General features: G+C 41.9%; 224 protein-coding genes, 3 pseudogenes and 3 riboswitches (2 of these 230 only partly in view). Of the genes and pseudogenes, 83 read left to right on the top strand and 144 right to left on the bottom strand.

What is annotated here, in order from left to right; all coding sequences use genetic code 11:
* Window positions 1-363, top strand: partial view of an SGNH/GDSL hydrolase family protein gene (locus tag FGG79_RS18445; protein ID WP_138781041.1) — the end only. It extends 411 nt beyond the left edge of the window; only the last 363 of its 774 coding nucleotides appear in the window; its start codon lies off the left edge, out of view; its stop codon occupies window positions 361-363.
* Window positions 364-1,250: 887 nt separating this feature from the next.
* The gene (tagU, locus tag FGG79_RS18440) at window positions 1,251-2,186 is read left to right on the top strand and encodes a polyisoprenyl-teichoic acid--peptidoglycan teichoic acid transferase TagU (protein WP_138781039.1); all 936 of its coding nucleotides are present in this window, start codon (window positions 1,251-1,253) and stop codon (window positions 2,184-2,186) included.
* 42 nt (window positions 2,187-2,228) lie between these two features.
* Here the strand turns inward: tagU and FGG79_RS18435 are convergent, their stop codons facing one another.
* The 5 genes from FGG79_RS18435 to FGG79_RS18415 all read right to left on the bottom strand — a co-directional run bounded on the left by FGG79_RS18435 (window position 2,229) and on the right by FGG79_RS18415 (window position 7,655).
* Window positions 2,229-2,783, bottom strand: coding sequence for a DUF6241 domain-containing protein (locus FGG79_RS18435; protein ID WP_138781037.1), 555 nt, complete (start codon window positions 2,781-2,783; stop codon window positions 2,229-2,231).
* A 645-nt stretch (window positions 2,784-3,428) separates the two neighbouring features.
* Window positions 3,429-4,340, bottom strand: coding sequence for a LysM peptidoglycan-binding domain-containing protein (locus tag FGG79_RS18430; protein WP_171050998.1), 912 nt, complete (start codon window positions 4,338-4,340; stop codon window positions 3,429-3,431).
* Window positions 4,341-4,498: 158 nt separating this feature from the next.
* On the bottom strand, window positions 4,499-5,923 hold the full coding sequence (locus FGG79_RS18425; protein ID WP_138781035.1) for a HAMP domain-containing sensor histidine kinase: 1,425 nt from the start codon (window positions 5,921-5,923) through the stop codon (window positions 4,499-4,501).
* Complete coding sequence (locus FGG79_RS18420) at window positions 5,907-6,593, bottom strand: response regulator transcription factor (RefSeq protein ID WP_138781033.1); 687 nt, start codon at window positions 6,591-6,593, stop codon at window positions 5,907-5,909. Before FGG79_RS18420 ends, FGG79_RS18425 begins: the two co-directional genes overlap by 17 nt.
* Before the next feature lie 114 nt (window positions 6,594-6,707).
* Window positions 6,708-7,655: a hypothetical protein gene (locus FGG79_RS18415; protein WP_138781031.1), complete on the bottom strand. Its 948-nt coding sequence runs from the start codon at window positions 7,653-7,655 to the stop codon at window positions 6,708-6,710.
* A gap of 419 nt (window positions 7,656-8,074) precedes the next feature.
* Between FGG79_RS18415 and treP the strand changes: the two genes are divergently transcribed.
* Window positions 8,075-9,493, top strand: a complete 1,419-nt coding sequence (treP, locus tag FGG79_RS18410; RefSeq protein ID WP_138781029.1) for a PTS system trehalose-specific EIIBC component — start codon at window positions 8,075-8,077, stop codon at window positions 9,491-9,493.
* 337 nt (window positions 9,494-9,830) lie between these two features.
* Window positions 9,831-11,516: an alpha,alpha-phosphotrehalase gene (gene treC / locus FGG79_RS18405; RefSeq protein ID WP_138781027.1), complete on the top strand. Its 1,686-nt coding sequence runs from the start codon at window positions 9,831-9,833 to the stop codon at window positions 11,514-11,516.
* Window positions 11,517-11,694: 178 nt separating this feature from the next.
* Here treC and FGG79_RS18400 read toward each other — a convergent pair whose 3' ends face one another.
* Window positions 11,695-12,096: a lipoprotein gene (locus FGG79_RS18400; protein ID WP_138781025.1), complete on the bottom strand. Its 402-nt coding sequence runs from the start codon at window positions 12,094-12,096 to the stop codon at window positions 11,695-11,697.
* A 331-nt stretch (window positions 12,097-12,427) separates the two neighbouring features.
* Here FGG79_RS18400 and FGG79_RS18395 point away from each other — a divergent pair, with 331 nt between their 5' ends.
* A complete protein-coding gene (locus tag FGG79_RS18395; protein WP_138781023.1) occupies window positions 12,428-12,601 on the top strand; it encodes an aspartyl-phosphate phosphatase Spo0E family protein in 174 nt (57 codons plus the stop codon).
* Window positions 12,602-12,627: 26 nt separating this feature from the next.
* Here FGG79_RS18395 and FGG79_RS18390 read toward each other — a convergent pair whose 3' ends face one another.
* Complete coding sequence (locus tag FGG79_RS18390; protein ID WP_138781021.1) at window positions 12,628-13,233, bottom strand: nuclear transport factor 2 family protein; 606 nt, start codon at window positions 13,231-13,233, stop codon at window positions 12,628-12,630.
* A 118-nt stretch (window positions 13,234-13,351) separates the two neighbouring features.
* Here FGG79_RS18390 and treR point away from each other — a divergent pair, with 118 nt between their 5' ends.
* Window positions 13,352-14,074, top strand: a complete 723-nt coding sequence (treR, locus tag FGG79_RS18385) for a trehalose operon repressor (protein ID WP_138781019.1) — start codon at window positions 13,352-13,354, stop codon at window positions 14,072-14,074.
* Window positions 14,075-14,377: 303 nt separating this feature from the next.
* On the opposite strand, the gene FGG79_RS18380 is transcribed toward treR, so the two are convergent.
* From FGG79_RS18380 to FGG79_RS18370, 3 genes are read right to left on the bottom strand one after another with little or no spacing between them, the layout of a single operon-like run.
* On the bottom strand, window positions 14,378-15,235 hold the full coding sequence (locus tag FGG79_RS18380; RefSeq protein ID WP_138781017.1) for a hypothetical protein: 858 nt from the start codon (window positions 15,233-15,235) through the stop codon (window positions 14,378-14,380).
* 60 nt (window positions 15,236-15,295) lie between these two features.
* Window positions 15,296-16,012 carry a hypothetical protein gene (locus FGG79_RS18375; protein ID WP_138781015.1) on the bottom strand — a complete coding sequence of 239 codons (717 nt, stop codon included), beginning with the start codon at window positions 16,010-16,012 and terminating at the stop codon, window positions 15,296-15,298.
* A 56-nt stretch (window positions 16,013-16,068) separates the two neighbouring features.
* Window positions 16,069-16,617 (bottom strand): signal peptidase I, encoded by a 549-nt coding sequence (locus FGG79_RS18370; RefSeq protein WP_138781013.1) that lies wholly within the window; start codon window positions 16,615-16,617, stop codon window positions 16,069-16,071.
* 324 nt (window positions 16,618-16,941) lie between these two features.
* Here FGG79_RS18370 and FGG79_RS18365 point away from each other — a divergent pair, with 324 nt between their 5' ends.
* Complete coding sequence (locus tag FGG79_RS18365; RefSeq protein ID WP_138781011.1) at window positions 16,942-19,317, top strand: immune inhibitor A domain-containing protein; 2,376 nt, start codon at window positions 16,942-16,944, stop codon at window positions 19,315-19,317.
* A 710-nt stretch (window positions 19,318-20,027) separates the two neighbouring features.
* On the opposite strand, the gene FGG79_RS18360 is transcribed toward FGG79_RS18365, so the two are convergent.
* Both FGG79_RS18360 and FGG79_RS18355 read right to left on the bottom strand, forming a co-directional pair.
* Window positions 20,028-20,705 (bottom strand): response regulator, encoded by a 678-nt coding sequence (locus FGG79_RS18360; protein ID WP_138781009.1) that lies wholly within the window; start codon window positions 20,703-20,705, stop codon window positions 20,028-20,030.
* A 30-nt stretch (window positions 20,706-20,735) separates the two neighbouring features.
* Window positions 20,736-21,878 carry a sensor histidine kinase gene (locus FGG79_RS18355; protein WP_138781007.1) on the bottom strand — a complete coding sequence of 381 codons (1,143 nt, stop codon included), beginning with the start codon at window positions 21,876-21,878 and terminating at the stop codon, window positions 20,736-20,738.
* 537 nt (window positions 21,879-22,415) lie between these two features.
* On the opposite strand from FGG79_RS18355, the gene FGG79_RS18350 reads away from it, so the two are divergent.
* The 3 genes from FGG79_RS18350 (at window position 22,416) to FGG79_RS18340 (ending at window position 25,312) form a co-directional block, all read left to right on the top strand.
* Window positions 22,416-23,048 carry a YigZ family protein gene (locus FGG79_RS18350; RefSeq protein WP_138781005.1) on the top strand — a complete coding sequence of 211 codons (633 nt, stop codon included), beginning with the start codon at window positions 22,416-22,418 and terminating at the stop codon, window positions 23,046-23,048.
* Window positions 23,049-23,210: 162 nt separating this feature from the next.
* Window positions 23,211-24,230 (top strand): LCP family protein, encoded by a 1,020-nt coding sequence (locus FGG79_RS18345; RefSeq protein ID WP_138781003.1) that lies wholly within the window; start codon window positions 23,211-23,213, stop codon window positions 24,228-24,230.
* 395 nt (window positions 24,231-24,625) lie between these two features.
* Entirely contained in the window at window positions 24,626-25,312 is a 687-nt protein-coding gene (locus FGG79_RS18340) for a hypothetical protein (protein WP_138781001.1), read from the top strand.
* A 359-nt stretch (window positions 25,313-25,671) separates the two neighbouring features.
* Here FGG79_RS18340 and FGG79_RS18335 read toward each other — a convergent pair whose 3' ends face one another.
* The 3 genes from FGG79_RS18335 to FGG79_RS18325 all read right to left on the bottom strand — a co-directional run bounded on the left by FGG79_RS18335 (window position 25,672) and on the right by FGG79_RS18325 (window position 28,660).
* The gene (locus FGG79_RS18335; protein WP_138781104.1) at window positions 25,672-26,718 is read right to left on the bottom strand and encodes a glycosyltransferase family 4 protein; all 1,047 of its coding nucleotides are present in this window, start codon (window positions 26,716-26,718) and stop codon (window positions 25,672-25,674) included.
* 79 nt (window positions 26,719-26,797) lie between these two features.
* A complete protein-coding gene (locus FGG79_RS18330; protein ID WP_138780999.1) occupies window positions 26,798-27,898 on the bottom strand; it encodes a glycosyltransferase family 4 protein in 1,101 nt (366 codons plus the stop codon).
* 33 nt (window positions 27,899-27,931) lie between these two features.
* Entirely contained in the window at window positions 27,932-28,660 is a 729-nt protein-coding gene (locus FGG79_RS18325; protein ID WP_138780997.1) for a WecB/TagA/CpsF family glycosyltransferase, read from the bottom strand.
* A gap of 307 nt (window positions 28,661-28,967) precedes the next feature.
* On the opposite strand from FGG79_RS18325, the gene FGG79_RS18320 reads away from it, so the two are divergent.
* The 3 genes from FGG79_RS18320 to FGG79_RS18310 are packed head-to-tail and all read left to right on the top strand — an operon-like array spanning window position 28,968 to window position 33,190.
* Window positions 28,968-30,452 (top strand): O-antigen ligase family protein, encoded by a 1,485-nt coding sequence (locus FGG79_RS18320; RefSeq protein WP_138780995.1) that lies wholly within the window; start codon window positions 28,968-28,970, stop codon window positions 30,450-30,452.
* 18 nt (window positions 30,453-30,470) lie between these two features.
* Window positions 30,471-32,000: a murein biosynthesis integral membrane protein MurJ gene (gene murJ, locus FGG79_RS18315; protein ID WP_171050997.1), complete on the top strand. Its 1,530-nt coding sequence runs from the start codon at window positions 30,471-30,473 to the stop codon at window positions 31,998-32,000.
* A 5-nt stretch (window positions 32,001-32,005) separates the two neighbouring features.
* Entirely contained in the window at window positions 32,006-33,190 is a 1,185-nt protein-coding gene (locus FGG79_RS18310) for a glycosyltransferase family 4 protein (protein WP_138780991.1), read from the top strand.
* Between the two features lie 44 nt (window positions 33,191-33,234).
* Here the strand turns inward: FGG79_RS18310 and FGG79_RS18305 are convergent, their stop codons facing one another.
* A complete protein-coding gene (locus FGG79_RS18305; protein ID WP_138780989.1) occupies window positions 33,235-34,284 on the bottom strand; it encodes an NAD(P)H-dependent glycerol-3-phosphate dehydrogenase in 1,050 nt (349 codons plus the stop codon).
* Between the two features lie 197 nt (window positions 34,285-34,481).
* Between FGG79_RS18305 and FGG79_RS18300 the strand changes: the two genes are divergently transcribed.
* Window positions 34,482-36,278, top strand: coding sequence for an LTA synthase family protein (locus FGG79_RS18300; RefSeq protein WP_138780987.1), 1,797 nt, complete (start codon window positions 34,482-34,484; stop codon window positions 36,276-36,278).
* Between the two features lie 467 nt (window positions 36,279-36,745).
* A complete protein-coding gene (locus tag FGG79_RS18295) occupies window positions 36,746-39,550 on the top strand; it encodes an N-acetylglucosaminidase (RefSeq protein WP_138780985.1) in 2,805 nt (934 codons plus the stop codon).
* A gap of 66 nt (window positions 39,551-39,616) precedes the next feature.
* Here FGG79_RS18295 and FGG79_RS18290 read toward each other — a convergent pair whose 3' ends face one another.
* The 4 genes from FGG79_RS18290 to FGG79_RS18275 form a co-directional block, all read right to left on the bottom strand.
* Complete coding sequence (locus FGG79_RS18290) at window positions 39,617-40,783, bottom strand: CDP-glycerol glycerophosphotransferase family protein (protein ID WP_171050996.1); 1,167 nt, start codon at window positions 40,781-40,783, stop codon at window positions 39,617-39,619.
* A gap of 2 nt (window positions 40,784-40,785) precedes the next feature.
* Window positions 40,786-41,178 (bottom strand): glycerol-3-phosphate cytidylyltransferase, encoded by a 393-nt coding sequence (gene tagD, locus FGG79_RS18285; protein ID WP_138780982.1) that lies wholly within the window; start codon window positions 41,176-41,178, stop codon window positions 40,786-40,788.
* Between the two features lie 336 nt (window positions 41,179-41,514).
* On the bottom strand, window positions 41,515-42,624 hold the full coding sequence (locus FGG79_RS18280) for an acyltransferase (RefSeq protein ID WP_138780980.1): 1,110 nt from the start codon (window positions 42,622-42,624) through the stop codon (window positions 41,515-41,517).
* 144 nt (window positions 42,625-42,768) lie between these two features.
* Entirely contained in the window at window positions 42,769-44,328 is a 1,560-nt protein-coding gene (locus tag FGG79_RS18275) for a glycosyltransferase family 2 protein (protein ID WP_138780978.1), read from the bottom strand.
* Between the two features lie 339 nt (window positions 44,329-44,667).
* On the opposite strand from FGG79_RS18275, the gene FGG79_RS18270 reads away from it, so the two are divergent.
* From FGG79_RS18270 to FGG79_RS18245, 6 genes and pseudogenes are all read left to right on the top strand, one after another.
* Window positions 44,668-48,003 carry a CDP-glycerol glycerophosphotransferase family protein gene (locus FGG79_RS18270; RefSeq protein WP_138780976.1) on the top strand — a complete coding sequence of 1,112 codons (3,336 nt, stop codon included), beginning with the start codon at window positions 44,668-44,670 and terminating at the stop codon, window positions 48,001-48,003.
* A 195-nt stretch (window positions 48,004-48,198) separates the two neighbouring features.
* On the top strand, window positions 48,199-49,020 hold the full coding sequence (locus FGG79_RS18265; protein ID WP_138780974.1) for an ABC transporter permease: 822 nt from the start codon (window positions 48,199-48,201) through the stop codon (window positions 49,018-49,020).
* A 19-nt stretch (window positions 49,021-49,039) separates the two neighbouring features.
* A complete protein-coding gene (gene tagH / locus FGG79_RS18260; protein WP_138780972.1) occupies window positions 49,040-49,849 on the top strand; it encodes a teichoic acids export ABC transporter ATP-binding subunit TagH in 810 nt (269 codons plus the stop codon).
* A gap of 270 nt (window positions 49,850-50,119) precedes the next feature.
* Window positions 50,120-51,313 (top strand): annotated as a pseudogene (locus tag FGG79_RS18255) (CDP-glycerol glycerophosphotransferase family protein); the annotation flags it as partial.
* 203 nt (window positions 51,314-51,516) lie between these two features.
* Complete coding sequence (locus FGG79_RS18250; RefSeq protein ID WP_138780968.1) at window positions 51,517-52,566, top strand: C40 family peptidase; 1,050 nt, start codon at window positions 51,517-51,519, stop codon at window positions 52,564-52,566.
* A gap of 269 nt (window positions 52,567-52,835) precedes the next feature.
* On the top strand, window positions 52,836-56,198 hold the full coding sequence (locus FGG79_RS18245; RefSeq protein WP_138780966.1) for a S8 family peptidase: 3,363 nt from the start codon (window positions 52,836-52,838) through the stop codon (window positions 56,196-56,198).
* 330 nt (window positions 56,199-56,528) lie between these two features.
* Here the strand turns inward: FGG79_RS18245 and FGG79_RS18240 are convergent, their stop codons facing one another.
* On the bottom strand, window positions 56,529-57,410 hold the full coding sequence (locus FGG79_RS18240) for a helix-turn-helix domain-containing protein (protein WP_138780964.1): 882 nt from the start codon (window positions 57,408-57,410) through the stop codon (window positions 56,529-56,531).
* Between the two features lie 197 nt (window positions 57,411-57,607).
* Between FGG79_RS18240 and FGG79_RS22330 the strand changes: the two genes are divergently transcribed.
* Window positions 57,608-57,739 (top strand): hypothetical protein, encoded by a 132-nt coding sequence (locus tag FGG79_RS22330; RefSeq protein ID WP_276607980.1) that lies wholly within the window; start codon window positions 57,608-57,610, stop codon window positions 57,737-57,739.
* 212 nt (window positions 57,740-57,951) lie between these two features.
* Window positions 57,952-58,275 carry a hypothetical protein gene (locus tag FGG79_RS18235; protein WP_138780962.1) on the top strand — a complete coding sequence of 108 codons (324 nt, stop codon included), beginning with the start codon at window positions 57,952-57,954 and terminating at the stop codon, window positions 58,273-58,275.
* 114 nt (window positions 58,276-58,389) lie between these two features.
* Here FGG79_RS18235 and hutG read toward each other — a convergent pair whose 3' ends face one another.
* From hutG to FGG79_RS18205, 6 genes are all read right to left on the bottom strand, one after another.
* Window positions 58,390-59,340 (bottom strand): formimidoylglutamase, encoded by a 951-nt coding sequence (gene hutG / locus FGG79_RS18230; protein WP_138780960.1) that lies wholly within the window; start codon window positions 59,338-59,340, stop codon window positions 58,390-58,392.
* Entirely contained in the window at window positions 59,318-60,601 is a 1,284-nt protein-coding gene (gene hutI, locus FGG79_RS18225; protein ID WP_138780958.1) for an imidazolonepropionase, read from the bottom strand. The genes hutG and hutI overlap by 23 nt, the downstream gene beginning before the upstream one ends.
* Before the next feature lies 1 nt (window position 60,602).
* On the bottom strand, window positions 60,603-62,273 hold the full coding sequence (gene hutU, locus FGG79_RS18220; RefSeq protein ID WP_138780956.1) for a urocanate hydratase: 1,671 nt from the start codon (window positions 62,271-62,273) through the stop codon (window positions 60,603-60,605).
* A complete protein-coding gene (hutH, locus tag FGG79_RS18215) occupies window positions 62,266-63,798 on the bottom strand; it encodes a histidine ammonia-lyase (RefSeq protein WP_138780954.1) in 1,533 nt (510 codons plus the stop codon). The genes hutU and hutH overlap by 8 nt, the downstream gene beginning before the upstream one ends.
* A gap of 284 nt (window positions 63,799-64,082) precedes the next feature.
* Window positions 64,083-64,529: a hut operon transcriptional regulator HutP gene (hutP, locus tag FGG79_RS18210; RefSeq protein ID WP_276607979.1), complete on the bottom strand. Its 447-nt coding sequence runs from the start codon at window positions 64,527-64,529 to the stop codon at window positions 64,083-64,085.
* Window positions 64,530-64,761: 232 nt separating this feature from the next.
* Complete coding sequence (locus FGG79_RS18205) at window positions 64,762-65,247, bottom strand: hypothetical protein (RefSeq protein ID WP_138780952.1); 486 nt, start codon at window positions 65,245-65,247, stop codon at window positions 64,762-64,764.
* Window positions 65,248-65,494: 247 nt separating this feature from the next.
* Here FGG79_RS18205 and FGG79_RS18200 point away from each other — a divergent pair, with 247 nt between their 5' ends.
* Window positions 65,495-65,743 carry a hypothetical protein gene (locus FGG79_RS18200; protein WP_138780950.1) on the top strand — a complete coding sequence of 83 codons (249 nt, stop codon included), beginning with the start codon at window positions 65,495-65,497 and terminating at the stop codon, window positions 65,741-65,743.
* On the opposite strand, the gene FGG79_RS18195 is transcribed toward FGG79_RS18200, so the two are convergent.
* Window positions 65,740-65,931 carry a transposase gene (locus tag FGG79_RS18195; RefSeq protein ID WP_138780948.1) on the bottom strand — a complete coding sequence of 64 codons (192 nt, stop codon included), beginning with the start codon at window positions 65,929-65,931 and terminating at the stop codon, window positions 65,740-65,742. The genes FGG79_RS18200 and FGG79_RS18195 overlap by 4 nt on opposite strands.
* 529 nt (window positions 65,932-66,460) lie before the next feature.
* Between FGG79_RS18195 and FGG79_RS18190 the strand changes: the two genes are divergently transcribed.
* A complete protein-coding gene (locus tag FGG79_RS18190; protein WP_138780946.1) occupies window positions 66,461-66,874 on the top strand; it encodes a helix-turn-helix domain-containing protein in 414 nt (137 codons plus the stop codon).
* Between the two features lie 149 nt (window positions 66,875-67,023).
* On the opposite strand, the gene FGG79_RS21920 is transcribed toward FGG79_RS18190, so the two are convergent.
* Complete coding sequence (locus FGG79_RS21920; protein WP_171050995.1) at window positions 67,024-67,185, bottom strand: hypothetical protein; 162 nt, start codon at window positions 67,183-67,185, stop codon at window positions 67,024-67,026.
* Window positions 67,186-67,381: 196 nt separating this feature from the next.
* A riboswitch (cyclic di-GMP riboswitch) is annotated at window positions 67,382-67,456 on the top strand.
* A gap of 16 nt (window positions 67,457-67,472) precedes the next feature.
* On the opposite strand from FGG79_RS21920, the gene FGG79_RS22325 reads away from it, so the two are divergent.
* The 6 genes from FGG79_RS22325 (at window position 67,473) to FGG79_RS18165 (ending at window position 76,168) form a co-directional block, all read left to right on the top strand.
* Complete coding sequence (locus FGG79_RS22325) at window positions 67,473-67,601, top strand: hypothetical protein (protein WP_276607978.1); 129 nt, start codon at window positions 67,473-67,475, stop codon at window positions 67,599-67,601.
* 120 nt (window positions 67,602-67,721) lie between these two features.
* Complete coding sequence (locus tag FGG79_RS18185) at window positions 67,722-68,387, top strand: hypothetical protein (RefSeq protein WP_138780944.1); 666 nt, start codon at window positions 67,722-67,724, stop codon at window positions 68,385-68,387.
* Window positions 68,388-68,410: 23 nt separating this feature from the next.
* Window positions 68,411-69,646: an efflux RND transporter periplasmic adaptor subunit gene (locus tag FGG79_RS18180; protein WP_138780942.1), complete on the top strand. Its 1,236-nt coding sequence runs from the start codon at window positions 68,411-68,413 to the stop codon at window positions 69,644-69,646.
* 110 nt (window positions 69,647-69,756) lie between these two features.
* Window positions 69,757-71,367, top strand: coding sequence for an alkaline phosphatase (locus FGG79_RS18175; RefSeq protein ID WP_138780940.1), 1,611 nt, complete (start codon window positions 69,757-69,759; stop codon window positions 71,365-71,367).
* Window positions 71,368-71,706: 339 nt separating this feature from the next.
* Entirely contained in the window at window positions 71,707-73,350 is a 1,644-nt protein-coding gene (locus FGG79_RS18170) for an SWIM zinc finger family protein (protein ID WP_138780938.1), read from the top strand.
* Complete coding sequence (locus FGG79_RS18165) at window positions 73,343-76,168, top strand: DEAD/DEAH box helicase (protein WP_138780936.1); 2,826 nt, start codon at window positions 73,343-73,345, stop codon at window positions 76,166-76,168. The genes FGG79_RS18170 and FGG79_RS18165 overlap by 8 nt, the downstream gene beginning before the upstream one ends.
* Window positions 76,169-76,647: 479 nt before the next feature.
* On the opposite strand, the gene FGG79_RS21915 is transcribed toward FGG79_RS18165, so the two are convergent.
* Both FGG79_RS21915 and FGG79_RS18160 read right to left on the bottom strand, forming a co-directional pair.
* Entirely contained in the window at window positions 76,648-76,821 is a 174-nt protein-coding gene (locus FGG79_RS21915; protein ID WP_171050994.1) for a hypothetical protein, read from the bottom strand.
* A gap of 24 nt (window positions 76,822-76,845) precedes the next feature.
* Complete coding sequence (locus FGG79_RS18160) at window positions 76,846-77,223, bottom strand: single-stranded DNA-binding protein (protein WP_138780934.1); 378 nt, start codon at window positions 77,221-77,223, stop codon at window positions 76,846-76,848.
* Between the two features lie 267 nt (window positions 77,224-77,490).
* Between FGG79_RS18160 and FGG79_RS18155 the strand changes: the two genes are divergently transcribed.
* Together FGG79_RS18155 and FGG79_RS18150 are read left to right on the top strand one after the other, a co-directional pair.
* On the top strand, window positions 77,491-77,931 hold the full coding sequence (locus FGG79_RS18155) for a YwpF-like family protein (RefSeq protein WP_138780932.1): 441 nt from the start codon (window positions 77,491-77,493) through the stop codon (window positions 77,929-77,931).
* A 129-nt stretch (window positions 77,932-78,060) separates the two neighbouring features.
* Complete coding sequence (locus FGG79_RS18150) at window positions 78,061-78,381, top strand: helix-turn-helix domain-containing protein (protein ID WP_138780930.1); 321 nt, start codon at window positions 78,061-78,063, stop codon at window positions 78,379-78,381.
* Window positions 78,382-78,427: 46 nt separating this feature from the next.
* Here FGG79_RS18150 and FGG79_RS18145 read toward each other — a convergent pair whose 3' ends face one another.
* On the bottom strand, window positions 78,428-78,553 hold the full coding sequence (locus FGG79_RS18145; RefSeq protein WP_138780928.1) for an anti-repressor SinI family protein: 126 nt from the start codon (window positions 78,551-78,553) through the stop codon (window positions 78,428-78,430).
* Between the two features lie 32 nt (window positions 78,554-78,585).
* A riboswitch (cyclic di-GMP riboswitch) is annotated at window positions 78,586-78,702 on the bottom strand.
* Between the two features lie 661 nt (window positions 78,703-79,363).
* Between FGG79_RS18145 and FGG79_RS18140 the strand changes: the two genes are divergently transcribed.
* Window positions 79,364-79,702: a helix-turn-helix domain-containing protein gene (locus FGG79_RS18140; protein WP_138780926.1), complete on the top strand. Its 339-nt coding sequence runs from the start codon at window positions 79,364-79,366 to the stop codon at window positions 79,700-79,702.
* The gene (locus FGG79_RS18135; protein ID WP_138780924.1) at window positions 79,674-80,264 is read left to right on the top strand and encodes a class D sortase; all 591 of its coding nucleotides are present in this window, start codon (window positions 79,674-79,676) and stop codon (window positions 80,262-80,264) included. Before FGG79_RS18140 ends, FGG79_RS18135 begins: the two co-directional genes overlap by 29 nt.
* 33 nt (window positions 80,265-80,297) lie before the next feature.
* Here FGG79_RS18135 and FGG79_RS18130 read toward each other — a convergent pair whose 3' ends face one another.
* From FGG79_RS18130 to spoIIQ, 9 genes are all read right to left on the bottom strand, one after another.
* Window positions 80,298-80,594 carry a hypothetical protein gene (locus tag FGG79_RS18130; protein WP_138780922.1) on the bottom strand — a complete coding sequence of 99 codons (297 nt, stop codon included), beginning with the start codon at window positions 80,592-80,594 and terminating at the stop codon, window positions 80,298-80,300.
* Window positions 80,595-80,848: 254 nt separating this feature from the next.
* Window positions 80,849-81,283: a 3-hydroxyacyl-ACP dehydratase FabZ gene (gene fabZ / locus FGG79_RS18125; RefSeq protein WP_138781100.1), complete on the bottom strand. Its 435-nt coding sequence runs from the start codon at window positions 81,281-81,283 to the stop codon at window positions 80,849-80,851.
* Window positions 81,284-81,667: 384 nt separating this feature from the next.
* Window positions 81,668-81,946, bottom strand: a complete 279-nt coding sequence (locus FGG79_RS18120; protein ID WP_138780920.1) for a DNA-directed RNA polymerase subunit beta — start codon at window positions 81,944-81,946, stop codon at window positions 81,668-81,670.
* Window positions 81,947-81,961: 15 nt separating this feature from the next.
* Window positions 81,962-82,804, bottom strand: coding sequence for a flagellar hook-basal body protein (locus FGG79_RS18115; RefSeq protein ID WP_138780918.1), 843 nt, complete (start codon window positions 82,802-82,804; stop codon window positions 81,962-81,964).
* A gap of 56 nt (window positions 82,805-82,860) precedes the next feature.
* Window positions 82,861-83,703 (bottom strand): flagellar hook-basal body protein, encoded by an 843-nt coding sequence (locus FGG79_RS18110; RefSeq protein WP_138780916.1) that lies wholly within the window; start codon window positions 83,701-83,703, stop codon window positions 82,861-82,863.
* Window positions 83,704-83,756: 53 nt separating this feature from the next.
* A complete protein-coding gene (mreB, locus tag FGG79_RS18105; protein ID WP_138780914.1) occupies window positions 83,757-84,767 on the bottom strand; it encodes a rod shape-determining protein in 1,011 nt (336 codons plus the stop codon).
* Between the two features lie 443 nt (window positions 84,768-85,210).
* Window positions 85,211-85,471 carry a sporulation transcriptional regulator SpoIIID gene (spoIIID, locus tag FGG79_RS18100; protein ID WP_034765200.1) on the bottom strand — a complete coding sequence of 87 codons (261 nt, stop codon included), beginning with the start codon at window positions 85,469-85,471 and terminating at the stop codon, window positions 85,211-85,213.
* Between the two features lie 373 nt (window positions 85,472-85,844).
* Window positions 85,845-86,006 carry a hypothetical protein gene (locus FGG79_RS21910; RefSeq protein WP_171050993.1) on the bottom strand — a complete coding sequence of 54 codons (162 nt, stop codon included), beginning with the start codon at window positions 86,004-86,006 and terminating at the stop codon, window positions 85,845-85,847.
* Window positions 86,007-86,241: 235 nt separating this feature from the next.
* Window positions 86,242-87,117, bottom strand: coding sequence for a stage II sporulation protein SpoIIQ (gene spoIIQ, locus FGG79_RS18095; protein ID WP_138780912.1), 876 nt, complete (start codon window positions 87,115-87,117; stop codon window positions 86,242-86,244).
* A 222-nt stretch (window positions 87,118-87,339) separates the two neighbouring features.
* Here spoIIQ and FGG79_RS18090 point away from each other — a divergent pair, with 222 nt between their 5' ends.
* Window positions 87,340-87,777, top strand: a complete 438-nt coding sequence (locus FGG79_RS18090) for a VanZ family protein (protein ID WP_138780910.1) — start codon at window positions 87,340-87,342, stop codon at window positions 87,775-87,777.
* 40 nt (window positions 87,778-87,817) lie between these two features.
* Here FGG79_RS18090 and spoIID read toward each other — a convergent pair whose 3' ends face one another.
* The 5 genes from spoIID to FGG79_RS18065 all read right to left on the bottom strand — a co-directional run bounded on the left by spoIID (window position 87,818) and on the right by FGG79_RS18065 (window position 92,733).
* Complete coding sequence (gene spoIID, locus FGG79_RS18085) at window positions 87,818-88,831, bottom strand: stage II sporulation protein D (protein WP_138780908.1); 1,014 nt, start codon at window positions 88,829-88,831, stop codon at window positions 87,818-87,820.
* Between the two features lie 748 nt (window positions 88,832-89,579).
* A complete protein-coding gene (gene murA / locus FGG79_RS18080) occupies window positions 89,580-90,884 on the bottom strand; it encodes a UDP-N-acetylglucosamine 1-carboxyvinyltransferase (protein ID WP_138780906.1) in 1,305 nt (434 codons plus the stop codon).
* A 32-nt stretch (window positions 90,885-90,916) separates the two neighbouring features.
* Window positions 90,917-91,666, bottom strand: a complete 750-nt coding sequence (locus FGG79_RS18075; RefSeq protein ID WP_138780904.1) for a YwmB family TATA-box binding protein — start codon at window positions 91,664-91,666, stop codon at window positions 90,917-90,919.
* A 220-nt stretch (window positions 91,667-91,886) separates the two neighbouring features.
* Window positions 91,887-92,123: a DUF1146 family protein gene (locus tag FGG79_RS18070; RefSeq protein WP_138780902.1), complete on the bottom strand. Its 237-nt coding sequence runs from the start codon at window positions 92,121-92,123 to the stop codon at window positions 91,887-91,889.
* A 388-nt stretch (window positions 92,124-92,511) separates the two neighbouring features.
* Window positions 92,512-92,733, bottom strand: coding sequence for a hypothetical protein (locus FGG79_RS18065; protein WP_138780900.1), 222 nt, complete (start codon window positions 92,731-92,733; stop codon window positions 92,512-92,514).
* Window positions 92,734-93,016: 283 nt separating this feature from the next.
* On the opposite strand from FGG79_RS18065, the gene FGG79_RS22035 reads away from it, so the two are divergent.
* Window positions 93,017-93,649: a hypothetical protein gene (locus tag FGG79_RS22035; RefSeq protein WP_205688839.1), complete on the top strand. Its 633-nt coding sequence runs from the start codon at window positions 93,017-93,019 to the stop codon at window positions 93,647-93,649.
* 260 nt (window positions 93,650-93,909) lie between these two features.
* A complete protein-coding gene (locus FGG79_RS18055; protein WP_138780898.1) occupies window positions 93,910-94,581 on the top strand; it encodes a DUF2642 domain-containing protein in 672 nt (223 codons plus the stop codon).
* Between the two features lie 46 nt (window positions 94,582-94,627).
* On the opposite strand, the gene FGG79_RS18050 is transcribed toward FGG79_RS18055, so the two are convergent.
* The 32 genes from FGG79_RS18050 to FGG79_RS17895 all read right to left on the bottom strand — a co-directional run bounded on the left by FGG79_RS18050 (window position 94,628) and on the right by FGG79_RS17895 (window position 124,548).
* Window positions 94,628-95,032, bottom strand: a complete 405-nt coding sequence (locus FGG79_RS18050; RefSeq protein WP_138780896.1) for a F0F1 ATP synthase subunit epsilon — start codon at window positions 95,030-95,032, stop codon at window positions 94,628-94,630.
* Between the two features lie 22 nt (window positions 95,033-95,054).
* A complete protein-coding gene (gene atpD, locus FGG79_RS18045; RefSeq protein ID WP_138780894.1) occupies window positions 95,055-96,458 on the bottom strand; it encodes a F0F1 ATP synthase subunit beta in 1,404 nt (467 codons plus the stop codon).
* 70 nt (window positions 96,459-96,528) lie between these two features.
* Entirely contained in the window at window positions 96,529-97,386 is an 858-nt protein-coding gene (locus FGG79_RS18040; protein ID WP_138780891.1) for a F0F1 ATP synthase subunit gamma, read from the bottom strand.
* Between the two features lie 101 nt (window positions 97,387-97,487).
* On the bottom strand, window positions 97,488-98,996 hold the full coding sequence (gene atpA / locus FGG79_RS18035; protein WP_138780889.1) for a F0F1 ATP synthase subunit alpha: 1,509 nt from the start codon (window positions 98,994-98,996) through the stop codon (window positions 97,488-97,490).
* A gap of 27 nt (window positions 98,997-99,023) precedes the next feature.
* The gene (locus FGG79_RS18030) at window positions 99,024-99,560 is read right to left on the bottom strand and encodes a F0F1 ATP synthase subunit delta (RefSeq protein WP_138780887.1); all 537 of its coding nucleotides are present in this window, start codon (window positions 99,558-99,560) and stop codon (window positions 99,024-99,026) included.
* Complete coding sequence (atpF, locus tag FGG79_RS18025) at window positions 99,557-100,084, bottom strand: F0F1 ATP synthase subunit B (protein ID WP_138780885.1); 528 nt, start codon at window positions 100,082-100,084, stop codon at window positions 99,557-99,559. The genes FGG79_RS18030 and atpF overlap by 4 nt, the downstream gene beginning before the upstream one ends.
* A 152-nt stretch (window positions 100,085-100,236) precedes the next feature.
* Complete coding sequence (gene atpE / locus FGG79_RS18020; RefSeq protein WP_032086923.1) at window positions 100,237-100,449, bottom strand: F0F1 ATP synthase subunit C; 213 nt, start codon at window positions 100,447-100,449, stop codon at window positions 100,237-100,239.
* 77 nt (window positions 100,450-100,526) lie between these two features.
* A complete protein-coding gene (gene atpB, locus FGG79_RS18015; RefSeq protein WP_138780883.1) occupies window positions 100,527-101,240 on the bottom strand; it encodes a F0F1 ATP synthase subunit A in 714 nt (237 codons plus the stop codon).
* Between the two features lie 22 nt (window positions 101,241-101,262).
* Window positions 101,263-101,637 carry an ATP synthase subunit I gene (locus FGG79_RS18010; RefSeq protein WP_138780881.1) on the bottom strand — a complete coding sequence of 125 codons (375 nt, stop codon included), beginning with the start codon at window positions 101,635-101,637 and terminating at the stop codon, window positions 101,263-101,265.
* Window positions 101,638-101,643: 6 nt separating this feature from the next.
* On the bottom strand, window positions 101,644-101,865 hold the full coding sequence (locus FGG79_RS18005) for an AtpZ/AtpI family protein (RefSeq protein ID WP_138780879.1): 222 nt from the start codon (window positions 101,863-101,865) through the stop codon (window positions 101,644-101,646).
* 505 nt (window positions 101,866-102,370) lie between these two features.
* Window positions 102,371-103,522, bottom strand: a complete 1,152-nt coding sequence (gene wecB / locus FGG79_RS18000) for a non-hydrolyzing UDP-N-acetylglucosamine 2-epimerase (RefSeq protein ID WP_138780877.1) — start codon at window positions 103,520-103,522, stop codon at window positions 102,371-102,373.
* Between the two features lie 17 nt (window positions 103,523-103,539).
* The gene (gene upp, locus FGG79_RS17995; RefSeq protein ID WP_138780875.1) at window positions 103,540-104,169 is read right to left on the bottom strand and encodes a uracil phosphoribosyltransferase; all 630 of its coding nucleotides are present in this window, start codon (window positions 104,167-104,169) and stop codon (window positions 103,540-103,542) included.
* Between the two features lie 509 nt (window positions 104,170-104,678).
* Entirely contained in the window at window positions 104,679-105,920 is a 1,242-nt protein-coding gene (locus FGG79_RS17990; RefSeq protein ID WP_138780873.1) for a serine hydroxymethyltransferase, read from the bottom strand.
* 427 nt (window positions 105,921-106,347) lie between these two features.
* Window positions 106,348-106,890 (bottom strand): TIGR01440 family protein, encoded by a 543-nt coding sequence (locus FGG79_RS17985; RefSeq protein ID WP_138780871.1) that lies wholly within the window; start codon window positions 106,888-106,890, stop codon window positions 106,348-106,350.
* A 12-nt stretch (window positions 106,891-106,902) separates the two neighbouring features.
* Complete coding sequence (gene rpiB / locus FGG79_RS17980) at window positions 106,903-107,346, bottom strand: ribose 5-phosphate isomerase B (protein ID WP_138780869.1); 444 nt, start codon at window positions 107,344-107,346, stop codon at window positions 106,903-106,905.
* Between the two features lie 173 nt (window positions 107,347-107,519).
* Window positions 107,520-108,809, bottom strand: a complete 1,290-nt coding sequence (locus FGG79_RS17975; RefSeq protein WP_138780867.1) for a methyl-accepting chemotaxis protein — start codon at window positions 108,807-108,809, stop codon at window positions 107,520-107,522.
* Between the two features lie 17 nt (window positions 108,810-108,826).
* Window positions 108,827-109,264: a low molecular weight protein arginine phosphatase gene (locus FGG79_RS17970; protein WP_138780865.1), complete on the bottom strand. Its 438-nt coding sequence runs from the start codon at window positions 109,262-109,264 to the stop codon at window positions 108,827-108,829.
* Window positions 109,265-109,687: 423 nt separating this feature from the next.
* Complete coding sequence (locus tag FGG79_RS17965) at window positions 109,688-110,242, bottom strand: manganese efflux pump MntP (protein WP_138780863.1); 555 nt, start codon at window positions 110,240-110,242, stop codon at window positions 109,688-109,690.
* Between the two features lie 132 nt (window positions 110,243-110,374).
* Window positions 110,375-111,415: an L-threonylcarbamoyladenylate synthase gene (locus FGG79_RS17960; RefSeq protein WP_481747292.1), complete on the bottom strand. Its 1,041-nt coding sequence runs from the start codon at window positions 111,413-111,415 to the stop codon at window positions 110,375-110,377.
* A gap of 345 nt (window positions 111,416-111,760) precedes the next feature.
* Window positions 111,761-112,201, bottom strand: coding sequence for a GNAT family N-acetyltransferase (locus FGG79_RS17955; RefSeq protein ID WP_138780860.1), 441 nt, complete (start codon window positions 112,199-112,201; stop codon window positions 111,761-111,763).
* A gap of 140 nt (window positions 112,202-112,341) precedes the next feature.
* Window positions 112,342-113,148: a stage II sporulation protein R gene (gene spoIIR / locus FGG79_RS17950; protein ID WP_138780858.1), complete on the bottom strand. Its 807-nt coding sequence runs from the start codon at window positions 113,146-113,148 to the stop codon at window positions 112,342-112,344.
* An 827-nt stretch (window positions 113,149-113,975) separates the two neighbouring features.
* Window positions 113,976-114,845, bottom strand: coding sequence for a peptide chain release factor N(5)-glutamine methyltransferase (gene prmC / locus FGG79_RS17945; RefSeq protein ID WP_138780856.1), 870 nt, complete (start codon window positions 114,843-114,845; stop codon window positions 113,976-113,978).
* Window positions 114,846-115,919, bottom strand: coding sequence for a peptide chain release factor 1 (gene prfA / locus FGG79_RS17940; RefSeq protein WP_138780854.1), 1,074 nt, complete (start codon window positions 115,917-115,919; stop codon window positions 114,846-114,848).
* Between the two features lie 144 nt (window positions 115,920-116,063).
* Complete coding sequence (locus FGG79_RS17935; protein WP_138780852.1) at window positions 116,064-116,516, bottom strand: hypothetical protein; 453 nt, start codon at window positions 116,514-116,516, stop codon at window positions 116,064-116,066.
* Window positions 116,517-116,637: 121 nt separating this feature from the next.
* Window positions 116,638-117,249 (bottom strand): thymidine kinase, encoded by a 612-nt coding sequence (locus FGG79_RS17930; protein WP_138780850.1) that lies wholly within the window; start codon window positions 117,247-117,249, stop codon window positions 116,638-116,640.
* Between the two features lie 311 nt (window positions 117,250-117,560).
* Complete coding sequence (gene rpmE, locus FGG79_RS17925; protein ID WP_138780848.1) at window positions 117,561-117,773, bottom strand: 50S ribosomal protein L31; 213 nt, start codon at window positions 117,771-117,773, stop codon at window positions 117,561-117,563.
* 222 nt (window positions 117,774-117,995) lie between these two features.
* The gene (gene rho / locus FGG79_RS17920; RefSeq protein WP_138780846.1) at window positions 117,996-119,258 is read right to left on the bottom strand and encodes a transcription termination factor Rho; all 1,263 of its coding nucleotides are present in this window, start codon (window positions 119,256-119,258) and stop codon (window positions 117,996-117,998) included.
* Window positions 119,259-119,587: 329 nt separating this feature from the next.
* The gene (glpX, locus tag FGG79_RS17915; protein ID WP_138780844.1) at window positions 119,588-120,550 is read right to left on the bottom strand and encodes a class II fructose-bisphosphatase; all 963 of its coding nucleotides are present in this window, start codon (window positions 120,548-120,550) and stop codon (window positions 119,588-119,590) included.
* Window positions 120,551-120,849: 299 nt separating this feature from the next.
* Window positions 120,850-122,133 (bottom strand): UDP-N-acetylglucosamine 1-carboxyvinyltransferase, encoded by a 1,284-nt coding sequence (locus tag FGG79_RS17910; protein WP_138780842.1) that lies wholly within the window; start codon window positions 122,131-122,133, stop codon window positions 120,850-120,852.
* Between the two features lie 192 nt (window positions 122,134-122,325).
* The gene (gene fsa / locus FGG79_RS17905; RefSeq protein ID WP_138780840.1) at window positions 122,326-122,967 is read right to left on the bottom strand and encodes a fructose-6-phosphate aldolase; all 642 of its coding nucleotides are present in this window, start codon (window positions 122,965-122,967) and stop codon (window positions 122,326-122,328) included.
* A gap of 179 nt (window positions 122,968-123,146) precedes the next feature.
* Window positions 123,147-124,004 (bottom strand): class II fructose-bisphosphate aldolase, encoded by an 858-nt coding sequence (locus FGG79_RS17900; RefSeq protein ID WP_138780838.1) that lies wholly within the window; start codon window positions 124,002-124,004, stop codon window positions 123,147-123,149.
* A gap of 181 nt (window positions 124,005-124,185) precedes the next feature.
* The gene (locus FGG79_RS17895) at window positions 124,186-124,548 is read right to left on the bottom strand and encodes a response regulator (protein ID WP_138780836.1); all 363 of its coding nucleotides are present in this window, start codon (window positions 124,546-124,548) and stop codon (window positions 124,186-124,188) included.
* A 208-nt stretch (window positions 124,549-124,756) separates the two neighbouring features.
* Between FGG79_RS17895 and FGG79_RS17890 the strand changes: the two genes are divergently transcribed.
* On the top strand, window positions 124,757-125,281 hold the full coding sequence (locus FGG79_RS17890; RefSeq protein WP_138780834.1) for a DUF2529 domain-containing protein: 525 nt from the start codon (window positions 124,757-124,759) through the stop codon (window positions 125,279-125,281).
* Window positions 125,282-125,540: 259 nt separating this feature from the next.
* Here FGG79_RS17890 and FGG79_RS17885 read toward each other — a convergent pair whose 3' ends face one another.
* The 10 genes from FGG79_RS17885 to FGG79_RS17840 form a co-directional block, all read right to left on the bottom strand.
* Window positions 125,541-127,145, bottom strand: a complete 1,605-nt coding sequence (locus FGG79_RS17885; RefSeq protein WP_138780832.1) for a CTP synthase — start codon at window positions 127,143-127,145, stop codon at window positions 125,541-125,543.
* Between the two features lie 392 nt (window positions 127,146-127,537).
* Window positions 127,538-128,089 (bottom strand): DNA-directed RNA polymerase subunit delta, encoded by a 552-nt coding sequence (rpoE, locus tag FGG79_RS17880; RefSeq protein ID WP_138780830.1) that lies wholly within the window; start codon window positions 128,087-128,089, stop codon window positions 127,538-127,540.
* Between the two features lie 161 nt (window positions 128,090-128,250).
* Window positions 128,251-128,433, bottom strand: coding sequence for a hypothetical protein (locus tag FGG79_RS17875; RefSeq protein ID WP_138780828.1), 183 nt, complete (start codon window positions 128,431-128,433; stop codon window positions 128,251-128,253).
* A gap of 487 nt (window positions 128,434-128,920) precedes the next feature.
* The gene (gene icmF / locus FGG79_RS17870) at window positions 128,921-132,187 is read right to left on the bottom strand and encodes a fused isobutyryl-CoA mutase/GTPase IcmF (RefSeq protein WP_138780826.1); all 3,267 of its coding nucleotides are present in this window, start codon (window positions 132,185-132,187) and stop codon (window positions 128,921-128,923) included.
* Window positions 132,184-132,837, bottom strand: a complete 654-nt coding sequence (locus FGG79_RS17865; RefSeq protein WP_240794327.1) for a TetR/AcrR family transcriptional regulator — start codon at window positions 132,835-132,837, stop codon at window positions 132,184-132,186. The genes icmF and FGG79_RS17865 overlap by 4 nt, the downstream gene beginning before the upstream one ends.
* 413 nt (window positions 132,838-133,250) lie before the next feature.
* Entirely contained in the window at window positions 133,251-134,390 is a 1,140-nt protein-coding gene (locus tag FGG79_RS17860; RefSeq protein ID WP_138780824.1) for an acyl-CoA dehydrogenase, read from the bottom strand.
* 309 nt (window positions 134,391-134,699) lie between these two features.
* A complete protein-coding gene (locus tag FGG79_RS17855) occupies window positions 134,700-135,836 on the bottom strand; it encodes an acyl-CoA dehydrogenase (protein ID WP_138780822.1) in 1,137 nt (378 codons plus the stop codon).
* Between the two features lie 26 nt (window positions 135,837-135,862).
* Window positions 135,863-136,714: a 3-hydroxybutyryl-CoA dehydrogenase gene (locus FGG79_RS17850; RefSeq protein ID WP_138780820.1), complete on the bottom strand. Its 852-nt coding sequence runs from the start codon at window positions 136,712-136,714 to the stop codon at window positions 135,863-135,865.
* A gap of 186 nt (window positions 136,715-136,900) precedes the next feature.
* On the bottom strand, window positions 136,901-138,088 hold the full coding sequence (locus tag FGG79_RS17845) for an acetyl-CoA C-acetyltransferase (RefSeq protein WP_138780818.1): 1,188 nt from the start codon (window positions 138,086-138,088) through the stop codon (window positions 136,901-136,903).
* A gap of 342 nt (window positions 138,089-138,430) precedes the next feature.
* Window positions 138,431-140,548, bottom strand: coding sequence for a 4Fe-4S dicluster domain-containing protein (locus FGG79_RS17840; protein ID WP_138780816.1), 2,118 nt, complete (start codon window positions 140,546-140,548; stop codon window positions 138,431-138,433).
* 302 nt (window positions 140,549-140,850) lie between these two features.
* Here FGG79_RS17840 and cls point away from each other — a divergent pair, with 302 nt between their 5' ends.
* The 4 genes and pseudogenes from cls (at window position 140,851) to FGG79_RS17820 (ending at window position 144,076) form a co-directional block, all read left to right on the top strand.
* Window positions 140,851-142,056 carry a cardiolipin synthase gene (cls, locus tag FGG79_RS17835; RefSeq protein WP_138780814.1) on the top strand — a complete coding sequence of 402 codons (1,206 nt, stop codon included), beginning with the start codon at window positions 140,851-140,853 and terminating at the stop codon, window positions 142,054-142,056.
* Between the two features lie 11 nt (window positions 142,057-142,067).
* Window positions 142,068-143,021 carry a UV DNA damage repair endonuclease UvsE gene (gene uvsE, locus FGG79_RS17830; protein ID WP_138780812.1) on the top strand — a complete coding sequence of 318 codons (954 nt, stop codon included), beginning with the start codon at window positions 142,068-142,070 and terminating at the stop codon, window positions 143,019-143,021.
* Between the two features lie 134 nt (window positions 143,022-143,155).
* Window positions 143,156-143,350: pseudogene (locus tag FGG79_RS22210) on the top strand (hypothetical protein).
* A 72-nt stretch (window positions 143,351-143,422) separates the two neighbouring features.
* Complete coding sequence (locus FGG79_RS17820; RefSeq protein ID WP_138780810.1) at window positions 143,423-144,076, top strand: Dph6-related ATP pyrophosphatase; 654 nt, start codon at window positions 143,423-143,425, stop codon at window positions 144,074-144,076.
* Here FGG79_RS17820 and FGG79_RS17815 read toward each other — a convergent pair.
* The 5 genes from FGG79_RS17815 to speE form a co-directional block, all read right to left on the bottom strand.
* Complete coding sequence (locus FGG79_RS17815; protein ID WP_138780809.1) at window positions 144,069-144,248, bottom strand: XapX domain-containing protein; 180 nt, start codon at window positions 144,246-144,248, stop codon at window positions 144,069-144,071. The two genes, FGG79_RS17820 and FGG79_RS17815, sit on opposite strands and share 8 nt — an antisense overlap.
* Window positions 144,249-144,351: 103 nt before the next feature.
* Window positions 144,352-146,022 (bottom strand): arginine--tRNA ligase, encoded by a 1,671-nt coding sequence (gene argS / locus FGG79_RS17810; RefSeq protein WP_138780807.1) that lies wholly within the window; start codon window positions 146,020-146,022, stop codon window positions 144,352-144,354.
* Window positions 146,023-146,026: 4 nt separating this feature from the next.
* Window positions 146,027-146,464: a YwiB family protein gene (locus tag FGG79_RS17805; protein ID WP_240794326.1), complete on the bottom strand. Its 438-nt coding sequence runs from the start codon at window positions 146,462-146,464 to the stop codon at window positions 146,027-146,029.
* 350 nt (window positions 146,465-146,814) lie between these two features.
* Window positions 146,815-147,687: an agmatinase gene (speB, locus tag FGG79_RS17800; RefSeq protein WP_138780803.1), complete on the bottom strand. Its 873-nt coding sequence runs from the start codon at window positions 147,685-147,687 to the stop codon at window positions 146,815-146,817.
* 104 nt (window positions 147,688-147,791) lie between these two features.
* The gene (gene speE / locus FGG79_RS17795; protein WP_138780801.1) at window positions 147,792-148,622 is read right to left on the bottom strand and encodes a polyamine aminopropyltransferase; all 831 of its coding nucleotides are present in this window, start codon (window positions 148,620-148,622) and stop codon (window positions 147,792-147,794) included.
* Between the two features lie 663 nt (window positions 148,623-149,285).
* Here speE and FGG79_RS17785 point away from each other — a divergent pair.
* Window positions 149,286-151,352 (top strand): transglycosylase domain-containing protein, encoded by a 2,067-nt coding sequence (locus tag FGG79_RS17785; RefSeq protein WP_138780799.1) that lies wholly within the window; start codon window positions 149,286-149,288, stop codon window positions 151,350-151,352.
* Between the two features lie 418 nt (window positions 151,353-151,770).
* Here the strand turns inward: FGG79_RS17785 and FGG79_RS17780 are convergent, their stop codons facing one another.
* Together FGG79_RS17780 and FGG79_RS17775 are read right to left on the bottom strand one after the other, a co-directional pair.
* Entirely contained in the window at window positions 151,771-152,274 is a 504-nt protein-coding gene (locus FGG79_RS17780; RefSeq protein ID WP_138780797.1) for a YwhD family protein, read from the bottom strand.
* Between the two features lie 26 nt (window positions 152,275-152,300).
* Window positions 152,301-152,987: a site-2 protease family protein gene (locus FGG79_RS17775; protein WP_346764088.1), complete on the bottom strand. Its 687-nt coding sequence runs from the start codon at window positions 152,985-152,987 to the stop codon at window positions 152,301-152,303.
* Window positions 152,988-153,197: 210 nt separating this feature from the next.
* On the opposite strand from FGG79_RS17775, the gene FGG79_RS17770 reads away from it, so the two are divergent.
* Complete coding sequence (locus tag FGG79_RS17770) at window positions 153,198-153,383, top strand: 2-hydroxymuconate tautomerase (protein WP_034765056.1); 186 nt, start codon at window positions 153,198-153,200, stop codon at window positions 153,381-153,383.
* Window positions 153,384-153,580: 197 nt separating this feature from the next.
* Entirely contained in the window at window positions 153,581-153,766 is a 186-nt protein-coding gene (locus FGG79_RS17765) for a DUF4083 family protein (RefSeq protein ID WP_138780795.1), read from the top strand.
* A gap of 101 nt (window positions 153,767-153,867) precedes the next feature.
* Here FGG79_RS17765 and FGG79_RS17760 read toward each other — a convergent pair whose 3' ends face one another.
* From FGG79_RS17760 to FGG79_RS17750, 3 genes are all read right to left on the bottom strand, one after another.
* Complete coding sequence (locus FGG79_RS17760; RefSeq protein WP_138780793.1) at window positions 153,868-154,377, bottom strand: YwgA family protein; 510 nt, start codon at window positions 154,375-154,377, stop codon at window positions 153,868-153,870.
* 61 nt (window positions 154,378-154,438) lie between these two features.
* Complete coding sequence (locus FGG79_RS17755; protein ID WP_138780791.1) at window positions 154,439-155,740, bottom strand: HD domain-containing protein; 1,302 nt, start codon at window positions 155,738-155,740, stop codon at window positions 154,439-154,441.
* Between the two features lie 324 nt (window positions 155,741-156,064).
* Window positions 156,065-156,289, bottom strand: a complete 225-nt coding sequence (locus FGG79_RS17750) for a YuzB family protein (RefSeq protein ID WP_098351460.1) — start codon at window positions 156,287-156,289, stop codon at window positions 156,065-156,067.
* A 245-nt stretch (window positions 156,290-156,534) separates the two neighbouring features.
* Here FGG79_RS17750 and FGG79_RS17745 point away from each other — a divergent pair, with 245 nt between their 5' ends.
* Window positions 156,535-157,350: an RsfA family transcriptional regulator gene (locus FGG79_RS17745; protein WP_138781092.1), complete on the top strand. Its 816-nt coding sequence runs from the start codon at window positions 156,535-156,537 to the stop codon at window positions 157,348-157,350.
* Window positions 157,351-157,807: 457 nt separating this feature from the next.
* On the opposite strand, the gene lipL is transcribed toward FGG79_RS17745, so the two are convergent.
* Window positions 157,808-158,650 carry an octanoyl-[GcvH]:protein N-octanoyltransferase gene (gene lipL / locus FGG79_RS17740; protein WP_138780789.1) on the bottom strand — a complete coding sequence of 281 codons (843 nt, stop codon included), beginning with the start codon at window positions 158,648-158,650 and terminating at the stop codon, window positions 157,808-157,810.
* 404 nt (window positions 158,651-159,054) lie between these two features.
* Entirely contained in the window at window positions 159,055-160,026 is a 972-nt protein-coding gene (pta, locus tag FGG79_RS17735; protein ID WP_138780787.1) for a phosphate acetyltransferase, read from the bottom strand.
* A gap of 294 nt (window positions 160,027-160,320) precedes the next feature.
* Here pta and hemQ point away from each other — a divergent pair, with 294 nt between their 5' ends.
* The 3 genes from hemQ (at window position 160,321) to gerQ (ending at window position 162,189) form a co-directional block, all read left to right on the top strand.
* The gene (hemQ, locus tag FGG79_RS17730; protein ID WP_138780785.1) at window positions 160,321-161,067 is read left to right on the top strand and encodes a hydrogen peroxide-dependent heme synthase; all 747 of its coding nucleotides are present in this window, start codon (window positions 160,321-160,323) and stop codon (window positions 161,065-161,067) included.
* A 207-nt stretch (window positions 161,068-161,274) separates the two neighbouring features.
* Complete coding sequence (locus tag FGG79_RS17725; RefSeq protein WP_138780783.1) at window positions 161,275-161,697, top strand: cell wall hydrolase; 423 nt, start codon at window positions 161,275-161,277, stop codon at window positions 161,695-161,697.
* A gap of 51 nt (window positions 161,698-161,748) precedes the next feature.
* Window positions 161,749-162,189, top strand: a complete 441-nt coding sequence (gerQ, locus tag FGG79_RS17720) for a spore coat protein GerQ (protein WP_138781090.1) — start codon at window positions 161,749-161,751, stop codon at window positions 162,187-162,189.
* Window positions 162,190-162,233: 44 nt separating this feature from the next.
* Here the strand turns inward: gerQ and FGG79_RS17715 are convergent, their stop codons facing one another.
* The 5 genes from FGG79_RS17715 to FGG79_RS17695 form a co-directional block, all read right to left on the bottom strand.
* A complete protein-coding gene (locus FGG79_RS17715) occupies window positions 162,234-162,605 on the bottom strand; it encodes a DUF423 domain-containing protein (protein WP_138780780.1) in 372 nt (123 codons plus the stop codon).
* Between the two features lie 20 nt (window positions 162,606-162,625).
* Window positions 162,626-162,919, bottom strand: coding sequence for a YwdI family protein (locus FGG79_RS17710; RefSeq protein ID WP_138780778.1), 294 nt, complete (start codon window positions 162,917-162,919; stop codon window positions 162,626-162,628).
* Between the two features lie 110 nt (window positions 162,920-163,029).
* Window positions 163,030-163,206 (bottom strand): uracil-DNA glycosylase, encoded by a 177-nt coding sequence (locus tag FGG79_RS17705; protein WP_138780776.1) that lies wholly within the window; start codon window positions 163,204-163,206, stop codon window positions 163,030-163,032.
* A gap of 77 nt (window positions 163,207-163,283) precedes the next feature.
* Complete coding sequence (locus FGG79_RS17700) at window positions 163,284-163,949, bottom strand: uracil-DNA glycosylase (protein ID WP_138781088.1); 666 nt, start codon at window positions 163,947-163,949, stop codon at window positions 163,284-163,286.
* A 22-nt stretch (window positions 163,950-163,971) separates the two neighbouring features.
* The gene (locus FGG79_RS17695) at window positions 163,972-164,730 is read right to left on the bottom strand and encodes a DUF4230 domain-containing protein (RefSeq protein WP_240794325.1); all 759 of its coding nucleotides are present in this window, start codon (window positions 164,728-164,730) and stop codon (window positions 163,972-163,974) included.
* A 152-nt stretch (window positions 164,731-164,882) separates the two neighbouring features.
* Between FGG79_RS17695 and FGG79_RS17690 the strand changes: the two genes are divergently transcribed.
* The 8 genes from FGG79_RS17690 (at window position 164,883) to FGG79_RS17655 (ending at window position 171,140) form a co-directional block, all read left to right on the top strand.
* Window positions 164,883-165,233: a YflT domain-containing protein gene (locus FGG79_RS17690; protein WP_138780774.1), complete on the top strand. Its 351-nt coding sequence runs from the start codon at window positions 164,883-164,885 to the stop codon at window positions 165,231-165,233.
* 161 nt (window positions 165,234-165,394) lie between these two features.
* On the top strand, window positions 165,395-166,204 hold the full coding sequence (gene pdxK, locus FGG79_RS17685) for a pyridoxine/pyridoxal/pyridoxamine kinase (protein ID WP_138780772.1): 810 nt from the start codon (window positions 165,395-165,397) through the stop codon (window positions 166,202-166,204).
* 229 nt (window positions 166,205-166,433) lie between these two features.
* The gene (locus FGG79_RS17680) at window positions 166,434-166,781 is read left to right on the top strand and encodes a YojF family protein (RefSeq protein ID WP_138780770.1); all 348 of its coding nucleotides are present in this window, start codon (window positions 166,434-166,436) and stop codon (window positions 166,779-166,781) included.
* A gap of 40 nt (window positions 166,782-166,821) precedes the next feature.
* Window positions 166,822-167,505: a bacillithiol biosynthesis deacetylase BshB2 gene (bshB2, locus tag FGG79_RS17675; RefSeq protein ID WP_138780768.1), complete on the top strand. Its 684-nt coding sequence runs from the start codon at window positions 166,822-166,824 to the stop codon at window positions 167,503-167,505.
* A 169-nt stretch (window positions 167,506-167,674) separates the two neighbouring features.
* Complete coding sequence (locus FGG79_RS17670) at window positions 167,675-168,397, top strand: ABC transporter ATP-binding protein (RefSeq protein ID WP_138781084.1); 723 nt, start codon at window positions 167,675-167,677, stop codon at window positions 168,395-168,397.
* A complete protein-coding gene (locus FGG79_RS17665; RefSeq protein WP_138780766.1) occupies window positions 168,394-169,410 on the top strand; it encodes an ABC transporter permease in 1,017 nt (338 codons plus the stop codon). The genes FGG79_RS17670 and FGG79_RS17665 overlap by 4 nt, the downstream gene beginning before the upstream one ends.
* Window positions 169,411-169,456: 46 nt before the next feature.
* Complete coding sequence (locus FGG79_RS17660; RefSeq protein WP_138780764.1) at window positions 169,457-170,104, top strand: TetR/AcrR family transcriptional regulator; 648 nt, start codon at window positions 169,457-169,459, stop codon at window positions 170,102-170,104.
* Window positions 170,105-170,345: 241 nt separating this feature from the next.
* Window positions 170,346-171,140, top strand: a complete 795-nt coding sequence (locus FGG79_RS17655; RefSeq protein ID WP_138780762.1) for an SDR family NAD(P)-dependent oxidoreductase — start codon at window positions 170,346-170,348, stop codon at window positions 171,138-171,140.
* 42 nt (window positions 171,141-171,182) lie between these two features.
* On the opposite strand, the gene FGG79_RS17650 is transcribed toward FGG79_RS17655, so the two are convergent.
* The gene (locus FGG79_RS17650; RefSeq protein WP_138780760.1) at window positions 171,183-171,533 is read right to left on the bottom strand and encodes a hypothetical protein; all 351 of its coding nucleotides are present in this window, start codon (window positions 171,531-171,533) and stop codon (window positions 171,183-171,185) included.
* A gap of 299 nt (window positions 171,534-171,832) precedes the next feature.
* Here FGG79_RS17650 and FGG79_RS17645 point away from each other — a divergent pair, with 299 nt between their 5' ends.
* The 5 genes from FGG79_RS17645 to FGG79_RS22205 all read left to right on the top strand — a co-directional run bounded on the left by FGG79_RS17645 (window position 171,833) and on the right by FGG79_RS22205 (window position 174,179).
* On the top strand, window positions 171,833-172,408 hold the full coding sequence (locus FGG79_RS17645; protein ID WP_138780758.1) for an RNA polymerase sigma factor: 576 nt from the start codon (window positions 171,833-171,835) through the stop codon (window positions 172,406-172,408).
* A 3-nt stretch (window positions 172,409-172,411) separates the two neighbouring features.
* A complete protein-coding gene (locus FGG79_RS17640; RefSeq protein WP_138780756.1) occupies window positions 172,412-172,633 on the top strand; it encodes a hypothetical protein in 222 nt (73 codons plus the stop codon).
* Between the two features lie 168 nt (window positions 172,634-172,801).
* Window positions 172,802-172,957 carry a YvrJ family protein gene (locus FGG79_RS17635; RefSeq protein WP_138780754.1) on the top strand — a complete coding sequence of 52 codons (156 nt, stop codon included), beginning with the start codon at window positions 172,802-172,804 and terminating at the stop codon, window positions 172,955-172,957.
* Between the two features lie 50 nt (window positions 172,958-173,007).
* The gene (locus tag FGG79_RS17630; protein ID WP_240794324.1) at window positions 173,008-173,973 is read left to right on the top strand and encodes a nucleoside hydrolase; all 966 of its coding nucleotides are present in this window, start codon (window positions 173,008-173,010) and stop codon (window positions 173,971-173,973) included.
* 107 nt (window positions 173,974-174,080) lie between these two features.
* Entirely contained in the window at window positions 174,081-174,179 is a 99-nt protein-coding gene (locus FGG79_RS22205; protein WP_220154059.1) for a putative holin-like toxin, read from the top strand.
* A gap of 71 nt (window positions 174,180-174,250) precedes the next feature.
* Here the strand turns inward: FGG79_RS22205 and FGG79_RS17625 are convergent, their stop codons facing one another.
* Together FGG79_RS17625 and FGG79_RS17620 are read right to left on the bottom strand one after the other, a co-directional pair.
* Window positions 174,251-175,345, bottom strand: a complete 1,095-nt coding sequence (locus tag FGG79_RS17625; protein ID WP_138780752.1) for a PQQ-dependent sugar dehydrogenase — start codon at window positions 175,343-175,345, stop codon at window positions 174,251-174,253.
* Window positions 175,346-175,402: 57 nt separating this feature from the next.
* A complete protein-coding gene (locus FGG79_RS17620; protein WP_138780750.1) occupies window positions 175,403-176,272 on the bottom strand; it encodes a Cof-type HAD-IIB family hydrolase in 870 nt (289 codons plus the stop codon).
* A gap of 164 nt (window positions 176,273-176,436) precedes the next feature.
* Between FGG79_RS17620 and FGG79_RS17615 the strand changes: the two genes are divergently transcribed.
* Together FGG79_RS17615 and FGG79_RS17610 are read left to right on the top strand one after the other, a co-directional pair.
* Window positions 176,437-177,954, top strand: a complete 1,518-nt coding sequence (locus tag FGG79_RS17615) for a BCCT family transporter (protein ID WP_138780748.1) — start codon at window positions 176,437-176,439, stop codon at window positions 177,952-177,954.
* Between the two features lie 135 nt (window positions 177,955-178,089).
* On the top strand, window positions 178,090-179,403 hold the full coding sequence (locus FGG79_RS17610; RefSeq protein ID WP_138780746.1) for a short-chain fatty acid transporter: 1,314 nt from the start codon (window positions 178,090-178,092) through the stop codon (window positions 179,401-179,403).
* A gap of 120 nt (window positions 179,404-179,523) precedes the next feature.
* Here the strand turns inward: FGG79_RS17610 and sda are convergent, their stop codons facing one another.
* Window positions 179,524-179,655: a sporulation histidine kinase inhibitor Sda gene (sda, locus tag FGG79_RS17605; protein WP_138780744.1), complete on the bottom strand. Its 132-nt coding sequence runs from the start codon at window positions 179,653-179,655 to the stop codon at window positions 179,524-179,526.
* Between the two features lie 339 nt (window positions 179,656-179,994).
* Between sda and FGG79_RS17600 the strand changes: the two genes are divergently transcribed.
* A complete protein-coding gene (locus FGG79_RS17600) occupies window positions 179,995-181,356 on the top strand; it encodes a YjiH family protein (protein WP_138780742.1) in 1,362 nt (453 codons plus the stop codon).
* Window positions 181,357-181,403: 47 nt separating this feature from the next.
* Here FGG79_RS17600 and FGG79_RS17595 read toward each other — a convergent pair whose 3' ends face one another.
* From FGG79_RS17595 to FGG79_RS17555, 9 genes are all read right to left on the bottom strand, one after another.
* Window positions 181,404-182,660, bottom strand: coding sequence for an ATP-binding protein (locus FGG79_RS17595; protein WP_138780740.1), 1,257 nt, complete (start codon window positions 182,658-182,660; stop codon window positions 181,404-181,406).
* Between the two features lie 535 nt (window positions 182,661-183,195).
* On the bottom strand, window positions 183,196-184,137 hold the full coding sequence (locus FGG79_RS17590; protein ID WP_138780739.1) for an L-threonine 3-dehydrogenase: 942 nt from the start codon (window positions 184,135-184,137) through the stop codon (window positions 183,196-183,198).
* Between the two features lie 93 nt (window positions 184,138-184,230).
* Entirely contained in the window at window positions 184,231-185,421 is a 1,191-nt protein-coding gene (locus FGG79_RS17585) for a glycine C-acetyltransferase (protein ID WP_138780737.1), read from the bottom strand.
* Between the two features lie 535 nt (window positions 185,422-185,956).
* Window positions 185,957-187,126 carry a MalY/PatB family protein gene (locus FGG79_RS17580; RefSeq protein ID WP_138780735.1) on the bottom strand — a complete coding sequence of 390 codons (1,170 nt, stop codon included), beginning with the start codon at window positions 187,124-187,126 and terminating at the stop codon, window positions 185,957-185,959.
* A 122-nt stretch (window positions 187,127-187,248) separates the two neighbouring features.
* Window positions 187,249-187,947, bottom strand: a complete 699-nt coding sequence (locus FGG79_RS17575) for a DNA alkylation repair protein (protein WP_240794323.1) — start codon at window positions 187,945-187,947, stop codon at window positions 187,249-187,251.
* Between the two features lie 280 nt (window positions 187,948-188,227).
* The gene (locus FGG79_RS17570) at window positions 188,228-188,872 is read right to left on the bottom strand and encodes a YczE/YyaS/YitT family protein (RefSeq protein ID WP_138780733.1); all 645 of its coding nucleotides are present in this window, start codon (window positions 188,870-188,872) and stop codon (window positions 188,228-188,230) included.
* Between the two features lie 150 nt (window positions 188,873-189,022).
* Complete coding sequence (locus FGG79_RS17565) at window positions 189,023-189,391, bottom strand: VOC family protein (protein ID WP_138780731.1); 369 nt, start codon at window positions 189,389-189,391, stop codon at window positions 189,023-189,025.
* 11 nt (window positions 189,392-189,402) lie between these two features.
* Window positions 189,403-190,422, bottom strand: a complete 1,020-nt coding sequence (locus FGG79_RS17560) for an S-adenosylmethionine:tRNA ribosyltransferase-isomerase (RefSeq protein ID WP_138781078.1) — start codon at window positions 190,420-190,422, stop codon at window positions 189,403-189,405.
* The gene (locus FGG79_RS17555; RefSeq protein ID WP_138780729.1) at window positions 190,415-191,149 is read right to left on the bottom strand and encodes an SDR family NAD(P)-dependent oxidoreductase; all 735 of its coding nucleotides are present in this window, start codon (window positions 191,147-191,149) and stop codon (window positions 190,415-190,417) included. The genes FGG79_RS17560 and FGG79_RS17555 overlap by 8 nt, the downstream gene beginning before the upstream one ends.
* A 193-nt stretch (window positions 191,150-191,342) precedes the next feature.
* Window positions 191,343-191,439, top strand: a riboswitch (ZMP/ZTP riboswitch).
* 40 nt (window positions 191,440-191,479) lie between these two features.
* Here FGG79_RS17555 and FGG79_RS17550 point away from each other — a divergent pair.
* The 4 genes from FGG79_RS17550 to FGG79_RS17540 all read left to right on the top strand — a co-directional run bounded on the left by FGG79_RS17550 (window position 191,480) and on the right by FGG79_RS17540 (window position 194,980).
* Window positions 191,480-192,340: a bifunctional 5,10-methylenetetrahydrofolate dehydrogenase/5,10-methenyltetrahydrofolate cyclohydrolase gene (locus FGG79_RS17550; protein ID WP_138780727.1), complete on the top strand. Its 861-nt coding sequence runs from the start codon at window positions 191,480-191,482 to the stop codon at window positions 192,338-192,340.
* Between the two features lie 122 nt (window positions 192,341-192,462).
* Window positions 192,463-194,004 (top strand): FAD-dependent oxidoreductase, encoded by a 1,542-nt coding sequence (locus FGG79_RS17545; RefSeq protein WP_138780725.1) that lies wholly within the window; start codon window positions 192,463-192,465, stop codon window positions 194,002-194,004.
* Between the two features lie 154 nt (window positions 194,005-194,158).
* Entirely contained in the window at window positions 194,159-194,293 is a 135-nt protein-coding gene (locus FGG79_RS22320) for a hypothetical protein (RefSeq protein WP_276607977.1), read from the top strand.
* Window positions 194,294-194,458: 165 nt separating this feature from the next.
* The gene (locus FGG79_RS17540; protein ID WP_138780723.1) at window positions 194,459-194,980 is read left to right on the top strand and encodes a DinB family protein; all 522 of its coding nucleotides are present in this window, start codon (window positions 194,459-194,461) and stop codon (window positions 194,978-194,980) included.
* Window positions 194,981-195,019: 39 nt separating this feature from the next.
* Here FGG79_RS17540 and msrB read toward each other — a convergent pair whose 3' ends face one another.
* From msrB to FGG79_RS17525, 3 genes are all read right to left on the bottom strand, one after another.
* Window positions 195,020-195,988 (bottom strand): peptide-methionine (R)-S-oxide reductase MsrB, encoded by a 969-nt coding sequence (gene msrB, locus FGG79_RS17535; RefSeq protein WP_138781076.1) that lies wholly within the window; start codon window positions 195,986-195,988, stop codon window positions 195,020-195,022.
* 29 nt (window positions 195,989-196,017) lie between these two features.
* Window positions 196,018-196,347 carry a CHY zinc finger protein gene (locus tag FGG79_RS17530; RefSeq protein ID WP_138780721.1) on the bottom strand — a complete coding sequence of 110 codons (330 nt, stop codon included), beginning with the start codon at window positions 196,345-196,347 and terminating at the stop codon, window positions 196,018-196,020.
* Between the two features lie 208 nt (window positions 196,348-196,555).
* Complete coding sequence (locus FGG79_RS17525) at window positions 196,556-197,227, bottom strand: haloacid dehalogenase type II (RefSeq protein ID WP_138780719.1); 672 nt, start codon at window positions 197,225-197,227, stop codon at window positions 196,556-196,558.
* A gap of 157 nt (window positions 197,228-197,384) precedes the next feature.
* Here FGG79_RS17525 and FGG79_RS17520 point away from each other — a divergent pair, with 157 nt between their 5' ends.
* The 7 genes from FGG79_RS17520 (at window position 197,385) to FGG79_RS17490 (ending at window position 207,186) form a co-directional block, all read left to right on the top strand.
* A complete protein-coding gene (locus tag FGG79_RS17520; RefSeq protein ID WP_138780717.1) occupies window positions 197,385-198,728 on the top strand; it encodes an MFS transporter in 1,344 nt (447 codons plus the stop codon).
* Between the two features lie 655 nt (window positions 198,729-199,383).
* Window positions 199,384-200,853 carry a phospholipase D family protein gene (locus tag FGG79_RS17515; RefSeq protein ID WP_240794322.1) on the top strand — a complete coding sequence of 490 codons (1,470 nt, stop codon included), beginning with the start codon at window positions 199,384-199,386 and terminating at the stop codon, window positions 200,851-200,853.
* Between the two features lie 70 nt (window positions 200,854-200,923).
* On the top strand, window positions 200,924-201,181 hold the full coding sequence (locus FGG79_RS17510) for a GlsB/YeaQ/YmgE family stress response membrane protein (protein ID WP_138780715.1): 258 nt from the start codon (window positions 200,924-200,926) through the stop codon (window positions 201,179-201,181).
* Between the two features lie 275 nt (window positions 201,182-201,456).
* Complete coding sequence (locus tag FGG79_RS17505; protein WP_138780713.1) at window positions 201,457-202,617, top strand: CdaR family transcriptional regulator; 1,161 nt, start codon at window positions 201,457-201,459, stop codon at window positions 202,615-202,617.
* Window positions 202,618-202,754: 137 nt separating this feature from the next.
* Window positions 202,755-203,885 (top strand): glycerate kinase, encoded by a 1,131-nt coding sequence (locus FGG79_RS17500; RefSeq protein WP_138781072.1) that lies wholly within the window; start codon window positions 202,755-202,757, stop codon window positions 203,883-203,885.
* A gap of 23 nt (window positions 203,886-203,908) precedes the next feature.
* Entirely contained in the window at window positions 203,909-205,264 is a 1,356-nt protein-coding gene (locus FGG79_RS17495; RefSeq protein ID WP_138780711.1) for a GntP family permease, read from the top strand.
* Between the two features lie 146 nt (window positions 205,265-205,410).
* On the top strand, window positions 205,411-207,186 hold the full coding sequence (locus FGG79_RS17490) for a metallophosphoesterase family protein (protein ID WP_138780709.1): 1,776 nt from the start codon (window positions 205,411-205,413) through the stop codon (window positions 207,184-207,186).
* A gap of 140 nt (window positions 207,187-207,326) precedes the next feature.
* Here the strand turns inward: FGG79_RS17490 and gvpU are convergent, their stop codons facing one another.
* The 18 genes from gvpU to FGG79_RS17400 form a co-directional block, all read right to left on the bottom strand.
* The gene (gene gvpU / locus FGG79_RS17485) at window positions 207,327-207,722 is read right to left on the bottom strand and encodes a gas vesicle accessory protein GvpU (protein WP_138780708.1); all 396 of its coding nucleotides are present in this window, start codon (window positions 207,720-207,722) and stop codon (window positions 207,327-207,329) included.
* 18 nt (window positions 207,723-207,740) lie between these two features.
* The gene (gene gvpT, locus FGG79_RS21905; RefSeq protein ID WP_171050991.1) at window positions 207,741-208,541 is read right to left on the bottom strand and encodes a GvpT/GvpP family gas vesicle accessory protein; all 801 of its coding nucleotides are present in this window, start codon (window positions 208,539-208,541) and stop codon (window positions 207,741-207,743) included.
* Window positions 208,542-208,556: 15 nt separating this feature from the next.
* Window positions 208,557-208,886 carry a gas vesicle protein gene (locus tag FGG79_RS17475; RefSeq protein ID WP_138780704.1) on the bottom strand — a complete coding sequence of 110 codons (330 nt, stop codon included), beginning with the start codon at window positions 208,884-208,886 and terminating at the stop codon, window positions 208,557-208,559.
* Window positions 208,887-208,908: 22 nt separating this feature from the next.
* Window positions 208,909-209,193, bottom strand: a complete 285-nt coding sequence (locus tag FGG79_RS17470; protein WP_034764925.1) for a gas vesicle protein K — start codon at window positions 209,191-209,193, stop codon at window positions 208,909-208,911.
* Window positions 209,159-209,434: a gas vesicle protein gene (locus FGG79_RS17465; protein ID WP_034764922.1), complete on the bottom strand. Its 276-nt coding sequence runs from the start codon at window positions 209,432-209,434 to the stop codon at window positions 209,159-209,161. Before FGG79_RS17465 ends, FGG79_RS17470 begins: the two co-directional genes overlap by 35 nt.
* Window positions 209,435-209,457: 23 nt before the next feature.
* A complete protein-coding gene (locus tag FGG79_RS17460) occupies window positions 209,458-210,264 on the bottom strand; it encodes a GvpL/GvpF family gas vesicle protein (RefSeq protein ID WP_138780702.1) in 807 nt (268 codons plus the stop codon).
* A 10-nt stretch (window positions 210,265-210,274) separates the two neighbouring features.
* Window positions 210,275-210,529, bottom strand: a complete 255-nt coding sequence (locus tag FGG79_RS17455; protein WP_138780700.1) for a gas vesicle protein GvpG — start codon at window positions 210,527-210,529, stop codon at window positions 210,275-210,277.
* Window positions 210,529-211,296 carry a GvpL/GvpF family gas vesicle protein gene (locus tag FGG79_RS17450; RefSeq protein WP_138780698.1) on the bottom strand — a complete coding sequence of 256 codons (768 nt, stop codon included), beginning with the start codon at window positions 211,294-211,296 and terminating at the stop codon, window positions 210,529-210,531. The genes FGG79_RS17455 and FGG79_RS17450 overlap by 1 nt, the downstream gene beginning before the upstream one ends.
* A gap of 11 nt (window positions 211,297-211,307) precedes the next feature.
* On the bottom strand, window positions 211,308-212,231 hold the full coding sequence (gene gvpN, locus FGG79_RS17445) for a gas vesicle protein GvpN (protein ID WP_138780696.1): 924 nt from the start codon (window positions 212,229-212,231) through the stop codon (window positions 211,308-211,310).
* Window positions 212,232-212,259: 28 nt separating this feature from the next.
* Window positions 212,260-212,526, bottom strand: a complete 267-nt coding sequence (gene gvpO, locus FGG79_RS17440; protein ID WP_138780694.1) for a gas vesicle protein GvpO — start codon at window positions 212,524-212,526, stop codon at window positions 212,260-212,262.
* Window positions 212,527-212,618: 92 nt separating this feature from the next.
* Window positions 212,619-212,879 carry a gas vesicle protein GvpJ gene (gvpJ, locus tag FGG79_RS17435; RefSeq protein WP_138780693.1) on the bottom strand — a complete coding sequence of 87 codons (261 nt, stop codon included), beginning with the start codon at window positions 212,877-212,879 and terminating at the stop codon, window positions 212,619-212,621.
* A gap of 21 nt (window positions 212,880-212,900) precedes the next feature.
* Window positions 212,901-213,374 carry a gas vesicle protein GvpQ gene (gene gvpQ, locus FGG79_RS17430; RefSeq protein ID WP_138780691.1) on the bottom strand — a complete coding sequence of 158 codons (474 nt, stop codon included), beginning with the start codon at window positions 213,372-213,374 and terminating at the stop codon, window positions 212,901-212,903.
* Window positions 213,375-213,407: 33 nt separating this feature from the next.
* Entirely contained in the window at window positions 213,408-213,896 is a 489-nt protein-coding gene (gvpT, locus tag FGG79_RS17425) for a GvpT/GvpP family gas vesicle accessory protein (protein WP_171050990.1), read from the bottom strand.
* Window positions 213,897-213,946: 50 nt separating this feature from the next.
* On the bottom strand, window positions 213,947-214,207 hold the full coding sequence (gvpA, locus tag FGG79_RS17420) for a gas vesicle structural protein GvpA (RefSeq protein WP_138780689.1): 261 nt from the start codon (window positions 214,205-214,207) through the stop codon (window positions 213,947-213,949).
* A 359-nt stretch (window positions 214,208-214,566) separates the two neighbouring features.
* The gene (locus FGG79_RS17415; RefSeq protein ID WP_138780687.1) at window positions 214,567-215,160 is read right to left on the bottom strand and encodes an uL1 family ribosomal protein; all 594 of its coding nucleotides are present in this window, start codon (window positions 215,158-215,160) and stop codon (window positions 214,567-214,569) included.
* 9 nt (window positions 215,161-215,169) lie between these two features.
* Window positions 215,170-216,345: a ParM/StbA family protein gene (locus FGG79_RS17410; protein WP_138780685.1), complete on the bottom strand. Its 1,176-nt coding sequence runs from the start codon at window positions 216,343-216,345 to the stop codon at window positions 215,170-215,172.
* 707 nt (window positions 216,346-217,052) lie between these two features.
* Window positions 217,053-217,829, bottom strand: a complete 777-nt coding sequence (locus FGG79_RS17405; protein WP_138780683.1) for a 3-hydroxybutyrate dehydrogenase — start codon at window positions 217,827-217,829, stop codon at window positions 217,053-217,055.
* Between the two features lie 21 nt (window positions 217,830-217,850).
* On the bottom strand, window positions 217,851-219,134 hold the full coding sequence (locus tag FGG79_RS17400; protein WP_138780681.1) for a GntP family permease: 1,284 nt from the start codon (window positions 219,132-219,134) through the stop codon (window positions 217,851-217,853).
* Window positions 219,135-219,327: 193 nt separating this feature from the next.
* Here FGG79_RS17400 and FGG79_RS17395 point away from each other — a divergent pair, with 193 nt between their 5' ends.
* Window positions 219,328-220,203, top strand: coding sequence for a LysR family transcriptional regulator (locus FGG79_RS17395; RefSeq protein WP_138780679.1), 876 nt, complete (start codon window positions 219,328-219,330; stop codon window positions 220,201-220,203).
* 52 nt (window positions 220,204-220,255) lie between these two features.
* Here FGG79_RS17395 and FGG79_RS17390 read toward each other — a convergent pair.
* The 3 genes and pseudogenes from FGG79_RS17390 to FGG79_RS22200 form a co-directional block, all read right to left on the bottom strand.
* Window positions 220,256-221,262 (bottom strand): annotated as a pseudogene (locus FGG79_RS17390) (NADP-dependent oxidoreductase).
* Window positions 221,263-221,552: 290 nt separating this feature from the next.
* On the bottom strand, window positions 221,553-221,855 hold the full coding sequence (locus FGG79_RS17385) for a hypothetical protein (protein WP_240794321.1): 303 nt from the start codon (window positions 221,853-221,855) through the stop codon (window positions 221,553-221,555).
* Window positions 221,840-222,007: a hypothetical protein gene (locus FGG79_RS22200; protein WP_240794320.1), complete on the bottom strand. Its 168-nt coding sequence runs from the start codon at window positions 222,005-222,007 to the stop codon at window positions 221,840-221,842. Before FGG79_RS22200 ends, FGG79_RS17385 begins: the two co-directional genes overlap by 16 nt.
* A 79-nt stretch (window positions 222,008-222,086) precedes the next feature.
* Here FGG79_RS22200 and FGG79_RS17380 point away from each other — a divergent pair, with 79 nt between their 5' ends.
* From FGG79_RS17380 to FGG79_RS17370, 3 genes are all read left to right on the top strand, one after another.
* Window positions 222,087-223,577: a L,D-transpeptidase gene (locus FGG79_RS17380; RefSeq protein WP_138780677.1), complete on the top strand. Its 1,491-nt coding sequence runs from the start codon at window positions 222,087-222,089 to the stop codon at window positions 223,575-223,577.
* Window positions 223,578-223,758: 181 nt separating this feature from the next.
* Window positions 223,759-224,520, top strand: coding sequence for a sulfotransferase family protein (locus FGG79_RS17375; RefSeq protein ID WP_138780675.1), 762 nt, complete (start codon window positions 223,759-223,761; stop codon window positions 224,518-224,520).
* Window positions 224,521-224,715: 195 nt separating this feature from the next.
* The gene (locus FGG79_RS17370) at window positions 224,716-225,906 is read left to right on the top strand and encodes an MFS transporter (RefSeq protein ID WP_138780672.1); all 1,191 of its coding nucleotides are present in this window, start codon (window positions 224,716-224,718) and stop codon (window positions 225,904-225,906) included.
* Window positions 225,907-226,007: 101 nt separating this feature from the next.
* Here the strand turns inward: FGG79_RS17370 and yiaA are convergent, their stop codons facing one another.
* Window positions 226,008-226,478 carry an inner membrane protein YiaA gene (gene yiaA / locus FGG79_RS17365; protein WP_138780670.1) on the bottom strand — a complete coding sequence of 157 codons (471 nt, stop codon included), beginning with the start codon at window positions 226,476-226,478 and terminating at the stop codon, window positions 226,008-226,010.
* A 359-nt stretch (window positions 226,479-226,837) separates the two neighbouring features.
* On the opposite strand from yiaA, the gene FGG79_RS17360 reads away from it, so the two are divergent.
* On the top strand, window positions 226,838-227,839 hold the full coding sequence (locus FGG79_RS17360) for a tRNA dihydrouridine synthase (protein WP_138780669.1): 1,002 nt from the start codon (window positions 226,838-226,840) through the stop codon (window positions 227,837-227,839).
* Between the two features lie 212 nt (window positions 227,840-228,051).
* Here FGG79_RS17360 and FGG79_RS17355 read toward each other — a convergent pair whose 3' ends face one another.
* Window positions 228,052-229,299 (bottom strand): TerD family protein, encoded by a 1,248-nt coding sequence (locus tag FGG79_RS17355; protein ID WP_138780667.1) that lies wholly within the window; start codon window positions 229,297-229,299, stop codon window positions 228,052-228,054.
* 392 nt (window positions 229,300-229,691) lie between these two features.
* Between FGG79_RS17355 and FGG79_RS17350 the strand changes: the two genes are divergently transcribed.
* Window positions 229,692-230,686, top strand: partial view of a DUF2075 domain-containing protein gene (locus tag FGG79_RS17350; RefSeq protein ID WP_138780664.1) — the 5' portion only. It continues 655 nt past the right edge of the window; the window shows 995 of its 1,650 coding nt (coding positions 1-995); it begins with the start codon at window positions 229,692-229,694; its stop codon lies off the right edge, out of view.

Raw genomic sequence — 230,686 nt, 5'->3', positions numbered from 1 at the left:
GGGTTTGCTCCCCAGCTCGTATTACTTGAACCCTTCTCACTGAACGATAATTCTAACCGTGTCGGATCGACCAGTAACCAGGGAAGTATTGAACTGTTCAAGCGAAAATTAATCGAACAAAATGAAGACGCCGTCCTTATCCTTCAACCGACTCACCCGATTGACGGAGCTACTTACTACCCGAAACAAATCGAAGCATTAAAAGAATTTGCAAACACTCAAGACATCACTTACTTAGACCACTGGTCAGCCTGGCCCGAAGGTTCCCTCCGTGATTATCTAGGTGGAACCCAGGAAACACCGAATGAAAAAGGACATACACTATGGAGTCAATATCTCATCGATTACTTTATCGCAGACTAGCCTGAGGGTTAGTCTTTTTTAATGGATGTTTTCGCAAGGATTGTTGCTTTTTAACATAGGAGCTGCCAAGGCTCTGTCTATAAGGGAGTGAAAGTGCGATAGATGGTGAGGGGAACGGCTTCGCTTTCCGGCGGACGAACGGCCAAGCCTCCTCTGCTGCGCTTCCGGGGTCTCGGCACGCCCGTTTTTCCGCAGGAGTCTACGCCGTTCCTCTCACCATCTAAATGAGATATCGTGACAGAGCTTACTAGTGAAAAAACGAATGAAATAGAATCTTACTATTCAAGCTTAAATCGACCACTGCAAACGTTGAAAAATGATGTTTTCTAGCCGTGTATAGTAGTAGATTCGCCCTCATACTTAGTAAGTTGATTGTAGCGGAAGGTGCTCGACTCCTGCGGGAAAAGCTGGACAGGTGAGACCCCGGAGGCGAAGCCGAGGAGGCTCACCGCCAGCCCCGCGGAAAGCGAGCACCTGCAGCGGAAATCAACTAGCACTCGCTACCTTAAAGAGCAACAGAGTTTACGAAAAGAGCCTTGCGTTAAGAGGGTAGTTGAATGAAGTAATTATACTCCTGACCCAAGAATAGAATACATAAAGACTACGTAACCGAGGTAAAACCGATGTCTTATCTCCTATTCTTTACTATCGCTCTTATACTTGCTGTTCTCTTTTCTTTCGCACCCTGGTACAACACCCAGATAATCATACGAGAGTTAACGGATATAAAGAAGCAATTTAATATGAAGGAAGACAGAATAGAATCTTTCCCTATCATGATCTGGATCAGGAAAAATGACCGTTTACCAGTGAAATTTCTCTATGCATTTCCCTCGTAATCTGATATGGTAATGATTAGGTTGCAAAAAAGGTGAGGGAACGAAAACATGAGAGTAGACAAGCATAAACGAGGAAAAAAACGCACATGGTTAAAGGTTGTCGGGATCGTCTTTCTGCTGATGCTGATTGGTGGAGGGGTATATGCGTACAGCATCTATCATTCATTAAACAGCGCAGTCGAAACGATGCATACACCAATCGACCGGGATAAGTCTTCTAAACGAACGAAGGAAGTAACATTCAAGGATAAAGAACCCTTCTCAGTCCTGTTACTCGGGGTCGATGAGAGGGAAAACGATAAAGGCCGATCCGACTCAATGATCGTTCTGACCGTAAATCCGAATAAGAAATCTGTGAAAATGATCTCGATTCCCCGGGACACGCTGACTGACATCGTTGGACATGGGACAAGGGATAAGATTAATCATGCCTACGCTTTCGGCGGGGTGGAAATGTCCATGGATACAGTTGAAGGATTACTTGATATCCCGATTGACTACTACGTAAAGATCAACATGGAAGGGTTCGAAGATATCGTAAACGCTGTGGGCGGTGTGACGGTGAATAATGACTTGAATTTCAGTTACGATGGATATTCCTTTAAAGAAGGACAGCTTACCCTTAGCGGAAAAGAAGCACTTGCTTTCTCCCGTATGAGACACGATGATCCACGCGGTGACTTCGGACGTCAATTGAGGCAGCGCGAAGTCATTCAAGGCGTCATCCGTGAAGGAGCAAGCGTCTCGAGCCTTTGGAATTTCGATAATATCTTCGACGCGTTAGGAAACAACGTGAAGACGAATTTGAAATTTGAAGAAATGGTTGATATCCAGAAGCATTATAAATCCGCTTCGAAGGATATCGAACAGATCCAGATCAAGACTGGTTCCGGCACAAAGATTGACGGCATTTATTATTATGTGATTCCTGATGAAGAATTGGGCGAGATTCAAGGCACTCTACAGGACCATCTGGAGTTATAAATAGGGAAAGGCTAAGGATGCAATCGCTCCTTAGCCTTTTCTTTATCTCTTCTCCGTCTTTTGTTCGCTAATATAGGCTTCTTCCGCTTTCGGTGATAATAGCCCAGTGGCTTTACCAATCGTTCCTTCCTGAATCCGCCAAATCTTATTATGATCACTCACGGCTTCCGAGAAGTCTCCCTCTTTCCAGCTCGTCAGGATGTCTTTATACGTTTCCTCATAGTCATATTGATTGATCTCTAACTGGCTTAATAGAAAGTCGATTCGCTCATCAGTTATTTTAAAATAAGACCATTTTTCTTTCGCCTGTACCTTTTGATGACTCATCGCATGGATGTATTGCTGCATGACCACCTCACTTAATGGTGTTTTCACTTTTTCATCGAAAGGATTGCCGCCTTTGACTTCTTTCTTGGCATCTTCTCTATCATTCATCTCGGCTCCTGCCGTTTGTTCAACACTGCCATTACCTGAATCCTGCTGGGTACCGCTATTGCCGGCAAAATTCATATCTAAACTTCCGACTGCTATATATACACCTATCGCCGTCAACAATAAGACACTCCCTATGATGATCCCGACTGTTTTCTTACTCACGATCCCATCTCCCCCAATTACTTTCGGCTTTTATTCTATATGTACTATTCTTCGAGATTATGAGTTGATAGTCCTTCTAGTATTTAGAAATAGAATCCTTATCTTACCATATATGAGAAGGATTTACGTGTGGGTTGGATTGGTTCAGCTGGAATCGTCGGAATGATTGGATCAATAGAAGTACTGCTAATATTTGGAGGGATTAACGGGATAAAGTTTCGTTCGTGGGGATTGCCAAGAGGTATGACATTCTATTCTTTGATTATTTTTAGCAGGGATGCTGTGACGCGTTGGACAATGTTGTGCCTATTCCCCAGCACCCCTGTATCTTTCTTTACCCTGATGGTTGGTGATCTAACCATTCATTTATTTAGTGACATTTTGTATAGAAAACACCTCTCCTTGAACCAGCCCTCTTGAGGTTGAGGGAATGCAGAATACTGGATGCCACTTTTCGTGATGGAAGAAGGAGGAATTGGAGTCTCACAAATGGTTTATTTCACCTTTTCTTGTCTGGTGTCTGGCTGGTTACCTAAGAACGAAATTCGTTCCTGAAAGAAATCGTCAACAAATTAAATCATTAAAGACAAAAAGGAGAATGACAAATGTCACCCCCTTTTTTAAATCTATATTCGAAATGAAGAATTAGTTAAAACGTTTATACCCGACAAACTTAGGGTTCCAATACGTATTACTCAATTTGGAGATGGTCACGCCGCTATCAGAAGCGTGGATGAATTCTCCGTTTCCAACGTAGATACCCATGTGACTGATTCCCGCTTTATACGTATTCTCGAAGAATACAAGGTCGCCAGCTTTCGGACTCGAAACAAGAGATGACTTGCTATAGTAGCCCTCTGTGTTCGTACGGGCAATCGATTGTCCCGCCTGGTTGAATACATAGTAGATGAATCCGCTGCAATCGAAGCCGGATGGTGATGTGCCTCCCCATGCGTATGGAGTGCCTACGTATTTCTTCGCAATGTCTACAACACTTGATGATGGCGTCTCTGATCCGCCGGAAGATCCTTTGATCGATAGTTTCTGACCAACATAAATCGTGTTCGAGCTTAATCCATTCCATGCCTTGATGTCTGAAACGTTCACATCATAACGGACAGCGATGTGCGATAAAGTGTCACCGGATTGTACCGTATAAGTACTGGATCCTGATGGTGGTGGCGTGGTTGTTCCTCCTGATGAAACGATCAACGTTTGTCCAGGGTGAATCACATCACTCGTTAAATTGTTCCAATCTCTCAGTTCAGCGACATACACATCGAACTTGGCACCGATTTTGGACAGATAATCACCGGATTGTACGGTGTACGTTTTCGCAGAAGATGGTGCAGATACTTCAAGCACTTGGTTTACATAGATCGTATTCGAGCTCAGGTTATTCCAGCTCTTAAGGTTTGAAACGGATGTATCATATTTATAAGCAATCACGGAAAGGGAGTCACCTGATTGTACGCGGTAAGAAGCCGCTTCCGTTGAATTGGCAGCCATTGTCGAAAGTAGTGCAGCAGTGGTAAAGGCAATAATTGTTTTCTTCAAAAAAATGTCTCCTTCATAAATAGTGTCGAATTTTAGTGCTTGTCCATTATCTATGAAAGAGACAAAGATTTTAATAGGCTAATATTCTTATATAAAGAAAAATCAGGAAGAAACCCCAGTATAATAAGGATTGGTACTTTATGGTCTTGTTTCCAATTCTACTTATAATGTGGTAACTCCAATACAAATGTGGTCCCGGATGGGGAACTATCCTTCAAATACAAATTTCCTCCCTGTGCCTTTGCCAGCATCTTACTAAAAGGTAGACCCAGTCCGAGGCCCCTAACTTTCAACTTTTTGTGCTCTCCTCTATAAAATCGTTCGAAGATGAGCTTCTGTTCGTTTTCCGGGATTCCGCTTCCGGTATCTTGAACTTCAATGGCGATTCGATTCTCTTTTTTCAGTAGGCGAACGATAAGTTCACCTTGATCTTCAGAAAGGGATTGTCGGCCGTTGTTTAACAGATTGATGAGAATCTGCTCGATTCGCAATGGATCGACTTGGGCTTCTACTTCCTCTAAGGACAGAGATAGATCAAAAGACTTCTCCACCTGTGTCTGCTCCCAATGCTTCGTAATATCCTCAACCAGTTCATTCATGTTGACCCATTCTGTTCGAATAGGGATCGCACCTGCAGAAAACGAGTTGAAATCAAGCAGGTCACCGATCATCCGCTGCAGCCTATCTACTTCTTTCAACGAAATGTCCAGGAATTCCTTTGCTTCACCCTCCGTCACCACTTCGTCTTTGACCGCTTGGATGAGGCCGCTGATCGATGTCACCGGTGTCTTCAAGTCATGGGTGACGCCAGCCAGCAATTCAGAGCGAAGTTGCTCCAGGTTCTGTAGTTTGGTGGCCATCTGTTGAAATGAATCGACGAGTTCATAGACTTCTTTCTCCTTCGCCTTTTGCTCAAGACTAATTTCGTAGTTTCCTTCACTCACAAGCATTGCCGCCTGGGCCACTTCTGCAATCGGCGCCGATAGTTTCCGCGATAGGTAATAGATGACCAGCCAGCCGAGGAGGGCAAGGCTAACGAGCATAATCGCGAGCAGTCGATACTCCTGATTGACCTTGGCAAGGTTTTTTTCCAATGTAATCATAACCACATAGCCAAGCACTTCATCCTCTGACTCAATCGGCTCACTAATGGCGTAAGCCTTCTCATGTTGATCTCCGTCCAGTTCAATTTCCACTTCCCTTTTTTCATAAAAAGAAGAAGGGATTTGCTGAAAAGGTGGCTGGCGATCTCTCGGACCACGAAAATGATCCTTATCTGATAGAACATGTCCTTCTGGATTGATCACATAGGTTAACGGCGGTTCGTCCAGCTGCAGGAATTTACTTCTTTCCTTCACAACATCCTTTAAGATAGGCGGGATCATAATCTGGCCATCACTGGTGACGATTCGATCTGCTACCTCTTGTGCCACTACATGGGTCAGGTTTAAACGGTTGTCGATGGTCGTTTTCCGGATCCAGAGTGCTGAGATAATGGCAATGACAAGGAGGCCAACAATGAGGGTGATTAAATAACGGGTTGTCCAATAGCGTAAGAGAGACGGTTTATTTTTCGTAAACACTGAACTGATACCCCAATCCTCGTAATGTTTTGATTTCCCCTTGTTCACTGGACCATCCCTCGAGCGACTTTCTGATTCGCTTAATCGCAAGGTCGACGGCACGGTCGCTTCCGTCATAATCGATTCCCCAGACGTTTTCGATCAGCTGCTCACGAGTAAAGGTTTGATTAGGATGCTCCGCGAGAAAGAGAAATACGGATAGATCTTTCGGAGTGAAGGTAACTTCGTTTCCGTTGAGGTCCACCCTGTGGGAATGCAGATTTATCTTTAACTGACCGTATTGTTTCGTATCACCTGATTCGAATATGGTCCGGGATCTTCGTAATACCGCCTGCACCCTCGCCACGACTTCCTCTCCGATGAACGGTTTGGAAATATAATCGTCAGCTCCTGACGTGAGACCTTTTAGACGATAATCCACATCACCAAGTGCTGTCAGCATGATGACCGGACAGGTACTTTCTTGTCTAATCGTGTGGAGGACCGACCAGCCGTCACCATCGGGAAGCATGACATCGAGTAGAATCAAATCAGGCCTATGAGTAGCAAACGCTTTGATGGCTTCCCTGCCTGAATAGGATTGAATCGTTGAGAAGCCGTTTTTTTCTAAGTAAGCTTTCAGAACACGGGATATGGTGATTTCATCTTCAACAATTAAAATAGTTTTCATTGGGATTCCTCCTATAGGTGAATTATAAAGGAAAAGGGGAAGAACAGGTGGAGTTTTCATGAAAATAGAGAGTGCCGCTGGGCAGCACTCTCCTAAATGAAAAGGGGGGGCTTGTTACAAGGTTACATCTTCATAGGACGTGTTCTCTTCAGGTACTGTATTGTCATCGGTTGTTTCTGATTGATCCTGATTTTGCTTAGAGCCTTTAAAATGGCCTCCTCGATGGGATTTCTCAGGTGGTTTCACACCTAGCTCCTCAAGTTGGGTACGTGCCTCTTCACGAGTCAGCGTGCCGTCGATCACTTTCTTTAGTATCTCCTGTGCTTTTACCTTTGTTTCTTCATTTAATTCTTCAAAGGGATCCGGCATTTGCTCAAGATCCATGTCTACTCCTAATTCATCCAGCTGAGCTTGTGCTTCCTCCTGTGTGATCAGTCCTGCGGCATATTGGTCACGGATGTCATGGGTTTTCTTGTGGGTCTCTTCATCCATTCCCATTCGATCGCCCTTCGGGAACGGTTTGTCGATTCCTAACTCTGCTAATTTGACTTGTGCTTCTTCTTCTGTGATTTCTCCTGCTTCTACCTGACTCTTGATATCATCGAGTTGTTGACGGGTCTCTTCATCTAATGGCTCGCGATCATGACCGTGCTGTGGCGGTTTGATTCCCAGTTCATCTAATTTTTCCTTTGCCTCTTCTTTTGTCAGCTCTCCCGCTTCTACCTGACTGCGGATATCATCGAGCTGTTGGCGGGTTTCTTCATCTAATTTCTCAAATTGGTGTCCCCCACGTTTTCCAAATCGTGGTTTTACGCCTAGCTCTTCCAGCTGATCATGGGCTTCTTCCTTCGTAATCGTCCCAGCGTCCACTTGTTCTTTGATTTCTTTCACTTTGGCTTGGGTTTCTTCATCTAAATTGTCCATCCACGGAGCCTGCTCCTGTATGGTGGATTCCGGTTGAGTCGTTGTTGTATCTTCCTGAGTGGCTGCGTACGCAGTCGGTGCCACAATCGCAAGAGATAAAGCACCCGCAATAAACTTTGTTGATAATACGTTTAACATGTTTTCTACCTCCAAATGGTTTGTATGGTTCGTCCTTACAATTGTTATCATAATGGGCGAATGTGTCAGGAGAATGTCAGGGTAGAAAAAGTTTTATTCATCTTTTTATACTCCAAGCCTCCACCTCTTGCAGTCCGAACAGCCAATTTATTTTTTAATATTGAAAACGCCTTCACTTCTCCATTGACAACTTGTATATACATGAATACAATATACTTATATCTTGTATATACAACATCCCTACGTAGTGAAAGTGCTTTTTATATCGTAAGTTTTTCAACAAAGCATAGAGTGAAGCGTTTTTCACATACGATTTAGGGGAATTCCATTAATAGAAAATGAAAGCGGGTACATGGGAGCTTTCGATTTTTCACGGGGGGGTGCCTGTCACCTTTCCCGATTCCAAAGGAGGGAATTTCATGAGCGTGAAACGAGAAGACGTTCTGGAAATTATTGAAGCGATTGGCGGCAAGGATAATATTCGCACGGCCACTCATTGTGTGACTCGTCTTCGCCTAGTGCTGAATGATGAGAAAAAGGTGGATAAAGAAAGATTAGAGGCAATTGATCTGGTGAAGGGTTCATTCTCTTCCAACGGTCAGTTCCAGGTTGTCATCGGACAAGGTCTTGTGAATAAAGCGTATCAGATTTTAGCAGAGGAAACCGGTATTGAACAGGCATCAAAGCAAGATGTAAAGGATGCTGCCACTCAGAACTTGAATCCCCTGCAACGTGCGATTAAGGTACTGGCGGATATCTTCATCCCGATCTTACCGGCGATCGTAACGGCTGGTTTGTTGATGGGTCTGAATAATATTCTGACCGGGCCTGGGATTTTCTTCGACAAAGATACCTCGGTTATTGATGTATACCCGCAATGGGCAGATTTAACGAACATCATTAACTTAATTGCTAACACAGCTTTCGTGTTCTTACCGGGACTCATTGGTTGGTCGGCGGTTAAGCGCTTTGGTGGAAGTCCGCTGCTTGGTATTGTACTAGGTCTAATGCTTGTGCATCCTGACTTATTGAATGCCTGGACTTATGGTACAGCTGAGAAAATTCCAACATGGAATCTATTCGGCTTGGAAGTGGACAAAATCGGTTACCAAGGACAAGTCTTACCGATCTTATTTGCTTCATTATTATTAGCTAAAATTGAGAAGTTCTTGGATAAACGTGTTCATGACTCAATCAAGTTGTTGGTTGTGGCCCCTGTTGCGTTATTGATTACCGGTTTCGCAGCATTCATCCTGATCGGACCTGTCACATTCTTCGTTGGAAACATGCTAACGGACGGGGTTATTTGGGTGTTCGACCACTTCTCCTGGTTGGGTGGACTATTATATGGTGGGTTGTATGCGGTGATGGTCATCACGGGGATGCACCATACCTTCCTTGCAGTGGATTTACAACTTGTTTCGAACTCAGGCGGGACTTTCCTATGGCCGATACTGGCACTATCCAATATCGCTCAGGGTTCTGCAGCACTGGCCATGATGTTCGTAGCGAAGAAGGAAAACGAAAAACTGCGTGGACTGGCCGGAACCTCTGCCCTTTCCGCTTATCTAGGAATTACGGAGCCAGCGATGTTCGGGGTCAACTTGCGCTATAAATACCCGTTCATCTCGGCATTGATTGGGTCTGCTATGGGTGGTGTGTTACTCGCAATGACGGGGACGAAAGCATTCTCCATCGGTGTTGGTGGACTTCCGGGAATCCTGTCCATTAAATCAGAATATTGGCTGCCATTCGCAATTGGAATGCTCATCGCAGTTGTCGTACCATTCGTCCTGACAATGATCTGGTCAAAATTTAGTAAAAACGAAGTTGTATAAAAAGCTCTAGAGAGAGAAAATAATTGCACTAACTTGTATATACAAGTTAAACTAAAGGGGACAAATCCATTCTTACCACACGCCTGTTCAGGTTACGTGGATTGAATATTTGTCTCCCTTTTTATAGGGACGGACCTTCAAATCTGCTGTATTTGAAGCGTCCTTTCCTATTAAATAAGGATTTATGACGTAACATGGAAGGTCCGTCCCTCAACAAAGACCGACCTTCAGTTAGCAAACCGCATAGAAACAATAATGAGACGTAATAAATGTGGCGGATGAGTAGGAAAAGTGAGGTCCGTCCCTCACGAATTTAGTAAAGGATGGTGCATGTTGTATGAAGCAGCCTTGGTGGAAGAAGTCGGTTGTGTATCAGATTTATCCGAAGAGTTTTTATGATACGTCTGGGAATGGCGTTGGGGATATTAAGGGGATTACGGCGAAGTTGGATTATTTGAAGGAGCTTGGGGTTGATGTGGTGTGGATTACGCCGATCTACAAGTCTCCGCAGAATGATAATGGCTATGATATTAGTGATTATTTCAATATTCACGATGAGTATGGGACGATGGAGGATTTTGATGAGCTGTTGGAACAGGCTCATCAGCGTGGGATCAAGATCATCATGGATATCGTCATCAACCATACATCAACAGAGAATCAGTGGTTCATTGAGTCCCGCAAGTCGAAGGATAATGAATACCGTGATTTCTATATATGGAAGGATGGCAAGCCTGATGGTACCGAGCCAACCAACTGGCAGTCCAAGTTTGGCGGCAACGCTTGGCAGTACGATGAGGCTACCGGGCAATACTATCTTCACCTCTTTGACGTCACCCAGGCTGACTTAAACTGGGAGAATGATGAGGTCAGGCAGAAGCTGTACGACATGATGCACTTCTGGTTGAAAAAGGGCGTCGACGGATTCCGTTTAGATGTCATCAATCTTATCTCGAAGGATCAGGACTTCCCTGACGACGATGGTTCAGTCGCTCCCGGAGATGGACGCAAGTTTTACACAGACGGACCCAAAGTCCACCAATATATGAAGGAAATGAACAAGGAAGTATTCTCTCACTACGACATCATGACTGTTGGGGAAATGTCTTCTACAACGATCGATCACTGCATTAACTATTCAAATCCTGATCGTCACGAGCTCAGCATGACATTCAATTTTCATCATCTGAAAGTGGATTATCCGAACGGAGAAAAATGGTCGGTTGCTGATTTTGATTTTCTGAAATTAAAGGAAATCCTCTCCACCTGGCAGCGTGAAATGCACAACGGTGGCGGCTGGAATGCCTTATTCTGGTGCAACCACGATCAGCCCAGGATCGTCTCCCGTTATGGAAACGATGGCAAGTATCGTAGCGAATCAGCGAAGATGCTCGCAACAACCATCCATATGATGCAGGGAACGCCTTATATCTATCAAGGGGAAGAATTCGGGATGACGAATCCGAAGTTTACCAGCATCGGTGAATACCGAGATGTTGAATCCATTAACATCTTCAATCGTTTAAAAGAGCAAGGGAAATCAGAAAGCGAGATATTAGAGATTCTCCGTCATAAATCCCGTGATAATTCTCGAACACCGGTCCAGTGGAATGGCGAAGAGAATGCAGGATTCACGAGTGGCACCCCCTGGATTCCAGTGGCGAAAAACTATCAGGAAATTAATGCAGATCAAGCTCTTAAAGACAAAAACTCTGTTTTCTATCATTACCAAAAGCTGAACCGCCTTCGCAAGGAATATGAACTCATTGTGGATGGGGACTATCAGCTGATTTTAGAAGATCACCCTGGTATTTTCGCCTATGTGCGGAATGCTGACGGGGAAAAATTACTTGTAGTGAATAACTTTTATAGTCACGAGGCAGAATTCACTCTTCCTTCAGAAGTCCAAGTAGAAGGATGGTCCAGTGAGGTTCTGTTATCGAACTACGATGACACTACTAATGAATATGAGAAAATTACACTGCGTCCGTTTGAGTCGATTGTGTTCCGGCTTACAGAATAAGCACCCTTTAAAAAGAACGTTTTAGGCTCAATGTCTAAACGTTCTTTTTAATTGTAATGGCTCTATTGTTGATGTTAGGCATAAAAAGGGAACTTCCATAAATCAGGTAGTTCCCTTTTAATATTATTGCCTTATCTAACTAAGGATATGGTCACTAAAACAAGGGGAATTTTCCTTATTAATGCCTCTCAATACGTATCACATCATCAGAAGGGGTAAGGTATCCTTTTTCTACTATTGAAAAGTCAGCACCTTGACGCTCTATCTCAATATATTGAACGACTTTTTCTTTGTTAAGGAAAACCATAAGATATATATCGTCTCTAGTATCTATATTTGATGGGTCATTAAAATCAGAACCTAACTGCTCTTCTATGCCATCTTGTGTACTATAAGGGGTGAAAAGGAAAGCTTTATCCCAGTCGAAAGTCGTCAATGATTTAAGATTTATCTCACTTTTATTTTTTTCCCCAACAACAGAATAAATGCCTTTTTCTAAGTCTGTATTATGCTTGACATTGCTTTGGCTACACCCAGCTAATAATAGTAAAAGAAGGAAAAAAACATATATTTTCTTCAAGTTAAGTCTCCTTTCATTTAATAATGATACTAAGATGCTTTTAGGGATATCTTAACGGTACTGCCTGTAAGTTTACATTAGTTCCCGTAAATCAATTAATCAACAACTATCTTTAACAGAGCCATTTTGATAGTAAAAAGGATGACTTTAACGGCTGTCACCATGGCAATCACAACTTACATAGTTCCCCCTCCCCTCTTTTCATATAGTTTAAATACTCCAACAAAGAAGATATGAATCCATGCAAATAAAAACATTGTCAACCTGTTAAATTTTAAGTTAACATTATAAGGAAATAGTGGCATACTTAATTAAAAAGGGGGTACACTTCATGACTACATCCACCCAAACCAACTCCACCCTCAAGGTGATCGAACAAAAGAGAATAGAGCTCCAAAAAATTGCACACCTATTTGGGTTTACACACCCGGCAACCCTTCGTCTAAGCGAAGAACTTGATACCTTATTTAACCTTTACGAATCAACTAAAAAAAGACAGGGTTGATTGATTCAACTCTGTCTTTGCCTATACTACTCTGCTTTCTCCTCTTCGCCTTCACTAGCCAAAAAGAAAATCGCCGCAACCTTCCATCCATCTTCTTTCTTATGGAACACTGTTACCTGCTTGCCAGAACGTGTCACTTCTTTTTCACTATTCGGGTCCTTAGTTGTCGCTTTAATCTCTGCATAGACGTCCGCTTTCTTACCAGACGCATAGTTGATGATTTTCACATTATCAACCGTACGCTTCGAATCGACTGAATCAAAGATTTGTTTCACATACCTTTCTTCATCTTCGTACTTGAAGTTCACCGGTGTCTTCGAGATCACACTCATGTATGAGTCGAAATCTTCTTCATTAAATGCATTGATATATTGATCAAAGGCTTCGTTGACTGCCTTTTTTTCTTCTTCTGGAATACCCTCAGCCTCTTTCAACTCGCTCGCATCCTCCACGATTTGCGTCATCTGAGTCAGTGATGCCGCTTCATCTGTCGCAGGGTCTTCATTTGGGCTTACCTCTTCAGTCTTCTTTGCTGTCTCTTCTTTCTTCTCTTCGTCTGCTCCACAAGCACCTAGCAATAACGTGCTCATGCCAATTCCCAACATGATTTTCTTCCAATGCTGTTTCGACAATGCTCTTCACCCTTTTCTAAAATTTGCGCTATCTCCATTCTATTGAAAATATTCACAACACTCAAGTTGAATCTCATTTCTTCCTATTAAATATGGTAAAATAATAAATGGTGATATGATGACGAAAAGCAATAAATACAATCAAATCTTTGAAGACCTCTCAAAAAAAATACAAAATGGTATCTATACAGCGAATTCGATCCTGCCATCAGAGAACGAGCTCACGATCATTTATTCAACTTCCCGTGAGACGATTCGTAAAGCGCTTACACTATTGGCTCAGAAAGGGTTCATTCAGAAGCTGCGTGGCAAAGGGTCCCTGGTACTGGATGTGTCTAGGATGAGCTTTCCGATTTCAGGGCTTGTAAGCTTTAAAGAGCTGCAAACTTCCATGGGGCGGGATCAGATCGAAACATTCGTTCACGACTTCGGATTGGTCCGGGCCGATGATCAGATTGCTACCCAGCTCGAAACGACAAGAGACGCTGAAGTATGGAAAGTAGTCCGCTCCCGAAGAATCGGTGGTGAAAGGATTATCCTCGACAAGTCTTTCTTTTTAAAAGAACAAATCCCTTTGCTGACCAAAGAAATCTGCGAGAACTCCATTTATGAGTATCTCGAAGGCGAATTGAAGCTCCCCATCGATTTTGCAAAAAAAGAGATTGTGGTGGAAGAGTGTACCGATGAAGACCGGGAGCATCTCGATTTAAATGACTATGATCATGTGGTGGTCGTGAAAAATTATGTTCATTTGAAGGATGCGACGTTGTTTGAGTACACCGAATCGCGCCACCGGTTGGATATGTTCCGATTTGTTGATTTTGCACGGAGAAAGCATTAACGGTGGGTCCACTTCCTGGTTGGGGAGTGGATTTTTTGATAAATCCCCGTGACATGCCACTTTGTCACTATGCTTCCTGATTTCTATAAGGCATTGGTGGTGGATGATAGGAATAAGTACGAAATCATCACAAGGCTATATCATTAGCCATGTGATGTTATGAGTTCAATTCCACAATGTGTTAGCCTGTTGTCGAAAATTTCTATTGCATCATGTTCCTTCAGTTATTTATACGCCCCCATTGCATCAAACATCTTCATAATAAAAGACCAGTTCCGATTACTCGAACTGGCCTTTCCTTCTTCACTCGCTGGGTACACTTTGGGTCACTTCCTGTTTTTCTTCCGTTTCCATTATGTTCACAGCCTGATCTTGATCAGAAGATTCCTCTGCTTCATTCTCATTTACATCCGGTTGATCCGGACTTGAAGTCTCTTCTTCTATTTGAGGTTGGTCTGTTGTTTCATCTTTTTGTTCAGCCTCTTCAGCAGGTGGTGGCTCCGCTTCTTCCACTTTTTCTTCCTCTTCAACAGTTGAAGGTTTTTCTTCCTCACCTGTTTGTTGATCGTCCACCTCACCATTATCCGGTACTTCTTTATCCGCTTCTTCTACACTCTGCTTATCCTCTTTATCCACCTGCTCATCTATGCTCTTTTCTTCGTCAGGCATCATTGTATTTTTCAATTCCGTTTGGTCGACTGCTACTGTATGGTTTTCATCCACATAGTGAATGAACCCTTGTACTCGATAGGTTAACGAGGTTTCATCACACTCACCGGTCCACTTTGTCATATCTTCCGGATTCGTATTCATGGATTCCCCTGGTTTCAGCTTCTGACTTGCCAATTCTTCATTACCATTACTGGTTAAAAAGGATACGGTTACGGTCGTACTCATATCTGAAATATTCTTTACAGAGAGCGAGTTCTGCATGGTGCAATTATTACCATATTGTACGTCTGAAGCTTGTATTTGCAGTAAATCTTCAGTCGTGGCATTGTGTATGGTGCCGGATGCACTCGTTTCAGAAGTAAACCATGCATACGTTCCAGGTAATGAACTTAAAGTAGTTGAAATTAGATAGATAGAGGACAATAGTAGGAATGTGCAGATAGCAATAAGGGATCCATTCCCTTTCCGTATAGTATGTAGCTGTTTCATTCGTATCTCCCTTCTATAAAGATAGGCAGCCGGAGTGCGACTGCCTCATCCATTCATTTCTTATTTTCCGAATTTAGCACCTTGGTCAGTCTGCTTCGCTTGAACCATCAGATTCCCATTATAGGTAGCTCCTTGGTACTCGTTACCAGCACTTTGGTCAAGCTTCACATCAAATGCCATTGTGATGTATTCATCTTCTTCCAGTGTGAAGAACTCGTCTTTGCCAAACTTAAACGTTTTATCTCCTTCTGATGCTGATTTTGCAAGAGCTGACATGGCTTGCACTTCTTCCACTGTTGCCTCTCCGGTAACCACCTCTACTCCTTTAGGTAATGAAGCAACCGCCGATTTAGCCATGCTCATTGTCGGATTATGATGTCCGTTAAAGAAGCCTTTTTCCCAAGCCATTCTCCAATCATTCAACTGATCCATATCTGGCATTGCTTTATATTTAAACGCCATATAGTAAATTTTGTATGGATCTGCTGAAGCTTTATCCACAGAACCCGTATAGGTCAATTTTAAATTTTGTTTTAAATCCCCTGTGTTCTCCAGCGTAACAAAGTCCCCATAAACTACTTGGGATGGAGCGAATTTAGCTGCCGTAAAGAGCGGAGTTGTGATTGCTTCCCCGTTATTCACTGATAAATTTCCTGTATCGATGGTTCCTACTGCAGAAGTACTTGACGTGAACCAAGAATATGTACCATACCCTGCACTTACGACTAAAGCTCCTGCCAAAGATGTTGCTAATAATGCTTTTTTTACTGTTTTCATACTAAAAATTCCTCCTCTGATTTTGTTTTATATAGATCTTTCATTGAACCCATATACTATTGAGCCTTTGTAGATACTGTGTTTTCTTTTCTTTTCAGATGACTGTTCACACGGTCGAACACTTCCATCATGATAAATAGAAGAAATGGCAGTAGGACAAATATTGAAAATCCAAGTTTACTGGAAATGAATTTAGCCACGAAACCTGCATTTGGAAGAATTACGGCAACCTCTCCAATCAAGTGATCAGGCTTCACCTTCCAGCTGTCTTCTACATTGTTATTGTCTCCTTTAGTAAGAAATCCTTCAGGGGTCGTATCTACCACTCGGTGTGTGACAACCTTTTGATCCGCTGTTTGAAAGGTGATGATTTCGTTCTTTTTAACGTCCGTTGCGTCTTTTTCTTTGACAAAGATCATGTCACCTGCACTGATTTTCGGTTCCATACTGTTTGTCAGGACTGTTAAAGGCTTGTACCCAAAGAACGATGGGATTTTAGTAGGATCCTTTTGAGCTTGATAGGTTACAAATAAGAGAAACACGATACAGCATAGAGCGGAAATCGACAGGAGATAAGTGAACATTTTCAACATTTTTCTTTTCAATTCATCACATCCTCCTATGGTAGTTATCGCCTGTAATCACAAATCTACTAGACTTAGATAAATGTGTCAACGTTATAACGAACAAAAACGTTCGTTAAAAAACGACAAAATACTCTATCATTTCTATTTTTGAAATAGATTCATTCTTGGTGCAAAAATCAAGATCTAGCAAGGTTTGAAGTACTCAATCATGTGAATAATCGAAGTGAAAGTAAAGAAAAGCCCCTCTCAATAATGTCGTAATTTGATGAGCGACTCTTCTACCAAAGTGATTTTCAATAGAATAATATGAGAATGTACCAAAAAACATTTAGGGGGTAACGTATGAACAAGTTATTCAAATCAGGAATCACTTCGGTTGTCATGGCAGGAACGTTGTTTGCTGGTATTCCAGTCAGTTCATCTGTTTCGGCAAGTGTAGTGACAGAAAGCAGTGTAAAAGAATCGGCTTCACATTTTAAAGGGACGTTGGATGCGGCGTTGATTAATGATGAGAGATTGCTAGCTTCATTGATCAAGCAAGGGAAGATTTCAGCCAAAGCTTCTGATGCTTCCAAGCAAAAAGCGTTGGAAAAGTATATTGAATTAAAAGGAAAGAAAGTAGAGGATGCGAACGCAAAAGATCCCATTGCTCCTAAAGTGAAAGCAGCGGAATCTGAAAAGCATCAGAAGTTTAAAGACGAAACAAAGAAAAGCAGTGGGAAATTGCAAGGAAATACGAAGCATCCTGATCCGGTGAAGGAATCACCATCACCTGGTATAGCAAAGAAAGGGAAGCTACTTACTTTGATGGTAGAGTACTCGGATTTCTCACATAACAAAATCAAGCCAAGTGAAACGGATAACTACTATTCTGATTACAACACTAAGCACTTCGAAGATATGATTTTTGGGGACAAAGGAGTAACCGGTCCTAATGGTGAAACATTCGTTTCTCAAAAGCAGTATTATGAAGAGCAATCGGGCGGGACTTATACAGTCGAAGGTAAAGCATACGGGTGGCTCAAGGTACCAGGTACAGCAGCTTATTATGGAGCAGACAGAGCTTCAGGGGGACATGACAATGTGACTCCTGGTGGATCGAAGCAATTAGTAAAAGATACTTATGCTGCAGCAATCGCAGCAGGAATCCCCCTTAAAGATTATGACTTAGAAGATCCACATGATTTAGATGGTGACGGTAACTTCTGGGAGCCAGATGGATTAGTCGATCACTTACAAATTATCCACTCCGGTATGGGACAGGAAGCTGGAGGCGGCTCATTGTATGATAATGCCATTTGGTCTCACCGATCTGCTGTCTTCTTTGATCCGGATGGACTTGGAAACGGGACGCCAGGATTCTATGATTACACGATGATGCCTGAAGATGGAGCGACAGGTGTATTCGCTCATGAATATGGCCATGACTTAGGATTACCTGATGAATATGACACGATTTACTCAGGTGCTGGGGATGCGGTTGAATACTGGTCAATCATGTCTGCAGGCTCATGGGCAGGTAAAGTACCGGGTACTGAACCGACTGGTTTCTCTCCTTGGGCGAAATCTTATTTACAATCAACACTTGGTGGAAAATGGACAAAAGCGACAGTTGTCGACTTTGACGATTTAAAGAAAAAAGGGACAACATTATTGCTCGACCAAGCTAATTCTCCGAACGGACAAAACCATCAGGCGATTCAAGTGAATTTACCTGAGAAGAAAACACCAGTAAATACTCCTGCTTCTGGAAGCTATGAGTATTGGGGTGGGCAAGAAGATGAAACGGATACAAATATGGTGACGGATGTTGATTTAACAGGTAAATCTTCTGCAAAGCTAACATTTGACGCCTGGTATGATATTGAAGAACAATGGGATTTCGGATTTGTCCAAGTATCAACGGATAATGGGGCAACCTGGAAGTCTTTAGGGAACGAAAATACTAGAAGCGATGTGGTTCCTGAAGGATATCCTACGATCTTGAACTCTATGCCAGGATTCACAGGTACTTCAGATGGCTGGGAAGCTCAAACATTTGATCTAAATCAGTACGCAGGACAAAAAATCAAATTAAGACTTCGCTATGCATCTGACTGGGGTGCAACACAAACTGGCTTATTCGCTGATAACATCAAAGTCGTTGCAGACGGTGCAACTATTGTCAGTGATGGTGCTGAATCGACCAGTTCTCCATTCACATTCAATGGATTTGAACGCTTCGACGGAAACAAATATGTGGACCATTATTACTTAATGGAATGGCGCAACCAGCAAGGTGTAGATAAAGGACTGGGGCACATCGCACGTGGAAGCTCGTTAATGAGCTACGATGGCGGTCTGGTCGTCTGGTATGTCGATGATACCTTCACTGATAACTGGACAGGAATTCATCCTGGAGACGGTTTCCTTGGAGTGGTGGATGCACATGATGACACGAATTTAATGTGGAGTACAGGAGTAGCAGCCACTAGTAGATACCATGTGGCAGACGCAGCATTCAACTTCATGCCTACATCAGGATTGAACCTGATATATCCTGGTCAAACCCTGACTCTGCCAAGTCAGCGTGGAGTTCCATTGTTTAATGACATGAAAGATTATAACAACTCCTACTTACCAGATGCAGGACGTAATATCAGCCATTACGGAATGAAGGTTCTGGTGAATGATCAAGCGAAAGACAAATCGGTTGGTTCAATCATTTTGTCAAAATAGAATAGCAGGTTGATCGTATACCTCTTGAACAAGGGTTGGGTTTCACATCTCCTTGTTTAAGGGGTTTTTTCATTCAATAAACCATTGCTGTTTCCTTAAGAGATTGTTGCAATTACATTAGCTACTAGATCGGCTAATAGACATGTCGGTTTTACATAGCATCCCCTTAACCGGTTTTGCATAAGTTGCTAACGATGGAAAAATCAATGAATCGATATTTTTGCACACTTAGCTCGCTCTGATCCCTTGACAACGAGGGTTCAATCGTCTGATTTTGTGTAGAAACCCCCTTCTTCTTCTCAACTATGATTGAAATATGCTGAAGTTATACCACTTTTAGCTTAGGTGATAGCCTAAACTTGTTTAATAAATTCATTTTGAGAGGCTACATATCGAGAATCACTTTCCCCCACCTTTATTATGAGCCAGTCCCACTATTTATGGGCCTCTACTAAAAGTTATGAGCCAGTTTCAAGAAGTTCTGAGCCGTAATTCTGATATATAAGCCACATTTCAATTTTATGAGCCATTTGTCGAAAATTATTAAGCTGAAGAAAGGTTCATACACGTTCTGCTAACTATTTGCACCTTCAAACTTCCTGTAGTTCCCGATACCTTCTCAGCCAATTTCTAACAGAAAAAAACGGCCCTCCACGAAGAAGGGCCGCTCTCTCAACAACAAATTCACAATACACATAACTCTCTAAACGTTATCGTACTTCCACCCAACCATTCTTAATTGCAGTCACAACTGCCTGGGTACGGTCGTTCACGTTCATTTTTTGAAGGATGTTACTTACATGGTTTTTAACCGTTTTTTCACTAATGTATAATCCTTCACCAATTCCACGGTTACTCTTACCATCAGCAAGCATTTGCAGTACTTCACACTCACGACGAGTTAATAGGTGAAGCGGGCGGCGAACTTCGGATTGCTGGAATCCACCTGTGTTCTGGGCGTTTGCCAGGCGCTTGTATTCTGCTACCAGGTTGTGGGTTACCTTCGGATGAACGTAAGATCCGCCTTCTGCGACGATTTTCACGGCGTCAACAAGGGCATCTGAGTCCATTTCTTTTAATAGGTAACCAAGTGCACCTGTTTTCAGCGCATGGTTTACATAGTTTTCGTCATCGTGAATCGATAAGATAATGACTTTCGTATCCGGATACTTGGCCATTAATTCACGAGTCGCTTCCACGCCGTTTATTTCAGGCATATTAATATCCATGAGGACAACGTCAGGTTCATGTGTTTCTACCAGGTTCATCGCTTCTGAACCGTCATCTCCTTCTGCTACTACGTTGAAAGAAGATTCAAATTCGAGAATTCGTTTAACCCCTTCTCTGAAAAGCTGATGATCGTCAATGATAACAATATTTGTTGCCATGTCTTTCGCCTCCCTAAACCTTGGAAAAATTTACGTATTAAGCGGTACCTGGATCAGAATGACCGTTCCAGCCCCTACTTTCGAGTCAATCGTGATGTCCCCTTCGAGAAGGTCGACACGTTCTTTCATCCCCATGATGCCAAAGGATCCTGTTTTTTGTTTTTCTTTATCGAATCCTTTGCCGTTGTCTTTGACAACAACTGTTATTTGGTCTTTCTTTACTTCTACTTTAACTTGAATATGTGTAGATTGAGCGTGCTTAAGGGCATTCTGGACACTTTCTTGTACTAATCGGAACAGAGCGACTTCGAATTTTGAAGGAAGTCTGATATCGAGCCCCATATTGACAAATTGAATCGAGGTCTCCTGGTTATACTCTTCGATTGTACTCAAGTACTTTTTGAGGGTCGGTATCAACCCCAGGTCATCGAGCGCCATTGGTCTAAGGTCGTAAATGATGCGACGAACCTCATAAAGAGCTGAGCGGACCATTCGTTTGAGATCGCGTATTTCCTTGATGGCATCTTCTGTACTCTTTTCTCGATACACACGTTCGATTAAATCGGAACGAATCAAGACATTTGCCATCATTTGTGCAGGTCCGTCATGAATTTCCCGGGATAAGCGTTTTCGTTCATCCTCTTGTGCCTCAATAATCTTGAGACCGAAATCCTGACGCTGCTTCGCGTCCTCTAATGCCTCGTTAACCTGCCTTAAGTCACTATTTAAATAATTGAGAACGACCGATATTTGTGAGCAAAGATTTTCTGCCCGTTCAATCGTATCTCCGAGTGATCGCATGCGTCTTTCCAGTTCATCCCTGCGCTCTCTCAGCTGCTTTTCCTGCTGTCTATTCATGGAAAGCTTCATCTGCAGGTCATGAGCTTTCTCATATGCTTCTCTTACCTGGTCTTCTGAATAGGTCTGAAAATGCTTGCTTACCTCAGAGAGCCTGAGCCTTGCAAACTTCGATTTCTGATGGAGAGCATCCCCTTCATCAATCACCTTCACAACCATTTCTTTTACTTCTAGTAGCTCACTTACCAAATCTTCATAATCATTTCGACATTGCTCGCCAATCTGGAAGATTTCATCCTTACTTTCGTCAACCGTATCGACCATCTTTTTCAGGATGCTATCTAACATCTTGGTGTCTATTTTTTTTAGTGACACGGTACACCCCTCTTTTGTTCCACAATAGTAGTCAACCTAGCATAAAGCTTCATGATCACTATACTCACATAATAACAACGGGTATTTCCAAGTTTGAATTTCAGTCTTTTCTTCATGTCGATAGACCTACTAATCATCTACAAACAAGTACCTATTATCATTTCAATGAAAAATCATTAAACTCCTTTATTCATCTAGGCATATTCCTACGTAATACCTCTACCAAGGGATCATTCGCTCCAGGAAAAGTAAGAGAATGAATGGCAAATATCTAGACCATTCGACGTCCTATATGAGCATTGGAACAACAGAAGTATTACTATCAGCGTCCATTATACCATGTCATAAATTGTCGGAGATTAAAGTTTGATTACATTGTATTACCATTATTTCATGTGAAACCAGTATTTCACCTGAATTGACAGGCTTTATAGTACTCAAGTTGTGCATTGTCTCTTCAATTTCTATATAGTATATGTATGAGAAATTGTACGAAATTTGTCGTAAGTTTCGACAATAGTGAAAGGAGAAATACGATTGCTACATCACTATAACACCGTAAAAGGTTACGGAGAACATGAAATCAATATCGAACGGTCCAGATTTATTACCTACGTGAATCGTGTAGAAACTGAGGAAGAAGCCCAGGAATTCATTTCCACTATCAAGAAGAGGCATCATGACGCCAATCATAACTGTTCTGCTTATATGATTGGTGAAAATAATCTGATCCAAAAAGCGAATGATGACGGGGAACCAAGCGGAACTGCTGGAGTGCCGATGCTTGAGGTGCTAAAAAAACGTAATCTTAAAGACACAGTGGTAGTGGTGACTCGTTATTTCGGAGGTATCAAGCTTGGTGCCGGTGGATTGATCCGTGCGTATGGGCGATCTACTTCTGAAGGGCTTAATGCAACAGGCAGTGTGGAAAGACGGCTTATGCGTATCATGAAAACCACTATCGATTACACATGGCTAGGGAAAGTCGAAAATGAAGTGAGGTCTTCTCACTACCAGTTAAAATCGATTCACTACCTGGAGACGGTTGAGGTGGAAGTGTATGTAGAAGAAGGGTCAAAAGATCAGTTTATAGAATGGATGACTGAGCTTACAAACGGTCAAGGGGACATTCAAGAGACCGACGTAGAGTATCTAGAAATCGACATATAGAAGAAGCTACAAGAGGGACGGACCTTGGCCATCAAGGTCCGTCCCTCTTGTAATACAAATTTCATTTTACGGTATCATGGGTATCGTAGTACAATAGAATTTGGAATAATTCGTCGAAAATTGTTATTGGTATCACTACTCGAAGAAGGAGTTTTATTACATATGTCGATTGAAAAGGCTAATCGTAACAATATGAAAAAGAAGAAACGCAGGAGAAGGATTGTTTTCTTCCTCATCATTCCACTCCTTATCGTCACGTTTTCTGTAGCTGGGTATGGAGCGCTATTGTATAAAAAAGCTGAAACTGTCTTTAATGACTCTTACAACAATATTGATGGCCGGGAGAAGTCAGATCTTCGCGAAGAAAAGGTCGATCCGAATATTGATAATGTATCCATCCTGTTTATCGGGGTTGATGAGAGTGAAACACGAAATTTCGGATCCACTACTCGTTCCGATGCCCTGATGCTTGCCACTTTAAATGAAAAAGATAAATCCGTCAAACTCGTAAGTATCCCACGTGACTCCTATGTTTACTTACCCGAAGTAGGATACAAGACCAAAATCAACCACGCCCATGCATTTGGCGGTCCAAAAGCTTCTATTGAAGCAGTTGAAACCATGTTCAACATCCCCGTCGACTACTATGTGAAAATGAACTTCAATGCGTTTATTGATGTCGTTGACGCACTGAACGGCATCAATGTAGAAGTACCGTATGAACTATACGAGCAAAACTCCAAAGATAAAGCCAATGCCATCCATTTACTTCCGGGAGAGCAGAATCTTGATGGAGAAGAAGCTTTAGCATTAGCAAGAACCCGTAAACAGGATAATGATATTGAACGGGGGAAACGCCAACAGGAAATCTTGAAAGGCATAATGAAGAGAGCTGTATCTGCCAATGCCTTGACCAAGTACGATGATATCATCCAGGCAATCGGAGACAATATGGAAACCAATATGACTTTTGATGAGATGAAAGCATTGTCCAGTTATGGATTAAAGAAAAAATTGGACATGAACACACTCTCACTTGAAGGTGAGGATACTTACATCGATAACATCTACTATTGGTTGCTTGATGATACGAGTCTTGCCAATACTAGTATCGAATTACAGGATCACCTTGAAATCAACCGGACCACGGCTGGTGAAGAGGATCCTTCTTCATATGAATGAATGAATAAAAGGCTGCAGAAGATGCTAAGTAGTCCCGTTTTGGAATGGACGAACCAAAATATCGATCTTTAACAAGACCATTCTTGGCACTCTAATCTGCAGCAACTTTATATAGACAAAAGACTCGTCGATTATTGACGAGTCTTTTGTCTATATAAAGAAACCTCATCTACCCTGTAAAGCGAATTTCACCACCTATTATTCAGAAATTTAACTTCACGTCTACTCACCTTTTCTGAATGTTCTATACCTCATTCGAAAGTAACTGAATTCCACTTGAAAAAAGTAGTATTTTGTAAACAAATAAGCATATAGCATATATTCTCAAACTTAAATGATTGTAAAATAAATAAGGAATACCAACAGTTTGGAGAAAGAAATATGGAGGTGTTGTTGTGAAAAAACGACAAATGCTTTTGTTAACTCTTTTCGTAGGCGGCACAGTATTTTCGACATGGTATTGGGCAGCGAATCGTCAGGAAAGCATGCTCAATGATTATACGAATGAAAAATATGGGTTTGATGTAGAAGTTATCGGTGATAAAGGAGAGCATTCAGACAAGTACACAGTCAAACGCGGAGACAAACCAGAATATGTGTTCACGATCAAGGTTTCAAATAACATGTTCTCATCACATGTTGAAAGTGACAATTATGCAGAATCGGAAATCATCCAAGGATTTAATCAACAGCTCAAGAATTCTAATGAAAGTATGAGACTGGAAGAACTTGGATTTCACCATTCCCTTATCACTCGCTACTATGAAGATAGTGATGAAGAGAACAAGAGGATGGTTCATGATCAGAAGACGGCACTCTATTTGTATCAAGATAAGGTGATGAATGAATCGGATGCCAAACGTTTTCTCGATGCCATTCCAATAATTGAAAGCATTAAGGAAAAACTAGCGAAGACCGGAAATCACCTAGAAATGGTGGTTGTGTTCGAATCCAGATATCACCATACCCTATACGAGAATGGTACGGAAAAAGGCACAGTGAAGTTTTGGACAAAACAAATCGAATCAGTTACTTCAAGGGAAGAGGCAAGGAAATTAATCGAAAAAGGTTCATATAACTGAAGTGATAAAGAAAGAAATAAAAGAAAACCAATAAGACCTACAACCCCCATAAGAAAAAAGGGAAAGTTGGGACATAATTCCACCGAAAACTTTTTTGGTAATTGGCACCGCTGCAGTTGTCGGTAGAATTCTTCGCATATCGCAGGCTGGACAGTTCTGCCTCCTCACAACTCAATTCTCCTGTGGGGTGCTCACCTCTTCCGCTTTTCCCGCAGGAATCTTTGTCCCTATTCCAATCAACAACTTGAACATATAAAAAATCCGAACGATCTCGATTCTTCTACTAAAAGAATTTCGAAAAATCGTTCGGATTTTCATTCGACTAAAACAGTTTCGTCCCAGTCTCACTTTTTTCATATTTACTTCCTTGATGCCCTTGCTTTAACAAATTTAATCAAAGGCTGATAATTAGAATTCACAAGACCTATACTTTCAATGAACCATTCAATTGCGATGAGCAGGACCGCCACTACAATCATGGCTCCCCATACCGTCGACATGGAAAAGATGATGGCTGCCATACTGAACATTGCTGCGATTGCATAAATGATGATAACGGTTTGTTTATGGGTGAACCCTATCCGCAATAAGCAGTGATGCAAGTGCGATTTATCCGGAGCATGTAGCGGGCTCTTGTTGACGATTCTTCTGATGATGGCGAAGAAGGTATCTGAAATTGGTACGCCCAGGATGATCAATGGGATGATTAAAGAAATCATTGTAACATTCTTAAATCCTAGCATGGAGAGCACGGCTATCATGTATCCAAGGAACAAGGCACCTGTATCACCCATGAAGATCTTCGCAGGATGAAAATTAAAATAGAGAAAGCCGATGGTGCTCACAATAAGAATCAAGGCGATAGACATAACGAAAACGTCACCTTTAAGCATGGCCATGAAGCCGATTGTGGCAAGACCGATTGTGGAGACTCCCGCCGCAAGGCCGTCTAATCCATCAATGAGATTTACAGCGTTTGTAATCCCTACAATCCAGAGAATGGTAATCGGAATACTGAAAGAACCAAATTCCAGCTCACCACCGAATGGAAGGTTAATGAAATTAATCTGGACCCCGCCGAGCACAACTGTAAAGGCTGCGATCAGCTGACCAAGTAATTTCCAGCGGGCAGATAGTTCAAATATGTCATCGGCCATTCCGGTTAGAAGGATGATGGCACTGCCCAGGATGATCACTCCAGCATAAGGGTCCTCAGGACGTAAAATCAAAAATCCTGCAATAAACCCAATATAAATGGCGAGTCCTCCTAGACGGGGCATAATCTTCTGATGCACCTTCCGGACGTTGGGTTGATCGGTGGCTCCCACTTTATAGGCGAGTTTCTTTACTAACGGGGTTATCCCCAGGGTTAACAAAAAACATATGATTAAGGTTAGAATTAACATCATTGTCACACCTCTTGTAGTTAATCTACCCGGTAACTTTACTTGCGAAACAGGTAATTAATACATACTCAATTTACTTTCATAGCTTCAAGTATACATTATAAACGTTATTTGCGAATTGCTCTACCGAAAAATGTCTTTTACTGTATGTTTTTATCTTTTCACCCATAAAAGTGAGTGCTCCCTTTGCTTTTTCTCTCACGGCTGACTCGAGGTTTTTCGTCAGTTTATCACTATCCTCAATGGGTATTATCCAACCGTAGCTCTCATCTGGAATGAGTTGATCCACCCCACCCACATCCGTTGTCATGATAGGAATACCTGCCCTTGCCGCTTCAAGCAGAACCAAGGGGAAACTCTCGCTGTATGAGGTCAGAATGGCTACATCCGCAATGGGGTAAATTCTCTCTACATCATTCCGGTGCCCCATGAATTCAACATGTCCGGAAATGCCTTGTTCTTCTGAATATTTTTTCAACGCTTCCTTTTCAGAGCCATCTCCTATCAGAAGGATCTTCATGTTAGTGTGATGATTCTCAATCAAATTCCTCACAGCTTTTAAAGCTACTTTATGACCTTTGACCGCTTCAAGTCTTGCAACCATCATGATGATAAAATCATTTTCATTCATCCCCAGTTCTTCTCTGGAGAATGGCTCTGCAAGTTTTTTGTTGAAATCGATGCCATTTAATATGGTCGTTATTTTTTCCTCATCAATATTGAAATTCAGTAAAATCTGCTTGAACCGCTCTGAGATGGCAAGGTGATGGTCCGCTTTTTTCAAAGCCCTCAAATTTAAAGTGGTATAAAGCTTACCTAACCAGCCTCTTCCCATAAAGTCATCTCTGGGATCACTATGTACCGTTACGATCCACTTTATATCGGCAAAACTTCGAATTAACGCCCCATAGCAATTCGCCCTTGCCCCATGGGTATGTATGATGTCGATGCCTTTTTTTCGGATGAAACGGATGATTTTACTGAGAATGGAAAGATCAAACCTGGAATTCTGCTGAAATAGAACTGTCTGGATGTCGAGGTCATGTGCACGTTCGTACATTTCACCTTCTTCAAAAACACCCAAATAGAATTCTTCCCGGTTCAACTCATTTAGTAAAGATAGGATATGATGCATGCCTCCACCACTTTCGTTTCCGGCATTTAGATGTAATATCTTCATGAATCAAATCCTCCTCTTCGTTCCTAAATAAGTTTATCTTTTTGATTTTATTACGTGGAAGATGAATTGTGGAAGAACCGCCATCCTCCTCCATCTTGATGGTTGCTGCAACAGTCGATAGAACCATTCCAAATGAACTCTTTGCCACATGACCGGTGCTCTCTTTACGTGTCCCGCCAATACATCAATACTGCCTCCGACACCGATGAAAACACCTTTTTGGACATGAACCATATTTTCTTTTATCCATTTTTCCTGTCTTGGAAACCCTAGTGCAACAAGGATCAGATCCGGTTCTGATTGTTTGATTTCCTGAATGATCTCTTCATTTCCATCTTCAAAGTAACCATGGTGATGTCCCGCCAATTGCAGGTTAGGATACTTCCGCTTCACATTGACCACGGCTTTATCTAACACTTCCGGTTTCGCACCGACAATATATACCCGGAGCGATTGCTCATTGGATAATGACAGCAGCTCTTCCATTAGTTCAAACCCGGGCACTCTCTCTATCAGGGGTTGGTTTTTGATTCTCGATGCAATGACTACTCCTATTCCATCCGGAATGATATAATCTGCCTTACTTAGCGTGTAGAGGTAATCTGCATCTGTTCTGGCATGCATGACAATTTCCGGATTGGCTGTAACGATAAATGCTTTTCTTCCCTCTTTCAGATATTGATTATAAAGGTCATTTACGATATCACTCTTGGTTTTGTTCACAAAAGGGATATTTAATATTTGAACTGAATCATTCTTCATAGCCTTCTACCTTTCCTATTTCTCTCATGTTCATTCTATCTTAGGTGCGTGCATTCTGAAATAGTTATTCTGTTAAGAATGATTACAGTAAAATGACAATTACAAATCAATCAAACGAATTAAAGGGATTTCCGTTCCGCATCTATAATAAAATAAAAATACTCCTTATTTTTCATTGTCATGGAAATATCATCGTTTCTTTATGAATCTTTACAAATAATTAAATAAAACTATAAATTCGTTTATTAAGCTAATACTAGGAATAACCTTTAAATAGACGTTACTCAGATTGAAAGGTGGAATTGACTTGATATCAAAGAATAATCATCTTTTGCTTCTCTTCTCCATAAGTATTCTACTACCTTTGATTTTCACTCATTTGGCAGTGTCACTCGTTTCAATCGCTGTGACATTATTCCTGCTGATGAAGGATAAGAAGAATGGATTGCTGCTATTATTCGTATACTTCCCCATTAGGCCGTTTCTAATAGAAATAAATAGTGGGTTTAAACTCTTAGGCGACATACTGATTGTTTTCCTATTTGTACTGGTGATTATTGAATACATAAAAAATAAAAAATCCCTTTCCCGACTCTCAAAATATTTTGTGACGACCGGGATCATATTATTCTGTTTCACAGGGACCATTTCAGCATTTTTGACAGGAGTTGAGTTAAAGGCAATCATCTTTCAGAACAGAGCCTTTTTGATTACGTTTCTGATGATATTTATTGTGGGTGAGCTGAAGGTGACCCGAGAAGACATTCGGAGGTTTGTGGGGATCACAGTCATCATGGGTACCCTACTTTCCCTTCATGGAATGATTGAATTTATCTCTTCAAGAACAGTGTTCGTGCCGGAAGCCTGGGAAAATTGGAATTTGTCTTCTGTAAATGAGATGAGAGTATATGGCCTTACAGCAAACCCGAATGTATTGGGAACCTTTTTATGCATATGCCTGTTTGCCACACTGTACGCCTACCAAACATTTCATAAATATAGATGGCCACTCATTTGTGCTGCCATACTGATGCTTGGTGTCCTGTGCCTTACTTATTCGAGGGGGTCTATATTAGCGTTTGGAATTGCGTTCATCCTTTATATACTATTAAGTAGGAATTGGAAAATGATGAAAACGTGTATTGTGACGGTGATTATCGGTTTATGTATCATCTATTACCCTGCCAATGCTGCCAAGTCTTATGTTACACAGATGAATCCTGACCGTATGAACACTTCATCACAACACGATGACCAAGATGATGACCAAGAGAAAGAGCATAACGAAACCAATAAGAGGCATTCATCGACCTTTTCAAATCGATTTAAGGAAATCTTCTCAGATGACATTATTCAAAAAAGTTCTGAATGGGGCAGGTTATATGTCGTATTCAAGGGAATAGACATCTATATGTTGCACCCTGCCATCGGTACTGGGTTCGGGACGTTTGGGGATTCCGCTACATTAAGTTATGGCTCACCTATATCTGAACAGTACGGGCTACCTGACCAGATGTATTCTGATAACCAATACATACAATTCCTTGTTCAAACTGGAACGATTGGAACGTTATTCGTATTAGCCTTCATTGTCGGCATGATGATTCAACTTTGGAAGAGAAGGGGTGAACCCTTATCCCCCACCCTCTTTTCACTCATCGTTGCGGCGCTGTTTATGGCATTATTTTATAACGTATTAGAAGAGAAGATTCTTACTCTATACTTTTACACGTTAGTAGGGTATTTCCTTTATAAAGACAGACAGCCCTTGGAGGATGAAACATCAAGATGATAAAAAATGAGGCATTCAATGAAAATACCCACTTTAATTAAATCAATTGGATTAGTCACGATCATATCCGGTTTAGGGAAACTACTCGGCTTTGCAAGGGAAAGCATCATTGCTGCGTACTTCGGTACATCAGAGGTAGCCGATGTCTTCTTTGTCTCAAGTCTCGTCCCTACCCTGTTGTTCACCGCGATAGGGACTGCCATTCAGGCCGGTACGATTCCCCTTTTCATGGAAGAACGGAGCAAGAGCGAAAAGGATGCACGAAAGCTCATGAGTTTATTAGGAACATTCTTTCTGGTTCTTTCCCTTCTCTTCATAGGGGTAACCATGCTCTTCACTCAGCCCTTAATCCAGATCATGGCTCCGGGATTTACTGCTGGTCAAGTCGACCTGGCTGTAACGATTACAAGAATCATGATCCCAAGTATGGTGTTTCTCACATTAACATCTATCTCGACAGGGGTTCTCAATGCGAATAAGCAATTTGTGTTGCCGGCGTTTTCAGCCACCATTCAAAACGTGGTCATCATCCTTGCCACGATCTTACTCGCACATACATATGGGGTATATGGTTTATCTATCGGGGTGTTAATCGGGGCTGCTGGTCAGTTCTTCATTCAATACCCTTCATTCAAGAAGGCAGAGATTGGGTTTAACTTTAGTTTCAGGAAGCACAAGAAGAGAATCTTCAGAATCATGATTCTTTTCTACCCTATTATCATCGCTGCCATCAGTGTCCAATTAAATAGTTTAGTGGATCGGATGGTGTCAACGGGACTTGAGACCGGGAGCGTTTCTGCTCTCAACTACGGAAATCGATTATTATGGCTTCCACTCAGTGTCATCCTGACACCATTGATTACTGTGCTGTATCCTTCTTTAGTGGAAGGAGTATTAGAAAGCTACAGGAAATTCTTTGGCATCATTCGAAGAGGCACATCTCTTATTCTATTTGCTAGTATTCCCTTTACGCTTCTCATGATATTAATTGGCGACAATCTAATTGAAATAGCCTTTCAACGGGGAAGTTTTGACAAGGCAGCAACAATTATTACCAACCAGGCATTATTCTACTATGCTCTTGGGTTAATGTTCTTTGCCTTACGTGATTTTCTAATGAATGGATTCTACGCTCTTAAAAGAACGAAAATTGCCATGTACTCCTGTTTGGGAGCAGTTATTGTCAATATCGTTCTTAGTATTACATTATCCAAGTATATGGCGGTAGGTGGTATTGCCCTTGCATCGAGCATATCGATGCTGATGCAGTGCCTTGTGCTGTTCCTGTATTTATTAAAGGACTATGAAGACAAGGACACCTACATTAGGCAATTCAGTAAAGAAGCAGGGAAGCTTGCCCTTGCGACAACGGGTGTCCTGATCATCGTGATTCCCGTGATGCATGTGATCCCTGGCACTATTAACGTCATTCTTGAAACAATCGTCGTTTCATTTCTGATTTTCGCCGGCTACCTTGTTCTTTCCATTCTATTCAAAGTCCATGCCATCCAACCATTAGCAAATAAGCTAAAAGTGAAAAGGAGCTAATAAACATGAAAATCTTACTTTCAACCATCTTTGACTATCCTCATGAGGGTGGACTTTCCACTCATGTTTCCACTTTAAAGAGTGGATTAGAATCAAGAGGGCATCATGTGGACGTTCTCTCCTTTACAGAGCTGAACCCCATCATCCGTAAAGCTTATGCACAAGCTCCCGGCTTCATTGCGAGTAAATTCAAGCCCGGTGCTGGTCAGGTAATGAACGATCAAAATCGGATGACATTGATACAAAAACAGCTCAATCGTCTTAAACAGGAATATGATGTGGTCAACACTCAAGACGTATACGCAACTCTTGCCGCTGAGGCTTCCGGTATTCCTGTCGTAGAGACCGTTCATGGTTACTATTCCTTCGAAGCAATCAGCAGAGGAGCGATCAAGGAAGGCAGCAAAGAGGATGAGCTGATCCGTGTGAGGGAACGGAAAGCCTATTCTCTTGCAGCAGAAGTCGTGACAGTGGATCAGCGCATCAAAGAGTATGTGTATAAAATGGCTGGAATAGACGCGACTTCGATTAAGAATTTCATTGATGTAGAAGATTTCGATCCTAAAAAGCTGAATTTGTCCACTATTAAAGATGAATTCCATATACCTAAAAATAAAAAGATGCTGTTTGTCCCAAGAAGAATGACGGAGAAAAACGGGGTGATCTATCCAACTCTTGCCTTGAAAAAGGTATTAGCGAAACATCCCGATACAGTATTGGTTTACGCAGGGACTGGTGAACAGATGCCTGCCATTAAGAAGGAAGTGGAGAAGCAAGCGCTTCATGAGAACGTCCTACTCCTCGGTACCGTTCCCCATGACAAAATGAAATATTTGTACGGGGGGTCTGATATCGTCCTCGTGCCAAGCATTCACTCCTATGGTGTAGAAGAGGCCACTTCCATCTCTGCTTTAGAGGCAATGGGGTCTTCCTCTCCTGTCATCGCCGGAGCAGTGGGGGGTCTGAAAGAGATCATTCACGATCACCAGGATGGACTATTAGTGGAAGAAAGGGACACCGATGCATTATCCCATGCAATCATTGAAATTTTGGACTCCCCAGAGTTTGGTGAAACACTTGCTCAAAACGCCAGAAGAAAAATCGAGCAGGAATACTCCCATCTATTCGCTGCTGAGAAATATGAGCAGATTTATGAAAAAGCAATCGAACGGATGACAGCAGGTAGATAATACGTAAAAACCGTGAATCCAACTATAGGATTCACGGTTTTCTTTTACTCTTCGATTAATTTGTTCTCAAGCAGTACGACGAGGTCTTCCATTTCATGGGTTTTGCTTCGCTGCATTAATCGGTCGACAGCTTCCTTCGCTTGAACTCCATTAAATAGAAGATCAAATAAAGCATCGGTAATCGGCATGTTCACCTCTAATTTCTCTGCCAGTTGCTTAGCCGCTTTCGTCGTTCTTACTCCTTCGACGACCATGCCCATATTATCCAGTACCTCTTCTAATGCCATACCCTTTCCGAGCATATTCCCGGCTCTCCAGTTACGGGAGTGGACACTTGTACACGTCACAATCAGGTCACCGATTCCCGATAACCCTGAAAACGTTAAGGGATTCGCTCCCATCTTCGAACCGAGCCTTGAAATCTCACTAAGCCCCCTGGTGACTAAAGCGGCTTTGGCGTTATCTCCATATCCCAATCCATCTGCCACGCCAGCCGCTAGTGCGATGATATTCTTAAGAGCTCCACCAATTTCAACCCCAACGATATCTGTGTTGGTATACACTCTGAAGTAATGATTTGTGAACATGTTTTGCACCATGATGGACGAATCGGGATTCTTTGAAGCAGCTACGACCGTTGTCGGCTGACGCAAACTCACTTCTTCCGCGTGACTCGGTCCTGATAGAACAACAATATCCTTTAAATTCACTCGATCCATCGAATCCTCGATGATTTCGGATATCCTTAACAATGATTCCGGTTCAATCCCTTTGCTTACATGAACAATGGTCAATGCTTGTTCCTGTACTTCCTGGATCTTTGAGAGAACCTCTCGCATCGCCTTGGTAGGAACCGCCAGTATAATGGTGTCCGTTTCTTCCAATGCTTCTTTCAGATCAAGGTATCCCACGATATTCTCTGGGAGCTCTACATTCTTTATGTATCTTTCGTTTCTGTGGTATTGATTGATTTCATCAATGGTTTCCTTGCTTCTTCCCCATATCTTCACGTCTAAACCATTGTCAGCCAGTACCATGGCAAGGGCCGTCCCCCAGCTTCCTGTACCGATGACTGCGATTGGTTGTTGGTTCATGATTGTACACCGCCTAAAACTAAATTAATTAATATTTTCCATCATTGTTTCATTCAATAAATTTTCATCAGTATATCACAAAGTATTAGTCATTTATTATATTCCCCATATAATAAGAATAACTCCCCATAATGAATATATTTATTATGGTAATCATACACTAAACTCTATATTCATAAGTAGGGTGTGAACATCTCATGCAAAGTTTGAATGTTGCAAAGAACACGATTAAACGTTTATCCAATGAACTCATTTATTTTATTGTTTTGGTTAAGATCATCCTTTTCCATTCCTTCACTGACACCACTTTTTCAAGCGGTGTCTTTTCCACAACAGTTGGGTTTTTGCTTTTGTTTTATGCATTCTCTTTTTCATTTCAAAATAAATGGAGATTGCTCTATTCTCTTCTTGTAAACTTGCTTCTTTCAATTGTTCTCTTATCCAATACACTCTATTTGGACTACTTCAGTTCACCCATCACAATATCAACCCTATATCAAACCACTAATTTATCTGGGCTTGAAGAAAGTATCTTCTACCTATTTCGATTTATATATTCACTATATTTCATTGACCTATTTATTCTTTCTTTTATCTTCATGAACCCTTCATTTCTGTATCACAAAAGTCCATCCATCATAAAAAGGTTTATACCGCTTTTTATAGTAGGTGCAATTAGCATTTCATTAAAACCTGTTAAATTGCTGTATATCGATCACATAGCCAATCCAATTCAAACATATGACTCCCTAGACTTAGTAGTTCAATATGGGCTTATCGGACATCATGCCATTGATGCATACTCCCATATCCGTGATGCTAATTTCTCGCTCTCAATAGACGATAGAAAAAGAATTAAACAACACCTAAACCAAAAGCCAGTAATACACATGAAATCCGAATATGCAGGTATAGGAAAAGATAAGAATCTTATTATGATTCAGGTTGAATCGTTGCAGCAATTTGTATTGAACAAGGAAGTAAATGGTCAAGTGATTACCCCTACCCTTAATAAGCTTTTAAAGAACAGCATTATATTCCCGAATTTTTATGCCCAAACCATTGGAGGAAACAGTTCAGATGCTGAATTCTTAACTCAAACTTCCTTATTCCCCTTGAAAATGGGATCTGTCTTTTTCAGGTACCCCTCTAACACTTACCATTCTATTGGAAGTTATTTAAAAAAAGAAGGATACACGACCCTTGCTGTCCATGCAGATGAGAAGACATTTTGGAATCGTAACCTCATGTATCCTTCCTTAGGATTCGATGACTATATATCCATCGAGCAATTCCCTCAACAAGAGATCATCGGAATGGGGGTTGGAGATAAGGAAATGTTCACTGAAACAGCAAAGGTTTTGGGAAAGCAAAGCAAGCCGTTTTATTCCTTTATTGTGACATTGTCTAATCATATGCCATATCAATTGCCTCATAATCAGAAATCACTATCTATGCCGGATAGTTTGAATAGTACTTTGCTTGGAGACTACTTTCAAACGGTACGATATACAGATGAAGCGCTCAATAAATTTATCGAATCGTTGAAAAAACAGGGTCTTCTCAACGATTCGATTATTGTTATATATGGTGATCACAACGGCATTTTCCACCGGGATAAATCTTTATTGGAGCAATGGCTTCAAAAGGATATTTCTACTGAGGAATGGTATAGAACATTCGCAACTGTTCCATTTCTTATATATAATCCCTCCATTAAAAAGACCATCAATTATTCAATGGGGGGCCAAATCGATATATTCCCCACACTTGGGTCCATAATGGATCTAAAACCTGAGCATCTTTCTAATGCATTAGGTGATAGTCTTATAAATAATCCACAAGATAGCGTAATCATCCCTAACGGGGGATATGTAGAAACACCACTCACTATTAGTCGTACAACAGTTAAAGAAGGATTATCTGATAAGCAGCAACATCTACTTGAAATTTCAAATTTCATTATAAAGGGAGACTACTTCAAGAAAAAATAAACCGGTCGATATGATAATAACGTTTGCTGTTTTTTAGTACATACTACGAAAAAACGAATTTATAAGCAGACCTAAATTCAAGAAATTTGGTTTCTATTTATTCCTTTTGTATCCACAGCCATACTATTCAAATATAAACAAACCTCTACAATAAATAGAGCTCTTCTTCTGCTTCTACTATTTAAAGTATATACATCCTTTGTAAGAATCTGTTTATAAGCAGATTCTTTTTTAATATTAAAACCGCCCTCACTATATTACATACTCATTTCACAAATGACTATTTTGAAATAATATATAAGTAAATAAAGTATATGCTTGAATTATTTAGTAACTATATAGAAAAATATTACATTTTTAGAATACTATTCTTTTATATTTCGACATATGATAGAATTATTTTGTCATATAAGTAATTTTTTTGTAAATTACTTAATCTAACTTTTGGAGGGATTAATTACACAATCATGAATCAAATTAAAAAGATTTGTTTTTCTTTGCTGGCCGCTTTACTTGTTTTTTCTAATTTTTCAGGCTTCGCTCAAGCCGAGATAAGTGAAGTTTCAAATGGTAAGAGTGCGATCGTTTCCAATGAGGATACCAATGAAGTTATTAGCATGTATAAAGAACCTTCAGAGGAAAGTGAAATACTAATCGAGATCCCTGCGGATTCGGAAGTATCACTTCTTCCAGATACAAAGGAAGATTCTACATATTCATTGGTAGTCTATTCTAGCGATGAATTGAAAGAAGATCTTAAAGGTTACGTATTAAGTAAATTCGTTACCACCCAAGAGGTTCCTGAAGTGAGTGAAACAAATCAAGATAATGGAACTCAAGAAAAATTGAATAACGATGAAAAAACACAGACAGAGGCAGGTTCTACATTAGAAGAAACTGTTGATCAAAACGAAGGTGCGAATAATGATGATACAATACGCGCTGATGAGGAGACTGAAATAGTCGAAAGTTCTGATGAAAAATCGGTTCAAGAACCCTTAATGAAGAAAAGCACCAAAGATGTAGAACAAGCGGAGGTTAAGGAAGAAGTACCATTAAAACAACCTAAATCCTTTTCCACTTTTTCGAAAGCATCACTGCAAGTAAGCAGTGAATCTTACAATGGAATTGCCTTGAAGAGTCCCACTCATGTGTACAAAGAGCTATCAACCAGCTCTCAAAAGCTTAAAAGCTATGAACAAGGGAGTATTCTAAAATATAAAGCTCTTAATTCACAATGGTTTATTGCTACTGTGTATGTCAATGGCAAAGCTAGTACGGGTTACATTTCTAAAAATGATGTTGAAAATGTAATAACGGACCAAACAAATGTGAAAGGCGCAGGGGTGCAATCACCAACAAATATATATTCTCAAGCGTCTGAACATTCTAGTGTCATTAAAACATATAGCATTGGGAGTATTCTCTATTACAAAACGTTCACTTCCGGCTGGTATGAATGCCTCGTTTATGTAAATGGCAGTGCCAGGACCGGTTACATTAAAGCCGCTGATGTAACGAAAGTAGTGAGTGAACAAGTTCCACTTAAAGGGGTTGCAATAGACACTACTTCTATTTATAACGGACCTTCTACTAGTTCAAGCGTTTTAAAAAGCTACTCATCGGGAACTATTCTGGTGTATAAAACGTTCATCAACGGATGGTATGAATGTACGGTGTATATCAATGGTCAACCGACCACTGGATATATTAAAACCGGTGATGTAACAAATGTTGATGGTACTCAAAAGACCCTTAAGGGGGTCGCCACACTAAGCTCAACTCCTATTTATAGCGGAGTATCGACTAATACTAGTATTCTTAAGAGCTATAGTGCAGGTAGTATTCTGGTTTATAAAACGTTTATCGACGGATGGTATGAATGTACTGTATACATCAATGGCCATCGCAGGACCGGATATATTCACGCTTCTGATGTTGAAAACAGTGTAAATGACCAGAAGCAGCTAAGGGGAATAGGCTTACAAACACCTACTAAAGTGTTTTCTAAAGCGAACACTTCTTCTGCAGTATTAAAAAGCTATCCTGAAGGCACGGTTTTGTATTACACCTCCTTTATTGGAGGATGGTATGAAGCGATTGTATATGTTAACGGTCACCGCACAAGCGGATACATTGATGCAAGTCATGTAGAAAACATTCTGGATAAACAAGATAGCTTACAGGGACTTTCCTTGAAGAGCCCGACGGATATTTACTCTAAAGCGTCAAAATCTTCAAACATAATCAAAGATTATCCCAAAGGTACCGTGTTAAAATACAAGACTTTTTCTTCTAACTGGTATGAAGCCACTGTCTATATTAGCGGAGAGCCTACCGTTTCATATATCAACAAAGATGATGTAAAAACAATGGGGACCGATGTTATTCAAGATTTTACAGACTACGGGATGACATTGGATGAAATGTTAGCTCGCCAGATGAATAATAGCCCTCAAACCGATAAATATCGAAATGAAGCTGCCTATATATATGCTGATTATGTAAATATGAATAAAGGGATTGTCACAGATAGAGTGAATGTGCGCTCTTCTCCGAATACAAATTCAAGTGCAAATATCGTTCAAACGTTAAATAAAAACGACGGTGTATATGTGATCGGTAAACAAGGAGATTGGGTAGAAGTCCGCGTTACGTGGAAAAATGCAAATGCTGAAGATGTTATAACATATCTTGATCCTGAAAACTTCACATTCGGCAGTAAGGAATATTACCAATTTCTGAAACTTTCCTTACCCGCTAATTTAAGTGTTTCTGAGATCAACCAAAAGGTACTGGAAGGAAAAGGAATCCTGGACAGCAAAGGGCAAGCTTTTGTAGACGCTGCGAATAAGTACAAGGTCAATGAAGTCTATCTAATCTCGCATGCATTACTTGAAACTGGCAATGGGACTTCTAATCTTGCAAAAGGCACGTTGTACAATGGTGTTGTCGTGTATAACATGTACGGCTATGGTGCTTTTGATCAATGTGCCTTGGAATGCGGTGCTAAAACTGCTTATGAACAAGGCTGGTTCACACCAGAAGATGCCATTATCGGCGGAGCTCAATTAATTAGCCAAGGCTATATTTACCGTGATGGCTTCCAACAAGATACTCTCTATAAAATGAGATGGAACCCTGAAAGCACTCACCAATATGCTACAGATATCGGTTGGGCTTATAAGCAAGTAAATAGTATTTTTAATATCTATGAATTATTGGATAACTATACTCTGTATTTTGATAAACCTTTATACGGGGCGAAATAAGTAAGAAGACAAAAGCACCGATGAACTCCTTTAGGGAGGCATCGGTGCTTTTTGAATAGAAGTGTATTATTTTAATAAGCCTTTCACTAAGTCCACTACATTTCTACTGGATTGCCCCTTGGAATATTGGTTCCACTTATCCGCGAAAGAATGGATTCTCTCCGAATCAAATGAATTCTCTTCAATTAAACGAATAATATCATCCGTATTTTCAGCTATTGGTCCAGGCAAATATTCTAAGAAACCGTCCCAAACCCCACGCTCACTTTTATAGTCTTCAAGGTCATATAAATAGAAGATGACCGGACGATTCAATAGAGTGTATTCAAATGGAATAGACGAATAGTCCGTAATAAGAATATCTGTAATAAATAACATTTCATTCATACTGGGGTTATTAGAAAAATCATATATAAACTCAGATAAATCCGACGGTATTTCGAAACGATTCTTTATGGCCGGATGAAGTTTTAGTAATAAGATATAATCTTCATCAAACCTGTCAGCCATTTTTTTCAAGTCGAGATTCAATTTAGCGTCGATTAGCTCATCTTCACGATATGTTGGAGCATATAAGATCACTTTTTTATTTTCTAAAAAAGGATGATTCTTTTTGAGTTTTTCTTCTGCCTTCTTTTTTATCGATTGATCAAAAAAAACATCGGTTCTGGGAATGCCCGTTCTAACCATTCGCTTATCATTTATACCAAAAGCTTGTTTGTAAATATCCGTCATCGCATCCGAACCCACAACCACCGTGCTAAACCGTTGATATACGGTATGAAATCGTTGTATCGCCTTTTCACTTCTTGACTTTATAGAAGGGTCTTTCAGGCCGAATTTTTTAATTGCTCCATTCGCATGCCACAATTGAATACACTCAACGCCTGGTTTAAAGTTTGATTTCGCCAAAAAACCATAATAATTATCCACGAATATTATTTTGGAAGTTGCTAAATGATAAATAGAACGCAGGAAATCGATAGGTCTTTTCATCTCAAAAAGTAACGTTGTTGATTTCTCAAGTTTAGAGAAAGAAGAATACATTTTTTCTGTGGTTAAAAAAAGAGTACGACAAGAAAGATCTTGTCGTATCATCTCTTTATATATACTCTTGTTATTTTCACTAAATGAGACAACAAAGGTTACTTTGTTTTCCAGTGGAAACCATTGACTCAGTTTGAATATGATACTGAAAACAGCTAAATAAAGAGTAATAGCTATTTCTCTCATTATCATTTAACTTGCAAAAGATCTTTTTTAATTTTGGTAGTAGAAATACCGATTGTTCTAGGGAGGTAAACCACTTCACAGTAGTCCTTTAAGAAATCAAATTTCCCTTTCCAGTCGTCTCCCATCACAAAAATATCTATCTCATTTTCGACTACATCAGAAATTTTTTGCTCCCATTCATTTTCAGCAATGACCTCGTCCACATATCTAATAGACTCCAATATCATTTTTCTGTTTTCAAAACTATGATAAGACTCTTTATTTTTCAACTCATTGAATTCATCTGATGAAATGGCAACGGTTAAATGGTCTCCTAGCTGTTTTGCTCTTTTTAATAAATTAATATGACCCCAATGCAATAAATCAAACGTTCCATACGTAATTACCTTTTTCATTTATATTCTCCTCCTGTAACTAAACCTTCAGCTAATTGTTACATTCCCTTTATATGTGCTTAACTTTATTATCTTATGATGAAAAATAGAATTGGAATTTATGAATTTCCCTAGCAACATATTCAACATTATACTCAATATTCTTTACAGTACGATTATGAGAAATTTACAATTCCTTAATAAATAGTTGTCGAATATTGTAAGTGCTCCATTCTACTTCATTCTAACCGAGGCCCTATGAGTTATCAACAGTTGCCTGTGAAAAATGATTGAACATTAATTAATCATTACCCATAAATTAATATATTTACACTACATTTACAATTGTAATTTTTTCTATTCCTTCCAATCTACTAAATTAGGTTCCTTATATTTGTTATATAAATAGACAATAAATAAGAAAAATCTATCTTTAACCTTTTGTAAAAATTGATAGGAGATATACGAGATAATCAAAATAGCTGGACTTAAAATGATATTCCATATAATGGTTTCATTAATTGAACTTACCCCTAAAACATCTATCATTAGATTAATAAATTTAATGAAAAATACATGTATTACATATATACCTATTGAATTTTTACCAATATTGGTAAGTATCGATTTTTTTCCTAGTTCAGGTTTAGACATCACATATAGGAAAAGACTGATGGTTGTTGGAACGGTAAAGATAAAGTAATCTCCAATTTTACCATCCAGTATAAAAACTGTTACAAGCCTTTCAACTATTTGAAGAACGGAGAATATAATAAAAGCAGCTAAAAACCGTGATGCTTTTTGTTTATTAATCTTTTTCATAATCTCTGTTTTGTTGTAAGCGAAAAAACATCCAAGCGTGGTATAAAATAGCCCAAAGAAAACCCCATCTCTTGTTGAAACAGGTAAATTAAATATCCCTGAATAAGACTGGCTAAACAATCCGATTATATTTAATATAAAACTGACCAAAAGCAATATATTCAACTTTTTCAGGTTTATAAATATAAACAGGATGAATACACTCCAAATCAATGCCACTAAGTACCATAACTGATAGCCTGAACTTGCCCCGTAAAAGAATACTTCCAAATTTATATTACCTTTAAAATAGTTCATTACCTCATCAAAAGAGTATATGTTAAAGGATTGAAATTTCGTTTTGATCAATAAATCGTAGATTAAATAAAATAAAAACCAGCAAATGAAGATCTTCATTAATTTATATATATATCCACTAAAATAAACACTTTCGTTATTATTTATGGAGATCTTCTTACCGAATAAATATCCCGACGAAACAAAGAAGAAGGGTACTGCAAAACGAGCAAGTGTATCAATTGCAAAATCAATATAGTGCCCATCGACTCCCAATACTCTCGCTTCTTCAAAAGGTTGAGTATGGATGAGTATGACTGCAAAGATTGCAAAAAACTTAATATAGTCTATTGCATAATTTCTTTTCATTATAGTAACACCCCATTCAATCTGAACTTCTGTGTAAACTTAACACGGAAAATACAAGAGCGACATTAAGGATATATTACAATTTGATTGAAAACGGGAGCCTAATTAAACTAGGCTCCCGTTTTCAATGATAAATCCCTTAAATCATTTAGTTGTTTTTATAGAAAATCCAAGGTTGTTTGCCTTAGTGGTATAAAATGCAAATTCTCTTTGACTATGAATGATTTGATTTTTAGGTTTCACTTTTATATTGATCAATTGATAATCATTGTACCTAATAAATACTGTATACAACGAATTTTTCATCTGATCGAGAGTTGCAATTGAGGCTGTCAAATACCCTCTATTACCTTTAATCTCAAACTTACATTTATAGTCATTATCCACTTCTTTACGATCCCTTATGATTATCTCATTGATTCTCTCAGGGAAATCACCGTCACCGTAAATTTCAAATGTTTGCTTAAATATTTCATTCCCTATGATTTCTGAGTCGATTGACCACGCAATCATTGGGATTCGAATATATCGTTCTTCACCTTCTAGAAAAGGGATTTCGTAATAAGGTACACCGTTACGAATGGCGTATTGCTTATTTTTTTCTTTTTTGAGCCATTTAAATAAACTTATAAAATCATTTATCCTATCTTCTAAAAATATCCTTGTGGCTTCTTTGTAAAAAGGTGTCTTAAATTCCTCGAGAAAGTCATACCTTAGATCTTTGGTAGTCTCAACCACCTTCTTGAATAGGTCAATAAATTCTTCCTTACTATGAGAATTCACAAACAAATTACTATCGAATGTACGCAGGAAGTCATATTCATATATCCTTGTTAGAGCCGTTTTTTCCATGTGAAGTGGAAGATTTTGAGCCTTAATATATTTTATTATCTCCAGGTCATTCCTTCTCTTGTCCAGCGCATCTGTTGTTCTCGTTAAAGAAGCGTCATTCTCTTCTAATCTATTCGCGTAATAAATAGGTTTTGTAGTTGTGGAAACAGATTTGACATTAAAGAACAGGTCAGAGAAAAATAATTTATCCTCTCCAAACCTCATTTCGGGAAAACGAATATCTTCATTCATTAATATATCACGCTTCATCATTCTTGCAGTTGGCCCCATGTGATAGAAAAAATGTGGAACCTCAAAGGGTGTAATACTTCTTCTCTCTTTTACTGAAGCGAATTCTCCTATTACAGTTTCTCCTGATTTCTCCACTTTTATAGTCTTTCCTACAACGTAATCATCATCTGTTTCTTTTAAAATGGTATAAAGAGTTTCCAACCCATTTGTGTGCAGCCAGTCATCAGCATCTAGGAAAGTAATATAATCACTAGTGGCTAGTTCAATCCCGACATTTCTTGGTGTGCCTGGTGAACCGGTGTTCTCTTTCAGAGAAATAAGTGATATGTTTTGATTTTCCTTCAAATAGTTTTTTATTATCTCAGTTGTATTATCTGTAGAACAGTCGTCTACTATAATGAATTCAATGTTTTCGGATCCAAGTGATTGGTTTATAACCGATTCTATCGTTCTTTCTATGAATTTCTCGGCATTATAGGCTGCTGTCACGACTGTAACTTTTTTCTTATTTTTTTTTATTAGTTTTCTCATGAAACCATGAGGATTATTAATTGCATCATACTTTTTCTCATTCACGATTTTCTTTGCTTTTTCGCTGAAACTAACATTTAAATTGTTCATCAGAAACCTCCCTAATATATATAAATATATCTCATTTGATTATACCCTTGCTTTACAGTAGTGAACCCATTACATTTTTATTATTCATTACAATATATTTCACTAAGCTAACAATTGGTCTAATATCACGATTCATTCGTCCACTAAGCATCATGAAGATATATAATAATTTCTACATGAATCGCAAAAGCTAATATATAACCCTATATTATACAATAATAACATTCAATCCCAAGGCTATTGACCCTTCCTTGTAGAATGTTAAAAAAAGATTTATCATTAATACTGGTAAAAAGATTTATAATAGTTAAAAATTCTTAATGAATGGTGATCTGATACATGAATACAAAAATTTCAAACAAGCTTTTCAGAACTAAGAAAAAACATAAACCTAAACTTAAACAAGAAATTAACATTACACAAGATAAAGAAAATCTTTCTATTAAAGGGAGCCTTTCTAACGAGATATACGAAGTCGAAGAATTATGGCTTACCTCAAGATCCAAAAAAGATGATTGGATTCATGTACAATCAAATTCTTCTCCTTTCAAATATCAATTTGATTTCCGTTTATCCATAAAGGATTTGATGCAAAAACTCTCAATATATATAGGTGAACATGCATTTGATTGGTATATAAAAATCAGTGTCCCCACTTCGGAATTAAGCGAAAAAGCTTATAAAAGGATTGAGAGCAAAGCTACTTTTCATGAAAAAGACCAGAAAACGATCGCATCCTACTACATTCGTTTAGGCAGATTCTCTCACACGACCCGGAATCGTTTGTCTTTTGTTGACCATCAACAACAACGAGGTATTTGTTACATCACAACTAAAGGGAATCTTTCTTTTCTGTTAAACTCTGACCCTGAAACTCCTACGAAAATTCAGATTGATCATCTTTCGGCAAAGTCTGGTACTTTAAATCTGACAGGGAAATTATTCACCCGAAATTCAGAGATTCTTCAATCGTCCATCGTCCTTAAGGGACGTAATTGCAATGATGAGTTGGTAAGTCCTGTCGATTTATCATGGAATGAAGAGACCAATGAGAAGTTTGGATTAAACCGTTATGCATACCAGGCAACTATCCACTTTAATGAAATGTGTCGCGGTAAGATATTTAAAGAAGATGTGTATGATGTTTATCTGAAGCTCACACTTCATGACAAAATGGATGAAAAGCTTATAAGGATAGGAAGACCTACCTTTCGTGCACGTTTTTTCATTAAAGATACTCATTATACTGCAGGGAGCACAGTTTCTGTTATTAACCCGTATTACACGTTTAAAGCTTCCAACTTATCACTCGAGGTATACGAATATAAACAAGATACGTTTAATTACTTGCAGAAGAAACAGAAGTTGGCATGGTTTCACCGCGTACTAAATCGTCAAAAAGACGTCTGGATTGTTGGAGAGCGTCCATATAAGGCCCAGGATACAGGGTACCATTTCTTCAAATACATGAGAGAAAACCACCCTACAAAGAACGTTTACTATGTAATTGAGAAAGACTCCCCTGAGAGAAGAAATGTTGAACCATTAGGTAACGTCATTTTCTTTAAATCTAAAGAGCATATTTGGTATTCTTTAATCGCTACCAAAATTATTTCATCTCATCATCCTGATTACTTATACCCTATCCGCACCAACAAGTTCAAAAAAGCCGTTAAAGCTACAAAGGTTTTCCTTCAACACGGTGTCATGGGGACTAAAAACATGGTGGCTAATTACGGAAAAAGTGCACCATCATTTGATACAGATTTATTTTTAGTAAGTTCCGATTTTGAGAAGGAAATGATTATCAATGACTTTGGATACAACTCAAAAGAAGTCTTTGTTACGGGATTATCACGCTTTGATCGGTTGTTCGTCGATGACGTGCCTCAAAAGAATCAGATTTTGATCATTCCTACATGGCGTGATTGGATTAGCAATGACGAAAATTTCTTGACTAGTGAGTATTATGAAAGATACAAGGAGCTTGTTCACCATCCCGACCTTCACTCCTTTGCACAAATTAGGAATATGGAAATTATCTTTTGCTTACACCCAAATATGCAAAAATTCACTTCCTATTTCTCTGAAGCACCTGTTACGCTAATCAATCAAGGTGATGTAGATGTACAAAAGCTTCTTAAAGAAAGTAAGCTAATGATTACAGATTATTCCAGTGTCGGCTTTGATTTTAGTTTCTTAAACAAACCTATAATCTATTATCAATTTGATCGAAATCGTTTTATTGGAAAACGACCTTCACATCTTGATTTAGATAAAGATTTACCTGGTACCATTGTTAATGATTTTCCTCTTCTACTTGATAAATTGGAATTGTATGGTGATCGTGATTTTGAAATACTGCCTGAAAATGAAAAAAAAGCGGATAAATTTATTAAATATAAAGATACCAACTCTTCTGCGAGAATTTATGAGGTAATTGATAAAGTTGAAATTAAAAAGCCATTAGCTGAAAAAATCATGGAAAAACCTTTGATCAATGCCCTTTTTAATAAGTTTAGAAAGAGTAAACAGTACCGTCCCATCATGGAAAGGTTTTATGCCATAGTTAAACGGGTAATTCCAATAGATAAAAATATGATTTTATTTGAAAGTGGCATTGGAAAGCAATATGCTGACAGTCCACGATATATATATGAAGAAATTGTGAATAGAAAATTACCTTACAAAAAAATTTGGGTTTACAATAAGTCTATTCCAATAAAAGACGAGCACACTAAACAAATTAAAAGATTGAGCCCACAATACTTTTATTATCTTGCAAAATCCGGTTTCTGGGTCAACAACCAAAATTTCCCTACTTATATTGATAAGCGAAAAGGCATCACTTACCTTCAAACGTGGCATGGTACACCCTTGAAGAAAATGCTATTTGATATTGATAATATCCATGGACGCTCAGATGATTATTTAGAGCGTGTACATGCAGCGACTAAGCAGTGGAATTACCTCGTATCGCCAAGCCCTTATGCCACTAAGGCGTTGAAAAGCGCCTTCAAATATACTGGGAGTGTGTTAGAAGTTGGCTATCCAAGAAATGATTTGTTCTATCAAAGTCACCAACATGACTTAAGAGACAAAGTTAAAAAGCATTTAGTTATACCCGAAGATAAAAAAGTCATCTTATATGCCCCTACATTCCGTGATAATGCGACAAATGGTAAGAACAAGTTTGTATTTGACTTGAAAATGGACTTGCAGCAGATGAAAGAACGTTTGGGAGAAGAGTATATCGTCCTACTGAGAATGCACGTTGTTATTAGTAACAAATTGACCATTCCAGAAGAATTAAACTCTTTTGTTTATAATGTTTCAAACTACCCGGAAATACAAGAGTTAAGTTTAATCAGTGATATACTCATTACGGATTATTCTTCCGTAATGTTTGATTTCGCAAATACAAATCGGCCAATACTGTTTTTCACTTATGATTTAGAAGAGTATAAAAATAATATTAGAGGATTTTACATGGACTTTGAAGAAGAGGCCCCCGGCCCATTTGTATATGATACTGAAGAAATCATTCAGTCGATTCACAATATCGAAAAGATTAAAAGTAGCTATCGTGATAAATACCAAGCTTTCCAACAGAAATATTGCTCACTTGAAGACGGGAAAGCCTCTAAAAGAATTGTTGATCAATTGTTTGAGTAGTAAAAAGGGCGATGTCTCGTCCTTTTTCTTCTGATTTTGCTAACTCTAGATAAAACTATTGAACAAATTTCAGTTTTGATGCAGAATATTCTTTGCGTGCTATTACATCCTTATTCAGGAGTAATTATTAACGATCATAAGCCTGTATAGTAATAATTCCTGAATGTACTATTTTTCAGTAAGAAAGGAAACGATATGAAATCAGCACTAACAGTCTTTAAAGAGCAAATCAACAGTTTTTATTTAATCCAAAGACTCTCTTTATACGAACTCAAAAGTACGAATAAAAATAATTACTTAGGGATGCTGTGGGAAATCTTGAATCCCGGTATACAAATCGCTATTTACTGGTTCGTATTCGGCTACGGATTAAAAAGCGGAGGTCAAGGGCGAGGAGATATAGATGGTGTCCCGTTCTTTGTTTGGCTACTCGCTGGTATGGTTGTTTGGTTCTTTATAAATCCAGCTATCGTACAAGCTTCCAAGTCCATATACACTCGTATAAGAATGCTTTCAAAAATGAGTTTTCCTATGAGTGCGATACCTGCATATGTTATTATGGCTAAATTCTACCCTCACATTTATTTAACAGGTATCACAATTCTCCTGTTTCAATTTATGGGGTATCCTATTAGCATTTATTACTTACAATTACCTTACTACATGTTTGCTGCTATTGCGGTTATTGTTGCTCTGTCTCTTATCACTTCCACGCTTGCAACAATAGTTCGAGATGTACAAATGGTTGTTCAATCAATTGTCAGGATGTTATTATATTTATCACCAATTCTTTGGAATATGGAAGAATTACTAAGTGAACGCCTGACCAGCATTATGAAAATCAATCCTTTTTATTATATTGTGGAAGGATATAGAAGTTCTTTATTAGGACAAGGTTGGTATTTTATCGATCATTTTCAATACACTTTATATTTCTGGGGATTAGTATTAATATTGTTTGCGTTTGGTTCATTCATTCACGTGAAATTCAGAAGACACTTTGTTGATTTTCTCTAAAGGAAAGTAGAGGATAAAAATGTCCAAATCTGTTATTGTAGAAAACCTTACTAAAAAGTTTAAATTATATAACAAACCTTCCGAAAGATTTCTTGATATGATATCACCCAAAAGCTATGGTGAAGATTTCTATGGCCTGCGTAATGTGAGCTTTGAAGCTGAAAAAGGAGATATCATTGGATTTGTAGGAGTGAACGGATCCGGTAAATCCACATTAGCAAACATTCTAGCAGGTATTATACCTGAGACATCAGGAAAAGTAGAAGTCCAAGGAAATACAGCACTTATTGCTGTTTCTGCAGGATTAAATAACCAGTTGACCGGCAGGGAGAACATCGAACTCAAATGCTTAATGCTTGGCTTTAATAAGAAAGAGATAAAAGCACTTGAACCGGAAATCATTGAGTTTTCTGAAATTGGAAAGTTTATTGATCAGCCTGTCAAATCCTATTCAAGTGGAATGAAGTCTCGCTTGGGTTTTGCCATTTCTGTTCATATAGACCCTGACATTCTCATTATTGATGAAGCATTGTCTGTGGGTGATAAAGCATTCGCAGAAAAGAGTCTTGAGAAAATGAATGAATTTAAAGCACGTGGGAAAACTATGTTTTTCGTGAGTCATTCCATAGGACAGATGAAGACTTTCTGTCAGAAGATTTTATGGCTAGAGTATGGGGAAGTTAAAGCATTTGGCTCTGCAAAAGAAGTCATCCCTCAATATGAAGCATTTTTCAAGGAATATAAAGCTTTATCTAAAGCTGAAAAGAAAAAATTCAGAGAAGACGCTATGCAAAAACAAAGTGGACATGAACCTTTGCCTATGAATTAATGTAAGTGAACCCTATTTTTAGGGTTCTTTTTATACCTACTTACATTAACATTATAAACTTTTTAATAAGGTATTATTCCATATGTCAAAATACCTTAGTCAAGATCTCAAGAGTTTATAGCTTGTATTCATTAGGAAAAACACATTCTATAGAAACCAAAGCAGGATTATTTCTACTCTACCTCTTATTAAATATTATTAGAAAGTATAATAATAAATAAAATAAATAGTTGAAACAAAAATGGCAAAATCATAAATCTTTCTGAAGCGGTGAGTAAAGTGAAAAAAATTCTACTTCTAATCAAAAGAGGAAATTTAATTAAACGATTATATAAAATTCTTTTCAAGCTAATAGGATTTTTGCCTGCAAAAAAGAACCTAATTGTTTTTGAAAGTTTTTTAGGGAAGCAGTACAGTTGTAATCCCAGAGCGATTTACGAATATTTACAGGAAAATCATCCGGATTATGAAATGTATTGGAGCATTGATCCCCGCTACGCTAATATTTTCAAGGATGTTAATAGTAAAACATTAGGTCGGTTCTCTATTCCCTGGTTATTTAAAATGGCAAGGGCCAAGTACTGGGTCTCAAATAGCCGATTACCGGCTTGGATTCCAAAACCTAATCATACAGTGTATTTACAAACTTGGCACGGGACCCCTTTAAAACGTTTAGCAGCCGATATGAAAGAAGTTCATATGCCCGGAACTAATACGGAGAATTACAAGGAGAACTTTTTAAGAGAGTCAAGTAGATGGGATTACTTAATTTCTCCTAACCGCTATTCATCAGAGATTTTCACTAGGGCTTTTGACTTTAAAAAGGAGATGATAGAGTCCGGTTATCCACGAAATGACTATTTATATAAGAACAACACTCCCGAAGCGATTAGAGCGTTAAAGAAAAGTTTAAATATTCCGTTGGATAAAAAAGTTATACTTTATGCACCTACATGGAGAGATAATGAGTTTCATGAAAAAGGAAAGTATAAATTCAATCTTAAACTTGAGTTGGATAAAATGCAGGAGACTCTTGGGGGAAACTATATCATTCTCCTTCGTATGCATTATTTAATTGCTGATAATATAGATATTACTGCTTATTCGGATTTTGCATATGATGTCTCCGATCATACGGATATTAGTGAATTGTATTTGTTATCGGATATGTTGATTACTGACTATTCTTCTGTCTTTTTTGACTATGCAAATCTGAAAAGACCCATGATTTTTTATGTATATGATATTGAAAATTATAGAGATGTATTAAGAGGGTTTTATTTTGACTTTGAAAAGCATGCTCCTGGCCCCTTGGTGAAAACAACCGAAGAAGTTATTCACCATATTCAAAACCCAAGAGAATTGAAAACTGATTTAGAACGTTTCCATAAGAAGTTCTGCTACTTAGAAAGTGGACAATCCAGCAAAAGAGTTGTTGAAAAAGTTTTTCCACCTAAGAGGTAGCGGTGGATATTGTTATTTTAAGAAAAGTAAAGAATCTGTTCTGAAATTGTTGAACAGATTCTTTTTTGAGTATTTCTTCCAAAAAATAATTATAAAGACCCATTCCTCAAAATACTTTTCACTAAATTTCTCCCTTTTATTTCTTAAAATATGATAAAATGACAAATAATCCAATAAACTTTTAATCAAAAGGAGAAAGACAAGTGAAAAAAACATTAGTTACTGTTGCTACTACCGCTGTTCTGTCGACAACGTTTGTCGCATCCGCCGCTGCAAGTTCCCATAAAGTCGAATCCGGTGACTCTCTTTGGTCCATTGCCCGTCAATATGATACATCCGTTGCACTCCTTAAAGATATGAACAAACTGAAATCCGATATGATCTTCCCAAATCAATTACTCGAGGTAGATACTGATAAAAATGACGAGCCTGACACTACGCCTTCTAAACCTGCGCCGCCTGTCCAAACAGAATCTGCCAAAAAATACACAGTAAAGTCCGGTGATACACTTAGCGCTATCGCTTACAGGCACTCTATTACTCTTTCAGAATTACAAAAATGGAATAACATTAAGAGTTATTTAATTTATCCGGGACAGACACTTGTCGTTTCTAATGGTTCTTCTCCCGGTGAAAATGTGAGCAAACCTTCACCTTCTACACCACCTAAGAAAAGTTCAAGTACATATACGGTCAAATCTGGCGATACGTTATCCCATATTAGTATAAGACATGATGTATCTGTTCAAGATATTATGGGCTTAAATAACCTTTCAAATGATCGAATCTATGTTGGACAAGTTTTGAAAGTCGGAAAATCACAAGTATCACAACCTTCATCGCCATCAGAAACAACGTCATCTAACGAAGACAGCAATACAGCTTTTAATACAGATAAGCTCATTTCTCACGCAAAGGCACAGCTTGGTATCCCTTACGTCTGGGGAGGCTCTACTACCTCTGGTTTCGACTGCAGCGGTTTCATTTATTACGCCTTTAATAAAAGTGGTGTGAAAGTAACCCGTACTTCGAGCGAAGGCTATTATAATCGCTCTTATTATGTAAATAAACCAGCCATTGGAGACATCGTCTTCTTCGAAAACACATACAAAAAAGGGATTTCTCACTTAGGTATCTACGTAGGGGACAATAAGTTTATTCATGCCGGCGATAACGGTGTTGAAATTACTAGTTTAAATAATTCTTATTGGAAATCCAAATTTGATGGATTTAAACGTTTCTATGATTTATAAAATTTGATTGGCCACTACCCAGTATTATGTTCCCAATAGCAAAATGGAAATGTACTACTTGGCAGTGTAAACCGGGTACAAATGTGTACCCGGTCTTTTTATGTCATAAAACCAATTGTCCTTACTTTTATCCCCTTATACGTCTCTCGCCCTTGTCATATTTTGTTGAATAATATTTACTTTCACACGACATGAAATATATTCCAAATCGATTCAAATTGTGGTTTAATTAATTGATTTTACTAATCTATTAGACGATGGAGGATATTATGAGGAAAAAGGTGTTTAAAAGTTTACTAGCTTTCATAATGATGTACAGTCTGTGCCTTTCACAGCTACCTCGAACACATGCTGAAGAAGGAAAGGTGATGGAAGAAGAGCCTTTGCTGCTTTCAGAATCAATGAACACGACCTTTGGACCTGGTGAGCATGTTAACTGGTATACGATTACCCCTTCCGAAGAAAGCATCGAAAACTTTACTCATTTCAGAATTAAGCTTCAATCTCAGGGCGAAGTCAATATGACTGTCTACTCCAGTTTAGAAAACGCCACAAATGATAAGACCTTTGATCAGTACAGAGGATACTCCTATTTAAATGAACCGTCATCTATTGATTTTCCTATTTCATGGACCGGTCCTTACTATCTCAAGGTGGAAACCTATGTGGAAGAAGCCACTGAAGAAAGCACATTGGACGCGACCTCCTATACTCTTACTTACGATGGCGTCACATTGCCTCCATCCAATGGAGTTATCGGAGAAGAATGCCCTGCGGAATTAAGTACGAAAGAAAGAGAAAATGGAAAAGCCATCCTTCAAGACTTACGGACAATAAGGGAATCTCTCTTAACTGGTACAGATAATGGGAAGAAGTTGACTACTCTTTACTATAAATCAGCTCCGTTCATTAGCTCTAAAATGTTATTCAATAAGAAAACAAGAAGTGATGTGTACTCCAATCTTGTTACTTTAAAAGCCTTATTGGCGGATACAGCAAAACAGGGTGGGTCCAGTGCTTATATCATTTCTGCCAATGAACAAGAAGCAATTAATAACCTATACAAAATCGCTCATGATTCTGTCCCTGCCTCTCTTAAGCAACAGCTTGAGGATGTGACGCAAAATGTTGAACTTACCAGTTTGACAAACTCATCTGTCTCACACGTCGTATCCAAAGCAGGTTTGGTGAATAATAACCTTTCTAATCCATCCCGTTTAATCGTTAAGGTGAAGGATGGAGCGTCACAGAGCCGCTTGAAGTCAAAGATAAAATCCTATGGAGTGAAATCTGCGGCTTCCATGACTGAGAATAGTGAACAGTCCGATAGCCTTATCGTTGTGGAGCTGAATGATAATGGGAAAAGCATTACAGCATCCTCTAAAATGACTGTTCAGCAAATTTCCAAGCTTCCGGAAGTAGAATTTGTCGAACCTGTTCAAACCTACCAATCTCTATCTGTGGATAGTCAATATTCGTATCAATGGTCACTGAAAAATCAAGATAAAGAGAATGCAGATATTGGTTATGAACAACTGGAAAAGCTTTTAAACGGAAAGAACTTATCCCCTACTGTCATTGCAGTGGCTGATACAGGGGTCGACCACACGTTAGCCGATCTCTCTGACAGGGTACTCGTGGAAAAAGGGAAAAACTTCGTCGATCGTTCTGATAATACGATGGATGACAATGGCCATGGAACCCATGTTTCATCCATCATTACAGCAAATTCTGGTAACCATTACTCCATGGCCGGGATAAATCCATATGTTAAGATTCTGCCTATTAAAGTTCTGGATGCCGGTGGAAGCGGTGATACCGAACAGATTGCGTATGGCATCATGTATGCGGCGGACCAAGGGGCAAAGGTTCTCAACTTGAGCTTAGGAGGGCCGTATAGCCGTACGATCGAGTATGCGATGCAATACGCAAACAAGAAAGGCGTAACCATTGTTGCAGCAAGTGGAAATGATGGAATGGAAGAAGTATCTTATCCTGCTTCATCTAAATATGCGATTTCTGTTGGATCCACTAATCGCTTGGATATCGTATCTGACTTTTCCAATTACGGGAAAGGACTTGACCTGGTTGCCCCTGGGTCAGACATTCCAGCTCTTTTGCCGGATGGCAATGTATCATACATGAGTGGTACTTCCATGGCAACACCCCATGTGACAGCCGTAGCAGGATTGATATTATCTCGGAATCCTAACCTAAAGCCTGCTGATGTTGAGAAATTATTAACTGAAACTGCCAAGGACATCTCATTCGACGAACTGGATAATCCTTATGGCTCAGAAGATGAATATTATGAAGAAGACCCTGGCTATCCAATTGAAAAGGCGGTACCAGGGTATGATAAGGTATCAGGTTGGGGTCGCTTAAATGCATATAGTGCCGTCAGCGCAGTGGACTTGTCAGCGAAAGTAAATCCGATTCTAAACAATCAATCGAAGGTAACAGGTTCAGCCAAAACCGATTCAACCATCAAGATTATGAGCGGAACGAAGCAATTAGGCAGCGGTTCAGCAAAATCGGGTACATTCAGCATCACGATCCCTGTTCAAAAAGCCGATCAAATCCTTGAAGTGATCATCTCAAATCAAGATGCTTCAACATCTATTAAGAAAATAGTAGAAAAAGCACCCAATAAACCATATGTAAACAAACTGACAAATCAGTCCACTTCTATTTCGGGAAGTGCAGAACCAAACTTGAAAGTAACGATCAAGAATTCATCAAGAAAAGTCATTGCCTCAGGCACAATGAATGACGAAGGTGACTTCAACATAAAGATCTCAAAACAAAAAGAGTATTCCACATTATATGTAACGGTCCTCGATGGTTATAAAGAAAGCTCTGAGGTAAAAGTAGTCGTTGCCGATGTCATCGCTCCTACAGCCCCGAAGGCGAATGCCATCAGTGATTTAAGCACCAGCATCACAGGATCTGCTGAAGCATCATCTACAGTGACGGCCAAGGTGAATGGGAAGCAAATCGCAACGGCCAAGGCCAGCTCTAAAGGTCAGTTCACATTAAAGATCAAGAAGCAAAAAGCTGGCTCGACTGTGATTGTGACGGCTAAGGATGCTGCCGGTAATACTAGCAAGGGGGCCAATCTGAAAGTAAGCGACAAGACTCCTCCTGCTGCACCAAAAGTAAAAGCAATCAGTGATGCAAGTACATCCATTTCGGGAACTGCAGAATCCAATTCCTATGTGACGGCGAAAGTAAAAGGAAAGCAAATTGCTGCCATCAAAGCCAACACTAAAGGTCAGTTCACCTTAAAGGTCAAGAAACAAAGAGCAGGCTCCACAGTTGTTGTGACGGCGAAAGATGCTGCAGGTAATATCAGTAAGGGGACCAACCTGAAAGTAAGCGACAAAACCGCACCAGGGACACCCAAAGTGAATACTGTTACGACCAAAAGCAAAAGCGTGACAGGGAAGACAGAACCTTATGCTGCCGTGACGGTAAAAGCCAAATCTAAAACGATCGGTACAGCGAAAGCAAACAGCAAAGGATTGTTTTCAGTGAAAATCAAAACTCAGAAGACGAAGACTGTTTTATCGGTGACAGCTAAGGATAGGGCTGGGAATGTGAGTACGGTGAAGAAGCTAATTGTTAAATAGTGAGTAACCTCGTTAGTGATTAATAAAAGGCTCCCAATTCTTGATAGAATTCGGGAGCCTTTTTAGTTCGTCCTAACTTAGAAATCCATTCTAAATGATGCATGGATCCAATGTACCTATTTTAGAATAGAAGTAAATTTAAATCTTCATTGAAAGTACACTCAATGTCATCAACAATCATAATATTCCATACTAAGATAGTTATCCACAATCGATAATTAAAATGGTAAATGTCCCCTATACGGTTTCAATAACCAATTACCAGGCAAAGCAAATAGTACTGCATTTTAAATAAAACTAAAAAGCATCCAAAATCATGACTTACTCTCGTTAAATCAATGCACTTAGTTCCTTTATTCTGTTTTCAATAAATTGAATGTGTTTGGTATCTTGTTGAAGGTCGAAAACGACGATTGCTTTTTTCATAAACTTGACGGCTTCCTCAGGTTTATTCATCAGCTCCATGTTATATCCTATTTGATAATGTAACTCACCTAATAGGAATACACTATCTTTAAGCAGGCACCATTTTATCCCATCTTCACAATATTTATTTGATTCTTCCAGTCTATTAAGACGAGTTAACACCCTCGTAATATGATAATAATGTCGTGTTTTTATTGTATAATCATTCAAGTGGGGAAGAAGCTGAAGATGATCCTTGACTTCCTCAAAAACCTCTAACGCCTTATTAATGTCTTCTTTAAAATAAATTGCCCCCAATGCCAAGAAAATTTCTAATTCTCGCTCAAGCAAAATCTTCCCCTTGTTATGAGTGAGATGGATGGCTTCTTTTAGAGTATCAACTGATTTACTCAAATCTTTCTTTACTTCATATAAATAGATTCCTTTATGCCATAGCAACAACTGTAGGTTTTTGTTGTTTTGTGAAAATAACGGATTATCTATTTCAGCTTTTACAATATCCATCATTTCTTCATATTTCCCATTTCTGCGGAGTAGCTGGAGCTGTTGGAATACTTCCTGAAAGTAATCTAGCCTTGGAGTTGTCCCGATATCAAAAAAGTAGTTCACATCTACTCCCAACTTTTGAGAAATTTGATACAATGTAGAAGCATAAGGATAGACATCTCCTTTTTCGATTTTACTGATCTGCGCTTGTGTACATATCCCTTGTGCAAGATCTTCTTGAGAAAGACCACTGGTTTTTCTCAACTCTTTTATTTTGTTTCCCACTGCTTTAAAATCCATAAAATCCACCCCTAAATATGCCTAGAGTTATATTTTTGAAGAAATCAAATGAAAAGCCTATTAATCGGCTTTTAAATTAGGTAATTTGACACCATATTCAGAATGTACAAAATGTAAATATGTGTTTTAATTATTATAACAAATATTTCTTTTATTTTACCGAACATTGATTCGAACAAGAAAGGGAGGAAAGTCCTATGAAAAGGCGTTTTCTTACAATTTTAACAGCATCGGTTCTTCTTTTTGGTATTGCAGGACTTGCTAATAACGATACTGAAACTGCAAATGTACAAATTCAAAAAGTTGAACTTCCAACAACTCAACATTAATCACCATGTTAAAGCTTCCTGCATTCAGGAAGCTTTTTTCTTTAAGGATAATATTCTTATAGGAATATGCTTAGAGTTATGAAAGAAAAGAAAAGAAAACGTTTTACCCATTAAATTAAAGTTTTTCAGCTCCTACGCATTTATGAGTCAAAATACATATTCCCCTCGGGCGTGATAGGATAAAAGTACAATAAAAGAAAGGGGGCTTCATGATGAAAAGCATAAGCATGAAAGTAAATCCTCTATACTCGGATTTGGATATGTCGATCCAGTTCCATTTTGAATTCTCAAAAGGTGATTGTAAAGTCGGGGAAGCCATGGTTTCAACGTATGCAATGAATAACACTGTAACGTTTCGAAAGTCCCAAAACGGCACCCAAGCTTCGATTGAAAAGTGTGCGGTGATCGACCGCTTTGATGTGGTTGGTGAGCTTGGTGAAGTATGCATGAATAAGCTGAGACACTTTCTGAAGGTGATTGGGATGAAAGAAATTCATTGTGGGTATGAGATGAATAGAGAGAATGTCAGCAATTAATTTTATAGAAAGACCATTCTCAAATAGAGCGTGATGGTTGTTTAATGATCTTGGTTCGTAAATATTAATAAAAAAGCTTTAGGAAAGTAGATTTTACTTCCCTAAAGCTTTTTATTATTTTATAAGTGCTTCCATCATCAAAGAAGCGGCTATTCGACTGGTCATATCCCTTATGTCCAGGGTCGGGTCGATCTCGACGATGTCAACTGTGTGGACCAATGGATGCTTCAGTGCCGCCTGGACCGCCTCCATGAGCGTATCCGGATGCATCCCCCCAGGACCGATCGCCGGGCAACCAGGAGCATATGCCTGATCAAGGACATCCATGTCTACTGAAAGATAGATGGTGTCGACTTTGTTTTCTAATTGGTGTAGTGCTGTGTTGATGAGTTCTTCGATGGAGTTGTGTTGTCTGACGTCCTTCTTTGTATACACCGTCACACCTTGCTCAATGGCATAATCATGATACGCTTTCGCATTGGCATAGTTTCTGATACCGATTTGAATCAGATTCTCACCCTTGATGTGCCCCTCTTCTATCAATCTTCTAAAAGGCGTCCCGTTCGTTGGCCCTCCGTCTTCTGTGTTCCTTAGGTCATGATGGGCGTCGAACTGGATGATTCCTACTGTACCCTTCGCTTCCTTGATTGCTTTGACCGTTGACGTCGTGATCGAATGGTCGCCTCCAAGGATGATGGTGAAGGGTGCTGCTTTGGTACTGGATACTGCTTTAACAGATTCATAGATTCGTTGATGGGATTCTTCGATCGAGGTCGGGTGCATCGTAATGTCGCCGAAGTCGATGATGGTTTTGTTGTCTTCAGCGAGGTCCGTCCCTCTCTCGATGTTGTACGTTGTAAAGGAGTTTAGGCATCTTCTGATCGCATCAGGCGCAAAGCTTGCTCCTGAGTGGGAGATGGACGGTTTGGAGAGGGGAGCGCCGATGATAGCGATGTCCCCTGTCTTCCCCTCTTCCCAAGGCGTCAGTAGTTCTGCTGCTTTAGTTGTGTAGCGGTCTTTGAATTGAGCCTTGCCTGCCGGCTTAATGTGTTGAAATGTGCTCATGCAGCTTCTCCTTACGGTAGATGATCCGGCCATTTTTCATGACGGTGTGGGTGTGGTTCACTCCGTAATGATATGGAACATAGTGATAGTTTGGTACATCCCAAAGGACGATGTCGGCTTTTCTGCCTGGGATGAGTTTTCCTGCTGTGTCTCCCCTGTTGATCGCATAGGCTGCATTGACCGTGACGGCGTTCCAGATTTCTTCCGGTGTCATTTTCAGCTGCAGGGATGCGAGGTTCATGATGAACTGTAGGTTCTCTGTTGGCGAGCTCCCCGGGTTGAAATCTGTTGATAGAGAGACGGCTGCTCCCGCTTCGATCATGCCTCTTGCGTTAGCGAACTTGCCTTTGTTCAGGTAGAAGGATGTGCCTGGCAGGAGAACTGCGATTGTGTCTGTGTCGCCTAATGCCTGGATGCCTTTTTGTGAAGCCCCCACTAAGTGGTCTCCGCTTGTCGCTCCGATTTCGGTTGCCATTTCCGTTCCGCCTAGTGGATCGATTTCGTCGGCGTGTATTTTTACGGAGAAGCCTTTTTCTTTGGCTTTCGTTAGGAACTGACGTGACTGCTCGACGGTGAATACCCCTGTTTCGCAGAAGATATCAACGAATTCAGCCAGCTGTCCATTTTCGATGTCATTCAGTAGATCGAGCATTTCATCTAGAAATTCATCTGAGCGTCCCTTGAATTCTGGTGGAATCGCATGGGCTCCTAAGAAAGTGGAGACGATCTCTGCTGGATGGGTTTCGTTTAGTTGTTTGGCTACTCTTAACTGTTTCAGCTCAGTGGGCCGGTCGAGACCGTAGCCGCTCTTCGCTTCTACCGTTGTGACCCCGTAGGAAATCATTCTGTTCAGGTGGAAGCGCGCTTTTGTAAGGAGCTCTTCCTCCGATGCTTCACGGGTGGCATCTACTGTTGATAGGATACCGCCTCCCCGCTTCAGGATTTCTAAGTATGGAACTCCTTGTTGCTTGAGGGCCATTTCGTGTTCACGTGAGCCTCCGAAGACCAAGTGTGTGTGTGGATCTACTAAACCTGGTGTCACAAGCTTTCCTTCTGCATCGATGCGCTCCGTTGCTTTGAAAGACTGGGCTTCTTCATGAGCCCCAATCCAGGCGACAAGTCCTTCATTAATACCGAGGGACGCACCTTCTAACACCTTTAAATCCCCCATTTTTTCACCCTTTAGAGGTCCGTCCCCATGGTCCATTGTCAGGAGTTGGCCGATGTTGTCGATGATGGTGTCGAATTGCTTTGCGGTCATGTTATTCTCCTCCTTTGTTCATTGGGATGTGGATGTTGTGTTTCTCGGCTGTTTTCTCTGCGATATCGTAGCCTGCGTCTGCGTGGCGGATGACACCCATTCCCGGGTCAGTTGTTAGTACTCTCTCTAAGCGCTCTTGGGCAAGGTCCGTCCCGTCTGCGACGACGACCATCCCTGCATGTAATGAGTAACCCATGCCTACTCCGCCGCCGTGGTGGAAGGAGATCCATGAGCCGCCTGCTGCCGTGTTGATGAGGGCGTTCAAGATGGCCCAATCTCCCACTGCGTCACTGCCGTCCTTCATGCTTTCGGTTTCTCGGTTTGGTGAGGCAACAGAACCGCAGTCCAGGTGGTCACGGCCGATAACGATTGGGGCCTTCAGTTCACCATTTCGGACCAGTTCGTTGATAGCTAGCCCCATCTTCACACGCTCACCATAGCCTAACCAGCAAATACGGGAAGGCAGTCCTTGGAACGCAACTTGCTCTTGTGCCATATCAATCCAGCGATTCAGCGCTTCGTTTTCAGGGAAAAGCTCTTTGATTAGGCGATCGGTTCTATAAATATCTTCAGGGTCACCAGATAACGCCGCCCAACGGAACGGTCCTTTTCCTTCGCAGAATAATGGACGAATGTATGCTGGGACGAAGCCAGGGAAATCGAAAGCATTCTCGACTCCTTCATCCTTCGCTACCTGACGGATATTGTTCCCGTAGTCAAATACGATGGATCCTCTGTTTTGGAATTCAAGCATTGCTTCCACGTGTTTAGCCATGCTTTTTTGAGAAAGGGTTGTGTACGCTTTCGCGTCTCTTTTGCGAAGCTCTGCCGCTTCTAATAATGAATAACCTTCTGGTACATAACCGTTTAATGGATCGTGGGCTGACGTTTGATCGGTCACGATATCGATTTTGACGTCACGTTTCAGTAGGTCATGATGAACTTCCGCTGCGTTTCCAAGTAAGGCAATCGAAAGTGCTTTCCCTTGATCACGTGCTTCGTAAGCCATCATCAACGCTTCATCAATTGAGTCTGTTTTCACGTCACAGTATTTGGTGTCAATGCGCTTTTGAATTCGCTCCGGATCAACGTCGACTGTAATCACCACTCCACCGTTCATGGTGACGGCGAGTGGCTGTGCGCCACCCATTCCGCCGAGACCGGCTGTTAGCGTGATTGTGCCTTTAAGCGAGTTGTTGAAATGTTTCTTCGCCAGTGCCGAGAATGTTTCGTACGTCCCTTGCAGGATCCCTTGAGTCCCGATGTAGATCCAGCTTCCTGCTGTCATTTGGCCGTACATCATCAGGCCTTTCTGGTCCAGTTCGTGGAAATGCTCCCAATTTGCCCACTTTGGTACGAGGACTGAGTTGGATAGCAACACTCTCGGTGCCGCTTTATGGGTTTTGAAGACACCAACCGGCTTTCCAGATTGAACGAGCATGGTTTCATCGTTTTCTAAGTTTCGAAGGGTGTGAACGATTGCGTCGAAGGACTCCCAGTTACGGGCCGCTTTCCCGATTCCTCCGTATACGACCAGCTCTTCTGGAATTTCCGCTACCTCAGGATCGAGGTTATTGAAAAGCATACGAAGAACAGCTTCCTGCTCCCATCCTTTACATTCGAGGTCCGTCCCTGTTTTTATTTTTACGATACGTTTGTCTGCCTTAACCATTTGTCGTTTCCTCCTTTGTTTTGGTTGGTTTTATGAGTGTGCTTAACGAGATTTGTTGCAGCCACTGGTTAGCTTTTTCGATGTCTTTCGCGAAGATGCGGTCCTTTGTGATGGAAGGAATGATCGTTCTCGCAGCTTCATAGAATTGGCGTGTCTTGCTTGCCATGAGGTCCGTCCCTCGATGTTCTGCTGCCTGCAGGTTACAGATGAGTTCGACTGCAAGGACTCTTCTGGTGTTCTGCAGGATCTGATAGGCGTGTCTTGAACCGATTGTTCCCATGCTGACGTGGTCTTCCTGATTGGCTGATGATGGGATTGAGTCGACGCTGGCTGGATGGGCGAGTGTTTTATTTTCGGAAACAAGTGATGCCGCACAGTATTGCATGATCATGGCACCGGATTGCAGTCCTGGCTGCGGGCTCAGGAAAGGTGGTAGGTCATTCAGCTGCGGGTTCACCAGTCGTTCAATACGTCTTTCTGAAATATTTGCAAGCTCGGCTACAGCAATTTTCATGAAATCCATAGCAAATGCGATCGGCTGTCCGTGGAAGTTCCCACCTGAGATGACTTTTTCTCCATCATCGAAAATCAGTGGATTATCGGTAGCAGCATTCATTTCGATTTCGAGCTTTTCTTTTACATAATCAAGGGTCTGCCACGATGCCCCGTGTACCTGTGGGATACATCTTAGTGAGTAAGCATCCTGCACTCTAAGTTCTCCTTGTTTCGTAGTGAGCTTACTGTCTGACAGGTATTCCCGGATTCGTTTTGCCGTTGCGACCTGTTGAGGATAGCCTCTTACTACATGAATATCTTCGTCGAAGGCATCCATGATTCCTCTAAGTCCCTCCAAGGTCAGACTTGCGATCATCTCACTTTGGAAAGCAAGTTCCTCCGCTTCCAGGTATCCGATGACACCCATTGCCGTCATCGCCTGCGTTCCGTTGATGAGTGCCAATCCTTCTTTTGCCTGAAGCTGGATCGGGAAAATGTTTTCTTTTGAAAGCACCGGGAGAGTTTGATGAACCTCTCCTTGATAATGGACTTCACCTTCACCCATTAGTGCCAGAGCTAAATGGGAAAGGGGTGCTAAATCACCGCTTGCTCCAAGTGAACCTTGCTGAGGAACTACCGGATGAATCCCTTTATTCAAGAATTCAGCTAAACGTTCAACGATAACCGGTCTAACACCTGAGTATCCTTTTAAAAGGGCATTGCATCTTAGCAGCAGCATGGCCCGGGAAACAGTCTCAGGAAATGGATCACCCACCCCACATGCATGAGAATGAATCAGGTTCAGCTGTAGCTCCTCCACATCCTCAGCATCAATCAACACATCACTAAACTTCCCGAATCCAGTATTAATCCCATACACCACACGCTTCTCCTTCACAATCCGCTCAACCGCCTCGCGACTCTTCAGGACACGCTCCATACTTGAAGGAGAAAGAACCACATGCTCCTTCCCATAAATAATCCTCTTCGCTTCCTCCAAACTCAAACTACAACCCGTCAACTCCACCATACTAATCACCTCTTCAATTTTATAAAAACTTCTTTAATCATTTAGGGACGGACCTCTGGAAACTGCCTTTTTCACTATGAATTTCCTGATGTTCCTTCCTCAAATCCCGCTGTGGTTAGGTTTTGATTCTTTAACGCTTTAAACCGCTCTGGGACGGATCTCCAAACTTCCCGGTCCCTCGCCCCAAGGTACATCCAACCCACACAAAAAGGAGGCTCGACCAAAGACAGACTTCTGCCATTGGTCGAGCCCCCTTTCAACTAATATCTATAGGCTCTCACTATTTAAATATGATTAATTCCAAGTCCGATCGTCTCGTGCTCTAATCCTTTAATTGGCGCACCAATCGTCCCGTATAACGCGACGGCAATCCATTCGCCTTCTTCATCACTTGCATATGGAGTGCCTCTGACAACCGAAAAGCGCAATCCCACTGTTCGCAGGACCTCACCTAGTTGTGTATGTCCACGTGTGACCCCCGTCAACGCTTCCATGATGGCGTGATACAAGGCATGCATCTCCCGGTACAAATCTTCCCGGACCAGATCACTCCGCTTCGCTGCCGTTTCGATCGCAGCCACGATTTTCTGACTGTCCATGGAACCGATTTTCCCTGTGCAATAACTCCAATTTAATTCATTGAAATGCAGGTTCCACTCTTCTTCCTCTCGATCTATGAGGAGGAGAAGCATGGCATTCTTTCCGATACGAGTATGAGCTGTCTTATCCAAGTGGCATTCGCACCTTACATGAAAATTCTAAAAATACTAATAACTACTTATATTGTATGGTCTGATTCAGAAGAGGTCAACGAAAATAGTGGTGATTTTAGAAACTTAGAGAGGTAGTTTGGTAGCGTGGTAAAGGGTTTTTGGAGGGAATTGAAGATGGGATAAAGCGAAGGAAGGTCCGTCCCTCAAAAAAAGACGTACCTATTCGGATTAGGTTCGCCTCATTCCTCCTTTACTCTTCTTGTTTTTTACCTTTTCCTTTAAACACTCGCGGGTCGTTCAACAGGTATGTGACGGATCCTTCATCACATTGTTTCAAACCAAGATAGGATAAAATGTCGTGCTTGTCCTCTTGAGAAAGGGGGCCATCCATTGGATACAGTGGGCGGATATTCAATTGCTCTGTACCATCCCGTTTCTCAAGCACCACTTTACAATCCCTCGGAGCACTGTTATCGATCCGGACGAACTTAAATGGGATGGAATGATTTCGATCAATGGGAACAGCAAACAACGTGGTAAAACCAACTGTTTCAAGTATTTTATCCGAGTACATGATGCTTTCCAGGGCATGGGAAAATCCCGGTGGTCGATTCACGACGACTAACTTATCGTAATAATGCTGACCTTGAAATACGACTAAATGCTTTCTCGATTTTTTGATACTCCTCTTTGAAACGTGAAGATCTTCAAATACCAATATAAACTCTTTTCTCATGTTTCTCCCTCCTAGAAATAGGAATTTTGTACTACACGATATGAATTTCGACATGAATATCTAAATTCCTCTAATATTTTCCAAATAATTCTATTTTTCTATCATTTTAATTCCATTTTCCTCAATCTTCTTTTTTTTGGAGTACCGTCTCTCCTTCTTTTTCAACAAACTTCTTATAAAGATTGACCTGTGGCGCAGGAAAATAATTCAGAGTACGTTCTTTTGAAAGAAGGGGGTTATCAATTGAATGGATGTAAAAGGAATAACTGCTCCAGGGGTAGTCCTCGGGATGAACGGTGAGGTTGCCTTCCGCAGGATTTTGATGGATATACCTGCTGGCCTTAATAAAGTACGATGGAGTATCAATTATAGTAGATCCATATCTTCCTTGGAAAACATGTCCGACATAATCATATTTTTTATTGAAATAAACGGCGTAACGGGTATGAAGGATTCGGATGATTTTTTGGAGTGGGATATCATGGGTTTCGATTAGTAGATGATGTGGTTGGGCATTAAACAGTATGCGTGGATGGTAAAGGGATACTTATCTTTCGTCTCCTGCAGATACAATAAATATTTCTTGCGATCCTCTCTTTGATGGAACAGATCCTGCTTTCTGTTCCCTCTCGCTGTCACATGGTAAGTTGAACCCGGAACCCAATTCCGAGGTGTTCGTCCCATAACATCACTCCTCTTCTTAGCAAAATGAAATTCCTTACCCCTACATCTATTCGACACAACTACCGAAAATCCTCTTTTTTTGTGAGGGACGGACCTGATTTCATCTATATATTTGAGTTTAAATCCACCGGTTAGAGGTCCGTCCCTCCACTTTAATTGTTATCTATCATCTTTGGTGAAGCCTTTTTGAGAGTAGTATAGGATACGTTGTTTTCGGGAATCGCTGGTGCTGAATACTAGGTTTGAATTTGAGTTCAAACGAATCCATCTGATTTTTGGCGTCGCTTTTCTACTTATGACACTCCCTTTACTCCCCTTGCTCTGTTCTCCCATTCTATCTCCACCTTTACCTCCTATTCGACAAAATCACAATGATACTTTCATTTTAATACTTTTTATGTAAAATATGTATACTTTTTCCAAAATTTTTATATTCGTCATCGAGAATTGCATTTCAAATCGTGTAATTTCCGATTCCTCTTATATAAAACCTTTATCTTGAAGAAAAAAAGGATAGTCGGTGAAAACAATGGAGTTACATGTAGAGTTAAAACATTATCGCAATGATATTTTAGAACTAAGTCAACGAGAAGCCGGCCTTCGCTTGAATATCAACCAGAGCACGTTATCAAACTATGAAAATGGCACAAGGGACATCCCCTATAAAATGCTCCGCACCTTCAAAGAAGTATATAAAATCCCAACCAATGAACTGAACAGGATTATGTACGGAGAGGAAAGTTCCGGCTCTGCACAAACCCAACGCCCCATGATTCTAAGAGAAAGCTTCGAGGACCAAGAAAATGAAGAAATCTTGAAGATCCTTCAAGAGCACCCTAAATTCAAACGAACCCTTTCCTCCCTCTCCTACTTCACAGAAAAACGCAAAGAAAAATTCATCACCCACGTCAATCACCTCTACCACACGATGAAGGATTGGTAAATCATTTGGAAGGGACTATTAATCATGGAGGGACGGACCTACTAAAAAGGAGCGTAAACCTTATTAAACCGGAGTTTCGGTTAGTAATCCCCCTTGAAAATGAGGTCCGTCCCTCACAAAAAAAGCGCCTAGATTCCCAGTATTGGGGTCTAGAGCGCTTTTTGGTTATGATCTATTGTATATTCTGATTGAAGTTCTTGTTTCAGCCAGTGGATCATTTTGTCGGTGTCCATGTTTCCTTGTTGACCTTTGTCGAACGCTTTTTGGATCAGGGTAAGCATGTGTTGATTGTTGTTCATATTTCCTTTCAAAAAAGACAACCTCCTACAATATAAAACAGTTTATACCACTTTATTACACTATTAGACTATAATTCAAACATCAATTACTAGATATAATACCAAAAAAAGACACTCTTAGATAGAGTATTTTAAAATTCTTCCAATAAACAAGGAGTAATTACCTATTATCGTTTGCAGGAATTTGTCGATATACTAGAAGTAGGGTTCTGAATAATGGCAAAATCATCGAAAGGTGATGGCGCAAAGCTATAGGGGCTAACCATGCCAGCCAGCTACCAAACCGGGAGGGAATGTACTTGTCGTTTTTAACCCCAGAAGAAATGTATATCAGAAAGAAAACAAAGAAAAAGTTGATGTATGCAGGATTATTTGTATTTACTATCATCCTTGTTGCTGGTACAACAATTCTCACGTACCAAATGTAAAAAAAAGCGTCCATTCGACGCTTTTTTTAGTTCAAATATCATTCTACAATTTATGGAAAAGTTTGATAAATTCCGATAGAATAGAAGATGGAATCTATTCGGGCTGGGGGACTACATTTTATGCATAAAGAAGTCAGACTTTTCAGAGGGTTAACGAAACCATCACTCTTCTTTTATCAACTTAGAGAAATAGAAGAATTTAAGGGATATAGAAAAAAGGTTTTTCACCTTATGTTACTATCCATTTTTGTATTTGGTCTCATATCTTCTTTTGGGATTGGAATGGATCCTTTATCTAAAGAATTGACTAATCTTTCACCAATTACGTATGAATTGGAAAAATTCCTGTTCTTCTTAGGCAGAATACTATCTGGACTGCTTTATGCAGCTATCATTCTCTTTTTCTGTTCACTCATTTTTTGGACCATTTCTGATGAAGGTGAATACCGAAAACTTGTTATGGCACAGGGCTTAGTATTACTGATTTTGTTATTTGAACAGCTTACCTATGTACCGCTATCACTCTTTTTCTCGCTTGAATGGTACTCTTCCCCACTATCGTTGGGAGTTATAGCCCAATACCTTACTTCTAATACATATATTATTTATTTACTGGGAAGCTTCACTCTTTTCAAGGTTTGGGTATTCTTTATTCAATATAAAGGGATCAAGCGTTTAACCAATCAGAAAAATTGGATTATCTGGCTAGTGATTCTTCTGACTAATCTTTTCATCTGGGCTCTACATGCATTATTGGCCAATCTAAGTATTTCAACTCTACTCTAAACGTGAAAAGGCTGTGAACAAACATGCATAAACGAACCATTTTCAATACTATCCTCACTGTGTCGCTCCTTTTTATAGGTGCTAATACATTTCTCATTGAAAAAGCAAACAGTAAAGTAGACCGGGAAGTCCGGATCTCAGAATGGGAGCCCGTCACTAAAGGGGATCTTGCGAAAGAGCTGCCGAAAGCAGGAGTTGTCGCTTCTGAAGAAGAGAGCTACATCTACTTCAACGATGAATTCGGTTCTTTTAAAACGTTCCTCGTAAAAGAAGGGGACCAAATCAAATCCGGAACACCGCTCTATGAATACGAAGTAACCGATCAAACTCAACAAAAAAGTGTATTACAATCAGAAGTTGATCAATATGAAGACGAAATCGATAGTATCGAAGACAATATTTCAGATTTGAAACGATTGGAATCATCTCTTCCATCCAGCTCAACCGACGAAAAAGAGATTCCGATTGACGCAAGTGCCCTTCAATCAGAATATGACCTAAAAAAAGAAATCGCCGCTAAAGAATTGGAAATCGACCGCCTAGAAAGTCAGATTGACAATTTAGAGCGACAAATATCCGATATTGAGTCATACGAAACGACTCTTACCGTGCAAAGCAGTGTGGATGGGACCATCAAAGACCTGTCCCATACCATCGATAATCCATTGATCACCATTGCCTCACAGGCTACCATCGTCACGACAGATCTAACGGAAAAAGAAATCATCACAGTAGATGAAAACATGAACGCAACGGTCCAGTCGGATATTGAGAAGAAGACACAGAAAGGGATTGTCACAAAAGTTGCTACACTCCCTAAAAACAATCCACATATCCAAACTGATAGCATGTACCCGGTAGAAGTGAAGCTTCAAAAACCCGATAACAAGCTTCTTTCCGGTCACCACGTGTTCTTATCCATCATCACAGAAGAAGTAAAGGGAGCTTTTGTTGTTCCTGTAACGGCCGTTGAAAAAGATGGCGCTCACAAATATATTTGGGTTCTTACTGAAAAAGGCACCGTGGAAAAACTCAAAGTAGAAACGGGGCTTGCCGTAAACGGAGAGCAACAAATAAAGTCCGGAGTGAAAGCAGGAGAATACTATATCGTGTATCCTGATGAGATCCCCGCTTTACAAAAAGGGGCTGCTTTCATCACTGCTCTTGATTGGGATAAAGTAAAGTTGAGAGATTTGAAAAAATTTGATCTTCCGACGATAGTGGAGAATTTGTTGTTGGGGATTCTAGAACGAAAATAATGGATGGCCAGCTCTTATCGGAAGAGCTGGTTTTTTTTATGAAAAATACATACTCCTCTCCTTCAAACAAATACTATTGGTTAACCACGATCGAAAAGGAGTTTATCACAATGAATACTCTCAAGAAATTCATCACCCTAACCACCATCCTAACCCTCGTGACCCTCTCTCTGCCACAATCCGCTCTATCCGCAACCCAACCCAACAAAAACGTCATCCTCCTCATCATGGATGGTACCAACTCCGACATCCTCACCCTATCCCGTTGGTATCGAGGGACGGACCTTCAATTAGACAAGATCCTGGTAGGCGGGGTCCGTACCTATTCCGCTCACTCAGCGATCACTGATTCGGCTGCCGCAGGGTCTGCCATGGCAACCGGTATGAAGACGAAGGCTGATTACATCGGAATGAACCGGGATGGCCGTCCTGTATTAACGGTCCTTGAAGGTGCCAAATTATCAGGCTATAAGACTGGCATCGTATCCACCTCCCCTGTCCAGCACGCCACACCGGCTGCGTTCACGTCTCATGTCCTGAACCGGGATGAATTCGGGGATATCGGTGAGCAACAAGTGTACCAAGGTCTAGATGTGGTTTTAGGTGGAGGTGCTGCATGGCTAAAACCCCAATCTAAACACCACATAAAAAACGACGACGGCATGCTCAAAACGAAACAAGTCAGTCGGGAAGATGGCGAGAACTTAGTAAAAACCCTGAACTCAGCCGAGTATGATTTGGTTTTGAATAGGGACGGACTTCTAAACAGTTCCGGTTCCGCTAAACTTTGGGGCGCATTCGCAGACGAAGATATTTCCTATGAACTGGATCGGACGAAATTAAAGCCTAATGAGCCTTCCTTAGCAGAGATGACTCGTATGGCACTTGGCCGATTATCCAAAGGTGATAAAGGGTTCTTCCTCATGGTCGAAGGCAGCAAGGTGGACTGGGCCGCTCATAAAAATGATCCGGTTGGAATGATCAGCGAGGTATTGAGCTTTGATGATGCAGTCGGTGAAGCCCTTGATTTTGCCCGTAAAGACGGGAATACAATGGTCGTGGCCGTGACGGATCATGGGAATAGTGGATTGACGCTTGGGAATCAAGGAACGAATGGTGATTATAAACGTCTACCTGCCGGGAAGTTTGTTGAACCTTTGAAGAAAGCCGAGCTGACCGTAAAAGGGGCCGTTTCTCAACTGAAGAAGGATCGTTCCAATTTAAAAGAGGTCCTTTCAAACTATGGGTTGGGGGATCTGAGTGAAAAAGAATCTTCTGCCCTGGAAGATGCAAAAACTCATGAGGATCTGGAAAATATCATGGTCAAGCTGATGACGAAACGTGCCAAATTAGGCTTCACCACCCACGGCCACACCGGCGAAGACGTCTTTTTATATGCATATGGACCGGATAAGCCGGTTGGGTTGATTGACAATACTGACATTCCCAAAGTGATTTCTCAGTATATGGGATTTTCATTAACATCGGGGAAGTTTGTTGACTGGTATGGGGATGGGATGACCTATTTTCGTGGTAAGGAATATAAGGTAATCGTTGAGGGACGGACCTCGAAGAATCCTGTGATGGTTGCGAAACGGGATGATGAAGTGCTGCGCTTTCCGGAAAATAAGGATTTTTATTGGAGAAATGATGAAAAAGTGCGATTGGATAGCGTGAATGTGTATGACGGGAAGACTTTTTACGTGCATATGAAGGAGTAAGGGTGTGATTGGGTCGTTTTCAACGGGTGAAGAAGTGGTCCCGAGGATTTATTATCGACTTTTCGGGTTTTATTATCGAGTTGGAGCTATTTATTATCGACTTTCTTCCTATATTATCGACTTAGCCTCACTTATTATCGACTTTAACATTTTATTATCAACTTCACATCACCGCCTCCCGGTCAGGCTCCAACTCCCAACCTGGTGCCTGGCACCCCCGCACATTTCGACAAATCCCTATATCCTCTTCCACCACTTACCCACCCCACATATTCCTTTTCCCCCTCCTTTTGCGTTATAATAAAAGAATGCGATTTTATAGATTGGAGAGGTTGGTTGATGTCGATTCGTATTCAGGAGTTGAAGGATAAGTTACTTCCCATGAGTCAGTCGATACAGGGTATGCTTGACCCGAATCAGGATGAGAGCAAGAATGTCGTTTCGAAGGGCCTTCTGTTGTTCCGTCAGAATCTGGTTTCAAACGTGAAGGTACGGGATGAAGAAGTGACAGCGGATGTGCAGGATGTGACCCCTGTCTCCCTGGAACTGAATTTATCGTTCCCGCTTTTAAGCAAATGCTCGTGTCCTAATAATAGCTGGTGCCGGCATCAAATGGCGACCTTTTTTATGCTATACAACAAAGTTGGACGGGTTAGTGAGTGGATTCAGAATTGGCGGAGCCAGTCTCAGTCTTCAAGTCAGGAATCCCAGTCTTTGGATGATCTGTTGAAAAAGCACAGCAGTTCAGGGGCTCTCCGCAAGGCAAGTGATTTACTAAACGAACGGAAAACGCGGGGCAACACGCCTGAGGAATGGTGGCAATTCTTTGACTCCCTTCTGAAGCAGGAAGACTTGGAGTCACTTGAAAGACAGCCCTATTTAATGGATGTACTCGTACAAAATATAACGAAAAGATACATGAAGGAAGCCCCATTCGAACGGGAATGGAAGCCTCTTTATCAGCTGTTTGCAACCTTTTATCTCTCGATTCACATCGATTTTTTTTTACAAAAAAGAAATGTGGCGCTGAGCCGGGAACAGTATAGCATGTATGATTTCTTGTTGGGTGAAATGGAAGATGCCGTCGAGAAGCTATCGATTCATGCCATGCCTTTCAGTTTTGATCCGTATATAGCTTTTTTGAAAAAGCAGACGATTGAGATGAGTGATTCCAAAGAGAATAGTACGTTGATGAAAGCTGAAGTGTACCGCTTCCTATGGTATTACTTGTTTAAGCAGAAGTCGTGGCGTCGCGAAGAGGTTGCCCGCTTAGAGGAGGATCGTGAACATGATTCTGTCTTTTACAGCGTCGCGCTCCTCCATCAATATTTACTCCTCGAGGATTTGGACAAAGCGGGTAAAGTGGTTGATGAGCTTGGTACAGAACTTGTTGCATTTAGTGAATTCTGGCTCCGTAAATTTTTCGTAGGGAAGCGTTATGAAGTAGGGTTCTTCTTAGTCCGCAACATCTTATCAAGGTTGACGGCACATATTGAAACCCTCGACTACTATGAAGCGACTCGATTCGTGCGCTGGTTTGTGCGGATTTTACCGATGGATTGGCTGATGGAAAAGGACAGTGCACTTGTGAATGAGCTTCTTCTTTCCATGCTTCCGTACAGCTTCTTCTCATACAATGAGTATCTCATTAGCGCGAAAGCTTACCGAGAATGGGTCGAGTTGCAAAAATATATGAATTACAGCATCGCGGAAATGGAAGGTATGGGACTCAGGGATGTGACGAAGGAAGCACCGGAGCTCGCTCTTCCTATCTATTATACTGGCGTGATGGCAGCGATTGATCAGAAGAATCGTGATAGCTACAAACTCGCAGTTCGCTACATGAAGAAGATCCGTACGATTTATAAAAAAACGAAGAAAACAGATAAATGGGACGTGTATCTAACCTTTATTCTGAATAAATACAAGCGATTACGAGCGTTCCAAGAAGAGTGCAGAAAGGGTAAGTTAATCGATGCTTAAACTGTCTTCCGTAAAAATCAATGTCCATACAACTGAATATGAAGACCGTTTCTTCATTACTGCGGAAAACGACGAAGGAGAACTTCTGCCGACAAAAGATTGGAAGGGCCAGCTGTTCCTTTGGCATGAAGAGAGCTACTACGGGACCCTTCTTCAGGATGACGGCAACGGAATCCCTGTGACGGAGTGGCAGTTTCTGACCCTCCTTGCAGGCGAACATTTTAGCAGCATGATCCAGTGGGACTGGGATGAAACCGGGCAAGCATGCATTGCGATTGCCCCTGTCATTTACGAAGCGGTGGAAGCAGGCCGTTGGCTCCCAAGGTTCGAAGAATGGCAGGAAAAAGGATTGCAGTACCATATCCCTGATGAAGTCTGGTCGAATTTCAACGAAGAGTTTTGGGAGGAAGAGCTGCCTAATGGAGGTCCGTCCCTCAAAAATTTAACAGAAAACTGGTTTCAGGGTGCGTTGAATGAGGCGATGGCTTCCGGTGGATCGAGTGCGATGAAGCGGATCCAGAAGTTGAAGGAAAGTACGCTTACGTCTGAGGAGCTGGATGCGTATTTCGATGAGAAGCGCTGGAGTGATTGGATTGCAGGTTCTGATGACGAACTCCCATTTTCGATGGGGCTCCGGATTTCTGAACCTCTTGATGAGGATGAGTCCTGGGAACTTGAAACGATTCTACGTGACCGGATGAAAACGAGTAAGATCGTGTCCTTATCAGAAGACACCGTCCCCCCTTCCTGGAAAAAACATTTGCCAGACGTATCGGAAGAACAGGAACGCTGGATGAAGATGTTGCCGATTCTCCGTGATGCGGATGGCTCCCTCCGGACGACTCTCGGTGAGCATGATGCCTGGGACTTTTTATCGGTCCTTAGTGAGAAACTGATCGACTTAGACATTGAAATCCTCCTGCCATCGTGGTGGGAAGCAATGAAGGATGCGCAAGTGATGGTCAAAGCCAAGCTTAAAAACACGGACACAAGCTATCGTAAATCCTTCGTCGGCTTGAATGCCATGCTCGATTTCGACTGGCGTCTATCCATGAACGGAGTCGACCTGAACGAGGATGACTTTAATCAACTCGTCGATAATCAGCGCCGTTTGGTGAAAATCCGCGGTCAGTGGATGAAACTGGATCCTGCCATGATTCGCCGGATTCAGCAAATGATGACAAAAGCGAAGCAGGAAGGGATCTCAATCCAGGATATGCTCGAGCAGGAGCTCGTTCCCCGCGATTCCGATGAATCGGATCTAGAGCCGGAGGACGATGAGCATGATCCTTATAAATATGCTCGTATTCAACTAGAACTTAATCGCTCTATGAAAAAGATGATTCATCAGCTAACGAATGTGTCATCGATTCCGTTGACAGAAACTCCCCATGCCTTCATCGGTGAGCTCCGTCCCTATCAGCAGCTTGGGATGAGCTGGATGCTCTTCTTACGAAAGTTCAACTTTGGCGCCTGCCTTGCTGATGACATGGGACTCGGAAAAACGGTGCAGCTGATCACGTACCTGCAACATGTGAAGGAAACGGAAAAGCCCGAGACTCCATCCCTGATCGTCGCACCTACTTCCGTTCTCGGAAACTGGCAGCGAGAGTTGGAGAAATTCGCACCCGGCTTGAAGGTTCATCTTCATTATGGGCCGACCCGTACGAAAGGTGAAGATTTTGCTAGGGAAATCAAAGGTGTCGATGTGGTGCTAACGTCTTACGGTTTGTCCCATATCGATTATGACGAATTATCAGAAGTCGTATGGACCTCGATCTCACTTGATGAGGCACAAAACATCAAGAATGCCAATACAAAGCAATCACGTGCCATCCGCAAGTTGAGCGGGAAACATCATATTGCATTGACGGGAACCCCGATGGAGAACCGTTTATCCGAGCTTTGGTCGATCTTTGACTTCCTGAACCACGGCTATCTTGGAGGATTCACGCAATACCAGAAAAACTATATTGCGCCGATCGAAAAAGATGAATCAGAGGAAAAAGTCAAAGAGCTTCAGGCGAAAATCAAACCGTTCTTATTGCGTCGTACCAAGAAAGATCCTGAAGTAGAACTGAATCTTCCGGAAAAACTCGAGCAGAAAGAGTATTGTCACCTGACTGCCGAGCAGGCAGCTCTTTATGAACAGCTCGTGAAAGATACGCTGGCAAAAATCGAAACACTAAGCGGCTTTGAACGGAAAGGGTTGATTCTGCAAATGCTGAATCAGCTGAAGCAGCTTTGTAATCACCCTGCTCTTTATTTAAAAGAACCAGATCCAAAGTCAATCCTCTCCCGCTCTGAAAAGATGCAGAAGCTGAAGGATATCGTCGAAACCGCTTTGGAGTCTGGTGAAGCGTGCCTGATCTTCACCCAGTATATTTCAATGGGGGAAATGATTCAGGAAGTGATGAAAGAAGAGTTCGATGTTAAGGTACCATTCCTGAACGGCAGCATGGCAAAAGGAAAACGGGATGAACTCGTGGAGAAATTCCAAAATGGAGAATTCCCAGTATTCCTGTTATCACTGAAAGCCGGCGGTACCGGACTCAACTTGACTGCAGCCAACCACGTCGTCCACTACGACCGTTGGTGGAACCCTGCCGTTGAAAACCAGGCCACCGACCGTGCCTACAGGATCGGCCAGAAGCGATTCGTCCACGTCCATAAATTGGTCTCTTCAGGTACCCTTGAAGAAAAAATCGATGCCATGTTAATGAAGAAACAGGCATTGAACGATGAAATCATTCGAAGCGATCAGTGGGTGACCGAATTATCGGATCACGATCTGGAATCGTTGTTGGTGTTGGAATAGATTTGTTGATTTGCCTCTTTCCTTATGGGAAAGGGGTTTTTTGTTAGGAATTGGGTTATAGTGTGGTGGTTTATACATAAATTACAAGTATAATTGTAAAATTAACTTTACTCACCTTGGATTGTTTATTTATTGGGCCACTATTGGGGTTTATCGGGCCACTTCTGCATTTTATTGTGCCACTTTTAACCTTTATCGGGCCACTTTCCACAAAACTCGGGCCAAATTGTGAACGACAATATTCATTATTATTTACTCATATAATAAGTACCCTAAACCAAAAAAACGCCAGCCTCCCCAAAAAGGAAACCAGCTCAATATGAAGACATTAAGGGGAACAAAACACTTACTTTACTCACTGCTACACATAATTATTTCTAATGAGGAAATACAGAGGCATGTTGCGGTGACCATTGGATTTTGAGACAAAGCTTATAGGTTGGATGATTCGTATGGAAAGAATTCTAGGTGGGGGTGATTCAGGATGAGGTTTTTAGAACAGGATTCGGGTAATCGTATCCTTGTTCAAGGGCCGTCACACGCTGGGATAAGTAGAAATTTTCGACGTTGGCTCTTGCCACTTTTTTGATGAGGTCTTCTGTTAACTTCTCCATTCTGTCAATTCGTTGTTCAAGTTCTTGCAGGGCTGCCACGATACCATCTCCTTTTTGATCATATTAAAACGGCAATTCAATTGGTTCTTTCTTACTTGGTTCGGATGTAGAAGACGATGATGGCTTACTGTCCAGAAATCGAACATTTTCAGCGACGACTTCGGTTATATACGTCCGCTTTCCTTGATCATTGTCATAATAACGGGTTTGAATGCGTCCCGTCACACCAACCACGGATCCTTTCCTGCAGTACTTCTCCGTATTATCAGCCGCACGATTCCATAGCGTACAAAGTACAAAGTCCGTATCGATTTGACCTTGCTGATTCTTGAAGGGCCGGTTTACGGCAACCGTCACGCTAAGGATAGATTTTCCTTCTGTGGTTTTTCTTGCTTCGGGATCTTTGGTCAGCCTCCCCACCAGGGTCACTTGGTTTATCAATTGGATTCGTTCCCTCCCTTCTCCTAATGTGTTTTCATCTTACAACCATACCCAAATCTTGTAAAATCCTCAATTTCCGAAATTCGAGGCAATAATCCTTTGAATTTGCCAAATTCGCCTAGGTGAATTTTCCTCATTTTGATCAAAATCTTGTTCAAAAACACGAAATTGCATCTTTCGGCCTTTTTTTCATTGGTGAATTTATTAGGGAAACATTTGCCCCTATGATATAATTTTATAAAACCTTTAAATGGGAGTTGTTCGTTCATGAAAACCTTTAAAGTGATTTCACTGCAAGTTGTGAAAAATGAAGAACTGCATGACTTTGAGATTGTGGACGGTCTGATTATTAATAAAGAAGATAGGCATAGTACGTGGCTTGTTGAAACGTATTTGTCGAATAAACATATCGAGTTCTTTCAAAAGGCTCAACAAAGCAAGAAAGATTTGGAGATACAAGTCGTGATTTCTCATAAAGCCAATGATCCGGCTGCTTTCATGACATCCATTCGTTGTATTAAAGAAATGGATGACCATATCAGCATCATGTTTGAAGGGAAATTGAAGAAACAGCGGAATGAATATGCAGAGATACTTCTCGATGATTTAGTACAAAAAGGGTATTCTGGGGATGAATTGATTCGAGAATTCAGGGAGAAAATGATTTCCAAACCACGCTTTCCGGTGACGGCAAAACCAAGGGTGTAATGATTCGAAATTAGATAAACTTTATCTAGAGCAAGAGTTAGCTGTTTGATATAATTAATATAATAGGATATTTTTTATAACTTTCATGAAAAATTCTTTTATTACGATGTTCTTAGGTAGGTGTGCTCAATGATTGGAGAAAGAGTAAAGAAATATCGACAAGAAAAGCGAATGTCTATGACTGAACTTGCTGAAAAAGCTGGTGTCGCCAAATCATATTTAAGCTCTATAGAGCGTAACCTTCAACAAAACCCGTCCATTCAATTTCTTGAAAAGGTTTCATCTGCATTAGGAATTCCTATGGACGCTTTGCTACATGACCAACCAGAGGATCAAAATATTGACCACGAGTGGCTGAAGATTGCTGAAGAAGCTATGGATTCCGGTATTTCTAAAGACCAATTCCGTGAATTTATTGAATTTAATAAATGGAAATTGGGTAATAAATAAAGTCTTGCGAAACTTTCGCAAGACTTTATTTATGTGAAATCATTTTTTATTCTGCTTTCATTACTCCCGATGGGGTATCAAGAAATTCTCTGATTTCTTGCTTAGAAATTCCAGCTTCCAATGCTTGTTTAATCAATTCTAGCCATTCAAGATCAAGTTCACGATTTGTCATTAGAATCTCCCCCTAAAATACATGTATGTATTCCAGGCAATCCAGCCATCATAGTTTAAATACGTTTTTAAGCCCTTTAATAAACGTATCTCTACCGTAGATCTGTGACTTTGCGTCCCTATTTTTCAATAGGTTTGCCTTTATCTGACTTATTCATTTTCCGATGTAGCTATACCTATTATACTAATAGAAATCTATACATCGTGTTGTTTTTTGTCTTTTCTGACAATAATGTTTCCCTCTTATTCCTACAAATATACCTATTTTTTTACATTTAAGAGTGTAATATATACTGTTTTCTCTTTTTTTATTAAATCATTTAAAGAAAAATGTCGAATAAAATATTATATTAAATTTCATATCTTTTATAATTTTCTATCTTATTCTTTATTGGTAGGACTTTTTGGGAAACATTTTGGTACATTGTTGCCTTATAAAAATGGGATTGAGTTAAATCATACCCGCAAGAAGGACATAACCATTGCCCGATCTCAGAGCTACTAAATGATGAGCGTGTACAACGAGTGCAAATTTTTTTATACATTCTCCTTAACTCCTTTCGTGTACCATTAGAAATATATATTGTTTCGTTCAGTAGAAAACGAACGTTCGTTTTATCGAACACTCTTTGTTATTAGTATATACACGCATCTCTTAAGTCTAAAGTCTTGTATTTTCTGAAAATTACGCTTGAAAAGTTGATTTCCTTTCTTTTAATTGAATTTTCTTTTAATTTCTTAGTATTTCGTTATTTATAAAACACAAATTGTTCTATATAATGAATATATATCTAGGAAGGGACTGTGATTAATGGTAGGTGATAAAATAAAAAAATATAGGGAGAAAAAAAGAATGAGCATTATTGAACTTTCTAATCGTGCGGGCATTTCAAAATCATATTTAAGTTCAATAGAAAGAGGAATTCAGAAAAACCCCAGTATACAAATCCTTGATAAATTATCTGCCGCACTTGGAGTATCACTAAATCAAGTACTTGATTGCCAACCTGATATTGATGAGGAATGGATACAATTAGTGAGGATGGCTATAGAGGAGGGATTAACTAAGCAGGAGTTTTTGGAATATATTCAATTTATTCAGTTTAAAAGGGTGAACAACAGTGAAGTTCAACGCTTTAAAAATAGTTAGTATTTTCCTATTGGTTAGTGGAAGCACATTACTAATCTACTCCGCCTATCAATTAATTTCTCATAATAAAAAAGAAAATATTGCGTTAGCAGAAGCCCAATCTTTAGTTAAAGAGAGTACAGATAAAAGTCATTTAGAGTCACCTTCTTTCAAATATTCGTTTCATACTGGGGATATTATTGGAATTCTTGAAATCCCCAAATTAAACAAGCAACTTCCGGTTATTGAAGGGACAGACGAATCTGAACTGGAAAAAGGGGTTGGTCACTACTCAACCACCAAACTCCCTGGGCAAAAAGATCGAATATTTCTAGCCGGTCATCGTGATACCGTATTCAAAAAAATGGGCGACCTTCAAATTGGGGATATTATACTCTTTCAAATTGATCGTACAACTCATAAATATGAGATCTTTGAGACACTAATTATAGATGAAACAGACCTTTCAATACTTATTCCAACAAATCCAGAGGAAATCCTCACTTTGTCAACATGTTATCCCTTTGAATATCTTTCAAGTACCGAAGAACGTTATATCATCAATGCTAAGAGAATAGAGTAAAGCGCAGAAGACTCTTGCTTCTGCGCTTTTTTTCTACTCGTCCTTATTATCCTTATCCTTCACATCAATATCATCTTCTATGACATCTTCTTCAGGTGTGTTCTTATCTTTCGTTGCGTCTTTGTCACCATCGACGTTTTTATCTTCTGACTCAGGGTAGTTCTCTTCATTCATGTCCCCGTCGTTCATATCGTCATTTTCATCCATGTTATCATTTTCTTCTATTGGAGCCTCGTCTTCCGGAGGCGGCTCCTGTTTTGCGTTACATCCTACAAGAAGAAACGCAGCAAGTACGGATCCACCTAGGATTGATAATAACTTATTGTTCATGATGTATGACTCCTTTCTAATGTGTAAGTTTAATCATCTAAGACCGATACGTTGGTCTTTTGTTAGCGTTCCCTGAAATTGAATATACTTGCATGAGGATGAAATTTTCCTGGATTGTTCTATGATAGGGAAACGATGTTGCTTGAAACGAGACAAAAGATTGGTACATTTGATCAACCACCCGTTGGAAAATAGAACAGATAAAAAACCGGGCCAGAGTGAATAAAATCACGCCAAACCCGGTTTTATTAAAACTATTCCTGCTTATCCCCAAGAGCAAACATCATCTCTAATTCACAAGCAACTTCGCCATCAACCGTCGCAACGCCTTTCCCTTTGCCGATCGGTCCTTTAAAGCGAATCATCTCCACTTCAAGTCTTAACTGATCTCCAGGCTTGACCTGACGCTTGAAGCGACATTTATCAATTCCCGTAAAAAATGCTAAACGTCCGCGGTTATCTTCCACCTTCAGCATAGCAACAGCACCAACCTGAGCAAGCGCCTCAACAATTAATACCCCTGGCATAACAGGATAACCTGGGAAGTGACCATTGAAAAATTCCTCATTCGCGGTCACATTCTTGATCCCAATCGCCTTCTTGCCTTCCTCCACCTCTAAAATCCGGTCAACCAACAAAAACGGATAACGATGGGGAATAATCTCTTTAATCTCATTAATATCAAGCATCACAATTCCTCCTACCAATATGTATGTACACCTTATTGTACAGAAACTGGGCTTTGAATAGCAACCGGAGAGGGACCCAGAGAGGGACGGACCTCGAAAAATGGCTCGATTTTCAATTAAAATCCCTGTATATCAAGGTTCTATGTCTAAAAAAGAGGCAAATTCGAGGTCCGTCCCTCTCTAAAGTCTCACTCTACTCGTTTGTGTTGGTCCTTTTTGATGACCATACTAAAGACGTGCCTGCTCGTTTTCTGTTTTAAAGAGCATAAAAAGAGGGACGGACCTCGAATATCAAGCTCGATCCGCAGCAAAACCCTGTTGTCTCAAGGTTCATTGCACGAAAAGCTAAATATTTCGAGGTCCGTCCCTCAAAACTCAAAAGAGTTATTTTTTGGTTACGATGTCAAAGATGTGCTGCCAGGTTTCTGCTTTGAAGACGTCGGCTGCTTTGCCGTCGCCTATGCCTGCGAAGCCGATGACGGCACCGAGCGCGAGACTTCCTGCAAGAAGAAGGATGAACAGAAGGATTCTAAGCCAGATGGGTAGCATGCGCACACGGACCCAGCGAGAAGGTTTTGATTCGTCCTTCTGCTTCATCTTTTTTTCTGCTTTTACTGATTCTCTTGTCGATTTTTCTTCTTGTAGCAGCTCTTTTTCACTCATAGCGTTTAACTCCTTTTAGCGTATCCCATTTACAAGGCCCATCATTTGATCTGCAAGGGAGATCGAGCGAGCCTGAAATTGATATGATCGTTGGACGTTCAGCATGTCCGTCATTTCTTTACTGATATCAACGTTTGATCCTTCCAATGAACTCTGGACCATTGAGATCTCAGATCGTGCCCCGCCAATGACGTTGGTCACCACTTCATCTTCTGTCACACCGAGTTCATTCAGGTTATCTGCAAAGCCTAACAGATTCCCTCCAAATTGCTGAAGGAATTGAGGTTTTTCAACTGAGACGATACCCAAATTGAACTGCTCTTCTCCTCCACCTGATCCCGATACGGTTAGAACGCCATTATCTTCTAAAGTAAAAGAAGATGCGTCTTCAGGGAAAGTGATATAGTTATCGTTCTCATCCAAGATTGGAAATCCGCTTCCGTTCACGAGCATCGCTTCACCATTCCCAGTTGGACTTGAGAAAAATGCTCCGTCTCGCGTATAGCGCACGGCACTTGTGTTGTCATCCTGGGCAAGGACTTTAAAAAACTGTCTATCACTTGTCATGGCAAAGTCAAGCTCTCTGCCAGTTGCTTTCAAAGACCCCTGGTTCAAGATCAGTTGTGATTGAGCAAGCTTGGCACCGTTCCCTTCCCGGACTCCAAGAGGGGTCAACCTTCCTGTTTCAAACTTGTCGACACCCTGATTTTTCACCTGTTGCACGAGTAACTCCGAGAATGATGCATCCCGGCGTTTATATCCATTCGTATCAGTGTTTGAAAGATTATGACCGATCATGTCCATTTGTTTTTGCAATTGGCTTAATGTATTGGTAGCTGTAATCATCGTTCGGTTCATGATACGTTCTCCCCTATTATAAGGTATTCAGTGGCGAAATTCATTTACAATCTTTACTATCCATTGACCCGACCAATTTCGTTGGCCGCCTTTTCCATGCTGCGGTCATACGCTTGGAGAACTTTTTGATTCGCTTCAAATGCTCTGTACCCCGATAGCATGTCCGTCATGGTACGGGAAGCATCGACGTTAGAACGTTCCAGAAAGCCCTGCTTGGTCGTAAAGGAGACATTGTTCTCTTCATAGGCATCAGGAAGGGGGACATTGCCTTCTGTTGCAAATAACCCGTCTCCCTGCTTCATGAGTCGATTAGGATTATCAGAGTAGCCGACACCTAACGTAGCCACTACATTATCATCGACACGAATCTGCCCCTTTTCCCCTACCGTGAATTGATCACTGTCCAATTGAATTCTTTCACCATTTTCATCCAAAACATGGAAGCCGCTGTTCGTAGTGAGAAAGCCGTTTCCGTTCACAGTCAAATTCCCGTTACGTGTATAACGGGGAGTTCCGTCAGCACCTTCAACGGTCAGAAAAACCGACCCACTTGCTCCGGTCTCACCATCTGCAGGCATGGACACGTCTAGTAGAGCAATATCCAAGCTTCTCCCCGTTTCTTGAAGATCCCCTTGCAAGAAAGAAGGAATCGTTTCTTGCATATATACGCCCGTATTGAGCGCCCCCACTTTGTTGTTAAAAGGGAGGGTAAGTGTCTTCTCTGTCGGAATGGTTGTTGAATCCATCCGATCCAGAAGCATTTCAGGGAATGCTCGCATGGAAGCCTGATCTGCTTTAAAACCTGGAGTATTGGCATTGGACATATTGTTCGTTAACATTTCGGTCTTGCGTTGTTGAGAAAGCATGCCTGATGCAACTGAATAGAATCCGCGAAACATGTTTCCACCTCATTACTTTTTGCTATTTTCACATGGAATGGCTGGTGTCATCATTAGATGATTCTTCTTCTTGAAATCTTATCGATGTTTTCAAGCATTAACCCTGTTCCAATGGCTACGCAATCCATCGGGTTCTCAGCGATCAATACCGGTACTTTCAGTTCTTCTGCAAGTAGGGTGTCCATTCCGTGAAGAAGGGCCCCACCACCTGTTAAAATCACACCGCGGTCAATGATATCCGCTGATAATTCCGGTGGCGTCTTTTCAAGAACATTTTTCGCAGCCTGTACGATCACGGCCACTGATTCGCGGAGGGCTCCTTCGATTTCCTTCGCTGTTACCGTAATCGTGCGTGGAAGCCCGGACACCATGTCACGGCCACGGATGCTCATTTCTTTTCTGTCTTCATCCAGAGTTTCAGAGAACACCGTTCCAATGTTCACTTTGATATCTTCTGCTGTACGCTCCCCAATTAGAAGCTTGTACTCTTTTTTAATATAATTCAGAATTTCATGGTCGAACTTATCCCCGGCCATCTTGATGGACTGACTCGTCACGATATCACCCATAGAAAGAACCGCTACGTCTGTCGTTCCTCCACCGATATCCACGACCATGTTTCCTGTTGGGTTGAAGATATCCATTCCGGCACCGATCGCTGCTACTTTAGGTTCTTCTTCAAGATAGATCTTTTTCCCACCGCTTTTTTCAGCCGCTTCTCTGATTGCCTTTTGTTCAACGCTTGTGATGTTCGTTGGGCAACAGATCAGGATTCTTGGCTTAGAAAGAAATCCTTTTACATTTAATTTATTAATGAAATGCTTCAGCATTGCTTCCGTTACGTCGAAGTCTGCAATAACTCCATCCTTTAATGGACGAGTAGCCACAATGTTTCCTGGAGTACGTCCAACCATACGACGGGCTTCCTCTCCAACTGCGAGTACCCTACCAGTATTCTTATCTAACGCCACAACCGATGGCTCATTTAAGACGATCCCTTTACCTTTAACATGAATTAAAACATTAGCCGTACCAAGGTCAATCCCAATATCTTTCGCAAACATCTTGTGTTTCTCCCTTCTTCTTCTACAAATTCATCATCGAATTTCATCTATAGTTTCACTAGTTTGTCATTACGTTAAAACGTTAAGGCAAATCTTTCACCTAATTAATTATTTTACCATAAATATGTCGAAGCGAGATGGTATTTGTCAAAAAAATGTATCAATTTTGTTATATTATTGGAAATATGTAGGGGGGTGGATCGTTGTAAATGGTTCTTTGTTGGGAGGTATAGGGATAGGCATATGTCATGGGGATTGGGGTTCAACTGTTAAATAGTAGAGAATTTTCAACTGTTAATAATGAGATGATTTTTGACAGGTGACATTCGTTCGATTTTCAACTGTTAAAAAAGCACCCAAATTCAACAGGCAAACGTCCTTTATGACCAAAAACAAAAACACACCAAGCGTGACCCATCTATCTGGGGCTTGGCGTATTTCGGCTAGCTGTGGAGCTCTTCTTTTTTGTATTTTTGCTTCGTTGCCTCTCCACCCCGTAGATGTCGGATTGATTTATGGTAATCAAGTATGGTTTTGACTTCATTTGCGAGATCTGGATTAATTTCTGGCAGGCGTTCTGTTAGATCTTTATGGACAGTACTTTTGGACACGCCAAACTCCTTCGCAATTACACGAACAGTTTTTTTCGTCTCCACGATATACTTCCCAATCTTGATTGTTCTCTCTTTGATGTAATCGTGCACACCACTCGACCTCCCTAAATTGGATGTGAGAAGTGTGAAATGAGACTCGCTTTCGCATCAATGAAATAGTATAGACCTCTTGCACATGTGCAAGCGGCAGAAAGCCTTATTTAATCGAGGACAGCTTCCTTATGTTAGGGCATATAAACAAATACTCAGCTAATGATCAATGGTATGGCGACGATTCCTCACCTCAAACACTCTCTTTTTTGATAGGTTTGTATCATTTTATTAGCTTGTGCCCACATATATGCACAAAAAACACAATAAGGACAAGGTTCAGGCAGAATTTTCTGATAATATTGACAGGGGACGGACCTTCTTTTGGTTTTTTTGAAGGAAATAGATCAGCTACCCACCAAATGTGCAGTGATTATTCGACAAGAGTTGTTTCAAATCCCACCTTTTCTACTATTTCCCGAGAAATGAGTCGATGAAGATTGGAAAATGTCTGAATTGTGATGTTTTCCTTCCCCCCCACTACCATCCATTTATCTTCAAGGGAACGCCCAGTGTCTTGATCCTCACTGTGCATGTTTGTCAGCCCTCTCTTGCCCTATGTGGATAAATCCCCACACATCCATCTCTTAAGCTTTGTCACTACCCTCTGGGGCGTTTTAAAGGATGCTCAAGTGGTTAAGGGAAACCAACTGGTTCGAGTGGAATGACGATTACCGCCGCTGATTAATAAATTAGAGAGGTGAAACGCCAACGTAAACAAAGAAAAAGACTGAACCGTTATGGAGACGGTCAGTCTTCTATTTATATGATTATTCTTCGTCTTTTACGTCATTGCTTTCTTGTTTCGGCTTTTTCTCAGCTTGATCTTGCTTGTTTTCTGCAGCGTCTTTTTCTTCTGTTGCTTTGTCCTCAGTAGCTTTGTTTTCGCTAGCTTGGTCTTCTACGGCATTTTCTTCTGCAGCTTCCGCATTCGGCTGATCACCTGAAACTTTCTTATCTTCTAGCTGTGCTTCTTGTAGAGTGGCTAGAGACTTGTTGAAGTATTCCAGTGGATTCACGGCAACATTGGCTTTACGGATTTCAAAGTGTACGTGAACACCAGCTTCTTCATTGAATAAGCTCTTTCCAGCTTTCGCAATGGCTTGTCCTTGATCGACTACATCTCCAACCGCAACTTCAAAGTCTTTCACTGATTGATAACGACTCACAATTCCTTTGCTGTGCTCGATTTCAATCGTGTTACCAAGTAGAGAATCTTCTTGAACCTTCGTGACTGTACCACTCATGGCAGCCAGTACATCGAATTCTTTGCCATCTTTCGAGATGTCCACTCCTTGGTTCGGGTAGTACATGTTTCCATAAACGACTAGGGCTGCTTCCTGCTCTTCTGCTGAAGCTTCAGTATCGTAGAATTGTTTTTCGATGACTGTATCTTCTGGACTTGAAACAGGCATTACAAAGTTTTCCAATGACCGATTGACTTCTTCTGCAGGCTGATTGAACTCATTGTCAGTAGGAACTCCATCATAGCTGTAATCCTTGGCTTTTTCGTTTACATCATTTCCTGCTTGGTACCACAGAATCCCCGTGATAATGATTGCTGCACTTGCTAAATAGATTGCTGGGTATGCCCAACGTCTTTTCAAAAAGCTTTGAGAAGGGTGTTTCTTTTCTTCCTCTCTCATTTTCATCACCTCTGCAATCATTCTGAACAGAATTCAGAAAATATATACACATTCGAAAAAAATTTTTTAATTCTTATCTTTCGACAAAGGGATGAGGATTATGTATGGTTTTTAAAATTCGTGTGAATTTTTCGTTATAAGTGCCATTAAATTGCCAATTTAACCCCAACTAACCCCGCTCCCCCATGATACAATAGTAAAAACAGAAAGGACGAGGACCATATGAAAAAGTTGCTTACATATGTGCTGACAGCCGCACCTTTTGCCTATATGATTCTGATCTGGATCATGTCGAGTAATCCGGATGATGCCATTATTCGGTTTCCTGATAATCAGGTGGATCGCTTTGTGAAGGAATCTCTCCACTTAGTCGAATTTGGTATTTTATATGGATTATTTGTTGTAGCACTATTAGCACATGGAAGGCTTCAGTTTACACTGAACTTCACCGTTGCGTTGATTGCGATTTTTTATGGGTTTACTGATGAGATTCATCAATCCTTCGTTCCGTATCGGTCATCGACGCTGATTGATGCCGCCAAGGATTTAATCGGAGTCACGGTGCTGTTTTGGATCGTGAACCGCACTTACTTTAAAAGACCGGATTATGGAATGACGAAGAAGATGAAGACATTTGAAGCCTATTTAAAAAAGGATTGAGTCTGGTCGCCTTGACCATTATGACTCAATCCTTTTCCCATTATCTTTGCGCCGTGACCTTCTGGAGGAGTTTACTGGATTCTGTGATTTTCACATCTTTATAGTAGTGGGTGACGATTTCTTGATAATCCTTACCTGCCTGAGCCATTCCGTTTGCTCCGTATTGACTCATTCCAACTCCATGACCAAATCCTTTGGTGGAGATGACGATGTGATTGTCTTTTACATACCAGGTGAAATCTGATGATCTCAGATCCAGTTTTTCTCTGATCTCTCGTCCTGAGAATCCTTTTCCATTGATTTCAACGCTTGCCACCCTCTTACCTTCCGTTCTGGATGTGATCGTTCCAACGGATCCATCCTTTGGCAGGTTAACGCCAAGCTTTTGTTCGAATTCTTTGATCGGGATGACCTTTTGATCTTCAAATTTAGGTGATTTTGAGTCCCAAGGGCTTTCAACACTTCGCAAATAGGGATATTCATTCGGCCAGTAGGCTTCAGAGTTTTCAGTATACCCATTACTCGTTGAGAAGAAGGCCGCTGTAATCGGCTTATCATCATACGTAAGAACCTTTCCCATGGTCTCTAGGACCGCTTCTGAGATCTTCTTGATCTTCCAGTCATAGTCAGCGCCCCACAGGCTCGCAAGTTCTTTTTGGTTTTTATAGACCTGATGAGAAATGGTGTCCGTCACATCAGCCCCCTTTGGCACAGTGGTGTCCTCTTGAAGAAGCTGATTCACAATATACGTCCTCGCCGCAAGGGCTTGTGCTTTCAGTGCTTCCTTTTCAAAATCTGCAGGCATTTCACCAGCCACTACTCCTACTACATACTGCTCCAAGGGAAGTTTCTCAATCAGATCCTGGTTGGAGCGATAGACTGCCACCTCCACTGAGTTTGCCAATTCTTCAACGGATGGCGGGTTCTTCAGTTTTTCGTCTAAATTTGCCGTTTCCTTATCTGATGAAAAGGGGAGCACCAGCAGAGTAGGGACAATAAATATGATGGTAATAAAGATTGAGAAGACGATCAGTACTGGTTTCAAATGCTTCATGTTCGCGGCCTCCAATGAAAGATTAAATAGGAGAATGTCCTAGAACACTTCTCCACTCTCTTTCATATGTATGGTAGTGGACAAGTATTTATGAGTGTGTTTTGTGAGAGATTTTTGATGGGATGGTTCTCATGAAAATATTTATGCGCTTCAGGAGGATTGCGTTGACGGATCGTTGTTTTTAAAAAGGATGTTTTCGTAATCTTTGTTGCTCTTTATGGAGTGTGTGGTGGATGATTTCCGCTCCAGGTGCTCGCTTTCCGCGGGGCGTGAGTTGAGCCTCCTCGGACTTCGCCCTGTGGGGTCTCAACTTCCCCGCAATTCCCGCAGGAGTCGAGCACCTTCCGCTTCAATCAACAAAGCATGTGTTTCTAAAAGGATATAAAAGAATAGAAAACAGTATTGTTCAAGTTTAACTTAAATAGTAATGAAAGCGCCTTGACATTTACCATGTTTGAAAGAACAATCTTTACGAAAAAAGCCATTTGAAAATAAAAGCTGAGAATTGAAAACAAATAGGCGGAAATTGAAAATAAAATTAGATTTTTGAAAAGAAGGTGGTCCGATTTGAAAATAAACACGTTTTCTCCTTGGTGATCCCCTTCTATAGAGTCCTTCCACTGGCCACTTTATAAAAGGGATCGACCATATCGAAGAGGAATCCTGTCGTATCCGGTTAAATCAAGCTGAAATAAGCAACAAAAAAGGCAAGCTCTTCTATAAAAGAAAAGCTCACCTTTAAAATCACTTATGCATCTTTAATCATATCTTGTTCAGAAACAGCTGTTTCTTCCACTTCTTTCACACGCTCGATGTCGGCGCCAAGGCCTGCAAGCTTCTGATGGAAGTTGACATATCCACGATCTAAATGCTTCAGTTCTGTCACTCGAGTGTATCCGTCTGCTACTAGACCAGCGATCGAAAGAGCTGCCGCTGCACGTAAATCGGTTGCAGCTACTTCTGCTCCTTGAAGAGGTGTTGGTCCATTCATGATCACAGAACGGCCTTCGATTTTAATGTCTGCGCCCATACGACGGAATTCTTCAGCATGCATGAAACGATTTTCGAAAACTGTTTCGGTGATGACACTAGTGCCATCAGCTGCTAAAAGTAATGCCATCATTTGAGATTGCATGTCTGTTGGGAAACCAGGATGTGGCATTGTTTTGATATCGACAGATTTCAGTTTCTCCGGTCCAATGACACGAAGTCCTTCTTCTTCATCGATGATCGTTACGCCCATTTCTTCCATCTTCGCAACTAAAGAAGATAAGTGTTCTGGAATCGCTCCTTTTACAAGGACATTACCTTGAGTAATCGCAGCAGCAACCATGAACGTTCCCGCTTCGATACGGTCTGGAATGATGCTATGCTCGACACCGTATAAACGATCTACACCTTCGATACGGATCGTTCCAGTACCTGCACCTACAACGCTTCCTCCCATTTTGTTTAGGAAGTTCGCTAAGTCGACGATTTCTGGCTCTTTTGCAACGTTTTCTAAGATAGTCGTTCCTTCAGCAAGAACAGCTGCCATCATGATGTTTTCTGTCGCTCCTACGCTTGGGAAGTCCAGATAAACTTTGGCACCTTTTAGTCTTCCGTCTACTTCTGCTTCGATAAACCCGTTTCCTACCTTCACTTTTGCTCCCATTGCTTCGAAGCCTTTTAAGTGTTGGTCTATCGGTCTTGATCCTATCGCACAACCACCAGGAAGAGCGACACGCGCTTTACCTGTACGGCCAAGTAATGATCCCATTACAAGAACGGATGCACGCATTTTACGTACATATTCGAACGGTGCTTCTACAAACAACTCTCTTGATGCATCCACGATCACTTCACCATTGTTAAACGCAACATCTGTATTTAAATGACGTAATACTTCATTAATCGTATATACATCGGAGAGTGGTGGTACATTTGTTATGACACTTTTTCCTTCACTTGCTAATAATGTAGCAGCGATGACTGGTAAAACGGCATTCTTTGCTCCTTCAACTTGCACTGTACCGCTTAAACGCTGACCGCCGCGGACGATAATTTTTTCCAAGAGTATTCCCCTCCGCGTCCAATTTCTCTATATTAATATTCAATAATTAGGATGGGTGTGCCAATGACAAAGGTTGTCTTAGCGCCCATTCCGCTTTTCCTTAGACCTAGTTGTATATTCATATCATCATTTTTTGTTGGTATAGTCCGTGACATTTGTTCCGAGTAAGCTGAAATGGAATAAAAGTCTTCTTCTTTAAGTGACTCCAGTTCATTTGCATCTAATTTCGACATTAAATCGACAGCCTGATTCGACAAAACTTCATCAAGCTTATCATTGAATTCGCCTTTTATACAAGAGAAAATCATAGGTTTAGAAGTAAAAATGATTTCCATATTTGGGATGAATTCAGACTTGACATACTGCATCGTCTGAGTACCCAACGCTTTCTGATTTCCGCGCATTTCATACATAATGTACGAAACGGACTGCTTGTTTGTGGGGGTATGCTGTAGCTTAATGGTTTCTTCCCCGTGAGACGTCTGACGTTGTCCCACAACCATTACCTTGTCAGCTGACTTTTCGGTCACCCACTCAAAATCAGAAAATGTTTCTTGCATAGTAGTACTATATTTGGCAAATCCTTTATTCGTGAAGCTTTTTTTATTTTCTCTTGCATATAGAGACCATTCAGTTATCTGACCTTGAGAATGAACAATGGCTTGGTCGAGCTTTTCAATGTCCAATAAGTGATTGGCTTCGATAGTGTTGTTCCCATAAATAACAGGAAGAAAACCTATTCCAACGAAAAACATTAAAATAATGTAAAAATACCGACCCATTTCTCATTCCTCCCCTTAAATCTAAGTCTTTCCGAATAAGGGAAGAACATACTTGAAAATTGTCGTCATCTTTTTACAAATACTGAGTTGAAATGGCTGTCATGTAAAGCGGTTTCACATTGAAACTTTTTCACAAAGGAACTTAACACAAAATCAATCTTACTTAAAACATGCCCTATTGAAAACATGCAGGAAGACCTATTTTTGTCAAAATCTCTACTTACTCGAAGAAAACGGGTAATGCTTGAGACCATAGGTAGTAATCCAGTAAAAACCGGCTGACGGCAGATCCGATCGCAACCGTTAGTAGGATGTACAATAGTCTCCCTTGGGCGACTCGATTTTTCTTCAGGAGCTTGTCTAACTGAATGGCTTGCAAAGACCAAAACGTGATCCCGAATACAAACAGATGCACAAGCATGCTGATAAGGGCCTGTTGACCAAAGCTTTCTACCACTCTTCTCACTCCCCATAATCGTTTTCACACACAAAGACTATTTTACCACATAATTCTGTAACTACATATGTATTTCACAAATTTTTTAGGGTGGGGTTCGTTGTGAGATTTTAGCGGGTTTCGCCATTCTTTCATTAGTAAAATGATAGGGTTTGAGACATGTCTTCTTCTGCTTCTCTTTAGGAGTAGGAAGCTGATCTGTAAACTCATATCTCGTTTGAGGTCCGTCCCTCGAAAATACTTAAAATCTCTTTTGTTTCATTTGATGAATGTGATGAATACGGGATTTTCCAGGGATTCTGCTTTCTGACGGGGAGGTCCGTCCCTCAAATAAAACCACCCTTACTGGGGTAAAGGGTGGTTTTGGGTTTTGGGGGGTGTGTGGGGGTTATTTTTTTGGTTTTGGTTTTGGTTTTGGTTTTGGCTTTGGTTTGGGTTTAGGCTTTCGCTTTTTGTCTTTTATGCATTGGTAATAGTATGCTTGGCATTTACAGTCCGCTTTTTGGCCACCTCTGCCATTTCCCTTGCTCTTGAGGTCAGTATTTCGTTGGTCTTTGTTGTACCCTCTGCATTTTTGCTTTCCTTTGCCTTGTCCTTTTTTCGTGTTCACGTCTTCACCCTCCTTTATTCTTTCCTATAGTTTACGTTTACGGACCGTTTGGCGTATGGGTTGTACGACTAAATCCGCGCCCTTTTTTGTCGGCTACTCACGTGCATCTTCCGGTCTCTTCTTTCTCCATTTCACCTTGGACGTATTGCCTATGCGTTTTCCACCCATTTTGGCATCGATCGGCATCTCGTCCACTAAAAAGGGCCATAGTAACAGTACGTCATCACGGCATGGCACATATACATAAAGTGAAAATGCTTATATATCATAGGAGGGAATATGAATGAATAAAGAGTTAATGACTTCATTAGTCGGAAAAGTCTTGAAGGTGAATCGTGGGGGTCCGGAATCACGCATGGGAAAACTATTGTATGGAGGAGACGATCACTTTGCCCTTTTAACAGAGAAAGATGGTGTGGTTTACTATAATTCAGCTCATGTAAAGAGCATTTCTCAAAACAGTAAATCAGGAATGCCGGATAACGCGTCAGAAGAAGTTCTTGAATTCATGAAAGAAGATACGCTTGGGGCTTTACTAACCAGCTTGCAATATCAATGGGTGAAGATTAACCGCGGAGGTCCGGAAAAGCTAGAGGGAGTGCTGGACAATTCAAATGAAGATTACATCACACTGGTATTGAACGAAGAAGTCATCCGCCTCGCAACGTTCCATGTAAAAAGCATCAGCTACGTTGCAAATGAAAAGAAAGAAGGTTCTTCAGACCAGAAAGAAGATTCTAAGAAAGAAGACAATTCCAAGCAAAAAGAAGAGTCCAAAAAAGAATCTACTTCAAACGAAAAAACGAAGGAACAATCGTCTAAAAAATCTTCTACAAAAAAAGCAAATAAAAAACAGCCATCCTCGTTATATTTGGATGAAATAGAAGGGGCACAATCCGGTTCTGAAAGTAACTAAGCCTCCCTTTTATTCAGAAGCAGGAGTAATCTCAGCCTCCTCCATGAGGGTCATACCCCACAGGTAGAAGGTGCTGAGATTATTCTTATATGGAGTGGATAACGATTTGAAAAGGTTTATTCCCAAAAGGTGGACAAACAACCACCCCATTTTAACAGGCAGTTAATGGGGCGTAGGAGCTAGTTGAGGCCGTCATGACCGTTGAATCCATCGTTCCATCAAGAGCGATTGAATGGTAATAAACCGGAAAGGAGCAAAAAATGAAAAAAGTATATTCCACATTCATTGGTGAAGCAGTCGTGATTGAAATGACCGGAAAGAAAACCATCAATGGGTTTTTGGTCGATGTGGGCAGCGAGGTGATGGTTGTTTATAATGGAGATGACTATATATACCTTTCGAGTGCCCATATTAAAAATTTGTCGATTGTAACAAAAGAAGCGATTGGGATAAATGAACCTACGGGGAGTCCTCAACTCGAGCAGGAAGATCATTTATCATTGCGTAAGATCCTCACTTCCTCCAAGGGCCTCTTTCTTGAAATTTACACGGTGGGCAATCAAGCAATCCACGGATATATTACAGGGATCATGAATAACTACTTCTCCTTTTATTCCCCTGTCTACAAAACGATGTATATCTCTATGCAGCACTTAAAATGGCTCATCCCTTATTCCTCGAATCTCTCTCCTTATCGGCTAAACAAAGAGAATCTCCCTGTCAACCCTTCAAGCTCTCTTACACTTGCCAGAAGCTTTGAAGTTCAACTCGAGAAGATGGTCAATCATCTCGTCGTATTAAACCTTGGGATCGAGGAGGAATTAATCGGTAAAATCGCACAAGTGGAAGATAACATCATGCAAATGATTACAGCTAAAGGGGAGTCCATCTATTTGAATACGCAGCATATTCAAACTGTACATTTGCCCTAAACGAAAAGAAACCACCTTTCGAAATGGAAAGGTGGTTTCTTTTTTATTAGAAATTACGTTCGGAAACGTTAATTCTGTTCATGGCACGCTTCAGAGCGAGTTCAGCACGACGGAAGTCTACGTTATCCTGTTGTGCCTGCATGCGGTCTTCTGCACGGCCTTTTGCTTCTTTCGCGCGTTGTACATCGATAGCTTCTGCTGATTCAGCAGACTGTGCTAGAATTGTCACTTGTTCAGGACGTACTTCTAAGAAGCCGCCACTGACAGCTACAAGCTCAGTGTTGCCACCTTTTTTCAGGCGAACCACACCGATCTGTAGTGGAGCAACCATCGGAATGTGTCCAGGTAAGATTCCAAGCTCACCGCTTTGAGCCTTTGTGCTCACCATTTCCACTTCTGAATCGTACACTGGGCCATCGGGAGTGACAATATTGACTTTTAATGTCTTCATTTTCTTCCCTCCTGGTCCCTAATTATACCTCTACGCCCATTCCTTTAGCTGCAGCCAATACGTCCTCGATCGGACCTACTAGACGGAATGCATCTTCTGGAATGTGGTCGTATTTACCGGCAAGAATATCAACGAAGCCTTTAACTGTGTCCTTCACTTCAACGTAAGAACCTTTTTGGCCAGTGAACTGTTCTGCAACGTGGAAGTTTTGAGATAAGAAGAATTGTACACGACGTGCGCGGTGTACCGTTAACTTATCATCATCAGAAAGCTCATCCATACCAAGGATTGCGATGATATCTTGAAGTTCTTTATAGCGCTGTAGCGTTTGTTGAACGTTACGAGCAACATTGTAGTGTTCTTCTCCAACGATCTCTGGAGAAAGAGCACGGGAAGTTGATGCTAATGGATCAACAGCAGGATAGATACCCATCTCAGAAAGTTTACGCTCAAGGTTTGTTGTTGCATCAAGGTGAGCGAATGTCGTTGCAGGAGCTGGATCCGTGTAGTCATCGGCAGGTACATAGATCGCTTGGATCGATGTTACAGAACCTACGTTTGTTGACGTGATACGCTCTTGTAATTGACCCATCTCTGTCGCAAGTGTTGGTTGGTAACCAACGGCAGATGGCATACGGCCTAGTAGGGCAGAAACCTCTGAACCTGCTTGCGTGAAACGGAAAATGTTATCGATGAACAGAAGTACGTCTTGACCTTGCTCATCACGGAAGTGTTCAGCCATTGTAAGACCAGTCAGGGCAACACGCATACGTGCACCAGGCGGCTCATTCATTTGTCCGAATACCATCGCTGTTTTCTTAATAACACCAGAATCGCTCATCTCGTGGTAAAGGTCATTCCCTTCACGAGTACGCTCTCCAACACCGGCGAATACAGAGATACCTCCGTGCTCTTGAGCGATGTTGTTGATAAGCTCCTGGATTAATACGGTTTTACCAACACCGGCACCACCGAATAGACCGATCTTACCACCTTTAATGTATGGTGCAAGTAAGTCTACTACTTTGATACCTGTTTCAAGAATCTCAACTTCTGTAGAAAGCTGATCGAATGTAGGTGCTTGTCTGTGAATTGGATCACGACGGATACCTGCTTCTAGAGGCTCGTCTAAATCGATTGATTCACCAAGAACGTTGAATACACGACCTAAAGTTACATCCCCTACTGGTACAGAGATTGGTGATCCTGTATCAAGTACGTCAGCTCCACGTTGCAAACCATCTGTTGAAGCCATCGCAATTGTACGTACAGAATCATCACCTAGGTGAAGGGCAACCTCTAATGTAAGTTCAGCTCTATCTGCAATTTGGACCTTTAAAGAGTTGTAGATATCAGGAAGTTGGCCGCTGGCGAACTTGACATCAACAACTGGACCCATTACTTGAAGAACGTGTCCTTTGTTCATCTCTTTCCCTCCTAACTAGCTTTTAACAAAAACTTTATAAAGTATAAACGGTCTAAATACCGTTTTCGTTCTATTCTAGTGCCGCTGCACCGCCGACGATCTCAGTGATTTCCTGAGTGATGGCTGCTTGACGCGCACGGTTGAATTTCAGTGTAAGGTCACTAATGATTTCCTTCGCATTATCTGTTGCATTTCTCATCGCTGTCATACGAGCGGCATGCTCACTTGCTTTACCGTCGAGTAACGCACCGAAAATCAGGCTTTCCGCGTATTGAGGAAGCAACACCTCAAGGATCTCCTCTGCAGAAGGCTCGAATTCATACGAAGCAAGCTTCCCAGATGGAGTCAGGTCCGTTAGCGGTAATACTTTTTTCTCTGTAACATCCTGTTGGATCGCACTTACATAGTGGTTGTAGAACATATACAGTTCATCGTATGCCTCTGCTGAGAACATACCCACCGCTTTGTTTGCGATATCTTTAACGTCTGCAAAATTAGGTTGATCCGGAAGACCAACGACCGATTCCAGGACATTAAAGCCTTTTTTACGGAAGAAATCAGCACCGACACGGCCTAGAGCAATAATGGCAAATTCATCATTCGAGCTGTGATGCTCTTTAATTCGATTGCTAACAGCACGGATTACGCTACTGTTATATGCCCCCGCCAAACCGCGATCTGATGTAATAACCAAATACCCGGTTCTTTTAACGGGGCGGGAGACTAGCATCGGATTCCTCACACCTTGACTACCCGCTGCAACGGAAGTCACTACTTCTGAGATCTTGTTCATGTAAGGAACGAATGACTTAGCATTCGTCTCTGCACGATTCAATTTCGAAGCAGATACCATTTCCATTGCTTTGGTGATTTGACTTGTCTTTTTGGTAGAAGTAATACGAGTTTGTATATCGCGTAACGATGCCACTGGTTCTCACCACCCTTTACATATTGTCAGACATAGGAGCCTGGCTAAGAAAGCTCAAGCTCATCTATGGTTAGTTACCGTCAGACGGCAACTATTGGCCCTTATTCAGACTTGATAAACGTCTTCTTGAATTCATTGATCGCAGACGACATTGCATCGTCCTCAGGAAGACCTTTAGTCGTACGAATATGGTCTAACAGTTCAGTATGGTTGTGATCTAACCAGCTTAGGAATTCAGTTTCGAAACGACGAATGTCTACTACTGGAATATCATCTAAATGACCTTTTGTTAGTGAATAGAAGACCATTACTTGTTTTTCAACTTTAAGTGGTTTGTTAAGATCCTGCTTCAGTACTTCTACTGTACGCGCTCCACGATTTAGTTTCGCTTGTGTCGCTTTATCAAGATCTGATCCGAACTGAGCGAATGCTTCAAGCTCACGGTAAGCAGCTAAGTCGAGACGTAGCGTACCGGAAACCTTCTTCATTGCTTTAATTTGTGCGGATCCACCAACACGTGATACGGAAAGACCTGCATTGATCGCCGGACGAACACCGGAGAAGAATAGGTCAGATTGTAAGAAAATCTGTCCGTCTGTGATGGAGATAACGTTTGTTGGAATATAAGCGGAGATATCTCCTGCTTGTGTTTCAACGAATGGTAATGCTGTGATGGAACCTCCACCTTTTGCATCACTCAATTTCGCAGCACGCTCAAGTAAACGAGAGTGCAAGTAGAATACGTCACCAGGGAATGCTTCACGGCCTGGAGGACGACGTAATAATAATGAAAGTTCACGGTAAGCAGAAGCCTGCTTAGAAAGATCATCATACACAACAAGAACGTGCTTGCCGCTATGCATGAATTCTTCACCCATTGTGATACCACAGTAAGGTGCTAAGAATAGCATTGGCGCTGGTGAAGCAGCTGATGCCGTTACAACGATTGTGTAATCAAGGGCACCGTGCTTACGCAATGTTTCTACCGCGTTACGTACAGTTGATTCTTTTTGACCGATGGCAACATAGATACATACCATATCCTGGTCTTTTTGGTTAAGAATAGCATCGATCGCAACAGATGTTTTACCTGTTTGACGGTCTCCGATGATTAATTCACGTTGACCACGACCGATTGGAACTAGTGCATCAATCGCTTTGATCCCTGTTTGAAGTGGCTCGTGTACGGACTTACGATCCATAACACCAGGTGCTCCACTTTCAATCGGGCGCGTTTTTGTTGTTGCGATTGGACCTAACCCATCAACAGGTTGTCCAAGTGAGTTTACTACACGACCTACTAGTTCTTGTCCTACTGGTACTTCCATGATACGTCCAGTACGACGAACCTCATCGCCTTCACGAATGTCAGTATATGGTCCGAGAATGATAATACCAACGTTGTTTTCTTCTAAGTTCTGTGCCATACCCATGACACCGTTAGAAAATTCAACAAGCTCTCCAGCCATGACATTGTCGAGGCCATGAGCACGAGCGATACCGTCACCGATTTGGATAACTGTACCTACGTCGCTTACTTTCATCTCAGACTGATAGTTTTCAATTTGCTTTTTTATCAGCGCGCTGATTTCTTCCGCCTTGATGCTCATGAATTTCACCCCTCATTTATACGAAAGTTAACGAATTAGTTCACGCTCAAGACGAGTCAATTTACCTTGCAGGCTTCCATCATAAATGCGGGTTCCGATTTGAACCTTGATGCCGCCCAGTAAATGTTCGTCTGTCACATTGGTAATTCTTAATGATTGTTTTCCGACTTTTTTAGCAAAAGAAGATGATAATGCTGTTTGCTCATCTTCGGTTAAAGGACGTACAGAGTACACGGTTGCATCTGCAATTCCACGTGCTTCGTTTGTAAGTTCAATAAATGCCTCTACTAATCCTGTGATTTCACCCGTACGGTGACGGTCCGTCATCAGCATCAATGTATTTAAGACATATGGAGAAGCGGATGAAAAAGCTTCCTGAATCAATGACTTCTTCTTATCTAATGTAAGCTTTGGATTTTCAAAGAGAACACCAAGTTCTTTGTTTTCTAAGAAAACCGTTCTCACTGTACGTAACTCTTCTTCCAAGACTTCAAGCTGATTATGTTCTTGGGCAATTTCGAAGAGAGCTAACGCATAGCGCTTTGCAACTGTAGAGTAGCTCATCGCTCTTCCCCTACCTCTTGAATATAATCATTAATTAACTTCTGCTGATCATCAGCTGAAAGTTCTTTCTCGATGACCTTAGAAGCAATAAGTACTGATAAAGATGCAACCTGTTTCTGAAGTGCAGCAACAGCTTGTTCTTTTTGCGTTTCGATCTCGCGTTTCGCAGATTCTTTCAAACGTTCTGCCTCTTGACGAGCAGTTGCGATAATCTCTTCACGTTGTTCAGAACCTTGTTTCTTAGAGTTTTCAATCATAGATTGCGCTTCAAGGCGAGCTTCTTTTAGAAGTTTCTTTTGCTCTTCTAAAATGTTGTTTGCCTCAGTGCGGCTCTTTTCAGCTGCCGTGATTTCACCAGCAATGTGGTTTTCACGGTCCTTCATGATTCCCATTAATGGACCCCAGGCAAATTTCTTAAGAAGCGCCATAAGGACTAGGAACATAATCAGTTGGAAAACGATATCCCCGGTATTGAGGCTATGTTCAGCTGCTGCCTCACCGATAACGAATGCGTTAGTTAACATACTCGATTCACTCCCTTCAAGAATCGATTGGATCGTATTTTTTATAAATGAACCATCTATACTTACCAAGATTTCTCTTTTTTAGTACATAGGAATGGCGAAGATAATCGTCAAGACGAACTTCGCCACTAAACATGATTGTGCCAGTTCTATTAGCTTCCTAGAGCGATGAATGCAATAACTACACCGATGATTGGAAGTGCTTCAACTAATGCGATACCGATAAACATTGTTGTTTGTAGAGTACCTCTTAATTCCGGTTGACGTGCAATTCCTTCTACCGTACGACCTACGATAAGACCGTTACCAATACCTGCTCCTAGTGCTGCTAAACCAACTGCAATTGCTGCTGCGATAAGACTCATTCTAAAGTTCCTCCTTTAATGTATAAGAAAAATATTTTTTACATATATGTTTGTCCACCGTAATGAACAGGTATATATTAATGGTCATGACTGACTTTGTGAGCCATATAAACCATTGTTAACATACAGAAAATAAATGCTTGGATTGACCCGATAAATACGGAGAACCCTTGCCAAGCAAGCATTGGGGCGATTGCTCCAATAACGCCTCCCGGACCACCATTCACGGCCATTCCTGCGATTAGTGCCAACAGGATTTCACCGGCATAAATGTTACCGTAAAGACGTAGACCCAATGTAAGAGTGTTTGCAAACTCTTCTATGATTTTCAGCGGGAATAACCACCACATAGGCTTGAAATAATCTTTACCGTATTCGCTGAACCCCTTCAATCTGATTCCATAGAAGTGGGATAATACCACAACCATAACCGCCAGGGTCATTGTGATTGCCGGATCGGCTGTTGGTGATTTCCACCATAACTGATGATCATATACAACCGAGAATGGTAACCCCAGCATATTCGATACAAAGATATACATGATAATCGTCAAACCTAAAATGTGAAAACGACCGCCTGTTTTCCAGTCCATGTTACTTTTAATAATCCCTTTGACAAAGTCCATAACCCACTCGAAAAAGTTTTGCATTCCAGTCGGTTTAAGGGCTAAGCGCCGTGTAGACAGGAGGGCTATAATAAACACAATGGCAGATGCTACAGTGATCATCATCACGTTTGCCAGGTTAAACGTTAGGCCCATAAAATCGGCTAAAGGTGCTTCATGATTCAAAATACTTCACCTCTCTTCCCCGCTATTTATTAGTTTTAATGCTGCTGAAAAAATAATCTATCATAATGACAATATAGGTAGTCATTAATCCAATAATAAGACTTAGGAGATGAAATGTTTCTGGAAAACGGGTAGCGATTATAACTCCGAGGGCTGCTGCTGCCATGCGGGAAGTGGTTCCTAGAGATCTCACTTTTTTCCCATCTACCACGGCGTCCCCGAACTTCTGGATCCGCTTTGTCATGCCCCAGTGCATAAAAAGACTTAAACTTGTTCCTAAAATTAACCCTAAGAATACTGATTTGTGGGTGGTGAATCCCCAACCCAGGACGTAAATAGAAAGCACGTACATTATGTATTTCCGCTGTCTATTAAACATTTGATGGAGTTCCGGCATATCTTATTATTCTCCTAAGAAGAAATGTCGTACAGTTCGAAGCATCGCATAGATTCCTGCGGCGAGACCGAGGAGTAATCCGATGATTAAAAAGAGTGGTGCTGAATCAACTTGCTGATCAATCCATCTTCCAAGGAAAATCCCTATTAAGATAGACCCTACAAGCTGTGCCAAAATGGCCGAATAGATGGCCATCGCTTTATATGGGCTTTCATTTTTTTGACCCATTTTAACCCATCCTATTCAAAGGAATTTTGGACACGAAGCAAGCGTTGCAGTCATGATGTAAAACCGATTAAATAAGGGTTTATCCATTGTGAAAACCTTATCATTTTACATCCTTTGTAAGCATACAATAGGGCTTAATCTATGTCAATGCGTTCAAGTTAAAAAGTTCACAACCTATCCACGCGTTTCCAAATTGTTCACATTTTCAACACATTTACAGAAAAGTGTATCCAATTGCCCGCTAATTCCAAGGATATCCGGGTCCTTCAGGCTTGCACACACTCTGAAACGAAACGCCCTGATGAAGTTTTCACGCTCTTTCTTACTATAGTAACAAACTCATAGATTCTTGCCTCACTTGCCCCTCCATTATATAGAATATTCTCTTTATGAGTAACCCTTGAATTTAATGTAAATACTTCCAACTACTCTGAATGGATTTCCTTACTCAACACAAAGGTCCGTCCCTCAACGTTAGAAAGAGGGACGGACCTTTAGCGAACCATTATTCGTTTGGATCGAAGGATTTCGGACGTTCATCCAAGTGACCGAAGTGATAGCGGATCGCTTGTGTGATTCGGTAGGATGCTTGTCCATCTCCGTATGGGTTTGTTGCTTTCGACATGTTACTGTGTGCTTTAGAATCGGTTAGAAGTTCTTTAGCAAGCTTGTAGATGTTTTCTTCTTCGTTACCTGCGAGCTTCAATGTTCCAGCTTCAATCCCTTCAGGTCGCTCGGTTGTGTCTCGAAGGACCAGAACCGGCACTCCCAATGAAGGCGCTTCTTCCTGGACACCGCCTGAGTCTGTCAGAATCAGGTGGGCACGTGAGGCGAAGTTATGGAAGTCGATCACATCAAGCGGCTCGATCAGATGGATTCGCTTGTCATCTCCAAGTACTTCATCCGCTACTTCACGAACAGCAGGATTCAAGTGAACAGGATAGACAACTTGAATATCATCATGCTCTTCCACTAGTCGTTTGATGGCACGGAACATATTACGCATCGGTTGACCAAGATTTTCACGACGGTGAGCCGTTAATAGAACTAAACGGTCGTCACCAAGCTTCTCCAATACTTCATGTTGGTACTCATCTTTAACCGTTGTTTTCAATGCATCAATTGCTGTATTTCCCGTTATGAAAATACCCTCTTCTTTTTTGTTTTCATTCAGAAGATTCTGGGATGATTTTTCAGTTGGTGCAAAGTGAAGATCCGCCATGACACCCGTCAACTGACGATTCATTTCTTCCGGGAACGGTGAATATTTATTCCATGTTCTAAGTCCAGCTTCTACATGACCAACTGAAATCTGGTTATAGAAAGCTGCCAGGCTTGCAACAAATGTTGTCGTGGTATCTCCATGAACAAGGACAACATCCGGCTTGGCTTCTTTCATCACCTTATCAAGGCCTTCCAGTCCACGGGTTGTTACGTCAATTAACGTTTGACGGTCTTTCATAATGTTTAAGTCATAATCAGGCGTGATATCAAATATATTCAACACCTGATCTAGCATTTCTCGGTGCTGAGCTGTTACTGTCACAATCGTTTCAAAGCTTTCTGGATACTTTTTTAATTCCAGTACAAGCGGTGCCATCTTGATGGCTTCCGGTCTTGTTCCGAAAATCGTCATTACCTTGATTGGATTTGTCATTTTTCGCCCTCCCTTTCTTATTTCGTACCGTACAAACGATCTCCCGCGTCCCCTAACCCAGGAACGATGTAGCCTTTTTCATTCAGCTTCTCATCAAGAGCTGCGATAAAGATATCAACATCAGGGTGTGCTTCCTTAATGGCGTCTACGCCTTCAGGACATGCAACCAGGCACATGAACTTGATGCTTACGGCTCCACGCTTCTTCAATGAATTGATCGCTTCAACCGCTGACCCACCAGTTGCAAGCATTGGATCAACCAGGATGAAGTCACGCTCTTCCACATCACTTGGAAGTTTGACGTAATATTCAATCGGTTTAAGAGTCTCCGGGTCACGATATAACCCAACATGTCCCACTTTCGCTGCAGGGATCAATTTAAGGATTCCGTCGACCATTCCAAGCCCAGCTCGTAAGATAGGAACAATCCCTAACTTCTTACCTGCAAGAGTTTTCGACTTTGCATGACTCACTGGCGTTTCCACATCGATATCCTCAACTGGCAGATCGCGGGTGATTTCAAATGCCATCAATGTGGATACTTCATCCACCAACTCACGAAATTCCTTCGTACCTGTTTCTTTATCACGGATAAACGTCAATTTGTGCTGGATTAATGGATGATCAAATACATATACTTTGCCCATTCGACTCTCTCCTTTAAATTCGATTTTATGTAAAAATGGTTTGTCCACTTCATTTACACCTCAGACTATTGTACATAAAAGACAATTTAAGAGCAACACGAGATGAGAAGTGTAATGGAAACGTTAGAATTGAGATGTGTTGCTTAAAAATAAAGGACGTGTAGAGTGGATAAAATTAAAACTAGATTACCCATTGGTTTTCCACCTTTGTATAGCATCTTCAATCATTTTCGTCCGATTTGCATGTTGCTTTGACTGTTGTGAGTTCGTGAAAATGGTTAACTGAGGGTTTTTGCGTCATTTTAGAAATTTATGCGTCGTTTCTGATGGTTTTTGCGTCATTTTTATTTTTTATGCGTCATTTTTTCATTTTTTGCGTCATTCTTCAACGTTTATGCGTCTTTTACCAAAAAATAGAATTCAACAAACACAACATCAACCCTACTCTACCACTATTAAAAAACCCCTCCACCAGAGAGGTCCGTCCCTAGTGAAGAGGTTCTAATCATTTATCTTTCCGGGTATAATTCAAACTTGCTCGTCAGATCAATGACGCGTTTGCCTGCTTCTTCCAGTTTCGCTTCATCTTCATGGTTCTTAAGAGTCAACGCCATGATCGAAGCAATCTCGTCCATATCTTCGAGTCCGAATCCTCTTGATGTAACAGCTGCTGTACCGATACGTACACCACTTGTTACGAATGGACTTTCAGGATCGAATGGAATCGTGTTTTTATTAGCCGTGATGCCTATCTCATCAAGGACTTTCTCAGCCACTTTACCAGTCAACCCTAGTGAACGAGTGTCGATTAGTAATAGGTGGTTATCAGAACCGCCAGATACAAGATCGATTCCTTCCTTCACAAGTCCTTCTCCTAAGCGTTTCGCATTGTCAATAATGTTCTGCGCGTACTCTTTGAAGGAATCCTGCAGGGCTTCACCGAATGACACAGCTTTAGCTGAGATGACGTGCATAAGTGGTCCACCTTGAAGACCAGGGAAAATAGACTTGTCTATCTTCTTCGCAAACTCTTCTTTACATAGAATCATTCCACCACGAGGACCGCGCAATGTTTTGTGAGTTGTTGTTGTCACGAAGTCTGCATATGGAACCGGGTTCTGATGAAGTCCAGCGGCTACAAGACCAGCAATATGAGCCATATCCACCATTAAGTATGCTCCCACTTCGTCTGCGATTTCACGGAATTTCGCGAAATCAATTGCTCTTGGGTAGGCACTTGCCCCTGCTACGATCAGCTTCGGCTTGTGCTCTAATGCTTTTTGTCTAACATCTTCATAATTAATCAGGTGCTTCTCTTCGTCCACACCATATTCTACGAAATTGTATTGAATTCCACTGAAGTTAACGGCACTTCCGTGAGTAAGATGTCCACCATGAGATAAGTTCATTCCAAGAACCGTATCACCTTGTTCTAGGATTGTGAAGTAGACTGCCATATTGGCTTGTGCTCCTGAGTGAGGCTGAACGTTGGCATGTTCCGCTCCAAACAGCTCTTTTGCACGATCGCGAGCGAGATTCTCTGCTACATCCACATGCTCACAGCCACCATAATAGCGACGACCTGGGTACCCCTCTGCATACTTATTTGTCAAAACAGAACCTTGTGCTTCCATTACGGCTTCACTGACAAAGTTTTCAGATGCAATTAACTCGATTTTCGTTCGTTGACGTTCTAATTCATCTTGAATCGCTGCATAAATTTCCGGATCTTGCTTGGCAATCTTACTCATACATATCCCCCTTTAATTCATAGGCCCAAACTACTCTAGGTGCCTCAATGATTCATTCAATCTCATTCTAACACGATTCACCAAAAGGCGAAATAAAAACCTCTAGTCAAAACGTAACGTTCGTGTTTAGAGCTATTTTTGAGGGACGGACCTCGTGTGAAGCCATTCACAAAGAGTCTTCTCTCTCTTCCAACACGTTCCTTTGAGTTGCATCTCCACTAGTATTGTCGAGCAAATAACGCCATGTTCAGATCGTTTATAAACCTTTCCCTAATCGCTCAGTTTTCCCCTCAATGCTTTTAAACATAACCTTAATCCCCTTGTGCCCCTTGATAGTTCGGGATTCACGCCTTGATACGGGAAAAATCTCAAATAAAGGTCCGTCCCTCAAAATGAGAGAAACGGACCTTCGTTATATTCGCTTTTGTTATTCGTATGCAGCTCGTACTCCGCCGATGAGTTTTGGTCTGGTTTTGGCCAGGGTGATGTGGGCTTGGCCGAGGCTTTTTTGGGATACCCGGATTGGGACGGCTACGTGTTTTAAGTGCATGCCGATGAAGGTGTCTCCGATGTCGATGCCTGCATCCCCTTTGATGTGCTCGACCAGGACAGGATCTTGAAAGGAATGATAGGCTTTGGTTGCCATGGCTCCACCTGCTTTTCGCACAGGGATGACCGTGACCTCATCCAGTCCTTTTCTTTCAGCCACTTCTCTTTCTAACACGATGGCACGGTTTAAGTGCTCACAGCATTGAAAGGCAAGGGACACTTCAATAGAATCAGCCCATGCTTGTAACTCACTAAAAATCATGTCAGCCACTTCAATCGTTCCGGCAGTTCCGATCCGCTCCCCCATTACTTCAGAGGTGGAACATCCTACGACAAATACTTGTCCTTTATTAAGCGGTACCTGATGGCTGAAATCACGCAGAATCGTTTGCAGCTCTTCCTTTAATTGAGCGATTTCCATGAAATTCACTCCCTACTGTTTGTCTTCGTATGCGGTGATCTTCCCTACACGATCCGCATGGCGGCCACCTTCAAAATCCGTTCCCAGCCACGTCTTGGCAATTTCACGTGCAAGCCCGGGACCGATTACCCGTTCACCCATGGCGAGCATATTGCTGTCATTGTGTTCACGTGTTGCTTTCGCACTGAATACATCATGGACAAGTGCACAGCGGATTCCCTTAACCTTATTGGCAGATATGCTCATACCGATTCCAGTCCCACAAATAAGAATGCCACGGTCGAAGTCTCCACTTGCCACTTTTTCCGCAACCGGTACAGCATAGTCCGGGTAGTCAACAGACGTGCCACATTCACAACCGAAATCTTCATATTCAAGACCAAGTTCTTCTAATAGTGATTTGATTTCTTCCCTGATATTTACCCCACCGTGATCGGACGCTATTGCAATTTTCATATGATCCCACTCCCTATCGCCTTTAATACGTTTTATTTTGCCACACACTCTTCATTATATAAAGTTTTTCGAATTCTTTTTTTTACGCAGGTGCCCGTTCCGTTTCATAGGACCGGTCATCTCTGTCGAAATAAAAAAACGGGCACAGGATCCAGCTCCCATGCCCGCCTTTTTTATAAATGAAATCGTGTGATCGTGCTCTTCAGTGACTCTGCTTGCTCCTTGAGATTAAGAGCCAGCTTTTCAACATCATTCATGACAACCGCTTGTTCTTTGGTAGATTCAGATACTTCCAATGCTCCTGCAGACGTTTCTTCTGCAATGGCGGCGACTTCCTGGGATTGTTGAGAAGTCAGTTGGATGCTGTCCATTTGCTGATCGACCAGGACGGAAATATTTTGAACGGAATCCGCCACTTCATGGATCGTCTTCGTCATTGTTTCGATCATTTCATTGGTCTGTGTTCCTTTTTTCGCTTCCGAGTTCGCGGACTCCACCTGGGTTGTGATTTGTCCAACCACATTGCCAACCTCGTTCTGAATGTTTTTAATCAGGTCTGAGATCCCTTGAACCGCTTTTCCACTTTCGTCAGCAAGCTTCCGGACTTCTTCTGCCACAACCGCAAACCCTTTACCGTGCTCCCCTGCACGTGCTGCTTCAATGGAAGCATTCAAGGCGAGTAAATTGGTTTGATTCGCAATATCTCCCACCAACTGGATGATCTGCTCTACTTTTTTCGCGTTGTCTTCCAGTCGGCGCACAGCGTCCAGCGAATCTTCATTTCCTTTTGCCAGTCGGCTAATCCCTTCCACTAGGGAATGGATGACTTCTTTACTTCCTTGAAGCTCGGTCACCATATTTTTCGACATGTGTTCGGACGATTTGGAATGATTCTGGACTTCCTGGGCAATTCGAATGACGTCTTCCACCGATTCAGCTGTCGTTTGAATCGCCGTAGCAGAGCTTTCTGCACCGGCTGAAATTTCCCTAATCGTTTTGGAAATTGAGTTTGCTTGTGTTGAAGCGATTTCCGATGATTTCGATAGCTCAATGACATTCGAATTAGTGTGCGTGAAATTCTCGTCGATGGAGGACACCATGTCACGCAAGTTATGTAGCATCCGATTAAAAGCTAAAGCGAGCGAACGGATTTCATCATCCGACTTCGGTACTTCCACTTCAATCGCAATGTCCCCTTCAGCCGCTTTCAATGCAACCTGTTCCAACCTCTGCAGCGGCTTAACGATAAATCCTGCAGCAAAAAATGCAAGTACCGCAGACCAGAAAACACCCATCCCGAGCGTCATAATCGTAAACATAAGCTCGTTCATATCCGGTGCAAAAGTAGGTTTAATAAAATAAATAAAAAGTGCACTTGTGGAATACGTCACCACCGCAAGAAGCGTGATAAAGAAGACCAATTTCTTTCTAAGACCCGACTTGTACCTTTTCTCTTTCCCCATCTTTCTCTCTCCCTGTCTCAACCAAGCTTTTTAATTAACTCCTCAATCAATGAATCCAGCTCTCTGTATGTATGTCTATAGATGTCCACACTTCCCCCATATGGATCCGACACATCCAAATCAGCTGGATCTTCCAAGACAAACTCCTTTAATGTGAAAATCTTGTCCGCCACATGTGGAAACTGATCCACAATCGCCCGCTTATGATTCGATGTCATCGTAAAAATATGGGAAGCCCAGTCTAAGCTCTCTTTCGTTAACGAACTCGATTGGTGTCTATGTATTATATCGTTCTCTTTCAGCACTTCTTTAGTCTGAAATGACGCATCACTACCATCCATAGCAAAAACCCCCGCGGACTTCACCTCAAACCTCTCTGCACCTTTATGCTTCAAAACCGCCTCTGCCATAGGACTTCTGCACGTATTTCCCGTACAAACAAATAAAATATTCATCTCGTCCACCTCCTTAACCCCTATTATAAAATATTTTCCAATCCATCAATAGCCCATACAGAAAAAGAAAAGCGGAGGCGGCTTGGGTAGGCCCGACAAGCATAAGATGAATATGCCGGAAAGGCGCTCTTTGCCTTTTTGGCATATTTAGCTTATGACCTCGAGGGACTAGCCGCCGGAGCTGGACAAAAAGAAAAGCGGAAGGGCTTTGCACAGAGGCGACAAGCATAAGACGAACCAACCGGAAAGGCGTTCTTTGCCTTTTTGGTTGGTTTGACTTATGACCTCGAGCCTCTAAGCCCTGGAGCTGGACAAAAAGAAAAGCGCAGGCGGCTTGCTCAGGCCCGAAAAGCTAAACAAAAAATGCCCACCCCAAGAGGGACGGACCCTACATCTCTATCATTTCCAACCAGCCCTCACCATTCACAGCGGAAGCAAGAGTTTTACCCCAAACGCAAACAGTATACTACCTCCAAGTGCTTCACTATAATTCCCCAGGACTCCTTGGAATTTCCGTCCTATTAATAATCCTGCCCATGTCAAAACGGTCGCCGCGAATCCGAAGCAGAAAAGGGCAACCGCTGTTCTGGCTCCGAATATCCCCAAGGTCAATCCGACAGAAAAACTGTCCAAACTGACACTTAAAGCGAATAGGATCAACCCGAATCCCACCGGGGAAATGAGCGTCGCTTCCTCTTCCTTGAAACTTGCCATAAACATCTGAATCCCTAACACAATCAATAGAAGACCTCCTGCGTATGCTGCAAACGCTCCGAACGTTTCGGATAAAAACTTCCCCGTTATCATCCCAAAGAGTGGCATAAATACATGAAAGACCCCGACAACCAATCCTATATAAACGATTTGCTTTAATCTCAGCTGAAACATACCCATTCCAATCCCAATCGAAAAGGCATCCATCCCAAGAGCAAATGCCATTAACATTAACGTGATCAGTTCCCCAATAATCGTTGTCATTATTATTTCTTCCCCCTCCGGACATGCCTTCAAGACAAACTTATGCACGTCCTGGGAGAATTAGAATGAGAAATACGGATCTTCGGACACAAAAGAACCCTATCGTTTTCTAAAAACAATAGGGTCAGACCGTTATCCTTTTATCACCCGGTATCCTGCCGCTTTCTGAAGTCTGTTCATAATCGCTAACCCGACTCCTTCTTCCGGAAACATTTCGGCAAAAATAATATCAACGTCACTTCTATTAAATGCACGTAGCGTATCGTATAAATGCTGGGCGACCGTTTTCAGGTCCTTCCGCCGGCCAGCAGACAAAATAAGATCCGCTTCAAAGTCATTCATAAATTCTTCTGTTGTCAGCACACCGACCTTAAGTCCTTCTGCTTTTTTTTTATCTACTAATCTTTGCAGGTATTCTCTTGTCCCGTCTACTAAATAGACAGGGGCATCCGGGGCGTAGTGGGTATATTTCATGCCAGGGGATTTCGGTGCTCCCTTGCCTTCTTTTAAAGAAGGATCCACGTTCACTTCCCCGACTACTTCTTCCAGTTGTTCTTTCGTGACGCCGCCAGGTCGCAAAATCACAGGTATCTCACCTGTACAATCTACTACCGTCGACTCCACGCCGACTCCTGTCTCGCCGCCATCGACCACGCCTGCAATCCGGCCATCCAGGTCGTCCAACACATGCTGAGCCGTTGTCGGGCTTGGCTTTCCTGACCGATTCGCACTTGGTGCTGCAATAGGGAGCCCAGATGCCTCAATGATGGAAAGAGCCACGGGATGATCAGGCATCCGGATCGCCACTGTTTGCAATCCCGCCGTTACCTTTTCAGAGAAGACCTTCTCTTTTTTATGAAAAATGATCGTCAGTGGACCTGGCCAGTAGGCATCGATGAGCTTCGTCGCAACAGTTGGAACTTCTGCTACAAGTCCTTCTAACTGACCTTTATTTGATATGTGGACAATCAGTGGATTATCCGATGGTCTACCCTTCGCTTTGAAGATTTTCTCCACAGCTGTATCGGATGTAGCATTTGCACCAAGGCCATAAACGGTCTCAGTCGGGAACGCCACAACCTCGTTCTGTTGAAGAATCTTCGCTGCATCCACAATTTGTGGATAACTTTTGTTTTTATCCACATCTCTTTCCACAATCCAATGTTTCATCATGTATGTCATCCACCTTTATATAGTAAACCTTTATCTGTTTCATTTATGTGGTATAGATACTGAATAAACAAGTATTTTACCATCCTGCTCTTTTGAAAGTATAAAAGAAACCCCATTAATTCTCAAGTATTATCCACAAACAGAGAATAAAACAATACGAACTGTGGATAAACCTGTGGATGGTGTGAATAATTCAGAAAAAAGAGATAGTTATCTGCTTCTTTTTCAGATTTCGCGCTACTGTAGGATTTTGTCGAAGAATCACACCAAAAAAACTGAACCATTTAAATTCAAAATGATTCAGTCGTTTCTTTTACATTTATTGTCGAAAAATCTACATTTCCTCTATAAATCTAGTCTCATCGTGATACAGTTATCCACTGTGGATAACTTTTGCGCATGAACGAAAGGCTTTAACTCATCCACAACCGCTTCTTTCTCTTGTTGAAAACCTAATAGATCGAAGAACGTAAGCGAGGCTTTTCGATTTGAGATAAGGTATAGTCGCGTAAGTTCTTTCTCTTTCGCAAGCTTTAAGATTTCCTGGAAGAGGGCAAATAATTCTTCACTCTCAAATGAGGAAGTGACAACGAGCGATCGAAGCAGGCCAATTTTCTCTTGAACCTCAATTCCCAGTGTTCCAATCAATCGATTTTCTGAGTCTTCCACTACCAAAAAACAATCGATGCTATGTTTAATGCCTTCTGTACTTAATCCAGCTTTCATTAAGAAGGCAACTACTTCATGAATGTCCTCATGTGTTGCCTGACGAATCACTTTTAACATTCTTTCGTCCTCCCTTTTTTCTATCTTCCTCTAGTGTTAATGTATGAGAGGAAAAAGAGAATAGAACAAAAAATACTAGAAAGCTAGAGTTTATATAAACGTAAAAAAAGCTTCATCTAAGTCAGACGAAGCTTTCTTCATTATTTATTGAATAGTCCTTTGAAAAGGTCTACTACGAAGAAACGAACCTCTACTTTTTCCTCTTCGCTTTCTTCAACGAAGACCGGTCCTTCTTGTGGTGCTTCTGGTTGAATTTCTTCCTTCGTGCTATTTTCACTTATCACAGACTCTTCTTGATCTGTTTTCACTTCTGAGTCGTCACTTGCCTTAGCTTCGACTGTTTCCATCTCAACTTCAATCGCTTCTGCTTTATCTTCAGCATCTACTTCAGTGATTTCATTACCGCTCGCTTCAACTGTCGTTTCAAATCCCGGACTTCTCACTGCTGTCCCTGTCGAGAAATCAAGGAAGCATAGGGGGGGATAAAGAACGCACCACCAGTTCGCGCCTTCCCCTTTACCTAATGTGATCAACACCGCTTCGTATTCACCTGCCGGGTAAAGATATTGACCATACAGCTTTGTAGGAAATTCCACTTTCCCAAATTCCACTTTCACTGATTGATCCAACCCTTCTGCTTCGACCACCTCTTCTGCAATTGTTTGAAGTTGAGGCAATCCTTCTTGAATTACTGACTTCGCTTCATCCTGAGATGTAAGAGACGATACCCAATTCGTGATTTCTTTATTGACCTCATCTCGTACCAGTCTTTTCACGTTTTGATCCTGCTCCAGATCACTGTTTGCCAAGATCCGCAGTCGAATCGCTTCTTCCGGGATAACCATTGCCTCCTGTGCCGCCATTTCCTGTTTCGGTATATATAAACTTAGAATCGTTCCTAATGATAGAACCAAGATATACAATAATACACTATGTTTTGTTTTCATTTTCTCTCCCCCTCAGTAAAACAGTTTAGTCAAAAGGGGGGAATCTTAAACTAGTAAAATAACATTTTTGTTTGGGAAATTGGTTCGGTATGCTTTTTGAATGGCTCTTTTCGTAAACAATGTTGCTATTGAAGGTAGCGAGTGCTAGTTGATTTCCGCTGCAGGTGCTCGCTTTCCGCGGGGCGTGAGTTGAGCCTCCTCGGGATTTGCCCTGCGGGGTCTCAACTTTCCCGCAATTCCCGCAGGAGTCGAGCACCTTCCGCTTCAATCAACTTTCTAAGTATGGAGGATTAATTTACTATTATACACGGCGAGAGAACATCAATTTTCAACGTATGCAGTGGTCGATTTTAGCTTGAATAGTAAGATACTATTTCATTCATTTTTTTCACTAGTAAGCTCTGTCAGCATATCTCTTTTAGATGGTGAGGGGAACGGCGTAGACTCCTGCGGAAAAACGGGCGTGCCGAGACCCCGTTCGGCTAAGCTGAGGAGGCTTGGCCGTTCGTCCGCCGGAAAGCGTAGCCGTTCCCCTCACCATCTATCGCAAACACTCATTGACAGAGCATTGGCAGCTCCTATGTTAGAAAACAAAAATCTTTGCGAAAAGAGGATTTTGAAAATAAAATCTTGTTTTTGAAAATAAGTGGGCTGGTTTTGAAAATAAAACTTCAGTTTTGAAAATAAGTAGAACGGTTTTGAAAATAAACGTGACGATGAGGAGGTTAGAGCAGGGACGTGACTCTATTTTTACTCAGATACATACTAAGTCAGATCCATTTCTTCAAAAAAACACCCCCGATTACCACAATCGAGGGCCTACATCCTTACTTTCTTACACAAAACACCATTCGATCTTTTCCATTGATGTCATGAACGACTTCTGTTTCCGCATCCGGGAAGGTCCGGCGCAATAATTCCGCTACCGTTCCTCCCTGACCGACTCCGACTTCGAACCCAATCAGACACTTCTCCTTCATAACATGAGGCAGCTCATCCATAAAGCGTTTATACAAATCATAACCATCTTCCCCGCCAAATAAAGCGAGTTCGGGTTCATGATCAATGACTACATCCGATAGAGTTTCGCGATCCGTCAAAGGAATATACGGAGGGTTGGATAAAAGAATATCCAGCTTTACGCCATCATCGATCAATGGCTGTAACAGATCCCCTTCGAAAAAGCGGACATTCGCGTCTAGTTTCGAGCTATTCTTCGCCGCTACAGCCAGTGCTTCACTTGAAATATCGACAGCCATCATTTGAAGAGGTATCCGCTCCGATTCCAGTTTCAACGTAACCGCAATCGCCCCGCTTCCCGTTCCGACATCTGCCGCCTGCAAAAGGATACCTGGCTCAAACAAATCCTTCATCTTCTCCAGACCATAATAAATGAGCTCTTCCGTCTCCGGTCTCGGAATCAGCACATGCTCATTCACAACAAACGGTCTGCCATAAAACTCTTCAGACCCGATAATATGCTGAATCGGTACACCGCCAACGTGCTCACGGATCCCATTCTGAAACTCATCCCATTTTTCACGAGGGACGGACCTCCGCTGTTCAGCGAGCAATTGAGATCGAGATAATCCCATCAGATGCCGCAAGTAGATTTCTCCCACATTTTCATCACGGCCATTTTCAACTAAAAAAGAAGAAGCCCATTTTAGGGCTTCAAATAGCGTAACTGACGTCATTTACGCTTCTTCCAGTCTTTCAAGAAGTTTGGATTGGTCTTCGATGATTAATGCATCGATAACATCATCCATTTTTCCTTCAAGGATTTGATCAAGCTTTTGGATTGTTAGGCCGATACGGTGATCCGTGACACGGTTTTGTGGGAAATTGTACGTACGGATACGCTCCGAACGGTCACCTGTACCAACGGCAGATTTACGATTCGCATCGTATTCCGCTTGAACTTCACGTTGGAATTTATCGTAAACACGAGCACGCAATACTTTCATTGCTTTCTCTTTGTTTTTAATTTGTGATTTTTCATCCTGACACGAAACGACGACACCTGTTGGAACGTGCGTTAAACGGACGGCTGACATGGTTGTATTAACACTTTGTCCTCCTGGTCCACTTGAAGCGAATGTATCAACACGGATGTCTTTATCGTGGATATCCACTTCGACTTCTTCTGCTTCCGGAAGACAAGCAACCGTTGCCGTAGATGTATGAATACGTCCGCCCGATTCTGTTTCAGGTACCCGTTGCACACGATGTGCCCCGTTTTCGTATTTCATTTTCGAAAATGCGCCATTTCCATTGATCATGAAGATGATCTCTTTGTATCCACCGACACCAGTGGAGTTCGCTTCCATGACTTCAATCTTCCAGCCTTGTGCTTCTGCAAAGCGGCTGTACATACGATACAAGTCACCGGCAAACAGGGCTGCTTCATCTCCACCGGCAGCACCACGAACCTCCATGACCACGTTCTTATCATCGTTCGGGTCTTTCGGGATCAATAATATTTTCAGACGGGCTTCCAACACTTCAATTTGCTCTTCAAGCTCAGAAACTTCTTCCTTCACCATTTCACGCATATCAGCATCAAGCTTATCATCCAGCATCGCCTTAGCGTCTTTATACTGACTAGTCATGTCTTTATATTCTCGATATGCTTCTACCGTAGCTTGGATGTCTGATTGTTCTTTTGAATAATCTCTTAGCTTCTTTGGGTCATTCACAATTTCTGGATCACTTAATAGTTCATTTAACTTATCATAGCGATCTTCCACTGCTTGTAAACGATCGAACACAGCTATTCACCTCAATTTTAATCCATAACAGTCTAATTATATTATATGGAGTATGTAAACACAAGGAGGATCGGGTATAGGTACCGGGGGAATTTCCTATGTAAAGGGTAAACAGATCAGCTTCCCGACCTGTTTACACCTACGTTATCTTTCAGTGATTTTCACATTGATATCATAGCGGGGAATGGCTTTTTGCAAGTGATCCTTTAACATGGCTTCCTCTTTATCTCTCTCTGACATCGTCATTTCTTTCTTCGTATGAGCCGTCACCCACATTTGGCCGCCATTGATCCAAACCTCGTCTGGTTGGAATTTCGTGTTCTCTTTCACCACTTCACGTGCCTTGTCTTCATAATCACCCATTGTGGTGGACGTCGTTCCAGGTGAATTCGTCAGGTTGGGAAAATTGGGGTTTTGATCTGTGATCTCCCTTACACTTTCATCCTGTCGTTTATCCATTTCAGCCTTACGGTTATCAATGAAACGGGTACCACCACTATCATGATGGACACCATATTCCGACTCCTGATTCACACCGCATGCTGTAATCAATAGGAAGAAAACCGTAAAGGATAACGCTAACGCTAGTTTTTTCATGCTTTCACACCTCCTGGTTTTAGGATTTCCTACAGGAGGGTGCTTATGCATTCAAATCGTATGGACGTAACGGGAAAAATAAAAAAGCAAAGCCCCATCTCCAGGCTTTGCTTTCTCACTCTTATACTTCCTTTACCATTTCAGGTGTCACACTGATTCCAGTGGGCACTTCATGGTGATGGCGACATCTCGGTTCATATGCTTCAGATGCCCCGACAAGGATGACGGGATCATCATAACATGCCGGTTCGCCATTGATTAATCGTTGCGTTCTGCTTGCGGGAGAGCCGCATACTGCGCAAACGGCTTGAAGCTTTGTCACTTGTTCAGCAATGGACAGCAAGTCCGGCATCGGGCCGAATGGTTCTCCACGGAAGTCCTGGTCAAGACCTGCTATAATCACACGATATCCACTGTTCGCTAACGTTTGAACCACTTCTACGATGCCTTCATCGAAAAATTGGACCTCATCAATCGCAACGACATCCACATCAGGATTCAGGTCATCAAGAATGACTTGAGATCCCTCTACTGCTTTGGCGATGACAGAGGTACCATTGTGAGATACAACCGATTCATCGCTATAGCGATTATCTAGTTTTGGCTTATACACTGCAATTTCCTGTTTAGCAAATTGAGTGCGTCGTACCCGGCGGATCAGTTCCTCGGATTTCCCTGAGAACATGCTGCCGCAAATGACTTCTACCCAACCCGAATGTTTCATGACATACACGAATGGCCTCTCCTTCCTTACACATTATTCTATTGAAAAACAGTATGACTGTTAGTATAAATGGACTATTCTTTAGTATAAAGCATTCCTTTATGTACGGGAAAAATGCTCCAATTTCAGTAATTTGGCAGAAAAAAAGAGGCACAGCTCAATTGGAACTGCCTCTATTTCTTCAAAACATTGCTCTTAACGTAATAAAAAACAGGCAAGCATAAGATCCTTGCCTGTTTTCATAATAGAAGAGAAGGGACATTCTAACGCCCATTGTGCTTTACGCACAAAGGATGAAGACATGACCTTCTGACTCTTCATTATTGTTGTTGATTTTTAAGACCGTATTTTTTGTTGAAACGGTCAACACGTCCACCTGCATCAGCGAATTTCTGGCGGCCTGTGTAGAATGGATGGCATTCAGAACATACCTCAACGCGCATTTCTTCCGCTACAGAACCAGTTTCAAATTCGTTACCGCAAGCACAGCTAACTTTGATCATGTTGTACTTAGGATGAATTCCTGATTTCATTACTTTCATCTCCTTCCGCCCTGAATCATCTGAAACAGAGTAATTTATTACGAAGATATATGTGATATGAGCATAAGCATGAGAGTCATTGCCAGCCCCTTACCACATCCATTTTTTTAAAACACATTGACACTATTATAACAAGGACAAGTGATATTTGCAACTAGTAAAATTGGAAGTTGCCGACATCATTTGTTCCTAAAAGAACATTCGAGTATTAGACTAACGCTTCTTCGACTCTTCTGTCAAGACATTGAAAAACTCTTCATTCGTCTTTGATTGCTTTAGCTTGCGCATAAGCTTTTCAGCGAAATCAGGTTGATCAGACATGGCTTTTCTGATCGCCCATAGCTTTTCAAGGTGATCTGGTTTGACGAGAAGCTCTTCGCGGCGAGTTCCAGAACGACGAATGTCGATTGCCGGGAAGATACGTCTTTCTGCAAGCGCACGATCAAGATGAAGCTCCAAGTTCCCTGTTCCTTTGAACTCTTCATAAATCACATCATCCATCCGTGATCCTGTGTCCACCAATGCTGTCGCGAGCACCGTCAAGCTTCCGCCCTCTTCGATGTTACGGGCAGCACCAAAGAAACGCTTCGGACGGTGGAAGGCTGCAGGATCGATACCACCTGAGAGAGTCCGTCCACTTGGAGGGATGACCAGGTTATACGCACGGGCTAAACGAGTGATGCTATCCATCAGGATAATCACGTCTCGCTTATGCTCCACTAAACGCATGGCACGCTCAAGAACAAGTTCTGCCACTTTAATGTGGTTTTCAGGTACTTCATCGAATGTGGAGCTTACTACTTCCGCTTCCACTGAGCGCTCGATATCTGTTACTTCTTCTGGTCGCTCATCGATAAGAAGAATAATTAATTCTGCTTCTGGATGATTCGTTGTGATTGAGTTCGCGATTTCCTTGATCAGCATCGTCTTACCTGCTTTTGGTGGTGCAACGACTAAACCACGTTGTCCAAAACCGACTGGCGCGATAAGGTCCATGATGCGTGTAGAGATTTTGTTCGGCTCTGTTTCAAGCTTCATTTGACGATCAGGGTATAAAGGCGTTAAACCTGGGAAATGCACACGCTCTTTCGCAGATTCAGGCTCATCTCCGTTAACCATTTCCACATGAAGCAGTCCGAAATAGCGTTCGTTCTCTTTCGGAGGGCGTACTTTTCCCGATACTTTATCACCATTCCGAAGATCGAAGCGACGGATTTGTGAAGCAGAAATGTAAATATCCTCAGAGCTAGGAGAATAATTGATTGGACGTAAGAAACCAAATCCTTCTGATTGGATGATTTCAAGAACACCTTCCATAAAGAAGAAACCTTCTTGTTCTGCTCGAACTTTAAGGATGGCGAAAATCAATTCTTTTTTTGTTAATTTGCTATAATAAGAAACTTTGTATTGTTTGGCTAGCTCGTAAAGCTCTTTAAGCTTCATATTTTCTAAGCTAGAGATTGTTAACTCTTCCATTATGACACCACGCTTTATTAATTTGTCCTACCTGAAAATAAAAAAAGAAGGGTAGATTTTTCTAAAAATGAAGAAATACGTTGAAGCAACTATATAAAGAAAAAATGCTGAAGATAAAAACCTTATCTATTGTAACCATACTTTCGATCAAGAATCAATGACTGGGTAAAAAAAGGAAGGTATTTTTGTAGATAGGCAGCATTTTTTTACCTATGAAGAAAAAAAGTGAGTGATAAGAGTGAGGATGGGCAGAGAAGCTCATACCTTCTGCCCATCCGTTCCCTCTTATATAAGAAGAGTTGGTTTCTCTCTCGATGTTTCTATTTCTATTATTTCATCACCAGGTTCGGCTTTTTCTGAAGACTGTGGCGACCGTCGATGAATCGAACGGTGCCGGACTTTGCTCGCATAACAACTGAATGAGTCAATCCGTATGCGCCTTTAAGCTGAACACCTCTTAAAAGTTCACCGTCTGTCACACCTGTTGCAGCGAAAATCGCATCGTCACCGCATACTAGGTCTTCCATTCGAAGGATCTTGTCTACATCTAGCCCCATGCCGATACAGCGTTGAAGTTCAGCATCGTTTTGCGGTAATAGTTTCCCTTGAATTTCTCCACCAAGGCACTTCAAAGCAACTGCTGCCAGTACTCCCTCTGGAGCACCTCCGGATCCGAATAAGATATCGACGCCTGTATGATCAAATGCTGTGTTCATGGCTCCTGCCACGTCCCCATCATTGATCAGCTTGATACGGGCTCCCGCTTCTCTGAGCTGTTGGATGATATGTTCATGACGAGGACGGTTCAAGACTGTTGCTACGACGTCTTCAATGTCCTTGTTCTTCGCTTTTGCAACGGCTTTTAAATTATCGATGACAGAAGCGTTAATATCGATTTTTCCAACTGCTTCAGGTCCAACTGCGATTTTATCCATATACATATCCGGTGCATTCAGTAGGTTTCCATGGTCCGCCACCGCGAGTACCGCCAGTGCATTCCAGCCTCCGGAAGCAACAATATTTGTTCCTTCCAACGGATCGACGGCCACGTCTACACGCGGGCCATAGCCTGTCCCTAGTTTTTCACCAATATAAAGCATTGGAGCTTCATCCATTTCTCCTTCACCGATGACAACTGTCCCCTTCATCGGTACTGTATCAAATACGTCACGCATTGCAGAAGTTGCAGCATCATCTGCTTCATCCTTCTTTCCGCGACCCATCCAACGTGCCGATGCAAGGGCAGCCCCTTCTGTTACTCGAATAAGCTCCATTGATAAACTTCTTTCCATGTATATAGCCTCCCGTGTTCCCTTTTGTTTTACAATAATCTTAAATTGTATAACATATTAACAGAGTTATTGTAACACATTAAAGCGATTGCAGAGACTTTTTTTCGAAAAAAGTAGGACATAATGGTTCGATTGTGCAGAAAATTTATGGTAATACAGGAAATGGTTCTTAGAAAAAAGTAACTGCCAACAATAGAGAGACGAGGTTGATTTCCGCTCCAATCAACTTAGATATCTAATGTTTTATCTAAAAAAGTGAAAACAATAATCTCTCGATAAACTATAAAATTTTATTGAATCTATGACTTCATCTGCTCTAGTTCTTCGGCAGACATCTTTTCGCGCCAAATTGTAGCGCCGAGGCCTTCAAGTTTTGCTACAAGGTCACTGTAACCACGGTCGATATGCTCAAGGCCTGTTACTTCGGTGATCCCTTCAGCCATTAACCCGGCGATGACAAGGGCTGCTCCTGCACGGAGGTCGCTTGCCTTCACTTTGGCACCTTGTAATTGTACAGGGCCGTTGACGATGGCTGAGCGGCCTTCGACTTTGATCGACGCATTCATTCTACGCAGTTCATCGATATGCTTGAAGCGGGCTGAATAAATGGTGTCTGTTACGACGGCAGAACCTTCTGCCCGGTTTAATAACGATGTAAATGGCTGCTGGAGATCTGTAGGGAAACCGGGGTAAACCAATGTTTTCACATCAACCGATTTGAGCTTGTCGGCCCTTCCGATATAGATCTGATCATCGTTCGTTTCAACAGGGACGCCCATTTCACGGAGCTTTGCAATGACCGATTCCATATGTAATGGGATGACGTTGTCTACGAGTACGCCTTTGCCGGCTGCGGCTGCTAGAATCATAAACGTTCCTGCTTCGATACGATCAGGAATGATTGTGTGACGGCAACCGTGAAGCTCGTCCACTCCATCAATACGGATGACGTCCGTTCCTGCCCCTTTGATCTTCGCACCCATATTGCTTAGTAACGTGGCGACGTCGATGATTTCAGGTTCTTTTGCCGCATTTTCGATAATCGTCCGGCCTTTTGCACGAACAGCTGCAAGCATGATGTTGATCGTTGCTCCGACACTGACGACATCAAGATAAATACGAGCACCCTTTAATTCATCGGCACGTAAGTAAATGGCACCTTGTTCATTGGTGACTTCTGCCCCCAACGCTTCGAAGCCCTTTATATGCTGATCGATTGGACGAGGACCGAGATGACATCCACCCGGTAGTCCAATGACCGCTTTCTTGAAACGTCCAAGCATGGCACCCATTAAATAGTAAGAAGCACGAAGCTTCTTTACCTTTCCGCTCGGTAAAGGCATGGACACCATTTGACTAGGATCGACACTCATATCCCCATCTTCCAATGAGACGGAACCACCGATCTCCTCTAATAGATCTTTCAGTGTTCTTACATCAGAGATGTCCGGTAACCCTTCAATTGTCACTGGAGAATCAGCAAGGATCGTTGCCGGGATTAAGGCTACCGCACTATTTTTGGCCCCACTTACTTTAATGGTTCCTTCAAGTGGATACCCTCCTGCAATTTTTAGCTTTTCCATATTAAACTCCCTTCCACTGTTCATTGAAGAAGAAACCCCAATGGCTGTCAGGATTCTCACATCAATGAACAAAAAGGATTATTTTTCCAATAGAAGACGTTCTAAGAAGTATTGTCTACTAGTGTATACATAATTCGTGAAAACATGTATAGGATAATCGAATTTTTTTATTATAGACTGATTGACCTAGACTTAACGGTTGTTCCAGTCATTCAAGAACGCGTCAATTCCTTTATCCGTAAGGGGATGCTGGAATAATTGCTTCAAGACTTTAAGTGGCACCGTTGCAATATGAGCTCCTCGTAGTGCCGCTTCCGTAATATGCTGAGGGTGGCGGGTCGATGCCGCGATGATTTCTGTTTCCAAGCCGTGAACGGCAAAGATTTCAGCAATCTGGGAAACGAGCTCCAGGCCATCTTGACCGATATCATCTAACCGTCCTAAAAATGGAGAAACATATGTTGCTCCTGCACGGGCTGCAAGAAGTGCCTGATTCGCACTGAAAATCAGCGTGACATTTGTTTTGATTCCTTCTTTAGCAAAAGTAGATGCAGCCGTCAGACCATCAGGCGTCATAGGTAGTTTCACTGTAATGTTTGGAGCAATCTTCGCCAGTTCCCTACCCTCTTTGATCATTCCTTCAGCGTCGGTCGCGATGACTTCAGCGCTTACAGAACCAGGAACTAAATCCGTTATTTCCTTTAAGCGATCTTCAAATGTAACGTTTTTCTCTTTAGCGACAAGCGACGGATTCGTTGTCACTCCTGAAATAATACCCCAATCAAATGCTTCTTTAATTTCACTCATGTTTGCTGTGTCTATAAAAAACTTCATTTTTTTCTACCCCATTTTCGACAAAATTTTCAATCTATTTTTAAGGAACTGAAGGGACTGACCCAAAAGGTATCAACCTTCTCCTGGCGCCAGTCCCATCCTTCAGCTTCATTCATTTATTACCACGTTTGGAAATAATCTAATCAAGATCAGGTCACTTTCCAAACATTACCGGATCTTTACGCTTGGTTTGAAGAACCAAATTCGCGCATTTTTCCGATTACTGTTGCTTTGATTGCTTCACGAGCTGGACCCATGTATTTACGTGGATCATATACTTCTGTGTCAGCCGCTAATACTTCGCGTACTGCTTTAGCAGAAGTGATTTGATTTTCAGTATTTACATTGATTTTAGCCGTTCCGTAAGAAATCGCTTTTTGAATATCTTTTGTAGGAATTCCAGTTCCACCGTGAAGTACTAATGGTACTCCTGCAGCAGCTCCGATTTCTTCCATTTCTTTAAATCCTAGGTTTGGTTCACCTTTGTAAGGACCGTGAACAGAACCAAGAGCTGGTGCAAGTGTATCGATACCAGTACGTTCAACTAGTTCTTGACACTCTTTAGGATCTGCATAGATAACGCCATCAGCGATTACGTCATCTTCCTGTCCACCAACAGTTCCAAGCTCTGCTTCAACAGAAACACCTTTAGAGTGAGCATATTCAACCACTTTAGAAGTGATTTCAATGTTCTCTTCGAAAGGACCGTGAGAAGCATCAATCATAACAGAAGTGAATCCTGCATCGATTGCTTCTTTACACTTGTCATAGCTTGAACCGTGGTCTAAGTGGATCGCAACAGGTACAGTGATGTTTAAGTCTTCCATCAGACCTTCAACCATTTTCACAACTGTTTTGAAGCCGCTCATGTAGCGAGCTGCCCCTTCAGAAACACCAAGGATGACAGGTGATTTTTCTTCTTCTGCCGCTTGCAGGATCGCTTGAGTGAACTCAAGGTTATTCAGATTGAATTGACCTACTGCATAGCTCTTTTCTTTTGCTTGAATAAGCATGTCTTTCATTGAAACTAAAGGCATAGTTATTTCCTCCTTCTATTCAGTCAGTGTACCATTATAGTAGAAATGGCAGTGTTATATGTAACACTATGTGACATTGTTTGCAATTTCATTTGTATCATACCAAAACAAAATTGATTTTACCAACTGAAGAGGCGAATTGTTAAAAATACTACTATTTTCACTATTCAAATAACTGTAATCATGCTGGAATATATTGTTTGACCGCTTTTCTGATATCATCAATATCAAATGGTTTCGCAAAATGGGTAAGCGCTCCCAAATCCTTTGCTTCCTGAATCATGTCTAACTCTCCGTATGCTGTCATAATAATGACACGGATGTCTGCATCCTTCTGCTTCATACGTTTCAGGATTTCAATTCCATCCATTCCCGGAATTTTCATATCCAGTAAAACCAAATCAGGGGAATGCTTATCTACGATTTCAAGCGCCTGGATTCCGTTCGCTGCTTGAAATGTTTGGTAGCCTTCCTTTTGTAACACTTCATTTAATAGTATTCTAATACCAAATTGATCGTCTACAATTAGAATTTTCTCATTCATACATCCCAATCCCCTTCACATTTTAGTAAATTATGTATTCTCTTGGTAAATAAACGAATCATAATAACTGTATATTTATTACTTATTCTCTTTTTCCTGTATAAAATCCTGCTTGTTCCCTATATTTTACGCCAGACCTTTTTCCCCTTTATAATAAGCGTTAGAATAGTAAATGTCGAAGTTAAAGATAGAAGGAGATTGAACTAAAATGATTAAAATGTTTACAACACAGTTAACGGGACTGTTTAAACGCATTTACGATAAGCAAGAATTTGAAATCGAAGACGGAGCCCGCCTGCTGGCACAGGCCGCCATTGGTCAGGGACATATCTATATAAAAGGATTCGGGGAAATGGAGGCTGTCACAGCAGAAGCACTATTTGGTGCAGAACCCCTTCCATCCGCCAAACAGTTTGATTCATCTATTGAGCTGACCGATGCGGATCGTGTGTTAATCGTAAGCCGTTTCTCAACAGACGAAGAGGCCGTGACACTGGGTAGAAAATTGTCGGATGATGGTGTTCCATTTGTGGCGGTGTCAGGTCTCATAGAAGGAGAAGACAGCCTGCCTGACGTAGCCGATGTTCATTTGGATACAAAAGTGATTAAAGGAATGCTTCCAGGCGATGAAATCGGTGAGCGCGTGAGCTTCCCCTCAAGCATGGCCGCTCTTTACATTTACTTTGCTTTGGGATTTGTCATTCGTGAGATGTTGGAGGAGTATGAAGAATAATCGTTGGAGCTCATTCTCGGTGGAGAATGAGCTTTTTTTGATCGGATACATGCGAAATGTGTCGATGATGGTGGTACGGTCGATATCGTGAAAGGAAGGTTGGTAAAATGAAAGAACGGTTGATTTATCTGGATAAAGGTCGATAAATCGAAACGACGGTTGATAAATCCCCATAAAGGTCTATAAACCCGAATTCATCCTTTAACTCATACATGCAAAAAAGCTCTCCCAAACCAGGAGAGCTTTTTCCATACCAATCTTATTTTTCGCCATACGCAAGTGATGCTTCCACGAAGTCTCTGAATAGAGGCTGTGGACGTGTTGGGCGTGATGTGAATTCAGGGTGGAATTGAGATGCAACGAACCACGGGTGGTCGCTTAACTCAATGATTTCCACAAGGCGGCCATCCGGGCTTGTGCCTGAGAAGATGAAGCCTGCTTTTTCCATTTGCTCACGATAGTGATTATTGAATTCGAAGCGGTGACGATGACGTTCGTAAACCACTTCTCCGTCATAGGCTGCATACGCTTTTGAACCTTTTGTCAGCTTACATGGGTATAGTCCAAGACGCAGGGTTCCTCCAAGGTCTTCGATGTCCTTTTGTTCAGGTAATAGATCGATGACCGGGAATGGTGTTTCAGGATTCAACTCTGCAGAGTGAGCTCCTTCAAGACCAAGAACGTTACGTGCATATTCTACCGATGCGAGTTGCATACCAAGGCAGATGCCAAGGAAAGGAATCTTGTTTTCACGTGCATATTGAGTCGCAGAGATTTTCCCTTCTACCCCACGGTCACCGAAGCCACCAGGTACTAGGATTCCATCTACGTCCGCAAGCTTTTCTGATACGTTTTCGTTGTCGATCAGTTCCGAGTTCAACCATCTTACTTCGATGTCGCTATCGAATTGATAGCCTGCGTGACGAAGGGCTTCCACAACTGAAATATACGCATCTTGTAATTCAACATATTTCCCTACTAGGGCGATTCTTGTTTTACGAGATAGATTTTTCACGCGATCGACGAGTTCATTCCACTCGGTCATATCCGCTTCGTGGCAATTCAGTTTCAAATGTTGGCATGTGATTTCATCCAGCTTTTGAGCCTGAAGGGCAAGTGGAACAGAGTAAAGTGTATCTGCATCCATTGCTTCGATTACCGCATTCTTATCAATATCACAGAATAACGCAATCTTGTCCTTCATATCTTGAGTCATCGGCATTTCGTTACGCACGACGATGACATTTGGCTGGATACCAAGACTGCGAAGCTCTTTCACACTATGCTGAGTCGGTTTTGTTTTCATTTCACCGGCTGCTTTAATATAAGGAATCAACGTACAGTGGATGTACATTACGTTTTCACGACCTACATCACTCTTGATTTGGCGGATTGCTTCTAAGAATGGAAGCGATTCGATATCCCCCACCGTTCCACCGATTTCTGTGATCACGACATCTGAATTCGTTTCGCGACCGGCACGGTATACGCGCTCTTTGATTTCATTTGTGATATGTGGAATGACCTGCACCGTTCCACCAAGGTAATCTCCGCGACGTTCTTTTTTCAATACAGTCGAATAGATTTTACCTGTTGTGACCGAGCTGTACTTCGTTAAATTGATATCTACGAAACGTTCGTAGTGACCTAAGTCCAGATCCGTTTCCGCACCATCATCTGTTACGAATACTTCACCGTGCTGATAGGGACTCATCGTTCCCGGATCCACGTTGATATAAGGATCAAACTTCTGGATCGTGACACTCACTCCACGGTTTTTTAATAGTCTTCCAAGGGACGCTGCTGTGATCCCTTTCCCTAGTGACGACACTACGCCACCTGTTACGAAAATATACTTAGTCATGTATATGTCCCCCTTCAAAGTAAGTTTGGTTCAAAAAAAGTAGAGGGTGTCTATTGTAGTTATGTCATGAATTTATCTTGTTCAAAGAAGGACTAGTCCATTCTCTATAAAATAAATTCATTTCCATAAACAGCTAAAAGACAGCCTCTTATTATCAATATACATAAAAATGTAAGGGGTTTGAGAATATTGATCCGCTGCACGTATGGTATAACCCTCTTGTGCCAATGCTTTCTACTTATAAAAACAAAAAACGCCCCGCTTACAATCATGTAAGGGGAGCGTAATATACGATATTCGTCCTTTTTTAAGGAGCCCAAATAAAATACTACCTTCCAAAACGGAAGAAGTCAAGCATAGAATAATGAGCTAAATGGAATAAATAGAAAGGATTATTTCTCTTCTTCTTCCTCTTCATCCTCATCCTCGTCTTCATCTAATTCATCGATGTCAAGGTCTTCGTCGTCGTCATCATCGATGTCAAGATCCTCATCCGCGTCGTCAACGTCATCAACGTCGTCGTCATCATCTGTCAGATCATCGTCATCGTCTGTATCGTCAAGATCATCAAAATCAAGTTCTTCATCGTCAAGATCATCGAAGTCTTCAAGATCAAGATCTTCGTCTTTTTTCTTTGCTTTTTTCTTTTTGCTGGATTTCATCGTTGGAACGGTTTCTTCCTCGATTTGGTCAACCGGGTACCATTCTCTTAATCCCCACGTATTGTCACCCATGGCAATGAAGCGTCCATCGATATTCAAGTCCGTGTAGAATTGAAGCAAACGGCTTTTAACCTCTTTATCAGAGAGCTCAAGTATACCTTTAATTTCTTTGGCAACCGCTTCGAATGCCATTGCTTTCTTTTTCCCTGCTAATATTTCATGTGCCAACTCAATAAAAGATGTTTGACGTATTTCCTCTTTGGATAACTTCTTAAGACTCACTTTACGCACTTCCTTTCTCTATTTCACACTCTACTTGGTAGAGTAAAAAAGGGCAAAAATTCTCCATTATCAATTTTAACCATATTAATCATTATAAACAATGTAAAAGACTTTATGCTATACCTATCTGGTATTTCTCTCATTTTTATTCGAAACTGAAGTTAGGAAGGCTTTCCATTCTCCCACTTCTCTTCTTTCTGGCCGTTACGGATCACCCGGTAGGCTTCATAGAATAGATAGAAAGACAGCAGGAAGAAAGGGATGGCGCCTAATTGAATTTGATATAAACGAACGGCGATATATATAATGATGATCAATAGTATGTAGCGAAAAATGGTCTTCACAGTCTCACATCCAAACGTCTGTATCGTTCTTCCTTCTCACTTATCTGACAATTTTCATTATATAGGAAATCTTTCCCTATAACTATTAAGTTCGTGTTAAAAATTGGTCGATTTTGTTTAAAGGATAGACGGTTTGGAGACTTTTTAAACTTGTCGGGTTGATTTTATCTTTTCAAGAGTTATGCGTTGTTGATTTCCGCTGCAGGCACTCGCTTTCCTCGGGGCGTGAGTTGAGCCTCCTCGGGCCTTGCCCTGCGGGGTCTCAACTTTCCCGCTATTACCGTAGGAGTCGAGTGCCTGCAGCGAAAATCAACTTAGTTATGGTACTAATAAGAATTACCTAAATTCGCCTAATAATATAAAACTAATTCTTGAAAAGTTCCATTATCCATCCCTATGAATGTGCCCATTGATCATCAATTATAAGCCCACCGTGAAAAAAGAGACTACCGCACATCTACAGTAGTCTCATCTTCTTCAATATCGGTTACATATTCCGACGGTATTGCCCACCTACTTCATAGAGGGCTCTTGTGATTTGACCGAGACTGGCCACTCTTACCGTTTCCATCAGTTCTTCAAAGATGTTTCCTCCGCCCACCGCTGCTTGTTTTAAGCGGTTCAAGGCTTCTGCAGTTTGATCTTTGTGCTGTGATTGGAAGTCTTGCAGATTGTGAATTTGTGTTTCTTTTTCTTCCTTCGTTGCACGTGCAAGTTCCATGCTGTCCATTTGATCCTCTGAAGGTGGATTTGGATTCAAGTACGTGTTCACTCCCACTATTGGAAGCTCCCCAGAATGTTTTTTCATTTCATAGTACATGGATTCTTCTTGGATTTTCCCACGTTGGTACTGGGTTTCCATCGAACCTAGTACGCCGCCTCGATCATTTAAGCGATCAAATTCGGTCAGAACCATTTCCTCCACGAGATCCGTCAGCTCTTCTGCGATGAACGAGCCTTGCAGCGGATTTTCGTTCTTGGATAATCCGTGTTCTTTCGTGATGATCATTTGGATCGCCATGGCGCGACGAACGGATTCTTCCGTCGGTGTTGTAATCGCTTCATCATAGGCATTGGTGTGCAGGGAATTACAGTTGTCCTGCAGGGCCATCAATGCTTGCAGCGTTGTACGAATGTCGTTAAAGTCAATTTCTTGAGCGTGCAGTGAACGACCTGAAGTTTGGATGTGGTACTTCAGCTTCTGACTGCGTTCGTTGGCACCGTATTTATCCCGCATAACCGTGGACCAAATTCGACGGGCCACGCGGCCGATCACCGTATACTCTGGATCCAGACCATTCGAGAAGAAGAATGATAGGTTTGGTGCAAAGTCATTGATATCCATTCCACGGCTTAAATAGTATTCTACATACGTAAATCCATTCGCCAATGTGAAGGCAAGCTGTGAAATCGGATTCGCTCCCGCTTCTGCGATATGGTAACCGGAAATCGATACAGAGTAATAGTTTCTCACTTTGTGATCGATGAAGTACTGCTGGATGTCACCCATCATCCGTAGGGCGAATTCCGTCGAGAAGATACAAGTATTTTGTCCTTGATCTTCTTTTAAAATATCTGCCTGCACGGTTCCCCGCACGACTTGCATCGTTTGTTCTTTCACTTCCACATATTCTTCCACCGTCAGCACGCGGCCAAGCTCTTCTTCCTTCATGCGGATCTGTTGATCGACCGCTGTATTCATATACATTGCAAGGATGATTGGTGCCGGACCATTGATGGTCATGGATACAGATGTAGAAGGCGCACATAGATCAAAGCCAGCGTATAGCTTCTTCATGTCTTCAAGTGTACAGATGCTCACTCCACTCTCTCCGACTTTCCCGTAAATGTCAGGACGGTGATCCGGATCTTCACCGTATAATGTAACGGAATCAAAGGCCGTACTCAGGCGTTTCGCATCATCGTCCTTAGAAAGATAATGGAAACGGCGATTCGTCCGTTCAGGCGTTCCTTCTCCTGCAAACTGACGCTTCGGATCTTCCCCTTTTCGTTTAAACGGAAATACTCCTGCTGTGTATGGGAACGAGCCTGGAACGTTCTCTTTGTATACCCAATCTAGAATCTGGCCGTAGTCTTTGTATTTCGGAAGGGATACTTTCGGAATATCCAGCCCTGATAAGCTCTTCGTCTTTAATTCAGTGACAATCTCTTTATCTCGGATCTTCGTGACGAACTGATCCTTGCTGTATGTTTCTTTTAGATGATCCCATTTTTGCAGGATCTGCTTCGATTCATCTGTTAATTTACCTTCGACTTCTTCTTTTAACGTTTGAAGGGAAGTGACGACACCTTCATTCGTTTCTTTTTGATTGACTGCTTCGATTGCCCCGTGGAGCTGGAACAATCTGCGGGCGATGTTCACTTGTTCTTCGGATTTCTTATGATAGTTCCGAACGGTTTCTGCAATCTCACGGAGATAATAACGGCGATTGTTTGGAATGATGACGTTTTGCTTTTCAACATCCACGTCTTTAGAGAAGCTCGTTTTCCAATCCAGCTCCATTTTATGATTAACTGTTTCCAAAATGGCTGCAAATAAGGCGTTCGTACCTGGATCGTTGAACTGACTGGCAATCGTTCCGTATACCGGCATGTCATCCAAGTCTTTATCAAAGAGCATGTGACTACGCTGGTACTGTTTCTGAACCTGGCGCCTTGCATCCTCAGATCCTTTGCGCTCAAATTTGTTAATGACAATCAAATCGGCAAAATCGATCATATCGATTTTCTCAAGCTGAGACGGCGCACCGAACTCACTTGTCATTACGTACATGGACATATCACAGATTTCAGCGATTTCCGCATCTCCCTGCCCGATCCCGCTTGTTTCGACAACAATCAGATCATACCCTGCAGCTTTGACGACATTGATTGCATCCTTGATCGCGAATGAAAGCTCTGTTTTCGATCCACGAGTGGCAAGGCTCCGCATATACACGCGAGGATTGAAGATCGCATTCATCCGAATCCTGTCCCCAAGAAGGGCTCCACCCGTTTTTTGTTTCGTTGGATCGATGGATAGAATGGCGATTTTCTTTTCAGGAAGTTCGTTGATGAAACGACGAATCAGTTCATCTGTCAAGGAACTCTTCCCTGCTCCACCTGTCCCTGTAATTCCCAGTACAGGCGCTTTTTTCGCCAGACTCTTGATTTCCGAGAACACCGTTTGAGCCGTCGCCGCCACTTCTTCATTCGCTCCTACTTGATACTCAGCAAGTGAAATCAGCTTCGAAACCGTGTTCACATTTCCAGTGGAAAGCTTTTCAACCTCGTGATTCACGCTTCCTTTAATGGTTGGGAAATCACATTCCTCGATCATCTTGTTGATCATGCCTTGAAGACCCTGTGTTCTACCGTCTTCAGGTGAAAAGATGCGGGCAACCCCGTATTCGTGTAGTTCCTTGATTTCACGTGGGATGATTACACCCCCGCCGCCTCCATAAATCCTGATATGGGAAGCTCCTCTTTCTTTCAAAAGGTCATACATATATTTGAAGTATTCAACGTGTCCACCCTGGTAGGATGAAATCGCGATTCCCTGTACATCCTCTTGAATCGCTGCATTAACGACTTCTTCTACGGAGCGGTTATGACCCAGATGGATCACTTCTGCTCCACTTGCTTGGATAATCCGACGCATTATGTTGATCGACGCATCATGTCCGTCAAACAGACTTGAAGCCGTGACAAAACGAACATGGTGCTTTGGTTTATAAATCTCAACCGTGCTCATATTACTCCCCCTGTTCTCCCTTGTTTTTCAAACCCGATGATTCCAGAAAATAGAAGATCGATTTGAAGATTGATGTATTCCTCGAGTGTAAACCGTTTCTGCATGGCCCAACGACGGAATCCCCACATCTGCCCCTGGACAAATACATTCTGAGCGAGCATATGGATCTGATTCTCATTAAGCTCTAGCTTCCCGCTGTCCACGCAGCCTTTAATAAGGTCTTCAACCATCCCCACCATTTCAAGTTCCTTGCGGAGTACATATGGAAGGGCGTCCTTTGATAAAGATTTCGCTTCTTGATACATGACAAGTACTTCATCCTGCATCCGGTCCATCACCTGAAAATAATGGGCGATACCGAGCCTTAAACTCTCAAGCGTCCCTTTGCCTACATCCAACTTCTCTAGCTCCAATCGAACCTGCTCATAAATGCTGTCACACACTAAATACAGGACATCTTCCTTTGTTCGTATATATTCATATAGCGTTCCGATACTAAATCCGGCGGCCTTTGCGATCTCTCTAGTCGTGGTGCGATGAAATCCCTTTTGTTTAAATAGAGAGACGGCCCCACTAATCATCTGATCACGCCGCTTTTCTACTAAACGCTCATCCTTCACCGAAGCATGGACTTCCCTCTTCTTATTCAAAACAATCGACCGCCTTTTCTATCCATTTCTCCCATTGACCCCTAATCCAAAACCACCTGCCTCATCCCCCAACAAAGCAGATGGTTATCTATCTCTCTTTACCTATATATCGGTTATGCCGGGTCTGGCACCCTAAAGAAGAATCCATCATACAAACCCCTTTACGCCACGAAACATCGCAGAACCAAGCAGGTGCCTGACACGCTTCAAAACCTACCAAGAGATTCCCTTCAAGAACCCCTAACAACCAAACCCCAACCTCCGTCATACCGGGTCTGGCACCCTGAAGTTGCAAACGATGATACAAACCCCTTTACGCCACGAAACACCACAATTTCATCGGGTGCCTGACACGCTTCAAACCTACCACGAGATCCCCTTCAAGAAATCCTCTGCACAGTCCCAATCAAAAATTACTTCGTCACCATCCGCGAAATAACCAATCGCTGGATCTCCTGCGTCCCCTCATAAATCTGCGTAATCTTCGCATCACGCATATAACGTTCCACCGGATAATCCTTCGTATAGCCATATCCACCAAAGATCTGAACCGCTTCTGTCGTCACCTTCATCGCCGTGTCCCCAGCCATAAGCTTCGACATCGCTGATTCTTTTCCGTAAGGAAGACCTTCTGACTCTAACCAGGCAGCTTGATAGGTTAAGAGACGGGATGCTTCGATAGACGTAGCCATATCAGCGATCTTGAATGAAATCCCCTGATTCGCAGCAATTGGCTTGCCGAACTGCTCACGCTCTTTTGCATAATCGACAGAGGCATCAAGTGCTCCTTGCGCAATCCCCACCGCTTGAGCGGCAATTCCGTTACGACCACCATCAAGAGTCATCATGGCAATCTTGAAGCCGTCTCCTTCGTTTCCAAGCATATTTTCCTTTGGTACCTTACAATCTTCAAACACGATCTCAGTCGTTGGTGATGAACGGATCCCAAGCTTCTTCTCTTTTTTCCCTACAGAGAATCCTGCAAATTCTTTCTCCACGATGAAAGCACTTGTTCCACGTTGGCGTTGAGTCGGATCTGTCAAAGCAAACACGATATACGTATCGGCAATTCCACCATTTGTGATGAAAATTTTCGAGCCGTTCAACACGTAGTGATCTCCTTCTAAACGAGCCGTCGTTTTCATCCCGCCTGCATCTGAACCTGAACCTGGCTCAGTCAAGCCGTAAGCACCGATTTTTTCTCCCTGCGCCATTGGACGAAGGTACTTCTGCTTTTGCTCTTCTGTACCGAATTTATATACAGGCCAGCCTGCAAGTGACGTATGGGCAGAAAGTGTAACCCCTACAGACGCACACACTCTGGATAGCTCTTCAACCGCGATACAATAAGCTAAAAAGTCACTTCCGATTCCACCGTACTCCTCCGGCCAAGGAATCCCCGTCAAACCAAGCTCAGCCATCTTCTTAAATAAATCCATATCAAAGCGCTCTTCCTCATCACGCTCAGCAGCAGTAGGCGCTACCTCATTCCGCGCAAAATCACGCACCATCTTACGAATCATCTCATGCTCTTCCGACAACTTAAAATTCATCTCAATTCCTCCTCATATCTACTACACACCGGGTCTGGCACCCTCAAAAGACAAGCTACAACACAAACCCCTTTTACGCTACTTAAACATCACAGTTTATATAAGGTGCCTGACACGCTAAGAATATGTGCACGAACACACCATTCCCCTATAACCTACTACACACCGGGTCTGGCACCCTCAAAAGACAACCAAAACAACAAACCCCTTTACGCCACTAAACATCACAATATAAATCGGGTGCCTGACACGCTTCAGAATATATGCACCAATACACCCCTCAAAAAACCTCCAAGCTCCACCACCAAACTAAACCAACAAATTCTTCCCAATCACCATCCGCTGAATCTCACTCGTACCCTCATAAATCTCCGTCACCTTCGCATCCCGGAACAATCGCTCAACCGGATATTCCTTCGTATAGCCGTATCCACCATAAACCTGGATTGCTTCTGTTGACACTTCGACCGCTGTCTTCGAAGCAAACAGCTTCGCCATGCTTGCTTCTTTTCCACAAGAAATGTTGTTCGAACGAAGATTTGCCGCCCGGTACACAAGAAGTTTTGACCCTTCAACCGCTGTCGCCATATCGGCAAGCTTAAAGCCAATGCCCTGTTGTGCTGCAATTGGTTTGCCGAATTGCACTCGTTCTTTTGCATACGCCGTTGAAAAGTCGAATGCCGCTTCAGCGATTCCCAGAGCCTGCGCAGCAATCCCGATTCGTCCGACATCAAGATTTGCCATCGCGATCTTGAAGCCTTCCCCTTCTTGACCAAGAAGGTTTTCAGCTGGTACTTTCATATCTTCAAAGGTTAGTTGAACCGTTCTGGAACCGTGAAGACCCATTTTATGTTCGTCTTTTCCAATTACAAGGCCCGGTGTACCTTTCTCAACGATAAAAGCCGATACCCCGCGGCTGCCCTTTGATGGGTCCGTTGCGGCAAACACAATATACGTATCCGCTTCTCCGCCATTTGTAATGAAGACTTTCGAGCCATTCAATACATAGTGATCATCCCGTTTCTCTGCCCGGGTTTTTAAACTCTTCGCATCAGACCCTGCACTCGGTTCGGTTAGGCAGAAAGCTCCTAAGTATTCACCTGAAGCAAGCTTAGGAAGATATTTTTGCTTCTGATCTTCATTCCCGAAATAAAGAATCGGATTGGTTCCTACGGATGTATGAACAGATAAAATAACCCCAATGGTCGCGCTTACTTTCGACAGCTCGTGAATCGCAATGATATACGAGGTGAAATCCATCTCTGAACCACCATATTTCTCAGGAGTCGTGATTCCCATCAAGCCAAGCTTAGCCATCTTATTTAAAATTTCTCTAGGAAATTGTCCTTCTTCCATCTTCTCTATAAACGGCTGGATTTCTGTTTCTGCAAAATCCCGAACCATCTTTCTCATCATCTGCTGTTCTTCCGTGAATCGTAACTCCATGACTGTTTCCTCCCTGATGTTCGTGATTACTCGTATGAATAGAAACCGCGGCCTGTTTTACGACCCAACCAGCCTGCTTTCACATATTTTCGTAGAAGCGGACATGGACGGTACTTGTCATCACCGAATCCTTCGTGAAGTGTTTCCATGATATACAGGCACGTATCCAATCCGATGAAGTCTGCTAACGTAAGAGGTCCCATTGGGTGATTCATACCAAGCTTCATCACTTCATCGATCGCCTCTTTACTCGCCACTCCTTCATAAAGCGTGTAGATCGCTTCATTGATCATTGGCATCAAGATCCGGTTGGAAACGAATCCAGGGAAATCTTCTACTTCAACCGGTACTTTATTAAGAGACTTCGTCATATCTTCAATCACTTGATATACTTCATCAGTTGTTGCCAATCCACGGATGATTTCAACAAGCTTCATCACTGGTACCGGGTTCATGAAGTGCATGCCGATTACCTGCTTGGGACGCTTCGTCGCAGCAGCGATTTCTGTGATTGGGAGTGAGGATGTGTTGGATGCAAGGATCGTATGCTGAGGAGTAATCTCATCCAACTGAGCAAAGATTTTCGTTTTAATATCCATGTTTTCAACTGCTGCTTCAATAACAAGGTCCACTTGCTTCGCATCGTGGATATCGGTTGAAGCAGTTAATCGGTTCACTGTCGCCGTCTTATCTTCTTCTGTTATTCTTCCTTTTTCTACAGAGCGGGTCAGGTTCTTTGTGATACCACCCATTCCCTTTTGGACAAACTCTTCTTTCAAATCGTTCAGATATACGTTAAATCCCGCTTGTGCGCAAACTTGGGCAATTCCGGAACCCATTTGCCCTGCACCGATGACCATGATGTTTTTAATGTTCATTTTGTTCTCCCCTTTGTTATGGCTGATTCTTGTAAACTAGTTGATTGTATTTTGGAGATCAGCAACTGATTATCTAGATGTATTCAGCTGCTGAACCTATATAGTCGGTCAGCAAATCTGTACTTGGCACCTTTGTACCTGGTACATTTCGTTCTTTTTGTACCTGGTACAATCGACCATAATCCCCTACTGCTTCGCCACTTCAATCATGATTGCATCCCCTTGACCGCCGCCGCTGCAGATGGACGCTATCCCGATTCCCCCACCGCGGCGCTTCAATTCGTATGCAAGTGTCAGGATGATGCGTGCTCCACTAGCTCCAATCGGATGCCCCAGTGCAACCGCTCCACCGTTCACATTGACTTTCTCAGGATCCAATCCGGCGATTTTCCCGCTTGCGAGGGCAACCGCAGCAAACGCCTCATTTATTTCAAATAGGTCAATCTCTTCAAGTGATTTGCCTGTTTTCTTCAGAAGTTCATTGATCACAAGTCCCGGTGTTTGCGGGAAATCCTTTGCTTCAACAGCAATCGCGGTGTGACCAAGGATGGTCGCTAGCGGCTGTTTCCCTTCTCTTTCTGCTCGTTCTTCGCTCATCAGCACCATGGCTGCTGCGCCGTCGTTGACTCCTGGTGCGTTTCCTGCTGTGATCGTTCCTTCTGAACCAAAGACTGGTCCTAATTTAGCCAATGCCTCGATGGATGTTTCTTTACGTGGTGCTTCATCTTTATCGACAACGACTGGATCACCTTTACGCTGCGGTACAAGAACGGCAACGATTTCTTCCCCGAGTATGCCTGATTCCGTCGCTTTCACTGCAAGGTCATGGCTCCTGTACGACCACCTGTCCTGCTCTTCTCTTGATAATTCAAATTCTTTCGCTGTTTCATTTCCGTACGTTCCCATGTGGACATTGTTGAAGCTGCACGTCAATCCATCGTGGACCATGGAGTCTTTCACCTGTGTGTCCCCCATCTTAAAGCCCCAGCGCGCTTTGGGCAGGATGTACGGTGCGTTGGACATGGATTCCATTCCGCCTGCCACGATGACTTCACCGTCGCCGGCACGGATGATCTGATCCCCCATCGTCACACTCCGCATTCCTGAAGCGCAGACTTTGTTGATGGTTTCCGTTCTGACATTCCACGGAAGTCCTGCGTGACGAGATGCCTGCCGGGAAGGAATTTGTCCCTGTCCTCCCTGCAAAACCGATCCAAGGATGACTTCTTCTACTTCTTCACCATTTACGCCTGCTCGTTTAAGGGCTTCCTTCACCGCAAAACCGCCAAGCTCTGAAGCTGTAAAACGGCTTAAACTTCCTCCGAATTTACCAAAAGGTGTTCTAGCTCCATCTAAAATGACCGTTTTTCCCATCTCAATCGCTCTCCTTTTTTATGTGAAAGATTTGATTCGACAAAATTGTATACGCTTTCAATAGGTTTCAAAAAAATTTAGTTGGCACTCGACTGAACGCTCGCTCAACCGTCATCCACAAAAGAAGGGACAGTTTTTGTCCCTTATAACCTTTATTGTACTTCATATTCGGCTAGAACGTAATGATTTTTTAGAAAGTTTTTATTTTTCCATTAAATTTATTATTGTAGAAAAATAATAGGAGTGAAACCCAATAGAGACTATTTTGTTTCATTCCTATTTTTTCACATACCGATAAGGGTAGTCTGCACATTATTCATTATTATAAGGATAATATTCTTTTTATGACGCAGCCGGTTGATCTTTTTGATCGCCACAAACTGCTTTTTCTAGGATTTCTGCCACATCCTGAGTTGAAACTGTTTCTTCTACTTCCTTCGCTTTCGTTCCATCTGACAACATTGTCAGGCAGTACGGACACCCTGAACTGATGACGGAAGGCTTGACCTCCAGTGCCTGCTCGGTACGGGAAACGTTGACGCGGTGACCAGCGTCTTCTTCCATCCACATCAATCCTCCGCCCGCTCCACAGCACATGCCTTTTTCACGGTTACGTTCCATTTCAACCAATTTCACACCGGAGATTGATTTAAGGATTTCACGCGGTGGATCATATACTTCGTTGTAGCGGCCTAAGTAACAGGAATCATGGAAGGTGATCGTTTCATTCACTTCGTATTTCGGCTTAAGACGTCCTTCTTTTACCAGGTCGTACAGAAGTTCCGTATGATGATATACTTCTGCTTCTAAGCCGAAGTCCGGATACTCATTCTTGAAAATATTATAAGCATGCGGATCGATCGTGATAATCTTTTTGATTTCGTTCTTTTCGAATTCTGCGATATTTTGACCGGCAAGCTCCTGGAATAAGAATTCGTTTCCAAGGCGTCGTGGTGTATCCCCTGAGTTCTTCTCTTTGTTTCCTAAAATCGCGAACTTTACGCCTGCTTCATTCAATAGCTTGGCAAAGGACAGTGCGATTTTTTGGCTGCGGTTATCAAATGAACCCATCGATCCGACCCAGAATAAATATTCGAAGTCTTCTCCCGCTTTTTTCATTTCTTTCACCGTCGGAATGGTTACGTCTTCTCTCGCTTCACGCCAGTTCTCACGTTCCTTACGGTTTAGACCCCAAGGATTCCCCTGGCGCTCAATGTTTTGCATCGCGCGCTGAGCGTCTGCATCCATTTTCCCTTCTGTCAGAACCAGGTAACGACGAAGGTCGATGATTTTATCCACGTGCTCATTCATTACTGGACATTGGTCTTCACAGTTACGGCATGTTGTACATGCCCAGATTTCTTCTTCGGTGATGACGTCTCCGATCAGGCTTGGACTGTATGTTGCACCTGCAGCCGCTTCTTCCGCTGCCTGAGTAGCACTCGCCATCGCAAGCTGATTCCCTTTCGTACCATTGAATGCAAATGTCGGTACCCAAGGTTTTTTCTGTGTAACGACTGCACCGTGGTTGGTCAGGTTATCACGAAGCTTGACGATTAAGTCCATTGGGGAAAGCATCTTCCCTGTTCCTGTTGCAGGACACATATTCGTACAACGACCACATTCTACGCATGCGTAGAAATCAATCATCTGATGTTGCGTAAACTCTTCAATCTTCCCTACCCCGAAGCTTTCAGCTGATTCATCTTCAAAGTCGATCGGCTTAAGCTTTCCAGGATTGTCTAAACGATTGAAATAAACATTGGCAGGTCCTGCGATCAAATGCGCGTGCTTGGATTGCGGCACATACACAAGGAATCCAAGCAGGAATATGAGGTGCATCCACCATGCTACATAGAAAATGGCGATGGAAGCTGTTTCTCCAATACCTCCCAGTGCCCCGGCAATCAATGACGCAACAGGTTCTGTCCACGCTAGATCTTCACCGTGCCAGATGATGCCCATTCCGTTCCCTACAAGGACAGATAGCATTAATCCGCCGATGAACAGCAGAACTAATCCTGACTTAAATCCTCTTTTTAAACGGACCAATTTTTCAACATAGCGGCGATGGAATGCCCACACAACCGCTACCAGAATCATCAGTGTGACAAGTTCCTGGAAGAATGTGAATCCAGCGTATAGTGGACCAAGCGGCAGGTGACTACCTGGTGCAAGTCCTTTCCAAATGAAATCGATGGCCCCGAATTGAACGAGGATGAACCCGTAGAAGAACATGACGTGGATTGCTCCACTTTTCTTATCCTTCAGAAGCTTCTTCTGTCCGAAGACATTGACCAGGATTTTCTGGAAACGTTCCTTAAATCGCTTGTCGAACTCGACTTTTTTCCCGAGCTTAATATATTCAATTCTCGTCTTTACTACATACACAAACAAGCTAAGTGCGTAAACGGTTACAAGAATAAACGCAACCCAATTGAGAATGAGTAACCCATTCATAGACAAACACTCCCCCTACTTTGGTCCGATTGAACGTCCCCTTTGTTCAAACTTTTACAAACCAAATTAATATTCTGAATAGTCCTTATATCCATTATATTATGAATGAGCATTCAGTCAATGGTTTTTACGAAGAAAAATGAAAACCTTTTCACAAACCTCTCTTCATCACGTAGAAAGAAACAGGACTTTTTGTTCCCCTGCAGGTTTCAATAGGACTCTTGTCAGGGAAAAGAAGAAAGAATGCAAAGGAATAAAGATTAAGGACATACTAAAATCAATGCAAATGAGAGAGTGATTCTATGTGGTGGTTGATTCCATTATTCATCATTGTAGCCGTCATCGGATGGTTACTGATCGACTTTAAATTAGGAAGAAGTCAATTTATCCGGACACGGACCAGAAGAGATTATGAAAAACGAAACAGTGACATTCGATTATTTTCCAGGGGACCTGAGCTATTTGATGTGATGTTTAAAGAGATGAAAGAAGCCAGGTCTTCGATTCATGTATTATTTTATATCGTACAGGATGACCATTTCGCCTTGCGATTCCTTGAATTATTAAAGGAAAAAGCCAAAGAAGGGGTAGAGGTCCGCCTGCTAATGGATCAAATCGGAAGCCATAACGTTCCGAAATCCAAAGTACGGGACCTTCGCAATGCAGGTGTTGAAGTAGATTTCTGCCGAAGAGTCAAGCTTCCCTATCTATTCTTCTCTTCCCAACAGCGTAACCATCGAAAGATTACCGTCATTGACGGGGAAATCGGTTATTTGGGGGGCTATAATATCGGTAAGGAGTATATCGATGAAAACGATATTCCCGAGCTTTCTCCGTGGAGAGATTATCATCTCCGCCTTGAAGGGGAAGGCGTCTTAGATCTACAAACTGAGTTCTGTATCGACTGGTTTCGGGCAACAACTAAGGACTTAAAAAACGAAGCGAAGTACTTTCCACCAGCTGAAAAAGGCAGCTGTCAGCATCAGATATTCCCAACAGAAGGAGTCAATATCGAAGAATTCTTCAAGAAGTTCATTGATGAAGCCCGTGAGGAAGTGATTATCGGAACTCCTTACTTTGTCCCGACCCCCATTTTAATGGATGCCCTTTGTGATGCATTGGACCGTGGCGTGCAGGTAAGGATCATCATTCCTAATAATGCGGACCATATGCTCGTAAAGGAAGTCGCCTTCCCTTATTTCAGAACCTTGCTTTCTAAAGGGGCAAAAGTATATCAGTTCATGAATGGCTTTTATCATGCGAAGGTACTTATCGTCGACGACCACTTTTGCGATATCGGCACGGCCAACTTCGATAAACGGAGCTTCTTTATCAATTTCGAAATCAATAACCTGATATTCGATAAAGAATTTATTCGAACATTGAAAAAGGAAATGGAAAAAGACATGGAAGCTTCCGACATGCTAAGCGAAAGCGACCTTTCATCTGTCTCCTTTCTCACACGTATAAAAGAACGTATCGCTGCATCCATTTCAATCTTACTTTAGGGGGAAGTTACATGAGAGTCCGTCTGGGATTTGTTGCGAACTCCCTCTCTTTATGGGACGCAAGCCCTGCCAAAACCATGACATTTAAACGGTATACACAATTGCCAAAAGAAGATCGGATGTATCGCCTGAAGGAAGTGACACGATTAAACCTGGAACATACGAAACGAATCCTCTATCTTTGTGCTGCACATGAAATCGAACTGTATCGCTTATCAAGCTCACTTGTCCCCCTTGCGACACATCCTGAAGTAGAATGGGATTTCTATTCCCCTTTTCAAGAGGAATGGAGAGAGCTTGGGGAAGTTATCAGGCAGTTCGGGATCAGGGCAAGCTTTCATCCTAACCAGTTCACTCTGTTCACAAGCCCCAAGCAACATGTAACCGACAATGCTGCGAAGGATATGATCTACCATTACCGGATGTTAGAGTACATGGGAATCGAAAAGGATGCCGTCATCAACATTCATATTGGTGGAAGCTACGGGGATAAGGAAGAAACATTGGTCCGTTTTCATGACAATTTGAACATTCTCCCGCCTGAAGTGAAAGACATCATGACACTTGAAAACGATGACAAAACGTATACGGTAGAAGAAACGCTTGCCGCATGCCAGAAAGAGAATATCCCCATGGTGCTCGATATCCACCATCACGAGGCAAACTCTTGTGAGAAACCTCTCGAGGATTATCTGGAAGACATCTTTGCAACATGGGAAAAAAGAGACTTAGTGCCGAAAATACATATCTCCTCCCCTAAATCGGAAAAAGCCTTTCGCTCACACGCTGATCTGGTCGATCCCGGCTTTGTGGAACCTTTCTTTAAAACCCTGAAAACCTTCGATCAGGACGTGGACTTCATGATCGAAGCCAAACATAAAGATCTGGCCATGCTGAAATTGATTGAAGACCTGTCTTCCATTCGTGGGGTGAAGCGGGTCAGTGGAGGAACATTGGAGTGGTGAGGCTGGGACAAAAGGGTTTTAGCCAAAGAAAAATCCGAACGAATATTCGATATTCTCTCATGAAAATCGAAAACGTTCGGATTTTTTATTGTTATTGTAAAAGCATATACAGTGTATTTAACTAGTTCTAGCTGTTGATTGGAGTGCAAGACGAAGACTCCTGCGGGAAAAGCGGAATAGGTGAGACCCCGCAGGAGCGTTAGCGACGAGGAGGCTCGCCTTCCGCCCGAGGAAAGCGAAGTCTTGCACGGAAATCAACAGCGGTGTCAAAAAAAATCATAACATGGTCATTTATTCTGATTGTTCGTCTTTTTTCTTTGGTTTTTTGATTCTCCCAACAACCAATCATTTTATCAACCGTGCTCAATTCTATATAATGACCTTCAAGGGGGAATCGTAATATGAATAAAATTTGCCTTTCATGGAGCGGCGGACGGGACAGCATGATGATGCTTCATGAGCTAAAGAAGAAGGAAAATGTACAGGGGCTGCTCACCACGTTTCTTAAGGAGTCTGAAAAGATGATGATGCATGAAGTACCTGTTTCGCTTGTGAGTAAGCAGGCACAGGCGTTAGGATTGCCTCTATATCCTGTCTGGTTTGAGGATACGCTCAATAATAAAGACTACGAAAACGTCATGATGAATGCTTTAGGTAAGCTTCGGAAAGAACAGTTTACTCATATTGGATTCGGTGACTTGTATTTGGAGGACATTCGGAAATACCGGGAAGAACAAATGAAAAAGACAGAACTCGAGTTGCTTTTCCCTTTATGGGGCAAAGATACTCGAGTTCTATCAAACGAATTTATTAACGAAGGTTACAGAGCCGTGATTGTCTGTGTGGATGAAGAACAGCTTGATCCACGATTTCTAGGTCGTGTATACAACGAGGAATTCCTGCGTGACCTTCCCGACTCTGTTGATCCTTGCGGTGAGAATGGTGAATTTCACAGCTTTGTGTTTGATGGTCCGTTATTCCGAGAACCGGTGCCTTACACAATCGATGGAAGCTACCGTAAATGGGATCGATTTTCGTATGTAAAGTTCATTTAAAGACCGATTCAATCCAAGGCTGAATGGCCATGAACGCCCTAAACCCAAGATAGATTCCCACGATGCCGGCAATACCAGCTAAGGCAGGCGGCGCCGGAATCGGGAGCTTAAACAGGGCAAAAATAAAACCAACTAAAAAACCAGTTACAATCGCTAAAACAACCGTTTTCATAATAGCCTCCTGAATGCTTTGTCTACCTTTATTATACGTTAAAGCTGGAAAAATATAAGAAAAAAGGTCCATCCATAAGGGACGGACCTTTTTTCATTGTTCATTACATTTTTTCTGGTGCTTCTACCCCGATTAAGGCAAGAGCATTTTGTAATGTTACTCGAACCACTTTCACAAGTGCGAGACGTGCAGTCGTAAGTTCTCGGTTTTCTTCATCAAGAACCTTGTTGGCATTGTAGAAGCTATGGAAAGCCGATGCCAGGTCGTTGATGTAGTTCGCTACACGGTGAGGTGTACGCTTCTCTGCAGAGTCGGCTATTATTTGTGGGAACTCACCTAATTTCTTCAGTAAGTCCACTTCTTTTTCCGTACCGATCAGCTTTAAGTTGATCTTGTCTTCAGAAGCAAGTCCCTGCTCTTCTGCCTGACGAAGGATGCTGCAAATACGCGCGTGTGCATATTGAGCGTAGTACACAGGGTTTTCGTTCGATTGGGATACTGCTAAGTCCAAATCAAAGTCCATATGTGTATCGGCACTTCTCATGGCGAAGAAATAGCGGACCGCATCTAGGCCGACTTCTTCAACAAGCTCGCGTAACGTAACAGCTTTCCCCGTACGCTTACTCATCTTCATCTTCTCACCATTTTTATAAAGGTGAACAAGTTGAATCACTTCAACCTCTAATTTATCACGGTCAAAGCCTAACGCTTCGATAGCTGCCTTCATTCGAGGGATGTACCCGTGATGGTCCGCACCCCAAATATTGATCAGCACATCATGTCCACGTTCGAATTTATCCTGGTGATAGGAAATATCCGGAGTCAAGTATGTGTACGTGCCATCATTTTTGATGAGAACACGGTTCTTGTCATCGCCAAGCTCTGTTGAACGGAACCATGTCGCGCCGTCCTCTTCGTATACATGACCATTATCTCTTAATCGTTTAAGGGCTGCATCGATCTTCCCGTTTTCGTACAGGGAAGTTTCGGAATACCATACATTGAACGGTACACGAAACATTTCAAGATCCTTTTTAAGCTTAGCCATTTCAATTTTCAGTCCGTACTCACGGAAGAACTTGTAGCGCTCTTGGTCACTCACTTCAGCATATTTGGAACCGAATTCCTCAGCCAGCTTCTTCCCGATCCCAATGATGTCCGCTCCATGATATCCATCTTCAGGCATCGCTTTGTCTTGTCCAAGCGCTTGGAAATAACGGGCACTAACGGAAATCGCCAGGTTATGGATCTGGTTTCCTGCATCATTAATGTAGTATTCACGGGTTACTTTATAACCTGCTTTTTCAAGGACATTACAGAGGGAATCCCCAACTGCTGCTCCACGGGCATGTCCAAGATGAAGATCGCCGGTAGGGTTGGCAGATACGAACTCTACGTTCACACGCTCGCCATTTCCTGCGTTTGATTGACCATATGCCTGATCTTGATCAAGAATCAGCGGGATCAATTCTGTTAAGTATTCATTGTTCATGTAGAAATTGATGAATCCCGGACCTGCGATTTCCATTTTTTCAATGGAAGCCTTGGACTGGTCGAAGTTTGCCACGATGTCATCTGCAATCATGCGAGGCGCTTTTTTTGCGACACGTGCAAGCTGCATTGCCATATTCGTCGAATAATCACCGTGTGATTTCTCTTTCGGTATTTCTAAAATGACATCAGGTATCTGATCCTCTGTCGCCAAGCCTGCTTTTTGCACCGCTGCTTTGATTTCGGATTTCAAATTTTCTTGTACTTTTTCAACGATATTCATGCGTCTATGCTTCCTCCTTATAGTGAATGGACATAACATAATCCCCAACTGGACTGTCTTGCATCTTTAACTCGTAAGAAAGGTTAAAATCCCCTTCTAGTTTCGACTCATCTTGTGTATGTGAAAGTTGTTTTGTTTTGGTTGTAAGTAGGAGTGTGCCGAGCTGGCTTTCGTAGGAGCCATTCTGTTCCTCTGACTCGTTAAATGCCATTCTCATTTTAATGGCACCACTTCTGAGAATCAGTGCTTGGCTATCCGTTACTTTAACAATCGTATGAGTGGTTCCTTCCTCTTGAACCTCATCGTACTTTAGAAAAACGGCATCTCCTTTTTCATAGTATCGACCAAATGATACCAGTTCAAAAGAGTCACTTTCCTCTCCTATTGTGATTTTGGTTTTCAAGTGAACCTTGACAGGGGTAGAATCTGTTTTTGCCGTCAAACCACTCACATCCTTTTCTTTTTAGGGTCCGATCAAGTGATAGGTCCGTCCCTCATGTAGACGTCCCTTCCTTCTAACTAATTAAGTATAAGAAGTATTGTGGGAAATTGCAATGGGACAGGGTGAGTTTTCATTTTTTGGAGGGATGTAAGCGTTTTAGTGGAGAATTCAAGGGATACAGTGTTTGCTGAGTGATCAGTAATCGCTTTTGTTGGATGCTGTTTTTGCTGTATTCCTACGATATTGCTATTGTTAGCTGTTGGTCTCTTACATGCTTTGTAAACTCAACAATCCTTACGGAAACTTCTTATAAAAAAATCCCCTTCGGTCAAAGAAGGGGATTTCGAGTGTTATTTTACCCAGCCTAGAAGCATTTCGCGAATCAGCTTGCTTGCTGTATTAGCTGTTTGCTCGGATGGGTCATAAATTGGAGCCACTTCAACAAGGTCAGCTCCCACTACATTGACATCAGAATGTGCAATGGCGTGGATCGATGCCAGTAATTCCTTAGAAGTGATTCCGCCGCAGTCCACGGTTCCTGTACCAGGAGCGTGGGCAGGATCCAGCACATCAATATCGATTGTGACATAAACGGGACGGCCTGCTAGCTGTGGAAGGATTTCCTTCAACGGCTCCAGCACTTCAAATTTCGAAATGTGCATTCCATTTTCTTTCGCCCACTGGAATTCTTCTTTCATTCCCGAACGGATTCCGAATGAATACACATTCTTCGGTCCGATATGTTCAGCGATCTTACGGATTGGAGTCGAGTGGGATAACGGCTCTCCCTCATACTCTTCACGAAGATCCGTATGAGCATCCATATGAATGATAGCAAGATCCGGATATTTCTTCGCCACGGCCTTCATAACTGGCCATGAAACCAAGTGCTCTCCACCCATACCGAATGGAATCTTCCCATCACCAAGGAGGCCATCGATATAATCTTCAATGATATCAATGCTCCGCTGCGGGTTACCGAACGGCAGTGGTATATCACCGGCATCAAAATACTTCACTTCTTCAAGCTCCCGGTCCAAGTACGCACTATATTCTTCCAACCCGATCGACACCTCGCGGATACGGGCCGGACCAAAACGTGATCCCGGACGATAACTCACCGTCCAATCCATAGGCATACCATAAAGAACAACCGAACTCTCCTCATAAGAAGGATGACTCTGAATAAACACATTACCTGAATAAGCCTCATCAAAACGCATATTCTTCAACCTCTCTGTTAGAGGGACGGACCTATGTTTAGGTCCGTCCCTCCTTGAATTTAAACGATTTTTCGCTGGAATTTGAGGTCCGTCCCTCAAATCTCTTATTTTGTTAGGTCTTTAACGAATTTAGGCAGGGCGAATGCTGCTTTGTGCAGTTCCGGTGTGTAGTATTTGGTTTCGATGTCGTGGAAACGCTCTTCCGGTACTTCGATTGGGTCGTGCTTTTTGGAACCGATTGTGAATGCCCATAATCCGCTTGGGTATGTTGGGATATTGGCTGTGTATAGACGAGTGATCGGGAAGATTTCCTTAACATCACTCTGTACCTGGCGGATTAGATCTGCCTTGAACCAAGGGTTATCACATTGAGCAACAAAGATTCCGTCTTCTTTCAGCGCTTTCGAGATCCCTGCATAGAATCCTTTTGTGAATAGGTTGACAGCTGGCCCAACAGGCTCTGTGGAGTCAACCATGATTACGTCATATTCATTTTCACTTTTCGCGATGTGCATGAAGCCATCGCCAACTTCTACTTCAACGCGATCGTTTTCAAGTTCTCCTGCAATCTCAGGAAGGTATTTTTTAGAGTACTCAATGACTTTTCCATCGATTTCAACAAGAACGGCTTTTTTCACGCTTGGGTGCTTTAACACTTCACGGATAACGCCACCGTCTCCTCCACCGACAACTAATACTGTCTCAGGATTAGGGTGCGTAAATAATGGAACATGCGCCACCATTTCATGATAAACGAACTCATCTTTTTGACTTGTCATCACCATTCCATCAAGGAATAGCATGTTACCCCACTCTTCTGTTTCAGCCATTTCAAGATATTGAAAATTCGTTTGCTCTGTATGTAAAGTCTTTTTGATTTTCATTGTGATTCCGAAGTTTTCTGTTTGTTTCTCTGTGTACCAAAGTTCACTCATTGTTTCAACTTCCCTTCTTGTTTTCATTTTTTATCGATTTTTTTGCTAGTGTCGTTCTCAGCTCTCAAAATCATATTCCACTAGTTTGAAGTTTTCACACGTTCATCTCAGGACAAAATAGATCACTCAGTTAAGTAAAAACTTGATATAACTGGATTTACTTCTATTTATAAGGTTGTTTTTATAAACTTTGTTGCTTTTTCTATTAGCTAGTGCTGGTTGATTTCCACTCCAGGTGCTCGCTTTCCGCGGGGCGTGAGTTGAGCCTCCTCGGACTTTGTCCTGCGGGGTCTCAACCTTCCCGCGTTTCCCGCAGGAGTCGAGCACCTTCCGCTACAATCAACTATCTAAGCATTAATTTCTAACTATTATTAAACAACAATCTTTGCTAAAAAAACCATTTATAAAAACGTCCGCAACAGACGTCATTTTTATCCTTCCCTATCATGATAAATACAAACATGAGAAAAAGTATAGTGGAATCTAGCAAAATTTCAAGTGAAATTTTTTCTAAACCTTTGACGTTTAAAATCTCGTAAATCTTTTCATACTAATACTACACACTAAACATAATATACGATGTTCATTCATGTCCAATCGAAATAAATACAAGGTCCGTCCCTCAAAAGGATGCTGACCTCCATAAAGAAAGTAGGGAGAGGTATGGAACTGATGGTCCGAATGGAGAAAACAAAAAAATATGCCAGAGTGGTAGTGGTGGGCGTTTTGTTACTTACTGTCCTTTTTTTGGTAGGATTGATCGGGATTTTGACATATGCCAAGATCCAGGGCCCCCCACCACTTGCCGTGCCTCAATCTACTCTAATCTACAGTGATGAAGGATCTGTGATAGGAGAAACCAATACAGGTGAGAAGCGTTACTGGGTCGGACTGAATGAAATTTCCCCGGCACTGATTGAAGCGACCATCTCCATTGAGGACAAAAGCTTCTACCAGCACTACGGATTTGACCTGAAACGGATGGCTGGCGCCGCCCTTGCCGACGTAAAAGCGATGTCAAAGGTGCAGGGAGCCAGTACGATTTCCCAGCAATACGCTCGTAATCTATTTTTATCTCATGATAAGACGTGGAAAAGAAAGATTTCTGAAGCACTCTACACACTTCGGATCGAAATGAACTATTCGAAAAAGGATATTCTAGAAGGCTATTTAAATACCATCTATTACGGACATGGGGCATACGGTGTTCAGGCAGCCAGTCAATATTATTTCGGTAAAGACGCCAATCAGCTGACCGTTGCCGAAGCATCCATACTCGCAGGCATACCTAAAGCACCGTCCTATTATTCACCCGTTTCCCATTTCGATCATGCAAAGAAGCGCCAGGAACTGATTCTTCAGTCCATGACCGAGGACGGCATCATTTCAAAAGAACAGCAAATCGTTTCAAAAGCGGCACCGATCCATATTACTGGGGAGCATGCCCACCAGAAGGTTGAAACCGCCCCTTACTTTCAAGATGTGGTGAAAAGCATCCTCCACTCTGATTTAGGAATCGAAGAGCGTACCATTGAAATGGGTGGATTAAAAGTTTATACCACCCTCAATCCTGAGCATCAAAAAGCGGCTGAAAAAGTCGTCAATGAGCAGATATCCGACGAGTCCGATATCCAGTTGGGCTTTGTAGCCATGAATCCGAAGAATGGCTATGTGACCGCTCTCGTTGGAGGAAGGAATTACGAGGAAAGTCCGTTCAATCGTGCCGTACAGGCCATCCGACAGCCTGGATCTACGATTAAACCGCTTCTCTACTATTCTGCCCTTAAGCAAGGATTCACCCCCTCAACGACGATGAAGAGTGAACTGACATCCTTCAAATTCGATGATGGGAAATCAAGCTACACTCCTCATAATTACAATAATAAATATGCAGAGGGAGACATCACCTTGGCCCAGGCTATTGCGCTATCCGATAACGTGTATGCGGTGAAGACACATCTCTTCATCGGACAGGACACCTTACCGAAAACCGCCAAGGAGAAATTCGGATTAACGACAAAGGTCAAGAAGTACCCCTCTTCGGCACTCGGTACATCTGGTGCAAGAGTCATCGATATGGTCAATGCCTACAGCATCTTTGCTAATGGCGGCTACAAAGTTAAGCCCGTTTTCATCACTCGGGTGGAAGACTGGTCCGGTCACGTCATCTATGAAAATAAATCGAAAAAAGAGCAGGTCCTAGACCCAGATGTCACATTTGTCATGACTCATATGCTGAGCGGAATATTCGATCCCAAACTCAATGACTACTCAACGGTGACCGGCATCCAGATCCGCAAAGACGCTACCCGTCCCTATGCAGGCAAATCAGGAACCACCAACACAGATAACTGGATGATCGGCTACTCCCCCCAGCTAACAGCGGGAGTCTGGACCGGATACGACAAAGAAAAGGAAATCTCCCTCGTGGATGATAAATACCTTGCCAAGAAAATTTGGGTCCACTTCATGGAAGAAGCCTTAAAAGATGAACCCGTCAAAAACTTCAAACCAACCAAGGGCGTCGTCGGCGTAGCCGTAAATCCCCATAACGGATTACTCGCAACGGAAGACTGTCCCGTGCAACGCTTCACCTATTTCGTCAAAGGAACCGAACCAACCGAATACTGCCATGAGCACTTAGGTGAAAAAGAAGCTCCAAAAGAAAAAGAACCAGTAAAAAAAGAAGAAAAGCCTTGGTATGAAAAAGTGAAAGATTGGATTTTTTAGAAGAAAAGCGGAGGGGCTTTGCACAGAGACGACAAGCATAAGTTGAACATGCCTAAAAGGCGGGGTTTTGCCTTTTAGGCATGTTTGGCTTATGACCTCGAGCCTCTAAGTCCCGCAGCTGGATCCTGAAAAAGCGGAGGCGTCCCGATCAATAAATCATCGATATTCACAATTTGCCGCAACACAGTCCAGAAGTTACGCAAGTTTGTCCAAAAGTTACGCAACAAATCCAAATCATCGAAACAACTATAAAAAAACGAAAAACCTCGGGTTTGTGCGAACCCGAGGTTTTTCATGTCCTAGTTTATGTGCAAACTGTGATTTAAGTGTACTTTTTTTCTCACCTAAGGGCAAGATGTGAACGACACATTCAAAAAAATGTCATAGTTTGTTCACAAAAGAAAAATATTCTTTATGATTATACTTTTAAGGCTTCCTTTAGTTCATCTTTTGAGCGTTCCCACATACCTTCATCATGATTCCTTAAGAAGTCCTTGAGAATGCCCTTTGACTTGTCGTCCAGTTGATCGAGGATCACTTTACGCTTGATGGATTTATCCATATTATTCACGTGCTCCGGCATAGACTTGTAGCCTCTCCGCTTCTCACGGTTCACGACAAGCTCACAAGCCGTTACACCTGCATAATACGGGCCGTCTTCCATCCGGTCAATGGTTACCCAGATCAGCCAGTAAGGCTTACCGCCGGCAGAGTCCTCGCGGTTATTTGTGTATTTAATACCCTTTTCGATCGGGCTTCTGGCATGTAAGGCACCTATTTCAATCGTCGCTTCCCCTTCTTCGACATCAATTATCACGGGAGAAACATTATCTAGACTTAAACTTCCTACCCCGTAACCTCCATGGCCGTCTGTAGGATCATTTTTAATGATATTGAATCCAATGTTTTTTTTCTTTTCCATGAGTCTACACTCCTTCTATTCGCATTCTAGCTAAAGATTGAAAATATCGTTGTGAAAATCGTACTGAATGCTTGATTCGTCGCGGTCATACCGCCTTGTAATAATGGCCAGATCGTATATTCATCAAGAGGTGTGATCACGATGATCAGAAACAAGAGTACCCCATACTGCTCATACTGGGACAGTTTTGCCCTGACGTGATTCGGTGACAGATCCTCTATAATCCGGTACCCGTCCAGTGGAGGAAACGGTAATAGATTGAATACAAATAACAGCACATTCAGGTACACAATCATCTGCAAGAGATCAATGACAAAGGGAGGAACTCCAACTCCACCGGTCACTCCTACAAAGAAATAGAAAAATCCAAAGGTGATGAAAGCAAGTAAGAAATTACTTAAGGGACCTGCCACTGAAACCAGCACTCCCGCCAAACGGGGGTTCTTAAACCTTGATCTCATGACCGGCACGGGACGCGCCCAGCCAAACCCTGCAATTAATATTAAAATGGTCCCGAGGGGGTCCAAATGTTGAATCGGATTTAATGTAAGTCTTCCTTGATCCTTCGCTGTCGTATCCCCAAATTTGTAGGCGACAAATGCATGCGCAAACTCATGAACCGTAAAGGCCATGACGAGGGCAATCACCACAAACGGAAGCTCCTCCAACCGAAAGACGGAAATCGACTCAAAAAGCTGGCTAAATATATCCAAAGTATGTACTCCTTTAAAAAATGTTTTACTTCCTTATTCCATAGTATACAGAAAAATTCCTGCATTCATGACCACTCTCAAAAAAACAAATCTATCTCTATCATACCAAACTTGCTCTCTCATCCCCTACCCATTACATTTAAAGGGTAGGCAGAATCAAACAAGCCTACCACAGATTGTATCAAATCCATCAGCAAGGAGCGAACCATAATGCCTTATATCACAGTAAAAATGCTCGAAGGCCGTTCAGAAGAACAAAAACGAGCCCTCGTCGAAAAAGTGACCGAAGCCGTAAGCGAAACAACCGGAGCACCTGAAGAGAAAATCGTTGTCTTCATCGAGGAGATGACAAAAGGTCACTATGCCGTCGGCGGGAAGCGACTTAGCGATCAATAGGATTCTAAGGTGACACGTATAAAACAGGTCGGCTGGAAAGGCGCTTTTTGCCTTTTCAACGAACCTGTTTTATGATCTCGTGGGGCTTCATTATTGATACTCATTTTTGTTAACGGGAAAAAAGGGGTAACTTCAGCCTTTGAAGAATACTATATACCATACTCTCATTATTTTGCCTTAAGAAAGGACGGAGGGAAATGGACGTTAATATTGGCGATATCATCTTCCAATTGTTCATGATGGCTATCCTTTTAGCCATTGTGGTTGGCGCCTTCTTGATTGCCAGAAGCATTCGAAATCGAAAGATTCAACAGCGGAGGCATGATCAACAAATTGAAGAAAAGCTTGATCAAATCATCGAGAAGATGGATCAAACAAAATAAAGTCATGGAAATCGTTGCGCTCACCGTGACGATTTTTTGTTTATGTAAAAGGGAATCACCGGTTTCGAGTGATTCCCCTGTCGTTCATATGAGAACGTCCACTATTGGACGATTTTTTTCGTTTTTAATCCTTCGATGTAGGTGAAGGCTTCGTCGATTTCTTCTGCTGTATATTTCTGCTTGCTCTTGAGTGTGAATACTTTCTCCACTACTTCTTCTTTAGGCAGGTTATCAAAATATAAGACTGTCGAAACAAGTTCAAGAAAGCGTGCTGATTGAATGTTCATATCCGTCAGGCAATCTTCTAAGCAGGGCATTTCTTTTTCATAAATTCGCAGGAAGTCTTCTCCTTCTTTGGTGACGGTGTACCGGTATTGGAAATACCCGCCCTTTTTCTCCCTTACCTCGGAGATGAATCCCATATTGCAGAGCTCCTCTACACGGAGTGTCAGCTCCTCAGAATACGGTCCATAAAAATGAAATTGAAATTTTTCCTGAAACGGGAATTCAAGCCTCTTCGCGATGAATATCATCTTTTGAAGCTTTTTTCTCCCCACCACTTCACCTGAGGCTAAGAAGGCACTCATTAGTTTTGCATGATCTTTCAACAATGTACGTCATCTCCTACTCCTAGTATTGCGTTTGTCAGATCCTCATTGGCTGTCGTGTCGTCTAAGTTAGTTCTAGAATCGTACGTATTTGTCTCTTGATGTTTTTCTTCGTTGATTCGTCATATAGTAAATCCACAGGATAATATAATTTATGATCGGTTCGCCTTTTCCCGGAGATCGAGTCCACGATATCCGACTGCCTCGATAACTCCCGCAGCTCCTCATTCCTCATTAACAGATGAATCGGAAGACGTTCCTCTTCCTCGCCTGGCCTGTAGAAGTCGTATGGAAGGTCTGAAGATGAGTCCACCACTAAATAGTAGTCGGGATCGATACCCGCTTTTTTAAACAGAGCTTCAAGCTCACTATGCTTCTTATATTCCTTCGCCGGATCAAATTCCACGTACTTAAATAAGTTCCGATTCATGAATCGCTCGCATAAGTCTCGCAATATCGGATCCTCTTCATCTTGCCAGATCTGAAAATAATACATCACGACTGCTTCATCCAGCTTTAAATAATCCTCCAAGGACACATTCTCTTCAAACAGGGAATAAAAATGGATCGGCTTTTGCATAAAGGAATAAGCGTCCTCATAAAGCTCTTTCGCCCTATGTAGAATCTTCGTTAAAATCACTTCTGCACTTCGGGTGACCGGATGGAAATAAACCTGCCAATACATTTGATAGCGGCTCATGATGTAATCTTCCACTGCATGCATACCGCTCTGCTTGATAACGACCTGATCCTCACGTGGTCTCATGACGCGGAGAATCCTCTCCATGTCGAAATGTCCATAGCTGACACCTGTGAAATAGGCATCACGTTGTAAATAATCCATACGGTCTGCATCAATCTGGCTCGAAATCAGGCTGACGACCAGCTTGTTCTCGTACGTCTTCCCAATCACTTCTGCCACATGCTTTGCGAAATCCGGACCTACCTTACCGAGGACCTCATTCACCTCGGTATCTCCTAAAATGATCGCCTGGGTGAAATGCTCGTGATCCAGGTGAAACACCTTCTCAAAGGAATGGGAAAACGGACCATGCCCAAGATCATGCAACAACGCAGCGCAAAGGGATAAAAGTCGTTCATCCTGGTTCCACTCCGGTCTGCCAGCGAATACATCATCTACGATTCGGCGGATGATCTCATATACACCAAGTGAATGATTGAACCTGCTATGCTCCGCCCCATGAAAGGTCAAGTAGGTGGTACCTAGCTGCCTGATTCTGCGAAGTCGTTGAAACTCTTTCGTTCCAATCAAATCCCAAATCACCTGATCCCTTACATGAACATACCGATGAACAGGGTCTTTAAATACTTTTTCTTCATGTAATTTCTGCTTGGCATACTCCATCTTCTACCCTCTTCCTAAACTAGCATATTTCTATTATAGCGACTTTTTTCCTGGTATTCATCTCGAATCCTGTCGAAAAAAATAGTATTTTGCTTCTGATGACGAGCAGCAGGCGCTCCCATTCCTCCTAAAAAAAATTGAGGCTCAAAATGCGCTTGACAAGAACGTATGTTTCCTTTAGACGAATTAATCGCTGCTCCACCCGTGTTAAAATCTCTTCTACTTATTTCTCTATCCTCTAACTAGTTTCCTTTCCAAAAGAAGCGCAAACCTTTATTTATTTTTCAGTAGAAAAGAAAAAACTTCCCTAGTGGAAGTTTCCTTTTATTTCTTTATTTTCTTGATCACTTTTTCCATCAGTTCTTCTTCTGTCAAAGCCGCTACAGGACGATTATTCACAAACGCGAATGTCTTCTTCCGTCCTGGACCACAATAGGATTGACACGCTATGTCGATCGGTGCATCCGGGTCTATCTCTTTCAATTTCGGGATTAAGGATTTCAAGTTAACGGCCTGACAATCATCGCAAACACGAAATTCATTTGCCATCTGCCAACAACCCTTTCTATCTATTGAAATGGATTTCTTTCATCATAAACATCGATTTATAGAATACAGTTTTCCGCCTTCATTTGCAAGGGAACATCGCTGCAAGCTTCTAAAAACGCCACATATACAACGAAACTAGCAGACAGAAAATAAATTTAACATATTCGTATAAAAACCTTGAAAACTGTCCATCCTTTAATCAACGAATCATTTAAGAAAACTTTGGGAGTTGAGATGAAATGACGATGAAAACAAGACAGGATGCCTGGACGGAAGAAAATGATCTATTATTAGCCGAAACGGTCTTGCGTCATGTACGGGAAGGCAGCACGCAATTAAATGCCTTTGAAGAAGTCGGAGACAAACTGAACCGCACATCCGCCGCATGTGGATTCCGTTGGAACGCAGTGGTGCGTCACCAATATGAGAAAGCTCTTCAACTAGCAAAAAAACAACGCAAACAGCGCCACCGGATCCTTGGAAAAGATCAAGGCGGCAAGAAAAAGCTCCTCTATCAGCCACCTACACCTTCATTCGAAGATTTAGATGCTATGTCTCTATCAATGTCTGAAGCGGAAGAGGAAATGGAATTCGCCGAATACGAGAACTATGTTCCTGAAACCGAGCAGCTGGGGAAAGATGCTATCGACTCGCCGAACAACTTTGAAGTGGAAGCAGCCGAAGAACAAATCTACATTCCACAGCAGGCGCCAGTAGCGGATCACGTACTCAAGCCTTCAGGACTAAAAGGTGAAGTGACACTCGAAAAAGTCATCGCCTACCTGCAAAACCTGGCTCAAACCAACCTGAACTCCGACTATACGAAAATCGAGAATCAGAGATTAAAGCAAGAGATGACAGACATCAGAAAAGAAAATGCGGAACTTAAAAAGAAGGTTTCCGCACTCGAAAACAATTCCGTCACAATGCAAGAAGACTACGAAACATTAATGCAAATCATGAACCGTGCCAGAAAGCTCGTCCTATTCGATGAAGACGATGCAAAGGCACCACGTTTTAAAATGGATCGTAACGGAAACTTGGAAAAAGTAGCTGAATAGTGAGATTTTAAAACCAGCATGCCTGTGGGTGTGCTGGTTTTTTGGTTGGGGTTGGGCTGGGTATTGTGGTTCGATACTGTGAATGTTTGAACAAACTCTTTCTGTTTAAGAATAGAATAGAAATTAGTGCATTCTTTGTCCATTAAGAGTTAAAAATAGTTACTTTAAACCCTTTTTAGCTGGAAATATGAATTATTGGATGAAGATATGCTTTCTCTGTAGGGGTTGGTGCTCCGAGAAAAGCAGAGATGCGCTCCGATTGCGTCGTTTTGAGATTTATTGCGTCGGAATCGGGACCTATTGCGTCGTTTTTTTCTTTTATGCGTCAAAATTATCCCTTATTGCGTCATTTTTTCATTTTATGCGTCTATTACCAATTTCAACCATCCCAACTCCACCTTCCACCAACATAAAAAACCAGACCCCATCCCAAGCGGAGCCCAGCTTTCCTCAACGGCTATCCTAATACCTTCTCATTCCGATCGACTACCCGTTGATAATACATTTCATACATTCCATACTCTTCTCCTTGAAGAGCACTGCTGTAAAATTCCCCGCTGAACCCTTTCAGCGACTGCAGGAATCGGAGCATCACATCTTGAATCGATAATTCGATTTCGAGCAACTCAGATAATGACGCCATCACTTCAGGATCAATCATCGGAAATGTGAACTTCGTCGACCCATCCTTCAACCCTGTCTCATAGAAACGCTGAATCAGCCTCGCCCGATTAGAACCGCTTCCATTGACGCAGAGGTAAACTTGAACGGCGACTCCATTCCTGATTCTCCGCTGAGAAATTCCTGCAAACTTCCGGTCATTGATACTGAGATCATAGCTGCCGGGGCAGTAAGACTGTGTGATTTCCTTCGCCTCGATCTTCACATCGAACTCCTTGAACATATCCTCAACAAGTAACCACATGGCATCATAGCCACGGTTAATATCGATCCCTTTTTCAGAATCGGGGAAGACCAATGAAAGATTCAATACTCCTTCATCCAATACGACCGCGAGTCCCCCGGAGTTTCTTACAATATATTGATAGCCTTCCTCTTCCAATACCTTTAACCCATCAGAAAGAAACGGCAACTTTGTATCCTGAATACCGAGTACAACCGTTTGATGATGAACCCATGAGCGCGCCGTCGGATCAGACTGGGCTGCTCCAATGGCCGTGCACAACGTATCATCCATGGCAAACGACTGCAGGGCCCCGAACATCGGTCCCAAACTTGATTGATCAATCACTCTCCATCGGTCTTGACGGAGCAGTGCATACGCTTTTTCCTTATCCATAACGCTTCTCCTTCGCTGACAACATGCGAGCTTATTATATCATAAAATGGGGGTTGCTAAAAAAGGGGTTGGACAGTCTATGGGGTGGAGAGTTTGGGTTTGACTGTTAAAATACATGGTTTTTTTGACTGTTGAATATCGCTCTTGATTTGCCTGTTAAAATATACGGTTATTTTGACAGCTGAATTCCCCACTTAATTTGCCTGTCAAAATACACGGTTTTTTTAACAGCTGAATTCCCACCTTAATTTACCTGTCAAAATACACGGTTTTTTTAACAGCTGAATTCCCACCTTAATTTACCTGTCAAAAACAGACTGCTATTTAACAGCCAAACATCATCATAACCTTCAATCATCCCACTAAAAAAAGCTGGACCCCTTAAAGGATCCAGCTTTTTAAAATCACAGCGCCTGAGCAGCCGTAATCAATGCAAGCTTATACACGTCTTCTTCGTTACACCCACGGGAAAGGTCGTTTACAGGGGCGTTCAGTCCTTGAAGGACCGGACCGACTGCTTCGAAGTTTCCTAGTCTTTGGGCGATTTTGTAGCCGATGTTTCCAGCTTCAAGGCTTGGGAATACGAATACGTTCGCATTACCTTGGATGTCTGCTCCTGGTGCTTTTTTCTCAGCTACAGATGGTACGAAGGCAGCGTCGAATTGGAATTCGCCATCGATTGTCATTTCTGGTGCTTTTTCTTTTGCTAAAGAAACAGCTTCCACGACTTTTTCCGTTTCAGGTGACTTTGCCGAACCTTTTGTCGAGAAGCTTAGCATCGCAACACGTGGATCGATGTCGAACATTTCAGCTGTTTTCGCACTTTCAATCGCGATTTCAGCAAGATCCTGACTGTCAGGTGAAATGTTGATCGCACAGTCAGCGAAACAATACTTCTCTTCCCCGCGTACCATGATGAACACTCCGGACGTTTTGCGGACGCCTTCTTTTGTCTTGATGATCTGAAGTGCCGGACGAACCGTATCAGCTGTTGAATGAGCTGCCCCACTTACAAGACCGTGAGCCTGGCCAGTATACACAAGCATAGTTCCGAAATAGTTGCCGTCTAACAGGATTTTCTTCGCATCTTCTTCGGACGCTTTGCCTTTACGACGTTCTACGAATGCTTTCACAAGCTCGTCCATTCCAGCGAATGAAGCCGGGTCGACAACGTCGCAACCGTCGAGCTTCACACCTAATTGGTCTGCTTTCGCATTAACCTCTTCCACGTTTCCGACTACGATTGGCGTTAAGATGCCATCGTTTGCTAAACGGGATGCTGCCGTTAGAATGCGTTCATCTGTACCTTCAGGAAAGACAATCTTCAATTCTTTCCCTTTCACTTTATCTGTTAGTGTTGTAAATAAATTGCTCAATAGAGGAACCTCCTTGATTTATATATCCAATCTTAGAATACTCTTCTCATATAGGAATTCAAGAAAAAGGAGAAATGGTATCGGTTTCACCGTAAAAGTCTTTGTTTTCTAACAATTACTTCCCTCCTTATACTTAGCGCGTACGTCTATGTATTGCTCCGTTTAGTGTGTTCTAGAAATCACCCGGTTATCCGGCATTTGTGCCATTTTAACGACATATGGTGTTGTATTCTTACTCTTCGGTCAAACTATGATATAGTAAAGTTGGAAAAAGTACTTAAAGGAGTGATTACGTTGGCAGAACCAGCACAAACGTTAGATGGTTGGTATTCCCTTCATGATTTTCGCGCGATGGATTGGACTTCATGGAAGATGCTTCCGAGCGAAGAAAGAGCCTCGGCCATTTCGGAATTCCACCGTTTCTTAGATCGAATGAACGGGACTCAGGATGCGAAAGAAGGAAGTCATGCTCTTTACACGATCGTTGGTCAAAAAGCTGACTTCATGCTCATGATCCTTCGGCCGACAATGGAAGAATTAAATGAGCTTGAAAATGAATTCAATAAGCTGAAACTTGCTGAATTTACGATTCCAACTTATTCATATGTATCAGTCGTAGAACTTGGTAACTACATGCCTTCTGAAGGCGATCCATATGATAATCCATATGTACAGGAACGAATCTACCCGACTCTTCCGAAAGCGAACCATATCTGCTTCTATCCAATGGACAAGCGTCGCCAAGGAAATGATAACTGGTATATGCTGCCAATGGAAGAGCGTCGTGACATGATGAGAAGTCATGGAATGATTGGTCGCCAATATGCAGGAAAAGTGAAACAGATCATTACAGGTTCAGTTGGATTCGATGATTACGAATGGGGTGTCACTCTATTCGCCGATGATGTCCTTCAATTCAAAAAGCTTGTGTACGAAATGCGTTTTGATGAAGTAAGCGCACGCTACGGCGAGTTTGGTACCTTCTATGTAGGGAATCTACTAAAAGAAGAAGCGATTTCGAAATTCCTTCATGTGAACTAAATACACCATAAACGACAAGCTCCTTGCAGCTTGTCGTTTTTTTATGAAAACTCTTGCGGAAAGGAACGGTCCATTTTTTGACACAACCACTCATCTGAATAAGAAAGTCCCCTCCTTTATTCAAAAATACACACGAATATATTATTCTCACCCAACATAGACATGAAATAGTGAAACAGAAAACATCTTCTAAAGTGAGGTGAGAAGATGGCTGTTATTCCTTATAACGAGAAGGAAGTAAAACTCCTGGCTCGATTAATGAGGGCTGAAGCCGAGGGTGAAGGGCAGCTTGGCATGTTGATGGTTGGGAATGTCGGTGTGAATCGCGTCCGGTCCGATTGCCTTGACTTCAAAAAACTTGCTTCGCTTCAAGATATGGTGTTTCAAAGTCCAGGTGGATTCGAGGCCACCCAAAAAGGCTACTTTTATCAACGGGCCAGGCAAAAGGAAATCGATTTAGCAAGAAAGAGCATTAAAGGCGGCAGGTATCACCCGGCCCAATTTTCTCTATGGTACTTCAGGCCGGCAGGGGACTGTCCCGATACATGGTATAACCAATCTAAATCGGGGCGATTCAAGTCCCACTGCTTCTATCAACCTACAGAAGGCGATTGTCCGAAAGTGTATTAACGTTAATTAAAGGAGGTATTCGGTTTGGCGAACCAACAATCAAACCCGTATATGCAAGGGTATAATCAATCTGCATATAATCCATATGGTCAGTATTACGGAGGTGGGCAAGGTCAGGGTCAATACTATCCGCAACAGCAGGGTGGCGGGCAACAAGTACCTCAGGCGATGAATGCACAGGCCCCTTCTCAAAATGTGCAAGGAATGCTTCCCATTGAAGAATCGTATATCGAGAATATTCTTCGTCTGAATAAAGGGAAGGTAGCAACGGTTTACACCACATTCGAAAACAATAAGGAATGGAATGCGAAGGTTTTTAAAGGCCTCATTGAAGCGGCAGGTCGCGATCATCTTATCCTAAGTGATCCACAAACCGGGACCAGGTACCTCATCCCCATGATTTATTTAGACTACATTACATTTGATGAAGAAATTGAATATGAATATCCATACGGGGCAGGAAGCTCTATGCCCGGCTATTCACAACGATAAAAAAATACCCGGCAAGGAGTCGATCCTCCTTGCCGGGTATTTTTTTATAACGTTTTCGCTGCGAATACGATCAGAAGCACCCATGCTGCAAGGAAGCTGACTCCTCCAAGAGGCGTAATGGCTCCAAGCACCTTTACCCCAGATAAACTCAGGACATATAGGCTTCCTGAGAACAAAATCGTTCCGATCAGCATGAGCCAGCCTGACCAGGAAAGCAAGGATGTTGGAGTGACATTCCCCATCAGGACTCCTACGATGATGATTCCGATTGCGTGGAACATCTGATAGAGAACACCTGTATTCCAAATATCAATGTATTTCTGTGTTATCTTCCCTTCCAATGCATGTGCACCGAAAGCTCCTAAAGCGACGGACAAAAAAGCGTTGATTGCTCCAATAATAATAAACGTTTTCATGATGAACCTCCTATTCGTTGTTAAAAGTCAAATAATGAGTTACCATTGGCTCCGTCTTCCGTTTCAAGTGGCTCTTCTTTTTGAATGGAAACGGGCTTCTGACTTACCTGCGGTTCTTGCAAATATGGCATGTTTTGCTGGGATTGGTAGGATGATGGTGCATTAGCTGCTGCGCCGTTTTCTTCCAGCAATACTTCGCATAACGCTTTTATTGAATACACATGTTCACGGATGTGCTGTGGCTTCTCTGCCGACTTCGCTTTACCGAGTTCATGTTCGATTTTTTTAATTAATGATTGATGAGGAATGTTCACAATCGATGACTCCTTCCACAAGATCTTCCAGTAATCTTCACATACAGTATGTACGATTTCTCGTTTACCTACCTCATTATCCTAATTCTTATTGAAAGATTTCGCAAATGTCATCTTTGTTTAGGTTTGAATTTCATACACGGACTCCCTGAGGATCGGAAAACGACAAGTGAAGGCATCGCTTTCGATTTAAATCCGTACCCCTTACATCCCCTCGGATGAGCTTGTTCCCACGTTGTGTAAAAATAGTGACATTGAAAGCAGTTGATTCTCTCTTCCTTTTCCATGTACCGTCCTCCTTCTATACAATGAATTCCTTCACAAGAGAGTGTCATTCCATTGTTTCACGTGAAACATCAGGGGTTTACGCTCTACACCAATCGATTTCTTCCATTCCTTGTTCTCGCAAGAAATCATTCGTCTTAGAGTATGGTTTGCTTCCAAAGAAGCCCCTGTGTGCAGATAATGGACTCGGATGTGGCGCGGTCACGATGCAATGCTTAGAGGAATCAATCAAAGACTGCTTAGCCTGAGCATTTTTCCCCCACAAAATAAACACCACCGGCTTCTCCCGATTATTTACTAAGGATATGACATGATCCGTGAATGTTTCCCAGCCTTTTCCTTTATGAGAGTTGGCATTCCCATCTTGGACGGTTAAAACCGTATTTAATAGCAGGACACCTTGTTCTGCCCATTTGACCAGTGAGCCATGTGACGGTATCTCGCATCCAATATCATCGTGAAGCTCTTTGTACATATTTCGCAGGGACGGAGGGATTTTCACGCCTTTTCTAACAGAAAAACTCAACCCTTCTGCTTGATTGGGTCCATGGTAAGGATCTTGTCCCAGTAATACTACCTTTACATCCTCATACGCGGTATAGTGAAAAGCATTGAAAATGTCGTGCATGGGCGGATAGGTTGTACGGTTTTCATACTCCCCTTTAAGCCATTCTCTTAAATGCTGATAGTATTCCTTCTGGAGTTCGTCCTCCAGAACGTGCGCCCAATCGTTTTGAAAAATCATTGCCACTCCTCAGACACCCTTTCTAGTCTTGAAATTGGATTGTCGTGCTATAGCCTAATTGCTCAAAGAAACCCTTCAAAGACTTTTCAGCGTTCTTCTCTGCCGCTTGAAGGATTCCCTGCTGGATCGCTTCCTGACTGATTTGATCCTTCGCTACTTCTGCCAGGGCAAATCCTTCATTCCAGTTCACATCGTTTCTGAAGACGCCTTCTACAGAAAATGTCTTGATATGATCCGTATCAATCGAAGGTTCCTGAAGAATCTTTGCACGGGGAAGGGTCAATAGAATCTCTTTCTTCTCTTCATCGACTACTATATCCTCTTGACCGATTTGATGTAAATCCACCCCGGCGAGAACGGTCCCAGGCACTATCATGAGAAGCTTTCGTTTCGTACCAGGAAGGTCCGTATTGATTTCTTTCCCGAATAATTGATTATCCTCCTGTTCAATCACTGCCTTTACGAAGCCTTGAGCGGTAGCCAACGAGCTCATCTCTTGAATCCGCTCTACAAACGAACCCTTCTCTTCTGTAAAGGTCGATCCGGATAGCCATGTGTAAACCGCTATTGATGCCCCGCCCACTAATAACACTAACACCAAAAGGATGAGTAGCACTCTACTTTTCCATATGGACATAAGTGATGTAGCCACTCTCCATGAGGGATTCTGTCTACTCCTTCTATTTTCAATCGTCATCGAGGCACTTGTTTCCCTCTCCGTCGCTTTCAACTCTTCCAGGATGGCTTCTATTTCTTGTATTTTCTTCGACTGATTCGTCAAATGTCTTCACCTCTCTTCTATTATAGGAAATAATGTAGAATCTTGGAAACAATTATTCTCTTAAACGAATTTCTACATTATGGAAAGTTTTAATTCTATCTAGCCGGGAAAAGAATTAACAAGATACAAAATTCAAATTGGAGGTATTCATGATGTATAAAGTTAAAACAGTTGAAAATGTGGTAGCAGCTAAAAAAGAAATCGATATCCTTACAAGTGAAGGCTTCACAAAGGACGAAATCTACGTTTTTGCCCACGATAAACATCGATCAGAGCATATTACTGAAGCCACCGATACTGAAACCACTGGCCTTAAAGAGCAGGGGATCATTGAATCAATGGGAAATCTATTCAACAGTCGCGGAGATGAATTACGAACAAAGATGAAGGCTGTCGGGATGAACCAGGCAGAAGCAGATACCTATGAGGAAGAATTGGACAAAGGGAAGCTTGTCATCGTCGCTTCTAAAGAGGCAACGGATAATGATGCTAAACCATTCTAATGATAGTAAAATCAACCAAGACGTCGAAGAGATCCATTTCGACGTCTTTTCCTATTAAAGGGCAAGGTACAAAGAATTTGTATTCCCACCTTGGTTATTATATTCTTTAGTCAGACTTTTACGATGATAACGAACCATTTTCGATAGGAGGAATTAGAACCATGACATTGAAAAAAACACTGACGATTGCTGGATCCGATACGAGCGGCGGAGCTGGAATCCAAGCCGACCTTAAAACGTTCCAAGAGCATGGCGTATATGGCATGACCGCCCTTACCACTATCGTAACGATGGATCCGAACAATCATTGGCACCACAATGTTCATCCATTATCCATCGATACGTTGGAAGCACAGTTAGACACGGTCCTTTCTATCGGTATCGACGCCATGAAAACCGGGATGCTCGGTACAGTCGAAATCATCGAACTTGCCGCGAAGAAAATCGATGCATTCGGGTTAGATAAAGTCGTCATTGATCCCGTAATGGTATGCAAAGGAGAAGATGAAGTCCTAAATCCGGAAACGACAGTTGCCATGAGAGAGCATCTGCTCAAGCGTGCCACTGTTGTCACGCCTAACCTATTCGAGGCAGGCCAGCTTGCCGGGACAGGTCCTATCAAGACCATCGATGAAATGAAAGAAGCAGCCAAGAAGATTCACAATCTTGGCGCCAAAAATGTCGTCATCAAAGGCGGAAAACAACTACAACACGACAAAGCACTGGATCTATTCTATGACGGAAACGAATTCATTCTACTAGAAGAAGAAAAAGTAGAAACCAGCTATAATCACGGAGCAGGCTGTACATTTGCAGCAGCCATCACGTCTAACCTCGCAAACGGACAAGATGTGAAAGAAGCCGTTCAAAATGCGAAAACCTTTGTCACAGCAGCCATCAAGCACGGATTCAAACTTAATGAATACGTAGGACCCGTCATGCACGGAGCTTACAACCGTTTTGAAAAATAAACACCAACCAGTGCCAGGCACGAAATTCCCTATTCGTGCCTGCACTTTTTTTGATTTGAGGGACGGACTTCTGGATGACTCCACTTTAAACTTCCTTTACGAATCCCATCAGCACTCTACATAATAAACCCCTCCCCCACCCAATCATACTTTTCGCATTCACTCATGAATTTTAGTAAGATAGTACATAATGGTTAAGAGTCTTTTCTGTATTTAAGGAGGAAAAAGAATGGAACCGATCAAGATTGCTGAGGTGCAAGGGATCATTACTCAACTTGCACAACAGGACGTTTATATACATTTAGAAACAACGAACGGAGCCTATGCTTCTCACTTCAATGAAGGCTTCTTTTCTGCAGGAGCCTATATACGCAATGCGAAAGTCAATTATGAGCACGGAAAAATCATTGGGGACGGACCTTACCGTGTCGGACTGAAAATTGAAATCGGCTGGATTTATGCCGAAGGACTGACTCATTATGAGTTCGATGAACATGGACGCCTGCTGCTTGCAGGACATGGCGGGGACGGGAAACTGGCCGTTGCCCTTGAGATCAGCCCAACACCTTTCAACTAAGCCAACAATCACTTGAACGAATAGTAAAGGAGAGGTCAAAATGGAAAAAGAAAGACAAGTACTCGTCATCTTTCCTCACCCGGATGATGAAGCATTTGGTGTATCAGGTACCATTTCTACACACGTTAAAAATGGATCACCAGTTACCTATGCTTGCCTTACACTAGGGGAAATGGGAAGGAACCTGGGGAACCCACCCTTTGCAACTAGAGAGTCACTTCCCTTAATCCGCAAGAATGAGCTTCAAAAAGCCGCAGATGTAATGGGTATACAGGACCTCCGCATGATGGGGTACCGAGATAAGACGCTTGAATTTGAAAATGATGAAAAGCTTTCAAACATGGTGATGGAATTGATCGACGAATTAGATCCATCTCTCATTATCACGTTCTATCCGGACTACTCTGTCCACCCGGATCACGAGGCAACAGCAAGAGCGGTTGTTCGCGCCGTTCGACGTCTTCCGAAAGAATCAAGACCGAAGCTTCACTGTCTTGCGTTCTCAAAGAACTGCGAAGAAGCATTAGGAAAGCCTGATGTCCTTATCGATATCACACCGGTCAAAGATCAAAAAATCGGTGCCATGAAAGCCCATATCTCTCAAACCGCATGGATGCTGAAGGATTTGGAAAAAGGCATACAGCAAAAAGACCCAGAAGCGTTAAAATGGGTGACCGTCGAGCGATTCTGGAGCTATCAATGGGAAAACGACACCGTACAATAATGTTTTGAAAAGAGTTTGGGCTATGCTCAAGCTCTTTTTTTGTCCTCTTCTAAACGTAAAGGGGAAGCATAAATTATATAATGAGTGATTACTCACTTTACAAATCTCTTTACATCCTTTATATTGAAAGTGAGTAATCACTCATTAATTTCTGAAAGGTGTGATTCAGTTGAATTCCATCATCCAATTAAGGGAGCTTTCAAAATCATTCGGCTCTCAGGACGTATTAAAAAATGTCTCTCTCGACATCCCGAAAGGTCATATTTATGGTTTATTAGGTCCTTCCGGTTCCGGAAAGACAACGATCATCAAGCTCATGATCGGACTTGAAATGCCATCATCCGGAAGCATAACTTTCAAAGGGAACAAGCTAAAAGCAAACGAACTGTATCCATCGATCGGCTATATGGCTCAATCTGATGCTCTATATGATGAGCTGACTGCAAAAGAAAACTTATCTTTTATGGCTTCCCTTTATGGATTGAAGAAGGCCGAACGGAAAGCACAAATTGAAAAAGTGATGAACACGGTTGATCTTCTGGAACACTTGGATAAGCCTGTTCATCAATATTCTGGAGGGATGAAGAGAAGATTATCCCTTGCTATCGCCCTCCTCCACGATCCAGAGGTTCTATTTCTAGATGAGCCAACCGTTGGAATCGATCCTGTCTTGCGGAAAGAAATCTGGGATAGCTTTCATCGTCTCAAGAATGACGGAAGAACCCTCATCATTACAACACATGTAATGGATGAAGCGGAAAGATGCGATCGTCTTGGGCTATTGCAGCATGGTGAAATCATTTCAAGTGATACACCTACTGCAATTAAAGAAGCGTACGGAGTATCTTCGATTGAAGATGTATTTCTGAAAAATGGAGGTGTCACAGTTTGAGAATTAGAGGTTTTGTCATCCGGATCCTCCAACAGTTACTCAGAGATAAACGAACACTCGCATTAATGTTTTTAGCACCCTTGTTGATTCTTAGCATGCTGTCTCTCGTCTTTAACTCTGATGATTATGAAGCTAAAATAGCGATTGTAGATCTGCCACAGCAGCTAGAAGCGAAATTCGATACAAGCGACTTTGAAACATACGCCAGTCCTGATAAGGCATTGAAGGGTATTAAGAACGGTGATCTGGATGGCTATATATCATTCGAGGATCCCACTTCTCCTGCAATCGTCATCGAAGGCAGTGAACCCACTGTCAATGGGGCGGTCATGAAAAAAGTTCAATCCCTGTTCCCTTCCAACTCACAAAACCTTGGCGATAATGTTAAGTATGTGTACGGAAGCAAGGACATGGAAATGTTCGATTCCTTTGGACCAGTACTTCTAGGATTCTTTGTTTTCTTCTTTGTTTTCTTAATCAGCGGTGTATCCTTTCTAAGAGAGAGAACGACGGGAACGCTCGAGCGACTCCTTGCTTCTCCTATTAAAATTTGGGAAATGGTCGTCAGTTACGTCATCGGCTTCGGCATTGTGACTCTCTTGCAGGCATCCTTGATCAGCTGGTATTCGATTTACGTTTTGGATATGATGATGAAGGGCAGTTTCTTCAATGTATTGATCATCATTGTTTCTCTATCTTTCACCGCTCTTACTTTAGGAATATTGCTATCGGCTTTTGCCAAGAATGAATTACAGATGATGCAGTTCATTCCGATCGTGGTGGTCCCACAGATCTTCTTTTCCGGGCTGTTCAATTTGGACACCATCACTGAATGGCTTAGTTGGATCGGCAAGATCACACCGCTGTATTACGCTGCCGATGCACTAAGAGATGTGATGATACGAGGATTTGCATTCGAGGATCTACTCTTTAATTTATCTGTGCTGATTGGATTCTCTTTACTCTTTATCATCCTGAATGTTGCAGCCCTGAGAAAATACCGTAAAATATAGGGTAAGTAATTCTCTATTAGGAGAACGACAAGTTAGGGGTTTAAGCATGTTAGAAGACAATAATCTATTCAAGCACCTTTTTGATCAGGAAGAAACGTTAACTGATAAACAACAGAAAATAGTAGAAGCAGCCATTGAGATGTTCGCTGAAAAAGGCTACGCCTCTACCTCTACCAGTCAAATCGCAAAAAAAGCCGGCGTCGCAGAAGGAACTATCTTCAGGCATTACAAAACGAAAAAGGATCTGCTTCTTTCGATTGTATCGCCAACGATGGCAAAGCTGATTGCTCCATTTGTAATCAGGGATCTCAATAAAGTGCTCGATGCAAAATATGATCGGTACGAAGACTTCCTGAAAGCGATGATCCTGAACCGCCAGGACTTTCTGAAAGAAAACATGACTGCTTTTAAAATTTTAATACAAGAAATACCTTTCCACCCTGAACTCAAGGAACAATTCAAGGAGCATATCGCTGAAAAAGTGGTCGAGAAATTCATACGACTTGTCGATCTTTACAAAGAGAAAGGTCAGATCATTGACCTACCTTCTCCAGCCATCGTGCGATTTTCAGCTACCAGTATCTTCGGATTACTCCTAGTCAGGTACCTCTTCCTCCCTGAAGCCGACTGGGACGATGAGAAAGAGATCGACATGACGGTGCAGATGATTGTGAATGGGATTGGGAAGGGATAAACGTGAAAGAAGGACTCCAAATGAGGATTTTGGGGTTCTTTTTTCATTTATAAATAGACGCTTACTCCTTCCATGATCAGTTTATTTTCAATTCCAGCCTTCTTATTTTCAAATTCCAGAATTTATTTTTAATTCTCCACCATATATTTTCAAATCTATGAGTTTATTTTCAAAACCACCTTCTGTTTCTCTCCTCCCCCAAACGGGTAAAATGTACTAACCATTACGAGGAGGTAGAAAAATGAGTTTCCTTTTTCATGAGAACACACTGAAAGATCAACACATCCTTATCACCGGAGCGACTGGCGGCATTGGATATCAAACGGCGAAGGTAGCCGTTCAGGCAGGTGCAAATGTCACAATCACAGGCAGAAATGAAGAAAAACTGAAAGAACTGAAAAACGAATGTGGGAATCCAGATAACGGCTTCCTATTTAAAGCGGATCTCACCAGTACGGAAGACCGTCAGCAGCTACTATCCGCAGCAGAAAAGCAGCACGGAACCATTACAGGCCTTGTAAACTCAGCCGGGATTGGCGGCGGGGATATGGTGGAGAGTCTGTCCGAAGAAGATCTGCGAAACATCATGGAGTTAAACTATTTCTCACTTGTCCAGCTCTCTCAGGATGTCTATAACCAGATGCGGGGGAAGAAAAGGGGTGCGATCGTCAATATCTCCTCCCTTTCCGGCCTAAGAGGAACCCACGGAAACAGTGCGTACAGTGCCTCCAAGTTTGCGGTGACCGGTTTCACCCAAGCCTTTGCCCATGAAGCAATTGAGCACAACATCAGAGTAAACGCCATCTGTCCCGGTTATGTCGATACGGAAATGGGGAGAAACGCGATCCAATCAAAAGGTGAACGTGCGGGCAGAACGTATGAGGAACAATTGGAGATCGCAAAGGATAGCATCCCTTCAGGAAGATTAACTTCCCCTGTTGAAGTGGCGAACACCATTGTGTATTTGTTAAGTGATGCGGCAGAGAACATTGTCGGGGAGTCGGTGAAAATCTCAGGGGGCAGCGTCATGCGCTAATGCATAAGGAAAGGGCAAGGATATCTCATCCTTGCCCCATTTTCATTCCTCTTCCACAGGAGTACCTTCCTGTATTTTCTTTTTGATCTCATCAATGTATTTCTTCTTTTCTTTTTCGTTGGTTAGTTGATGACTATTTTTATCCTGAAGATATTTTTGTAACGCTTTTTCTATTTCTTCTTGAGAAGCATCCTCGGATATCACACCGGTCTTCTTTAGCATCTCTATGATCTTCTCATCGTTGGCTATGACGTCTAAATTGGTTTCTGTCGCAGGTGCTTCCGAATCTACTTCAGTTGAATCCTGCTCATCCTTGACCGGTTGTTCACCTCCCGCACACCCACTTAGTAAAATCGGAACGAGAAGCAACGGGGAAATCCATTTTCCAAACATGTCATCACTACCCTTTCATAGAGACTTATAGTCCTGTATTCTATATTATATAAACCAGCATTCAATCCCTTTAATCAATAAGAATTTAGTTAATAAGTGGGTGAAAAGGGAAAATTAGTGCATTCATCACTTACTTCATTCTGTAATTTATGATTTAATAGATAGTACTATGGAACGATAGTTAAGAAGAAGGTTGTGGAATGAGCCCCTCCTGATTCTTTATAAAGTAAAAGCTGAGAGAGTTTTCTCCTCTTTTTTTTACTTCAAAATCGAACATACGTTCTATTGGTGGTGAAAAAATGGATTCGTTGATTAGTAAATTTTATCGTCATTATCCTCATCTCAAACAGAATAAAGCCGTTGATTCCTTTATCAGCCAAAGGGAAAATCAGAAATTAATAGAAGATTTTTTACAACAGCCGAGTGCCTATAAGGAAGATTGTTTAAACGAAGCCTTTAAAGCCCATTACTTTGATATCCGATTTACTTCATATGTCAGTTCATCTCTTTATTTTCACAGTGTGAACTTCGACAAACATGCAAGGAAATATAGTGAACGCCATCCTTTAACGCTGGACTACACAGCCGATCAGGAGGGGGGATCGTTTATTGATCTCGTACCCGATCCTGCTTCTGACATTGCCCCTTTCACCAATTTCTCGACCTTAACAGAGTGTCTGGAAAATGAGGAGCTATTGCATGCATTTGAAACGTTGACAGACAAACAAAAACATATCCTCGACTTAGCTTATGTGCAGGAATTCAGTGATACAGAGATTGCAAGGGTTCTTGGCGTTTCTCAACAGGCCGTCTCGAAAACCCACCGAAAAGCGTTGAACACATTAAAATCCATATTAGAAAAAGGAGAATTTTAACTCATGGGAATATTATATGATCTAGTGAAAGAAGCACAGTGCAATTCAGAATATGAAACGAACGTCATCCAAACATTCGAACCGAAGATAAAGAAATCATTGTACTTAACCAGGATGGAAAACAGGGATGATCTCGAACAAGAATTGAAAATGAAAGTGATTGGGTATGTCAGGGATTATAAATTGGAAAATGTGCCGGGGTTATTCGATTTAAACAGAAAATAAAAGAGGGACGAGTGCTCCCAAATTATGTGAATGATGTGAATCTCTTAAAAGAATCAACCTCTATTACCGGATTGGCAAACGTCATGGCAACAAAAATCAGGAAAACGCTAAATCTCTGACTATCATCACACGCAGGCTTTGGCCTGCCTACACTAAGGAGGAACTACAATGGATTATACCGTATTTGTTCAATTGCTCGGAAATTTCGGGTTCCCCATTGCCGTCACACTCTTTCTATTGGTTAAGCTTGAAAGGAAATTGGAACAGCTGGAACTCGCCATTCATACTAATCAAAATCGTTTAATGAAAATCGATAGAATCTAGTGATTTCGAACAAGCAACATCCCACCCTCCTACATACACCATAGGAGGAGGTGATTTCTATTAAAAAAATCATTTTATTTTCAGATACTGGTATAGATGATGCGATTGCCTTGATCTATGCCTTAAAAAACCCGAGTATCGATCTATTGGCGATTGTGAGTGGGTTCGGCAACACCGATCGAAACAAAAGCTATCGGAATGCTGCTTATTTATTAAACTTGGCTGATCGACATGAAATTCCGGTCATTGCAGGGAGTTCACGGCCTTTAAACGGGGTCGAACCCGAATACTTTCCTGATATTCACGGGGTTGAAGGACTCGGACCTATTTCTCCACCTGTCCCCGAGGAGCGATATCGAACCAAAACCAACTTTAGCAAGCTGTTTAAATTGATCAAGAGCCATCCTGGAGACATTACAATTGCGAATGTAGGTAGATGTACATCTCTTGCCATTGCCTGGTTGCTGAGTCCTGAGGTCATGGGATTGGTGAAGGAAACGTACATCATGGGCGGCGCGTTTCTCGTTCCGGGGAATGTCACTGAAGTGGCCGAGGCAAACTTTTTCGGAGACGCACAAGCCGCGAACATTGTTTGTCAAAACTCTCCCAACTTGACCGTTATTCCCCTTAATGTCACTCGACATGCACTTCTTACTCCGGGACAGGTTGATTTTATTGATTCCAAAGCCGTGACGCCACTTGATCTAATCATCAAACCCTTACTGGACTTTTACTATGAGGCTTATCAGCAGCTAGAGCCTGGGATCGCCGGCACTCCTCAGCACGATTTGTCTGCTGTAATGGCAGCCGTTCCGATAGACGGACTGTTCACCTTTGAAAAAAGAGAAATCCGCGTCCAGCATGAAGAGAGCTATGCCAACGGATTAAGCATCGCCGATTTCAGACCTGGAAGCTCGGACTGCTTTGGGACAGGCTGTTCACAGGTCGCTGTCGGGATCGATGAAGATGTATTTCTGACTAATGTATTAAAGATATTAACCAGAGAAGAAAAGTAAGAAAAAAACATGAAACCGTAATCCACAAAGGTTTCATGTTTTTTCTTTCCTAAAGAGTATAGGACAATCTCGGATCCGGAAAACCTTAGAGTAAGGAGGAGATGTATATGAATACATTCGAAGTACTATCTCTGATGCTCAGCTTTGGAATGTTTGTGATTGCGATTCTTAAATATAAAGACAATGATGAAAATAAGAATTCATAACACGCTTTGTTGCGTGTTATTTTTTTTAGATATAAAACCTCCCTCCATTAAATGAAGAAGGTTTTCTCCTTTTACTCTTCCATTGTCAGTGACTTCAAATCCACTTTATACAACGTATCATCATTCTCACGGGGTATGCCGCGCCCATCGGTGTTATTCGTTACAAAGTAAAGGGTATCCCCCTCTACCAGCACATCTCGGATCCTGCCAAAACCGGTCAGTACATCGGATACTTTCTTGGTTTCTGTGTCAAATCGCTTCACACTTTGACCAGCGAGAGACGCAAAGACTAGATCACGTTTCCACCTATCCATTCCTGAGGGGGCCCATGAAGGCTGTCCTGAATGGGCAAGTGGGGAAATCAACGACTCCCCCTTTTCATCTCCTGTAATCTTCGGCCAGCCATAATTGTTACCTGCCTTAATCAGGTTGACTTCATCAAATCCATTCGGACCGTGTTCAGTTTCATACAGGTCCCCGTCCTGATTCCAGACGAGTCCTTGGGGATTACGGTGCCCGTAGCTGTATACGTATGAGTCCTTAAAGGGATTATCCTGTGGAATCCCACCATCAAGATTCATCCGAAGAATTTTCCCACCTAGGTAAGCGAGGTCTTGAGCCTTGTCCTGCTTGGTGGCATCCCCTGCTGTAATGTAAAGCTTATCGTCGGGACCCACGTCAAGCCTGCCACCGTGATGAAATTGACCACTTGGAATTTGGTCCAACAGCACTTTTTCCTCTGTCCATTGGCTTGCCATTCGTTTCAATACGACTACCCTGTTATAGGGGGTGCCCTCGTCATCATACGTATAATAAGCATATGCCTGCTGATTGGAGTTGAAGTCCGGGTGAAGTACAAAACCAAGTAGTCCCGCTTCAGGTCGATCCGATAAAGGCTTTGAAAGACTGGTTTTTATAACAGATTTTTTTCCATCCTTTATTTCAACGATGCCACCGGTTCTCTGTGTAATATAGAAAACATCATTCCATTTTTGGATTGACCAGGGGATGGATAGATTCTGGGCAATCACTGTACTTTCGACACTCGGCTTGGTAACGGATTCACTTTCTTCTTGTTGCACATCTGGCTGTCCGGTTGAGCATGCACTAAGCAGCAAGCTAAGACTGACGATGAAGAACCCAATTGGATTTTTACGTTTTCTCATTTCTTTAGCTCCCTTATACACTTTTTTAACCAGTATGGACAACAGACACACTTCTCATTACGTTGCAGGCTGTTGAATGGCCTCCTGTATCGCCTTTGCGACCCCGTCTTCCTTGTTGGTTGCCGTGATGAATGGGCAGAATTCTTTCACCTTTTCCAGGGCATTCCCCATGGCTACCGGTCTCCCGACTACTTTCATCATAGATAGGTCATTAAGATTGTCACCCATTGCCATGGCATTTTCCACTGACAGCCTCTTGTCATTCAAGAGCTTCTCTAGTGCGACTCCTTTTTGTGCATCTACACTATTTACTTCTAGGTTTTCTTTACCCGATGAACTGATTGCTATGCCGGATAGTTCGGTTAATTTCTTGTTTGCCTCTGTTAATTGCTTCTCATTGAAGGAGAAAACAAGGAACTTGTAGACAAGCTTTGAAGAATCCTCGAGTAATCCGTTGTAATCTTCCACTAGCTTGATTTGACCCTTCTCAAATCGTTCCTTGGCTGCTTGTCTCACCTGCTCTTCGGAAACATTTGAATTAGCTGTAGTGAAGATATCAACAATAAGTTCAATCCCCATCTCATAGTTTTCAGTATACGTACCTTGATCCGTATAGATTTCAAAATAAATACCGGTTTCATTTAAGACAGCTGTTATTTCCTTCGCCCGTGCTGTATCAATTTCGGCCTGATAGACGATTTCACCCTTTTTATTTCGGACTTCGGCCCCATTGGCACAAATGATATCGCAGGAGATACCTGCTTCCTGTATGACATATCGGGCTTCTTCATAGGATCTGCCTGTGGCAACCATGACTTCTATTCCCTGTTGTTGCGCATCCAAGATGGCTTGCTTATTGGCTTTACTGATTTCCTGATGTTCATTTAATAACGTACCGTCCATATCTGTTGTGATGCTTGTAATCATACCTGGTCACCTTCCTGTTGTTGAATATTCTTAATTTAGCCATTGTATCACGAAACATTTATCCCTTTGTACTGAATCCCCTCCCCCTTATGAATACCCTGGGAGAAATAGGGTATGAAAATAAAGAGTACATTTGTCGTCTACTATGTCAGGAGGGTTTATTCATGAGTAATCGTACATATTTGAACAAAGTGTTTTGGATTTCCGCTATTATTGTGTCCATTTTAGTTGTGTTTGGGGCTGTTTTCCCAAAACTTTTTGCTACAGGGGCAAACGCAGCCTTCAGTTTTACCACCTATTCGTTTGGATGGTTTTATCTCACCGCTGTGTTTTTCTTCGTGCTATTCCTTATATTCCTTATGGGAAGTAAATATGGAAAAATCCGTTTAGGAAAGGATGATGAACGTCCGCAATATCCTTTCTTCACCTGGATTGGCATGTTATTCTCGGCCGGGTTCGGGATAGGCCTTGTTTTCTGGGGAATCGCAGAACCAATGAGTCATTTCTTTGAGACCCCGATTCCGGGAGTGGAGCCACAAACAGAAGAGGCTGCACGTCTTGCAATGGGGTATTCCTTCTTCCATTGGGGCATCAGTCAGTGGTCAGTCTTTACGATTGTTGGACTAATCATTGCGTATTTTCAATTTAGAAAGGGTGAGAATGGACTCGTATCCACCTCCCTGTCTCCTATGATCGGTCCGGGGAAGCGTGCACAAGGAATTAAGAATACTATTGATATTCTGGCTGTCATTGCAACCGTCATGGGGGTAGCCACTTCACTGGGGTTAGGGATCCTCCAGATCAACGGAGGCTTGAATTCCGTATTTGGAATTAGTAACGGAACGCTGTCTCAACTTGTGATTGTGTTCATTTTACTTCTCCTATATTTAGCTTCCTCGACGACCGGCCTCGATAAAGGGATCAAGTGGCTCAGTAATCTAAATTTATCCTTAGCCCTTCTTTTAATGCTATTTGTATTTATTGTCGGCCCGACGGTATTTATACTAAACACATTCACTCTTGGAGTAGGTGACTATATTTCTAATTTCATCCGTTATAGTTTGCGGCTGACCCCTTACCAGGGAGGCACATGGGTACAGGATTGGACCATCTTCTATTGGGCATGGGTCATCGCTTGGTCTCCATTTGTAGGGGCATTCATTGCCCGTGTATCAAGGGGAAGAACGATAAGGGAATTTATCATCGGTGTCCTGGTTGTTCCCCCGCTGATCGCGCTTATGTGGATTGCTGTCTTTGGTGGAACAGCACTTCACCTTGACTTATTTAATGGCACCTCGATTGCTGAAGGGGTAAACAAAGATGTCACAAGCGCCTTGTTTACAACTTATGGGGAACTTCCCTTCACAATGGCTTTGTCCGTCATTTCCATCTTATTGATCTTTACATTTTTGATTACTTCGGCAGATTCGGCTACGTTTATATTAAGCAGTATGACAACGGGGGGAAGCTTGAATCCTCCAATGGTAGTGAAAATTGTCTGGGGAGTGCTCATTGCAGCGATTGCAGCTGTGTTGCTCCTATCCAGTGGACTCGAAGGATTACAGACCGCTTCCCTCGTCTCCGCCTTGCCATTCACCATTATTCTTATTCTGATGTGTGTGACCTTATTCAGGCTGCTCCGAAGCGAACTGAAAGGGAAGTCCCGTCCAACAAAAAAATGATCAAAGCGCCTGTCCTCTTGTTTATGAGGCAGGCGCTTTTTTCGTTACTATCAATTTCCCCATTCGAATGAAAGGGTTTTCACCTTTTGTTATAGAAGAATAGGGAGGATGGAGATTTTTTAAAGGGGGAGAAAAATGAAAGCAGTTATTTCATTATCAAACAGAATCATGCAGCGTTATTTGCCTGATCCATTTTTATTCGTTGTCATTTTAACACTGGCCGTATTTGGTTTTGGACTTATTTTTACCGAAAGCACGAGTCTCGAGATGGTTCAGTATTGGGGGAATGGCTTCTGGAGCCTTCTTGCCTTTTCCATGCAGATGGTTCTCGTCCTGGTAACAGGGTATGTACTGGCGAGCAGTCCGTTATTTAAGCGATTCCTTGGCTTTCTCGCTTCTTTTGCTAAGTCACCTGGGTCGGCGATTGTGATCGTGACCGTTGTGTCCATGATTGCAAGCTGGATCAACTGGGGTTTTGGCCTTGTGATCGGTGCATTATTTGCTAAGGAATTGGCAAAACGGGTAAAAGGCGTCGATTATCGCTTGTTGATTGCAAGTGCTTATTCTGGATTTGTGGTCTGGCATGCGGGATTTTCCGGTTCCATCCCATTGTCAATCGCGACGGAGGGTCACCCGTTTCAGGATATGATTGGTGTCATTTCTACAAGCGAGACCATTTTTGCCACATCAACACTCATCATTGTCTTAGCATTATTTATCATCCTTCCATTTGCGAACAGAATGTTAATGCCTTCTAAGGAAGAAACGATTACCGTGGATCCTTCTATCTTTCATGAGACGGCTTCCACTCTTGAGAAAGAAACGTTGACACCTGCTGATCGACTTGAAAACAGTATGATCTTATCGATTATTGTCGGAGTGCTCGGGATTGCCTTTTTGTTCTCCTACTTTGTACAAAATGGGTTTGCCATTAATTTAGATATCGTGAACTTTTTATTTTTATTTCTCGGTATTCTTTTCCACGGTACTCCCAAGCGCTTTCTTGCGAGTGTACAAGAAGCGATCAAGGGGGCAAGCGGAATTGTCATTCAATTCCCTTTCTATGCAGGAATCATGGGGATGATGACAGCATCTGGACTTGCTGTTGTCATGAGTGAAGCCTTTGTATCGATCTCAAATGATATGACCTTTTATTTCTTTGCCTTCCTTAGTGCAGGAATTGTGAATTTCTTTGTCCCTTCTGGCGGGGGGCAGTGGGCCGTTCAGGCTCCCATTATGCTCGATGCCGCCCAAACCCTTGATGCTTCTGTAGCCAAGACGGCTATGGCTGTTGCGTGGGGAGATGCCTGGACCAACTTGATCCAGCCGTTCTGGGCATTGCCAGCGTTAGCTATTGCTGGATTAAAGGCAAAGGATATCATGGGCTATTGTGTGATTATCCTCATCATCAGTGGGGTCGTCATTTCCTTAGGGTTATTATTCTTATAATAGAAAATGCAAAGCGCCATCAACTTTGACGGCGCTTTTGCTTGCAGTAATAAAAAAGCTGATCTCAGATGAGACCAGCCGTTATGTATGGAAATCATTATTTATATAGTCGATTATATTCTACCTGACGATGTCCCTTCTCTCTAGTTCCCCTTCTAGCATTTCAATAAATTCTTCTTCCAATCCTTCTTCCTGAGCTAGTTGATAGACATTAGCTAATTGCTCTTCTGTTAGCTTTGTTAAAGATGTCATCGCTTACAACTCCTGACTCTCCAAGGTATGAATTCTTAATACCCTCATAAACAAACGATAAACCTTATTTTCGAAATAAATAATTTATTTTTCAACTTTTTTTACTACTATTTGAACTTTTAAAAAACTTATGTAAAATAGAAAGATAGCGCTTTCTTCCAGTGTACACTATTTGAAAATTTTTTATTTAAACTTTATGTTTCACTTTCATACCCTTCGGGAATACCTACTGAGGAATACATAATCCCCCTTCCCGGAACTTACTATGGACAATTTTATATGTATGCATTAGAATGAATAATGTTTCATTTTCCGTACAACTACTTCTGAGGTGAATTTATGAATCAACAACATCGCTTTACACTAACCAGTCATTTACGATTTATCATCCCTTCCCTTTTGGGAGTTTTTCTATTTATGATACCAATTCCGGGGAAAGACGGAATTACGATTCCAATTGCGGTCTTATCGGGGCTTCTCCAGGATTGGATTGGAAGCTATGTCCCCGCAATTATGACAGGATTGATCATCCTTACTGTGATTGGAACGTTCATCACAAAGCTCATGCATCCAGACTTCATTGAAAAATCACCGTTTTTCACCAGTTTATTTGATGTAAGACCTGTATGGGCCGTTGTAAGAGTGGTAGGGGCCATATTTGCTGTTATGACATTATTTAAATTAGGACCTGAATGGGTTTGGTCAGATGCCACGGGTGGTCTTCTGTTGAATCCTGATGGCCTTCTTACGATTTTATTCTCTGTATTTTTATTTGCAGGACTATTTCTTCCATTATTATTGAATTTTGGTTTACTGGAATTATTCGGTGCCCTTCTAACAAAAATTATGCGTCCAGTATTTGGCCTTCCGGGGCGTTCTTCCATCGATTGTCTGGCTTCCTGGTTAGGTGACGGAACGATCGGGGTACTCCTGACAAGCAAGCAATATGAAGAAGGGTATTATACGAAGAAGGAAGCTGCGGTTATCGGTACGACCTTCTCTGTTGTGTCCATCACCTTCTGTCTGGTTGTCATTTCAGAAGTCGGACTTGGTGAATATTTCATTCCTTTCTATATCACAGTAGCCATCGCTGGGCTTCTTGCAGCTATTGTGCTGCCACGAATCCCGCCTTTATCCCGTAAGCCTGACACCTACTATAACGGACAAGAAGGCAAGAACACGATGGAAGTGATTCCGAAAGGGTATAGTCGTGTTGGTTACGGATATGAGCAAGCCCTTGTCCAGGCGAAGAATAATAACAGCGCATCTAAGTTCATCACTGACGGAATGAAGAATGTACTGGACATGTGGATGGGTGTTGCTCCAATCGTTATGGCGATCGGTACAACGGCTCTGATTGTAGCGGAGAATACGAAGTTTTTCGAATACATCGGTATGCCGCTTATTCCGATTCTTGAACTTCTTCAAATTCCTGAAGCAACAGAAGCATCCCGGTCCATTCTTGTCGGCTTTGCTGATATGTTCCTTCCAGCGATCTTTGGATCTGGAATCGAGAGTGAGTTGACACGCTTCGTGATTGCTTGTTTATCTGTTACACAATTAATTTACATGTCTGAAGTTGGTGGACTGCTACTTGGGTCCAAGATCCCGGTTAGTTTTAAAGATTTAGTCATCATCTTCTTGCAACGTACATTCTTAACGTTACTTGTGATTGTGGCGATTGCTCATATGATCTTTTAACGATAAAGAAACCCAGGTTCGAATCCGAACCTGGGTTTCTTTGTTTATTACTGCTTATGCTCCACTGGAAAGGTGACTTCCACTCGCGTTCCTTCATCTTCCTCTGACTCAATAAGAAGGGACCCTTTATGGTCTTCGATGATTTTCTGGCTAATGGTCAGACCGAGTCCCATTCCTTTCTCTTTCAAGGTAAAGAACGGTTCCCCCAGTTTCTTTAATCGGTCGGGAGGAATTCCTACTCCATGGTCCTGGATTGAAATGGTGAGAGTATTGCTCCGAATGACCCAGTCAACATCAATGTCACCCTCCTCCATAGATTCAATGGCATTTTTCAAAATATTAATGAATACTTGGATGCATTGATTCTTATCCCCGCATACATGCATAGGGGAAGATGGCACTTGAACGTTTAATGTAATCCCTTTGAGAAGGGCTTCATGCCCCATCACCTTGATGACATATCGGAGTACCTCACTCATATCAAAGAGCTTGTATTCTCTCATTTGAGGTTTGGATAAAATGAGTAATTCCCCGACAATCTGATTGATCCGGTCCATCTCAGAGGACATTACAGAAAGGTAATGGTCCGATACATGCTCATTTTCTTCCAACAGTTGAATAAATCCCTTGATACTTGTAAGGGGATTCCTGATTTCATGGGCAATACCAGCTGCAAGTTCCCCGACAACCGAGAGCTTCTCTTTTCGCAATAGCATTTCTTCGGCTATTTTCTGCTGGGAGATATCCCGTCCGATGATGACTAGCCCTTTTCTCGAATGGTTTGAATGAAACAATGGAACTTTAATGACATCAAAGGTCTTATATTCACCATTTGGGAGGTAGAAACCTTCTTCACCTCTAGTCACCTGTCTTACTTTCCAAGTCTCTTCATCGGAGTCGATACAGTAGTCTAAGGCGTCTTTAAAGAAGGGGACTAGCTTCGCAAGATCCCTGTCTGTCTTTCCTACATAATCGATTTCCTCTAAGTCATACAGCTTTCTGCCAAATTGATTGACCTTCAACCAGCGTCCTTCTCCGTCCTTGAAGCAAGCGAAGTCAGGCAGGGCATGAAGAAGGGTGGAAAGCTGGTTTTCTTCTTCCAATAATTTTCTATGGCTAACCATAAACGTCTTCCCCTCTTTCAACAGAAAGATGAGGACCACTACTCCCACTGTGACTGAAAGGAGGGTAAAGATGACGTTCCAGGGTTTTTCAAGCATGAGTACAGCGATGACCTGAAAAATGAATAGAGCCATCAAGGCTATTATTTTTTTGTAAAATGCGTGTTTCATTGTCTCCTTCATCAACGTCACCCGTCTCACTCTTTATTGGTTAAAATAGGTTAAATATATACGGTCCAATTGATGTTATATAAGATCTTCGCGACCAATTTGTGCTCTCTGAAACAACGTCATTGTCCTGAGAAGCACCATATAGTTCATATGTACCACCATCATAATTAAACCAAACCATCGATTCGTACCCATTGGTCTTATAGACAAATTGCATTTTATTCTCGTTCAGAATGGATGCTCATACTTCTAGTAATGGAACTTGTACCTGATAAACACTGCAAGAATGAGTGCCCTGGGTACGAATTTTCTCTTTATACAGAATAACTTCTGAATTTTAGCACAATTTAGAAGTTATTTCACCATTTTCTTCCACATAGGTAGGGCACTTCATTATGATTATAGCACTAGCCTTCTATTTCTGTAAGTATCTGTCACTTTTTGTCGGAAATGCTCATGCATAATTGGATGGTACCTTTTTAACAAATTTCTCAAAAAAAAAGAAGCTGACAACCTTTATAGCGGGCCGTCAGCTTCTCTTCACTCATTACTTCGTTTTTAATTTATCTAACATATCAGCTGTCATCTTAGCTAAATCATATTCTGCCTTAAAGCCCCATTCCTTCATGGCTGCACTGGAATCGATCGCGTCGGGCCAGCTCTTTGCAATGCTTTGTCGAACGGGATCCACGTCATAATCTAGCCTAAAGTCCGGTTGATGAACCCGGATGGCTTTTGCGATATCTTCAGGCGCAACGCTCATAGCAGAAACATTAAAGGAATTCCGGTGCTCAAGCTTTGATCCATCAGCTTCCATCAGATCAATGATGGCGTTAAGGGCATCGGGCATATACATCATATCCATGTAAGTACCGTCACCGATATAGGAAGTATACTGATTGTTCTTGATTGCTTCATAATAAATTTCTACAGCATAATCCGTCGTTCCGCCACCTGGAAGCGTTTCATATGAAATCAGGCCAGGAAAACGAAGCCCTCTTGTGTCCACTCCAAATTTCGTGAAGTAATAATCAGAAAGAAGCTCGCCTGACACTTTATTTACTCCGTACATAGTAGTCGGACGCATAATGGTGTCCTGAGGAGTTGAATCTTTAGGCGTTGTTGGACCAAATGCACCGATTGAACTTGGTGTAAAGAATTGACACTCTAACTCCCTTGCCGTTTCAAGGGCATTCACTAATCCACCCATGTTCAAATTCCATGCAAGTAGCGGCTTCGCTTCTGCAGTTGCAGATAAAAGAGCGGCTAAGTGAATAATGGTATCCACATTGTTCGTTTTAGCTATATCAAACATCTTTTCGGCATTGGTGACATCAAGCTGTTCAAATGGACCATTCTTTACGACCGGACTATCCGTTTCACGAATATCCGTTGCAATTACGTTATCTGAACCATATACTTCACGAAGCTTATTGGTGAGCTCAGAACCGATTTGTCCCAGTGCACCTGTTACTAAAATCTTTTTCATCGTCTTTCCTCCTGCATTTACCTTTGGTGATCAATCATATTGACAGGGCTGACTGCTAAGACAGGCCCTGTCCCAAATATGTGTATACTTTGATTAAATAATGTCCATTTCTTTGCCGACTTTTTCATAAGCTGCAATCGCTTGGTCAAGCATGTCCTTCGTATGTGCGGCTGAAGGCATATTTCTCACACGACCTGCTCCTCTTGGTACTGTTGGGAACACGATGGATTTCGCATAAACCCCTTCTTCATAAAGGCGTTTACTGAAGTCCTGTGTCGCTTGTTCTTCACCGATGATAACAGGAGTAATAGGTGTCTCACTGTTTCCGATGTCAAAGCCAAGCCTCGACAGCTCTTCTTTCAAGTAACGACTGTTTTCCCACATATTATCTTGAAGCTCTGTAGAGTTCATGATGAGATCAAGTGCTTCCGTACAAGCTGTCACATCTGCAGGTGTCAGAGAAGTTGAGAATAGGAATGGACGTGAGCGAACCTTTAACCAATCAATCAGGTTTTGAGTTCCTGCTACGTACCCACCGACTACTCCAATCGCTTTCGATAACGTACCCATCTGGAAGTCTACTTTGTCAGAAAGTCCGAAGTGCTTAACTGTTCCCGCACCTTTTCCAAGGACACCAGAACCATGGGCGTCATCTACATACGTCATGATATCAAATTCTTCAGCAATCTCTACGATTTCAGGAAGCTTACATACATCCCCGTCCATTGAGAATACTCCATCTGTAATAATCATGATTTTGTTGTACTGACCGGACTCCTTCGCTTCTTTCGCTTTCGCACGAAGATCTTCCATATCTGAGTGGCCAAAGCGGATAACCTTTGCCTTTGATAAACGACAACCGTCAATAATCGACGCATGGTTCAGCTCATCAGAAAGGATGGCATCATTCTTATCCATCACCGCTGAAATGGCTGCCATGTTGCAGTTGAATCCTGATTGAAACGCAATCGCTGCTTCTGTTCCTTTGAACTTTGCAAGCTTTTCTTCCAGTTTCACATGAAGGTCCAGCGTACCATTGATTGTTCGAACGGCTCCAGATCCAACCCCGTATTCTTTTACAGCTTCAATTGCTACTTTCTTAAGACGTTCATCTGTAGCAAGTCCAAGATAGTTATTGGAAGAAAGATTCACAAGCTTTTTTCCATTAATCGTAATCACAGGCCCATTTGCACCTTGCAATGGATCGATTTCGTTGTATAATCCACGTGATTTTAAATCTTCAAGATTTTCTTGTAAAAAATGATCTAATGTCTTACTTGTCATGTACTCGTCCTCCCGTTATGTAAGCGTTTCAAAAACAAATGTCCACTCCAAAAATACATTATTTATCAGTTGACCCTTTGTGTTCTCTAATGATTATTCTGCTTTTTAGTTTAACATGTTTTTTGGTGATGGACAAAAAATATCTTCGGTTTTTGCATATATGTTAGTGTTCCCTTTATGGATAAAAAACTGCCATTTTTTTAATTATCATGTGTACCAAATAAATGTTGGTGCCATAATCGAATGAAAAATACTCTGTTCAATTAGATTGGAGCTTGCTTGTATAGAGGAAACCTTCAAAAAAATAAATGGATCTTCTGGATCAGTGGGATATGAAAATATGGTCCGTTCCTTTCCGCTCCAGGCACTTGCTTTCCGGCGGGGAGGAAGTCGAGCACCTTCCGTTCCCCTCACCATCTATCGCACACACTCATTGACAGAGCCTTGGCAGCTCCTATGTTAGATAACAACAATCTTTACGAGGAGAGCGAAATAAAAAAATGAACAAAAGTCATCACTTCTGTTCATCTTTTTATTATGATTGTAGAAGTCTTTGCTCGAGTACTGCTTCATGCATTCTTCTTAATGCCATATCAACCCGCTCTTTTGGACAGGCGATGTTCATTCGGACAAAGGGTTGTCCACTTTCACCGAATTTGAAGCCTTCATCAAATTTCACTCTGGCTTTCTCTAAGAAGAATCTGCAAAGTTCTTCACCTTTCATTCCTAACCCGTTGCAGTCGATCCAGATAAGGTGCGTGGCTTGAGGCTGGATGGCTTTCAGTTCGGGGAGGTGTTGTTCTAAATAATTCAGTACGTACTTTTTATTTTCTTCGAGAACCATTAAAAGCTCATTGAGCCAAGGTTCACCATCCTCATAGGCCGCAATCGTACCTTCGATTCCAAATACATTTGGTCTCATCAGGCCATAACCTGTTAGCTTTTCTTGATACTTTTCTCTTAAGGTTTTATTCGGTATGAGCAGAATGGATGTTTGAAGACCGGCAATGTTAAACGTTTTACTTGGAGCTGCGCAAACTATGCTTCTCTCCGCTAGGCTTTCATCTGCTTTAAAAAGTGGGAGATGTACATTTCCTCCGTAGACTAAATCTCCGTGCATTTCATCAGATATGATCCAGAGATCATGCCGCTTGGCAATATCACCGATCTTTACCAATTCCTCCTGCGTCCACACCCTTCCTACAGGGTTATGGGGACTGCAAAGTATAAGCACCTTAGTCCTTGGCTGGCTCGCTTTTGCTTCCAAATCGTCAAAGTCAATGGTATAAACTCCATTCTCATAGAGCAATGTATTGTTCATGACCGAACAGCCATGGTTTTCGATTGTACTGTAAAAAGGATAATAAACGGGATCTTGAATGATTACACCGTCTCCAGGTTCCGTTAATACGGACAACAATACATTGATCCCTGGAATGATTCCCGGGCTAAAGCTGATCCACTCTTTGTCTATTTCTATATGGAAACGTCTCTCCCACCATGACAGAATGGACTCAAAGTATCGATCGCTAAACGTGGTATAGCCGTAAATCCCATGTTGAGCCTTCTTGTTCATTGCTTCAACAATGGCGGATGAAACTTGAAAATCCATGTCTGCTATACACATAGGGATCACATCCCCGTCAGGAAACGACCATTTAACAGAGTGTGTATTCGTTCTCTCGATGCAATCATTCCAATTCATATCCTAATGCCCCTCTCAAATTGACCTTTCTTTACTTTATACTAGATTATGGTCCTAGTGAATACCCCCATAATGAATAGGGGTTTTCATTTACTCCATTGTAAGTATGAACGCCTAGAACATTACTTCTTAACAGCTTTTTCCGCCATTGCTTTTCGATTCACATGCTTCAATCCTTCTCGTTTACTCAGCGGGGAAAGCTCCTCTGATTCAATGAAACGCATGACCGCTTCAGGATTCGTCTTTGAATACTCCCTCAGCGCCCAACCGATTGCCTTCTGGATAAAAAATTCCTTTGATTGATTATGCATAAGTATATATCTAAATAGACGGTCTTCATCCGTCTTTTCCTTATATTTCAGTTGATACAAAATGGCGATGCGGTTCAACCACATATCACTGGAGTGAACCCATTTCTCTAAGTATGTGTCATCTTCTTCACTTTGATAGATTTCCCCTACGTGATGGGGACCAATATGATCAATCGTGTCCCACCAGGACTTCGTCACAATCAATTCCTCCAAAAGAGGAAGATGTTCTTTTGTTAAATTTCTTGAATGTTTACCAATTAGGGCAAGAGCGATGTATTGGCATTCTCTTTGAGGCAGAGACCAAAGGGAACGAACTATGTCGGGCAATTCTTCAATGGGTGGTTTGCCGTTTTCCTTTAGGAAGTCCCTCAGCAAAGCATTGCGCTCTGGCGTCCTGATTCCATAGAACTGAAATTGATTTCTCATATAAGCTTCCATGGCTTCTTGATTCTCACTGTTTTGATGATTTTTCAATAGGGCAATCATTTTATCCGAATACTTATGACTCATGGGATGTTTCCTCCTTTTGGACCCGTTCCACACATTTAAAACAACAGCTTTTCCCATCCTCTATTTGAACACCGTTAAAGAAACCGTCTAAACAATAGAGGGGCTTTTGACAGAGATAACAGTAGTCTACTAGTTCTTTCATTCCTTAACCGCTTCCTTCTCATAAAATTAACCATCTTGTTTGTTCACCTATCGAACATCTCCCGTCAGCCTGACCTCTATTTCATAGTTCTTCCTTTTGTGGTAAAAAACCTTTTTGCAAGCGAAAAAAGACAACCCCTTAGCTTGCTAAAGAATTGTCTCTTTTGGTCATTTGTCTCATGAGGAAGAAATGTAACAGTTTTTTACTTTGAGGTAATGAAAAGCCAACGATGGACCCGAGTCCTAATGCAATGATGACAGTGCCGATTCCAACCGGTCCACCAAGTAACCAGCCGAAGAAGAACACGAGGACTTCCATTCCATTTCGCACCCACTGAATTTTCCATCCCGTCTTTTCCACAACCAACAGCATCAGGCTATCCCGGGGACCTGCTCCGAGATCGGCTGAAACGTACAGACCGATTCCATACCCTATCACAATAATCCCGATAGCAAAGACAATGGCTTGTGCCATGAGGGATTGAGGATTAGGGAGTACAAAATTAAATAAATCTATGAAAATTCCAATTAATAACATATTGATGAACGCACCGGCTTTGGGCAATGACTTGGTTCCAATGCCTGTTGCAAACAGGATGATAAAGCCCACAATAATAGACCAGGTGCCAATGGTCAGCCCGAGCTGCTTGAACAACCCATAATGAAACACATCCCAAGGCCCGATTCCAAGATCTTTTCCTTTAATCGTCAAGCTTATGCCAAACGAAAGCACAAGAAGACCCACAAAGAAAAATGACCAACGTAAAATCTTTTCTCTATTCATGAAAATCCCTTCCTACACCATAGTCAGTTCCGATAATACCCGGATAACTGTATCACAGAATCCTGAACAAAAAAATTTCATAAAACCTATGGGGTTGGTGGGGTTTTCGAGCAAATATGTTCATAAAAGACTGTAGTTCCTGCATTCAGTTTACCTCGAATGATCCTCTTCAACCATCTCAATGATTTCACCATCTGGACCATAGAAAAAGGCCACTTTCCAGCCATTTTCAAGAACCAGAGGTCCTTCGACAGGCGATAATCCTTCCTTCATTAAAAGGCCAATCTCCGTTTCAAGGTCATCCACTTCCAAAGCTAAATGAAGAAATACCCCCTTCGAAACGCTATCCTTTCCACTTTCTTCTATGAGTTCCAATCGACAATCCTCCTTTTTCAAAAATAGGATTTTCTCACTGCCCCATTGAAATTCCATTTCTTCCTTAAATCCAAAGTACCTTTGATAGAATTCATTGGACCGTCTTAAGCTGTTCACAGTCATCCCAACATGATGAAGTTTCATATTCAATCTCCTTACAAAATGATATTCATATCTCCAAACTCATGCCATTTATAGTTTTTCTCTAAAGCTAGTTGATAGGCATTCATTAGTTTCTCCTCAGAAATAAACGCCTTTAAAAGATCTAAGTGACTTGCTTCAGGTTCGTGCAGACCAGTAATAAGACCGTCTACGATTTGAAGAGTCGTTTCTCCTGATATATATAAATTTGTTACTCCTTCAGATGTCTGCAGCCGTTCAAATTCTGTCATGACGGTCTCAAGAGCTCGAACCACCGTCGTTCCCACCGCAATGATCCGTTTTCCAGTATTCTTTGCCTTGAGGATTTTCTCCACCGCCCTTTGGCCAACATGATAGTATTCAGGATGGTTTTTCGGTGTTGGCCAGCGGTCATCTCCGTAATAACTTAGGCCTGCATGAAGCTGGATAAACACAATTTCAATTCCTTTCTCTTTTAAGCCTTGTAACAGACTCCACGAAAAAGCTCTTCCAGCAGAGGTCATCTCTACAGACCCAGGCACTGATCCATATACCGTCTGATAATAATCAAGTGGCCACGGGGCATCGATATACTCATAACGGATTGGCTCTCCATGCTTGTAAATAAAATCAAGTAGCTCACTGCCACTTCTGTTGAATTCCAACTGTACAAGTGGTCTTTCACTGCCTTCACCCTTCAAGACCGCCGTAACACCTTCTGAAAAAGCAATCGAAGCACCCGCTTGATAGAAGTCTCCAAGGATGAGGGCATCCCACCTGCATTCACTTCTTTTTCGGGAAAGGCGAACTTCGACAGGTTGTTTTCCTTGATTCCCTTTCAGTGAAGCGGGGAGGGTCCTGCTGTTATTTAAAACCAGTACGTCCCCCTTATTTAAATAGTCCAGTAACTGTTTAAACCTTGTATGTTCACACATCCCGTTCTCCCGGTTCAATACCATTAGCTTTACGTCATCTCTCTCAAGCCCCTGAAGTTCAATAGGAGTCGTCGCATTCAGACGGGGAGGAATGTGGAAGGCATTCGCCAACTCATTCATGCTCCCCACGTCCATCCCACTCATATTCCTGTGCTTCAAATCTCTTTCCGTTTTCACTCAAGGATTCATCAGAAGCAAGGTATAAAAAGACATGAAGATGATCAATAGGGGCAGCAAGGGGATAATCACAACTCGGGACGGCTTTGTCGTGCATATCCGTATCCATTTCCCCTGGATCAACCATGTTCACCCTTATACCTGATTCACTTAACTCGTCAGCCCACGTTTGAGTTAAGCCTTCAACCGCAAATTTCGAAATACCGTACGCTCCCCATTCAGCAAACCCTGTTTTACCCGCTTCGGATGTTAAATTAATGATGGACCCACTCCCCCTGCTGATCATACCGGGCAGGACTCTTTTTGTTACTAGAAATGGATTCAACGTATTGATTCTTAGCACCTCAAGGAACTCCTCCTCAGGATAATCTACCAGTAGACGGGGACCAGGACCAAACACGGAAGCATTATTAAACAACACATCCACACTGCCCCATGCTTCTTCCGTTACCGATACAAAACGATCAACATCCCTGGCATCCGAGACGTCAGCCTCCAATGCCACAACTTCTGCCCCCAACGTTTTCAGTTCTTTCTCAACTTCCATAAGCGGCCCGAGGTTTCGTGCACAAATTGCAACCTTTGCCCCTTCTTCAGCGAATTTAACTGCTAGTGCTCTGCCCAGTCCTTTTGAAGCACCTGTTATCATGACTACTTTATTTTTAAACATATCCATTCTCCCTTCATTCCTTTTGTTACTCTCAGTTTATGAACTATTCAGAGATGACGAATCGTCCATTAGGGTTCGTAAAGAATAGAAAATTAGATGTAGCACTCTTTCAGCCTTTTGATGTATTTTCAAAAAACACGAACATTAATACTGGAAATTTAATTTATATTCGTGTTACAATAAGGTTGAAAATATATAGAGCAGTGACTGGCGAAAATGTGGAATCAACCACAAGGGAGCTGCGAATTTTACGAAATATAAGCCATTAGCCGTTCGCCTGGGCAGAAGGCAAGGGGGAACCCTTGTCTTTTTTTACTATAATCAGGAGGGATTGCAGTGGAACCACTAGTATTAGACGGGAAGCTTGTAGCATCTGAGGTAAAAGAAAGCCTAAAGTCGAGAGTCACTTTATTAAAAGAGAAGGGAATCACTCCATGTCTTGCTACCGTGCTCGTAGGAGATGATTCATCTTCTGCTACGTACGTAAAGATGAAGGGAAATGCCTGTCGGAAAATCGGGATGGAGTCAAGAAAAATCCACCTTCCAAAGGAAACGACAACGGACGAGCTTCTAGACGTGATCAAAGAGCTTAATGATGACACTTCTGTTCATGGCATACTCTTACAGCACCCCGTTCCTCATCACATTGACGAACGAGCTGCCTTTGAAACGATCTCGATTGAAAAAGATGTTGACGGGGTCACAAGCCTCGGTTTCGGTCAAAATTCGTTAGGGTTTGGTGAATATCCATCCTGCACCCCAGCAGCAATCATGAGCATCATTGATTATTACGGAGTGTCACTTGAAGGAAAACACGCTGTCGTTGTTGGAAGAAGTCCTATTCTCGGAAAACCTGTTTCCATGATGTTATTAAACCGGAACGCAACGGTGACGACTTGCCATTCCTATACAGAGAAACTCCCAGAGATTCTGGCTGCTGCAGATATCGTAGTGGCTGCTGTTGGCAAAGCTAAGTTCATTCAAGGGGACTGGTTAAAAGAAGGGGCAGTCGTTCTTGATGCAGGCTATAACAAAGGGAATGTCGGGGACATTGATTATGAGGCATGTTATGAAAAGGCCAGTGCCATTACCCCTGTTCCTGGTGGAGTCGGCCCTGTTACCATTTCCATGCTTTTAAAACAGACTGTTGATTCTGCCGAGAAATCCGGTCCTGTTCTTCAAAATTCATAAACCATTATCCTTTAAGAGACTCCCTTGGGTAACCGAGTGGGTCTCTTTTTTTTATCCCTCACTTATTTTTTCTGTCTATCGGGAGAGAATGGTAAGGAATAGAATGCTAAAGGAGCGTACAAATGGACTCTCAACAACACAATGCTTTCTCCCAAACACCAGAGCCATACTGGAGGGAAACAGCTAAACTCCCCCTATTTAAGAAACTTGATAAAAATATAAAAGTAGATGTAGCCGTAGTTGGAGGTGGGATTGCAGGTATCACCACTGCATACTTGTTAGCTAAAGGCGGTAAAAATGTTGCCCTTATAGAGGCAGACCACTTATTGAACGGAACAACCGGACATACAACCGCTAAAATCTCCGCTCAACATGGATTGATTTATGATGAGCTCATCCAGCATTTCGGAGAAGAATTTGCAAAGAAATATTACTTGTCACAATCAAAAGCTCTTCAGTTTATCAGGGACACCATTTCCAGCGAAAACATCGATTGTCATTTTTCTGAGGAAGACTCCTATGTTTATGCGACTACGAAACAGTATGAAGAGAAGATTGAAAAGGAATATGAGGCGTATCAGAAGTTAGAGATCAATGGAGAGATCATCAGGGAACTTCCTCTCGATCTAGTCATCAAAAATGCAGTCGTCATGAAAGGCCAAGCTCAGTTTCATCCTCTGAAATATCTTAAAGCCTTGATTGAATCATATACAGGACTGGGTGGACAAATCTTTGAAGGCACAGCAGCCAAAACCATTAATGAAGGTACGAACACTCAGGTTGTGACCGTAGACGGGTACCATCTGGACGGCGAGCACGTAGTCATCTGTTCTCACTTTCCTTTTTATGATGGAATGGGCCTTTATTTCACGAAAATGCATGCAGAACGCTCGTACATCCTTGGAGTGAAAGCCAAAAAGGACTACCCTGGCGGCATGTACATCAGTGCGGAAGACCCTATCCGTTCCTTGCGCTCTGAAATCGATGAAAATGGAGAAAAACTCATTTTGATCGGGGGAAATAAACACAAAACAGGGCAGGGAAAAGATACAATGGATCACTATAAGGCATTACAGGAATTTGGGGAAGAAGTGATGGGCGTAGAGGAAGTCCGTTATCGCTGGTCGGCACAGGACTTGATCACATTGGATAAGGTGCCATACATCGGCAAGTTGACAGAAAAACACCCTTCAATTTTTGTGGCAACAGGCTTTAATAAATGGGGAATGACATCTGGTACGCTTGCCGGTCAGATTCTCTCGGATCAGATTTTAGGAAATCACCATATTTATGCTGACGTATACACTCCATCCCGGTTTGTCGCAGACCCGAGCATCAAGCATTTCTTAAAAGAGAATCTAAATGTTGCCGGACAGCTCATGAAAGGGAAACTTCAAATCCCATCGAAGAAGCCCCAGGAGCTTCAAAATGGAGAAGGCGATATCGTGAACTTGAACGGACGCCGCTGCGGAGGATACAGGGACGAATCAGGAAGACTCCACATCGTCGATACAACGTGCACCCACCTGGGCTGCGAAACAGAATGGAACCACGGAGACCACACGTGGGATTGCCCTTGTCACGGCTCCCGCTTCTCAATCGACGGGGACGTCATCGAAGGCCCCGCCAAGAAACCTCTCACAACATTTGAAGCAAACGAGTGAGTTGGGGACTGCCGTTTTTTGTCGAATATAGCCTGGGAAATAAACAGAGTAGCCAAGACATTTGACATATTTTGTCGCTTTCCATAGAAGAATATTTCCTATTTTAATCCTCACACTATAAATGCTTGAGTTACTAATTTGGGAGGGAATCTGTATGGGACGAACAAAAAAAGGAAACCGCAATGCTCAAAGTAATACAAATGCTAAAAAAGGAAATCGAACAAGTTCTGAATTAGTCGAGTTTACAACGGGGCAAGCGAATACCAAGAAAAACCGACCACAAAAGTAAGAACACACAGCATGAATAAAAAAATTAACCAGAAGCGAGAAGGACCTAGACTCCATTGCTTCTGGTTATTCTTTTTCATTCCTTCAGTTTCTCTTTACTACAGATAGAGGAATCCTCCGTCCCACCTCGAATATGTAGAGATGAAAAGGATGAGGAGGAATACAAATGGATGAACACATGCTATTTCAGCAAATGGAATTTATCCGCATGCGTACGGTAGCTGCTCTAGAAGCAACAACAGAACAACAAGCAGATGAGATCCCTGATGGATTTAAAAATTCGATTCGATGGAACCTGGGTCATATCTTATTATCCCAGGAAAATCTGCTATACTCCTTTGTAGATGAAAACGAACATAGATCACTTCCACCAGAGTATGGGGAGTTATTCGGCTTCCATACAAGCCCTGAAACCTGGAATACTCTCACCCCACCTACGTTGAAGGAGCTTCGTGAAAAACTCGAGGCACAACCGAAGCGTTTGAAAGAAGCTTTCTCCAGCCGCCTTGACGAGGTAGGCAAGAAACCATTTGTTCTTGGAGGGAACACGACATTGACCACTTTAGGCGAAGTCTTATCATTCGCTAACTGGCATGAGGGCTTACATCAAGGAACCATCACATCGATTAAAAGGGTACAAGGGATTGAAAACCTTTGGGAAAAGGTCGAAGAGAAGGTAGAACGGTAAAAAAATAGACATGGCGGCTTTTATTGGCTGCCATGTCTTTCACTTACCATGAAACAATACTAAAAAATCTCCATACCCCTCTTCTTCAAGCTCCTCTTTCGGAATAAATCGTAAGGAAGCTGAATTGATGCAATACCTGAGACCCTTGGGACCTGGCCCGTCCGTGAATACATGTCCGAGATGCGAATCAGCCTCCCTGCTCCTTACTTCTACTCGTGTTGAACGGTGGGAAAGATCGTATTGTTCTTTGACACTCGCATCCATGACAGCTTTTGTAAAGCTGGGCCATCCACACCCACTATCATATTGATCTTTCGAAGTGAATAGTGGTTCCCCTGATACAATATCCACATAAATCCCTTCTTTGGTGTTATTCCAATACTCATTTTTGTAGGGTGGTTCCGTACCATCTTCCTGCGTGACGAAATATTGCATTTCCGTTAGCTGTCCCTTTAAATAAGACCGATCCTTTGGCCAATACTTCTTCAGGAAGTCCTCTCTACTCCGCTTGTAAAGGGCATATCGGAACGCATTTTTCCTGTGGAAATCCTGATGATATTCTTCTGCACGATAAAACGGTCGGGCCGGCAGAATTTCCGTCACAATGGGTTGAGTGAATAGACCACTACTTTCCAGCTCTTTCTTAGATAATTCTGCCAGACTTCTCTGAGTATCATTGTGATAGAAGATAGCTGTCCGGTAAGAACTTCCCCGGTCCTTAAATTGTCCTCCCGGATCGGTCGGATCAATTTGTTTCCAATAGAGATCAAGAAGCTTCTTATAAGGAAAGACGATTGGATCGAATGTGATTTGTACCGCTTCACAATGATCACCATCACCCGATGTCACTTCTTTGTATGTCGGATCTTCTGTGGTCCCTCCTGTGTAACCGGATATAATGCAATCGATCCCATCTTTCTCCTCAAAAGGTTCCACCATACACCAAAAACAGCCTCCGGCAAATGTAGCGATTTCCATCTCAACACCCTTTCGTTTCACATGAAACATCATGTATTTGTCGCCTATCTCATATAAACTTACCCCTCAAAATAAAGGTGATAATGGTTTTGACACCCAGGGTTAAAGGACGAATGACAGTTTGGACAAACCGATTGGCAATTCATATATTGTAAAATCGTCAACTCACCTTTACATGCTCCACAAAGGATCGCTTTCGTGTTCCACTCATCCGCCGACCAGAGAATGGGGTCATGATCTGCAACTTCATCATGGCATGTATGACAAGGGAAATACGTATTACAGCATTTGAATTTTATCGCTATGATATCCTTTTTCGTTCGATAATGCTTACATCTTGTTTCAGTATCTACTTCTACACCACATACCGGAATCAATTTTTCAGTCATGGTCTTCCTCCCTATCTGAGTATACAGTCCGATTTCGATCGTCATGATTGATTTTCCTGCTTATAAAGAATCTATTATTCTATCTGTACTATACAACGATTAACAAGAGAAAGGGAGGGGGAAGATTCTTGAAGTTGTGGTATTTGGAAAACCGGGTAGAAGGAAAAAGGGACTGTTACCACTTCAAGTCGTAACAGTCCCTTTTTCTTTAATGTATATGTTCTAATATGCCAGTTAGATCCTTGTAAACAAAGTCAGGTTTTACTCCTAATTCATCCATCACTTTATCCTGGCGATTGATCCAGGCGGTGTTGAATCCAAAGTTAGTCGCCCCTGCTATATCCCAAGGGTTGGAAGACATAAACAAAACTTCTTCCCTTTTGACTTCCAGTTTTTTAAGGACAAGCTGATACGCCATAGGGGTCGGTTTGAACTGCTTGACTTCATCCACAGTTAAAACCTTATCCAGCAAGTGACTAAACGAAGACTGTTCCACTAATGGTGAAAGCATATCCATGGAACCATTTGAAAAAATGGCTGTTTGATAAGGTTTGAGCTTTTTTAATACACTCTCTACTTCTTCGTAATGAGTGAGTTCTAAATAAGCATCCAATAAACCCTTCTCTTTTTCCTCAGTAAGGTCGACGCCAGTTTGCATACAGGCGTAATGAAGGGCGTCCTTCGTGATGGAGAAAAAGGTTGTATAGGTTCCCATCAGCTGACGCAGGAAACTATACTCTAATTGCTTCTGGCGCCACACCTGGCTGATTTCCTCCCCCTTATCAGGGAAAAGATCGTTGCATTTTTCAATAACGGAATGGACATCGAACAACGTTCCATACGCATCGAACACAAACGCTTTTATATTCAGATTCGACATACATAGCCTCCTCACAGATTCTTCTTTTATAATAGACTAATTTTTAATAATTAAACGTTTGCGTGCCTTTTAGAGAAGCAAGCGGATTCGTTTCATATCTCTTCTTTATGTGGTATATTACTTCGCGTATCTAAGCATATATTGGAGGTGGTCAAAGATGACTGCAGATCAACACGCACAGGCATCTCCTTCACATAGGAAGACGATTCTCTTCTTGAGTTTAACGATTTGGCTAGTAGTCATGAATACGACTATGTTCAATGTAGCCCTACCAAACGTCTTAAAGGATTTCTCATTAGCACCATCTGAAGGGGCCTGGATTGTATCGGGCTATTCCATCGTCCTCGCCATCTGTACCATTACGTACACCCGACTGGCAGACTATATACCAATCAGGCGCTTACTTATTCTAGGTATTTCCATATTCGGAATTGCATCATTGACGGGCTTTTTCGCTCATTCCTTTGCCTGGTTATTGCTTTCCCGTCTATTTCAAGCAGCAGGGGCTGCAGCCATCCCTGGCTTATCCATGGTGTTTGCCGGGCGCTTCATCCCCATGGCAAGGCGTGGTCGGGCACTTGCGATGATTGCTTCTGCATCTTCCCTTGGATTTGGATTAGGTCCCGTTGTAGGCGGTGTGATCACGGACTATTTAAATTGGAATTATTTATTTTTAATTACGCTATGTGTCCTAGGAATGATCCCGGTTCTATACCGGACTTTGCCGGATGAAACGACTAAAAAAGGATATTTCGATGTCTGGGGAGGCTTACTCACCGGGATCGGAATCACGTTCTTTCTCTTATTTATTTCTACGTTCCATTGGTATTATTTCGCAGGAGCTGTCGTATTTTTCGGTGGATTATGGGTCCGGATCCATAAAATCGATATCCCTTTTATTCAGCCAAGTTTGATTCGGGACAAAGGATACCGTCAGATTCTCTATATGAGCTTTCTTGGCTTTGTCACCCACTTCGCGATCTTGATCGTCATGCCCCTTATGCTTCAGCATGTATTTGGCAAAAATCCGACAGCAGTTGGATTTATCATATTCCCGGGTGCAATGTTATCAGCAGTGGCGGCCATTTACGTAGGTAGATTAATCGACAAGTATGGGAATATCCGAGTGATGTTTCTCGCTCATATTCTTCTCATCCTTTCGACTGTCATCTTTTATCTCTTATCGCCACAGAGTGAATATATGATTATGTTAGCGTACATGTTTACAAGTTTCGGGTTTTCAAGTCTTTCTTCAAGCTCGACCAACGAAGTGTCGCGTGTTATGAGCAAAGAACTGACGGCATCAGGAATTGGCATGAAGCAGCTTATCCACTACGTAGGAAGTGCGTCAGGTTCCGTCCTCGGTGGTATCATAGTAGAAATGGGCGGAGCAGATTTCCCAGTAAGATCTTTTCAGAATACCTTCATGGTTCTGATCGGATTGATGACCCTATCCCTTTTCCTCCTGTTTCGATATCAGCAGCGAATCAAACATCCATAAACCCAAGTCCAGGCAGATTTCTGTCTGGACTTTTTTGTTCTTTGCTTTATGTAATAGACTCTTTTCATAAACTTGCTATTGAAGGTAGCGAGTGGTGGTTGATTTCCGCTGCAGGTGCTCGCTTTCCGCGGGGCGTGAGTTGAGCCTCCTCGGGCTCTGCCCTGCGGGGTCTCAACTTTCACGCAATTCCCGCAGGAGTCGAGCACCTTCCGCTACAATCAACTTTCTAAGCATGAGGACTAATCTACTACCATACACGGCTAGAAAACATCACTTTTCAACCTGTGCTGTGGTCGATTTTAGCTTGAATAGTAAAATACTTTTGCATTCGTTTTTTTGTCGATATTATGCTCTGTCACCACATCTCTTTTAGATGGTGAGGGGAACGGCGGAGACTCCTGCGGAAAAACGGGCGTGCCGAGACCCCGCAGCGAATGCGAGGAGGCTCGGCCGTTCGTCCGCCGGAAAGCGTAGCCGTTCCCCTCACCATCTATCGCACACACTCATTGACAGAGCTTTAGCAGCTCCTATGATAGAAAACAACAACTTTTGCGAAAATAGCCATGTAAAAAAAGCAAGCGATCTTTTCGCAAGTGGATTCCCACGCGGCCGTTAGGGGTATAGTAAGAAAAAACAGTAGAACAGGGGAATTCATTTGAAGACAAAGAAAAAATGGTATAAGAAAAAAAGCTGGTGGATCGGTGGGGTCATCATCCTGATTCTCACGACCGTCATGATTTATCACCGGGTAAAGCCCTTGCCACCAGGCATCTCCTACGCGAGTGACACATATACCATTCCAGAAAAGGACGTAGAGTTCCTATACGACCTCACTTACCAGAAGGATGGGAAAGAACAACATGATCAATCCATCTTTAATGAAATGTACAAAAGCATTGAAAATGCGGAAGATTTTCTGATATTGGACTTATTTTTAGTTAACGGCTATACAAAGGGTGATCGCGATTACCCTCAAATCAGTGAAAAATTATCCCGTACTATCAAGGAACAGATGAAGAAGAAACCAGATTTAAAAGTCGTCTTTATCAGTGATGTTGTCAATACCACTTACGGATCACATATTGCTAAGCAAATTGAACCGCTAGAAGACCTCGGGGCTGAAGTCGTCTTCACCGACCTTAACCGTCTCAGGGATCCCAACATCCTCTATTCAGGGGTGTGGAGAACTTCTTTAGGCTGGTTTGGCCAGGACGGTTACGGATGGCTGCCGAATCCGATGGCACCTTCAGCACCGAAGGTCACTATGAGATCATATTTGAAGCTGTTGAATATTAAAGCCAATCACCGAAAAGTTGTCATAACAGAAAACGAAGGACTCATTCTTTCTGCCAATCCCCATGATGCCAGTGGCTTTCACTCGAATATCGCGTTCAAAGTGAAAGGAGACATCATTAAGGATATGGTGAAAGCGGAAAAGGCCGTGGCTGCTTTTTCTGATGGAAATACCGATGCATTTCCTACAGAGAAAGAGTTAAACGATTCCATCAAATCCCTTCCTCCTTCTGAATCATCAGTTAAGGCACAGATTCTCACGGAAAGAGAAATTCAAAATGGAGTAGTAAAAGCCTTAGATGACGCTAAAAAAGGCGACGAAGCGTGGATTGGAATGTTCTATCTTGCAGATCGGGACATCATCGACGCGATCGAAGACGCAGCTGAACGTGGAGTTGACATACGATTAGTACTGGATCCCAATCAAAATGCCTTTGGACAGGAAAAGATCGGCCTTCCAAATCTCCCGATTGCAGCTGAACTCCATAAGGTAGAAAGTGAACATATAACCATCAGATGGTATAACACGAATAAAGAGCAATACCATACAAAATTCATTTTTGTAAAAGGCGACAAACAAAGCACCGTAATCGGTGGATCCGGTAATTACACGTCAAGAAACATGGATGATTACAACTTAGAAGAAAACCTTAAGCTGACAGCACCTACAGACAGTAAGACCATGACTGAGGTAGATGCCTATTTCGATCGGATATGGAACAACAAGAACGGAACCTACACAGTTGAATATGAAAAATATCAAGATAAATTACCAGCCGTAAAATATATCATGTACATCCTGCAGAAAATTTTCCAGGTCACAACATATTAGGTTTTGACTTTGTGAAATAGGGGAAATTAACTTATAACAACATTTAAAACAATTAATGGAGGTAAGAAAAATGGGTATTATTTTATACTTGATTGTTGGTGGAATCATCGGTTGGTTAGCTAGTCTAATACTTGGTAAAGACGTTCCTGGCGGGATTATCGGAAACATCATCGCCGGTATCATCGGTGCGTGGATTGGTGGGGAACTTCTGGGAAGCTTCGGCCCTGCCCTTGCTGGAATCGCTATTATCCCAGCATTGATAGGTGCAATCATCTTTGTATTCCTATTAAGCTTACTTCTAAGAGGAATGAGAAAAACGTCACATTAAGATAAATGCCCCCCTGAATGGAAGTCCATTTCAGGGGGGTTTTTATTTGTCCATAAAAAAACAGCCAATCACTGGCTGTTCCTTTAATATGTCATGGATTTTTTATGTCTTCTTTTATTCCGGTACTTCTTATAGATCGGGTAAATAACAGGTCCCCATTTGATCAGTCTTCCGATTAAACGTTTCATGCAGGTAACCTCCTTTATATAGTCATCTATACCCTGATTATGCATGGGAAAAACATATGCTAGAATAAAGGCAATACGAATGACGGGGTGGTTCATATACATCTTACAGAAGAATTAGCCTATCCAATAATCTCGAAATTGAAAACCATCGTTAGTTACAATATAAATATTATGAACGATTCAGGCGTCATTGTGGCCAGCACAGATGCCTCACGAATAAATCAAGTCCATGAAGGAGCACTGTATGTTCTCCAACAAAAAAAGCCATTAATTATTTTTCAACAGGACCTGAACAAATACCATGGTTCAAAAGAAGGAATCAACCTCCCAATCGAGTTTCTGGGTGAAACGATTGGAGTAATCGGGGTAACAGGTTCTCCAGAGGAGCTTGACCAATTTGTGAAAATCGTGAAAGTTACCGTCGAAGTGATGATTCAACAGGTCCATTTCCACAATCAATTGCAGCATCAAAAAACATTGATGGATAATTGGCTGCTGGATCTGGTCCATCCCCATTACTTTGATGAACGAAAAAATGAGTCGTTTGCTAAACACTATTTACATCTTGAAACCAATCAGGACGTCCAAATCATCCTATTGCAATTTGAAAAATTGTTATCACACTCCACCCCTATCTTGCCTCTTTCAGTGGTCAAAGAGGAATTGCTCAGGAGGATCAAGCTCCAATTATCTGACGTGTCCTTTCAATCGTTTATTTCGGACTCCCACTGTGTCATAGGAGTTCCTGCGGGAGTGTGTCCTACCAAAAGCGAAGTGATACGTCTTGCCCAACGTGTACAACGGCATTTACAGGAAAAGCAGTACCAGGTAAGTGTAGCTGCAGGTAATACCTACTCAGGTGTAACAGGATATAGAAAATCGTATTTAGAAGCAGTAAGCTCCTTGGAATTACAAATGAGCTTTCCTCAGTTCACCAATGCGATTCACATACAGGACTGGGGAATCATGGATTTCATTAAGCAAATCCCACTCGACATTCGCTTGGAATTTATGAGTCGTTACAATGAACAAACCTTTCAACTAAGTCCCACCTTGCGACTCACACTTCAAACCTTATTTGACTGCCAATTAAATATGAAAGAAACGGCAAATGCTTTACATATTCACCGTAACACCCTTTTATACAGGCTTGAAAGTGTTGAAGGTGTAACAGGTTTAAACCCCAGACGATTTGATGACGCCATATTACTTCGATTTATCTTAATTATGCTTGAAATCAATAAGTGATTATAAAAATGATTGTGCATGTGCACAATCATTTTTATTTTTCGAAACGAAAAGTTTAGGTAAATCCACATTGTAACCGCTTACTTAAATTGATTAAATAGATGAATAGATTATATTTTCTGAAAAAAGGAGCCGCTATGAATATACTGATTGCACCCGATTCATTTAAAGGAAGTTTACGTTCAATAGAAGTCGGAACCGTTATGGAAAAGGCATTCCTTGATGAATCCCCTGATTTCCAAACGACCGTGATCCCTATGGCGGATGGCGGTGAAGGGACTCTTGAAACCTTGATATACGCAACTGGTGGAAAGAAAATAAAAACAACAGCCACCGGGCCTTTAGGGAAAAAAGTCCCCACTGAATACGGTGTATTAGGTGATCTAAAGACAGCCGTCATTGAAATCGCGTCTATATCAGGACTGACACTGGTGCCCTCCGATCAACGAAACCCCTATCACACCACTTCATATGGAATTGGAGAGGTAATAAAAGAAGCCATGGAAGACGGCTACCGGAGTTTCATTATTGCGCTTGGGGGGAGTTCGACGAATGATGGTGGGTTCGCCATGCTGCAAGCACTCGGAGTATCGTTTTACGACGAGGAAGGTAAATCTGTCGGGCCCTTCGGAAAGGATCTCAGACTCATTTCCAAAGTGGACTGGAGTACTATTCATCCTCTAGTGAAGGATTGTACATTTCTCATCGCTTCAGATGTAGAAAACCCTTTATGCGGTGAAGAAGGGGCATCTTCAGTATTCGGTCCTCAAAAAGGAGCAAGAAAGGAACAAGTGAAAGAGCTTGATCAACAACTGCATACGTTCAGTCAATTGCTCCAAAAGGAAAAAGGTATCAACTTTCAAGCTACGTCCGGTTCAGGAGCTGCCGGAGGACTCGGTTTTGCCTTCTTGCATTTAAACGGGCTTATCAAATCCGGGGCAAAGGTGGTGGCTGAAGCTACGAACCTTACTGCTGCCATCCAAAAAGCAGATTGGATTCTCACCGGAGAAGGACAAAGTGATTATCAAACATTGTTCGGCAAGTTACCTTTCTATATTGCAGAATTGGCCAACAATCACCGAATTCCTGTATCACTGCTTGCAGGAAGTTTGGGGGAGGGATATCAGGAATTATATAGCCACTTTGCAAGCTGTCATTCCATCGCAGTTGGACCTATGTCTCTTCAAGAAAGCTTCGAACGTGTTGATGAGCTGCTATATCACGAAACAAGAAACATCGCACGAATCTTACATGTAACAAAGGGATAAAAACGAAAAGGGGGAAACATCATATGTCAGGAATATGGTTATTTACGGTCATTGTCTTAGGGGTAGGATTCATCATTTTCACAACGGCCAAATTAAAGCTTCAGCCGTTTTTATCATTATTGTTTGCAGCATTTCTAGTGGGGATATTCGCAGGGCTTCCACTAAACACTGTAGTGGAAGCAGTAAATGGTGGATTCGGTGGTTTAATGGGGTACATCGGGATTGTGATTGTTGCCGGTACCATTATCGGGACGATTCTAGAGAAGTCAGGGGCTGCTCTAAGAATGGCAGAGGTCGTTCTTCGTTTAGTAGGAGAGAAGAGGCCCCAATTGGCTATGTCGCTGATCGGGGCAATCGTCAGCATCCCTGTCTTCTGTGACTCCGGTTACGTGATTCTATCAAGCTTAAAGAAAGCACTGGCTAAACGGGCAAAAGTGTCGCTTGCTTCCATGTCTGTCGCATTGGCTACTGGGCTATATGCCACTCATACTCTGGTCCCACCAACTCCAGGTCCGATTGCCGCAGCGGGAAACATCGGTGCAAGTGACTACTTGGGAACCATTATTTTAATTGGAATTATTGTAGCTATCCCAACAATTTTAGCAGGATATCTTTGGGCCATTAAGGTCGCAAGCAAAATTGAAATTGAAGGAGAAGAAGAACTGGATTTGGATTATGATGAGATCGTCAAATCCTTTGGTGAACTTCCTTCAACGTTCAAGTCTTTTGCTCCGATTGTCCTTCCCATCCTATTAATTGGTGCAGGATCAGTCGTCAGCTTCTTTCAATGGAAAGGCGGAGCCGCGGATGTACTCTTGTTCGTAGGTTCCCCTGTCGTTGCTTTACTGATTGGTGTTCTGGCTGCGTTCTCCCTTATGCCGCAATGGAATGAAGAAACTCTGAACGGCTGGGTCACTCAAGGGATGAAAGATGCGACCAATATTCTACTCATTACAGGTGCAGGAGGAGCATTCGGTTCGGTAATTAAGGAGACCCCTGTTGCTGAATTGATTCAAGGGATTGCCGATGGTGGATTACTTTCCGGGGCACTCGTTCTCCTCATTCCATTTGTTGTAGCTGCTTTATTGAAATCTGCTCAAGGATCATCAACAGCAGCGCTTGTTATTACTTCCTCATTGATTGCTCCATTACTTCCACAAATGGGGATTGATGGTGCAGTACCTCTTGCTTTAGTCGTCATGGCCATTGGCGCAGGAGCGATGACGGTCAGCCACGTGAACGATAGCTATTTCTGGGTTGTCACCCAATTCAGCGGAATGAGAGTGACAGATGCTTACAAGGCTCAAACTGCTGCTACGCTGGTTCAGGGTGTAACGGCTCTTGTTTTCACTCTATTGTTATGGATCATACTTGTTTAATAAGTTAGACGGATCAGTTATTCCTTACTGGTCCGTTTTTTTTATATAGAAAGTAGTAAATATTAGTAAACCCGATTTGTAACTAAGAATCCACATTACCTTTACATTGGATTGATACTCTTGTTGTAGAAAAGGAGGTAGACAACATGATGAATTGGTTCAAGAAAGGTTTTGTATGGTTAGTAATTTTTATTCTACTGCCTTTATCTGCACAGGCTTTAGACACCCCTATAAGCTCATCTGGTGTGCGAGACGGAGGGATCGGCACTAGCGATCATTACTTAGATGAGGCCCCAAATATTTCACTTGATAAAAAGGTAAATCAAATTATTTACCCTCTCTTTGCAACACCCGCTATTAAAAAAAAGGGAGAGTCCCTCACCATTCAGGTTGACACCCAAGGGAAGGAAGCAGGATCTTGGAACGTCACATTAAAGCAAACGAACCACTCTTCTCTAACGAGTGAATACGAATTACCTGTCAAATCGGTAAAACAAGGACAATCCCATTGGAAGGATAGTTCGTCCATTCTCGATGTCACAGTATCCGTTCCTGAAGGGACCCCACAGAAATTATACGATTTAGAAGTGACCTATACTAAAAATGGGCAAAGAATCACCGATGAACAGCCTCATTCTGTAAAAGTAGTAGATAATTACAAAAAGAACTTTTCCTTCTTGCACCTAACGGACACTCACATCGGTTCTCCCCGTAACCTTGGTAATCAGGATGATCCATCTTCCCTCACTCCAGGTCGGGCAAAAGAAACCGGTATGTGGGATCCGGATCCAGCTAAACGCTGGTTATATCTGCAGAAAGCCATTAAAGAAGTCAATTTAAAGAATCCGGATTTTGTGGTCCTGACAGGAGACTTAATGTTTGGCCAACTAAATCCTCTCGAGTACATTTATGAATACGAAGAAACTTATAAAATGCTTCAAAAACTGAATGTACCCGTCTATATCGTCCCTGGAAACCATGATTACTATGCTCAGGACGCAACATTGACGGATGGAGCAAAGTATTGGGAAAAGTACTTCGGGCCACAGTATTTCTCCTTTGATTACGGACCATACGCCCACTTCATCGGGTACAACTCATTTGATTGGAATAAGTTCGACCGAAGTGGAAATGGAACGATTTCTGTACCGACCTGGGGCGGCCAAATCCGAGAAAAGCAGCTTGAATGGGTCAAACAAGACTTACAAAAGAATGCTCAAACCGCACAAAATGGTCAAATCCGCGGTCTCTTTTCCCATCACAACCCATTATGGCGCGACAAGGATATCTGGCCACAAGACGATCCAGAGGTACAAAAATATTGGAAGCAATATGATGAACAACATGATCCTCAACGTTTGGATACATTACTTCTTGGTGAAAAATTAGGGATTAAATATGACCAGCAATGGCACGGGGAAAATGCGGAAGAATTGATCGATGTAATGAAAGCGAATGATGTGACAGTCAGTCTTCACGGACACACTCATATTGATGATGTAACCCAAGCAGATGGCATTTTATATACAACCACCACTGCAATTGAATTGTCAGGTAAGCCTTGGGTAGGATTTAGAGACTTCTCCGTTCAAGATGGAAGCATCTCATCTTACAAATACGACGAACTTGGTCACTCCATCCCCGTTTACCAAAACGGAGATACAGAAGGAGGCACCATGTCCTTTGACGCTGTTTATCAGACAGAGAATAATGGAAGTGCTGCCACTCAACGAGTAGATATAACCAATCGTTTAAACAAGCCTTTAAAGGTCACGGTCCCCCTTTATATGACAGAGGGTAATTATAGCGTATCTCAAGGGAATATCACACAGAATTACGCATCAAATGGCAAACAATATTTAGAAACACAACTGACCATGCCACCAAACAGCACTGAAATAATCCATGTTCAAAAGAAATAATAAATCATAGCCCCTTCCATCTATTACTGGAAAAAAGGGGCTTTTCCTCCTGGGTCTTGAAGCTAATTCCTACCCGGGAAATAAATTTTTTTCCAATACAAACCTAAAAGCGACTGAACCTAACGTTCAGTCGCTTTCCATTATTTACTGCTCTTAGATTCTGCAATCTTTCCCAAGAAGAAACCGTCGACCTCACTTATTTTCCCCCTCCACATGATTTTGCCTTTAGAAGGGGTCGGTTTGCTATCGCCACAGTATACCTTCGTGTTCTTCAAGTGAATAAAATGAGCTTCATCGCTTTGATTCGCATCGACAGACTCGCCGGCCTTGGCTAGCTCTTCACTCAACTTCTGAGCCACGTCACTGCCGTCCTCAAAGGTTTCACTCAATGAGTCGAAATATTCCTTTGCTGAAACGAGAGTACCGGTTATGACAGCGCCCTTGATGTTTAACGTGATGTCTAAGGAAAAATCATGCTTATTCGTTGCTTGTACAAAAAACTCTAAGATACTGTCCTTCCCTGATCCTGAACTCATTTTCACATCTCCTTTTCGTTATGCTACTGTGTCATCTTCACTAGAGAGTGTTGTGTCTTTATCTTGATCTTTTTCTGTATCTTCTTTTTTAGCCGATTTTTTACTAGAATTACTGGTCTTGCGGGTTGAACGCTTCTTACCCTTTGTCGATCCTGACTTACCGTTTGTTTTCTTTTTGCTTGAAGCTTCTTCCTCATCATCACTATCTTCTTCTTCTTCATCGCTCTCTTCTTCTTCTTCCTCATCGTCATCCTCTTCATCTGTTGCGGCTTCTTTGGATTTCTTTGAGGTTTTCTTTTTAGAAGACGTTTCTTCTTCATCTTCCTCTTCTTCGTCATCACTATCTTCTTCACTGGCTGCAGCAAGTTGATTCATTTTCTCCTCTAATTGTTGCAGGCGGTCCTGAAGTTCGTCATTTTCTTGTTTAAGAGCTTCATAGTCTTCAGTAGTCTCTTCTTGAGTACTGTTCGTTTCTGTTGAATTTACGGCCATCTCTGTGTCCTCAGAAGCCTCTTCGTCCTTATCACGCTTAAACAGGTTGGTTGTTGATGATTTCAATGAGACAGCAGCTTTTCTGGATCTTTCTTTTGCTGCTTTCCCGAAGTCTAGGCTTTTGCTTTTAATCTTGTCTTGATCGATACGATCCAATAGTTTTTTACCGTTTTCAGGTGTTGCCAGATACCCGACTGTTGCTCCAAGAAGACTACCAGCTACAGTTCTTTTAATAGGGCCACTTCTTCTTGTTGAGTTCTCTTTCTTTGAATTTTTTTCCTTTTCTTGATTCTCAACCGTTGTGTTTTGCTTGTTTTGTTCAGTCATTGATAAAACCTCCAATTAGTTTGTATCCGCCGTGTTAAGACGGTTCGTGTCCAGTTTCTTTTCAAGTGATTCCAATCGTTCCTGTAATTTCTTGTTTTCTTCTTCAAGAGCTTTCGTGTTGTTATCTGCCGCTTTCGAACTTAAATAGGGGTCATTTTCCCACCAGTCCATGCCGATTTCCTTTGCTTTATCGACAGAGGCGACAATTAAGCGAATTTTGATCGTCAGTAGCTCGACATCGGCAATACCTACCGTAATATCTCCTGCTACGACAACCCCTTTATCTAATATCTTTTCTAATACATCCACAATTGTATTGGATTGTACCGGATGCTCCATTCCCATCATGTAACCTCCCTAACCGCTATTACATCAAGCTTCCTAAAGGTCCAAGATCGATATTCAAGTCTTCTGCATCAAGACCAAATACCTCTTTTAGCTCTTCCATTTTTTCTTCTAAATTCATAAGGGCGATACCTAGATTCTCTACTTGTTCATCCGTTAACGTACCGCCTTCGACACGGCGCATGGCATGTCGTTCGACGATTTGCCTTAATAGTTCTACCACGGTCAATACAAGCTGTGCCAAGCCTTGTTCTGCTTTCTCCGGGTCGAAATTAATTCGCCCATTTGTCCCGCTGGCCTGTTGCATGGATCAATCCCTCCCTTTCTTGATCGAACTGATCGGATGTGACTGTTTTACGTGTCCCTTGCTTGTGTTGAACCAATGTTTCAACTGAAGAAATCAGCACGCGCAAATCCAGATACACGAGGTCGACTCCTGCAATGGATATGATTAAATCCCCTTTTATCGCCACACCTTTATCGAGAATGACATCTAATATATCTATAAGGGCAATATCTTTGTTCTCGATCGATTCTCTGACTGTCATATTTCTCATTCCTTATTAATTAGTTAAGAAAAACTAGAAAAATGATAAGGTGGCCAAGGTCCGGAGGCTTCAATTTTCCAACCGGCGTGTTCCAGTTCTTCTTCGAATTGCTTAATTTCCTCTACAAATTCCTCTACATTGGATACTGGTAGGAGGAACACACTGTTCCATGCCATATGTTCTTGTCTGCCTGTGACGTCCTTACTCCAATTTTTCTTGATGTTTCCTTGAAGAGAATGCTCTTTCAATTTTTCATGAACGTCTTCACAGAGACGATTCTTTTCGTTTTCCAGTTCACGGTCAATCAACTGATCAATTTTCTTCTTTTCAAAAAACTGCCTGCCTTTTGGTAACTCACTGATTTCCTGTCTTTTGGCTTCAATGGACGGGTTGCTTTCGCTTACTTGCTTCTTCAGTAGTTTGTCATCGCAATAGATCTTCACATTCCACTCTTCATTGCCATCCAGTTGTTTGAAGGTTGTCACAAGCTTATTTCGGTTCCCTTCAATCGTGTTCTGTAGGCTATCCTCATTTTTGTATAATGTGCAAAACTTCAGGGGTATGATGGTATATAACTTTGATACCATCAAGACAGTTTCATGATGATGGAATGCCTTTTCCTGAAGCCAGTCCATATCATTGTCGACTTTTTCCTTAATGAACTCTTCTGAGTATTCATTGGATGGTAACTTACACACAATGGCGGTCACGTCTCCGATATGGATTGTATATAGTTCTCCTTCTCCGTCGAACCCTTTCATGGGGGGAAGGCTTTCTTTATTTGCTTCTTCTGTCGGGATTAAGCCATATAGATAAAGTAAATCGCTCATCTGATCACCCTTATTTCTTTTTCGTTAGTTCTTCCCATTGCTCCATTTCCATCTGTTTCGCAATTTCATATCTTGTGAGTAGCTCATCTTCTTTTTCCTGAAATGCTTCCTCAGGGATTTCACCTAATTCATACATCATTTGAAGCTGAATCAACTTTTGTTGAATGGTAGGAAGGTCATATAGTTCTTTGTCCGTTTCTTCTTTAATTTTTTCACCGATTTTAATGACTAAATTAATTGGTGCACTCACCAATTTATGAATCATCAGCCTTCCTCTACCTTTAATCGAATGTTGACAAAATTGTAAGCTGGCCACGGACCGCTGTAATGAAATTCAACCTTATCCTTCCAATTTTCATGAGCCTCATTGACCTTTTGATCAAACGATTCTTCTTGATCCCGATCGATTAAGAAAGAGGCATTGAGAAGCATTGTTTCACTTGATGGATCATTTGCTTTTGCTGAGACTGCTGTTTCTTCAAGGGGAGCATAGACTTCCTGTTTCACCTCATTTTGCAGGGATGCAAATACCTTCTGAGCCATTCCTCCGAGTTGAATGCGGTCATAATACCCCGCAGATTCCGACTTCCCTTTAACAGCTGATGCCATTTTCTCTACCTGCGGATTGTCTTTCACCATCGCTTCCAGCCATTCCTTTTTACCGACGACCTTTAAGCCTAACTCGATTTTCCCTTTGATTGCCGGGAATAGCGTTTCGAACTGAGGATAAAGATTTTCCAAAAGGGCTTGTACATCGTCTCTTGATTTAAAGACATTGCCAAAGCTGATAGGGATGACTGTATCCTTTTGATCCATCACTTTCGACACCGCTCCCTGATGCATGAGTAAATTCTGCTTCTTAGGATGATAGATCTTCATTGGTACTTCTGCCGCTACCATTGCCGCATCCTTGAATCGAATCGTGAACGTTTCCCTTTCTTCGCCTTCGATTTCAATGGAACCAAATTGATCGTCACTTTCTGTTTGGATGGCACAAAATATATAAATTCCCGTTTCTTCCTTACTCATCATAAAACTCTCCTTTATTCCTCAGATACCTTCATTTGTTTACATGCATCTATAATTAATTTTTCTGCTTTTTGCTGTGGGTTTTCCGTGTCGATACATCGACTTACACTGTGTGCTGCTATATCAATACATAGACGTTGAAAATCTGGATCCTTACCGTCTATGGGTATGTCTGCTTCAATGGCGAGCCTTGCGATCATTAAAGAAGCACGCAAGCTCGGTCCGTTTAATTCGTTCGAACATTGATCACGTAGCGTAGAAACAAGTGTAGTAATGGCTCTTGCTTCGCTCATGACCAGGTTTGCTTTTTCCGATACAATCATTGCCTCTTGTTCAGGTCCCTTGTAATCTACATTCATTGTAATCAACCGATCTAAAAGAGCATCCTGTGTTTGGTAAACCCCTGCATATTCTGCAGGGTTACTAGTAAATATGATGGCAAATTCCGGGTGTACGCGAATAAATGGCTCTGTTAATTTCGATCCATATAACGGGATGATTCCTTCTTCTAAAATAGATAAAAAGATATTATTAGTTGTCGGCTGTGATCGTGTAAATTCATCGTATACAAGAGTATAGCCATTCTTTACTGCTTCGAGTAGGCGACCGTCCCTCCAGGTCTCTGTAACGCTTTCGTCCTTTTTATAAACAGATCGTACATATTGATCGACGACCTTTTTGCTTGTATAACCTGTGAAATCACCGATCAAGTCTTTATTATTCAGCTCGTGATTTCCGTGCATGAGCATAACCGGCCTTTTTCTCTTCTTCGCAAGCGCGAGTGCAAGAGAGGTTTTCCCAGCTCCTGATGGACCTGTAAAATGTACAGGATATCCAGCTTTAAGGTATCTCAATGAACGCGAAAGCAATTCTTTCGTTTCATCGTCTTGAATTAATGCTCTGCTATCCTTTTTGATCTGTTTTGTTAAGACCGTCACTTACCAATCCCTCCTACTCGCTCATCCACTACATTTCCTGTCCAATAGCACTTCTGTACCGGATATCCTGCCGTTTGAAAGACGTGACTTCCTTGTCTTTATTAAGAAGGACGCCATACGTTCCAAGCATTTCGTCTTTCGCATATTTCTTCATATATTCTTTTTCTTCAATTACTTCGACTTGAAGCTTCCAGCCTTCATCTTCAGTCAATTCCACTGATGTAATCTTATGGACTGGGGCTACATGTTCATTGAAGAAATCCGTCACACTATTCATGATCTCTTTAATTACCATAGTCTCCTCCTACTGTTTTGAAAGGGGGACCAATAAGGCTTCCCCCTTCAAAACACATTCTCTTTCTTGCTCCAGGCTCACTCGTGGTCTATTTAAATACTAAATTGAGAGCTTCTTTCATTTTGTTGAGTAGCAAGACCATTTTCTTCGACATCGTCCCTGAGAAGTCCTACCGCTTCTGCATATCGTAACCATGTATCTACGCTGGCAATAACAACCCTTGCCTCTATCGTTAATATTTCAATCCCTACAACTGATACTCTGGCAAATGCATCAATGACAATACCTTTATCCAGGATCCGGTCAATAACCTCTGCTAAACTTGAACTGTTATTACTTTTTTGTATAGCCATGCTTCATTCTCCTTTCGGTGCTTACGAACTGATTGTCTTAATATCTTTTGATGATTTAATATTCTCTGAACTTTTGATTTCTGTAGAGCTTTTAATATTGAAGGAGCTTTTAATGTCACTAGCCCCTTTAAGGCTACCCGCACCTTTTCGTTTCGATTGATCCTGATTCGAGGAAGAGATTTTCTTCTGAAATTCTTCTCCTGCTTCTTTTACGTTTCCTAATTTCTCCCGGACAGAGAGCAGAACGTCTTGTACTTTATCCTTCGCTTCCTCTGCTTTGTTATGAACATTTGCAGCATTGTTCTCTTTCGCGCTCTCAAGCTTCTCGGAAGCTTCATTTGCCTTTGATTGAATACCATCTTCCACATTCTCGACAAATTTTTCTTTGGCTTTTTCCTTAACTGTATCCTTCACCTTTTCCTTTACTGGTTCAGGAGTGTGATCCAAGGCTTTTTTTGCTATTTTGCCAACTGCTTTTTTTACCGGCTTACCCATTAGACTCCTCCTTTTAAAGGCGAAGGTTGAATGTTATTTCTTTGATTCCACAAGACTGTTAAGCATTTCTTCAATTCGTTCTAAACGTTCATTCAACTGTTTGTTTTCTTCTTTGATTTCTTCTAGTTCTTCTGATTGATTGGCGGAATCTCCATTGTCTTCAGCTTTGGATTCATTTCCTTCCACCCGCTCTTCCTTTTTCTTCTTAGGTGACAGCAACCCACCTTCAAGCTTGCTCATATATCCTGTAGCTGACTGCCGTAGCGTGATGATTGCCTGCTCTGTTAGGAACTCCTGTGCCGACCTTCGAAGTTCTTTACTGGCGGCTCTCATCACGTCTGATTTCCCAAAACTGTCCACTACTTTTTTTCCTGTTCCGGGGTTTGACAGTAATCCGATTCCTGCCCCAACTACTCCGCCGATAATCGCGTAATTCATCGATTGTCTGCTTTCGCCTGTTGCCTCATTTGAGGATTCAGGGTTTGTATCTTCCACCTGTTGACCGCTTTTAACTTCTGACATATTCATCCTCTTTTCTATTAAATTAGTAAAACTATATACACTTTACTTGTTTAAATGCTGAAGGCTGTTCCTCTTTCGCTATCTTGCTTAGCCAATCCCTCTTCTTGGACTTCATCTCTTAAAAGCCCAACTGCCTCCGCATATCGTAGCCACGTATCTACACTTGCAATGACAACTCGTGCTTCTATCGTCAGAATTTCAATTCCTACTAAAGAAACTCTAGCAAATGCATCAATGACGATTCCTTTGTCCAGGATTCGATCAATTACTTCTGCGAGACTTGAGCTATCATTACTTTTTTGAATACTCATCTAATCTCTCCTCTTTAGTGGTGTAGCCAATGACTGAGTTTCTATGTTTCTATTCTGTTTAATCGGTGTTTACCTCGCTTTCTAGCCTGTCTAAACCACGAGGTGGGAATTTTTTGAAGTAAACTGGCATTTTTTATACATGTTTTAATCGACTGAAGTTGGTTTGTAATATTTCTCCCTAGGAGTTATATGGCTTGACACGTTTTAGGTCGAAAATTTAATGCAAATAAGACAAATTGTTTACAAATTCCAACTATATGAGGTAGTTGTATAAAGATGAGAAGTGTGCTTTTATTTGGGACCTTAACAAAAAAAAGAACCTGAAACGTTAGGCTGCGCGCCTTGCTTCAGGTTCTTCTTTATTTATTCATCTGGGCCAGAAAATCTCCTAATAGATCATCCATGGATTCTTCTTTTGTCTCATTCTCTTCGGTTTCCTGAGGTTTCATGGCACTATCCCAGTCGAAGTTGTCCAGTTCTTCATCCGTAGAGTACGAACGTTCATCGATTTCTTCTTCCGGGGTTTCATCGATCACTTGATCAATCGACCATTCCCGCGAAGAATCATGGCTTGCAGCCGATTCTTCCTGAAGATAGAGCGCTTCATTAATATCCAACGAATTACTACTTAAGGAGGCAAGGAGGGACGCGGTACGCACAGGATTCGATAATAATTGATACACTATGCTTCCAAGCAACGCCTCTGAATGTTCATGCTTCAACCAATCACGTTGGGATTTTTCCAGTCCCTTCGGAAGGGGGATCGTTATCGCTTCCCGCTGCCTGGAGATTGTATCATTTACACCATTCAATACAAGTTCTGCTATCTTACTGGAGAAATTGCGTTTTTCCGTTTCCTTAAGCCTTTGTAAATGTTTTAATACATGATCAGGTGTATCAGAAGGTAGCCGAAACGTAATCGGCTGTCCCCTCGACATCCCTTTTTCTTTCATACCATCACCCTATTTGGTTTTCGCTAATTTTTGTTCTTCCTGCTGAGAAACCTTCTGAGTTTTTCTTGAGAAGTCTGCAATTAGCTTGTAATAGGCATTAGCCATCATCCAAATGCTTTCTTTCTCATCTTCAAAGAAATCGATATTATACCCATCAAGATTGTTATTAAGCGTCTTGATATACTCCTTCAAAACGCTTGCTCCACCACCGATGAAGTAGCAGATTTCCGTTTGGGAATTCTTTTGCCACATATTGCGAAGGTGGCGATATTGCTTCTTAGCAAGCTCAAGCATGATACGATCCACGATATCATGTACGCTCGTACGACTTCCTTTGACCATAATATGATTACGATCATTTTTCTTCGTGATGATTTCCACCACATCACGACGACTATCAAGCTCGATGCCGTGCCTTGAGCGGATTTCTTCGCGAATCAATTCAAGAGATTCAGAAACTCCGAGATTAAATCCTTGAGCCTTATCATCGTCTACTTTTCGATCCTTAATGACTGCGATATCGGTTGATAATCCTCCGATGTCTTGAATTAATATACGTTTATCGATCAGATCTTTATTAATGATATTTAAGTTATTATCCATAACAAGATTGATGAAAGCTGCAAATCCTTCAGGGTAAACCTTTACTTCATCAAATTTAATGTTAACTTTGATGCCTTGATAGCGAGGAGTGACAAGGAACTCAACTTGGTGAACAGATCCCAGTAATCGGGAGCGATACCCTACGTCTTTCCCTTCTTTTACTTCTCGTAGTGGAAGACCAGTACCTAATGTATAGTTTGCTTCTACTACTTTATTATTCTTTTTAAACTCTGAGTCGTTACGTACTGCATCAAGAGCGATAGACGCAAACAACATGATAAGTGTTTGGTCCTCTTCTGACTTACTGCTGCCAGGATCCAATTCAGTAGAGTTATTGCTCTTCGCCGCAAGGTTACCAACACGGTAAATTGCATTGTTATCTTTAAGAGTAGGGGAGTGGACACGGATATGTATACCGTCTAGTGGGTCCTGTGTATCCAACTCCTCGATTCCAATAATAGGGCGGTCCTCAATATCCCTGGCGATGACGTTAGGAATATTCACCTCAGCGTCCATTTTTCCAAACATACCTTTAAGAGAATCATTACCAACGTCAATGGCTGCAATTCGTGAATTAGTCATTAAAATCATCCTTTCATTCATGAGTAAGAATTTGTCAAAAAATTTCAACTCTTATTCCAAGAGTATACAATTTCTCGTCGTTGGTCAATCCTACTTTTCTATCGAATAACGGAGAGGGAAGAGAGTGAAGATGTATACATTTTCGTATCGTTGTATACGTATATTGTATACATCCTTATATACCAACACGTGTACTATCTTGTACACATGTATACATTTTTGTGTACGATTGTGTACTGTTTTGTGTACATGTATACATTTTTGTAAACTTACGTTATTTTACATTTATTTACTTGGATTCACACATATTCTACTATGATTAAAAACTATAAAACTACCATTTTATGAGAGAAGTAAACTTACAAAATCCCCCCTCCGGTTCTTCAAAAAGAAAATGATTACCACCAAAAAGATGAAATACATTCTGACTGACCGTAAAAGGATACAATCAAAGCTGTGAGTGGATACTAGTAATGGGTGCTACAAAGGTTGTTGCAAACTGAGCACCTCACCTCTATTTTTACCAAACACTGATAACTTGGCAACTAATGTATGATCAATCAAAAATGGTAGGAAAAGTTCCTGCAAAGAAAATCGTTATGTAGCGAATGAGGGAGAAGATTGTCTACTGTCCAAGAAATGATGAGGTAAAAAAACCTCGACAGAATCACCTGCCGAGGTTTCTTATAGTAATACATGAAATGATTTTATTGTGCAGTATAACCGCCGTCGATCACTACTGCTTGACCAGTTACACTCTTTGCTTTGTCACTGGATAAGAACATAGCGTAGTCTGCAATTTCACTTACATCCAACAAACGTTTTTGAGGGACTAATGGGTAAATGACCTCTTCAAGCACTTTTTCTAACGGAACATCACGTGTCGTGGCAATGTCCTTTAACTGCCCTCTTACAAGAGGGGTATCCACATAACCAGGACAAATCGAATTCACTGTAACACCGAATGGCGCTGACTCAAGGGCTGCCACTTTTGTCAGTCCGATGACACCGTGTTTCGCACTATTGTAGGCAGCTTTTCCAGCAAAACCGACTAACCCGTTAATCGAAGACACATTGATAATACGACCAAATTTCTGTTCCTTCATAATCGGAAGGACGTGTTTGATGGCGATGAATGGTGCCGTAAGCATGATTTTAATCATGAGCTCGAATTTGGCTGTTGGAAACTCTTCAATTGGAGAAACATGTTGTAACCCGGCATTGTTTACCAATACATCAATACGTCCATATTGTTTATATGCCGTATCAATCATATTTTTGATGTCTTCTTCACTTGTAACATCGGCTTTCAGTCCAATCGCTTCATATCCAAGCCCTCTAAGTTCTTCTGCCGCTGTTTGCACACCTTCAGCATTCAAATCAGTCAGAACCACTTTACTTCCATTTTCAGCGTAGGATTTCCCTAATTCAAAACCGATACCGCTTGCTGAACCTGTAATCACGACTACTTTATTTTCGACCACGTAAATACACTCCTTTAATAATTAGATAAGTCCGATACTTGCCATGATAATCCCTGCAATGACTGCAATGGTTGGAATGACAAGACCTACAACAAACACATCTTTATAACAATCTTTATGCGTAACATTTGTAACGGCGAGAAGCGTCAGCAACGCACCGTTATGAGGCAGGATCGATGCCCCGGATGAAATGGAGGCCATACGGTGAAAAGCTTCTGGGCTGATACCAGTCGACTGGGACAATTGGTAATAGGTATCCCCGAGAGCCTGCATAGCGATCCCCATCCCACCGGAAGCAGAACCAGTGATCATCGCGAGAATCTGGACGATCAAGGATTCTGAGATTAATGGATTAGATGAAATCCCGAGCAGAATGTCTGTAATACGGTCAAAGTCTGGAACACTCGTCACCACTGCTCCGAACCCAACCGCTGCACTTGTATTGATGATGGCCATTACGGAGCCTTTAGCCCCTTCATTAATAGAAGGAATAAACTTCTTATACCGTTTAACATTTATAAGAAGAATAAGGATGATTCCTGCTAATAAAGAAGGAATGGCATCCCATTTGATCCCGTTTAATAAGAGGACAACCACTAGTAATGGCAATAAAGAGATTATCCAATTCGGCAACGCCTGATCATCATTTGAGTCTGATCCTGCACGTTTACTTTCTTTAAATGTGTCTCCCACGGCCGCCATTTTCCTTTGCCTGCTAACCAGCCAAAGATATCCGCCAACTGCCATAATAAGTGACGCCACTATCCCCATGAATGAGCCTGCCATCGGTGTAGTATGGAACGTCTTCATGGGAATCAAGTTCTGTATTTGCGGTGTTCCCGGCACAGCCGTCATAGTGAAAGTGAAAGCACCCAGCACGATTGTCGGTGCAATGAGCTTTCTTGAAATATCCGCCTTTCTAAATAAGGCCAGGGAAATCGGATAGATCGCGAACACAACGACAAAGAGACTTACGCCTCCATATGTGAGAACCGCTGAAGCGACTAGCACTCCAAGGATGGCACGTTTTTCACCAATCATTTTGGTGATTTGATAAGCGACAGATTTTGCTGCCCCCGTATCCTCCATCAGCTTACCGAATACAGCCCCCAATAAGAAAATCGGAAACCATTGCTTGGCGAAATTCACAAATCCGGACATATATGTATTGGTATATGCGTCCATAAGATCCATTCCACTCAGCAACGCGACAATACCCGCTACAATGGGTGCAATCCATATAATGGACCATCCCAGGTAAGCAAAGACCATCAGTAACACCAGGCCTATTAAAATACTAAACAATTTCTTTCCACCCTTCTTACGATAAAAACAAAAGAGAGAGTGCGCTTTCATGTTCCGGCCACTCTCTACGAACGTTTAACTAGTAATTTTTTTTAACGTAAGAAAGTTTACTCTTCTCTAATTAATAAGTAAAATGAATTTAAATTATAAGTATTATGCAATAAAGTTATAGAACAAAATTGGAGGCCCCTAGATGGATATCAGACAACTCACCTACTTTAATGAAGTAGCCAAATATAAAAGCTTTACCAAAGCATCGAACGTTCTTCATCTGTCCCAGCCAACCCTGAGCAAGATGGTCAAAAGTCTTGAAGAGGAATTGGATATGGAGCTGATCGATCGTTCATCCCGACAAATCGAACTGACGGAAGCAGGAGAAATTGTGTACGAGCAGGGACAAGTGATTTTAGAATCCCTTGACCACCTGTCCACTCACTTATATGACTTGATGAACTTAAAAAGGGGGAAGATCAAGATTGGCATTCCACCTTTGATTGGTTTTTTATTTTTTCCAAGCATCATTAAACGGTTTAAGGGGGACTACCCAGATATTCAGATACAGCTCAATGAACACGGGGCAAATAAAGTAGAACAAGATGTGGGAGACGGGTTATTGGACCTCGGGGTCATCGTTTTGCCAATGGATGAAGAAGAGTTTGATATCGTACCATTCTTGTCTGAGAAGCTGATGGTATTTGTCCACTCATCTCACCATTTGGCCAATAAAGAAGCTGTGGAAATGAGTGAACTCCAAGAAGAAGACTTCATCTTATTCAGTGAAGATTTCGCCCTTCACGATATGATTATTCAGGAATGTAGAAAAGCGGCATTCCAGCCCAAAATTGCCTATGAAAGTTCACAATGGGATTTCATCAGTGAAATGATTGGTCAAAATCTTGGCATTTCCATCTTCCCGGAATCCATTTCAAAGAAAGTGGACCAAAACGTTGTCAAATCCATTCCGATAGTGAACCCTACCATGCCTTGGAACCTAGGAATCATTACAAAAAAGGGGAGATATGTCTCTTATGCCGTCCGTGAATTTATAAAAATGCAGGAAAAACGTTAAATTAATGAACTAAATGAGACCTGACAGTGGATAAGTCAGGTCTCACATTGCCTTATTCGGGCTTTTTCACCTGTATGACCACCTTACCCTTGGCCCTTCCTGTTTCAACGTACTGAATGGCATTCTGAGCCTCCAGAAGGGGATACACCCTGTCAATCACGGGACGAATGCTTCCCTTTTCCACGAGATGTTTGATTTTTGTCAGCTGTTCCCCGCTGGGTTTCATGAATAAGAAGTGATAGTTTACGTTAAACTTCTTCTCAAGAGCACTTATGTTTCTACTAATGACGGAAAATAAGAGACGTTTTATGAACCCCAGATTGTTATCAACAGCAAATCTGCCGTTGGGCAAGGCAGATACAGACACGATTTTCCCATGAGGCCGCAGAATGTGGAACGATCGAGGGTATCCCCACCTAACGTATCAAACACTGCATCATACCCGGTAAGGACCTGATCAAACTGTTCTTCCTTATAATTAATCACTTGATCCGCTCCTAGTGAGGAAACTAAGTCATATCCCTTTTCACTTGCAGTGGTGGCTACATAAGCACCCATTTCCTTTGCAAGCTGAATGGCAAATGTCCCTACTCCACCTGATCCTGCATGAATAAGAATTTTCTCATCCGGTTTCAGTTTGAGGATGTCATGAAATGCCTGCCATGTGGTTAAACCCACAAGAGGAAGGGATGCCGCTTCAACAAATGAAAGATTGCCCGGCTTCAGGGATAGATCGTCCTCTTGAACAGACAGATATTCTGCAAATGTCCCGATTCGGTTCTTCCGGGGTCTTCCGTACACTTCATCCCCGATCCGAAACTTTCTTACCTTAGCCCCTGTCTGAATAACTTTCCCAGAAAAATCATTCCCGAGAATCAAGGGCATCTTGTAGTTCAATAGCATCTTCACCTTACCGTCCCTTATTTTAAAATCGATTGGGTTGATGCTTGCTGCGTGAATCTCTACCAAGACATCCCTTTCTCCCATTTCAGGTGTAGGAAGCTCTGTTAGCTTTAATTGCGTATTTTTTCCGTATTTATTTATGGTCATTGCTTTCATATTGATCATCCTTATTTAAAAAATTTACGTTTAAGTGTTTAATCCTATGAACATATTATGTATGGTGGATACTCTTCCGTCAATGATCGTGCATCAGTGTGAGATAAGCCGGTATTTTTCAGGAAATAAAAACGGTAAAATCAAGATATTCAACTAAAACAAAGCCAACGATGAAGTTGACTTTGTTTTTATATTTGACTGTTTTCGTAAACTTTGGTTAGAAAGCAACGATCTTTGCGAAAAGATACTTATTTTTTAATCATATGAAAAGTGATGACTCCCATCATGACCTACGTTTTTCCCTCTTTTTCATCAACCTCACCATACTGATCTTCATAACTAATAAACTCATGCTCCTGATACGCTGCCATCACTCCATGATAACTGATATCCAGTCCCATATCTTCTTCTTCCTCAGTGGAACGGACAGGAATCCATAGTCGGATGAAAGACAATCCTAACCAGGTCACCCCAGATCCCCAAGCACATAATACGATTAACCCTAGTACTTGGACACCCATGAGCTCCCAGTTTCCGCTATAAAAGAGTCCGCCTTCCGTTGAAAAGAATCCAACCGCTATAGCCCCCCACATACCTGAAACGGCATGAACAAGGTCGATGCTCCGCCGGACGCAGCTGAAAGCATAGTTACCACTGCAATATGACCGATTTTCACATCTGTCACACTCAACGTACTTCCGGCATTGAACCCAAACCAACCGAACAAAAGTAAAAACGCCACCATTCCTTCTTTTCCATTGTTCTTTTTCCCCTCCTCCAAAATATATATAGAAAGAGATTAGCCTGTATATAGGAGGAGAAACATGAGCCGTTTCGAAAGCCACCTGAAAAAGAACCTGTTGAATGTTCATAAAAATATCTATCTATCGAAAGATGACGAGAACTATTATGAAAAGATCCTTCGATACCACGATCCTTCTTCTCCGGAAGCCCATTATCACCTAGGACAAAAATGGGAACAAAAAGGAGCATTTGTAAAAGCGTATAAGCACTATCAGCAAGCAATGAATGTTCACTCCCCTTACTATTTCAAAGCAAAAAAAGCTAATAAACACCTTGAAGAGCAAATCAATCTCAATCAGACAACCAAAAATGGACAAGCACCTGCCAAAAAAGCATTGCCTCTCTATGTAAAGGTGATGGTGTTTACCCTGCTTTTCATTAATGCCTGTTTATTAATCTTATTATTTTTATACCCTCCTTTTAGCAGCATGATTTCGTCTACCGTGAAAAAATGGAATACGGGCACGGAAGTCGTGTATGAAACGGAAGACCTTCCTTATGTCATTTACTTTCCTACTGACACGCCACAAGATGAAATTGAAAAATCCCTGCATGACAAAGCGATTCAATTAGGAAACAATGTAAAAAATAAAAATGTCCTGCTCTACGGAGTTGTAACGACCGATCCGAAGCTTTCTTTTCAAATCCTTCCGTTAAAGAATGAATCGATTCAAGAGAGCTCCTTCGTAAGGGCAGAATTCAATTCAACGTTGAATGAACCGGTGAAAATACGATTTTTAAATAATGATGATCAGGAAGCAAGCAGAAAGGATCCCTACACCATTCAATATATCGGTGCCAATTTAGTTAGAACAGCCCTGCAAGCCTATATGAAAGATAAGGGAGCTCCCCCTGATAGCATCGAACAACTAGCCTCGGATTATCCTGACAATTACCTGAGCTTCATTCCGAACGAAGCCATAACCGGCTCCAATTCGGTTGCTGATGCTTTCTCAGGGCAGGGAGGATGGGTATACAATCCACACGCATCACGGGTGGCAGACATGTTTTATCCGAACACCCATACTGATACCCTCCCCCGCTCCCCGGTCCCCTTCAGTCCCATCCAGGTAGACATTGACAAAGCAGCCTTCTCCCTCATTATCAAGAGTTCCCCCTATATCATCTCGACGAAAAAAATTGGAATAGGAAAGGACGACTCCACTCCAGAAGGACAGTTTCCTATTTTTAATCGCGTACTGGAACCGCTAGGAGAACACCCTAACACTTTCGGGACAGCTGCACTCGGCATGGGAGACATCGCCATCCACGGCACAACAGATGAACGCTCCATCCAAAATACCAAATCACATGGGTGTATCCGCCTGGTCAACCCAGACATAGAGGAGATTTTTGATTTCGTTCCAAAAGGAGCTATGGTAAAGATCCACGACGGGAATCAGGATGAGCGCCTCGCACCTATAGCACAAAGCCTCCTCGAACAACTTCTACCCGATAGTGAACTGAAGACCAAACAGACAACGGCTACGATTTTTTCATGGGCGGGGTAGAAGTGGGATGAAAATGAAGAGACCCGTTTTAATCAGATGGGTCTTTTTCCTATTAGAAAGAAGACATCGAATGTCACTTTGAATGAATCTATTAACGAAAAATTTCAAATAAAACGCAAACACAAGCACTTTTTCATAAAAATCATATACTAGATTAATTCATTTGAAAGGAGGATTTCTCATGAATAATCAAAATGCTCTGGTTGGACCGGTTGTAATTGGCGGGGTTGGTGGAAGTGGCACCAGAATTGTTACCGAAATAGTGAAGCAGATCGGTTTTTTCATGGGCAACGATACGAATTTTGCCAATGATAACATCGCACTCGCCAATCTATTTTTCAAACAGGAATGGTATAAAGAATTTACTAGAATGGAAGAAGAGCTATTCTTACAGAAACTAAAAGAATTTGAACAATCAACCCTTCATTCCCTTGAATTACATTCACCCAATTCTATCGGTTGGGGATGGAAAAAACCGCCCACTCATATTTATCTGGATTATTTAAGTCATTATTTTCCTCATTTAAAGTATATACACGTCATCCGGAACGGGCTCGATATGGCTTATAGCCATAACCAAAACCAACCTCATCACCTAGGACATTTCTTTGCTATTTCCGTACCGGAGTCTGAGACTCTACAACCGAAAGCAAGCTTAGACTATTGGATAAAAGCGAATCAAAGAGCCATCCATTTAGGCAAGTCACTCCTTGGAAAAAGGTTTTATGTCATAAGGTATGAAAAGCTCTGTGAAAATCCCAACAAAGAGATTACTAGACTTATCAATTTCTTAGATCCTACTCTTATAAAGAGGGATATTAATGAACTGACCGCCCTCATTTCCAAACCTAAAACCATCGACAGATATAAACAAGAGGACCTAAGTATTTTCACAAAAAAAGACATTCAATCGGTCCGCGAATTGGGATTTGAGATTGATTGAAGATCCATTTTTTTATCATTATGAATAATAGAATGATTTTATATAAGCGATAGAACAGGGCAAGGACTCATCTTGCCCTGTTCTATCGTGATTATTTTTGTAAAGGTTACTCTGCAAAAATGTTTTATGGTATGATGATTAAATTGTTTGCCTATTCTATTAAATAGTGATATTCATCTTAGAAAAGAGGTACTTATGCAAGAGACTGTATTAACGAAACAACATTGGTTTCTCATCTTCACACTTACGTTACTCACATTTGTTCTCGGGACAAGCGAATTTGTCATTGTCGGGATCTTAACGGAGATTTCCTCAAGTCTCCATATAACAAATGCAAAGGCAGGTACACTTGTCTCTGCCTTTGCGATTACGTTTGCCATCGCCACACCCCTCGTCATGTCCGCAACAAGTCACTTTCCAAAGCGGAAATGGATGTTGTGTTTGATTGGCTCATTCATTGTCCTGAATGCGCTGTGCGTGATTTCAACAAGTTACGTCCTACTCCTAGCACTTCGAATGATGACAGCCATTGTCACCGGAGTATTGATTTCACTTGCCATGACGATCGCCAGTGAAGCCATCCCAGTCACAAAACGTGGAATTGCCATCTCATTCGTTTTCGGTGGGTTCACCATGGCAAACGTCATCGGAGTACCGATCGGAACGGTCATCGCTGAATGGTATGACTGGCATGCAACATTCCTATTAACGACAGTTCTAGGTGTGGTAGCATTTCTCGCATCTTTCATGAATCTGCCCAGCAAGCTCAGTCAATTCCGCAGTTCCATGCGAGATCAATTTTCTTTACTGACACACCCACGAATTCTGATGGCATTCTTCATTCCATCCCTTGGATTCGGTGCAACCTATGCGGTATTTACGTATCTTGTTCCAATTCTCAACATGATGGGTGCGCCAAGCAACTCAATCAGCTTGATCCTCTTCGGATACGGGTTCATATCGATCTTCAGCAACATACTCGCCGGGAAGATTGCCAGTCACAATGCCATAGGACGACTTCGCTTCGTCTTCCTCGTACAGGCATTCGTTCTTTTCGGTTTATATTGGACGACCGGTCACTTTATCATCGGCTTGATTAACATTGGCTTGATGTCCTTAATGGCCATCCTGCTAACTACGTCAACCCAGCTTTATTTGATTGACCTTGCCGGCGTCTATCAACCAAAAGCAACAGGACTCGCCGCTTCCTTGATGCCCGTTGCAAGCAACGTCGGTATAGCCCTAGGGTCGGCACTCGGAGGGATCGTATACCATCAAGGACCATTGATGAATGTGACGCTTGTTGGTGGTGTCGTTGCAGTTTGTGCGAGCCTGCTGACTGTCATGAGTTATCGGTTGGACCGAAAGCATGAGACAGTAGCGTAAGTTTGCGTAATGAGAAAAGAAGGAGCAAAGAACATTGGAATGTTCTTTGCTCCTTCTTTTTTGTGAGATGGTCCACCCGAAAATGGGACCTAACCCCATTATTAATCTCTTTCTCTTGCCACCTGCGTATCCCGAATATTTTTCTGTATGGTAATGGCCGCAAATAGACTAAGTACAAATGACATGCCATAAAATCCTTTTTCGCTTAAGATAATACTCCCGGCGTTATAAAGTCCGATCGCCATCAAGGAAATGGCTACAATCACAGCAAACCAGCTGAGCCCGTAATAGATACCGGAAACAGGGATATCCTCTTCCTTGTCCCGTACCGCTTTTTGCAAGGATACAGCTGCATACAGACCGAATACCAATACAGCAAAGTAATACCCCTTCTCATTCAGCTCCATTCCCGCATTGAACAGACCAATCAGATAAGCGGAAGCTCCAACCACCAAAGCTGCCCAACTAGCCCCTTTAAAAGCAGCAGTGGGTTCCCCTTCTTTTCTTTCCACCTTGATCTTTGGTTTCTTTTCATCACTCTTCATTAACGGGTTTTCATTGAACTCAGACATTGACCGCTCCCCTTTACTCTTTCTATATGCAGTTGTATACACTGCTACTATAGAACCATTATAGCAATTTTTTACAGTTTTTGAGTGGGTTTTTTATTTTTTTAGAGATCGATTTTTAAAAAGACCAGTCCCCAGTGTGCGCAGCGCTAGCTTACTGACGGATCAATCTTTTTTCCTCTATTCATCTTGAATTGAATATCCATCAAATCAAGATGAATCGTTCTCTTGCACTTTTCACCTAATACTATTAAAGTATATACTGGTTGGAATCCAGACTAACTGGGAATGGATAAGACTAAAAGACTTTACTTTTTAATTTCGGGAACATGTTTTCCTTAAGGAAAGGGTTTAAATATATTATGAAAGATAATTTTTGGCATGAGTTGCCTAAGCCATTTTTTGTTCTGGCACCGATGGAAGCCGTGACCGATGTCGTTTTTCGTCATGTCGTGAGTGAAGCGGCAAGACCTGACGTGTTTTTCACAGAATTTACGAATACGGAAAGCTACTGTCATCCGAAAGGAAAAGACAGCGTACGGGGGCGTCTGACGTTCACAGAAGATGAACAGCCGATCGTCGCCCATATTTGGGGAGACAAACCGGAATACTTCCGTGAAACGAGTATCGGTGTGGCAAAAATGGGCTTTCGAGGAATCGATATCAATATGGGCTGCCCTGTGCACAATGTCGCAGCGAACGGGAAAGGATCCGGCCTGATCCGCCGTCCTGATGTTGCAGCAGAGATCATCCATGCAGCCAAAGCAGGTGGACTTCCCGTCAGTGTAAAAACCCGACTTGGTTATACTAAAGTCGAGGAATGGCACGACTGGTTGAAGCACCTATTAGAACAGGATATTGTCAATCTATCCATCCACCTTCGGACGAAAAAGGAAATGAGCGATGTCGACGCTCACTGGGAACTGATCCCGGAGATCATGAAACTTCGTGACGAAATTGCCCCTGGTACATTGATCACCATCAATGGTGACATTCCTGACCGTCAGAAGGGACTCGAACTTGCAGAAGAATACGGCGTCGACGGCCTTATGATCGGGCGGGGGATCTTCCATAACCCGTTCGCTTTCGAAAAGGAGAAGAAAGAGCATACCAGTGAAGAGCTGCTTGAACTCCTCAGACTTCAACTTGATCTTCATGACAAGTATTCCGAAGAACTCGAGCCCCGTCCATTCAAACCGCTTCGACGTTTCTTTAAGATTTACGTCCGCGGATTCCGGGGAGCTGGTGAGCTGAGAAATCGTTTGATGGAATCAGAAACCACGGATGAAGTTCGGGCATTGCTTGATGAGTGTACAATGGAAGATGGAGTGAAGGAAGAGGAAGGGTTTTCTGTGACTAAGTAAAAGCGTTCCGTTAGAACCTATTTCATTTTTTGATTTATATAAAAGAGAGAAGAGCCGTTTAGTTGCTCTTCTCTCTTTTTTAAATAAGCAGCCATCATCCCATTGCATTCATTGAAGCTGCGAGTCATTAGAACACGTTTGTTTAAACTTCTCTGCTATATAAGATAATAATCTGTCTATCTATTTCATTTTCAAATTTAATATATGCTAATCTACTTGTAATCATTTTTTGGTCCTTTATCCATTATGACTTCTACCATATGTGAAGACCCCATCCTAAGTACAGGTCTATTCTCTGAGTTCGGAGTACTATAAAGCTCCAATGGACTAATGATAACTCCATCTTGCGTATTATGAAGTATTCCTGGCACACATGAATAAATTCTATCATTATTATTTGCATTCTTGGCGAATATGGTAACAGAGGTTCCATTATGATTATCTATACTCATAGACACCTTGTATCTGTAGAATGAACCTGCACCATTTGACTGAGCAGAATAAACTACAGGCACAACTGCAAGAATATCATTATTTAACCTTAATTTTATTTCTTCTTTCTTAGTTGAATGATTATATCCCCTAACATCCCCCATATGTTCCACTGCTCCGTTGCCAAAACTTTTAAGGGGAGGAGTTCCTTTCGCCCCAAACATAGCTACATCTATCTGCTTACCTTTCTTTGTATAGACTAATGCATATATATCATAATCTGTCCCAGTCTTCCAAGATACCGTAGCAGTGATTTCTGGCGTTTTTTCAATGATAACTGGCTTTTGACCTTTGTCTAGACTTATCTTACCCTTTACCTTTTCAAGGCTTATTGTTGATAACGTGTTTTGCCTATTCTTATTTTCAGAAACAGTTAGAATCTTATCAGGTTCTTTTGGGGTTTGTTTTTGAATCGTTTTAGGTTCAGAAGGCTTATTTTGCTCATTAGATTCAACCTCTACGCCATAATTTTTACATAATCCCTCTAGCCCAGAATCAAATCCACGCCAGATTGATTTTGCCTTTGTCTGACCATTCCTTAGATATAATTCTAATACTACAATTCCATTTTCATTTGTGAAATTAGATGGAGTTAACTGAATAGTAGAATGATCTGTGCATATCTCGGCCTTTAAATTCTTTATACATGAAAATCCCGTGCTATTATCCTCTGTAAGAGTTATAGCAATTTTAGTAATGCCTTCAGGGACTTTACTCATGTCAAAATTAATTTTATGTACTTTGGTATTACCAACTTTCTCAGATGGTATAAGGCTAGCTACACCAGAAGAGCTCTTTGGTTGATTATAAAATATAATCCCACTATCTCCTTGTACCTTTTCCGAATCAGTTAAAAGGAATGCTGTTAAGGAAATATCTATCGAATTAGAAATTTCATAGCTAACAGTAACATTCCCATTGGGGGAACTTAAAACTGTATTTGCTCCCATCTGAAGAAATTGATTCATTTAAACCACTCCCTAATCTTCTATCTATTTATCAAACCTCATTTACTTGTGATTCGGTTCAACCGAAAATGGGGTCTTATCCTAATTAAATTCAATCTTTGTATTTACAATTCTTCAAATTATCATAGGTGTTCTCAATCATTAAGAGTGTTTCTAGTCTTCGTGTTTCTTTGAAACCTTCGCTGATTCACTCTTTTTCTTCTTTGAAGTAAGAGGGATCTTCAAGTCTTTAGCTACTTTACTAAGCTTTTCCCTTTGTGTGTAACCATAAATTTGAATGAATATCCTTATTCAATATACAATAGATAACAATTAATATCCAAAAATTGATAAAAACACTCTCGAATCTATGATACTATTATTTTAAAATCGTAAGTACAGAGGCTGCCTAAATGAATGAACTTGTTTTTGAAAAGAAAGAATTAAATCATGAGAGTATCAATAAAATAAAAACCTTGCACCTAAATAACTATCCTATTGTTTATATTCTTTATAATGATAAGAAGAGGCCGTCTGCGTATATCGGACAAACGGTTCAAGTTACGAGGCGGTTAAAAAATCATTTAGAGGATACTAGACGAAAAAAATTAAATCGCACTATTTTAATTGGGCATGAAAAGTTTAATCAATCAGCATCTTACAATATTGAGTCTAATCTGATTAATTATTTTATCGCCGATAACCACTACCAGCTGCAAAACATAAGTCAAACAAGCTCCAGGGAGATGCATAACTACTATCAGAAACCTTTCTATAATGAAGAACTGTTTGAATCGATATGGGAGAACCTCCGTAAAGAGAATATCGTAAGGGATACTCTTGAAAATCTTAGAAATAAAGATATTTATAAGCTTTCTCCGTATAAGGAACTCTCAATTCAGCAACTTGAGATTAAGGATGAGATCCTCGATTTTTGTAAAAAACATATACAAAAACCGGGCAACCATGTCATTTCCATTGAAGGGGATGCAGGGACGGGAAAAAGTGTCTTGCTAAGTTCCCTCTTTAACACGATTCAGGATTTAGCTAAGGATGACAGTTCCTCTTTACACCATACTGATAATTACTTACTTGTGAATCATGGGGAAATGCTGAAAACATATAAAAGTATCGCCAATAGCTTACCGAATCTGAAGAAGAAAAATCTTATGAAACCGACCCCATTTATCAATGGGAAGACCAAGACGGGAGTAATAGCTGACATCGTATTAATAGATGAAGCTCATCTGCTTTTGACAAAGGAAGACTCCTACAACAATTTCCGTTACCAAAATCAACTAGACGAGATTATTAAACGGAGTAAAATCACGATCGTCATCTTTGATCCCAAACAAGTCTTGAAAATCAAAAGCTACTGGGATCATCGATTGCTCGAGGAAATTACCCG

This window comes from Bacillus sp. BHET2 (assembly GCF_005938125.1).
GTDB lineage: Bacteria > Bacillota > Bacilli > Bacillales > Bacillaceae_B > Rossellomorea.
The sequence above is the reverse complement of the archived record's forward strand: the minus strand, read 5'-3'. Positions and strand labels throughout refer to the sequence as shown.

Bases quoted from the DNA above. Each gene is read 5' to 3' on its own strand.
- lipL (WP_138780789.1), bottom strand. From the start codon at position 158,650: ATGGATAAGGAAAAAGCGTATGCACTGCTCCGTCAAGACCGATGGAGA.
- FGG79_RS22035 (WP_205688839.1), top strand. From the start codon at position 93,017: ATGAATAAAGAGTTAATGACTTCATTAGTCGGAAAAGTCTTGAAGGTG.
- FGG79_RS17885 (WP_138780832.1), bottom strand. From the start codon at position 127,145: ATGACTAAGTATATTTTCGTAACAGGTGGCGTAGTGTCGTCACTAGGG.
- FGG79_RS17745 (WP_138781092.1), top strand. From the start codon at position 156,535: ATGAAAACAAGACAGGATGCCTGGACGGAAGAAAATGATCTATTATTA.
- FGG79_RS17620 (WP_138780750.1), bottom strand. From the start codon at position 176,272: ATGATTACAAGCATCACAACAGATATGGACGGTACGTTATTAAATGAA.
- FGG79_RS17490 (WP_138780709.1), top strand. From the start codon at position 205,411: ATGATGAATTGGTTCAAGAAAGGTTTTGTATGGTTAGTAATTTTTATT.
- FGG79_RS17785 (WP_138780799.1), top strand. From the start codon at position 149,286: ATGGAACTGATGGTCCGAATGGAGAAAACAAAAAAATATGCCAGAGTG.
- pdxK (WP_138780772.1), top strand. From the start codon at position 165,395: ATGACATTGAAAAAAACACTGACGATTGCTGGATCCGATACGAGCGGC.
- FGG79_RS18300 (WP_138780987.1), top strand. From the start codon at position 34,482: ATGCAAAGTTTGAATGTTGCAAAGAACACGATTAAACGTTTATCCAAT.
- FGG79_RS17985 (WP_138780871.1), bottom strand. From the start codon at position 106,890: ATGGAAATCGCTCAATTAAAGGAAGAGCTGCAAACGATTCTGCGTGAT.
- gvpT (WP_171050991.1), bottom strand. From the start codon at position 208,541: ATGACTGAACAAAACAAGCAAAACACAACGGTTGAGAATCAAGAAAAG.
- uvsE (WP_138780812.1), top strand. From the start codon at position 142,068: ATGAGAGTCCGTCTGGGATTTGTTGCGAACTCCCTCTCTTTATGGGAC.
- spoIID (WP_138780908.1), bottom strand. From the start codon at position 88,831: ATGAAGCATTTGAAACCAGTACTGATCGTCTTCTCAATCTTTATTACC.
- FGG79_RS17495 (WP_138780711.1), top strand. From the start codon at position 203,909: ATGTCAGGAATATGGTTATTTACGGTCATTGTCTTAGGGGTAGGATTC.
- FGG79_RS18050 (WP_138780896.1), bottom strand. From the start codon at position 95,032: ATGAAGACATTAAAAGTCAATATTGTCACTCCCGATGGCCCAGTGTAC.
- FGG79_RS17635 (WP_138780754.1), top strand. From the start codon at position 172,802: ATGGATTATACCGTATTTGTTCAATTGCTCGGAAATTTCGGGTTCCCC.
- spoIIR (WP_138780858.1), bottom strand. From the start codon at position 113,148: ATGAAAACAAAACATAGTGTATTATTGTATATCTTGGTTCTATCATTA.
- FGG79_RS17525 (WP_138780719.1), bottom strand. From the start codon at position 197,227: ATGTCGAATCTGAATATAAAAGCGTTTGTGTTCGATGCGTATGGAACG.
- FGG79_RS17600 (WP_138780742.1), top strand. From the start codon at position 179,995: ATGAATCAACAACATCGCTTTACACTAACCAGTCATTTACGATTTATC.
- gvpA (WP_138780689.1), bottom strand. From the start codon at position 214,207: ATGAGTATTCAAAAAAGTAATGATAGCTCAAGTCTCGCAGAAGTAATT.
- FGG79_RS17680 (WP_138780770.1), top strand. From the start codon at position 166,434: ATGGAACCGATCAAGATTGCTGAGGTGCAAGGGATCATTACTCAACTT.
- FGG79_RS18375 (WP_138781015.1), bottom strand. From the start codon at position 16,012: ATGAAAACAGTAAAAAAAGCATTATTAGCAACATCTTTGGCAGGAGCT.
- FGG79_RS17355 (WP_138780667.1), bottom strand. From the start codon at position 229,299: ATGAATCAATTTCTTCAGATGGGAGCAAATACAGTTTTAAGTTCCCCC.
- FGG79_RS18130 (WP_138780922.1), bottom strand. From the start codon at position 80,594: ATGAACAATAAGTTATTATCAATCCTAGGTGGATCCGTACTTGCTGCG.
- spoIIQ (WP_138780912.1), bottom strand. From the start codon at position 87,117: ATGAGAGAGGAAGAAAAGAAACACCCTTCTCAAAGCTTTTTGAAAAGA.
- FGG79_RS18120 (WP_138780920.1), bottom strand. From the start codon at position 81,946: ATGAGTGAAAAAGAGCTGCTACAAGAAGAAAAATCGACAAGAGAATCA.
- FGG79_RS17450 (WP_138780698.1), bottom strand. From the start codon at position 211,296: ATGATGAGTAAGGAAGAAACGGGAATTTATATATTTTGTGCCATCCAA.
- FGG79_RS18395 (WP_138781023.1), top strand. From the start codon at position 12,428: ATGACTACATCCACCCAAACCAACTCCACCCTCAAGGTGATCGAACAA.
- FGG79_RS17455 (WP_138780700.1), bottom strand. From the start codon at position 210,529: ATGATTCATAAATTGGTGAGTGCACCAATTAATTTAGTCATTAAAATC.
- gerQ (WP_138781090.1), top strand. From the start codon at position 161,749: ATGCAAGGGTATAATCAATCTGCATATAATCCATATGGTCAGTATTAC.
- FGG79_RS18240 (WP_138780964.1), bottom strand. From the start codon at position 57,410: ATGGATTTTAAAGCAGTGGGAAACAAAATAAAAGAGTTGAGAAAAACC.
- FGG79_RS18275 (WP_138780978.1), bottom strand. From the start codon at position 44,328: ATGAACAATTTAAATGTTAGTTTCAGCGAAAAAGCAAAGAAAATCGTG.
- FGG79_RS17555 (WP_138780729.1), bottom strand. From the start codon at position 191,149: ATGTTTAAAAATAAAGTAGTCATGATAACAGGTGCTTCAAAAGGACTG.
- FGG79_RS17645 (WP_138780758.1), top strand. From the start codon at position 171,833: ATGGATTCGTTGATTAGTAAATTTTATCGTCATTATCCTCATCTCAAA.
- FGG79_RS18180 (WP_138780942.1), top strand. From the start codon at position 68,411: ATGCATAAACGAACCATTTTCAATACTATCCTCACTGTGTCGCTCCTT.
- FGG79_RS17360 (WP_138780669.1), top strand. From the start codon at position 226,838: ATGAAAGATAATTTTTGGCATGAGTTGCCTAAGCCATTTTTTGTTCTG.
- bshB2 (WP_138780768.1), top strand. From the start codon at position 166,822: ATGGAAAAAGAAAGACAAGTACTCGTCATCTTTCCTCACCCGGATGAT.
- FGG79_RS17565 (WP_138780731.1), bottom strand. From the start codon at position 189,391: ATGAAACTTCATCATGTTGGGATGACTGTGAACAGCTTAAGACGGTCC.
- FGG79_RS18140 (WP_138780926.1), top strand. From the start codon at position 79,364: ATGGTAGGTGATAAAATAAAAAAATATAGGGAGAAAAAAAGAATGAGC.
- FGG79_RS17890 (WP_138780834.1), top strand. From the start codon at position 124,757: ATGATTAAAATGTTTACAACACAGTTAACGGGACTGTTTAAACGCATT.
- FGG79_RS17765 (WP_138780795.1), top strand. From the start codon at position 153,581: ATGGACGTTAATATTGGCGATATCATCTTCCAATTGTTCATGATGGCT.
- rpmE (WP_138780848.1), bottom strand. From the start codon at position 117,773: ATGAAATCAGGAATTCATCCTAAGTACAACATGATCAAAGTTAGCTGT.
- FGG79_RS18030 (WP_138780887.1), bottom strand. From the start codon at position 99,560: ATGAGCTACTCTACAGTTGCAAAGCGCTATGCGTTAGCTCTCTTCGAA.
- FGG79_RS18055 (WP_138780898.1), top strand. From the start codon at position 93,910: ATGAAAAAAGTATATTCCACATTCATTGGTGAAGCAGTCGTGATTGAA.
- FGG79_RS18010 (WP_138780881.1), bottom strand. From the start codon at position 101,637: ATGCCGGAACTCCATCAAATGTTTAATAGACAGCGGAAATACATAATG.
- FGG79_RS18145 (WP_138780928.1), bottom strand. From the start codon at position 78,553: ATGACAAATCGTGAACTTGATCTTGAATGGCTAGAATTGATTAAACAA.
- FGG79_RS17725 (WP_138780783.1), top strand. From the start codon at position 161,275: ATGGCTGTTATTCCTTATAACGAGAAGGAAGTAAAACTCCTGGCTCGA.
- glpX (WP_138780844.1), bottom strand. From the start codon at position 120,550: ATGGAAAGAAGTTTATCAATGGAGCTTATTCGAGTAACAGAAGGGGCT.
- prmC (WP_138780856.1), bottom strand. From the start codon at position 114,845: ATGACGTCAGTTACGCTATTTGAAGCCCTAAAATGGGCTTCTTCTTTT.
- upp (WP_138780875.1), bottom strand. From the start codon at position 104,169: ATGGGCAAAGTATATGTATTTGATCATCCATTAATCCAGCACAAATTG.
- hutU (WP_138780956.1), bottom strand. From the start codon at position 62,273: ATGGTTAAGGCAGACAAACGTATCGTAAAAATAAAAACAGGGACGGAC.
- argS (WP_138780807.1), bottom strand. From the start codon at position 146,022: ATGAATATCGTTGAAAAAGTACAAGAAAATTTGAAATCCGAAATCAAA.
- FGG79_RS17410 (WP_138780685.1), bottom strand. From the start codon at position 216,345: ATGACTAATTCACGAATTGCAGCCATTGACGTTGGTAATGATTCTCTT.
- FGG79_RS18150 (WP_138780930.1), top strand. From the start codon at position 78,061: ATGATTGGAGAAAGAGTAAAGAAATATCGACAAGAAAAGCGAATGTCT.
- FGG79_RS18205 (WP_138780952.1), bottom strand. From the start codon at position 65,247: ATGAGAAAAGAGTTTATATTGGTATTTGAAGATCTTCACGTTTCAAAG.
- gvpQ (WP_138780691.1), bottom strand. From the start codon at position 213,374: ATGGGTAAGCCGGTAAAAAAAGCAGTTGGCAAAATAGCAAAAAAAGCC.
- FGG79_RS17590 (WP_138780739.1), bottom strand. From the start codon at position 184,137: ATGAAAAAGATTTTAGTAACAGGTGCACTGGGACAAATCGGTTCTGAG.
- yiaA (WP_138780670.1), bottom strand. From the start codon at position 226,478: ATGTCTGAGTTCAATGAAAACCCGTTAATGAAGAGTGATGAAAAGAAA.
- FGG79_RS18415 (WP_138781031.1), bottom strand. From the start codon at position 7,655: ATGTTAAACGTATTATCAACAAAGTTTATTGCGGGTGCTTTATCTCTT.
- FGG79_RS22205 (WP_220154059.1), top strand. From the start codon at position 174,081: ATGAATACATTCGAAGTACTATCTCTGATGCTCAGCTTTGGAATGTTT.
- tagU (WP_138781039.1), top strand. From the start codon at position 1,251: ATGAGAGTAGACAAGCATAAACGAGGAAAAAAACGCACATGGTTAAAG.
- FGG79_RS17690 (WP_138780774.1), top strand. From the start codon at position 164,883: ATGTATAAAGTTAAAACAGTTGAAAATGTGGTAGCAGCTAAAAAAGAA.
- FGG79_RS17860 (WP_138780824.1), bottom strand. From the start codon at position 134,390: ATGAATTTTAAGTTGTCGGAAGAGCATGAGATGATTCGTAAGATGGTG.
- FGG79_RS17385 (WP_240794321.1), bottom strand. From the start codon at position 221,855: ATGTGGGGGGCTATAGCGGTTGGATTCTTTTCAACGGAAGGCGGACTC.
- FGG79_RS18305 (WP_138780989.1), bottom strand. From the start codon at position 34,284: ATGAACCAACAACCAATCGCAGTCATCGGTACAGGAAGCTGGGGGACG.
- FGG79_RS22330 (WP_276607980.1), top strand. From the start codon at position 57,608: ATGAAAAGGCGTTTTCTTACAATTTTAACAGCATCGGTTCTTCTTTTT.
- FGG79_RS18280 (WP_138780980.1), bottom strand. From the start codon at position 42,624: ATGAAAAGAAATTATGCAATAGACTATATTAAGTTTTTTGCAATCTTT.
- tagD (WP_138780982.1), bottom strand. From the start codon at position 41,178: ATGAAAAAGGTAATTACGTATGGAACGTTTGATTTATTGCATTGGGGT.
- FGG79_RS17770 (WP_034765056.1), top strand. From the start codon at position 153,198: ATGCCTTATATCACAGTAAAAATGCTCGAAGGCCGTTCAGAAGAACAA.
- gvpU (WP_138780708.1), bottom strand. From the start codon at position 207,722: ATGAGTTCAGGATCAGGGAAGGACAGTATCTTAGAGTTTTTTGTACAA.
- FGG79_RS17475 (WP_138780704.1), bottom strand. From the start codon at position 208,886: ATGGGAATGGAGCATCCGGTACAATCCAATACAATTGTGGATGTATTA.
- FGG79_RS18190 (WP_138780946.1), top strand. From the start codon at position 66,461: ATGGAGTTACATGTAGAGTTAAAACATTATCGCAATGATATTTTAGAA.
- FGG79_RS17560 (WP_138781078.1), bottom strand. From the start codon at position 190,422: ATGAATGAGTTGGCGAATGCCTTCCACATTCCTCCCCGTCTGAATGCG.
- FGG79_RS18360 (WP_138781009.1), bottom strand. From the start codon at position 20,705: ATGGCAACAAATATTGTTATCATTGACGATCATCAGCTTTTCAGAGAA.
- FGG79_RS18170 (WP_138780938.1), top strand. From the start codon at position 71,707: ATGTCGATTCGTATTCAGGAGTTGAAGGATAAGTTACTTCCCATGAGT.
- FGG79_RS17750 (WP_098351460.1), bottom strand. From the start codon at position 156,289: ATGGCAAATGAATTTCGTGTTTGCGATGATTGTCAGGCCGTTAACTTG.
- FGG79_RS17545 (WP_138780725.1), top strand. From the start codon at position 192,463: ATGGACTCTCAACAACACAATGCTTTCTCCCAAACACCAGAGCCATAC.
- FGG79_RS17610 (WP_138780746.1), top strand. From the start codon at position 178,090: ATGAAAGCAGTTATTTCATTATCAAACAGAATCATGCAGCGTTATTTG.
- speE (WP_138780801.1), bottom strand. From the start codon at position 148,622: ATGAGTGAACTTTGGTACACAGAGAAACAAACAGAAAACTTCGGAATC.
- FGG79_RS18345 (WP_138781003.1), top strand. From the start codon at position 23,211: ATGTCGATTGAAAAGGCTAATCGTAACAATATGAAAAAGAAGAAACGC.
- FGG79_RS17705 (WP_138780776.1), bottom strand. From the start codon at position 163,206: ATGGAAAAGGAAGAGAGAATCAACTGCTTTCAATGTCACTATTTTTAC.
- FGG79_RS18290 (WP_171050996.1), bottom strand. From the start codon at position 40,783: ATGAGAGAAATAGCTATTACTCTTTATTTAGCTGTTTTCAGTATCATA.
- FGG79_RS17540 (WP_138780723.1), top strand. From the start codon at position 194,459: ATGGATGAACACATGCTATTTCAGCAAATGGAATTTATCCGCATGCGT.
- sda (WP_138780744.1), bottom strand. From the start codon at position 179,655: ATGACATCTTTAACAAAGCTAACAGAAGAGCAATTAGCTAATGTCTAT.
- FGG79_RS17850 (WP_138780820.1), bottom strand. From the start codon at position 136,714: ATGAACATTAAAAACATCATGGTCATCGGTGCAGGGCAAATGGGTTCC.
- treR (WP_138781019.1), top strand. From the start codon at position 13,352: ATGACGAAAAGCAATAAATACAATCAAATCTTTGAAGACCTCTCAAAA.
- hutH (WP_138780954.1), bottom strand. From the start codon at position 63,798: ATGGTGGAGTTGACGGGTTGTAGTTTGAGTTTGGAGGAAGCGAAGAGG.
- FGG79_RS17580 (WP_138780735.1), bottom strand. From the start codon at position 187,126: ATGAATTGGAATGATTGCATCGAGAGAACGAATACACACTCTGTTAAA.
- gvpO (WP_138780694.1), bottom strand. From the start codon at position 212,526: ATGGTAATTAAAGAGATCATGAATAGTGTGACGGATTTCTTCAATGAA.
- FGG79_RS22320 (WP_276607977.1), top strand. From the start codon at position 194,159: ATGGGACGAACAAAAAAAGGAAACCGCAATGCTCAAAGTAATACAAAT.
- FGG79_RS17780 (WP_138780797.1), bottom strand. From the start codon at position 152,274: ATGGAAAAGAAAAAAAACATTGGATTCAATATCATTAAAAATGATCCT.
- FGG79_RS17510 (WP_138780715.1), top strand. From the start codon at position 200,924: ATGGGTATTATTTTATACTTGATTGTTGGTGGAATCATCGGTTGGTTA.
- FGG79_RS18335 (WP_138781104.1), bottom strand. From the start codon at position 26,718: ATGTTAATTCTAACCTTAATCATATGTTTTTTGTTAACCCTGGGGATA.
- FGG79_RS17935 (WP_138780852.1), bottom strand. From the start codon at position 116,516: ATGAAAAAACTAGCGTTAGCGTTATCCTTTACGGTTTTCTTCCTATTG.
- FGG79_RS17895 (WP_138780836.1), bottom strand. From the start codon at position 124,548: ATGAATGAGAAAATTCTAATTGTAGACGATCAATTTGGTATTAGAATA.
- hutI (WP_138780958.1), bottom strand. From the start codon at position 60,601: ATGACCGCAAAGCAATTCGACACCATCATCGACAACATCGGCCAACTC.
- FGG79_RS18235 (WP_138780962.1), top strand. From the start codon at position 57,952: ATGAAAAGCATAAGCATGAAAGTAAATCCTCTATACTCGGATTTGGAT.
- cls (WP_138780814.1), top strand. From the start codon at position 140,851: ATGTGGTGGTTGATTCCATTATTCATCATTGTAGCCGTCATCGGATGG.
- FGG79_RS17815 (WP_138780809.1), bottom strand. From the start codon at position 144,248: ATGAAAACGGTTGTTTTAGCGATTGTAACTGGTTTTTTAGTTGGTTTT.
- FGG79_RS17520 (WP_138780717.1), top strand. From the start codon at position 197,385: ATGACTGCAGATCAACACGCACAGGCATCTCCTTCACATAGGAAGACG.
- FGG79_RS17465 (WP_034764922.1), bottom strand. From the start codon at position 209,434: ATGACAGTCAGAGAATCGATCGAGAACAAAGATATTGCCCTTATAGAT.
- tagH (WP_138780972.1), top strand. From the start codon at position 49,040: ATGTCCAAATCTGTTATTGTAGAAAACCTTACTAAAAAGTTTAAATTA.
- FGG79_RS18175 (WP_138780940.1), top strand. From the start codon at position 69,757: ATGAATACTCTCAAGAAATTCATCACCCTAACCACCATCCTAACCCTC.
- FGG79_RS18330 (WP_138780999.1), bottom strand. From the start codon at position 27,898: ATGAAGATATTACATCTAAATGCCGGAAACGAAAGTGGTGGAGGCATG.
- FGG79_RS18115 (WP_138780918.1), bottom strand. From the start codon at position 82,804: ATGAACCGAACGATGATTACAGCTACCAATACATTAAGCCAATTGCAA.
- FGG79_RS18325 (WP_138780997.1), bottom strand. From the start codon at position 28,660: ATGAAGAATGATTCAGTTCAAATATTAAATATCCCTTTTGTGAACAAA.
- FGG79_RS17460 (WP_138780702.1), bottom strand. From the start codon at position 210,264: ATGAGCGATTTACTTTATCTATATGGCTTAATCCCGACAGAAGAAGCA.
- treP (WP_138781029.1), top strand. From the start codon at position 8,075: ATGAGCGTGAAACGAGAAGACGTTCTGGAAATTATTGAAGCGATTGGC.
- FGG79_RS18200 (WP_138780950.1), top strand. From the start codon at position 65,495: ATGGATGTAAAAGGAATAACTGCTCCAGGGGTAGTCCTCGGGATGAAC.
- FGG79_RS18155 (WP_138780932.1), top strand. From the start codon at position 77,491: ATGAAAACCTTTAAAGTGATTTCACTGCAAGTTGTGAAAAATGAAGAA.
- gvpT (WP_171050990.1), bottom strand. From the start codon at position 213,896: ATGTCAGAAGTTAAAAGCGGTCAACAGGTGGAAGATACAAACCCTGAA.
- treC (WP_138781027.1), top strand. From the start codon at position 9,831: ATGAAGCAGCCTTGGTGGAAGAAGTCGGTTGTGTATCAGATTTATCCG.
- FGG79_RS17625 (WP_138780752.1), bottom strand. From the start codon at position 175,345: ATGAGAAAACGTAAAAATCCAATTGGGTTCTTCATCGTCAGTCTTAGC.
- speB (WP_138780803.1), bottom strand. From the start codon at position 147,687: ATGCGTTTTGATGAGGCTTATTCAGGTAATGTGTTTATTCAGAGTCAT.
- FGG79_RS17960 (WP_481747292.1), bottom strand. From the start codon at position 111,415: ATGATGAAACATTGGATTGTGGAAAGAGATGTGGATAAAAACAAAAGT.
- FGG79_RS17715 (WP_138780780.1), bottom strand. From the start codon at position 162,605: ATGAAAACGTTTATTATTATTGGAGCAATCAACGCTTTTTTGTCCGTC.
- atpF (WP_138780885.1), bottom strand. From the start codon at position 100,084: ATGTTAACTAACGCATTCGTTATCGGTGAGGCAGCAGCTGAACATAGC.
- atpA (WP_138780889.1), bottom strand. From the start codon at position 98,996: ATGAGCATCAAGGCGGAAGAAATCAGCGCGCTGATAAAAAAGCAAATT.
- FGG79_RS17955 (WP_138780860.1), bottom strand. From the start codon at position 112,201: ATGTTAAAAGTGATTCGTCAGGCAACACATGAGGACATTCATGAAGTA.
- FGG79_RS21910 (WP_171050993.1), bottom strand. From the start codon at position 86,006: ATGCACAGTGAGGATCAAGACACTGGGCGTTCCCTTGAAGATAAATGG.
- FGG79_RS18270 (WP_138780976.1), top strand. From the start codon at position 44,668: ATGAATACAAAAATTTCAAACAAGCTTTTCAGAACTAAGAAAAAACAT.
- FGG79_RS17395 (WP_138780679.1), top strand. From the start codon at position 219,328: ATGGATATCAGACAACTCACCTACTTTAATGAAGTAGCCAAATATAAA.
- FGG79_RS18005 (WP_138780879.1), bottom strand. From the start codon at position 101,865: ATGGGTCAAAAAAATGAAAGCCCATATAAAGCGATGGCCATCTATTCG.
- atpD (WP_138780894.1), bottom strand. From the start codon at position 96,458: ATGAACAAAGGACACGTTCTTCAAGTAATGGGTCCAGTTGTTGATGTC.
- FGG79_RS18265 (WP_138780974.1), top strand. From the start codon at position 48,199: ATGAAATCAGCACTAACAGTCTTTAAAGAGCAAATCAACAGTTTTTAT.
- FGG79_RS17470 (WP_034764925.1), bottom strand. From the start codon at position 209,193: ATGCAACAGGCCAGCGGGACAAATGGGCGAATTAATTTCGACCCGGAG.
- FGG79_RS18420 (WP_138781033.1), bottom strand. From the start codon at position 6,593: ATGAAAACTATTTTAATTGTTGAAGATGAAATCACCATATCCCGTGTT.
- FGG79_RS17845 (WP_138780818.1), bottom strand. From the start codon at position 138,088: ATGGGAAAAACGGTCATTTTAGATGGAGCTAGAACACCTTTTGGTAAA.
- FGG79_RS17840 (WP_138780816.1), bottom strand. From the start codon at position 140,548: ATGAATGGGTTACTCATTCTCAATTGGGTTGCGTTTATTCTTGTAACC.
- FGG79_RS17655 (WP_138780762.1), top strand. From the start codon at position 170,346: ATGAGTTTCCTTTTTCATGAGAACACACTGAAAGATCAACACATCCTT.
- rho (WP_138780846.1), bottom strand. From the start codon at position 119,258: ATGGAAGAGTTAACAATCTCTAGCTTAGAAAATATGAAGCTTAAAGAG.
- FGG79_RS17585 (WP_138780737.1), bottom strand. From the start codon at position 185,421: ATGACAAGTAAGACATTAGATCATTTTTTACAAGAAAATCTTGAAGAT.
- atpE (WP_032086923.1), bottom strand. From the start codon at position 100,449: ATGAGTCTTATCGCAGCAGCAATTGCAGTTGGTTTAGCAGCACTAGGA.
- wecB (WP_138780877.1), bottom strand. From the start codon at position 103,522: ATGACAAATCCAATCAAGGTAATGACGATTTTCGGAACAAGACCGGAA.
- FGG79_RS17965 (WP_138780863.1), bottom strand. From the start codon at position 110,242: ATGACAACGATTATTGGGGAACTGATCACGTTAATGTTAATGGCATTT.
- FGG79_RS17370 (WP_138780672.1), top strand. From the start codon at position 224,716: ATGCAAGAGACTGTATTAACGAAACAACATTGGTTTCTCATCTTCACA.
- FGG79_RS17900 (WP_138780838.1), bottom strand. From the start codon at position 124,004: ATGCCTTTAGTTTCAATGAAAGACATGCTTATTCAAGCAAAAGAAAAG.
- FGG79_RS18090 (WP_138780910.1), top strand. From the start codon at position 87,340: ATGAAAAAGTTGCTTACATATGTGCTGACAGCCGCACCTTTTGCCTAT.
- FGG79_RS18295 (WP_138780985.1), top strand. From the start codon at position 36,746: ATGAATCAAATTAAAAAGATTTGTTTTTCTTTGCTGGCCGCTTTACTT.
- FGG79_RS17615 (WP_138780748.1), top strand. From the start codon at position 176,437: ATGAGTAATCGTACATATTTGAACAAAGTGTTTTGGATTTCCGCTATT.
- murJ (WP_171050997.1), top strand. From the start codon at position 30,471: ATGAAAATACCCACTTTAATTAAATCAATTGGATTAGTCACGATCATA.
- FGG79_RS17990 (WP_138780873.1), bottom strand. From the start codon at position 105,920: ATGAGTAAGATTGCCAAGCAAGATCCGGAAATTTATGCAGCGATTCAA.
- FGG79_RS18365 (WP_138781011.1), top strand. From the start codon at position 16,942: ATGAACAAGTTATTCAAATCAGGAATCACTTCGGTTGTCATGGCAGGA.
- gvpJ (WP_138780693.1), bottom strand. From the start codon at position 212,879: ATGGCTATACAAAAAAGTAATAACAGTTCAAGTTTAGCAGAGGTTATT.
- FGG79_RS18110 (WP_138780916.1), bottom strand. From the start codon at position 83,703: ATGTTTCGCGGATTCTATTCAGTTGCATCAGGCATGCTTTCTCAACAA.
- FGG79_RS17650 (WP_138780760.1), bottom strand. From the start codon at position 171,533: ATGTTTGGAAAATGGATTTCCCCGTTGCTTCTCGTTCCGATTTTACTA.
- FGG79_RS17575 (WP_240794323.1), bottom strand. From the start codon at position 187,947: ATGAGTCATAAGTATTCGGATAAAATGATTGCCCTATTGAAAAATCAT.
- hutG (WP_138780960.1), bottom strand. From the start codon at position 59,340: ATGAGCACATTTCAACACATTAAGCCGGCAGGCAAGGCTCAATTCAAA.
- FGG79_RS17640 (WP_138780756.1), top strand. From the start codon at position 172,412: ATGGGAATATTATATGATCTAGTGAAAGAAGCACAGTGCAATTCAGAA.
- FGG79_RS17530 (WP_138780721.1), bottom strand. From the start codon at position 196,347: ATGACTGAAAAATTGATTCCGGTATGTGGTGTAGAAGTAGATACTGAA.
- FGG79_RS17595 (WP_138780740.1), bottom strand. From the start codon at position 182,660: ATGAAGGAGACAATGAAACACGCATTTTACAAAAAAATAATAGCCTTG.
- FGG79_RS17970 (WP_138780865.1), bottom strand. From the start codon at position 109,264: ATGAATATTTTATTTGTTTGTACGGGAAATACGTGCAGAAGTCCTATG.
- icmF (WP_138780826.1), bottom strand. From the start codon at position 132,187: ATGAGCACGGTTGAGATTTATAAACCAAAGCACCATGTTCGTTTTGTC.
- mreB (WP_138780914.1), bottom strand. From the start codon at position 84,767: ATGTTTGCGAAAGATATTGGGATTGACCTTGGTACGGCTAATGTTTTA.
- FGG79_RS17910 (WP_138780842.1), bottom strand. From the start codon at position 122,133: ATGGAAAAGCTAAAAATTGCAGGAGGGTATCCACTTGAAGGAACCATT.
- FGG79_RS17820 (WP_138780810.1), top strand. From the start codon at position 143,423: ATGAATAAAATTTGCCTTTCATGGAGCGGCGGACGGGACAGCATGATG.
- FGG79_RS17375 (WP_138780675.1), top strand. From the start codon at position 223,759: ATGAATAATCAAAATGCTCTGGTTGGACCGGTTGTAATTGGCGGGGTT.
- FGG79_RS17380 (WP_138780677.1), top strand. From the start codon at position 222,087: ATGAGCCGTTTCGAAAGCCACCTGAAAAAGAACCTGTTGAATGTTCAT.
- FGG79_RS18380 (WP_138781017.1), bottom strand. From the start codon at position 15,235: ATGAAACAGCTACATACTATACGGAAAGGGAATGGATCCCTTATTGCT.
- FGG79_RS17570 (WP_138780733.1), bottom strand. From the start codon at position 188,872: ATGAATAGAGAAAAGATTTTACGTTGGTCATTTTTCTTTGTGGGTCTT.
- FGG79_RS17755 (WP_138780791.1), bottom strand. From the start codon at position 155,740: ATGGAGTATGCCAAGCAGAAATTACATGAAGAAAAAGTATTTAAAGAC.
- FGG79_RS18185 (WP_138780944.1), top strand. From the start codon at position 67,722: ATGCATAAAGAAGTCAGACTTTTCAGAGGGTTAACGAAACCATCACTC.
- FGG79_RS17975 (WP_138780867.1), bottom strand. From the start codon at position 108,809: ATGGGGAAAGAGAAAAGGTACAAGTCGGGTCTTAGAAAGAAATTGGTC.
- FGG79_RS18075 (WP_138780904.1), bottom strand. From the start codon at position 91,666: ATGGGTCGGTATTTTTACATTATTTTAATGTTTTTCGTTGGAATAGGT.
- FGG79_RS18310 (WP_138780991.1), top strand. From the start codon at position 32,006: ATGAAAATCTTACTTTCAACCATCTTTGACTATCCTCATGAGGGTGGA.
- FGG79_RS18245 (WP_138780966.1), top strand. From the start codon at position 52,836: ATGAGGAAAAAGGTGTTTAAAAGTTTACTAGCTTTCATAATGATGTAC.
- FGG79_RS17660 (WP_138780764.1), top strand. From the start codon at position 169,457: ATGTTAGAAGACAATAATCTATTCAAGCACCTTTTTGATCAGGAAGAA.
- FGG79_RS17500 (WP_138781072.1), top strand. From the start codon at position 202,755: ATGAATATACTGATTGCACCCGATTCATTTAAAGGAAGTTTACGTTCA.
- fsa (WP_138780840.1), bottom strand. From the start codon at position 122,967: ATGAAGTTTTTTATAGACACAGCAAACATGAGTGAAATTAAAGAAGCA.
- FGG79_RS18165 (WP_138780936.1), top strand. From the start codon at position 73,343: ATGCTTAAACTGTCTTCCGTAAAAATCAATGTCCATACAACTGAATAT.
- FGG79_RS17855 (WP_138780822.1), bottom strand. From the start codon at position 135,836: ATGGAGTTACGATTCACGGAAGAACAGCAGATGATGAGAAAGATGGTT.
- rpiB (WP_138780869.1), bottom strand. From the start codon at position 107,346: ATGAAAATTGCAATAGCGTCCGATCACGGTGGGGTAAATATCAGGGAA.
- FGG79_RS22200 (WP_240794320.1), bottom strand. From the start codon at position 222,007: ATGGTGGCGTTTTTACTTTTGTTCGGTTGGTTTGGGTTCAATGCCGGA.
- FGG79_RS17700 (WP_138781088.1), bottom strand. From the start codon at position 163,949: ATGATTTTTCAAAACGATTGGGCGCACGTTCTGGAGGACGAACTCCAG.
- msrB (WP_138781076.1), bottom strand. From the start codon at position 195,988: ATGTTTCATGTGAAACGAAAGGGTGTTGAGATGGAAATCGCTACATTT.
- FGG79_RS18195 (WP_138780948.1), bottom strand. From the start codon at position 65,931: ATGGGACGAACACCTCGGAATTGGGTTCCGGGTTCAACTTACCATGTG.
- fabZ (WP_138781100.1), bottom strand. From the start codon at position 81,283: ATGCTTGATATTAATGAGATTAAAGAGATTATTCCCCATCGTTATCCG.
- FGG79_RS17415 (WP_138780687.1), bottom strand. From the start codon at position 215,160: ATGAAAGAAAAAGGGATGTCGAGGGGACAGCCGATTACGTTTCGGCTA.